Source organism: Histidinibacterium lentulum, assembly GCF_003789055.1.
Taxonomy (GTDB): Bacteria; Pseudomonadota; Alphaproteobacteria; order Rhodobacterales; family Rhodobacteraceae; genus Oceanicola; species Oceanicola lentulus.
The window spans coordinates 447,985-638,439 of the sequence record NZ_ML119081.1 but is presented as its reverse complement, the minus strand read 5'-3'; the positions used below and the strand labels follow the sequence as shown (position 1 = coordinate 638,439).

The 190,455-nt window shown below is 69.2% G+C and carries 183 protein-coding genes, 2 tRNA genes, 1 other RNA gene and 1 other annotated feature (1 of these 187 only partly in view); of the genes, 91 read left to right on the top strand and 95 right to left on the bottom strand.

Translation table 11 applies throughout. The features are described from left to right. Positions 1 to 196: 196 nt before the first annotated feature. On the bottom strand, positions 197 to 1,003 hold the full coding sequence (locus tag EAT49_RS03030; RefSeq protein ID WP_123640781.1) for an SDR family NAD(P)-dependent oxidoreductase: 807 nt from the start codon (positions 1,001 to 1,003) through the stop codon (positions 197 to 199). A gap of 12 nt (positions 1,004 to 1,015) precedes the next feature. Then, on the bottom strand, positions 1,016 to 2,776 hold the full coding sequence (locus EAT49_RS03025) for an extracellular solute-binding protein (protein ID WP_221181426.1): 1,761 nt from the start codon (positions 2,774 to 2,776) through the stop codon (positions 1,016 to 1,018). 257 nt (positions 2,777 to 3,033) lie between these two features. On the opposite strand from EAT49_RS03025, the gene EAT49_RS03020 reads away from it, so the two are divergent. The 6 genes from EAT49_RS03020 (at position 3,034) to EAT49_RS02995 (ending at position 9,215) form a co-directional block, all read left to right on the top strand. Continuing rightward, positions 3,034 to 3,993 (top strand): sugar ABC transporter substrate-binding protein, encoded by a 960-nt coding sequence (locus EAT49_RS03020; protein ID WP_123640780.1) that lies wholly within the window; start codon positions 3,034 to 3,036, stop codon positions 3,991 to 3,993. A gap of 80 nt (positions 3,994 to 4,073) precedes the next feature. Then, complete coding sequence (locus EAT49_RS03015) at positions 4,074 to 4,871, top strand: SDR family oxidoreductase (RefSeq protein WP_123640779.1); 798 nt, start codon at positions 4,074 to 4,076, stop codon at positions 4,869 to 4,871. A 168-nt stretch (positions 4,872 to 5,039) separates the two neighbouring features. Then, complete coding sequence (locus tag EAT49_RS03010; protein ID WP_246003747.1) at positions 5,040 to 5,939, top strand: ABC transporter permease; 900 nt, start codon at positions 5,040 to 5,042, stop codon at positions 5,937 to 5,939. A gap of 10 nt (positions 5,940 to 5,949) precedes the next feature. Beyond that, complete coding sequence (locus EAT49_RS03005; protein ID WP_123640777.1) at positions 5,950 to 6,951, top strand: ABC transporter permease; 1,002 nt, start codon at positions 5,950 to 5,952, stop codon at positions 6,949 to 6,951. Next, entirely contained in the window at positions 6,948 to 8,471 is a 1,524-nt protein-coding gene (locus EAT49_RS03000; protein ID WP_123640776.1) for a sugar ABC transporter ATP-binding protein, read from the top strand. The genes EAT49_RS03005 and EAT49_RS03000 overlap by 4 nt, the downstream gene beginning before the upstream one ends. Before the next feature lie 15 nt (positions 8,472 to 8,486). Continuing rightward, positions 8,487 to 9,215 (top strand): ThuA domain-containing protein, encoded by a 729-nt coding sequence (locus EAT49_RS02995; protein ID WP_123640775.1) that lies wholly within the window; start codon positions 8,487 to 8,489, stop codon positions 9,213 to 9,215. 39 nt (positions 9,216 to 9,254) lie between these two features. Here EAT49_RS02995 and EAT49_RS02990 read toward each other — a convergent pair whose 3' ends face one another. Genes EAT49_RS02990 through EAT49_RS02980 form a run of 3 tightly spaced genes read right to left on the bottom strand, consistent with a single transcriptional unit; the run spans position 9,255 to position 11,761 of the window. After that, positions 9,255 to 10,034: a hypothetical protein gene (locus tag EAT49_RS02990; RefSeq protein ID WP_123640774.1), complete on the bottom strand. Its 780-nt coding sequence runs from the start codon at positions 10,032 to 10,034 to the stop codon at positions 9,255 to 9,257. Beyond that, positions 10,018 to 10,560, bottom strand: coding sequence for a sigma-70 family RNA polymerase sigma factor (locus tag EAT49_RS02985; RefSeq protein ID WP_123640773.1), 543 nt, complete (start codon positions 10,558 to 10,560; stop codon positions 10,018 to 10,020). Before EAT49_RS02985 ends, EAT49_RS02990 begins: the two co-directional genes overlap by 17 nt. 31 nt (positions 10,561 to 10,591) lie before the next feature. After that, the gene (locus tag EAT49_RS02980; RefSeq protein ID WP_123640772.1) at positions 10,592 to 11,761 is read right to left on the bottom strand and encodes a 2OG-Fe(II) oxygenase; all 1,170 of its coding nucleotides are present in this window, start codon (positions 11,759 to 11,761) and stop codon (positions 10,592 to 10,594) included. 225 nt (positions 11,762 to 11,986) lie between these two features. On the opposite strand from EAT49_RS02980, the gene EAT49_RS02975 reads away from it, so the two are divergent. Both EAT49_RS02975 and EAT49_RS02970 read left to right on the top strand, forming a co-directional pair. Beyond that, the gene (locus tag EAT49_RS02975; RefSeq protein ID WP_123640771.1) at positions 11,987 to 13,099 is read left to right on the top strand and encodes a metallophosphoesterase family protein; all 1,113 of its coding nucleotides are present in this window, start codon (positions 11,987 to 11,989) and stop codon (positions 13,097 to 13,099) included. Then, positions 13,096 to 15,732 (top strand): AAA family ATPase, encoded by a 2,637-nt coding sequence (locus tag EAT49_RS02970; protein ID WP_123640770.1) that lies wholly within the window; start codon positions 13,096 to 13,098, stop codon positions 15,730 to 15,732. Before EAT49_RS02975 ends, EAT49_RS02970 begins: the two co-directional genes overlap by 4 nt. Before the next feature lie 10 nt (positions 15,733 to 15,742). Here the strand turns inward: EAT49_RS02970 and EAT49_RS02965 are convergent, their stop codons facing one another. Next, on the bottom strand, positions 15,743 to 16,375 hold the full coding sequence (locus EAT49_RS02965; protein WP_123640769.1) for a TetR/AcrR family transcriptional regulator: 633 nt from the start codon (positions 16,373 to 16,375) through the stop codon (positions 15,743 to 15,745). Positions 16,376 to 16,560: 185 nt separating this feature from the next. Here EAT49_RS02965 and EAT49_RS02960 point away from each other — a divergent pair, with 185 nt between their 5' ends. Both EAT49_RS02960 and EAT49_RS02955 read left to right on the top strand, forming a co-directional pair. After that, on the top strand, positions 16,561 to 17,706 hold the full coding sequence (locus EAT49_RS02960) for an efflux RND transporter periplasmic adaptor subunit (RefSeq protein WP_123640768.1): 1,146 nt from the start codon (positions 16,561 to 16,563) through the stop codon (positions 17,704 to 17,706). A 5-nt stretch (positions 17,707 to 17,711) separates the two neighbouring features. Continuing rightward, the gene (locus tag EAT49_RS02955; protein WP_123640767.1) at positions 17,712 to 20,840 is read left to right on the top strand and encodes an efflux RND transporter permease subunit; all 3,129 of its coding nucleotides are present in this window, start codon (positions 17,712 to 17,714) and stop codon (positions 20,838 to 20,840) included. A 77-nt stretch (positions 20,841 to 20,917) separates the two neighbouring features. Here EAT49_RS02955 and EAT49_RS02950 read toward each other — a convergent pair whose 3' ends face one another. After that, positions 20,918 to 21,952, bottom strand: coding sequence for a substrate-binding domain-containing protein (locus tag EAT49_RS02950; protein ID WP_123640766.1), 1,035 nt, complete (start codon positions 21,950 to 21,952; stop codon positions 20,918 to 20,920). A 176-nt stretch (positions 21,953 to 22,128) separates the two neighbouring features. Here EAT49_RS02950 and EAT49_RS02945 point away from each other — a divergent pair, with 176 nt between their 5' ends. From EAT49_RS02945 to EAT49_RS02910, 8 genes are all read left to right on the top strand, one after another. Next, positions 22,129 to 23,352 (top strand): ABC transporter substrate-binding protein, encoded by a 1,224-nt coding sequence (locus EAT49_RS02945; protein ID WP_123640828.1) that lies wholly within the window; start codon positions 22,129 to 22,131, stop codon positions 23,350 to 23,352. Between the two features lie 174 nt (positions 23,353 to 23,526). Further along, positions 23,527 to 24,378: a carbohydrate ABC transporter permease gene (locus EAT49_RS02940; protein WP_425459509.1), complete on the top strand. Its 852-nt coding sequence runs from the start codon at positions 23,527 to 23,529 to the stop codon at positions 24,376 to 24,378. Between the two features lie 40 nt (positions 24,379 to 24,418). Next, on the top strand, positions 24,419 to 25,315 hold the full coding sequence (locus tag EAT49_RS02935; RefSeq protein WP_246003746.1) for a carbohydrate ABC transporter permease: 897 nt from the start codon (positions 24,419 to 24,421) through the stop codon (positions 25,313 to 25,315). 4 nt (positions 25,316 to 25,319) lie between these two features. After that, the gene (locus tag EAT49_RS02930) at positions 25,320 to 26,396 is read left to right on the top strand and encodes an ABC transporter ATP-binding protein (protein ID WP_123640763.1); all 1,077 of its coding nucleotides are present in this window, start codon (positions 25,320 to 25,322) and stop codon (positions 26,394 to 26,396) included. Continuing rightward, positions 26,393 to 28,801, top strand: a complete 2,409-nt coding sequence (locus EAT49_RS02925) for a beta-mannosidase (RefSeq protein WP_246003734.1) — start codon at positions 26,393 to 26,395, stop codon at positions 28,799 to 28,801. Before EAT49_RS02930 ends, EAT49_RS02925 begins: the two co-directional genes overlap by 4 nt. Positions 28,802 to 28,834: 33 nt before the next feature. Next, entirely contained in the window at positions 28,835 to 29,590 is a 756-nt protein-coding gene (locus EAT49_RS02920; protein ID WP_123640762.1) for a sugar phosphate isomerase/epimerase family protein, read from the top strand. Between the two features lie 14 nt (positions 29,591 to 29,604). Further along, positions 29,605 to 30,753, top strand: a complete 1,149-nt coding sequence (locus tag EAT49_RS02915) for a Gfo/Idh/MocA family protein (protein WP_123640761.1) — start codon at positions 29,605 to 29,607, stop codon at positions 30,751 to 30,753. Positions 30,754 to 30,820: 67 nt separating this feature from the next. Then, complete coding sequence (locus EAT49_RS02910) at positions 30,821 to 32,425, top strand: glycoside hydrolase family 43 protein (RefSeq protein ID WP_123640760.1); 1,605 nt, start codon at positions 30,821 to 30,823, stop codon at positions 32,423 to 32,425. A gap of 10 nt (positions 32,426 to 32,435) precedes the next feature. Here the strand turns inward: EAT49_RS02910 and EAT49_RS02905 are convergent, their stop codons facing one another. Both EAT49_RS02905 and EAT49_RS02900 read right to left on the bottom strand, forming a co-directional pair. Next, entirely contained in the window at positions 32,436 to 33,197 is a 762-nt protein-coding gene (locus EAT49_RS02905; protein ID WP_123640759.1) for an SDR family NAD(P)-dependent oxidoreductase, read from the bottom strand. Positions 33,198 to 33,228: 31 nt separating this feature from the next. Then, on the bottom strand, positions 33,229 to 34,071 hold the full coding sequence (locus EAT49_RS02900) for an SDR family NAD(P)-dependent oxidoreductase (protein WP_123640758.1): 843 nt from the start codon (positions 34,069 to 34,071) through the stop codon (positions 33,229 to 33,231). 123 nt (positions 34,072 to 34,194) lie between these two features. On the opposite strand from EAT49_RS02900, the gene EAT49_RS02895 reads away from it, so the two are divergent. The 4 genes from EAT49_RS02895 to arsB are packed head-to-tail and all read left to right on the top strand — an operon-like array spanning position 34,195 to position 38,304. After that, a complete protein-coding gene (locus EAT49_RS02895) occupies positions 34,195 to 35,040 on the top strand; it encodes an arsenate reductase/protein-tyrosine-phosphatase family protein (protein ID WP_123640757.1) in 846 nt (281 codons plus the stop codon). Further along, positions 35,037 to 36,035: an ArsJ-associated glyceraldehyde-3-phosphate dehydrogenase gene (locus tag EAT49_RS02890; protein WP_123640756.1), complete on the top strand. Its 999-nt coding sequence runs from the start codon at positions 35,037 to 35,039 to the stop codon at positions 36,033 to 36,035. Before EAT49_RS02895 ends, EAT49_RS02890 begins: the two co-directional genes overlap by 4 nt. Further along, positions 36,032 to 37,300, top strand: coding sequence for an organoarsenical effux MFS transporter ArsJ (gene arsJ / locus EAT49_RS02885; RefSeq protein ID WP_123640755.1), 1,269 nt, complete (start codon positions 36,032 to 36,034; stop codon positions 37,298 to 37,300). Before EAT49_RS02890 ends, arsJ begins: the two co-directional genes overlap by 4 nt. Then, positions 37,297 to 38,304 carry an ACR3 family arsenite efflux transporter gene (arsB, locus tag EAT49_RS02880; RefSeq protein WP_123640754.1) on the top strand — a complete coding sequence of 336 codons (1,008 nt, stop codon included), beginning with the start codon at positions 37,297 to 37,299 and terminating at the stop codon, positions 38,302 to 38,304. The genes arsJ and arsB overlap by 4 nt, the downstream gene beginning before the upstream one ends. A 3-nt stretch (positions 38,305 to 38,307) precedes the next feature. Here arsB and EAT49_RS02875 read toward each other — a convergent pair whose 3' ends face one another. The 20 genes from EAT49_RS02875 to EAT49_RS02780 all read right to left on the bottom strand — a co-directional run bounded on the left by EAT49_RS02875 (position 38,308) and on the right by EAT49_RS02780 (position 59,889). Then, the gene (locus tag EAT49_RS02875; RefSeq protein ID WP_185020618.1) at positions 38,308 to 39,162 is read right to left on the bottom strand and encodes a universal stress protein; all 855 of its coding nucleotides are present in this window, start codon (positions 39,160 to 39,162) and stop codon (positions 38,308 to 38,310) included. Between the two features lie 10 nt (positions 39,163 to 39,172). Continuing rightward, entirely contained in the window at positions 39,173 to 40,663 is a 1,491-nt protein-coding gene (locus EAT49_RS02870) for a SulP family inorganic anion transporter (protein ID WP_123640752.1), read from the bottom strand. Between the two features lie 62 nt (positions 40,664 to 40,725). Then, positions 40,726 to 40,782: a sequence feature (sul1 is cis-regulatory element that is thought to sense ions involved in sulfur or methionine metabolism; They are found in Alphaproteobacteria), on the bottom strand. Positions 40,783 to 40,953: 171 nt separating this feature from the next. Next, a complete protein-coding gene (locus EAT49_RS02865; protein ID WP_185020617.1) occupies positions 40,954 to 41,991 on the bottom strand; it encodes a branched-chain amino acid ABC transporter permease in 1,038 nt (345 codons plus the stop codon). Beyond that, positions 41,991 to 42,869: a branched-chain amino acid ABC transporter permease gene (locus EAT49_RS02860; RefSeq protein WP_123640750.1), complete on the bottom strand. Its 879-nt coding sequence runs from the start codon at positions 42,867 to 42,869 to the stop codon at positions 41,991 to 41,993. The genes EAT49_RS02865 and EAT49_RS02860 overlap by 1 nt, the downstream gene beginning before the upstream one ends. Before the next feature lies 1 nt (position 42,870). After that, the gene (locus tag EAT49_RS02855; RefSeq protein WP_123640749.1) at positions 42,871 to 43,596 is read right to left on the bottom strand and encodes an ABC transporter ATP-binding protein; all 726 of its coding nucleotides are present in this window, start codon (positions 43,594 to 43,596) and stop codon (positions 42,871 to 42,873) included. Further along, positions 43,593 to 44,336 carry an ABC transporter ATP-binding protein gene (locus EAT49_RS02850; protein WP_123640748.1) on the bottom strand — a complete coding sequence of 248 codons (744 nt, stop codon included), beginning with the start codon at positions 44,334 to 44,336 and terminating at the stop codon, positions 43,593 to 43,595. Before EAT49_RS02850 ends, EAT49_RS02855 begins: the two co-directional genes overlap by 4 nt. 57 nt (positions 44,337 to 44,393) lie before the next feature. Next, a complete protein-coding gene (locus tag EAT49_RS02845; protein WP_123640747.1) occupies positions 44,394 to 45,662 on the bottom strand; it encodes an amino acid ABC transporter substrate-binding protein in 1,269 nt (422 codons plus the stop codon). 486 nt (positions 45,663 to 46,148) lie between these two features. Continuing rightward, entirely contained in the window at positions 46,149 to 46,793 is a 645-nt protein-coding gene (locus tag EAT49_RS02840; RefSeq protein ID WP_123640746.1) for a sugar transferase, read from the bottom strand. 27 nt (positions 46,794 to 46,820) lie between these two features. Further along, positions 46,821 to 48,884 (bottom strand): GumC domain-containing protein, encoded by a 2,064-nt coding sequence (locus tag EAT49_RS02835; protein ID WP_123640745.1) that lies wholly within the window; start codon positions 48,882 to 48,884, stop codon positions 46,821 to 46,823. Between the two features lie 4 nt (positions 48,885 to 48,888). Beyond that, a complete protein-coding gene (locus EAT49_RS02830) occupies positions 48,889 to 49,731 on the bottom strand; it encodes a glycosyltransferase family 2 protein (protein ID WP_123640744.1) in 843 nt (280 codons plus the stop codon). Then, positions 49,728 to 50,270 carry a glycosyltransferase gene (locus tag EAT49_RS02825; RefSeq protein WP_123640743.1) on the bottom strand — a complete coding sequence of 181 codons (543 nt, stop codon included), beginning with the start codon at positions 50,268 to 50,270 and terminating at the stop codon, positions 49,728 to 49,730. Before EAT49_RS02825 ends, EAT49_RS02830 begins: the two co-directional genes overlap by 4 nt. 25 nt (positions 50,271 to 50,295) lie before the next feature. Then, positions 50,296 to 50,763: a UDP-N-acetylglucosamine--LPS N-acetylglucosamine transferase gene (locus tag EAT49_RS02820; protein ID WP_123640742.1), complete on the bottom strand. Its 468-nt coding sequence runs from the start codon at positions 50,761 to 50,763 to the stop codon at positions 50,296 to 50,298. Between the two features lie 109 nt (positions 50,764 to 50,872). Next, complete coding sequence (locus EAT49_RS02815; protein WP_123640741.1) at positions 50,873 to 52,108, bottom strand: glycosyltransferase; 1,236 nt, start codon at positions 52,106 to 52,108, stop codon at positions 50,873 to 50,875. Continuing rightward, a complete protein-coding gene (locus tag EAT49_RS02810; protein WP_123640740.1) occupies positions 52,105 to 53,040 on the bottom strand; it encodes a glycosyltransferase family 2 protein in 936 nt (311 codons plus the stop codon). Before EAT49_RS02810 ends, EAT49_RS02815 begins: the two co-directional genes overlap by 4 nt. Before the next feature lie 20 nt (positions 53,041 to 53,060). Then, a complete protein-coding gene (locus tag EAT49_RS02805) occupies positions 53,061 to 54,329 on the bottom strand; it encodes a hypothetical protein (protein ID WP_148078726.1) in 1,269 nt (422 codons plus the stop codon). Between the two features lie 51 nt (positions 54,330 to 54,380). Continuing rightward, a complete protein-coding gene (locus EAT49_RS02800; RefSeq protein ID WP_185020616.1) occupies positions 54,381 to 55,361 on the bottom strand; it encodes an acyltransferase family protein in 981 nt (326 codons plus the stop codon). Further along, positions 55,358 to 56,617 carry a Coenzyme F420 hydrogenase/dehydrogenase, beta subunit C-terminal domain gene (locus tag EAT49_RS02795; RefSeq protein ID WP_123640737.1) on the bottom strand — a complete coding sequence of 420 codons (1,260 nt, stop codon included), beginning with the start codon at positions 56,615 to 56,617 and terminating at the stop codon, positions 55,358 to 55,360. Before EAT49_RS02795 ends, EAT49_RS02800 begins: the two co-directional genes overlap by 4 nt. Continuing rightward, positions 56,614 to 57,852 (bottom strand): lipopolysaccharide biosynthesis protein, encoded by a 1,239-nt coding sequence (locus tag EAT49_RS02790; RefSeq protein ID WP_185020615.1) that lies wholly within the window; start codon positions 57,850 to 57,852, stop codon positions 56,614 to 56,616. Before EAT49_RS02790 ends, EAT49_RS02795 begins: the two co-directional genes overlap by 4 nt. Before the next feature lie 5 nt (positions 57,853 to 57,857). Next, positions 57,858 to 59,105: a polysaccharide pyruvyl transferase family protein gene (locus EAT49_RS02785; RefSeq protein ID WP_123640735.1), complete on the bottom strand. Its 1,248-nt coding sequence runs from the start codon at positions 59,103 to 59,105 to the stop codon at positions 57,858 to 57,860. A gap of 181 nt (positions 59,106 to 59,286) precedes the next feature. Beyond that, positions 59,287 to 59,889 carry a response regulator transcription factor gene (locus EAT49_RS02780; protein WP_123640734.1) on the bottom strand — a complete coding sequence of 201 codons (603 nt, stop codon included), beginning with the start codon at positions 59,887 to 59,889 and terminating at the stop codon, positions 59,287 to 59,289. A gap of 295 nt (positions 59,890 to 60,184) precedes the next feature. Here EAT49_RS02780 and EAT49_RS02775 point away from each other — a divergent pair, with 295 nt between their 5' ends. Both EAT49_RS02775 and EAT49_RS02770 read left to right on the top strand, forming a co-directional pair. Next, entirely contained in the window at positions 60,185 to 60,706 is a 522-nt protein-coding gene (locus tag EAT49_RS02775; RefSeq protein WP_246003733.1) for a putative pterin-binding protein, read from the top strand. Positions 60,707 to 60,786: 80 nt separating this feature from the next. Next, complete coding sequence (locus EAT49_RS02770; RefSeq protein WP_123640733.1) at positions 60,787 to 63,330, top strand: PAS domain-containing hybrid sensor histidine kinase/response regulator; 2,544 nt, start codon at positions 60,787 to 60,789, stop codon at positions 63,328 to 63,330. A 39-nt stretch (positions 63,331 to 63,369) separates the two neighbouring features. On the opposite strand, the gene EAT49_RS02765 is transcribed toward EAT49_RS02770, so the two are convergent. Continuing rightward, positions 63,370 to 63,445: transfer RNA gene (locus EAT49_RS02765), tRNA-Ile, on the bottom strand. A gap of 111 nt (positions 63,446 to 63,556) precedes the next feature. Between EAT49_RS02765 and purM the strand changes: the two genes are divergently transcribed. Genes purM through rnd form a run of 3 tightly spaced genes read left to right on the top strand, consistent with a single transcriptional unit; the run spans position 63,557 to position 66,424 of the window. Beyond that, positions 63,557 to 64,600 carry a phosphoribosylformylglycinamidine cyclo-ligase gene (gene purM / locus EAT49_RS02760; protein ID WP_123640732.1) on the top strand — a complete coding sequence of 348 codons (1,044 nt, stop codon included), beginning with the start codon at positions 63,557 to 63,559 and terminating at the stop codon, positions 64,598 to 64,600. Further along, the gene (purN, locus tag EAT49_RS02755) at positions 64,597 to 65,226 is read left to right on the top strand and encodes a phosphoribosylglycinamide formyltransferase (protein WP_123640731.1); all 630 of its coding nucleotides are present in this window, start codon (positions 64,597 to 64,599) and stop codon (positions 65,224 to 65,226) included. The genes purM and purN overlap by 4 nt, the downstream gene beginning before the upstream one ends. A gap of 40 nt (positions 65,227 to 65,266) precedes the next feature. Further along, the gene (gene rnd, locus EAT49_RS02750; protein ID WP_123640730.1) at positions 65,267 to 66,424 is read left to right on the top strand and encodes a ribonuclease D; all 1,158 of its coding nucleotides are present in this window, start codon (positions 65,267 to 65,269) and stop codon (positions 66,422 to 66,424) included. A gap of 81 nt (positions 66,425 to 66,505) precedes the next feature. Here rnd and EAT49_RS02745 read toward each other — a convergent pair whose 3' ends face one another. Continuing rightward, positions 66,506 to 66,985, bottom strand: a complete 480-nt coding sequence (locus EAT49_RS02745; protein ID WP_123640729.1) for a hypothetical protein — start codon at positions 66,983 to 66,985, stop codon at positions 66,506 to 66,508. Between the two features lie 117 nt (positions 66,986 to 67,102). On the opposite strand from EAT49_RS02745, the gene EAT49_RS02740 reads away from it, so the two are divergent. After that, positions 67,103 to 67,528, top strand: a complete 426-nt coding sequence (locus tag EAT49_RS02740; RefSeq protein WP_123640728.1) for a SufE family protein — start codon at positions 67,103 to 67,105, stop codon at positions 67,526 to 67,528. A gap of 77 nt (positions 67,529 to 67,605) precedes the next feature. Here the strand turns inward: EAT49_RS02740 and EAT49_RS02735 are convergent, their stop codons facing one another. The 4 genes from EAT49_RS02735 to EAT49_RS02725 all read right to left on the bottom strand — a co-directional run bounded on the left by EAT49_RS02735 (position 67,606) and on the right by EAT49_RS02725 (position 69,671). Continuing rightward, positions 67,606 to 68,256, bottom strand: a complete 651-nt coding sequence (locus EAT49_RS02735) for a DUF1638 domain-containing protein (protein ID WP_123640727.1) — start codon at positions 68,254 to 68,256, stop codon at positions 67,606 to 67,608. Next, positions 68,240 to 68,407: a hypothetical protein gene (locus EAT49_RS21040; protein WP_185020614.1), complete on the bottom strand. Its 168-nt coding sequence runs from the start codon at positions 68,405 to 68,407 to the stop codon at positions 68,240 to 68,242. Before EAT49_RS21040 ends, EAT49_RS02735 begins: the two co-directional genes overlap by 17 nt. 54 nt (positions 68,408 to 68,461) lie before the next feature. Beyond that, the gene (locus tag EAT49_RS02730; RefSeq protein WP_123640726.1) at positions 68,462 to 68,890 is read right to left on the bottom strand and encodes a PA2169 family four-helix-bundle protein; all 429 of its coding nucleotides are present in this window, start codon (positions 68,888 to 68,890) and stop codon (positions 68,462 to 68,464) included. A gap of 73 nt (positions 68,891 to 68,963) precedes the next feature. Further along, positions 68,964 to 69,671, bottom strand: a complete 708-nt coding sequence (locus EAT49_RS02725; RefSeq protein ID WP_123640725.1) for a corrinoid protein — start codon at positions 69,669 to 69,671, stop codon at positions 68,964 to 68,966. A gap of 187 nt (positions 69,672 to 69,858) precedes the next feature. On the opposite strand from EAT49_RS02725, the gene EAT49_RS02720 reads away from it, so the two are divergent. Further along, positions 69,859 to 70,941 (top strand): PA0069 family radical SAM protein, encoded by a 1,083-nt coding sequence (locus EAT49_RS02720; protein ID WP_123640724.1) that lies wholly within the window; start codon positions 69,859 to 69,861, stop codon positions 70,939 to 70,941. A gap of 164 nt (positions 70,942 to 71,105) precedes the next feature. After that, positions 71,106 to 71,714 (top strand): SAM-dependent methyltransferase, encoded by a 609-nt coding sequence (locus EAT49_RS02715; protein ID WP_123640825.1) that lies wholly within the window; start codon positions 71,106 to 71,108, stop codon positions 71,712 to 71,714. A 43-nt stretch (positions 71,715 to 71,757) separates the two neighbouring features. Here EAT49_RS02715 and bmt read toward each other — a convergent pair whose 3' ends face one another. Both bmt and EAT49_RS02705 read right to left on the bottom strand, forming a co-directional pair. Beyond that, a complete protein-coding gene (gene bmt, locus EAT49_RS02710) occupies positions 71,758 to 72,789 on the bottom strand; it encodes a betaine--homocysteine S-methyltransferase (protein ID WP_123640723.1) in 1,032 nt (343 codons plus the stop codon). Positions 72,790 to 72,883: 94 nt separating this feature from the next. Next, positions 72,884 to 73,201: a DUF1476 domain-containing protein gene (locus EAT49_RS02705; protein WP_123640722.1), complete on the bottom strand. Its 318-nt coding sequence runs from the start codon at positions 73,199 to 73,201 to the stop codon at positions 72,884 to 72,886. 191 nt (positions 73,202 to 73,392) lie between these two features. Here EAT49_RS02705 and purC point away from each other — a divergent pair, with 191 nt between their 5' ends. The 8 genes from purC to EAT49_RS02665 all read left to right on the top strand — a co-directional run bounded on the left by purC (position 73,393) and on the right by EAT49_RS02665 (position 82,837). Further along, the gene (gene purC / locus EAT49_RS02700) at positions 73,393 to 74,154 is read left to right on the top strand and encodes a phosphoribosylaminoimidazolesuccinocarboxamide synthase (protein ID WP_123640721.1); all 762 of its coding nucleotides are present in this window, start codon (positions 73,393 to 73,395) and stop codon (positions 74,152 to 74,154) included. Between the two features lie 43 nt (positions 74,155 to 74,197). Next, entirely contained in the window at positions 74,198 to 74,428 is a 231-nt protein-coding gene (gene purS / locus EAT49_RS02695) for a phosphoribosylformylglycinamidine synthase subunit PurS (RefSeq protein WP_123640720.1), read from the top strand. Beyond that, positions 74,428 to 75,468, top strand: coding sequence for a zinc-binding dehydrogenase (locus tag EAT49_RS02690; RefSeq protein WP_123640719.1), 1,041 nt, complete (start codon positions 74,428 to 74,430; stop codon positions 75,466 to 75,468). The genes purS and EAT49_RS02690 overlap by 1 nt, the downstream gene beginning before the upstream one ends. A gap of 1 nt (position 75,469) precedes the next feature. After that, the gene (locus EAT49_RS02685; RefSeq protein ID WP_123640718.1) at positions 75,470 to 75,967 is read left to right on the top strand and encodes a hypothetical protein; all 498 of its coding nucleotides are present in this window, start codon (positions 75,470 to 75,472) and stop codon (positions 75,965 to 75,967) included. Further along, positions 75,964 to 76,632, top strand: a complete 669-nt coding sequence (purQ, locus tag EAT49_RS02680) for a phosphoribosylformylglycinamidine synthase subunit PurQ (RefSeq protein ID WP_123640717.1) — start codon at positions 75,964 to 75,966, stop codon at positions 76,630 to 76,632. The genes EAT49_RS02685 and purQ overlap by 4 nt, the downstream gene beginning before the upstream one ends. 45 nt (positions 76,633 to 76,677) lie before the next feature. Next, positions 76,678 to 78,438: a sensor histidine kinase gene (locus EAT49_RS02675; protein WP_123640716.1), complete on the top strand. Its 1,761-nt coding sequence runs from the start codon at positions 76,678 to 76,680 to the stop codon at positions 78,436 to 78,438. 16 nt (positions 78,439 to 78,454) lie between these two features. Further along, entirely contained in the window at positions 78,455 to 79,786 is a 1,332-nt protein-coding gene (locus EAT49_RS02670) for a sigma-54-dependent transcriptional regulator (protein ID WP_123640715.1), read from the top strand. A gap of 456 nt (positions 79,787 to 80,242) precedes the next feature. Continuing rightward, positions 80,243 to 82,837, top strand: a complete 2,595-nt coding sequence (locus EAT49_RS02665; protein WP_221181418.1) for an Rne/Rng family ribonuclease — start codon at positions 80,243 to 80,245, stop codon at positions 82,835 to 82,837. 10 nt (positions 82,838 to 82,847) lie between these two features. Here the strand turns inward: EAT49_RS02665 and EAT49_RS02660 are convergent, their stop codons facing one another. Continuing rightward, positions 82,848 to 83,090, bottom strand: a complete 243-nt coding sequence (locus EAT49_RS02660) for a sulfurtransferase TusA family protein (RefSeq protein ID WP_123640714.1) — start codon at positions 83,088 to 83,090, stop codon at positions 82,848 to 82,850. Positions 83,091 to 83,207: 117 nt separating this feature from the next. On the opposite strand from EAT49_RS02660, the gene EAT49_RS02655 reads away from it, so the two are divergent. Next, positions 83,208 to 83,960, top strand: coding sequence for a cytochrome c biogenesis CcdA family protein (locus EAT49_RS02655; RefSeq protein WP_123640713.1), 753 nt, complete (start codon positions 83,208 to 83,210; stop codon positions 83,958 to 83,960). A 7-nt stretch (positions 83,961 to 83,967) separates the two neighbouring features. Here the strand turns inward: EAT49_RS02655 and EAT49_RS02650 are convergent, their stop codons facing one another. Continuing rightward, the gene (locus tag EAT49_RS02650) at positions 83,968 to 84,609 is read right to left on the bottom strand and encodes a hypothetical protein (RefSeq protein WP_123640712.1); all 642 of its coding nucleotides are present in this window, start codon (positions 84,607 to 84,609) and stop codon (positions 83,968 to 83,970) included. 126 nt (positions 84,610 to 84,735) lie between these two features. On the opposite strand from EAT49_RS02650, the gene EAT49_RS02645 reads away from it, so the two are divergent. From EAT49_RS02645 to EAT49_RS02635, 3 genes are all read left to right on the top strand, one after another. Further along, complete coding sequence (locus EAT49_RS02645) at positions 84,736 to 85,971, top strand: hypothetical protein (RefSeq protein WP_123640711.1); 1,236 nt, start codon at positions 84,736 to 84,738, stop codon at positions 85,969 to 85,971. Then, a complete protein-coding gene (locus EAT49_RS02640) occupies positions 85,968 to 87,323 on the top strand; it encodes a cytochrome P450 (protein WP_123640710.1) in 1,356 nt (451 codons plus the stop codon). Before EAT49_RS02645 ends, EAT49_RS02640 begins: the two co-directional genes overlap by 4 nt. Before the next feature lie 296 nt (positions 87,324 to 87,619). Beyond that, complete coding sequence (locus EAT49_RS02635) at positions 87,620 to 87,898, top strand: hypothetical protein (RefSeq protein ID WP_148078725.1); 279 nt, start codon at positions 87,620 to 87,622, stop codon at positions 87,896 to 87,898. Here EAT49_RS02635 and EAT49_RS02630 read toward each other — a convergent pair. Together EAT49_RS02630 and EAT49_RS02625 are read right to left on the bottom strand one after the other, a co-directional pair. Beyond that, positions 87,886 to 88,125 carry a ribbon-helix-helix domain-containing protein gene (locus EAT49_RS02630; protein WP_123640708.1) on the bottom strand — a complete coding sequence of 80 codons (240 nt, stop codon included), beginning with the start codon at positions 88,123 to 88,125 and terminating at the stop codon, positions 87,886 to 87,888. The two genes, EAT49_RS02635 and EAT49_RS02630, sit on opposite strands and share 13 nt — an antisense overlap. Continuing rightward, on the bottom strand, positions 88,122 to 88,316 hold the full coding sequence (locus EAT49_RS02625) for a DUF4169 family protein (protein ID WP_123640707.1): 195 nt from the start codon (positions 88,314 to 88,316) through the stop codon (positions 88,122 to 88,124). The genes EAT49_RS02630 and EAT49_RS02625 overlap by 4 nt, the downstream gene beginning before the upstream one ends. A 144-nt stretch (positions 88,317 to 88,460) precedes the next feature. On the opposite strand from EAT49_RS02625, the gene EAT49_RS02620 reads away from it, so the two are divergent. Continuing rightward, on the top strand, positions 88,461 to 88,910 hold the full coding sequence (locus EAT49_RS02620; protein ID WP_123640706.1) for a hypothetical protein: 450 nt from the start codon (positions 88,461 to 88,463) through the stop codon (positions 88,908 to 88,910). A gap of 132 nt (positions 88,911 to 89,042) precedes the next feature. Here the strand turns inward: EAT49_RS02620 and fumC are convergent, their stop codons facing one another. From fumC to ssrA, 5 genes are all read right to left on the bottom strand, one after another. Further along, positions 89,043 to 90,434, bottom strand: a complete 1,392-nt coding sequence (gene fumC, locus EAT49_RS02615; RefSeq protein ID WP_123640705.1) for a class II fumarate hydratase — start codon at positions 90,432 to 90,434, stop codon at positions 89,043 to 89,045. Positions 90,435 to 90,540: 106 nt separating this feature from the next. After that, a complete protein-coding gene (locus EAT49_RS02610) occupies positions 90,541 to 91,032 on the bottom strand; it encodes an SspB family protein (protein ID WP_123640704.1) in 492 nt (163 codons plus the stop codon). Between the two features lie 62 nt (positions 91,033 to 91,094). Continuing rightward, a complete protein-coding gene (gene chrA, locus EAT49_RS02605; RefSeq protein ID WP_123640703.1) occupies positions 91,095 to 92,345 on the bottom strand; it encodes a chromate efflux transporter in 1,251 nt (416 codons plus the stop codon). 163 nt (positions 92,346 to 92,508) lie between these two features. Continuing rightward, positions 92,509 to 93,258, bottom strand: coding sequence for a phytochelatin synthase family protein (locus tag EAT49_RS02600; protein WP_123640702.1), 750 nt, complete (start codon positions 93,256 to 93,258; stop codon positions 92,509 to 92,511). A gap of 92 nt (positions 93,259 to 93,350) precedes the next feature. Then, positions 93,351 to 93,699, bottom strand: a transfer-messenger RNA (tmRNA) gene (ssrA, locus tag EAT49_RS02595). A gap of 105 nt (positions 93,700 to 93,804) precedes the next feature. Here ssrA and EAT49_RS02590 point away from each other — a divergent pair. Then, positions 93,805 to 94,467 (top strand): LCCL domain-containing protein, encoded by a 663-nt coding sequence (locus EAT49_RS02590; RefSeq protein ID WP_185020612.1) that lies wholly within the window; start codon positions 93,805 to 93,807, stop codon positions 94,465 to 94,467. A 3-nt stretch (positions 94,468 to 94,470) separates the two neighbouring features. On the opposite strand, the gene EAT49_RS02585 is transcribed toward EAT49_RS02590, so the two are convergent. Together EAT49_RS02585 and EAT49_RS02580 are read right to left on the bottom strand one after the other, a co-directional pair. Further along, positions 94,471 to 94,815 carry a DUF4345 family protein gene (locus EAT49_RS02585; RefSeq protein ID WP_123640700.1) on the bottom strand — a complete coding sequence of 115 codons (345 nt, stop codon included), beginning with the start codon at positions 94,813 to 94,815 and terminating at the stop codon, positions 94,471 to 94,473. A gap of 142 nt (positions 94,816 to 94,957) precedes the next feature. Then, a complete protein-coding gene (locus EAT49_RS02580) occupies positions 94,958 to 96,007 on the bottom strand; it encodes an extracellular solute-binding protein (RefSeq protein WP_123640699.1) in 1,050 nt (349 codons plus the stop codon). Positions 96,008 to 96,210: 203 nt separating this feature from the next. Here EAT49_RS02580 and EAT49_RS02575 point away from each other — a divergent pair, with 203 nt between their 5' ends. The 7 genes from EAT49_RS02575 to EAT49_RS02545 all read left to right on the top strand — a co-directional run bounded on the left by EAT49_RS02575 (position 96,211) and on the right by EAT49_RS02545 (position 103,501). Beyond that, positions 96,211 to 96,717: a DinB family protein gene (locus tag EAT49_RS02575; RefSeq protein WP_123640698.1), complete on the top strand. Its 507-nt coding sequence runs from the start codon at positions 96,211 to 96,213 to the stop codon at positions 96,715 to 96,717. A 26-nt stretch (positions 96,718 to 96,743) separates the two neighbouring features. After that, complete coding sequence (gene acuI, locus EAT49_RS02570) at positions 96,744 to 97,736, top strand: acryloyl-CoA reductase (RefSeq protein ID WP_123640697.1); 993 nt, start codon at positions 96,744 to 96,746, stop codon at positions 97,734 to 97,736. Positions 97,737 to 98,005: 269 nt separating this feature from the next. After that, positions 98,006 to 98,425 carry a universal stress protein gene (locus tag EAT49_RS02565; RefSeq protein WP_123640696.1) on the top strand — a complete coding sequence of 140 codons (420 nt, stop codon included), beginning with the start codon at positions 98,006 to 98,008 and terminating at the stop codon, positions 98,423 to 98,425. Between the two features lie 33 nt (positions 98,426 to 98,458). Continuing rightward, positions 98,459 to 100,144, top strand: coding sequence for a BCCT family transporter (locus tag EAT49_RS02560; protein WP_123640695.1), 1,686 nt, complete (start codon positions 98,459 to 98,461; stop codon positions 100,142 to 100,144). A gap of 96 nt (positions 100,145 to 100,240) precedes the next feature. Then, positions 100,241 to 101,662, top strand: coding sequence for a cryptochrome/photolyase family protein (locus EAT49_RS02555; RefSeq protein WP_123640694.1), 1,422 nt, complete (start codon positions 100,241 to 100,243; stop codon positions 101,660 to 101,662). Positions 101,663 to 101,925: 263 nt separating this feature from the next. Beyond that, complete coding sequence (dksA, locus tag EAT49_RS02550; protein WP_123640693.1) at positions 101,926 to 102,348, top strand: RNA polymerase-binding protein DksA; 423 nt, start codon at positions 101,926 to 101,928, stop codon at positions 102,346 to 102,348. 4 nt (positions 102,349 to 102,352) lie between these two features. Continuing rightward, positions 102,353 to 103,501, top strand: a complete 1,149-nt coding sequence (locus EAT49_RS02545; protein ID WP_123640692.1) for an FAD-dependent monooxygenase — start codon at positions 102,353 to 102,355, stop codon at positions 103,499 to 103,501. Between the two features lie 59 nt (positions 103,502 to 103,560). On the opposite strand, the gene xth is transcribed toward EAT49_RS02545, so the two are convergent. The 4 genes from xth to EAT49_RS02525 all read right to left on the bottom strand — a co-directional run bounded on the left by xth (position 103,561) and on the right by EAT49_RS02525 (position 105,983). Then, positions 103,561 to 104,343 (bottom strand): exodeoxyribonuclease III, encoded by a 783-nt coding sequence (xth, locus tag EAT49_RS02540; RefSeq protein ID WP_123640691.1) that lies wholly within the window; start codon positions 104,341 to 104,343, stop codon positions 103,561 to 103,563. Between the two features lie 95 nt (positions 104,344 to 104,438). Continuing rightward, the gene (locus tag EAT49_RS02535; RefSeq protein ID WP_484131968.1) at positions 104,439 to 104,762 is read right to left on the bottom strand and encodes a HesB/IscA family protein; all 324 of its coding nucleotides are present in this window, start codon (positions 104,760 to 104,762) and stop codon (positions 104,439 to 104,441) included. A gap of 80 nt (positions 104,763 to 104,842) precedes the next feature. Then, complete coding sequence (locus EAT49_RS02530) at positions 104,843 to 105,544, bottom strand: L,D-transpeptidase (RefSeq protein WP_123640689.1); 702 nt, start codon at positions 105,542 to 105,544, stop codon at positions 104,843 to 104,845. Positions 105,545 to 105,608: 64 nt separating this feature from the next. Next, entirely contained in the window at positions 105,609 to 105,983 is a 375-nt protein-coding gene (locus EAT49_RS02525) for a hypothetical protein (RefSeq protein ID WP_123640688.1), read from the bottom strand. A 156-nt stretch (positions 105,984 to 106,139) separates the two neighbouring features. Here EAT49_RS02525 and EAT49_RS02520 point away from each other — a divergent pair, with 156 nt between their 5' ends. Beyond that, positions 106,140 to 107,303 carry a deoxyguanosinetriphosphate triphosphohydrolase gene (locus tag EAT49_RS02520; protein WP_123640687.1) on the top strand — a complete coding sequence of 388 codons (1,164 nt, stop codon included), beginning with the start codon at positions 106,140 to 106,142 and terminating at the stop codon, positions 107,301 to 107,303. Here the strand turns inward: EAT49_RS02520 and EAT49_RS02515 are convergent. Then, on the bottom strand, positions 107,287 to 108,351 hold the full coding sequence (locus EAT49_RS02515; protein ID WP_123640686.1) for a hypothetical protein: 1,065 nt from the start codon (positions 108,349 to 108,351) through the stop codon (positions 107,287 to 107,289). The genes EAT49_RS02520 and EAT49_RS02515 overlap by 17 nt on opposite strands. A gap of 131 nt (positions 108,352 to 108,482) precedes the next feature. On the opposite strand from EAT49_RS02515, the gene argS reads away from it, so the two are divergent. The 11 genes from argS (at position 108,483) to EAT49_RS02460 (ending at position 119,469) form a co-directional block, all read left to right on the top strand. After that, positions 108,483 to 110,222, top strand: coding sequence for an arginine--tRNA ligase (gene argS, locus EAT49_RS02510; RefSeq protein ID WP_123640685.1), 1,740 nt, complete (start codon positions 108,483 to 108,485; stop codon positions 110,220 to 110,222). A gap of 117 nt (positions 110,223 to 110,339) precedes the next feature. Further along, complete coding sequence (locus EAT49_RS02505; protein ID WP_123640684.1) at positions 110,340 to 111,356, top strand: SPOR domain-containing protein; 1,017 nt, start codon at positions 110,340 to 110,342, stop codon at positions 111,354 to 111,356. A gap of 1 nt (position 111,357) precedes the next feature. Next, positions 111,358 to 112,347, top strand: coding sequence for a glycoside hydrolase family 3 N-terminal domain-containing protein (locus EAT49_RS02500; protein ID WP_123640683.1), 990 nt, complete (start codon positions 111,358 to 111,360; stop codon positions 112,345 to 112,347). A gap of 7 nt (positions 112,348 to 112,354) precedes the next feature. After that, positions 112,355 to 113,149: a segregation and condensation protein A gene (locus EAT49_RS02495; RefSeq protein ID WP_123640682.1), complete on the top strand. Its 795-nt coding sequence runs from the start codon at positions 112,355 to 112,357 to the stop codon at positions 113,147 to 113,149. Continuing rightward, a complete protein-coding gene (gene scpB, locus EAT49_RS02490) occupies positions 113,146 to 113,802 on the top strand; it encodes an SMC-Scp complex subunit ScpB (RefSeq protein WP_123640681.1) in 657 nt (218 codons plus the stop codon). The genes EAT49_RS02495 and scpB overlap by 4 nt, the downstream gene beginning before the upstream one ends. Before the next feature lie 67 nt (positions 113,803 to 113,869). Then, positions 113,870 to 114,076 carry a hypothetical protein gene (locus EAT49_RS02485; protein WP_123640680.1) on the top strand — a complete coding sequence of 69 codons (207 nt, stop codon included), beginning with the start codon at positions 113,870 to 113,872 and terminating at the stop codon, positions 114,074 to 114,076. 249 nt (positions 114,077 to 114,325) lie between these two features. Beyond that, complete coding sequence (cysS, locus tag EAT49_RS02480; protein WP_123640679.1) at positions 114,326 to 115,795, top strand: cysteine--tRNA ligase; 1,470 nt, start codon at positions 114,326 to 114,328, stop codon at positions 115,793 to 115,795. Positions 115,796 to 115,875: 80 nt separating this feature from the next. Beyond that, positions 115,876 to 117,498 carry a citramalate synthase gene (gene cimA, locus EAT49_RS02475; RefSeq protein ID WP_246003732.1) on the top strand — a complete coding sequence of 541 codons (1,623 nt, stop codon included), beginning with the start codon at positions 115,876 to 115,878 and terminating at the stop codon, positions 117,496 to 117,498. 128 nt (positions 117,499 to 117,626) lie between these two features. Then, positions 117,627 to 118,076 carry a hypothetical protein gene (locus tag EAT49_RS02470; protein ID WP_123640677.1) on the top strand — a complete coding sequence of 150 codons (450 nt, stop codon included), beginning with the start codon at positions 117,627 to 117,629 and terminating at the stop codon, positions 118,074 to 118,076. 72 nt (positions 118,077 to 118,148) lie between these two features. Further along, positions 118,149 to 118,616 carry a hypothetical protein gene (locus tag EAT49_RS02465; protein ID WP_123640676.1) on the top strand — a complete coding sequence of 156 codons (468 nt, stop codon included), beginning with the start codon at positions 118,149 to 118,151 and terminating at the stop codon, positions 118,614 to 118,616. Between the two features lie 82 nt (positions 118,617 to 118,698). Continuing rightward, positions 118,699 to 119,469, top strand: a complete 771-nt coding sequence (locus EAT49_RS02460; RefSeq protein WP_123640675.1) for a squalene/phytoene synthase family protein — start codon at positions 118,699 to 118,701, stop codon at positions 119,467 to 119,469. Between the two features lie 72 nt (positions 119,470 to 119,541). On the opposite strand, the gene EAT49_RS02455 is transcribed toward EAT49_RS02460, so the two are convergent. From EAT49_RS02455 to rimK, 10 genes are all read right to left on the bottom strand, one after another. Further along, positions 119,542 to 120,777: an MFS transporter gene (locus EAT49_RS02455; protein WP_123640674.1), complete on the bottom strand. Its 1,236-nt coding sequence runs from the start codon at positions 120,775 to 120,777 to the stop codon at positions 119,542 to 119,544. A 37-nt stretch (positions 120,778 to 120,814) separates the two neighbouring features. Then, positions 120,815 to 122,080 carry a cobyrinic acid a,c-diamide synthase CobB gene (locus EAT49_RS02450; RefSeq protein WP_123640673.1) on the bottom strand — a complete coding sequence of 422 codons (1,266 nt, stop codon included), beginning with the start codon at positions 122,078 to 122,080 and terminating at the stop codon, positions 120,815 to 120,817. After that, positions 122,080 to 122,922: a uroporphyrinogen-III C-methyltransferase gene (gene cobA, locus EAT49_RS02445; RefSeq protein WP_123640672.1), complete on the bottom strand. Its 843-nt coding sequence runs from the start codon at positions 122,920 to 122,922 to the stop codon at positions 122,080 to 122,082. The genes EAT49_RS02450 and cobA overlap by 1 nt, the downstream gene beginning before the upstream one ends. Positions 122,923 to 123,062: 140 nt before the next feature. Beyond that, positions 123,063 to 123,809, bottom strand: a complete 747-nt coding sequence (gene tpiA / locus EAT49_RS02440) for a triose-phosphate isomerase (RefSeq protein WP_123640671.1) — start codon at positions 123,807 to 123,809, stop codon at positions 123,063 to 123,065. Between the two features lie 78 nt (positions 123,810 to 123,887). After that, the gene (locus tag EAT49_RS02435; RefSeq protein WP_123640823.1) at positions 123,888 to 124,271 is read right to left on the bottom strand and encodes a HesB/IscA family protein; all 384 of its coding nucleotides are present in this window, start codon (positions 124,269 to 124,271) and stop codon (positions 123,888 to 123,890) included. 30 nt (positions 124,272 to 124,301) lie between these two features. Beyond that, positions 124,302 to 125,168: a LysR family transcriptional regulator gene (locus EAT49_RS02430; RefSeq protein ID WP_123640670.1), complete on the bottom strand. Its 867-nt coding sequence runs from the start codon at positions 125,166 to 125,168 to the stop codon at positions 124,302 to 124,304. Between the two features lie 218 nt (positions 125,169 to 125,386). Then, the gene (locus EAT49_RS02425) at positions 125,387 to 125,926 is read right to left on the bottom strand and encodes a sugar O-acetyltransferase (RefSeq protein WP_246003745.1); all 540 of its coding nucleotides are present in this window, start codon (positions 125,924 to 125,926) and stop codon (positions 125,387 to 125,389) included. Positions 125,927 to 126,131: 205 nt separating this feature from the next. Then, complete coding sequence (locus EAT49_RS02420) at positions 126,132 to 127,391, bottom strand: glycerophosphodiester phosphodiesterase family protein (RefSeq protein ID WP_123640668.1); 1,260 nt, start codon at positions 127,389 to 127,391, stop codon at positions 126,132 to 126,134. 285 nt (positions 127,392 to 127,676) lie between these two features. After that, entirely contained in the window at positions 127,677 to 128,039 is a 363-nt protein-coding gene (locus tag EAT49_RS02415) for an SUF system Fe-S cluster assembly protein (protein WP_123640667.1), read from the bottom strand. Positions 128,040 to 128,120: 81 nt separating this feature from the next. Then, complete coding sequence (rimK, locus tag EAT49_RS02410) at positions 128,121 to 129,539, bottom strand: 30S ribosomal protein S6--L-glutamate ligase (RefSeq protein WP_246003731.1); 1,419 nt, start codon at positions 129,537 to 129,539, stop codon at positions 128,121 to 128,123. 192 nt (positions 129,540 to 129,731) lie between these two features. Here rimK and tgt point away from each other — a divergent pair, with 192 nt between their 5' ends. After that, positions 129,732 to 130,862 carry a tRNA guanosine(34) transglycosylase Tgt gene (gene tgt / locus EAT49_RS02405; RefSeq protein WP_123640666.1) on the top strand — a complete coding sequence of 377 codons (1,131 nt, stop codon included), beginning with the start codon at positions 129,732 to 129,734 and terminating at the stop codon, positions 130,860 to 130,862. Positions 130,863 to 131,144: 282 nt separating this feature from the next. Then, positions 131,145 to 133,559 (top strand): endopeptidase La, encoded by a 2,415-nt coding sequence (lon, locus tag EAT49_RS02400; RefSeq protein ID WP_123640665.1) that lies wholly within the window; start codon positions 131,145 to 131,147, stop codon positions 133,557 to 133,559. Positions 133,560 to 133,649: 90 nt separating this feature from the next. Here the strand turns inward: lon and EAT49_RS02395 are convergent, their stop codons facing one another. Further along, positions 133,650 to 133,829 carry a hypothetical protein gene (locus EAT49_RS02395; RefSeq protein ID WP_123640664.1) on the bottom strand — a complete coding sequence of 60 codons (180 nt, stop codon included), beginning with the start codon at positions 133,827 to 133,829 and terminating at the stop codon, positions 133,650 to 133,652. Between the two features lie 137 nt (positions 133,830 to 133,966). Here EAT49_RS02395 and EAT49_RS02390 point away from each other — a divergent pair, with 137 nt between their 5' ends. Both EAT49_RS02390 and EAT49_RS02385 read left to right on the top strand, forming a co-directional pair. Then, positions 133,967 to 134,392: an HU family DNA-binding protein gene (locus EAT49_RS02390; RefSeq protein ID WP_123640663.1), complete on the top strand. Its 426-nt coding sequence runs from the start codon at positions 133,967 to 133,969 to the stop codon at positions 134,390 to 134,392. Positions 134,393 to 134,405: 13 nt separating this feature from the next. After that, positions 134,406 to 134,480 (top strand) — tRNA-Val (locus tag EAT49_RS02385). Positions 134,481 to 134,498: 18 nt separating this feature from the next. Here the strand turns inward: EAT49_RS02385 and EAT49_RS02380 are convergent. Next, positions 134,499 to 135,869, bottom strand: a complete 1,371-nt coding sequence (locus tag EAT49_RS02380; protein WP_123640662.1) for an SLC13 family permease — start codon at positions 135,867 to 135,869, stop codon at positions 134,499 to 134,501. Between the two features lie 21 nt (positions 135,870 to 135,890). Then, positions 135,891 to 136,340: a cupin domain-containing protein gene (locus tag EAT49_RS02375; protein ID WP_221181417.1), complete on the bottom strand. Its 450-nt coding sequence runs from the start codon at positions 136,338 to 136,340 to the stop codon at positions 135,891 to 135,893. A gap of 157 nt (positions 136,341 to 136,497) precedes the next feature. Between EAT49_RS02375 and EAT49_RS02370 the strand changes: the two genes are divergently transcribed. The 9 genes from EAT49_RS02370 (at position 136,498) to EAT49_RS02330 (ending at position 144,700) form a co-directional block, all read left to right on the top strand. Continuing rightward, positions 136,498 to 137,376, top strand: a complete 879-nt coding sequence (locus tag EAT49_RS02370) for an MBL fold metallo-hydrolase (RefSeq protein ID WP_123640661.1) — start codon at positions 136,498 to 136,500, stop codon at positions 137,374 to 137,376. A gap of 82 nt (positions 137,377 to 137,458) precedes the next feature. Then, entirely contained in the window at positions 137,459 to 138,112 is a 654-nt protein-coding gene (locus EAT49_RS02365) for a GntR family transcriptional regulator (RefSeq protein WP_123640660.1), read from the top strand. A gap of 99 nt (positions 138,113 to 138,211) precedes the next feature. Then, positions 138,212 to 139,003 (top strand): ABC transporter ATP-binding protein, encoded by a 792-nt coding sequence (locus EAT49_RS02360; protein WP_123640659.1) that lies wholly within the window; start codon positions 138,212 to 138,214, stop codon positions 139,001 to 139,003. After that, positions 139,003 to 139,869 (top strand): ABC transporter permease, encoded by an 867-nt coding sequence (locus tag EAT49_RS02355; protein WP_123640658.1) that lies wholly within the window; start codon positions 139,003 to 139,005, stop codon positions 139,867 to 139,869. Before EAT49_RS02360 ends, EAT49_RS02355 begins: the two co-directional genes overlap by 1 nt. Next, positions 139,862 to 140,722, top strand: coding sequence for an ABC transporter permease (locus tag EAT49_RS02350; protein ID WP_123640657.1), 861 nt, complete (start codon positions 139,862 to 139,864; stop codon positions 140,720 to 140,722). Before EAT49_RS02355 ends, EAT49_RS02350 begins: the two co-directional genes overlap by 8 nt. Before the next feature lie 20 nt (positions 140,723 to 140,742). Continuing rightward, entirely contained in the window at positions 140,743 to 141,783 is a 1,041-nt protein-coding gene (locus EAT49_RS02345; protein ID WP_123640656.1) for an ABC transporter substrate-binding protein, read from the top strand. A gap of 142 nt (positions 141,784 to 141,925) precedes the next feature. Next, positions 141,926 to 143,023: an amidohydrolase family protein gene (locus EAT49_RS02340; RefSeq protein ID WP_123640655.1), complete on the top strand. Its 1,098-nt coding sequence runs from the start codon at positions 141,926 to 141,928 to the stop codon at positions 143,021 to 143,023. Between the two features lie 76 nt (positions 143,024 to 143,099). Then, a complete protein-coding gene (locus tag EAT49_RS02335; protein ID WP_185020611.1) occupies positions 143,100 to 143,963 on the top strand; it encodes an NAD(P)-dependent oxidoreductase in 864 nt (287 codons plus the stop codon). Next, positions 143,963 to 144,700: a sulfite exporter TauE/SafE family protein gene (locus EAT49_RS02330; RefSeq protein WP_123640653.1), complete on the top strand. Its 738-nt coding sequence runs from the start codon at positions 143,963 to 143,965 to the stop codon at positions 144,698 to 144,700. The genes EAT49_RS02335 and EAT49_RS02330 overlap by 1 nt, the downstream gene beginning before the upstream one ends. A 168-nt stretch (positions 144,701 to 144,868) precedes the next feature. Here the strand turns inward: EAT49_RS02330 and EAT49_RS02325 are convergent, their stop codons facing one another. From EAT49_RS02325 to EAT49_RS02315, 3 genes are all read right to left on the bottom strand, one after another. Then, a complete protein-coding gene (locus tag EAT49_RS02325; RefSeq protein ID WP_123640652.1) occupies positions 144,869 to 145,867 on the bottom strand; it encodes a Gfo/Idh/MocA family protein in 999 nt (332 codons plus the stop codon). Beyond that, positions 145,864 to 146,754 carry an NAD(P)-dependent oxidoreductase gene (locus tag EAT49_RS02320; protein ID WP_123640651.1) on the bottom strand — a complete coding sequence of 297 codons (891 nt, stop codon included), beginning with the start codon at positions 146,752 to 146,754 and terminating at the stop codon, positions 145,864 to 145,866. Before EAT49_RS02320 ends, EAT49_RS02325 begins: the two co-directional genes overlap by 4 nt. Before the next feature lie 106 nt (positions 146,755 to 146,860). Then, a complete protein-coding gene (locus tag EAT49_RS02315; RefSeq protein ID WP_123640650.1) occupies positions 146,861 to 147,832 on the bottom strand; it encodes a LysR family transcriptional regulator in 972 nt (323 codons plus the stop codon). A 161-nt stretch (positions 147,833 to 147,993) separates the two neighbouring features. Between EAT49_RS02315 and EAT49_RS02310 the strand changes: the two genes are divergently transcribed. The 3 genes from EAT49_RS02310 (at position 147,994) to EAT49_RS02300 (ending at position 150,335) form a co-directional block, all read left to right on the top strand. Beyond that, positions 147,994 to 148,485 (top strand): flavin reductase family protein, encoded by a 492-nt coding sequence (locus tag EAT49_RS02310; protein WP_123640649.1) that lies wholly within the window; start codon positions 147,994 to 147,996, stop codon positions 148,483 to 148,485. Further along, a complete protein-coding gene (locus tag EAT49_RS02305) occupies positions 148,482 to 149,081 on the top strand; it encodes a carboxymuconolactone decarboxylase family protein (protein ID WP_123640648.1) in 600 nt (199 codons plus the stop codon). The genes EAT49_RS02310 and EAT49_RS02305 overlap by 4 nt, the downstream gene beginning before the upstream one ends. 63 nt (positions 149,082 to 149,144) lie before the next feature. Continuing rightward, on the top strand, positions 149,145 to 150,335 hold the full coding sequence (locus EAT49_RS02300) for an FAD binding domain-containing protein (RefSeq protein WP_123640647.1): 1,191 nt from the start codon (positions 149,145 to 149,147) through the stop codon (positions 150,333 to 150,335). Between the two features lie 354 nt (positions 150,336 to 150,689). On the opposite strand, the gene EAT49_RS02295 is transcribed toward EAT49_RS02300, so the two are convergent. The 5 genes from EAT49_RS02295 to EAT49_RS02275 form a co-directional block, all read right to left on the bottom strand. After that, a complete protein-coding gene (locus EAT49_RS02295; RefSeq protein WP_123640646.1) occupies positions 150,690 to 151,589 on the bottom strand; it encodes a polysaccharide deacetylase family protein in 900 nt (299 codons plus the stop codon). A 1-nt stretch (position 151,590) separates the two neighbouring features. Then, positions 151,591 to 152,388 carry a 3-oxoadipate enol-lactonase gene (gene pcaD, locus EAT49_RS02290; protein WP_123640645.1) on the bottom strand — a complete coding sequence of 266 codons (798 nt, stop codon included), beginning with the start codon at positions 152,386 to 152,388 and terminating at the stop codon, positions 151,591 to 151,593. After that, a complete protein-coding gene (locus EAT49_RS02285) occupies positions 152,385 to 153,491 on the bottom strand; it encodes an LLM class flavin-dependent oxidoreductase (RefSeq protein WP_123640644.1) in 1,107 nt (368 codons plus the stop codon). Before EAT49_RS02285 ends, pcaD begins: the two co-directional genes overlap by 4 nt. A 105-nt stretch (positions 153,492 to 153,596) precedes the next feature. Continuing rightward, positions 153,597 to 154,913, bottom strand: coding sequence for a TRAP transporter large permease (locus EAT49_RS02280; RefSeq protein ID WP_123640643.1), 1,317 nt, complete (start codon positions 154,911 to 154,913; stop codon positions 153,597 to 153,599). A 12-nt stretch (positions 154,914 to 154,925) separates the two neighbouring features. Beyond that, positions 154,926 to 155,447: a TRAP transporter small permease gene (locus tag EAT49_RS02275; RefSeq protein ID WP_123640642.1), complete on the bottom strand. Its 522-nt coding sequence runs from the start codon at positions 155,445 to 155,447 to the stop codon at positions 154,926 to 154,928. Between the two features lie 246 nt (positions 155,448 to 155,693). Here EAT49_RS02275 and EAT49_RS02270 point away from each other — a divergent pair, with 246 nt between their 5' ends. Both EAT49_RS02270 and EAT49_RS02265 read left to right on the top strand, forming a co-directional pair. Further along, positions 155,694 to 156,773, top strand: coding sequence for a C4-dicarboxylate TRAP transporter substrate-binding protein (locus EAT49_RS02270; protein WP_123640641.1), 1,080 nt, complete (start codon positions 155,694 to 155,696; stop codon positions 156,771 to 156,773). 91 nt (positions 156,774 to 156,864) lie between these two features. After that, positions 156,865 to 157,401: a cupin domain-containing protein gene (locus tag EAT49_RS02265; protein WP_123640640.1), complete on the top strand. Its 537-nt coding sequence runs from the start codon at positions 156,865 to 156,867 to the stop codon at positions 157,399 to 157,401. 42 nt (positions 157,402 to 157,443) lie between these two features. On the opposite strand, the gene EAT49_RS02260 is transcribed toward EAT49_RS02265, so the two are convergent. Genes EAT49_RS02260 through EAT49_RS02250 form a run of 3 tightly spaced genes read right to left on the bottom strand, consistent with a single transcriptional unit; the run spans position 157,444 to position 161,143 of the window. Further along, positions 157,444 to 159,822 (bottom strand): xanthine dehydrogenase family protein molybdopterin-binding subunit, encoded by a 2,379-nt coding sequence (locus EAT49_RS02260; protein WP_123640639.1) that lies wholly within the window; start codon positions 159,820 to 159,822, stop codon positions 157,444 to 157,446. Then, on the bottom strand, positions 159,819 to 160,304 hold the full coding sequence (locus EAT49_RS02255; protein WP_123640638.1) for a (2Fe-2S)-binding protein: 486 nt from the start codon (positions 160,302 to 160,304) through the stop codon (positions 159,819 to 159,821). Before EAT49_RS02255 ends, EAT49_RS02260 begins: the two co-directional genes overlap by 4 nt. Further along, entirely contained in the window at positions 160,304 to 161,143 is an 840-nt protein-coding gene (locus EAT49_RS02250; protein ID WP_123640637.1) for an FAD binding domain-containing protein, read from the bottom strand. Before EAT49_RS02250 ends, EAT49_RS02255 begins: the two co-directional genes overlap by 1 nt. 137 nt (positions 161,144 to 161,280) lie before the next feature. Between EAT49_RS02250 and EAT49_RS02245 the strand changes: the two genes are divergently transcribed. Next, entirely contained in the window at positions 161,281 to 161,763 is a 483-nt protein-coding gene (locus EAT49_RS02245; protein WP_123640636.1) for an OsmC family protein, read from the top strand. After that, positions 161,763 to 162,287, top strand: a complete 525-nt coding sequence (locus EAT49_RS02240) for a redoxin domain-containing protein (protein WP_221181416.1) — start codon at positions 161,763 to 161,765, stop codon at positions 162,285 to 162,287. The genes EAT49_RS02245 and EAT49_RS02240 overlap by 1 nt, the downstream gene beginning before the upstream one ends. Positions 162,288 to 162,384: 97 nt before the next feature. Here EAT49_RS02240 and EAT49_RS02235 read toward each other — a convergent pair whose 3' ends face one another. The 3 genes from EAT49_RS02235 to typA all read right to left on the bottom strand — a co-directional run bounded on the left by EAT49_RS02235 (position 162,385) and on the right by typA (position 167,353). Beyond that, positions 162,385 to 162,675 carry a DUF1330 domain-containing protein gene (locus tag EAT49_RS02235; RefSeq protein WP_123640634.1) on the bottom strand — a complete coding sequence of 97 codons (291 nt, stop codon included), beginning with the start codon at positions 162,673 to 162,675 and terminating at the stop codon, positions 162,385 to 162,387. Continuing rightward, entirely contained in the window at positions 162,675 to 165,329 is a 2,655-nt protein-coding gene (alaS, locus tag EAT49_RS02230) for an alanine--tRNA ligase (protein ID WP_123640633.1), read from the bottom strand. Before alaS ends, EAT49_RS02235 begins: the two co-directional genes overlap by 1 nt. A gap of 203 nt (positions 165,330 to 165,532) precedes the next feature. Further along, a complete protein-coding gene (gene typA / locus EAT49_RS02225; RefSeq protein ID WP_123640632.1) occupies positions 165,533 to 167,353 on the bottom strand; it encodes a translational GTPase TypA in 1,821 nt (606 codons plus the stop codon). A gap of 475 nt (positions 167,354 to 167,828) precedes the next feature. On the opposite strand from typA, the gene EAT49_RS02220 reads away from it, so the two are divergent. Together EAT49_RS02220 and EAT49_RS02215 are read left to right on the top strand one after the other, a co-directional pair. After that, a complete protein-coding gene (locus EAT49_RS02220) occupies positions 167,829 to 169,178 on the top strand; it encodes a flavin monoamine oxidase family protein (RefSeq protein ID WP_123640631.1) in 1,350 nt (449 codons plus the stop codon). 213 nt (positions 169,179 to 169,391) lie between these two features. Continuing rightward, positions 169,392 to 169,700, top strand: coding sequence for a tryptophan synthase subunit beta (locus EAT49_RS02215; protein ID WP_123640630.1), 309 nt, complete (start codon positions 169,392 to 169,394; stop codon positions 169,698 to 169,700). 45 nt (positions 169,701 to 169,745) lie between these two features. Here the strand turns inward: EAT49_RS02215 and EAT49_RS02210 are convergent, their stop codons facing one another. The 6 genes from EAT49_RS02210 to EAT49_RS21035 all read right to left on the bottom strand — a co-directional run bounded on the left by EAT49_RS02210 (position 169,746) and on the right by EAT49_RS21035 (position 174,948). Further along, a complete protein-coding gene (locus tag EAT49_RS02210; protein WP_123640629.1) occupies positions 169,746 to 170,075 on the bottom strand; it encodes a DMT family transporter in 330 nt (109 codons plus the stop codon). Between the two features lie 40 nt (positions 170,076 to 170,115). Continuing rightward, entirely contained in the window at positions 170,116 to 170,721 is a 606-nt protein-coding gene (locus tag EAT49_RS02205) for a YitT family protein (RefSeq protein WP_123640628.1), read from the bottom strand. 132 nt (positions 170,722 to 170,853) lie between these two features. Next, positions 170,854 to 172,068 (bottom strand): NADP-dependent isocitrate dehydrogenase, encoded by a 1,215-nt coding sequence (locus tag EAT49_RS02200; RefSeq protein ID WP_123640627.1) that lies wholly within the window; start codon positions 172,066 to 172,068, stop codon positions 170,854 to 170,856. Between the two features lie 191 nt (positions 172,069 to 172,259). After that, complete coding sequence (locus EAT49_RS02195) at positions 172,260 to 173,189, bottom strand: site-specific tyrosine recombinase XerD (protein ID WP_123640820.1); 930 nt, start codon at positions 173,187 to 173,189, stop codon at positions 172,260 to 172,262. A gap of 23 nt (positions 173,190 to 173,212) precedes the next feature. Further along, on the bottom strand, positions 173,213 to 174,793 hold the full coding sequence (locus EAT49_RS02190; RefSeq protein ID WP_246003730.1) for a hypothetical protein: 1,581 nt from the start codon (positions 174,791 to 174,793) through the stop codon (positions 173,213 to 173,215). Then, positions 174,790 to 174,948, bottom strand: a complete 159-nt coding sequence (locus tag EAT49_RS21035; RefSeq protein ID WP_185020621.1) for a hypothetical protein — start codon at positions 174,946 to 174,948, stop codon at positions 174,790 to 174,792. The genes EAT49_RS02190 and EAT49_RS21035 overlap by 4 nt, the downstream gene beginning before the upstream one ends. A 193-nt stretch (positions 174,949 to 175,141) precedes the next feature. On the opposite strand from EAT49_RS21035, the gene EAT49_RS02185 reads away from it, so the two are divergent. Next, complete coding sequence (locus EAT49_RS02185) at positions 175,142 to 175,753, top strand: shikimate kinase (RefSeq protein ID WP_123640626.1); 612 nt, start codon at positions 175,142 to 175,144, stop codon at positions 175,751 to 175,753. Then, entirely contained in the window at positions 175,743 to 176,867 is a 1,125-nt protein-coding gene (gene aroB, locus EAT49_RS02180) for a 3-dehydroquinate synthase (protein ID WP_123640625.1), read from the top strand. The genes EAT49_RS02185 and aroB overlap by 11 nt, the downstream gene beginning before the upstream one ends. A gap of 139 nt (positions 176,868 to 177,006) precedes the next feature. Here aroB and ssb read toward each other — a convergent pair whose 3' ends face one another. Beyond that, on the bottom strand, positions 177,007 to 177,513 hold the full coding sequence (ssb, locus tag EAT49_RS02175) for a single-stranded DNA-binding protein (RefSeq protein WP_123640624.1): 507 nt from the start codon (positions 177,511 to 177,513) through the stop codon (positions 177,007 to 177,009). Positions 177,514 to 177,678: 165 nt separating this feature from the next. Between ssb and EAT49_RS02170 the strand changes: the two genes are divergently transcribed. Next, positions 177,679 to 178,272, top strand: coding sequence for a lytic transglycosylase domain-containing protein (locus EAT49_RS02170; protein ID WP_246003729.1), 594 nt, complete (start codon positions 177,679 to 177,681; stop codon positions 178,270 to 178,272). Positions 178,273 to 178,275: 3 nt separating this feature from the next. On the opposite strand, the gene EAT49_RS02165 is transcribed toward EAT49_RS02170, so the two are convergent. The 8 genes from EAT49_RS02165 to miaA form a co-directional block, all read right to left on the bottom strand. Next, on the bottom strand, positions 178,276 to 179,124 hold the full coding sequence (locus tag EAT49_RS02165) for a DUF1206 domain-containing protein (protein WP_123640623.1): 849 nt from the start codon (positions 179,122 to 179,124) through the stop codon (positions 178,276 to 178,278). Positions 179,125 to 179,193: 69 nt separating this feature from the next. Beyond that, complete coding sequence (locus EAT49_RS02160; protein ID WP_123640622.1) at positions 179,194 to 179,706, bottom strand: hypothetical protein; 513 nt, start codon at positions 179,704 to 179,706, stop codon at positions 179,194 to 179,196. A 145-nt stretch (positions 179,707 to 179,851) separates the two neighbouring features. Beyond that, complete coding sequence (locus EAT49_RS02155; RefSeq protein WP_123640621.1) at positions 179,852 to 181,924, bottom strand: ABC transporter ATP-binding protein; 2,073 nt, start codon at positions 181,922 to 181,924, stop codon at positions 179,852 to 179,854. A gap of 141 nt (positions 181,925 to 182,065) precedes the next feature. After that, positions 182,066 to 183,520: an ABC transporter permease gene (locus EAT49_RS02150; RefSeq protein ID WP_123640620.1), complete on the bottom strand. Its 1,455-nt coding sequence runs from the start codon at positions 183,518 to 183,520 to the stop codon at positions 182,066 to 182,068. A gap of 12 nt (positions 183,521 to 183,532) precedes the next feature. Continuing rightward, positions 183,533 to 184,588 carry an ABC transporter permease gene (locus EAT49_RS02145; RefSeq protein ID WP_123640619.1) on the bottom strand — a complete coding sequence of 352 codons (1,056 nt, stop codon included), beginning with the start codon at positions 184,586 to 184,588 and terminating at the stop codon, positions 183,533 to 183,535. Between the two features lie 121 nt (positions 184,589 to 184,709). Then, the gene (locus EAT49_RS02140) at positions 184,710 to 186,383 is read right to left on the bottom strand and encodes an ABC transporter substrate-binding protein (RefSeq protein WP_123640618.1); all 1,674 of its coding nucleotides are present in this window, start codon (positions 186,381 to 186,383) and stop codon (positions 184,710 to 184,712) included. Between the two features lie 194 nt (positions 186,384 to 186,577). Continuing rightward, the gene (locus EAT49_RS02135; RefSeq protein WP_246003728.1) at positions 186,578 to 187,393 is read right to left on the bottom strand and encodes a helix-turn-helix domain-containing protein; all 816 of its coding nucleotides are present in this window, start codon (positions 187,391 to 187,393) and stop codon (positions 186,578 to 186,580) included. Positions 187,394 to 187,502: 109 nt separating this feature from the next. Then, positions 187,503 to 188,408, bottom strand: coding sequence for a tRNA (adenosine(37)-N6)-dimethylallyltransferase MiaA (gene miaA / locus EAT49_RS02130; protein WP_123640617.1), 906 nt, complete (start codon positions 188,406 to 188,408; stop codon positions 187,503 to 187,505). A gap of 80 nt (positions 188,409 to 188,488) precedes the next feature. Between miaA and pyrH the strand changes: the two genes are divergently transcribed. The 3 genes from pyrH to uppS form a co-directional block, all read left to right on the top strand. After that, complete coding sequence (gene pyrH, locus EAT49_RS02125) at positions 188,489 to 189,214, top strand: UMP kinase (RefSeq protein WP_123640616.1); 726 nt, start codon at positions 188,489 to 188,491, stop codon at positions 189,212 to 189,214. A 105-nt stretch (positions 189,215 to 189,319) separates the two neighbouring features. After that, positions 189,320 to 189,883, top strand: a complete 564-nt coding sequence (gene frr / locus EAT49_RS02120) for a ribosome recycling factor (protein ID WP_123640615.1) — start codon at positions 189,320 to 189,322, stop codon at positions 189,881 to 189,883. An 83-nt stretch (positions 189,884 to 189,966) separates the two neighbouring features. Then, positions 189,967 to 190,455: the 5' portion of a polyprenyl diphosphate synthase gene (uppS, locus tag EAT49_RS02115; protein ID WP_123640614.1), read on the top strand. It continues 234 nt past the right edge of the window; only the first 489 of its 723 coding nucleotides appear in the window; the start codon lies at positions 189,967 to 189,969; its stop codon lies beyond the right edge, outside the window.

Here is a 190,455-nt window from a genome sequence, read left to right as displayed (position 1 = left end):
GTCATGATCCACGCGCCGCTCGAAATCCACCGACGTATGACCCCACGCCGGCAAACGACCCTCCCAACGCCAGTGCGGATCAAGATCCATCGGCTGCAATACATTCGGCGTCAACGCCATGTTCATGACTTGTCTCCCATAAGGACGAGGTCGAGCGCTCCGCCGCCTGCAGGGCGGAGCGGACCTGAAGAAAGGATCACTGGATGCACCAGCCACCGTCGATGTGGATCATCTGCCCGGTCATGTAGTCGCTGTCGGACGAGACGAGGAAGGCCGCCGTGCCCTTGACGTCGTCGGGATAGGAGACGCGCTTGATCTGCAGCGCGTCGCGGACGATGTCCTCGTAGGCCTGGCCCTCGCGCTCCTTGAAGCCGATGTCGATGAGGTCCTTGTCGAGCTGTTCCCAGAGCGGGGTGACCACGACGCCGGGCGCGTAGCCGTTCACGGTGATGCCATGCTCGGCCAGCGCCACCGCGCCGCAATGGGTCAGGGCGAGGCAGCCGTATTTGGAGGTACAGTAGACGGTGACGTCCACCAGCGGCTTCCGGGACGCGATCGAGCCCACGTTGACGATCTTGTAGGGGTAGTCGCGCTTGCCCTGCTTGATCATCTGGCGCGCGGTCTCCTGCATGCCGAGCCACATCGCCTTGGTGTTCACGGTCATGATCATGTCCCAGTTGTCCTCGTCGATGTCCATGAAGAACCGGGGCTTGTTCAGGCCGGCGTTGAAGAGGCCCACGTTGATCTCGCCGAAGGCCTCGACGGTGGCGGCGACGGCGGCGGCGTTGTCCGCGCGCTTGGTGACATCCATCCTGACGGCGATGGCGCGACCGTTGCCCCTGGCGTTGATCGCCTCGGCGGTCTCCTGCGCGCCGGCCTCGTCGATGTCGCCGATGCAGACATTGGCGCCCTGCTCGGCGAAATGGATGGCGTTCGCCGCCCCCATGCCCTTGGCTGCGCCGGTGATCAGGATGTTCTTGCCCTTGAGGCGGCTCTGGTCCATGTCGGTCCTCCCTTAAGTGATCGTTTCGCGCAGGGTGTCCTCGGCGCGGGCCTGGGCCCGGGCCAGCGCGTCTCCCGGACGGGTGACGCCGCGCAGCATGTCGTGGAATTCCTCGCCGCAGATCTGGAAGATCCGGCTGATCTGCGGGATCGGCGGGCGCGGCCAGAACTGCAGCTCGTCGCGCCAGGACATCTGGTCGACGGCCTCGAAGATCGGGCTGAGCCGGCGCACCTCGGGGTCGGCGCCCACGGAATAGCGCGGGTTGGTGCGGCTGCCGTTCTGGACATAGAGCTTCTGGGCCTCGGGCGAGGTGAAGGCGATGAGCGCCTCCACCGCCTCGGGCACGCGCTCGGGCGGCAGGTTCGCGGGGATGCCGAGGACATAGCCGCCCACGGGCGCCACGGGATCGGCGCCGGGGCCGGCGGGATGGGGCAGGTAGCCCGTGTTGCCATGGGCGGAGGACGAGGGGTCGAGCTCGAAATAGGGGGCGAGGAGCGTGTAGCCGTAGGCCATGGCGACCTTGCCCTCGGCATAGGGGCGCACGCGTTCGTACCAGGACATCGACAGGATGTCGGGCGGCGCGAGCGCCAGCAGCTCGAGCAGGAATTCGGCGGCGGCGCGGCCGCGGTCGGTGTCGATGGTCACCTGGGTGTCGCGGTCGAGGCGGTCGGCGTCATAGCCTCCGGCGATGCGCGGCATGTCGATCAGAGGCTGGCCGAAATCGGCGCAGACCATCATGAAGGTGTGTCCCAGAGCGGTGCCGCGGGCGGCGTTCCAGGCGATGCCGTAGCGGCCCCGGCGGGGCGCGTGGAAGTGGCGGGCGGCAGCGAGCATGGCGTCGGTGGTGCCGGGGGCCGCGATGCCGGCCTCGGCGAACCAGTCCTTGCGGTAGAAGAGCAGCTCCGGCGTGGTCTGGGAGGGCACGCCGTAGGGCCGGCCCATCCAGTGCGCACCGCGCCAGCCGGCGGTGTGGAAATCCCCGGGATCGAGGCGCGCGACGTCCATCACCTCGTCGAGGGGACGCAGCACGCCGCGGGTGACGAACTCTCCGATCCAGGGCAGGTCGACGGCGATGAGGTCGTAGCGGCTCTGGGGGCGGGCGGCGTTGCGCAGGGCCTCCTCGCGCAGGCGGTCGATGGAGAAGGCGCGCTGGTGGATGCGGGTGCCGACGATCTGCTCGATCTGGCGCTTCAGCGCGTCCATGACCATGAAGGTCGGATCGCCGTGGACCAGCACGCGCAGGCCCCCGGGCAGGCGGAGCGGCTGGGGCAGCACGCTGGGCGGCGGGATCAGGCCCCGCGTGCCCATGTAGGAGCCGCCGAAGAAATAGTCGGAGCCTCCGGGGCCGGTGCCGCCGAAGGTCTGCTGGCCGAGTCGGCAGATCCGGTCCGAAAGCTGCGCCCAGAAGGTCAGCATGGATTCGCTCGGGTGCAGCGAGAAGGACCGGCCGGTCCGGGACCGCGGCCGCTGCTCGATCAGGCCCTGGCGCTGCATCTCGGCAAGCTTGCGGGTGGCTGTGGCGTAGGGGACGCCCGAGGCGGAGACCATGGTGGAAGCGGTCACCGTCTTGCCCTGCAGGTGGCAGCGCAGGAGATGCAGGCTCATGTTGAGAAAGGGGTTGGGGGCCGTCGGCTCGATCGAGGTGTCGAGCTCGTGCGTCAGCGTCTCGAGGAAGGCGGTGGCGACGTCGAGATCCGCCGCAAGCGGCGCAGCTTGCTGGGACTGCGGGCCCGCATTCGTCTCGGAATGGATTTTTGCATCCGTAACAGACACTTGTTCGCGTTTCTCTGTCGGGTTGCGCCGCTTGGATGGCGTCACGGCCTGATCTCCTTCTGTCAATCGTCCAAAACGATATCCGGGGACATCGCGCACTTGTCCGATATGGATATCAGGAATGTCCGAAATGGACAAAATGACGGAACAACGGTTTGTCCGATTTGAAACTGTAGGGCAGGAGCTGTCGCGAGCGATTCTCGCCGCCCGGAGGAGGGCAGACAGCCCGGACGGAACACCAAAGGGGAGGACCCAACATGAAAGCCAAGACCCTGGCCGCGCTGGCCGCGACGACCGCGCTCGCAGCCCTCGGCAGTGCCGCGGCCGCACAGCAGTACACCATCGGCATCACGCAGAACAACGTGGGCGTCGACAGCTATCAGACCACCTACGAGCAGGCCTTCATCGCCGCCGCCGAGGCGAACGACGACGTGCAGGTCGTGGTGCTCGACGCGGGCGGCGACGTGGCGCGGCAGATCGCGCAGATCGAGGACCTGATCCAGCAGCAGGTCGACGCCATGATCATCTGGCCGACCAACGGCGAGGCCGTGATCCCCGCGGTGCGCAAGGCCTTCCAGGAAGACATTCCCGTCGTCATCACGAACTCGAACATCGCCGAGCAGGGCTTTGATTTCATCCGCTCCTTCTCGGGTCCGGACAACATCACCCAGGGCCAGCGCGCCGCCGAGATCATGTGCGACCGCTTCACCGAAATGGGCATCGAGGACGAGGCGCAGATCGTGCAGATCAGCGGCCAGCCCGGCTATACGACCGCCATCGAGCGGGCACAGGGCTTCGAGGAGCGCCTGCCCGAGGTCTGCCCGAACGTGACGCTTGTCGAGACCCAGCCCGGCGACTGGAACCGCGAGAAGAGCCAGCAGGTGATGGAGGCCTTCCTGGTCAAGTACGACGATATCGACGGCGTCTATTCCGGCGACGACAACATGGGCGTCGGCGCGCTGAACGCGGCGCGGGCCGCGGACCGGGCGGGCGACATCGTCTTCGTGGGCGCGACCAACTTCGCCGTGGGCTACGAGGCGATGGAGGCGGGCGACTACTGGGGCTCGATCTACCAGTCGCCGGTCGACGATGCCGAGGCCGCGCTGCAGACCGCGCTCGACATCCTGAACGGCGAGGACGTGCCGTTCCTGAACTACTTCGACACGCCCAAGATCACCCAGGACAACATGGGCGAGTTCACGAAGCCCGTGTTCTGACGCACCTCCCGGGGCGCCGGGCGCGGGGAAGGTTTCCTGCGCCCGGTACCTTTCAGGGGCCTGAAGACCTGGGAGGGGTCATGGGAAGAGTTACGGGGCGCTCGTGCATCGTCACGGGTGCGGCGCGCGGCATCGGACGTGCCATTGGCGAGGCGCTGCTGGACGAGGGCGCGGACGTCTGTTTCGCGGACATCAACGGGGCACAGGTGGCGGAGGTCGCCGAGGCGAACCGGGCGCGGGCCGAGGCGGGGGGCGGCAAGGTCGCCCATGCCGCGGTCGACGTGACCGACCGGGCGCAGGTCCGGGCGATGATCGACCGGACGGTCGAGGCCTTCGGCAAGCTCGACGTGAAGTTCAACAACGCGGGCGTGAACAAGCCGATGAATTTTCTCGACGTGACCGAGTCGAACTGGAATTTCATCATGGGGGTGAACGGGCTCGGCTGCCTGATCGGGATGCAGGAGGCGGCGCGCCAGATGATCGCCCAGGGGTCGGGCGGCAAGATCGTCAACACCGCCTCGATCGCGAGCCGGCAGGGCTTCGACAACGTGGCACCTTATTGCGCCTCCAAATGGGCGGTCGTGTCATTGACGCAGTCTGCGGCCCGGGATCTGGCGAAGCATGATATCACCGTCACGGGGTTCGCCCCCGGCGTCGTGGCGACCGAGATGTGGGAGGAGGTCGACCGCGACCTCATGGAGATCGGCGCGGCGCAGAGGCCGGGTCAGGCGATGGAGGAATTCTCCGCGGAGATCCTGCGGGGACGGGTCGCGCGGCCGGCCGACATCACGGGGACGACGACGTTCCTCGCGTCGGCGGACAGCGACTACATGACCGGGCAGATCGTGATGATCGACGGCGGCATGACACTGGTCTGAGGGCTGGGAGGAGAATGCAGGATGACCGAGGCGAGCGAAAAGACCCCGTCGACCGGCAGCGCGGCCCGGGGCGGGACGACGGCCGCGACGCCGGCGGGCGGGCTGAGCAAGGCGGGCATCGCGGGGTTCCTTGCGCGACAGGGCATCCTCGTGGCCTTCGTCCTCTTCATGATCGGCTTCACGCTCGCCAACGAGCGGTTCATCAGCCCCGACAACGTGCTGGGCGTGATCCGGTCCTCGGCGATCCTCGGCGTGATGGCGCTCGGGGTCACCTTCGTGGTGATCTCGGGCAATCTCGACCTGTCGGTCGGGTCGATGATGTCGTTCTCCACCATCGTGGTGCTGGACCTGCACGACCAGATCGGTCCGGGCCTGGCCATTCCGGCGATGTTCGCGCTGACGCTCTGTCTCGGCGCGTTCAACGGCTTTCTCGTGGGTTATCTGAAGCTCAATTCGCTCATCGTCACGTTGGGGATGCTGTCGGCGATCCACGGCCTGACGCTGACCTGGTCGGGCGGCAAGAACATGGACATCGCCGACAAGGCGGGCACCTGGTTCTCCGTCTTCGGTCAGGAGCGGGTGCTGGGCATCCCGATGCCGATCCTGATCTTCCTGCTGCTGGCCTCGCTCCTCGGGATCATGCTGGCGAAGACACCGTTCGGACGAAAGGTCTATGCCGTGGGCGGCAACGGCACGGCGGCGACCTTCTCGGGCATCCGCAGGGCACGCACGGTGTTCACCTGCTACCTCATCTCGGCCTTCTGCGTGGCGACGGCGGGGCTGTTGCAGGCCTCCCGCTCGCTGGGCAGCCAGAACACGGTGGGACAGGGCATGGAGCTGGAGGTGCTGGCGGCGGTGATCCTGGGCGGTGCCTCGCTGCTGGGGGGGTCGGGCACGATCTTCAAGACCGTCATCGGTGTGCTGATCCTGGGGTTCATCCAGAACGGTCTGCTGCTGGTGGGGCTGCAGTTCTACGTCCAGTACGTCGTGACCTGGGTCATCATCATCCTGGCGGTCTGGCTCGACATCGCGGCCAAGCGCGGCCGGCTCCTGTCTCCGATAGCGTGAGGGCGAGACCATGAAACCCGGAAGCCTTTCCACCTTCCTGCGCACGGGCGCGATCTGGGCCTTCGTCCTGCTGGAACTCGCCTTCTTCGGCATCGTGGGCGACATGGTGTCCACGTCGAACACGCCGTTCCTCGCGCCCGACAACCTTCTTCTGACGCTGAAGCAGGCCGCCCCCATCGGCATCATCGCCATGGGCATGACGCTGATCATGATCAACGGGAACATCGACCTCAGCGTCGGCGCCACCTTCGCCCTGGCAGCCGTCGTGCTGCTCGACAGCATGAGCTGGCCCTTCATGGCGGCCATGGGAGACTGGGCGATCCCCCTTGCCTGGTTCTTCGCTCTGGCGGTCGGGGCGCTTCTGGGCGCGATCAACGGACTGATCGTGTGGAAGACCGGGGTCGATGCGTTCATCGTCACGCTGGGCTCGATGCTGGGCTACCGGGGCCTTGTCTTCATGTACAACGGCGAGCAGCCGACCAGCAATCTCAACTGGACGCTGGTCGATTTCGCCGAGGCGCAGTTCCTCGGGCTGCACACGCCGACGTGGTTCCTGCTCGCGGTCACGCTCTTCATGTGGTTCCTGAGCACCAAGACGGTGCACGGGCGCAATGCCTATGCCATCGGCAACAACCGCGAGGCGGCGGTGAACGCGGGCATCCGCGTGGGGCCGCACATGCTGATCAACTTCGTCATCATCGGCTTTCTCGCGGCGCTGTCGGCGGTGGTCTTCTATTCCGAGAGCGGATCGGTGAACCCCAACGACGGGCAGCTCTACGAGTTGTGGGTCATCACTGCGGTGGTGCTGGGCGGCACGAAGCTGGCGGGGGGATCGGGCAACGTGATCTCCACCCTTGGCGGTGTCATCGCGATCCAGGTGCTGCGCAAGGGCCTCGGCCACATGGGCGCCGCGACGGAGACGGTGAACCTCGTGATCGGTCTCATCCTGATCGCCGTGCTGTTCCTCGACCGGCAGCTGAACGTGAAGGGCAGGGAGGCCCTGAAGACATGACCGCGCCCGCGCTTCGTCTCGAGAACATCGTCAAGACCTTTCCCGGTGTCCGCGCCCTCGACGGCGTGTCCTTCGAGGTCATGCCCGGAGAGGTGCACGCCCTGATGGGCGAGAACGGCGCCGGGAAATCCACGCTGATGAAGGTGCTGGGCGGCATCTACCAGCCCGACGAGGGCCGCATCGTGGTGGAGGAAAAGCCCGTCACCATGCGCACGCCCATGGAGGCGAAGGCCCAGGGGATCGTCTTCATCCACCAGGAGCTGAGCCTCGCCACGGAGCTGACGGTGGCGGAGAACATCTACCTCGGGGAGCTGCCGCGCAGACGGTTCGGTCTCGTGGACTGGCAGACGCTCTATGCGCGGACGGACGCGATCCTGAAGAAGCTTAAGGTCGGCTTCGACGCGCGCACCATCGTGGGGTCGCTGTCGATCGCCAACCAGCAGATGGTTGAGATCGCCCGCGCGCTGACGGTGGATGCGAAGGCGGTGATCTTCGACGAACCCACGGCCTCGCTGACCGATGCGGAGAAGTCGGTGCTCTTCGACGTGATCGCCGACCTGCGCGGCAGTGGCGTGGGGATCATCTACATCTCCCACCGGATGGAAGAGATCTTCAAGATTACCGACCGGATCAGCGTGCTGAGGGACGGCTCCTATCGGGGGACGGTGAACACGGCGGAGACCGACGAGGATGCGATCACGCAGCTGATGATCGGCCGGTCGCTCGACCTGAGCCGGAACACGGTGCATCACGAGCTGGGCGACGTTGCGCTGGAGGTGCGCGGGCTGAGCTGCGGCAAGCTCTTCCAGGATGTCAGCTTCTCGGTCCGCAAGGGCGAGGTGCTGGGCTTCTACGGGCTGGTTGGCGCGGGGCGGACCGAGATCGCGGAGGCGCTTTTCGGCCTGCGCAATCCCTCGGGAGGGGAGATCCTGCTCAACGGCGAGGTGGTGCGGATATCGTCACCGCACGACGCCATCGCCAAGGGAATCAGCCTTGTCCCGGAGGACCGCAAGGGGCAGGGGCTGGTGCTGGGAATGAACTGCCGGGACAACATGACCCTGCCGCAGGTGGACGACCTGAAGGCGGGGCCCTTCGTGGCCGAGGGGGCGGAGGTCGCGATCTTCGACCAGTACCGGGACCGGCTGGACATCCGCACGCCGGGGTGGCGTCAGACGGTGGGCAATCTCTCGGGCGGGAACCAGCAGAAGATCGTCATCGGCAAGTGGCTGTCGATGCATCCCGAGGTGCTGATCGTGGACGAGCCGACGCGCGGGATCGACGTGGGCTCCAAGTCGGAGATCCACAAGCTGATCCGGGAGCTTGCCGCGCAGGGCTACGCGGTCATCGTCATCAGCTCCGAGATGCCCGAGGTGCTGCATGTCTCGGACAGGATCGTGGCGATGTATTCGGGGCGGATCATGCGGACCTTCACCTCCGAGGAGGTGACCGAGGACAACCTCATTCAGGCGATTTCCGGCATTCGCGCCGACAGGGATGCGCCGGTCGCCGAACCGGCCTGACAGGAGAGACCGACGATGAAGGCAGCGCTTTTCGTGGGCGGCTGGGAGGGCCATGCGCCCACGGCCTTTGCGGACTGGTACGAGGCGCTGTTGCGCGACAACGGCTTCGATGTCGTGGTGCACGACACGCTGGCGCCGCTGGCGGACCCTGCCGGCATGGCGGACGTGGACCTGATCACGCCGATCTGGTCATCGGCCCGCTCCGGCCACCGCGAGGAATTCGGAAACATGACCGCCGAGGAGGAGAAGGGGCTGCTGACGCTCATCGGCGACGGCTGCGGCCTTGCCGGGTGGCACGGGCACATGGGTGACGCCTTTCGCGACCGGCCGACCTATCATTTTCTCATTGGCGGGCAGTTCGTGGCGCATCCGCCGGGCTGGCCCGACAACCTCCAGCCCGAGGAGGATTACATCGACTACGACGTGACGATCTGCAGACCCGACCATCCGCTTGTGCGGGGGATCAGGTCGTTCCGCATCCGGTCGGAGCAGTATTACATGCTCACCGACCCGTCGAACGAGGTTCTGGCGACGACGACCTTTTCCGGCGATCACCTGTGGTGGATCGAGGGGACGGTGATCCCGGTGACGTGGACGAGGCGCTGGGACCGGGGACGGGTGTTCTACTGCTCCATCGGACACGAACTGCGCGACCTGAAGATGCCGCAGGTCACCGAAATGATCCGGCGCGGCGCGATATGGGCGGCCGAAGGCCGGCAGGCAGCGCGGGCGCAGGCGGCCTGAGGCAGCCGGCCGGACGGAGCCCGGACAGGGCCGGGCGATTCAGTTGCTGTGAGCGAAGAGCTGGCCCACACCCATGGCCAGTTGCTCAGGGTGGCCCGACTCGTCGATCAGCACGAAGGCGGAGCGGTCCCGTTCGAAGAGCGCGACGGTCCTCCCCTGATAGTCGAACGAGGTCGGCGGGTCGTCCCGATCGTTCGGGGGCCGCGCCACGGCCATCAGCAGGATCCGCCCGAACTCCGGGGCGTCGACGGTGAGCGCCAGGCCCGGCCGGTCGGGCGTCGCGACGATCTGCACGTCGCGGAGCGTCCAGTCGGCGGGCAGGGGCGGCAGGTCGATCCCGAGGGCGGCGCTGATCTCCTGAGAGTCCAGCACGGTGCTCTTTTCCTGTGACGTCATCGCATGCCGCAGCTCCAGCGCCGCCTTGGCATCGAGGGCCGCCTCGACCAGCGGGTGCGGCGCGGGAGGGCCCGCGCCCTGCCAGGCTGCATGGCCGCCCCAACCGGCGGCAAAGAGCACGGCAGCCGCCGCGATCGGGGCTGCGCGCCGCATCAGGCGCTGGCGGCGCAGCCGATCCTGCAGGCGTCGGGCCTCGTCCACCAGCCTTGCCGGGGAGGGAGTCTCGGCCAGAGAGAGCGCGCGGCGCAGGGCGGCAGTGTTGCGCGCATCCTCCAGGAGCCCGGCCGCCCGCTCCGGCCGTCTGAGGAGGTGATCGACCGCGGCCCATGTCCGGTCCGCATCGGGTCGGCTCTCGAGAGCCGCGAGGAGGTCGGCCTCGAGATCGCTCTCCAGATCGGGGCCACCGTTACGATTGTCGCTCATCGCGTCCTCCGACGATCCTGAGAGAGGGGACCGGCCCGGCCTCGCCTGTGCCGTCCTCGAAGGCCCGGAGCGCCGCGCGGGCGCGGGCCACACGGGACATCAGGGTCCCCTGGGGAATGCCGAGAATCGCCGCCGCCTCCGCCACGGCGAGCCCCTCCAGGGCCACGAGATGCAGGGCCTCGCGCTGGTCCGGGGCGAGAGCCAGAAACCCCGCGCGCAGCTGCGCCAGCCGTGCCGCACCCTCGCCCGACGGCTCGACGAAGGCCGGGCGTGTCTCGGCCCATGCGCGGTCGCGCGCCTCCGCCGCCTGGTGGCTTCGGCGGGTGTCGATGAAGAGATTGTGCAGGATGGTCATCAGCCAGACCTTGACGTCGCATCCGTCGCGGAAGGTCTCCCGCCGTTCCTGCGCCCGCACGAAGGTCGCCTGCACGAGGTCGTCCGCGCTTTCCGCGTCGCGCGTCAGGACGAGCGCGTAACGGCGCAGCGCGTCGAGCTGTCCCACGACATCGAGATCGTCCCTGGCCATCGCGGCGCGGCTCCCTTTCCCTACCGGCGCATCACGCTGGGTCGTTCGCCGGCGCAGGTGTTGCGGCACGATAGGCCGATCCCTTCTCTCCCACAAAGCGTGCATTCTCCTCGCGGATGCGGGCCGCGGCGTCGTCGTAGAGGAACGGCAGGAAGGCGTAGCGGCGACCGCGGCTGACCTTGCTGACCTTGTGCAGAAGGGAGCAGGAGAACACCACCGCGCCGCCCGGCGGGGCCTTGAAGCTTCGCGTCCCGTATTCCGGAAAGCTGACCTCGCCGCCGTCGAAATCGTCGTTGAGGTTGACCGACACGGCGAAGCGGCGGTGCGCGGTGCCCTTGGTCGTGTTGTCCCGGTGCGCCTGGAAATGCCCGCCGTCCTCCGCCGAATAGCAGCTGACGATATAGCGCTCCATCCGGGTGACGCGGAACTGGTGGACCTTGGCGATCTCCGGCACGACGCGGCGCAGGAAGCGGGTCTGCAGGGCGCCGATCAGCTCCTTGTCCTCGATGGTGCAATCCTTGCGCCGCTTGAAGCCAGGGTCCTGCACGCCCACGGTCCGACCGCCGATCTCGCGCATGAAGCCGCTCTCCTCGCCGCCGTTCGTCTCGTAGAGGTCGATCAGGTGGCGGCAGAGCTCCGGTTCGAAGACCCGCGGCAGAAACAGCACGGGCGCCATGATCTCGGTGCCGGCGTAGCGGTCCGGGGGCGGCTGGCTGTCGAGGACCGTCATGACTTCCTCGAGGTCGCTGCGGTCGTTGCGGAACGGGATCGCGGCGAGGACCCGCATGGTGGGGTCGATCACCACCCATTGCCGCATGAGCGCGACGGGGCCTGAGCCGGGGTCCGCGTCCCGCGCCGCGACGCCGTAGAGACGCGAGGCGGTCAGGTCGAAATCCCAGAAGTGGCGGAAGCCGGGCAGGCGGTTCGTGATGCGCCCCGCGGTCTCGTCTTCGGGATCGACGCTGACGCCGAAGAAGGAGGCGCGCGTGTCGTCGAAGATGTCGGGGCGGGCAAGGGCTGCGGCGAGGGCGGCCTCGGAATGGGGATCGGCCGCGGAGCCGTAGAAGCACAGGACGAGATAACGGCCCGCCGCCGTGTCGAAGGTGAACCGCGGGTTGCTGACACTGCGCTGCGTGAAGGTCGGCGCGGGGTCGCCGGGTGTCAGAAGCGTGGTCGTGTCCAGTTGCGGTGCCGGGGTCATGCTGCTCGTCCCTTCATTCCATCGCTCGCATACGAAGACGTCGGGGGGTCTCATCCCGGCGCCGCGGGAAAATTCGTGTCGATCCCCAGACAGAAGGCGATTGAACTCCGTTCGCGCCGCGTGGGACATTGCCGCGCGCAGGGGACCGGGGTTCGAGCGGATGAGAGCGGGGCGGCGGATCAGGGGCGGGTGCGACGGGTCGCGTGGTCTTCGGGGGCGCACGGCGTGATCCGGGTTCTTCATGCATCCGACGTGCACCTGGGAAAGCCGTTCGGCGGCTTTCCCGAGCCGGTGCGGCACCGGCTGCGGCAGGCGAGGCAGGACAGTCTCGGCCATCTGGCGACCGCGGCGCGGGCCGGGGGGGCGAGCCATGTACTGCTTGCGGGCGACACGTTCGACGCGGAGACACCCACCCGGGCCACGCTGCGACAGGCGGTGAACGCCATGGCCGGGCACGATGACCTGACCTGGGTGCTGATGCCCGGCAACCACGACCATCTCGGTGCGGCGGAGATCTGGGGCACGCTCGCGCGGGAGAGGCCCGGCAACGTGATGCTGGCCGTCGAGGCCGCGCCGATGGCGCTGACGGCCGGGGCGGTCCTGCTGCCCGCACCCTGCACGGCGCGCGCTCCCGGCCGGGACCTGACCGAGTGGATGGGCGAGGCGGCGACGGGCGAGGCGGTGCGGATCGGACTCGGCCATGGCTCGATCCGCGATTTCCGGTCGGTGGAGGAAATGGGCGGAGAGGGCGGCGCCGTGATCCCGCCCGAGCGCGCCCGGCTTTCGGGGCTCGACTACCTCGGGCTCGGCGACTGGCACGGGCGGATCGAGGTGGGGCCGCAGACCTGGTATTCCGGCACGCCCGAGCCGGACAGTTTCAAGCCCCATCGCCCGGCCGGGGCGCTCCTGGTCGCGATCCCCGGCCCCGGCGCCGAGGTGGAGGTGACGGAGGTCGAGACGGGTCAGATCGGCTGGACGCGGCTGACGCTGGACCTGCTCCAGGGCGACGACCCTGCAGAGCGGCTGACCGGGGCGCTGCCCGGGCTGGCGCTGCGGGACCGGACAATGATCGACATTCGCGCAAGCGGGCGGACAGGCCTTGCCGCCCGGGCGGCGCTCGAGCGGGCGATCGCGGAGGTGACGCCGGATTTCCTGTGGGCGGAGAGCGATCTCTCCGGGCTTGGCGTGCTGCGCGAAGGCGGGGATCTGGCGCTGATCGACGACCGGGGCGCCGTACGCGATGCCGCCGAGGCACTGGCGGCGGCTGCCGAGGCGGGGGATGCGGTGGCGGCGGCGGCGCTGGCGCGGCTCTATTCCTACGCGATGGAGACTCAATGAGGATCCGCGGTCTGACCCTCGAGAACGTGAGGAAGTTCGCGGGGCGCAGGGTATCCTTCGGGGGCGTGGGCGACGGGATCACGGTGATCTGCGAGGCCAACGAGTTCGGCAAGTCGACCTTCTTCGACGCGATCCAGGCCGTGGCCTTCGAGAAATACACGTCGAAGGGGAAACTGGTCGGCTCGCTACGTCCGCGCGCGGGCGGCGGGGTCCGGATCGTGCTCGAGATCGAGGTCGAGGGCGGTCGCTATGCCGTCGAGAAGCGCTTTCTGGCGAAGGCCGGGGCCTCGGTGACCGATCTCGCGCGGGGAGTGGTGATCGCCCGCGACGGAGAGGCGGAGGACTGGATCGCGCGCCAGGTGGGTGCGGCGGACCAGGGGCCGGCGGGGCTTCTCTGGGTGCGGCAGGGGGTCCTGGGGCTGGAACCGGCCGACGCCAAGCCCGCCGAGCGGGAGCGGCTGACGGAGGCGCGGCGCGATCTTCTCAGCTCGGTGGCGGGAGAGATCGAGAAGGTCACGGGAGGCCGCACGATGGATCGCATCCTGCGCCGCTGCGAGGACGATCTGGGCCTTCTCGCCACGGGAAGCCGGCTGTCGCCCAGGGGTGCGTGGAAAGAGTCCGTGGAGAGCGAAAAGGCACTGGCGGCGGAGCTCGAGGTGCTGGAGCGGCAGTGCGCCGAGCTGGCGGATGCGCTGCGGGAGCGCCGGGCCACAGAGGCCGAGCTCGGCCGAATCGACGATCCGGAAGAACGCCTCAGGCGCGAGAGCGACCTCAACGCGGCGCGGGAGGCGGCGCGCGCTGCGGAGAGCCATGCGCAGAAGATCGCCGCGGCCCGGGGGGAGAGAGATCTCGCCGCGATGCAGGCGGCGGAGGCCCTGCGGCGGCGCGACGGCCTCGCGGAGGCGTTGAAGCGGGTCGGAGAGACGGCAGAGGAGGTTGAACGGGCCGATGCGGACGCACGCGAGGCGCGGGCCCGGCTCGATACCGCGCGCGGCGCCGAGACGGAGGTGCGCGGGCTTCTCGCCGAGGCGGAAGCGGCGGCCAGGGCGTTGCGAGCGGAGCGCACGCTGGCGGAGCGGGCCGACCGGGTCGGGCGCGCGCGGGAGGAGGCGGAGCGGCTCGCCGCAGTGCTGGAGCAGGTGCGCGGGCATCGCGCCGAGGCGGCGGCGGCCAAGGCGCGTGTCGCCGGAAACCCCGTGACGGCGGAGGCGCTTTCCGCGCTGGAGGAGGCTGCCCGCGAGGTGGCGCGGCTTCGCGGAGCAACGGCCGCGGCAGCGGTCAAGGTGACACCGGTCTACAGCGGGACCGCGCGGGTGTCGCTGGAGGGCCAGGCTCTCGAGGCGGGCGTTCCCGTGGCGCTCGAGGACGGGTCGGAACTGGAGTTGCCGGGTATCGGGTGCCTCCGCTTCGACCTGCCGCAGGGGGCCGAGGCGGAGGATGCCGAGACACGGTTCGCCGAGGCGCTGGCGGCAGAGGACGAGGCGCTGGAGCGCTGCGGGGTCGGCACGCTCGCCGAGGCCCGCGCGCGCGCGCAGACGCGGCAGCAGGACATCGGCGCGGCGGAGCTTGCCGATGGCTTGGGGCGCTCGCTTGCGCCGGACGGGATCGAGCGGCTGGAGCAGGCGCTGGCCGCGGCGCGCGCGGTGACCGCCGAGGCGGCCGAGGGTCCCGTTCGACCGGTGGAGGAGATCTCGCGGGATCTCGAAAAGGCCGAGACGCGCGAGGCGGAGCTGCGGGGGCGGCTCGGAGCAGCCTCGGAGGCGGTCGGTGCGGCGCGGGAGAAGGTCGCATCCGCGGAGGCCGCGCTGGCGGGCGCGCGGGACCGGCGCGAGGCGGCGGAGGCCCTGGCGGGCGAGGAGGACACCCGGCAAGGCAGGCTCGCGGCCCTCGCGGCAGCGGCCGAACGGGCGGAGATCGCCGCCAGGGCCGCGGACAGGGCGCATGCGGAGCTGACCGCGGGCGCGCCCGATGCGGCGACCGCGGCGGCGAATCTCAAGCGCGCCGAGGCATCCCACGAGAACGCCCGCAGGCGGCGCGAGCATCTCCTCGAGCGGCGCGCGGATCTTTCGGCGCGGATCGACACGCGGGCGGAGGAGGGCGTGGAGGAACGCCGCAACGAAGTGGCGGACCGGCTGACGGCGGCCCGCGCCCGCGCCGCGCGGATGGAGGCCGAGGTGGCGGCGCTGGTGCGGCTGCGCGAGGCGCTGACGGCGGCGCGCGACGGGGCCCGGGAGGCCTATTTCGAGCCGGTGCAGGAGGAACTGCGGCCGCTCCTGCGCATCCTCCACGAGGATGCGGGCATCGACTGGGAGACCGACAGCATCATGCCGAACGCCCTGCGCCGGGGCGGCGAGACCGAGGAGTTCGAGACCCTTTCGGGCGGCACGCAGGAGCAGATCGCGATCCTGACGCGGCTCGCCTTCGCACGGCTCTTCGCGCGGCGCGGCCAGCATCTGCCGATCATCCTCGACGATGCGCTGGTCTATTCCGACGACGACCGGATCGTGAAGATGTTCACCGCACTGAACAGGGTGGCCATGGACCAGCAGATCATCGTCTTCTCCTGCCGGCAGATGGCCTTTGCGGGGCTGGGCGGGGACAGGCCGCGGATGCGGATGGAGGAGGCCGGCTGAGCGGTCTCCGCTAGAAGGTCTTCGGTCCGAGGATCGCGCGGCTGACCGCCATCAGGTAGGCGCCGTCGTCGATCCCGCCCTCGGGGGCGGCGTGTTTCATGTCGATGGTCAGGAAGGAATGACCGTGGACGAAGGACCAGAGCATGTAGGCCCGGCGCTCCACGTCCGGATCGTCGGGGGGCAGGCCGAGGCAGGCTGCGGCGGCGGAGAGGACCACACCGTAGCAGTCCTCGCCCTTCTCGCGCAGGTCGGGGGCGTTCTCGTGCCCCTCGGTCAGGCCGAAGACGAGACGGAAGACACCCGGCTCGGCCTTCGCGAAGTCCACATACGCGAGGCCGATGGCCGCCACGCCCTCGAGCGAGCCCGCGGGATGCGCCGCCGCACCGCGCTCCATCGCGGCGCGCAGCCGGTCCATTCCCTCGCTCACCACGGCGCGGAGAATTTCGGGACGGTCCCGGAAGTGCTTGTAGGGCGCAGCCGAGCTGACACCGGCGCGGCGCGCGGCCTCGGCCACGGAGAAGCCGTCCGGACCGTGCGTCTCCACGAGGTCGCGCACGGCCTCGATCAACTGCGCGCGGAGGTCGCCGTGGTGGTAGCCGGCCCTGGAGGTCGCGGGTCTTGCGCGGGCGGGATCGTCGGACATCTGCCTGGCTCGCCGATCTGGTAAGTGGTTCTCACTTGAGAATTCGGGCGACGTTAGGCGAGTCTTGACGCGATTGACAAGCGGCGCCTTGGCGAAGGGCGCACAGGGTCCGGAGAATCTGCCCTTGCCAAAGTGAGTGAAACTTACATATGTAAGAGCATCTCACTTCGGGCGGAGGCGCAGACATGGGCAATGCGGCGACATCGGGCGTTCGGCGGGCAGTTCGGCGAAGCCTGACGCTCGCGGTGACGATCCTGATCTTTGCAGGGGCCGGTGCCGCGGTCTTCGCAGGGCTCGAGGTGCTGTCGCACGAGCCCGGCGGTGCAGAGGCACCGCGCGCCCCGATCACCTCCGTGGGGGTGATGCGGGTCGAGCCCCTTCCGGGCTATATGGTCACCCGCCGGTTCACCGGGCAGGTGGAGGCCGCGGCGCGGATCGACCTCGGGTTCGAGTTGGGCGGGCGCGTCACGCAGGTTCTCGCGGACGAGGGCGACCGGGTCGCAAGAGGCGCGGTTCTCGCGCGGCTCGACACCAGCGCGCTGATGCCCGAGCGGGCGGCGCTGGAGGCGGAGTTGGCCGCCCTCGGCGCGGAGGCGGAACTCGCCCGGCTGACCCTGTCGCGGAACGACGCGCTGACCGAGCGCGGCTTTCGCTCGGTCGCCGCGCAGGACGATGCGCGGCTGGCCCTTGAGAGGGCGGAGGCGGGCATGGCGGCGGTGCGGGCACGGATCGCGGGCGTGGACGTGGAGCTGGAGAAATCCGTCCTGACCGCGCCCTTCGCCGCCCGCATCGGAGAGCGGCTTATCGATCCGGGCCGGGCGGTGTCCGCGGGGGAACCGGTGCTGGTGCTCTTCGAGGATGCCCCGCCGGAGGTGCGGGTGGGGCTGCCGCCGGCGCTGGCGGCGGGTCTGGAGCCGGGCGGGAGTGTCAAGGTCGAGCGGGCCGGCGTCGTTCAGCCCGCGGCGATCCGCCAGATCCGGCCGGATCTCGACCCGAGCACCCGCAGCCGGTCCGTCGTGATCACGCTGCCGGATCGGGTGGCGCCGGTTCTTGGCGACACGGTCGCGCTGGTGCTCGACCAGAGCGTGGCGGAGCCCGGGTTCTGGGCGCCGCTCTCCGCGCTGCGCGAGGGCGCGCGGGGAAGCTGGTCGGTCATGGCGCTCGAGTCGACGCCCGAAGGCGACCGCACCCTGCCCGCCGCCGTCGAGGTGATTCACAGCGACGGCGCGCGGGTCTTCCTGCGCGGAGAGCTGCCCCCCGGCGCACGCATCGTGGCCGAGGCACCGGACCGGGTCGCCCCGGGCCAGCTCGTCCTCGCGCTGGCGGAGTAGGCGGGATGGACACGCTCTTCTTCCGGAATCCCCGCCTCGTGCTGCTGGCGCTGCTGGTGGTCCTGTCGGCGGGGCTATCCTCGCTGATCTCGATCGGGCGCCAGGAAGACCCGACCATCACCAACATCTTCGCCACGATCACCACCGCCTTTCCGGGCGCGGACCCCGGCCGGGTCGAGGCACTGGTGACCGCGAAGATCGAGACGGAACTGCGGACCATTCCCGAGATCGCAACGGTGGAGTCGACCTCCGCCACGGGCATTTCGGTGATCGCCGTCGAGCTGATCGAGACGGTGCCGGCCGAGTCCATCGAGCAGATCTGGGCGCAGGTGCGCGATGCGGTCGAGGATGCGCGGCGGGAGTTTCCTGCGGGTGTCCTCGAGCCCGACTTCAACAGCGACGGGGCCGGAGGCTATGCGGCGATTCTCGCGCTGACCCTGTCCGAAGGCTCGAGCCTGACCCGCGCTGCCCGCGAGGCGGAGGCGCTGGCCGACCGTCTGCGGCGGGTACCGGGCACCAGTCTGGTCGATCTGCATGGTCTGCCGGAGGAGGAGGTGCTCGTCACGCTCGATCCCGACCGCGCCGCCGCGCTCGGTCTGACGGCGGACGAGGTCTCGGCGGCCGTCAGGGCGGCGGATGCCAAGGTCCAGGCGGGACGGCTGCGCGGAGAAACGACAGACCTCGTGCTGGGCGTGACCGGGGAGATCACCTCGCTGGACCGGCTGCGCGCCGTGGTGCTGCGCGAGGATGCGGCGGGCCGGGTCACGCTGCTCGGCGATGTCGCCCGGATCACGCGGGGCGCGCGCGACCCCCTGGCCGAGGCAGCGTTCTACGGCGGCAAGCGCGCGATCCTTGTTTCGGCAAAGCTGTCGGACGGGCTGCAGGTGGACCGCTGGATGGCGGATGTGCGCGCCGCGGTGGAGGTGCAGACGGCTGCGCTGCCCTGGGGGCTCTCGGTCGAGACGGTCTTCGATCAGAGCCGCTACACTTCCGAAAGGCTGGCCGAAGTCGGGCTGAACATGGCGCTCGGCGTGGCGCTCGTGGTGGCGGTGCTCTTCGTCACGCTGGGCTGGCGCTCGGCGCTGATCGTGGCGATGGTGCTCCCGGTCGTGTCGCTGGCCTCGCTGGCGACGCTGAATGCGCTCGCCGTGCCGATCCACCAGATGAGCGTGACGGGCCTGATCGTGGCGCTCGGCCTTCTTGTCGATGCGGCCATCGTGATGACCGACGAGGTGGGCAAGCGGCTGAGGGCGGGGCTCTCGCGGCTCGAGGCGGTGGCGGGGTCGGTGCGGCGGCTGACCGTGCCTCTGGCGGCGTCCACCGTCACGACGATCCTGTCGTTCATGCCGCTTCTGCTGCTGCCCGGACCGGCGGGAGATTTCGTGGGGTCCATCGCGATTTCCGTGATCGTCATGCTGGCGTGGTCCTTCGTCGTCGCCGTGACCCTGACTCCGGCCATCGCGGGCCACTGGCTTGCGCCGGGGGATGGCACCCCGCCGCGGGACGGGATCGCGATGCGGTGCTTCCGGTGGCTGATGGCCCTGTCGATGGCCAATCCGCTGCGCAGCGTGGCCCTCGCGCTGATGATGCCGGTGCTGGGATTCCTCTCCCTGCCCGGCCTCACGCCCCAGTTCTTTCCGGGCGTCGACCGCGACCAGTTTCACATCGAGATGGAGCTGCCGGAGGGCACCGCGATCGAGGGAACGCTGCGGGTGCTCCGCGATGTCGACGCGCGGTTGCGGGCGGAAGCGGACATAAGGGATGTGGCCTGGGTGGCGGGACGCTCCGCGCCGGCCTTCTATTACAACATGGTGGGCGAACGGGATCAGGCCCCGGCCTTTGCTCAGGCCCTGATCCGCACCACCTCGCCGGCGGCGACGGAACGGCTGCTCTCGGAATTGCAGGACGACCTGCCGCCCGCCTTTCCGCAGGCGCGTCTGGTGATCCGGGGGCTGACGCAGGGCCCGCCGGTGGATGCGCCGGTGGAGCTGCGGCTCGTGGGGCAGGATATCGACGCGCTCCGGCGGGCAGGGGACGAGATTCGGGCCCTGCTGGCGCAGGTGCCGCAGATCACCGCGGTGCGCACCGGCATCGCCGGCGGGAGCCCGAGGCTGACGCTCGAGGTGGACGAGGCGCGGGCGCGGCTGCTGGGGCTCGATCTGGGCCGGATCGCGCGGCAGATGGAGGCGGGTCTCGAAGGCGTCACGGGGGGCTCGATGCTGGAGGGCACCGAGGAGCTGCCCGTTCGCGTGCGGCTCGGAGCGGGGTTGAGGGGCGATCCGGTGGCCATCGGGGACATGCCGATCCTGCCGCCCAGCGCGGCGCAGGTGGCGGCGACGGGGGCGTTTCCGGCGGTGCCCCTGTCGACCCTCGGCACATTGCGGCTGGAGCCCTCGGAAAGCAAGATCACGCGCCGGAATGGCGAGCGCGTCAACACCGTGCAGGCCTTCCTTCTGCCCGGCGTCCTGCCGGAGGCGGCGCTGGTCGAGGCCATGGCCCGGCTCGAGGCCGGCGGCCTCTCCCTGCCGGAAGGCGTACGGCTGGAGACGGGCGGCGACAGTGACGCCCGCGACAGCACCGTGACCGCGCTGGTGGCGCCGCTGGGCCTGATCGTCACGATGTCGATCGCCGTGGTGGCGATGTCCTTCAATTCGTTCCGCCTGACCCTGATCGCGTTCTCCGTCGCGGGATTGTCGGCGGGGCTGTCCATGCTGGCACTGGCCGCGTTCGACTATCCCTTCGGCATCACCGCGATCATCGGAGTGATCGGCTCCATCGGCGTGTCGATCAATGCCGCCCTCATCGTGCTGTCGGGCCTGCAGGAGGACCCGCGCGCCGCGAGCGGGGACCGTGCCGCGATGGTCGACGTGGTCGCTGGCTCGGCGCGGCACATCGCGTCGACGACGGTCACCACCTTCGGGGGCTTCCTGCCGCTGATCCTGGGCGGGGGCGGTTTCTGGCCGCCCTTCGCCATGGCAGTGGCGGGCGGCGTCGCGCTTTCCGTGACGCTGGCCTTCGCCTTCACGCCGCAGATGTTCGCGCTCACCCTGTCCCGGCGGCGGCCCGGGACGGAGGCGCGAGCCGCGTCGCCGACCGAACCGCTGCCCCTAGCGGTCCACATGGCGGCGGAATGAGCGGCACCGCCGGGTTGCCCTGACGCAGGCCGCGCCTGCCGTCTGTCCCCGGAGGCGATGGCCGGAAACCCGGCGGCTCAGTCTCCGGGCGCGTCAAGGACCTGGATCGGGGGCAACTCCGGATGGTCGATGGCCTGGATCACCGCCCGGGTCAGCACCGCGCCGGCCTGGGCCACATCCTCGTAGACAGACAGGATCTCGGAGCGGAACCGGCGCAGGAACGGCACGGCTTCCTTGGCGATCAGGTCGGCCTCGCGCCCCAGAGTCAGGCCTTCGGACTCGATTCCGGCCGTCGCGGCGATCGCGGCGGAGGTGGACGCGCTGATGATCCCGTCAGGTCGCGGTCCCGTGGAGAATCGCGCGCGAATCCGGGCTTCCACCTCGATGGAGGGGCTGTCGCTGGAGACGCCGTCCAGCACCTCGAGCGTGGCGCCCGCGTCCGCTGCCGCCGAGGCCGCGCCAGCGATCATGTTCATCGCATAGGTCTGGTTCTGCGGCGGCGCGATGAGAAGGAGGCGGCGGCGGCCTCGCGCGATCAGGCGCCGGGCACCGATCCGTCCGAACACGGCGTTGTCGAAATCGACGAACGGATGCCGGTCGCACCACCTGGTCCGGCCATGGGTCGCGAAGGGGAATCCCTGCTCCATCAGGTAGGCGACGCGCGGATCCTCGGGTTCGGTCTGGTTCAGGATGAGGCCGTCGGCCGACCGGGTCTCCACGAGATAGCGGACCGGGTCCATGGCGTTCTGGTCCGGAAAGTAGGGCGTGATGATGAGGTGATAGGCGGTGCCACGGGTGCCCGCGACGATCGCGGTGATCAGGCGCGCAGTGTAGTTCAGCATGTCGTAGTTCGTCGGCAGCACCAGAGCGATCACGTTGGTCTTGCCGGTGCGCAGGCGAAGGCCTGCACGATTCGGGCGGTAGCCGATCTTCTCGGCCAGTTCCTGCACCCGGCGCTTCGTTGCCTCGCCGATGTCCGGCGCGTCGTTGAGCGCGCGGGACACGGTGGGCACGGCGAGGCCGCTGAGTTCCGATATCGTCTTGAGTGTCGGGCGTCCGGGAGGCCGCCTGTCGGTCGGCGAGGGGGTCCGGGGCCCTTTGCGCGCGGTCATGACCGTCTCCTTACGCAAGCCCCCGGCGGCTCACAATCCGGACAGGGGCCGACACGCGGGATGGTCGGTCGATGCGCGGAGCCCAGCGCCGAAAAAAGGGCTTGTTTGGAATTTCTAAATCGATGTAGCGTCTCCTACAACGATTTAGATTCTGGGAGGAGCAAATCGTGAAGGTCATGGGAAAACTGCTCGCCGCAACGGCGATGTGCTCGGGAACGGCCGCGTTCGCGGTCGATCTGGAGGTCTCGCACTGGTGGACATCCGGCGGCGAGGCCGCGGCGGTGGCGAAGTTCGCCGAGGCGCTGAACGAGCGCACCGAGCATAACTGGGTCGACGGCGCGATCGCCGGCGGCGGCGACACCGCGCGTCCGATCATGGTCAGCCGGATCATCGGCGGCGACCCGATGCATGCGTTCCAGTTCAACCACGGCCGGCAGGCCGAGGAACTGATCGAGGCGGGCCTGCTGCTCGACCTGACCGACGTGGCCGAGGCCGAGGGCTGGTTCGACATCGTCAATCCGCCGTCGCTGCTGGAGGCCTGCACCGTCGACGGGCGGGTCTACTGCGCGCCGGTCAACATCCATTCCTGGCAGTGGATGTGGCTGAGCGATGACGCCTTCGAACAGGCGGGTATCGAGGTTCCCAGCGATTGGGACGGCCTCGTCGCAAGCGCGCCGGCGCTGCGCGAGGCGGGCATCGTTCCGCTCGCCGTGGGCGGTCAGTCCTGGCAGCAGTCGGGTGCGTTCGGCGTGATGGCGATCGCGCTCGCCGGCGAGGAAGCCTGGCTGGCCATCAACCGTGACAAGGACGTGGATGTCGCGGGCGGCGAGGCCTATGCCCGCGTGTTCGAGGCCTTCGGGAATGCGCGCGATCTGGCGGCCGGACTGAACGTCTCGGACTGGAACCAGGCCACCAACGCGGTGATCACCGGCCAGGCCGCGGCGCAGATCATGGGTGACTGGGCGCAGGGCGAATTCGCCGTCGCCGGACAGGTCGCTGGCGAGGATTATCACTGCCTTCCCGGCCTCGGCGTGACCGGGATCCTCGATACCGGCGGCGATGCCTTCTACTTCCCTGTGCAGGACGACCCCGAGGTCGAGGCCGCTCAGAAGGAGCTGGCCGCGCTGCTGCTGTCTCCGGAAGTGCAGGTGTCGTTCAACTCCGCGAAAGGCTCCCTGCCGATCCGGGGCGATGTCGATCTGGGCACCGTGAACGATTGCACTCAGAAGGGTCTCGAGCTTCTGGCCGCGGGGCAGACGCTCCCCTCGGGGAACGCCCTGCTGACGCCCGACACGAACCAGCAGGTCAACGACCTGATGACCGAGTTCTGGAGCGATCCGAGCATGACTGCCGCGGAAGCGCAGGAGCGTTACGTCGAGATCATCGCCAACGCGGACTGATCCGCGAGCATGCGCCTCGGCCGGATGACCGGCCGGGGCGTTTCTCCGCCTTCCGTGACACGACGGCCCGAGACCCTCCAAAGGGAGACCGCCATGGCACTGGTCCAGAACGGCGCGCGCGCGGAGAGCGCCGCGACGCGAGCGAAACCGCCTATCCGGCTCTTTCGCAACCTGATGCCCAAGATCGCCTCGATCCCGATGATCTTCACCGCGCTGGTGGTGTTCGTCGGCGGGACGATCTGGACCATCGTCTATTCCTTCACATCCTCGGGCCTGCTGCCCCGGCTCGACTGGGCAGGACTGCAGCAGTATGAGCGTCTCTGGGAGACACGGCGCTGGATCGTGTCGATCCAGAACCTCGCGATCTACGGGATCTGCTCGCTCGTCCTGACGCTGCTCCTCGGCTTTGTTCTGGCGGCGCTTCTGGACCGGAAGATCCGGTTCGAGGACGCGTTTCGCACGATCTTCCTCTATCCCTTCGCGCTGAGTTTCATCGTCACCGGCCTGATCTGGCAGTGGATCCTCAATCCCGAGTTCGGGATCCAGGGTATCGTCCGCGGTCTCGGCTGGGAGAGCTTCAACTTCGATCCGCTCTACAACGCCGATATCGTGATGTACGGCCTGCTGATCGCCGGGCTCTGGCAGGGCACGGGGCTGATCATGTGCATCATGCTGGCAGGGCTGCGCGGCATCGACGAGGACATCTGGAAGGCCACGCGGATCGACGGCATCCCGACGTGGAAGACCTATGTCTTCGTCATCATCCCGATGATGCGGCCCGTGTTCGTGACCTCCGTGGTGCTGATCGCGAGCGGGATCGTGAAGCTCTACGATCTCGTCGTCGCGATGACCGCGGGCGGGCCCGGCATCGCCTCTGAAGTGCCCGCGAAATACGTCATGAACAACATGTTCGGCGGCCAGAACATGGGGCAGGGCTTCGCCGCCTCGACGATGATGCTGCTGAGCGTGGTCATCATCCTGGTCCCTTGGGCCTATCTCGAATTCGGAGGCCGGAAACGTGGCTGATCCCGGTATCCTCGGCTCGACCCTCCCGGCCGCCGACGCGGTGCGCGAGCGCCTCTCCGGCCCCCACGGCCCGCGGCCGAAGCGCGCCCTGAGCGGCACCAACATCATGCTCTACGGCACGCTGCTGATCGTGGCGATGTATTACCTGCTGCCGCTCTATGTCATGCTCGTCACCTCGGTGAAGGGGATGCCGGAGATCCGTCTCGGCAACGTCTTCTCCCCGCCGATGGAGATCACCTTCCAGCCCTGGGTGAAGGCCTGGGCGGAGGCCTGTACCGGTATCAACTGCGACGGGCTGAGCCGCGGCTTCTGGAACTCGGTCCGCATCCTGATCCCCTCGGTGATCCTGTCCATCGCCATCGCCAGCGTGAACGGCTACGCGCTCTCGATGTGGAAGTTCAGGGGATCGGAGCTGTTCTTCACCATCCTGATCCTGGGCGCCTTCATTCCCTACCAGGTGATGCTCTATCCCATAGTCATCATGCTGCGCGAGGCGGGGCTCTATGGATCACTGACCGGGCTGGTGCTGGTGCACGTCGTCTTCGGCATGCCGATCAACACGCTTCTTTTCCGAAACTACTTCGCCGCGATCCCGTCCGAGCTCTTCAAGGCGGCGCGGGTCGACGGGGCGGGGTTCTGGGGGATCTACTTCCGGATCGTGATGCCGATGTCGCTGCCGATCTTCGTGGTGGCGCTGATCATCCAGGTCACGGGCATCTGGAACGATTTCCTGTTCGGCGTGACCTACATCTCGAGTCCCGAGCGCTATCCGATGACGGTTCAGCTCAACAACATCGTCAACTCCGTGCAGGGCGTGAAGGAATACAACGTCAACATGGCGGCGACCCTGCTGACCGGTCTCGTTCCCCTCGTCATCTACTTCGCCTCCGGCAGGCTCTTCGTCCGCGGGATCGCGGCCGGGGCGGTGAAAGGCTGATCCCATGCATTCCGTCGAAATCCGCAATCTCGATCTCAGCTTCGGCGGGCTCGGGGTACTGAAGAACCTGAACCTCGACATCCGCGAGGGGGAGTTTCTCGTCCTCCTGGGCTCCTCGGGCTGCGGCAAGTCCACGCTGCTCAACTGCATCGCGGGTCTTCTGGAGGTCACCAACGGGCAGATCTTCATCAACGGCAGGAACGTGACCTGGGCCGAGCCCTCGGAACGGGGCATCGGCATGGTGTTCCAGTCCTACGCGCTCTATCCGCAGATGACGGTGGAGGGGAACCTCAGCTTCGGGCTGCGCAATGCGCGGATGCCGAAGGCGGAGATCGAAAAGCGCGTGACCCGCGCCGCCGAGATCCTGCAGATCGAGCCCCTGCTGAAGCGCAAGCCCGCCGCGCTGTCGGGCGGCCAGCGGCAGCGCGTCGCCATCGGTCGGGCTCTGGTGCGGGACGTGGACGTGTTCCTCTTCGACGAGCCCCTCTCGAACCTCGACGCCAAGCTGCGCGCGGACCTGCGGGTGGAGCTCAAGCAGCTCCATTCGCGGCTCGGCAACACGATGATCTACGTCACCCACGACCAGATCGAGGCGATGACCCTGGCCGACCGCATCGCGATCATGCGCGGCGGCGTCATCGAGCAGCTGACAAGCCCGGACGAGATCTACAATCGCCCCGTGAACAAGTATGTCGCCGACTTCGTGGGCTCCCCGTCGATGAACTTCATGGAAGGTGTGATCGACGGCGGCATCTTCCGCGTGGGCGAGGCGCGGATTCCGCTCGACCGCTACCGGGCCTCCGGCCGCGGCGACATGAGCGGACCCGCGTGGATCGGCGTGCGCCCCGAGCATGTGGTGACCGGCGACGCCGCGGAGGGTGCGGCCTATGCCGCGGAGGTTCCGGTGGAACTGGTGGAGCCGATGGGCTCTGACACGCTGGTGTGGACCACCTTCGAGGGATCGCGCTTCAGGCTCAGGATGGACGGGCAATCCCAGGTCAGAAAGGGCGACCGGATGCGGATCGGCCTTGCTCTGGAGCAGTCCTCGCTCTTCGACAGCGCCTCAGAGGTGCGATTGTGATCCAGGGCTCTGCCGGTTCGATCGACCTTTCCGGGACATGGTCGCTGTCGGACGCCCGGGGCGACCACGCCCTCGAGATCGAGCTGCCATGCGATGTCATCACCGCGCTGGAGAGAGCGGGGCGGATTCCGGATCCCTACCACGGCAGGAACGAATACGGGCTGCGCTGGATCGCGGAACGGGACTGGACGCTGAGGCGGCGGGTGACGCTGACCGATCCCGAGGTGGCGCTGGTGCTTTCGGGGGTCGACTGCGTGGCCACGGTGCGCGTCAACGGCCGGGTCGTGCTCGAGACGGCGAATGCCTTTCGCGGGTATCGCGCCGATCTCGGCGGGGTGGCGCAGGCGGGCGAGAACGAGATCGAGATCGTTCTGCAGTCCAGCGTCGCGGCTGCCGAGGCGGCCCAGCAGGCGCAACCCTTTCCGGTGCCCTATCACAAGGCAAACTGCCCGATCCCCAACGGCAACATGCTGCGCAAGGTGCAGTGCGATTTCGGTTGGGACTGGAACATCGCGCTGGCGCCCGCGGGCATCTATGGCGACATCCGGATCGAGCCCGCGCGCGCGCCGCGCGTGACCGGGCTGACGGTCACGCAGGACCACGAGCCGGGCCATGTTACGGTGACGGTCGCCGGAGAGGCTACGGACGCGGAGGGGCGCCTGTGCCTCGTGTCGCTCGCCGCGCAGAGCGTCGAGGCCCCGGTGACGGACGGCCGGTTCGAGGCGCGCATCGGGATCGACGACCCGCAGCTCTGGTGGCCGGCGGGGCAGGGGGCGCAGGTGCTCCACGACCTGACGGTCACGCTGGGCGGCACGTCTGTGAAGCGGCGGATCGGCTTGCGCAGTCTGGATCTCGTGTCGGAACCCGACGAGATCGGGCGCAGCTTCGGCTTTCGCGTGAACGGACGGGATGTCTTCGCGCGCGGCGCGAACTGGATTCCCGCCGATGCGCTGCCCGGGCGGATCACCAAGGAGAAGACGCGACACCTCCTGCAGTCGGCCGTCGATGCCCACATGAACATGATCCGCGTCTGGGGCGGCGGGCGCTACGAGCCGGACTGGTTCTACGATCTCTGCGACGAGCTTGGACTGATGGTCTGGCAGGATTTCATGTTCGCCTGCCACCTCTATCCATCGACCCCGGAGTTCCTCGACGAGGTGGCGGGTGAGGTGCGCGAAACCGTCGCGCGGCTTCAGCATCACGCCTCGATTGCCCTCTGGTGCGGCGACAACGAACTCATCGGCGCGCTGACGTGGTTTCCCGAGAGCGTGCAGAACCGCGACCGCTATCTCGTGTCCTACGACCGGCTGAACCGCACCATAGAGGCGGCATTGCGAGAGACGGCACCCGGCGCGAACTGGTGGCCCTCCTCGCCCAGCCCGGGGCCGATGAGCTTTGGCGATGCCTGGCATGACGACAGCGCGGGAGACATGCATTTCTGGTCGGTCTGGCACGAGGGGCGGGATTTCGACCATTACCGGGACGTGGCGCCGCGCTTCTGTTCGGAATTCGGCTTTCAATCCTATCCGTCGATGTCCGTGATCCGGCAATTCGCCGATCCTGCCGATTTCAACATCGCCTCGCCGGTGCTCGAAAGCCACCAGAAGAACGCCGGCGGCAATGCCCGGATCGCGGAGACGATGTTCCGCTATTTCCGGTTTCCGAAGGATTTCGAGAGCTTCGTCTATCTCAGCCAGGTGCAGCAGGGCCTCGCCATCCGAACGGCGGTCGAGCATTGGCGGTCGCTGAAACCGCGCTGCAAGGGAACGCTCTACTGGCAGCTCAACGACACCTGGCCGGTCTGTTCATGGTCGAGCCTAGACTATGGCGGCGGCTGGAAGCTGATGCACCACATGGCGCGGCGGTTCCATGCGCCGGTGCATGTGGTGGCCGTGCCCGAGGGGGAGCAGATCGTCCTGAAGGCGGTGAACGACACGGGCGCGCCGGTGGCGGTGGAGGTGACGGCAGAGGCGCTGTTCCTCGATGGCCGGGCCGAAACTCTGGCGGAAGCCGGGGCGACCGTCGGCCCCGACGCGGCGCTCGAGGTGCTTCGGGTGCAGCGCGCCGCGCTCGGCGAGGCAAGGCTCCTCGGCTGGGCCTGGCGCCATGAGGGCGGGGCGGGCGCGGAGCATTCCGCGCCGAGGCCCTACAAGGCCTACGGTCTTCTTCCGCCCGGCATCGGGATGCGCGTGGCGCAAGTGCGGGATGCCTGGGAAATCACGCTCGATGCGGCGGCGCTCGCTCTGTTCGTGAGCCTTGAGGCGGACCGTCCCGGACGCTTCTCCGACAATGCGGTGACGCTGATCCCCGGCCGTCCCGTGACCATCACCTTCCGGCCCGAGACCAACGGGCCGGAGCCTGCTTTCACCCTGCGTGATCTTCACGGCGCCACCATGGCCGCCTGAAACAGACCGATCCAAGACAGACTGGACACGACGATGACGGACTTCTCCTATCAGCTCTACAGCTCCCGTAACTTCGGGCCGCTCGAGGACACGCTGCGCATGGTGGCCGAGTTCGGCTATGGCGCGGTGGAGGCCTTCGGCGGCATCTTTGCCGAATGCTCCGATCTTTCCGCGCTGCGCGCCACGCTGGATGACTGCGGACTGACGATGCCGACGGGGCATTTCGGCTTCGAGATGGTGCGCGACCAGCCCGACCGGGTGCGCGACATCGCCAGCGCCATGGGCATGTCTGCGGTCATCGTGCCCGCCGTCGGCCCGGACCTGCGGGTGCAGAGCGCCGAAGGCTGGCGCAGCTTCGGCCGGGCGCTGGCGGAGGCGGGCAAGCCGCTGCAGGACGCGGGGCTGACCTTCGGCTGGCACAATCACGACTTCGAGTTCGCCGCCGTCGAAGGCGAGGACAAGCCTCTCGACCTGATCCTCGCGGGCGATCCCTCGCTCGTCTGGGAGGTGGACGCCGCCTGGATCGTGAAGGGCAAGGAGGACCCGGCGCAGTGGATCGCCAGATACTCCGACCGGATCATCGCGGCTCATGTGAAGGACATCGCCCCGGAGGGAGAGGCCACGGACGAGGACGGCTGGGCCGACGTGGGGCACGGGACGATGGACTGGACCGCGCTCATGCAGCAGTTGCGCGGCACGCCCTGCCGCCATTTCGTCATGGAGCACGACAATCCGAGCGATGACCGCCGCTTCGCGCGCCGGTCCATCGAGGCCGCACGCGGTCTCTGAGAGGGGAAAGAGCAATGCAGGAACTTGGCGTCGGCATCATCGGATGCGGCAATATCTCGACGGCCTATCTGAAACTCGCGCCACTCTTCCGTGGCATCACGGTGCGGGCGGTGGCCGACATGCTGCCCGAGGCGGCGAAGGCGCGGGCCGAGGAATACGGCGTGCGCGCGGAAACCGTGGAGGGGCTTCTCGCGGCCGAGGACATCGACATCGTAGTGAACCTCACGATCCCCGATGCCCATTACAAGGTGACGCTGGCGATCCTCGAGGCCGGCAAGCACGCCTATTCGGAGAAACCGCTCGTGCTGTCGCTCGACGAGGGCAAGCATCTCCGCTCCGTTGCGGACAAGCGCGGGCTGAGGATCGGCTCCGCCCCGGACACCTTTCTGGGCGGTGCGCATCAGCAGGCCAGGGCGGTGATCGACGAGGGGCGGGTCGGGCGAATCGTCTCGGGGACCTGTCACGTCATGAGCCACGGCATGGAGCACTGGCATCCGAACCCGTTCTTCTTCTTTCAGCCCGGTGCGGGGCCGGTTCTCGACATCGGGCCCTACTATGTCACGAACCTGATCCAGCTCATCGGGCCGGTGAAGCGGGTCGTGGCGCTGGCGGGGGCCGCCACGCCCACGCGCACGGTCACCTCCGAGCCGCGCAGGGGGGAGGTGATCGAGGTTGCCACGCCCACCAACATCCACGCGCTGCTCGACTTCGAGAACGGGGCCGCGGTGACGCTTTCGGCCAGCTGGGACGTCTGGGCGCACCGGCATGGCAACATGGAGCTCTATGGCACCGAAGGCAGCCTGATCCTGCCCGATCCGAATTTCTTCGGCGGCACGATCGAGATCTCGGGGCAGGGGCCGGAGTTCGCGCCGCTGGAGCCGTGGTCGCATCCGCTGGGCGTTCCGAACCAGGACCACCGGCAGGGACCGATGGCCAACTACCGGACCGCGGGCCTTGCCGACATGGCGCAGGCCATCGGCGAGGGGCGGGAGCACCGCTGTTCGATGGACCTTGCCCTCCACGCGGTCGACGTCATGACCGGCATCCTGCGTTCGGGCGAGACCGGCGGTTTCGTCGAGATGACCACCACCTGCGCCCGTCCCGAGGCACTGGGCCCCGAAGCGGCCCGCGCGCTTCTCGCCGAGGCGCCGGTGGCCGCATGATGACCGCGGCCCCGCCCCTCGCACCGGCGGGGCCGCCCCTTGCCCTCAAGTCTCAGAGCGTACAGCCATGATCCGCAACCCGATCCTGCCCGGCTTCAATCCCGATCCGTCCTTCTGCCGCGTGGGCGAGGATTACTACATCGCCACCTCCACCTTCGAATGGTACCCGGGCGTGCAGATCCACCACAGCCGGGACCTCGTGACCTGGACGCTGGTCGCGCGGCCGCTGAACCGGGCGGGGCTGCTCGACATGCGGGGCAATCCCGACAGCTGCGGCGTGTGGGCGCCCAGCCTCAGCCATGCGGACGGGCGGTTCTGGCTGGTGTACACGGACGTCAAGCGGCTCGACGGCGCCTTCAAGGATGCGCACAACTACATCACCACCTGCGAGACGATCGACGGCCGCTGGAGCGATCCCTGGTACGTCAATTCCTCGGGCTTCGATCCCTCGCTCTTTCACGACACGGACGGCCGCAAGTGGTTCGTCAACATGCAGTGGAACCACCGGGGCAACGGTACGGGCGGCAACCCGGCCCATGCCAGTTTCGACGGGATCCTCCTGCAGGAATGGTCGCCGAACCGGGGCCTCTCGGGAGAGATCACCAACATCTGGCCCGGCACCGACCGCGGACTGACCGAGGCACCCCATCTCTTCCGGCGCGACGGCTGGTACTATCTCACGACCGCCGAGGGCGGCACGGGTTACGACCACGCCGTCAGCATGGCGCGCGCGCGGGATATCCGGGGGGCCTACGAGACGCACCCGAACCTGCACCTGATGACTGCGTCGAATGACCCGGATCATCCGATCCAGCGCACGGGACACGGCCAGTATGTGGAGACGCCGGACGGGCAGGTCTACCACACCTTCCTGATGGGGCGTCCGATCCCGGGGGCGGATGGCACCGGACGGTTCTGCCCCCTGGGTCGGGAGACCGGCATCGAGCGCTGCGTCTGGGGCGAGGACGGATGGCTCTATCTCGAGGGCGGCGGGCTCCTGCCGCGCGAGGAGGTACCGGGTCTTGCCGAGGCGCAGCCCGCGTCGCCCGCCGCGTCGGAGCATGTCTTCGACGGTGACAGCCTGCCGATGGAGTTCCAGTGGCTGAGGACCCCCGAGCACGAGCGCATCTTCCGCCTCGGCGACGGCGCGCTGACGCTGATCGGACGCGAGAGCATCGGAAGCTGGTTCGAACAGGCGCTGGTTGCCCGGCGGCAGGAGCATCACGTCTACGAGGCCGAAACCGAGGTCGCGTTTGGCCCCGAGACCTATCAGCAGGGGGCCGGGCTGACGACCTATTACAACCGCCACAAGTTCCACGCGCTGGTCGTCACGGACGAGCCGGGAGAGGGACGGGCGCTCCGGGTCCTTTCCTGCCCGGGGGACTGGCCCGATGCGGCGCTGACGCAGTTCCCGGATCTCGCGCGGCTCGCCCCGGGGCCGGTGCGGCTGCGGGTCGAGATCGATCGTGCGGTGCAGCGGTTCTCCTGGGCGCAGGGCGATGGCGACTGGCAGAGGATCGGCCCCGATCTCGACGCCTCGGTGATCTCCGACGAGGGCGGGCGTGGGGAGCACGGCTCCTTCACCGGCGCCTTTGTGGGAATGCTGGCCTACGACACCAGCGGACGCGCCAGAGAGGCCCGGTTCACCCGCTTCGCCTATCGACCCCGGTGACGGGCGCCGGTCAGTAGGTCGCCCGACCGCCCGAGAGGTCGAAGACCGCGCCGGTGGTGAAGGAGTTCTCCTCCGAACAGAGCCAGGCGATCATGGCGGCGGCCTCATCGACCTCGAGAAACCGCCCCCGCGGTATCTTCGAAAGCATGAAGTCGATATGGCTCTGGGCCATCTGGTCGAAGATCCGCGTGCGCGCGGCGGCGGGCGTCACGCAGTTGATCGCGATGTCGGCGCCCGCGTGCTCCTTTCCGAGCGTCTTCGTCAGGGCGATCACGGCGGCCTTGGAGGCGGAATAGGCGCCGGCATTGGGATTGCCCTCCTTGCCGGCCACCGAGGCGATGGTGACGACCCGGCCATAGCCGCGCGCCGCCATCCCGGGCAGCACCGCGCGGCAGCAGTGAAAGACGCCGTGGAGGTTGATGTCGACGATCCGGTGGAATTCGGCCACGGGATAGTCGGTGACGGGTGCATTGCTGCCCGCGATCCCCGCCGAGCACACCAGCATGTCGATCCGACCATGCCGCGCCGCGGTCTCCTGCGCGGCGGCCTCGACGGCCTCGTGATCGGTCACGTCGAGCGGGTGCGCTTCGGCCCGTCCTCCGAACGCCGCCGCGGCGTCTTTCGCGCGCGCGCCGTCGATGTCCCAGAGCACCACATGGGCGCCCGCCGCGTGCAGCCGCCGCGCCACCGCATGGCCGATCCCCTGCGCGCCGCCCGTGACCGCCGCCACCTGTCCCGTCATGTCGTAGGTTGCCGTCCGCCGTCCCGTCATCCCGACCGCCCTTTCCGATGCCCGTCCGATGTCAGCCTTTGGCGACGTGGTCCCTGAACCGGTCGGCCCAGTCGGGATGCCAGCGCGACAGCGGCGGGCGGTTCTCGATGATGTCGCCCATGGCCCAGGCCATGCGCTTCTCGTCGAGCTCGCGCGTGACGTCGTTGTCGGGGCAGAGAATGTAGAAGTCCCCGCGCTCCATGTGCTCGATGAAGAAATCCGCCGTCTGCTCCGGCGTCCAGGCGCCGGAGGGCTTTTTCGTCCGGTCGCCCCGGGTGAGATCGGTGTAGACGAAGCCGGGGATCAGCAGATGCGCCGTGATCGCGCAGCCCTCGGTGTTGCGCAGCTCATGGGCGAGGGCCTCGGAGAAGGCTTTCACGCCGGCCTTCGCGGTGTTGTAGGCCGGATCGCCGGGCGGCGTGGTAATGCCCTGTTTCGAGCCCGTGTTGACGATGGCGCCGGGCCTGCCGCGGGCGATCATGCGGGGGGCAAAGACGCGGCTGCCGTGGATCACGCCCCAGAGGTTCACTGCGAAGACCTGCTCCCAGGCCTCTAGCGGCCCGAAGAGCGCCGAGCCCGGCTGGATCCCCGCGTTGTTCATCAGGACATCCGTGCCGCCGAACCGCCCCGCCACCTCCGCTTCGAGGGCCTGGAGGGCGGCCAGATCCGAGACATCCGCCGCAGAGGTCATCACCTCCGGTGCTCCGGCCTGCCGGACGGCCTCCGCCGCCGCTTCGAGACGCGCCTCACGCCGGTCGACGAGAACCACGGTCATGCCCCGCTCTGCGAAGCGGCAGGCGGAGGCGAGACCGATGCCGGAGGCGCCTCCGGTCACGACGGCGGTGGCTCCGGCGACGAGGGCTGGATGGGACATGGACGTTCTCCTCTTTGCGCCGCGCCACCCTAGACCCTTGGGCGGAGCGGGCAAGGCGGCGATGGCGCGGCCCATGCCTCCGAGCGGATTGACGTCTGCATATAATTCCAATATTCACGAAATATGGAATCACTGATCGTCACGCGCCTTGCGACCCTTGGCCATCCGCAACGCCTCGCGCTGTTCCGCCTGCTTATGCGGCGCTATCCCGACCGGGTGCCGGCGGGCGAGATCGCCGAGGCGCTGGGGCTGAAGCCCTCGACGCTCTCGGCCTACCTTTCCGCCCTGATGCAGGCCGGTCTGGTGACGCAGGATCGGGTCGGTACCTCGCTGCGCTACGCCATCGCCATGTCGCAGGTGCAGGGCACCTTCGACTTCCTTCTCCGGGACTGCTGTCGCGGTCGGCCGGACATCTGTTCGCCATTCTCCCTCTCCTCCATCACAGGACCCGACCCCATGGCTGATCCCAGGTACAAGGTGCTCTTCATCTGCACCGGCAATTCGGCGCGCTCGATCTTCGCGGAGTCGATCCTTCGCAAGGAGGCGGGGGACCGCTTCGAGGCCTTCTCCGCCGGCACGCTGCCGCGGTCGGAGCTGAACCCCTTCGCCCTCGAGGTGCTGGGGCAGAAGGGCCACGACATCTCCGTCCTGCGCTCGAAGAACGTGGCGGAGTTCCAGGGCGCGGGCGCGCCGCATTTCGATTTCGTCTTCACCGTCTGCAACCAGGCCGCCAACGAGGAGTGCCCGGCCTGGACCGGCCAGCCGGTGAGCGCCCATTGGGGGATGCCCGACCCGGTGAAGGTCGAGGGAACCCATGCGGAGAAGAGCCTTGCCTTCCACCAGGCTTACGGCGCGCTCCACAACCGCATCCGGGCCTTCGCCGCGCTGCCCATCGCCTCCCTGGACCGCATCGCGCTTCAGCGGGCGGTGGACGAGATCGGAACGACCAGCGCCGGCGCGCCGGCATGACCGTCTATGCCCTGAACGGCCTCGGGCGGATCGGAAAGCTGGCCCTGAAACCCCTGCTGGAGCGGGGGGCGGAGATCGCCTGGATCAACGACGCCGTGGGCGATGCGGCGATGCACGCGCATCTGCTGGAATTCGACACGGTGCACGGGCGCTGGGATGCGGCGTTCTCGTCGGATGCGCAGAGCGTGACCATCGACGGGCGGCGTCTGCCCTTCGTCGGAAGCCGCGATCTGGCGGCACTTCCTCTGAAGGGGGTCGACGTGGTCATCGACTGCACAGGCGTCTTCAAGTCCGAGGCGGCTCTGGCGCCCTATTTCGACGCGGGCGTGAAGAAGGTGGTCGTCTCCGCCCCCGTCAAGGACAGGGGCGCGGCCAACATCGTCTACGGGGTGAACCACGGGACCTATGATGCGGCGCGGCACCTGATCGTGACCGCGGCCTCCTGCACCACCAACTGCCTGGCCCCGATTGTGAAGGTCGTGCATGAGAAGATCGGCATAAGGCACGGGTCGATCACGACGATCCATGACGTCACCAACACACAGACCATCGTGGACCGGCCCGCCAAGGACCTTCGGCGCGCGCGTTCGGCGCTCAATTCGCTGATCCCCACGACCACGGGCAGCGCCACGGCGATCACGCTGATCTATCCCGAGTTGAAGGGCCGGCTGAACGGCCATGCGGTGCGGGTGCCGCTCCTGAACGCCTCGATCACCGATTGCGTGTTCGAGCTGGAGCGGGAGACGACGGCCGAAGAGGTGAACACCCTCTTCAGGGCCGCCGCGGAGGGGGAGCTGAAGGGCATCCTCGGCTACGAGGAGCGGCCGCTCGTCTCTGCCGATTACGTCAACGACACCCGCTCGGGGATCGTCGATGCGACCTCGACCATGGTGGTGAACGGCACGCAGCTGAAGGTCTATGCGTGGTATGACAACGAGATGGGCTATGCGCACCGGTTGGTCGATGTCGCGCTGATGGTCGGGGCCGCGCCGTGAGTCAGCGGCCCGAGGGCCTCTCGGCCTATATCTCCGTCACGGCGGCCTACTGGGCCTTCATGCTGACGGATGGCGCGCTGCGGATGCTGGTCCTGCTGCATTTTCACACCCTCGGCTTCACTCCGGTGCAGCTCGCGTATCTCTTCGTGCTCTACGAGATCGCGGGGATGGTGACGAACCTCTGCGCCGGCTGGATCGCGGCGCGGTTCGGGCTGACGTCGACGCTCTATGCGGGGCTCTCGCTTCAGGTGGTGGCGCTTCTGGCGCTGGCGCAGCTCGATCCGGGATGGGCGATCGGAGCCTCGGTGGCCTTCGTCATGGTCGTGCAGGGCGCCTCGGGTGTGGCCAAGGACCTGTCGAAGATGTCCTCGAAATCGGCGGTGAAGATCCTGGCGCCTGCCGAAGGCGGAGGGCTCTTCCGCTGGGTCGCGCTGCTGACCGGGTCGAAGAACGCGGTCAAGGGGCTGGGCTTCCTGCTGGGCGCGGGGCTTCTGGCCACCGTGGGGTTCGTCTGGGCGGTGCTCGCGATGGCGGCGGTGCTGGCGGTGATCCTTGTGGCGGTGCTGATCGCCATGCCGCCGGGGCTGCCGAAGGGGAAGAAGGGCGCGAAATTCTCCGAGGTCTTCTCCAAGTCCGCCAATGTGAACTGGCTGTCGGCGGCGCGGGTGTTCCTGTTCGGCGCGCGGGACGTCTGGTTCGTCGTGGGCATCCCGATCTATTTCTACGCGGTCCTGTCGGACGGCACGGTGGAGGGCAACCGTGCGGCCTTTTTCATGATCGGCAGCTTCATGGCGGTCTGGATCATCCTCTACGGCGCGGTGCAGGCCTCCGCGCCGAAGCTCCTGCGCGCGGGAAGAACGCCGGAGGGAGAGCTTGTCGGCAAGGCGAGAGGCTGGGCCTGGGCGCTGGCGGCGATCCCCGCGACGCTGACGGCGGCGGCGTTCCTCGCGGCGCAGCCACAGCCCTGGCTGACGGCGCTGCTGGTGGCGGGGCTGCTGGCCTTCGGCGCGGTCTTCGCGGTGAACTCGGCCCTCCATTCCTACCTGATCCTGTCGTTCACCAGGGCCGAACGGGTGACGATGGACGTGGGCTTCTACTACATGGCCAACGCGGGCGGGCGGCTTCTGGGCACGGTGCTGTCGGGGCTGACCTATCAGGCGGGGGGCCTTGCGCTGATGCTCGGGACAGCGACGGTCATGGTCGCGCTCTCGGCGCTGGCGGCGGGGCGGCTTCGCGCGGATCACCCCGAGGTCACGCCCGCATGAGCGTCTTCGAGCGCTACCTGACGCTCTGGGTCGGGCTGGCCATGGCGGCCGGGATCGCCATCGGCACCGCTGCCCCCGCGCTGGTGCAGGCCGTGGCAGCGGCGGAGGTGGCGAGCGTCAACCTCGTCGTCGGGGTGCTGATCTGGGCGATGGTCTATCCGATGATGGTGGGCGTCGATCCGTCGAGCCTGAAGGACGTGGTCAAGCAACCCAAGGGGCTCGCGATCACGCTGACCGTCAACTGGCTGATCAAGCCCTTCACCATGGCGGCCCTCGGCGTGCTGTTCTTCGAGGTGGTCTTTGCGGGTCTCATCGCGCCCGAGGATGCGCAGCAGTACATCGCGGGGCTGATCCTGCTGGGGGCCGCCCCCTGCACGGCGATGGTCTTCGTCTGGTCGCAGCTCACCCGGGGCGACGAGAGCTATACGCTCCTGCAGGTGTCGGTGAACGACGTGGTGATGGTCTTCGCCTTCGCGCCCATCGTGGCGATCCTGCTCGGCGTGACGGACATCGTCGTGCCGTGGGAGACGCTGGTGCTGTCGGTCGTTCTTTTCGTGGCGCTGCCGCTGGCGGCGGGGCTCTTGACCCGGCGGATGCTGGGCAGCGCGGAGCGGATCGCCGCGTTCCGCGACAGGGTGAAGCCTTGGGGCGTGGTCGGGCTCATCGCCACGGTGGTAATCCTCTTCGGACTGCAGGGGCAGGTGATCCTCGACCGGCCCATGGTGATCGCGCTGATCGCGGTGCCGATCCTGATCCAGTCCTACGGAATCTTCGCGCTGGCCTATGGGGCGGCCTATCTGATGCGTGTCCCGCACCGGGTCGCCGCGCCCTGTGCGCTGATCGGGACGTCGAACTTCTTCGAGCTGGCGGTGGCCGTCGCCATCAGCCTCTTCGGGCTCAACTCCGGCGCGGCGCTCGCCACGGTGGTGGGTGTGCTGGTGGAGGTTCCGGTGATGCTGTCGCTCGTGGCCTTCGCGAACCGCACGCGGGCGCGCTTTGCCTGAGCCTCATCGCATCAGCACCACGGGCACCTTGCACGAGCGGACCATCTCGGTGGTGGTCGAGCCGATGACGAGGCTGCGGATGCGGCTGTGGCCATAGGCGCCCATGACCACCATGCCGAAGCCCTCGTCGTCCACCATCTTGCCGAGTTCGGTCTCGGGCTGGCCCGACACGATCCGGGTGCGGGCCTCGATCCCGGCGGCTTTCAGCAGCGCCTCGGCGTCCGCGAGGCCCTTCTTCGTCTGCTCTGTCTCCGCGCCCACCGTGACGACCGTGACCGCAAGTCCGGCAAAGAGCCGGCTCCTCGCGATATGGTCCACCGCCTTCATGGCCGAGCGTCCGCCGTCATAGGCGACGAGCACCGTCTCGACGGGCTTGAAGGCGCGGGAGGCGACGAAGACCGGGCGGTGCGCCGCGCGCACGATGCGTTCGAGGTTCGAGCCCAGGTGCGCCTTCGCGAAATCCGCCGCCTCGCCGCGCTTGCCGATGACGATGAGGCCGGCGTCGGCCTCGATCTCGCCGATGGCCTCCACGATGTCGCCGTGGCGCAGGCGGGTGGTGATGTCGGTGACACCGTCCCGGTCCACGATGGCGCGGGCATCCTCCAGGATGGCGCGTCCGCGGTGGCTCGCCAGCTTGGCGCGCTGGGCGTCGAGTTCGGCCAGTTCCTCCATCAGGCGTGTCCGCGCGCCGAGGCGGATGGAGCCCGAAAGATCCGTCGAGGCGGGCGCCTCGCGGCGGCCGAGGACGTGGATCAGCTCTACCGGCATGGCGGTGCGCTCGGAGATCCAGGCAGCGTGGTGGCAGACGCTCTCGGAATAGATCGAGCCGTCGATCAGCGCGATGATCTTGTCGGTCATGGCCATTGCTTCAGTGCTCCATCAGCGTGTCCATGGCGCCGGGCTTGTCATGGATGGCAAGCCGGTCGACCAGGGTTTCGGTGGCGTCGTTCATGCCCACGACCTCGACCTCCGCACCGTCGCGCCGGAACTTCAGGATCGCCATATCGAGCGCCTGCACGGAACTGATGTCCCAGATATGCGCGCGGCTGACGTCGATGACCACGCGCTCCGGCGCCTCGCGGAAGTCGAAGGCGTTCATGAAATCCTCCACCGATCCGTAGAAGAGCTGACCCTCGACATGGTAGGTGCGCACGCGCCCGTCGGGGCTGACCTCGGTCCGGACGGCGAAGAGCTGCGCGATCTTGCCGGCAAAGAAGATGCCCGACAGCAGCACGCCCACCAGCACCCCGATGGCGAGGTTGTGGGTGTAGACCACCGTGGCAACGGTCGCGAGCATCACCACCGACGAGGAGCGGGGGTGCAGGCGCAGGTTCCGGATCGAGGACCAGGAGAAGGTGCCGATGGAGACCATGATCATGATGGCCACGAGGGCAGGCATCGGGATGATGCTGACGAGATCGCCGAGCCCCACCACGAGGATCAGCAGGAACACCCCCGCGACGAAGCACGACAGCCGCCCCCGCCCGCCCGATTTCACGTTGATGATCGACTGGCCGATCATGGCGCAGCCCGCCATGCCGCCAATGAACCCGGTGGCGGTGTTGGCAAGGCCCTGGCCCACGCACTCCTGGTTCCGGTTCGATTTCGTGTCGGTGAGGTCGTCCACGATGTTCTGCGTCATCAGGCTTTCGAGGAGGCCCACCACGGCCACGGCGACCGCATAGGGGAAGATGATCTGAAGTGTTTCAAGGTTGAACGGGATGTCCGGCAGAAGGAACACCGGCAGCGTGTCGGGCAGGGCGCCCATGTCGCCCACGGTCCGGACGTCGAGGCCCAGGGCGAACGTCAGCGCCGTCAGGACGATGATCGTCACGAGGGGCGAGGGCACGGCCTTCGTGAGCATCGGGAAAAGGTAGATGATGGCGAGACCGGCCGCCACGAGCACATAGGTGATCCAGGTCACCTCGCGCGGGTCGAGTTCGGGAAGCTGCGCCATGAAGATCAGGATCGCGAGCGCGTTGACGAAGCCGGTCATCACCGATTTCGAGACGTAACGCATGACGAAACCGAGCCTCAGCAGCCCTGCGCCGATTTGCAGAAGACCGGCGAGGACGGTGGCGGCGAGCAGGTACTCCAGCCCGTGATCGCGCACCAGCGTGACCATCAGCACCGCGGTCGCGGCGGTGGCCGCCGAGATCATGCCGGGCCGCCCGCCCGCGATGGCGGTGATCACGGCGATGGAGAAGCTGGCGTAGAGCCCGACCTTGGGGTCGACGCCCGCGATAATGGAAAAAGCGATGGCCTCGGGGATGAGGGCGAGGGCTACGACGAGGCCGGCCAGAAGGTCGGCGCGGATATTGCCCAGCCATTGCGCGCGATAGGCGTCGAATGAAATCATGCGGTTCGTTCCGATACCGGAGGGCCGTCTTGTGCGGCCGGCGCGCGAGGCGCGCTTGTCTTGGTTGTCCGGCGGATCGGCGGCCGGAAGAGCCACCCGGGGTCAGGCCCGGGTCCAGGTTCGCTGCGATGCCGCATAGGCGCTCGCGGCGGGGAGCGCAACCGGGCACTGGCGCAGACGGACGGACCGTGTTCCCGGGGATGCGCTTTTCCCACGGGCGCGGGGACCTTGACATGTCTCGCATGGTCCGGGACCTCCCCGCGCGGGTCGCCCCGCACGGGAGGCGGCCGTCAGTCCCAGTTCAGCGCGCGGGGCAGCTTGCGGTAGCGCGCCAGCGTGCCGATCAGCCCCAGCGGGAAGAACATCAGCGTAAGCGCCATGATCAGGCCCGTGGCAAGGATGTTGATCGCCGAGGCGCCCAGCGTGGCCACGAAGAACTCGTTGAAGGCCACGATCAGCACCGCGCCCACCACCGGCCCCGCGATGGTGCCCTTGCCGCCGAGAATGCACATCAGCGCGGGCCAGACCGAGAAGTAGAGGATGTGCACGAAGATGTTGGGCCGCACATAGGTCAGGTATTCGCCCCAGACCGCGCCCGCCATGCCGAACATGAAGGCCGAGATCGCGAAGGCCAGCACCTTGTAGAACCGCGTGTCGATGCCCGCGCTTTCGGCCTTGATCTCATCCTTGGAGATGGCGCGCAGCCCCAGCCCGAACTTCGAATGCTTGACGCGGTAGGCCACCCAGACCCCGAAGGCCGCCATCACGAGGAAGGCGTAGTAATAGGGCAACTTCGCCCATTGCACGGGGAGGTCGTTGATGGGCAGGGACAGGCCCGCCGCGCCGCCCACGAACTGCCATTTCTCGAAGAGGATGCGGCAGATCATCACCAGCGCCAGCGACGAGATGATGAAGGACGGCCCCCGCACCCGCAGGGTGATCAGGCCGATCATGTAGCCCAGCAGGCCCGCGACGAGGCCCGCGACCGGCGCCATGATGATCGTGGAGACGCCGTAGCGGGCGAGGATCATGCCCGCGAAATAGCCGCCCACCGCGAAGAACACGCTGTGCCCGAGCGAGATGTAGCCGGTGAACCCGCCGAGGATGTTCCAGCCGGAGGCCATCGTGACGTACATCAGCGTGTAGAGCACGAGGTGGATGGGATAGTTGTAGTTGCCCACGAACTGCATCAGCGGGAACAGCGCCAGAATCACGAGAAGCAGGACGGGCAGCCAGGTCACGCGGGTTCGGTCCGCGGCCTGCGCCAGCGTTTCGTTGTAGGCCTTCCGGGCGGCAACGATCTGATCGACGGTGTCGTAGCTGGACATCAAGCGAGCTCCGGTTTTTCGCCAAAGAGACCCTGCGGCCTCACCAGCAGGACGACGAAGAGCGCGACGAAGAAGGTGAGTGTGGAGAGCGTCGCGCCGAAGAAGAAGCCGACGAAGGCGGCCACGACCGAGAGGATGTAGGCCGCAACGACGGTACCGAGGATCGAGCCCATGCCGCCGAGGACGACGAGGCTCATCAGGATCGCGATCCATTCCCAGTGCTTCGAGGGGAAGAACGAGAAGACGAAGGACACCAGCGCCCCCGCCGCGCCGGCGAGCGCAAGACCGATGGCGAAGCTGACGAGGCCCACGAAATTGACGTTGACGCCCAGAAGCTCCGCCGCCTCGCGGTTCTGGGTGGTGGCCCGGATCGCATAGCCGAAGCGGGAGTACTTGAGGTAAAGCGCCAGCGCCCCGATCAGCACGAGGCTGACGATCCCGGCATAGAGCTGCCCGAGCGGGATGAAGACATTGCCGATGAAGATGGCATCAACCGCGTAGTCCGGCGTGGTCACGCGCTGGGTGTTGGTGAAGGCGGTGGCCAGCGCCCCCTCGAAGACCATCGCGAAGGCGAAGGTCAGAAGCACGGTCATCTCCGAATACTTGGCCGATTTGGCCTCGCGCTCGAACACGAGCTTGTAGAGCAGGACACCCGTGGCCGCGAGAATGACCATGGCCACCGGCAGCATTACGATCGGGTCGATGCCGTAGAGGCGGAAGCCCCAGAACGCGACATAGGCGCCCATCATGATCAGCGAGGGATGCGCGAGGTTCACGATGCGCATGACGCCGAAGACGAGGCTCAGCCCCGCGCCCATGAGCGCGTAGACGCCGCCCAGGGCGAGGCCGAGGATCAGGATCTGAAGGATGTCCGCCATGTCATGCCGCCTTTTTCGCGCCCAGATAGGCCTCGCGGATGCGCGGATCGGCGAGCACTTCCTCGGCCGGCCCCTCGAACAGGGTGCGGCCAAGGTCGAGCACGACGCCCCAGTCGGCGCACCGGAGGCCCATGAGGGCGTTCTGTTCCACGATCAGGATGGTGATGCCGTCCGCGGCCATCACCCGGATGATGTCGAAGATTTCCTGCACGATCTTCGGCGCAAGGCCCAGCGACGGCTCGTCCAGCATCACGATCTCGGGCCGCAGGATCATCGTGCGGGCCATGGACAGCGTCTGCTGCTGGCCGCCCGACATGGTGCCCGCATGCTGGTCGCGGCGTTCCTTGAGAATCGGAAAGCGCTCCTCGATCTCGTCGATCCGCTTTTCCAGCAGGCGCTTGTCGGTCATCGAGAAGCCGCCCATCCGCAGGTTCTCGCGGACGGTCATCTTTGGAAAGAGCGCCCGCTCCTGGGGCACGAAACAGATGCCTTTGCGCAGGACCTGGTCGGGGCGCAGGCCCTTCAGGCTCTCGCCCTTGAAGGTCACCTCGCCCGAACGGATCTTCAGCATCCCGCAGATCGCCTTCAGCAGGGTCGACTTGCCGGCGCCGTTGGGGCCGATGATGCAATGCACCTTGCCGGGCTGCACGTCCACGGAGGCGCCGTTGAGGATGGCGGGGCCGTCGCCATAGCCCGCGACGACGTTCTTGACCGTCAGCAGGCTCATGCCGCGTCCTCCAGCGCGCCGCCGAGATAGGCCTCGAGCACGGCGGGGTTCTTCTGCACCTCCTCGGGTGTGCCGTCGGCGATGACGGTGCCCTGGGCCATGACGACGACGCGGTGCGACAGGCGCATGATCAGCTCCATGTTGTGCTCCACGATCAGCACGGTCATGCCCTTGTCGTTGAGCGCGCGGATATGGCCGACGATCTCTTCGAGCAGGGTGGGGTTCACCCCGCCCGCCGGCTCGTCGAGCAGGATGATCTTGGGATCGCTCATCAGGAGCGCGGCGAGGTCCATCAGCTTCTTCTGGCCGTAGCTGAGGTTCGACCCGTCCTCGTGGGCGATCCGGGTGATGCCGAGAAAATCGAGGATGGCCATGGCCTTGTCGATCTCCGACGGGCTCATGGCGGGCTTGAAGAGGTCGCGCCATCCGCTGATCTTCGACTGGCAGATCACGTTTTCCAGCACAGTCATGTCCGCAAGGTTGCGGCTGATCTGGAAGGTGCGGCTGAGGCCCTTGGCGGTGATCCTGTGCGGGCGCAGGTGGTCGATGCGCTCGCCGTCGAGCCAGACCTCGCCAGCGGTCGGCGTCATCGTGCGGCTGATGCAGTTGAACGCGGTCGTCTTGCCCGCGCCGTTGGGGCCGATCAGCGCGGTGATCCGGCCCTTCTCGGCGCTGAAGCTGCAATTGTCGACGGCGCGGATGCCGCCGAAATGCTTCGACAGTCCTTTGACTTCAAGCATGGAGGGTCTCCCCCGGTTGGGGAGCCCGGGCCGCCCTGGGCCCGGGCTCTGGCAGGCTCAGAAGCCGTCCTTGGGATGGTTGAGGGGCGAGGTCTCGAATTCGTCCGTCGGGAACACGAACTGCAGCTCGCCGCCGTTCCACTGGGCCATCAGGAAGGGCTTGTCGACGGGAAGCCCGCGCTCGTCCCAGGCGAAGCGGCCGAGGATGGTGCGCACCGGGTCCTCGTTCGTGCGCGCATAGAGCCATTCGCCCATGGCGGCGTTGTCTGTGGAGCCCGCGCCGATGATCGCCTGCTCGATGCCCTGGCAGACCGCGAAGGGGATCGCGGCGTCCTCGTCCGGGAAGTCGCCGTAGCGTTCCTGATAGAGTTCCACGAAATCGGCGTTGGAGAAGGGCTGCCCGCCCAGGACGCCCTCGTAGGGGGCCGCCGCGTGCCAGGAGGTGTGCACGAGGATCGCCTCGGAGGCGTCGTTGGTGCCCTCGAGGAATTCGGCCTGGGTGCCCTGGCTGTAATAGACCATCTTGGGCTCGGCGCGCACGGTCTGCAGCGCGCGGGTCACCTGCACGGCCTCCTCGGCGGAGGCGGTCAGCGCGATGATCAGCTCGGCGCCCGAGCGCTTCACCGAGTTGGCGAGGTTGAGCCAGTCGTTGAAGCCTTCCTCGGGCCATTTCTCGGTATAAACCACCTCGATCCCCGCCTCGGCGAGATAGCCGGGGGCCATGTCCTCGACCACCGACCCGTCGGCGGGGTCGATGACCTGAAGCCCCAGCAGGCCTGCCTCGACGGCGTTGGCGAAGAAGTCGTCGGCCACGACCACGGCGGCGGTGGTCGGACGGTCCTCCTCGGCGATCAGTTCCTGGATCATGTCGGTGACCGAGGAGCCGATGTATTCGGCCGCGTTGGGCTGGAAGTAGAAGAGGTTCTGGTGGCCTTGCGTATAGATGCGCAGCGCGCCGCCGGCGGGGGCGGGGTGCACATATCCGTTCCGCGCGAGGATGTTGGCGACCGGGAAGGTCAGCCGCGACGAGAAGGTGCCGAAGACGGCGTCGACCTGGTCGACGTTGATGAACCGCTCGTACTGGTTGATGGCGGTCGCGGGGTCGGAGCGGTTGTCCGACGTGATCAGCCGCACGGGCTCGCCGTTGATGCCGCCGCGCTCGTTGATCAGATCGACGCAGAGCTGGTAGCCCTGATCGTGTTTCGCGCCCGAGATCGAGAAGGCGCCCGTCAGGGGCAGCGAGGCGCCGATGACGATCTCCGCCATGGCGCCGGTTGCCATCATCGCGCCAACGGCGCTTCCGGCAAGAAGCTTATGAATGGTCATGTTTTCCTCCCTAGCGAACCGGCGCGGCTTTCCGCGTCCGGCAGATGTTCCGTCCCGGCTCCTCCTTCCGGGATCGGATCGGTTCGTTCGGGCCGCTGTTCTGCCGGACCAACGGGAGGGGGAGGCCGGACGCGTTCGCGGCCACCTCGGACCTCCGATCCGCCAAGATCGCTGCGGCCTGGCGCCGTGCGGCCCTCCCTCATCAGATGTGCAAACGGTTGCATAAGGCTAGTCGCCGCGAAGCGGTTCGGTCAAGAAGGATTTTCGGGCGTCTGCTGGGACGGGAAACACACCGGCATCCGGGACCTTTGCATATTTAAAACAACTGCTTGAATTCTGATGTTCAAGCGCCTCGCAGGCAGGGGCGAGGGGCCGCCAGCTGCCCGAAGCGGAGCGGCAGGCGGATGATCGGCAATCGTTTTCTGGCGGGAGGCCGGCGGGCGCCTGCGCCCGCGCCTGACGTGGGAGGGGACGATTCGCAAAGGTTCAGTAGGCGCCCTTGCCGCTGAGCACCGCCCCGACCGTCCGCAGCATCACCCAGATATCGGTCCGCACGGAGGCGCGGCGGACATAGGCGAGATCGAGGCCGATCATCTCGTCGAAGCTGACATCGGCACGTCCGGACACCTGCCAGAGACCGGTGATCCCCGGACGCACCCGGTGGCGCAGATGGGCGTGCTCGGGGTAGGCGCGGACCTCCTCGACCAGCGCGGGGCGCGGCCCGACCAGCGACATGTCGCCCTTCAGGACGTTGAAGATCTGGGGCAGCTCGTCGAGGGACCAGCGCCGCAGCACCCGTCCCACCGGTGTAATCCGGGGATCCTGGCGCAGCTTGAGACACAGGCCCTCGCGGTCGCTCTGGGCCAGCATCTCCGCCCGACGCGCCTCGGCGTCGCGATACATGGAGCGGAACTTGATCATCCGGAAGGTCTTCCCGTTCAGCCCGACGCGGGTCTGCACGAAGAAGACCGGGCCGCGAGAGGTCAGGGCGACCGCGAGACCGATCGCGAGCATCACCGGCCAGATCGCAAGAAGGATCAGAGAACTCAGGGCGATATCCATGTACCGTTTCGCGCTCAGTCGGCTCGGAGCCGGGCGCAGGAGGGCAGGGTCGAGTGAGGTCATGGTCATGACGGCGGTTCCTTGGGGAGAGAGGGATCAGGTTCTGACGGCCAGCCAGGGGTCGCCGGGCAGGGCGTTGCGCATCACCGCGACGCTGCCGTTGCGGGGAAGGCTGTCGAAACGGTCGATTTGTGACAGGACGGTGGATTTCCGGTCCTTGGGGCGGAGAGCGAGGACGCCGACATCCGCTGCGGAAAGCAGGAACTGGCAGGAGAGCCGCTCGTCGAGGCTGCCCGCCGAAAGGATGATGACATCCACGGACCGGGCGAGGTCCTCCACCGCACGACGCACCATCGGTGCCGACACCGCCCGGTCGTTCAGCGCATCGGCGGTTCCGGCGGAGACCTCCCAGAGGCCCCAGGCCTCGTCGGCAGGCGGCAGGTCGACCTTGCAGCCGGACAGCATGTCGCTCCAGCCGGGCTCGGCATTCCGGTCGGAGACCAGTCCCAGATCGGCCTCGATGAAGAGAACCCTCATCCGCGACCGCGCGTAGCTTTCGGCCAGCGACCGGGCGAGGCCCGTCGTGCCTCCGGTCTCGGCGCGGGCGACCGCGATAACGGGGGCCTTGTTCACCAGCCGAGGTCGGCGCAGCGGCTGGAGCTGCAGTTCGTTGCGCAGGCGATCCGCGGCAAGCGCGTCGGCGTCATCGGCGGCGGAGACCTGAATCACGCTGACGCGGTGTTCGACGGGCGTCAGCGTCTCGGCAAAGCGGACGCGCCGCTCCGTGAACCCGAGGACAAGGGCGATCAGGAGCGCAAGCATGCCTCCGCCGGCAAACCCCCCGGCCGCAAGCATCTTGCTGCTGTCCTCGGCGGGTTCGAGCGGCCGCGTGGGCGGCGACATCAGAACGGTGAACCCGGGCAGGGCGCGGCCGGATTCGAGGCGGATCACCTCGAGGGCCCGCCGGGTCTCGCCGAGCAGTTCCTCGGCCTGCTGGATCTCTCGCTCGATACGGTCGAGTTCGATGCGGCGGAAGTTGAGATCGCGCGCCTCGAGCCGGGCGGTTTCGAGCTGGGCCTCGACCCGCTCGTAGAGACCCCGGATCTCGGCGATGTTGGTGTCGGCCGCTCCGGATCCCGCATCGGTCAGCGCCCCGGTCTGTCCGAGCACGCGGATCTGCTCGCGCCGGTCGGACAGTGCCCGGTCGACTACGGCGACCTCTTCGAGAAGCGAGCGCTCCCTCTGAAGGAACCGGGGGTTGGAATGGCTCTCGAAATTGGACCGGAGCTGCACGAGCTCGCTCATCACGAGGGATCGCTGCGCGGCGAGTTCGCCCATGGTGCGATCGAGCAGCGTCGCGCGCATGATCTCCTGGTCCGCTGCATCGGCGGATGCGGAACCGTCCGCGGATTCGAGCGCGGCGAGCGTTGCGCCGATCTCCGAGAACCGGCCCGCGAGGGCGTCGATCTGGGCGACTTTCTCGATATGGGCTTTCGTGATCGCGCTCGCGCCGAATTCGCCGCCCACGTCGAGCTGGTCCGCGCGCAGTTCCTCCAGACGGGTGACCAGTTCCTCCTCCCGCTCGTGAAGCTCGGTCAGGCGGACGCTTGACCGTGCGTCATCGGCCTCGGTGTTCAGCGCCATGTAGGCGGCCACGACCGCCTCGAGCTTCTCGGCGGCGAACGAGGTATCGCGGCTCAGCGTCCTGAGAACGATCAGGCTGTCGTTGCGCCTGATCTCGATGGATCCCGTCAGGTCCGCCACCGAGAGGCCCGCCGCAAGGTCGGGCCGGGTCGCGGACAGCAGCTCCACCGCCCGCCCCATGACCTGGTGCGAGGCCACATAGCTGGTCTCGGCCTTCACGAAACTGTCGAAGGTCTTCAGGACGGAATCGTCGCCGGTCGCGTAGAGGATGTTCGATTCCTGGGGAAACACCCTCAGGATCGCCTGGGATTCGTAGAGCTGGACGCCCGACAGGTAGCCGCCGACGGCGAGAAGGCCGCCGAGGAGGGCGCCGCCACCCAATGCCGCGCGCCAGCGGCCCCGCATCGCCCTGACGGCGACGCCGACGGGGTTCGCCTCGGGGGCGTCGGCGACCGAGACGGGGGCGGCATGTTCCTGCCCCTCGTCGGGGACGATGGCGATGGCGGCGGCGTTCATCTGCCTAGCCCACCCTGCGCGTGGTCAGGTCCCGCTCCCAGCGCGGGGCAGTGGCGTTCCGCCGTACAAAAAGGGAGAGGCGCACCCAGATCGTCAGCATCAGGAAGAACAGGATCGGCGGCGCATCGGAGGGAGAGACGAGCGCGTGCCGCAGCATCCGGCGACCACTGCCGCGCTCCGGGCTGATCTTGCCCATCCGCGTCACTTCCTGCGCGCCCCGCAGGCTGCGGCGGCGGACGCCGAGCAGGCTCGCCAGCGTCTTCGGGGCGCGGGCCACGAAGCGGCAGTCGGGCACGAAGGCGATCTCCGCGGGGGTGAAGCTGCGGCGGATGAACTCGTCGTCGGCGGTGATCTCGGGCAGCGGAAAGACCCGCGCTGCCCCTTCTGCGGACAGGGCGAAAACCCCGCCGAACTTGCCCTGGGCGAAGTAGGGGTTGCTGCGCCAGCCCTCGTAGAAGAACCGGACGGCGGCGGAGACCTCGGATGTCTCGACGTCCATCTGTCCGCAGGCCGCGAGGACGGTCCCCCTGGAGAGAGGCGCGAGGAGGGCGAGCAGGGACTCCGCGGTGACGTCCAGATCGGCGTCGAGACATACGATGGGCGCGCCGGGAATGGCCGCGCGGTATCCGAGGTTCAGCGCATGGCATTTGCCGGCGCGGTCGGTTTCGATGACCTTCGCCTGCGGCAGCGCCGCCCGCGCGCGCGCGGCGGTGGCATCGGTGCATCCGTTTGCGATGACGATGACCCGGACCAGATCGAGCGGCAGTCCGCGTGAGAGGTACCAGAGCGTCCGGCCAAGGATGTCCGCCTCGTTATGGGCGGGGATGAGGATCGTCGCGACGGTCATGCCGCGGCCCTCGGGGTCGTGGCGTCGGCATGGCCGGACACCGGCCGGTCCTTCCAGACGAATTCTCGCACGAAATCGAGAAGCGGCCTGGTGGCGACCGCGGTGACGAGGTCGCGCCGGCGATCGGCCTCGAAGTCTCCCGCCAGCGCCGAGTCGAGTTGCGCGTGCAGCTCTTCCTCGCTGCGGGCGACGGTGACGTTCGAGAGCCGCGCCATTTCCCGAAGGGTGTCGAGCTGGTGGTCGTTGCGGTGCTCTCCGTAGCGGGCGAGCCGCGGCATCAGGATCAGCGGCTTGCCGAGCTCGGCGGCGGTGAGGATGGTCCCCATCCCGGCATGGCCCACGACAACGCGGGCCTCCGTCATCCGGGCCCGGAATTCGGCCTGACTGACATGCCCGACGGTGGCGATGTTCTGAAAGCGGAGCCTGCTGGTGCCGGTCTGGGCAAGCACCGGAATATCGGGCCGCCCGGCGGCCCAGCTGTCGAGGGAGAGGAGCAGGCGGTCGAAGGGCAGTTGCGTGCCCACGGTGGCGAAGATCATGGCGGTGTCCTCGGGGATCAGTGGGTCAGAGCACGGCGCCGCGGTAGTCCGCGCCGGTGTGCTCGGCGACGGCGGGCCATTGCGACAGGACGCGGTCGGCGACACCGAGCGCGAGGCGCGCGGAGACCGACAGCTCGCGGGCGTTGGCGATCGAATCGATGAACAGGGTTCGCGCGCCGATCAGCCGGCCAAGCCGGATCGCGATCACGCCGCCGGCGGCACCGGTGGAGACGATGACGTCGGGCCGCACCCGCAGCACGATGATAGCGAGCCGCGCGATGCAGAGCGCCAGTCGGACGGGGGTGGTCTTGTTGGCGTCGGGATAGACATGGACCTCGCCCGCGCCGATCTGCTCGCTCACCGTCGGATCGGTGGTGGCATAGTGCACCTCGGCCCCCTCGAAGGCCGACGTCAGGCGCTGCATCTGCACCCAGTGGCCGCCGCCGGAAGAGACGGCGAGGACCACGGGACGGGATCGGGAGGGGACGGGCATCGGGCGGTATCCTTGGCTGGCTGTTGTCCTGCCACCTGAATACCGCGCGATAACTCCATGATGTTATGGAGATAAAAGCCAGAGAGCCGGCGAGTCCGGACAGGTCCCGCTATACTTTCGGAGCATGTCCGGCGCATTCCGGGCGCGCGGTGATCTCCTCGTAGAGCCCGATCAGCCCGTCGGCCTTGGCGGACCACAGGCCCTCGCGCAGGACCTTGGCGCGCGCCCCCTCGCCCAACTCCGCCCGCAGCTCCGGCGGGTCGGCGAGTCGTCTGAGCGCGGCGGCGATGTCGGCGGCAAAGCGGTCCGGATCGGTGACGGGCAGGCGGAGGCCCGAGGCCTCGTCGACGATCCATCCCGGCCCGCCGCGGTCGGCGGTCACCACCGGAAGGCCGTGGCGCATCGCCTCGTAGAGCACGCCGCCCGCCGGTTCGCGGAAGGAGGGGAAGCAGAAGACGTCGTGGCTGGCATAGAGCGCCTCGACGCTCTCGCGCGGGATGCGGCCCAGGAACTCGACCCGCGCGGCGACGCCCAGACGCTCCGCCTCGGCGCGGCAGAGCTCCAGCTCCTCGCCGTCGCCCGCGCTGGTCAGCGTCACGCCCGGCAGATCGGGCAGGAGGGCCAGCGCCCGGACCACGTCGCGCAGGCCCTTGGTGCGGACGGCCCGCCCCACATGGAGCACGCGCAGGCGGCCGGGCAAGGAGGGCCGGGCTCGCGCAGGCGCGACATCGTCGACGCCCAGCTCGAGCACCGCCTCGAAGCGCCGGAGCGGCATCGCCCCCAGCACGTCGCGCACATAGGGCGCCACGCCCAGCACGCAGGCGGCGCGTCCGTAGCTGCGCCGGAGCCAGGGATCGTGCCGGAACCTCCAGCCGTCGAGGGCGCGCAGGCGGGTGAAGAGCGGCGCGCCCGCCCCCTCGGCGCGGAAAGCCTCGGGCGTGTCGAGAGCGCCGCCGAGCGGACCGATGACATAGGGGATCGCGAAATGCCGCAGCGGCGAGGGATAGCGCGCGGCCTGCGGCATCAGCTGGTGCGCCACGTCGAAGCTCTCGCCTTGGGCGAGCGCCGCCCGCAACCAGCGGCGGACATGGCGGGCATAGACAGGCCAGGCCGGTTTCAGCATGGCGTTCAGCCGATCGTGTCGCATCGCCCAGCTTGGCTCGGGCCAGGTCACGACCCGCGCCATGGGCAGTTGCCCGGCGACCGGGGTGCGGCCCGGCCGCTGGAACGTCAGCACCGTGAGATCGACACGGCAGGCCAGCGCCTCGGCCCATTTGAAGGCCATCAGCGCCTCGCCCACGTCCGTTCCGTCGATATTGGGCGCGATCAGCAGGACCTTCATCATCGGGCGGTCCCTCCGGCCACGCCGGGCCAGGCCTGCCGCAGATCGGCGACGACCGAGCGGAAATGCCGCGCGCGCGCCGCGGCGCTCTTGCGGCCCATGAGCCGCAGCGCGGACCAGAAGCCCGCCCGGGAGATGTTGTGCAGCGACAGGATCCCGTAGCAGGCAAGGCCCGCCGCCAGCCCGCCATGCTTGCGGTGCAGGCGCGTCGTCCCTTCGGTCATCAGCACGTCGCGGCGGTGATCGAGCCGGGCGGCCGAGCCGTTGCCGAAATGGGTGATCGCCGGGATCGGCACGTAGACGAGCGCCCATCCCGCGCGGGCGAAGCGGTGGCACCAGTCGGTCTCCTCGCCGTAGAAGAAGAACGCCTCGTCCAGCAGTCCGACCTCTTCCATCGCGGCGCGGCGGATGATCATGGCGGCGCCCGAGATGACATCAACCCTCCGCTCCGAGCTGCGGTCCCAGCCCGTCATGCGGTAGCCGTCGAGCCGCGCGATCCGCGTGAGGCCAAGGGTCTGCATCGAGAGGAATTTCAGCGAGGGAAAGGCGCTGCAGGAGGGCTGCACCGTGCCGCCGGTATTGAGCACCTTGGGCCCCATGACGCCGACACGCGGATGCGCGTCGAGCCAGGCAACGGCCTTCGGCAGCACGTCGCCATGCACCAGGGTGTCGGTGTTCAGCAGCATCACGTGGCGGCCCCTCGCCTCGCGCAGGGCCACGTTGTTGCCGGCGGCAAAGCCGAGGTTGCGCGCGCTCTCGAAGAGCCGCACGCCAGGGAACTCGGCCCGCAGCATCGGCACCGATCCGTCGGTCGAGGCATTGTCGACGACGAGGACCTCCGCCTCGAGCGGCCCGAGACCGGCCAGGACCGTGTGCAGGCAGTCCCGTAGCAGGCCTTCGGTATTCCAGTTCACGATGACGATGGACAGATCCATGGCGGTTTTCCTCGGGGAGATCAGAAGAGACGGGCGGGGCGCAGGGGGCGCCGGGGCGCCGGGCGGGGGGCGGAGGTCTGCGCGGCGCCGGGCGGGGCATCAAGGAGCCATGCTCCCGAGCCGATGAGAAAGAGGAACAGCACGAAAAGCGCGTTCCACAGGTGCACTGTTGCCGCGGCGACCGTGATCCCGAACAGCGTAAAGGCCCAGGCATGACGTGCGCGCCGCCATTCGGGCGGGAGCCCTTTGCGCTGGGCCACGGCCCAGATCAGCCCGAGCAGCAGGCCCAGCAGCATGAAGAACGCGGGCAGGCCATAGCGCACCGCCACCACCAGCCAGAAGTTGTCCATGCTGTCGGACATCCAGACCGGCCGCTCCCAGTCGCCGAGGCCGATGCCGAAGAGCGGGTGCCGCGCGACCTCGGCGGTCCCGTATTCGAAGATCAGGATGCGGTTGTAGGAGGACTGCTTGGAAAAGGTGAAATTGTTGACGAAGACGTGGAACGGCGTCTTCGACGAGAAGAGGTCGATCGCAAGATAGGTCAGCCCGAAGAGGGTGAAGAGCGCGGCCCAGCGTCCCTGCACCTTGCCGAGCACGCGCTCCCAGGCGGCGACGAAGCCCTGCATCATCAGCACCACGTAGGGGCCGCCCGAGGCGGACATGAAGGTGGCAAGGCCCACGCCCCCGACCTTGGCCATGCCCGTGTAATTGGTGAACCGCCGTTCGGCGACCACGAAATAGGCAAGGGAGAAGGCGGCGGCCGAGAAGACGCCGTAGAGGATCGGATGGTCGAAGGGGCCGAAGGTCCGCTCGAGGCCCATGCGCGGCTCGATGAAGGGGGCCATCGGTCCGCCCACCGCGCCCGAGATCCCGTCATGCAGGATGTGGATGCCGGTCAGCGCCTCGGGCACGGTGAACAGCAGCGTGGCGAGGACGAGCATCACATAGGCCCGCGCGACCGCGGCGAAGTCCTCGTACGTCCGGATGTAGACCCGGGCGAGCAGGTAGGCGCCCGCGAATTCGACGATGTAGATGCCGCCCGATTCGATCCCCTGCGCAAGGCCGCCCCACTTGATCAGCGCCAGAAGCGCCCAGAAACAATGGCCGAAGACGAGAAGGTCGAAGACATGCATCCGGCCCGCCCGCCCGGAGACGAGCTTCAGGAGCATCGGCAGGAACATCACGATCAGAACGACCCGGTAGACCGACAGGCGCAGCCCGCCCGCGCTGACCGACACCGCCGTGGGCAGCATGATCGCGACAAGGAACAGCGCGATCGGCAGCGGCACGCCGAACACCCTCCGGACGGAGGACCGGGAAGCGGCCTCGGCGGTCATGGGTCAGGCCGCGGCCCTGCGGCGGCGGGTGAGGGTCGGGCGCTCCACCAGATCCCAGCTCGCGGCGGCCAGCGGCAGCGTAGCGAGCAGGCTCACCGCTGCGAGGGCGGCGGGGCCGATCCCGGGCATGAGGTGCACCACGGTCTGCGCCACCGGCCAGCCGTAGATGTAGACGCCATAGGAATAATCGCCTGTCAGCCGCCGCTCGGGCGCGCGGAGCGCCGCGACGAGGGCGGCATGGCCCAGCACGGCGACGGAGACGGGCCAGAGGCCGAGGCCAACGAGCGGCAGGCCCGTCAGCGCGACGCCGGGGCGCAGCGCGAGGCGGTCCCGGAAGACATGGGCCGCCATGCCGAGGGCGAAGGCCGCAAAGAGCGGCGCAAAGGTCGCCGCGCGGCCCGGCAGGCTCTCCGCCGCGAGGGCGGCGAGGGCCGACAGGACGACCAGCGCCGCCACCGCGCGCGGACGGCGCGCGCCGCCGAGCCTGACGAACATGAGGCAGAGCGCATAGGCCGCGACCTCGTGAAAGAGGCTCCAGAGCGGGCCGTTGAGCACGAGGGGATAGGGATTGGCGGCGAAGGCGCCCGTCAGGCGGTGCTCGATCGACACGAGGGTGAGCGCGCGCAGGAACCAGGCGGCGCTCTCGGCGGGCCCGGCCGTTGCGCCACAGGCAAAGGCAAGGCCCAGCGTCGCGAGGAGCGCGACGCCAAGGCCCGGCACGATCCGCCGCGCCCGCGCCGCCCAGAAGCCGGCGGGGCTGCGCCGCTCGGCGCTCGCGGTAACGAGAAGGCCCGACAGGAAGAAGAACAGCCCCACCGCCCAGCCGCCGAGGGCGTGCCCGGTCAGGGCGGAGAGCGGCTCGGCCGTGCCCGGCCCGAGAGCGAGAGGCCAGGCGTGGCTGACGACGACCGAGGCCGCCAGCACCAGCCGCAGCGTGTCGAGATTTCCGGTCCGGCCCGAGGCCAGCGCCTGTCCCAGGGTCATTGCGCGCTCTCCGCGATCCGGACGCGGCGCCACAGGCGCTCGCGCAGCACCCGCTTCCAGGTGCCGAGCAGCGACTGGACCTGCGCGCGGCGCGGCAGGTCCAGCCACTGGCGCCGCAGCTTGCGCCCGCGGTCCCGGGGGGCGGGCAGGCCCACGGCCCGCATCGCAAGGCGGCGGCCCCATACGGCGCCATGGGTGGCGGCAAGATTGGGCTGGGCGCGGGCGATGATGTCGCGCGGTCGCGGCTCGGCCGTCAGCGCGCCGGCGGCAATGGCGGCCTCGACGAAGGCCTTGCCGCGCGGCGTGCGGGCGACGATGAGCGAGCGGCCCGCGTCGGTGTTCCCCGCGGGCGGCGCGTGCCAGGGATCGCCGACCGAGATGTCGGCAAAGGCGCCGGTGTGATCGGCGCAGACGCGGCAGCGCCAGCGGCGCTCGGACTGCAGGACCTTGCCCCAGCCCTCCGCGTAGGAGATGCCCTCGCTCTCGTTCCGGGTGCCCTCCGCGTCGATCCAGGCGGCCTGCATCAGGCCGGGCCAGCCGTCGCCGCGATAGCGCAGATCGACGAGGCGGCCGTCCTTCGGCACGCCCAGCCGGTCCAGCAGCCGGTCCGTGGCCACGAGGTTGGGCGCGCCCGCGCAGAAGATGGCGATGGTCAGGGGGATCTTCGCCTTCAGGAAGGGGTCGGACTGCGCCGCCTTGTGCACCGAGGCGACATCGCAGGGCTTGCCGACGAAGGCCACGCGCTCCGTGCCGCCTGCGATCCGGCCAAGGCTTTCGGCCGGGCTCGCCTGGGCGTAGCGGGAGCCCGCCCCGCGCAGCAGACCCGCGCGGTCGCGGCTGATCACCGCCGCGTTGAGCCGGGGATCGTCGGCGCGGGCCGCCACATGGGCGACGCCGTCCGCCGTCCCGGTCGCAAGGGCGTGAAGGGCAAGGGCGGTCACCGCGCCGCCCGAGGAGCCGCGGTGGCGTATCTCGTCGTCGCTGGCCCAGCCTTCCCAGGCCGCCAGCACCGGGCCCCAGTCCTCGTCGATGGCATCCGTCCGGGGCAGGCGGCCCCAGTCGCTCTGGGCGCCGGCGCAGAGGGACACCGCTTTCGCGGCCGCCTCGCGGGCCTCGGCGCTCTGCACCACCACCGGGCGGCGGCCGTTGACGGGATCGTCCACCATGCGGATCAGCCCGGGAAAGGCCCCGGCGCAGGCGCCGCATCCGGTGCAGAGATTGCGGGCCACCGTGCGGGTGATGGGATCGGCGCTCATGCGAGGGACTCCTTGGCAAGGGGCAGGGCGCGGCGGGGCGCGGTCAGCAGATGGGCGCGCAAAGTGGCCCCCGCCTCGCCCGCCGCCGCGGCGGCGGCGATGGCGGCGAGCGGCAGGCCGAGGGCGGCGCAGGCCGCGGCGGGGATCAGCGCCAGCGCGCGAACGAGATTGGCCCGCGCGGGATCGCCGGTCCGCCCGGTCGCCACGGCGCGCTGCGAATAGGGCGTGCGCAGGACGCGAAAGCCAGCGGCAAGGCCCACGGCAAGGGCCAGCGCGGTGTCCACCCGGAACTCCTGCCCGTAGATCCGCGCGATGGCGGACGGGCCGAGGAGGGTGAAGCCCGCCGTGAGACCCAGTGCGAGACCGGCATGGGCCGTCAGGATGCGCGGCCAGACCGCCTCGAGCCGGCCGCGCGAGAGCGCTTCCCGCAGCTGCGGCAGGACCAGAGAGCCCGCGGCCCGGCCCACGATCTGCGCGGGCAGGAGCGCCAGTTGCAACACGACACCGTAAAGGGCGAGCGTGGCCCAGTCATGGGCGCCCGCCACGATCAGGCGGTCGGCATAGAAGGTCAGGAACAGCAGCACCGCGTTCAGCGCGAGCGGCGCGCCGAAGCGCCACACCCGCATCAGGGCGGGCCGCGACAGCCGCAGGCGGTAGCGCCGGACGGCGACGCCATGGGACAGCAGGGCGAAGGCCGCGCCATGGGCGGTCAGCACCAGCGCCATCGCCCGGTGATCGCCGGTCAGCGCAATGGCGGGAAGGATGCTGGCCGCCATGGCGAGGGTGGCACCGCCCTCGACCACCGCCATGGCGCGGTAGCGATAGCCCCGCTCCGCCCGGCGGAAGTCGAGATGGGCAAGGCCGCGCAGCAGAGGCACGGCGGCGAGAAGGGCATAGGAGCCGGCCGCAGGCCCGTCCCCGAACGTCAGCGCCAGCACGGGCGCGGCGCACAGGAGCGCCAGCGCGCACGCGAGGCCGCGCAGCACCATGGCCCCCTGCAGGTCGGCCTGAAGGCGCGCGCTGTTGCCATCGGGGGCCTGCAGCATGAGCCGGTCGGCGCCCAGATCGCTGACCATCTCCACAAGCCGGACCGTCAGCGCGAGCATCATCGCCCGGCCAAGCTCGTCCGGGCCGATGGCCCAGGCAAAGGCCACCGACCGGCCGAGGGCCGCGGCCTCGGCGAGGGCCGGCACGGCCCAGGCAAGGGCGCGGCCCCGGAACAGGGGAGACGGCATCGGTCTCAGAGCCCCGCCTGCCGGGCGATGACGTCCATCTCGCTTGCGGCGCGGGCGCGCAGACCCGCGATCCGCCGCGCGAGATCGACGCGGCGCGCATGACGTCCCGCGTAGGAGGCGGCGGCCCGCGCCGCCACGGCGCGCGCGTCGAGGTTTCGCAGGTCGGCCACCTTGTCCTCGATGCCGCATTCGGCGAAGACACCCCGCGCCTTGTCGGTATAGCCAAGCCCCAGCGTCGGCACGCCCGAGGAGAAGGCGCCGATTGTGGCATGCATCCGCGCCCCCGCGAACCAGTCCAGCCGCGAGAGCACCCATTTCAGCTCGGTCGCCGAGAGGCGCTCCTCGAGCACCCGCACCCGACCTGCCCCCGGCGCGCCAAGGCGCGCCTTCAGCGCCCGTGCGGCATCGAGATCGCTCTCGGCATCGCCGCCCGGCCGGTGCACATGGGGCACGAGAAGAAGCCGCAGGGCCTTGTCGGCGGTCAGAAGCGCGCGCGCCGTGGCCTCGATCTGGTCGGTGTGATCGGCGGCCAGCCCGAAGGCCCTCCGCGCGCCCGGCGCGTCGTTGCAGAGCAGGCCAGACACATTCAGCCCGGCTATGGGCTCGGCCTCGCGCGCGGACAACCAGTCCATCGTCTCGCGGTCGAGGCCCTCCGGCGCCTTGCCGGGCAGCGCGACGGCCACGTCGACGCCCAGCCTGTGCCGCTCGGGGTCGAAGGCCTCGCCAAGCGCCCATTGCAGGAAGGTGAAGCTGTCCTGGTCCCGCACCCAGACCGCGGCGGCGCGGCCCAGCACCTCCACCGCCTCGGCGGCATGGGTCGGGTTCCGGAATGGCCCCAGCTTCTGCGGCAGCAGGATCAGCGGCACGCCGGCGTCGAGCGCGAGGCGCTTCGTGAGGATCATCGCGCGGAACCGCTTCGGCCCGTAGACATCGGTGAAGCTGTCCCCGCCCGAGATGTCGAGAACGGCGCGCGAGCCCGAGACAACCCGCGCCGGAACGGAGCGGGCGACGCCCATCCGCAGCAGGACATGTGAGGTGCGCAGGTTGTCGCCCCGCCAGAGGCGCTTGTGATGGGTCAGGCCCATCAGGTTCACGCGCGCGCCGCCCAGGGTGGCGGGCCGCAGGCCGCGGCCGTGATCCGCAACGGTCAGTTCCCGCGCGCCCCGGCTCCAGAGCCCGGCCACGACAGAGTGACAAAGGGCGCTGACGCCCTGGTTGCCGGTATCCGGCGCTGCGTTCAGAAGGGTGATCATCCGGGACCTCGTCAATTCGAGGCGTGGGATAACCTGCTGTTCTCGCCGGGTCTTCCGCGCATGGGGAGTACCGGCGCGCCGGTGGGAGAGGGGGACCTATACCGATGGGTAGGCCAGGCTGGCCGGACATGGAAAAGCCGGCGGGGGAGCCGCCGGCTTCGGGTCGGTCCGTCAGGCTCGGTCAGACGAGGTCGCGGTCCCGGGCGATCATCGCGGCATGGGTGCGGTTCTTGGCGTTGAGCTTGCGGCAGAGCGTCTTGACGTGAAGCTTCACCGTCGCCTCGTGCAGATCGTGCGCGATCGCGATTTCCTTGTTCGCCTCGCCCCGGCAGATGCCCTTGAGCACGTCAAGCTCCCGGCTGGTCAGGATCGCCGCCGCGGCCTGGTTCTTCTGCTGCACGAAATGAAAGGGGGCGTAGATCTCGCCGGCGGCCATGAACTGCGCGGCGCTGATCATCGATCTCGAAGCCAGGGTCTTCGGCACGAACCCGGCGGCACCGGCCATGATCGCCTCCTCGGCAAGCGCCCGTGTCGCCGTCCCGGACAGGATCGCCACAGGCTTGCCGTCGTTCGCCGCGCGCATCCGGCGCAGCCCGTCGAGGCCGCTCATGCCGGGCATGTTGTAGTCGAGAAGCACGAGGTCGAACGCGCCCTCCGCTTCCACGATCTTCAGCGCGTCGGGAAGTGTCCCGGCCGTCGCCACCGCCGCGCGGGCCTCGCTTGCAAGGAATGCCGCGATCGTCTCGCGCACAAGATCATGATCGTCGGCGACTAGGATGCGCATCTCGTTCCTCGTTACGGGCCAAACCATGCAGGATCATGCTGCAGTATGACCGAAAATTGCGTCATTATTCGAACCCGATTGCGGCATGAGCGGCGACGTCGGCACTGCATCGGCACGACCGGGACGTCCGGAGATACCGAGCAGATTGCCATATCGTCAACGTATCCGATCCGTCGCCAGGAAAGGCAATGGACGAGCACACCTATACGGAAGTATGGCGGGTCATCCGATTGCGCCGATGACGCACAGATCGTTTTGTGCCAAGACGCTTCCGCACAGGGACGGGAGCCTCGAAATGGACCACGCTGCACCGGCGCGCATGGACGTCAGATTCTGCTTCGCCGGTCTTCTCATGACCTTCGGAACGACAGTCTTCGCGCTCGAGCCCGTCGAGGAAGACGTTCTTCTCACCGTCACCGGACAGATCTCGGTGACGAACGCCGATGGCGCCGCGGAGTTCGATCTTCCGCAGCTTCTCGAGATCGCGCCTTCCCGCATCGAGACCACCACCATCTGGACCGACGGGTTGCAGACCTTCGAGGGCGTCGAACTGGCCGATCTCATGGCTCTCGTCGGGGCGGATGGCAGCGCGCTCCGGGCCGTGGCCCTGAACGATTATGCCGTCGATATCCCGATCGAGGACGCCGTCGAAGGCGCGGCCCTCGTCGCTTATCTGCGCAACGGTGCGCCCATGAGCCTGCGGGACAAGGGGCCGCTGTGGATCGTCTATCCCTATGACAGCTCGCCCGAGTTCCAGACAGAGCAGATCTACTCCCGGAGCATCTGGCAGCTCGCGCGGATCGAGGTCCTGCCCTGATCGAGGCCCTGAGCCGGTCCGCAAGGACAGGGGCGCCGTCCGGCGCCTCGAACCGGCGACGGCTCCTTCTTGCGACCGTCGTGGCGTCCGTGTTCGCGGTCACCTTCGGGCTGCTGTTCCAGATGGCCCAGAACATCCGCGGAGAGATCGACGCCCTCGGCATCGCCAATTCGGACAGCACCCAATGGTCTCTCGCCCAGGTGGACGTGGAACTCTTGGCACTTGCCGTGGCGATCAAGGACGGCATCGCCGACAAGGGTGCCGCCATCGGAGAGGTCCGCACGCGGTTCGATGTGCTGTACAGCCGGATCAGGACGATCACGACCAGCCCGATCTATGCCGGACTCAGACAGGATCGCGAGGCGGCGGCGGCGCTGTCCCGGCTGGTGGACTATCTCGACGAAAGCGTCCCGCTGATCGACGGCGACGATGCGGCGCTGGCCGCCGCGCTTCCCGCCTTCGCCGACCGCACCGAGGCGATCCGGCCAGATGTCCGGCAGGTGACGTTGCGCGGTGTCTCGGTGCTGGCGCGCGAGGCGGATCTGCAGCGCGCGGCCGTCGCCACCACGCTGACGACGGTGTCGCTGCTGACGGCCGCGCTCTTCTTCGTGCTGATCATCATGCTCGCGATGCTCGTGTACTACGTCAGGCGCGAGCGCCGGCGCGCCATCGAGGAGGGCCTCGTCAAGGCGCGGCTCGCCTCCATCGTCGGCACCTCCCTCGACGCGGTCGTCGTGGTCGACGCGACCGGCAGGATCCTCGAGTTCAACGCCGCCGCAGAGACCATCTTCGGCTACTCGAGGGCAGAGGCGGTGGGCGCGAAGATGGAGGACCTGATCGTCCCCGACCATCACAGGACCGCGCATCTCGCGGGCATGGAGCGGTACCATCGCACCGGGGAGCGCCGCGTGGTCGGCAAGGGCCGCATCCAGATCGAGGCGCGTCGCAAGAGCGGCGAGATCTTTCCCGTCGAACTGTCGATCTCCACCGCGGCCTCGGAGGGCGGTGAGATCTTCGTCTCCTTCGCCCGCGACATCTCGAACCGCGTGACGTCGGAGCGCGAACTCATCAAGGCCCGCGACGAGGCGGTCGCGGGGGAACGGGCCAAGGCCGACCTGATCGCCGTCATGAGCCACGAGATGCGGACACCCCTGAACGGCATGCTCGGCACGCTCGACCTGATGGACGTGGAGGGGCGCAGCGCCAAGGACCTCGAATACCTCGACATCATCCGCGCCTCGGGAAAGCAGCTTCTGCACCATGTCGACAACGTGCTGGAGATCTCGCGGGTCGAGGCCGGCAAGATCGTCCTCGCGCAGGGGACGATGTCCCTGCGGGCCCTGGTGCGGGAACTCGTGGACGGTCAGCGGGCCGCGGCCGAGCATCGCGGCAACACGCTTGCGCACAGGGTGAAGGCCCATGGTCACGACTATGTCGTAGGCGATCCGAACCGCATCCGCCAGGTCCTGCTCAACCTGATCGGCAACGCGATCAAGTTTACCCGCAACGGCACGATCTGCGTCGAGGTGGAGCGGCTCGGCGACAGCGACATCGTCGAGTTCCGGGTGATCGACGACGGTATCGGCATCGATGCCGCGGACAAGGACCGCGTGTTCGAAGAGTTCGTCACCCTCGACGCGTCCTATTCGCGCGCCGTTGGCGGCACGGGCCTGGGGCTCGCCATCGTGCGGCGGCTCGTGGGGGCGATGGGCGGCGACGTGGGCCTCGAAAGCAAGAAGGGGGCGGGCAGTCTCTTCTGGTTCCGCCTTCCGCTGCCCTCCGTCTCCAAGGCTCCACCCGCCGCCGCGCCCGGGACCTCCGACGCGGCCCGCCCGGCGGCGGCCAAGCTTCTCGACCCGCTCAAGGTCCTGATCGTGGAGGACAACCGCATCAATCGCGTCGTCCTGCGCGACCTTCTCGAACAGGATGGACACCAGGTGGACGAGGCCCATGACGGAGAACAGGGCCTCAGCATGGCCGGCCGGAAGTCCTACGATCTCGTGCTCATGGACATCTCGATGCCCGTCATGGACGGCGTCGCGGCGACCCGGGCGATCCGCCGGAGAGAGACGCCGGGCACGCGGCTGCCGATCGTCGCCCTGACCGCCCATGCCGGCAGCGCCGACAAGGAGCGCTTTCGCGCCGCGGGCGTGGACGACATCCTGGTGAAGCCGATTTCGCGGCAGTCCCTGCGGCTCATTCTCGAGCGCTTCTCGAGGCGCGACCCGGCGCCTGCGCCTGACGACGGTGCCGCGGACCAGGCCGGTCTGCTGGACCGCGCCCATCTCGAGGGCCTTGCCGAGGCGCTGGGCCAGGCGAAGATCGGGTCCCTGCTGGGCGAATTCCTGGCCGAGATGGATGCGGCCATCGAGGGGATCGCCACCGGCCTCGAAACCGGCCGGATCGACGGGGATCTCGCGGCGAAGGTCCACAGCGCGGCGGGCTCCTCGGCCCTGTTCGGCGCCGCCGGCCTGCGCCGGGAACTCGCCGAACTCGAGGACCGGATCCGCGGCGGGGCTCCGTGCGACGAAAGCCTGGGTCAGGTCCTGCGGGACACCTGGTCCCGCACCGCCCGCGACCTGCGCCGCCATCCCGCGTCTACGGGCGAGGTCGGGGCCGCCTGACGGGACCGGAGCGACAGGGCCCCCTGCGACGCGGAGAGATGGTAGGCCCGGAGGGATTCGAACCCCCAACCTAAGCGTTATGAGCGCTCTGCTCTAACCGTTGAGCTACAGGCCCGCCGCGGATCTGCCTAGCAGAGCACCGCGAGCGGTCAAGCCGCGAGCGCGCGCCGCGTTGCCGGTCCGCCGGGGATGGGGTATCGCGCCTCAGCCGAGCGAGGAGTGCAGGATGACGGACAAGACCGGGCTGAGCTACGCCGAGGCGGGAGTGGACATTGCCGCCGGAAACGCGCTCGTGGAGCGGATCAAGCCCGCGGCGCGCGCCACGGAACGCCCCGGCGTCATGGCTGGTCTCGGTGGGTTCGGCGCGCTCTTCGATCTGCGCGCGGCGGGCTATGCCGACCCGGTCCTCGTGGCCGCCACCGACGGCGTCGGAACGAAGCTGCGCATCGCCATCGACACCGGCGAACTGGAAGGCGTGGGCATCGACCTCGTGGCCATGTGCGTCAACGATCTCGTCTGCCAGGGCGCGGAGCCGCTCTTCTTCCTCGACTACTTCGCCACCGGCAAGCTCGATACGGAGAGCGCGGCGGCGGTGGTGGAGAGCATCGCCGAAGGCTGCGTCCGGGCGGGCTGCGCCCTGATCGGCGGCGAGACGGCGGAAATGCCGGGCATGTATCCCACCGGCGATTTCGACCTCGCGGGCTTCGCCGTCGGCGCGATGGAGCGGGGGGCCGCGCTGCCCGCAGGCGTGGCAGAGGGTGACGTGCTTCTGGGGCTCGCCTCCGACGGCGTGCATTCCAACGGGTTCTCCCTCGTGCGCCGGATCGTGGAGCGCGAGGGGCTGGCCTGGGATGCCATGGCGCCCTTCGGCGAAGGGCCACTCGGCGCGGCGCTGCTGACGCCGACCCGGCTCTACGTGAAACCGGCGCTTGCCGCGATCCGGGCCGGAGGCGTGCATGCGCTGGCCCACATCACCGGGGGCGGGCTGACGGAAAACCTGCCGCGGGTGCTGCCCGACGGCGTCGGCGCCGAGATCGACCTCGGCGCCTGGCGGCTCCCACCGGTCTTCGCCTGGCTGCGCGAGGCCGGCGCGCTGGATCAGGCCGAGCTTCTGCGCACCTTGAACGGAGGGATCGGCATGGTGGCCGTGGTCGCGCCCGACCGGGCCGAGGCGCTGGGCGCGCTCATCGAGGCCGAAGGCGAGCGCGTCCTGCCCATGGGGCGCGTCGTGGCGGGGCAGGGGGTGGCCTACCGCGGCACGCTCGCGTGAGCCGGCGCGTCGCCATCCTGATCTCGGGCGGCGGCTCGAACATGGCCGCGCTGATCGCGTCCATGACGGGCGATCATCCTGCCCGGCCCTGCCTCGTTCTGTCGAACGTGCCGGACGCGGGCGGCCTTCGGCGGGCGGCTGAGGCCGGGGTACCGGTGGCGACGGTGGATCACCGTGCCCACCGCGGGGACCGGCCCGCCTTCGAGGCAGCTCTCCACCGCGAACTCGTGGCGGCGGGGGCGGAGATCGTCTGCCTTGCGGGGTTCATGCGGGTCCTGACGCCGGGTTTCGTCGGCCTCTGGGAAGGGCGGATGCTGAACATTCATCCCTCGCTCCTGCCGAAGTACCCCGGCCTCGACACCCATGCCCGCGCGCTTGCGGCGGGGGATGCCGAGCATGGCTGTACGGTCCACGAGGTGACGGCCGATTTGGACGCGGGGCCGGTGCTGGGCCAGGCGCGGCTGGCGATCCGCGGGGAGGACACGCCCGACACGCTCGCCGCACGGGTCCTGCCTCTCGAGCACAGGCTCTATCCGGCGGTGCTGCGGCGCTTCGCGGCGGGCGACCGGAGGCCCGTCCTGATCGAGGCGGGCGCCTCCCTTTCCAATCCGCCGCCCCTCGCCTAAGAGGAGCAATCCGTCAGCCGGGGCCAGACCGAAGGACAAGATGCGCACCATCACCACGACCGCCGACCTCGCCGAGTTCTGCCGCCGCGCCTCGGGTGCGCCCTATGTCACGGTCGATACGGAATTCCTTCGGGAACGCACCTACTATCCTCAGCTCTGCCTCGTGCAGCTGGCCTTTCCCGGCGACGGCAAGACGGACGCCGTGCTGGTCGACCCCATCGCCGGCGATCTCGACTTCGCGCCGCTCTACGATCTCTTCCGCGATCATGGCGTGGTGAAGGTCTTTCATGCCGCGCGGCAGGATCTGGAGATCTTCTGCGTCGAGGGCGACGTGATCCCCGAGCCGCTGTTCGACACGCAGGTGGCGGCGATGGTCTGCGGCTTCGGCGAGCAGGTGGGCTACGAGACGCTGGTGCGGAAGATCGCGCGGGCGAACCTCGACAAGTCCTCGCGGTTCACGGACTGGTCTCGCCGCCCGCTGACCGAGGCGCAGCAGAGGTATGCGCTGGCGGACGTCACGCATCTGCGGGTGATCTACGAGGAGCTGAAGGCGCAGCTTGACCGGTCGGGGCGGATCAAGTGGGTGGCCGAGGAGATGGCGGTCCTGAAGGACCCAGCGACCTACCGGGTCGATCCGGAAGAGGCCTGGCAGCGGGTCCGGACGCGGACGAATTCGGCGCGGTTCCTGGGCATCGTGCGCGAGCTCGCGAAGTTCCGGGAAACCTACGCGCAGACCCGCAACATTCCGCGGACCCGGGTCTACAAGGACGATGCTCTGGTGGAGCTGGCCTCGACGAAGCCCGCGACGCTCAACGATCTCGGACGCTCGCGGCTTCTGCTGCGGGAGGCGCGGAAGGGGGAGATCGCCGAGGGGATCCTCGCCGCGGTGGCGGCGGGGCAGGCGGCGGATGCGGCGAGCCTGCCGGAGGTCGATGGCGAGCGGGACAAGATGGTCGTCAATCCGGCGCTGGCGGACCTGCTGCGGGTGCTGCTGAAGGCGAAGGCGGAGGCGGAGGGGGTCGCGCAGAAGCTGATCGCGACCGCCTCGGAACTCGACGAGATCGCCGCCGGGCGGCGCGATCTGCCGGCCCTGAAAGGCTGGCGGCGGGAGGTCTTCGGAGAGGACGCGCTGAAGCTCGTCGCGGGGCAGATCGCGCTGGCGGCCAGGGGCTCGGACGTGGTGCTGGTGCCGCTCTGACCGGCGTTACACGATGTAACCGGCTGGAAGTACCTGATTTAAAACGGAATTCCGGAAGAAGTGAAATCCGGCCGTCGCGGCTCAGCGGCGCGCGGCGCTGAGCGCGTTCTCGTTGGCGACCACGCGCACCGAGCTGACGAAGGGCAGATCCGCCTCGTCGATCATCACGGCGGAGGTCAGGCGGCGCTGGCCGATGGCGCCGCTTTCGGGGATCTCGGCCCGGAAGGCATAGACCAGAGTGCCGCCCTCGAACCCGATCCGGGTCAGCTGGGCGTTGAAGGCGCCCGCGGCAGGGGCGATGCCCTCGGCGGTGACGATGGCGCCCGAGGAGGCGGGCTCCACCCGCAGCTCCGTGACCCGGCTGACGAGCGGCCTGCGGTCCACGGTGCCGCCGCGGCGGAGCGGATCGACGAGGGGCGGAAGCTGGCTGCGGTCCACCGCCACGGGCGTGGCCGGTCCGAACAGGGCGGAGGGCCCCGAGACGCTGCCGAGGCTGCCGAGGCGGTCGCAGGCCGAAACGGCGAGCCCGGCGATCAGGATGGCGAGAGCGGCACGGCGCATGTCTTTTCCCTGTCCGTCTTTTCCGCCTCCTAGCCGATCCGGCCGGGCTGGGAAAGCCTGCACTGGACGACCGGGCCCCTCGGGCATAGATCGCGGCAGAACGGCGACGGAGACGACATGGCCCAGGAGGCGTTCGAAGACATCGCGGAGACCTTCGAGTTTCTCGACGACTGGGAGGACCGCTACCGGCATGTGATCGAGCTGGGGCGGGCCATGGACCCGCTCGAGGAGGCGTTGCGTGTGCCCGCGACGAAGGTCGAGGGCTGCGCGAGCCAGGTCTGGCTCGTGCCGATGATCGAGGGGGAGGGGGCCGGCGCCACCTTCCGGTTCCGCGGCGACAGCGACGCCATGATCGTGCGCGGCCTGATCGCCATTCTCCATGCGCTCTACGACGGGCTTCCGGTGGCCGAGGTGGGTCGGGTCGATGCGCGGGAGGAGTTCGGCCGGCTGGGGCTCACGGACCACCTGTCGGCGCAAAGGTCCAACGGGCTCCGGGCGATGATCGAGCGGATCCGGGGCCTCGCGGCGCAGGCGGCGCGGTAGGGCGCAGGTCGCCCGGACGCGGTCGTCCGGGCACGCCCGGCGTGCGGGACGCGGGGCGTGCCGGGCCGAGGCCCGGCCTACGGCGTGATGCGGGTGAGGGCGGGGGCGAGGTCGCCGTAGCCGGTGAAACGGCGCTCGAAGGCGAGGCCGAGGGCGCGGGCCGCGGCGCGGGCCTTCTCGGTGAGGGCGGCATCCTCGGTCTGGGCGAGGTAGACCAGCGTCTCGTAATGGCCGAAATACATCTCCCGCAGCTCGGGATGGCGGTCGAGGCCGAGGGGCCGGGTGACGAAGGCGTCGAACTGGCGCGCGAGGAAATCCGTGACGTAGAAAGCCGTGATCTCGTCACGGGCCGCGAACCGGTCCAGCCCGTCGAAGAAGGCGTAGCAATGGGGCCCCGCGATCATCCCGGCGCCGTGCTCGGCGCAGACCCGGGCGAGCGCCCCCCCGGTGCCGCAATCGGCATAGGCCACGAAGACCGACCAATAGCGGCCCCGGGCGGCGGCGAGCGCCGCCTCGACGGCCGGCGCGATGCGCTCGGGGTGATTGTGCAGGATCGCGGGCAGGCACTGGAGGTCAAGGTGCGACCAGCCGTTCGCCCGGATCAGCGCGGTGATCTCGTGGGCCAGCGCCCCGCAGGCCAAGACCAGCACGCGGCCCGCCCCGCCGGGCGACAGCCCCTCGGCGGTCAGGGCGGCATCGTCGAGGTCGTCCTCAGCGGCCCGCGTCACGGCGGGCGACCCAGAGCCGCAGGAGCAGCGCCGCGACCAGCGCCACCGGCAGCACCGAGGCGGCACCGGGCAGCAGTGCAAGGCCGGCGACTGTCAGCGCGGCGAGGGCGATCACCGCGAGAAGCATGAGGGCGAGAGATCGGACGGGCATGGGGCCTCCTGTTCTGGTCCACAGATGGGCCCCCGGCGCGGCGCTGAAAAGGGGTCAGGTGGCGCGGCGCAGCTCGCGCATCCGCCCGTGGCTCTGCTGGAGATGCTCCATCATGTCCTGCAGCATCTGCTGGTCGCGGGCGCTGTCGGGTTGGTGGATCACCCGGCGGAAGAGCTCGAGCGTGCGCTCCTCGTGCTCTTCCAGCGCGTCGATCAGGGTCTTTTCCGTATCGCCGATCATGGCGCCCACGCGATTGGCGAGTTCGTAGGTCTTCTCGGTCGCGTCGACTTCCTTCACCTCGCCGCCCACTTCCTCGACCATCGCGGCGAGTTGCACCGCGAAGCCGTCGCGCAGGTCGGCATTCTCGACGAAGATCGCCTCGAGATCGGGTTTCTTCAGCTGTCGCGCGGCCTTGCGGTAGAAATTCGCGCCGGTCTTCAGCGTGGCGATGATGTCGTTGAGATGGTTCAGTCTCTGGGACATGGGTCGGGCTCCGGTGTCGGCTGTTTGCGCGACAACGGGACGCGGACGCTTCGAGTTCCCTCGGGTCGCCCTGTCAGGCGCGGGCGGCGATCCGGTTGTGCTTGCGCGCGACGAAGGCCTTGGCCGTCTCCACCGCCACGGCGGCGTCGCGGCAATAGGCGTCGGCGCCAATGGCGCGTCCGAATTCCTCGTTCAGCGGCGCGCCGCCCACGAGCACGATGTAGTCCTCGCGAATCCCCTTTTCCTTCATCGTGTCGATGACGACCTTCATGTAGGGCATGGTGGTGGTCAGGAGCGCCGACATGCCCAGGATGTCGGGCTGCTCTGCCTCGAGCGCGTCGAGGTACTTGTCGACCGCGTTGTTGATGCCGAGGTCCACCACCTCGAAGCCCGCGCCCTCCATCATCATCGACACCAGGTTCTTGCCGATGTCGTGGATGTCGCCCTTGACCGTGCCGATCACCATCTTGCCCATGCGCGGCGCGCCGGTCTCCACGAGAAGCGGCTTCAGGATCGCCATGCCGCCCTTCATCGCGTTGGCGGCCAGAAGCACCTCGGGGACGAAGAGGATCCCGTCGCGGAAGTCGTTGCCGACGATGGTCATGCCGCCGACGAGCGCCTTCGTCAGGATGTCGTAGGGCTGCCAGCCGCGCTCGAGCAGGATGTTCACGCCCTCCTCGATCTCCTCGCGGAGGCCGTCGTAGAGGTCGTCGAACATCTGCGCGACGAGATCGTCGTCGCTCAGCTCGCTCAGGATGATGTCGTCGTCTTGGTCGGACATGGGCGCCTCTCGGGCCGGGCTGCGCCCGGGGGGTGACAGTGTGGCGCACGCTGCCCCGAACCGCCCGGGGCGGCTGGGCGAATTCCGACATCAGATGACGACTGACCGACGCGGGCGCAAATGAATCCGGTCCATGCCCGGGGGAAGGGGGGTTCCTTTGTTCTCCATTTGTTCTATTCTGCGGCCCGTGTCCGAGATCCCGCCGATTCCTCCGGAACGCCGCCGCGGCCGGGCCGCCGCGACGAACCGCACCAACCGGTTCGAGCGGTTCGTGACAGAGGCGGTGGACGATGGCTGGGAGAGGGAGGAGGCGCTGCCGCCGCTCCGGACCGAGGTGACGGAGGAACGGCCGAGGAGCGCCGTGACGCGCAACAGCTCGCCCGACGTGGGCTTTGACCGGTCGGTCAACCCCTATCGGGGCTGCGAGCATGGCTGCATCTACTGTTTTGCGCGGCCGTCGCACGCCTATCTCGGCCTCTCGCCCGGGCTCGATTTCGAGACGAAGCTGATCGCGCGGCCGGATATCCCCGAGGTTCTGGCGCGGGATCTGTCGCGCAAGGGCTACCGGCCGGCGGTGCTGGCGATCGGGACCAACACCGACCCCTACCAGCCGGTGGAGCGGGACCGGGGCATCATGCGCCGGGTGCTCGAGGTGCTGCGGGAGTTCCGGCACCCGGTCTCGGTCGTCACCAAGGGCGCGCTGATCGAGAGGGACGTGGACATCCTGTCGGAGATGGCAGGGATGGGGCTGGCGCGGGTCGGCATTTCGGTCACCACGCTCGATCCCGCGACGGCCCGCGCGATGGAGCCGCGCGTGCCCGGCCCCGCGCGGCGGCTGCGGGCGATCCGGGTGCTGTCGGAGGCGGGCGTGCCGGTGCGGGTGATGGCCTCTCCGGTGGTGCCGGCGCTGACCGATCACGAGCTCGAGGCGATCCTCGCCGCGGGGGCCGGGGCCGGGGCGGTCGCGGCCTCGGCGATCGTGCTGCGCCTGCCGAGGGAGGTGGCGGGCCTGTTCCGCGACTGGGTGGAGGAGGCCTATCCGGACCGCGCCGCGCGGATCATGAGCCGGGTGCGGGAGCTGCACGGCGGGCGCGATTACGACCCCGCCTTCGGGCAGCGGAAGACCGGTCAGGGCGAATGGGCGCGGCTTCTGCGGATGCGGTTCGAGGTGGCGCTGCGCCGGACCGGGCTCAGCGAGGAGATGACGCCGCTCAGGACGGACCTGTTCCGGGTGCCGCCCCGGGCGGGGGACCAGCTGTCGCTGTTCTGAAAGGGCGAGGGCGACGGGTCGGTCAGGGCAGGACCTATGCCCGGCCCAAGGGGGGAGACCCGGCCATGACGCAGGCGCCGGGGGCGAGGAGCGCAGCCGTCTTTCCCCATCCCCCGGACGGCTTTCCTCTCGCCCTCGCCGCGCCGGGCTGGCAGGGTGCCGCCATGGCATCGGATTTCTGGAACGAACGCTACGCGGCCTCGGAGGGCTATCTCTTCGGCACCGAGCCCGCGGCCTTCCTGGCGGCCCAGGCCGCGCATCTGCCGCCCGGTTCCGAAGTGCTCTGCGTCGCGGACGGCGAGGGGCGGAACTCGGTCTGGCTCGCCGCACGGGGCCACCGTGTGACGGCCTTCGATGCCGCCGCCGCCGGGGTGGAGCGGGCGCGGGCGCTGGCCGCGGAGCGCGGTGCCGAAGTGGCGCACGAGGTGGCGACGATCGAGGGCTGGGACTGGACCCGGCCCTTCGATGCCGTCGTGGCGATCTTCATCCAGTTCCTCGACCCCGCGGCGCGGGAGGCCGCCTTCGTCCGGCTCGGCGGGGCGGTGCGGCCCGGGGGGCTTCTGCTGCTCCACGGCTATGCGCCGCGGCAGGTGGGCTATGGCACCGGCGGCCCGCCCGCCGCCGAGAACATGTATACCGAGGAGCTGCTCGCCGCGGCCTTCGCGGGATGGGAGATCCTTCGGCTGGCCGATTACGACGCCGAGATCCACGAGGGGCGGGGGCATTCCGGCCGCTCCGCCCTCGTCGATCTCGTGGCGCGCAAGCCGGGCTGACCAGAGCCGCAGGGTGCGCGTCCATGCGCGCCCCGACGCCCTGTCAGACCCGCCGCCTGCCGCGCCGCTCGCGGGCGGGGGCGCCGGAGGTGTCGCCGGTCCCGTCGTCGGCGGAGGAAAACGCCCCCAGGGATCCCGCGATCTCCTCGAGTGTGGGGGCGGGGCCCGGGGCGCGGGTCTCGAGGGCGGCGCGCATGGCGCGCAGGTGGTCGGGCGTCGTGCCGCAGCAACCGCCGATGATCCGCGCGCCCGCATTGCGGGCCATCACCGCATAGTCGGCCATCAGCTCGGGCGTGCCGTCGTAATGGATGTGGCCGTCGTGGTACTTCGGAATCCCCGCGTTCCCCTTGGCGATGACGGGCAGTTCCGGGCCCGCGGCGGCAAAGCCCAGAACAGTGCGCAACAGATCCGAGGAGCCTGTCCCGCAATTGGCACCGAAGGCGCGCGGCGGGTTCGGCAGCTTGCCCACCATGCGGACCATGGCGCTCGAGGTCATGCCCATCATCGTGCGTCCCGCGGTGTCGAAGCTCATCGTGCCGCACCAGGGCATGTCCGCGAGGGCGAAGGCCTCTGCGGCGGCGCGGAATTCCTCGGGGGCCGAGATCGTCTCGAGCCAGAGCACGTCGACGCCCCCGGCCTTCAGCGCCTCGGCCTGTTCGTGGAACATCTCGACGGCGGCCTCGTGGGTCAGCGTGCCCATGGGGGCCATGATGTCGCCCGTGGGCCCGACGGAGCCCGCGACGACGACCGGGCGGCCCGCGCCGTCGGCGACCTCGCGGCCGATCTCCGCGGCGGCGCGGTTGAGTTCGTCCACCCGGCCCTGCGCGTCATGAAGCTTCAGCCGCGAGGCGTTGCCGCCGAAGCTGTTGGTCAGGAACAGGTCCGATCCCGCCTCCACCGCGCCCCGGTAGAGCGCGGCGATCCGGTCCGGATGCTCCACGTTCCACAACTCGGGCGCATCGCCCGACTGCAGCCCCATGTTGAAGAGCGTGGTCCCGGTGGCCCCGTCCGCGAGGATCCAGTCGCGGGCGGCAAGCATCCGGTCGAGCGGGGTCTGGGCTGAAGCCTCAAGCATGGCGCGTCTCTCCAGGGGTCATTGCCCCCCGTGCCATGCCGCCCGGGCGGGCGCAAAGGCAAATCGCGCGGGCGGCGGCCCGGACGGCGTCCGGTCAGCCGGCTTCCTGCATCAGCTGGGCCTTGGCCTCCGTCAGGCATTCGGCCATCTTCGCGCGGATCTCCGCGTCGGTCGCCCGGTCGCCCAGATCGCCCGTGAGCTTGCGCACGACGTCCTCGTGGCCGGCCTCCTCGAAATCGGCCTTGACCACCTCCATGGCATAGGCCTGCGCCTCGTCGCCGGACTTGCCCAGAAGACCCGCGGCCCAGAGGCCCACGAGCTTGTTGCGGCGGGCCTCGGCCTTGAACTGCATTTCCGCGTCATGGGCGAATTTCGCCTCGAAGGCGTGTTCGCGGTCGTCAAAGGTGCTCATGGTCGGTCCCCCGGCACAACATTCATCCCTTGGCCCGGGATATGGCCCAGTGCGCGCGCCCATGCAACCGCGCCCGTGCCGCAGGCGGGCGCGGGGCGCGGCGCTTGGCAAAGCGGGGGTCTTGGCATATGGGGAAGCCTCGCGTCCCTGCCGCAACCCGGCGGGGCGTCCCCTGATTGCCGAGGTTCCGGATGGCGCGCCGAAAGAAGATCTACGAAGGCAAGGCGAAGATACTCTACGAAGGCCCCGAACCGGGCACGCTTGTCCAGTATTTCAAGGATGACGCCACCGCGAACAATGCCGAGAAACACGCGGTGGTCGAGGGCAAGGGGGTTCTGAACAACCGCCTGAGCGAGTTCTTCATGACCGGCCTCGGCCAGGTCGGCATCCCGACCCATTTCCTGCGCCGCCTGAACATGCGCGAGCAGCTGGTGCGGCAGGTGGAGATCATCCCGCTCGAGGTGATCGTGCGCAATTTCGCCGCGGGCTCCATGGCGCGCCGGCTCGGGATGGAGGAGGGCACGCCGCTGCCGCGCCCGATCATCGAGTTCAGCTTCAAGGACGACAAGCTGGGCGATCCGCTGGTTCCCGAGGAATACATCATCGCCTTCGGCTGGGCGACCCAGGCCGATCTCGACGACATCGTGGCGCTGGCGCTGAGGGTGAACGACTATCTCTCGGGCGTCATGTACGGCGTCGGCATCAAGCTCGTCGACTTCAAGATCGAGGTGGGCCGTGTCTGGGACGGCGATTACCAGCGCCTCGTCGTGGCCGACGAGATCAGCCCGGACAGCTGCCGGCTCTGGGACATGAGCTCGGGCGAGCGGCTGGACAAGGACGTGTTCCGCAAGGACCTCGGCAATCTCACGGATGCCTATACCGAGGTGGCGCGGCGTCTGGGCGTGATGCCGTCCAACGCGACGCACATGCCGAAACCGACGCTGATCAATTGACGGCGCGGGCGGGCAAGGTCCTGCCGGCGCGAGGGGAGGGGCCATGAAGGCGCGGGTGACGGTCATGCTGAAATCCGGGGTTCTCGACCCCCAGGGCGAGGCGGTGCGCCATGCCCTGGGCGCGCTGGGATTCTCCGGCGTGGAGGGGGTGCGGCAGGGCAAGGTCATCGAGCTCGACCTCGCCGAGGGCACCACCGAGGCCGAGGTGGACGAGATGTGCCGCAAGCTCCTCGCCAACACGGTGATGGAAAGCTACCGGATCGAGTTCCCCTGATGCGCGCGGCCGTGCTGGAGGCCGTCCGCCAGCCGCTCGTCTGCCGCGAGATCGCCTCTCCCGACTGTCCGCCCGATGGCGTGGTCCTGCGGGTGCTGGCCTCGGGTGTCTGTCGCAGCGACTGGCATGTCTGGACCGGCGCGGACCCGGTGCCGCTGCCCTTCGTGCCGGGGCATGAATTCTGCGGCGAGATCGTGGAGACCGGCCGGGAGGTCGCGGGCTGGACCCCGGGCGAGAGGGTCGTGGCGCCGTTCATCCTGGCCTGCGGCGCCTGTCCCGATTGCGCCTCGGGCCACCAGACCGTCTGCGCGCGGCAGGTGCTGCCGGGCTTCACCGCGCCGGGGAGTTTCGCGGAATACCTGGCCGTGCCCCATGCGGCGGCGAACCTGGCGCGGCTGCCCGGGGGGCTCGATCCGGCGCTGGCCGCGGTGCTCGGCTGCCGCGCGACGACGGCCTGGGCGGCGCTGACCGGGCCGGGGCGGCTTCAGGGCGGCGAGTGGCTGGCGATCTTCGGGGGCGGCGGCGTGGGCACGGCGGCGCTGATCCTCGGGCTGGCGCTGGGGGCGCGGGTCGTGGTGGTGGACGTGGTGCCCGGGAAGCTTGCGCAGGCACGGGCGCTCGGCGCGGAGGCGGTGGTGAACGCCCGCGACGGAGACGCGGCCGAGGCGGTGCGCGAGGCCACGGGCGGCGGCGCCCATGTGGCGCTGGAGGCGCTGGGACGGCCCGAGACGGTGGAGGCTGCGCTGCGCAGCCTGCGCCACCGGGGCCGCATGGTGCAGGTGGGCATGCCCGCCGGAGAGGCCGCGCGCATGGCGCTGCCCTGGGACGTGCTCTACGGGCGGCAATTGTCGGTGCATGGCACGCGCGGCATGGCGGCGCATCGCTATCCGTCGCTGCTGGGCCTGATCGAGGCAGGGCGGCTGGACCTCTCACCGATGATCGGACGGCGGATCGCCCTGTCGGAGGTGTCGGGCGAGCTCGCGGCCATGGACGGGCCGACGCCGCCGGGCGTTGCGGTGGTCACCGATTTCGGCGGCTGAGATGGGCGCCATCCACTTCCGGCTGGCCGCGGCCGCCTTGATGCGGGGCATGGGCTGGCGGGCGCGCTGGCGGATCGTGGTCTTCGTCTTCCCGGTGCTCTGCCTTGCCGCGGCCGCGCTGCTGGCGCTGGAGGCGCTGGTCTACCAGGTGAGGTCGGAGCGGGTGACGGGCACGGTGGTCGAGCGATACGCTTGGCCGGGAGAAACGATTTTCGACCGTGGACGGATCAATTACGAGCCGGTCTTCACCTACAGCATGAACGGTGGGGCCTACCGCGCCAGTGTCGGCAGCGGGCATTCCTCCTTCGATCTCGATATCGGCGAGACGGCGGCGATCCGCGCCATCCCGGGCCATCGCGGAAACGTGCGGATCGACAGTTTTGCGGGAATGTGGTTCGTGCCCGCCGTGGTGGCCGCGATCGGGGCGGCCGCGCTCGGGCTCGCGGCGCTGGTCTGGTCCGGGCTGACGCGGATTTTCTGGAGAGGAACGGGCGGATGAAGGCAGGCGTGATCGTCTTTCCGGGGTCGAACTGCGACCGGGACATGGCCGTGGCCCTGCGCGCTGCGGGCGCCGAGGTCGAGATGGTCTGGCACAAGGAGACAGCCCTTCCCGCGGGCCTTGATCTCGTGGCGGTGCCCGGGGGCTTTTCCTTCGGGGACTACCTGCGGTGCGGCGCCATCGCCGCCCATTCGCCCGTCGCCACGGCGCTGCGGGCCCATGCCGAGCGCGGCGGCTATGTCCTCGGCGTCTGCAACGGCTTCCAGGTGCTGACCGAAACCGGCCTCCTTCCCGGCGCGCTGATGCGCAACTCGGGGCTGAAGTTCGTCTGCCGGACCGTGGCGCTCGACGTGGTCACGGGCGACAGCGCCTTCACCGAAGCCTATGGCGCCGGCACGCGGATCGCTCTGCCCGTGGCCCATCACGACGGCAATTTCCAGGCGGACGAGGCCACGCTCGACCGGCTCGAGGGCGAGGATCGGGTGGCCTTCCGCTATGCCGAGGCGGTCAACGGAAGCGCCCGCGATATCGCCGGGATTCTCTCGGAGAACCGGCGCGTTCTGGGGATGATGCCCCATCCCGAGCGGGCGGTGGACGAGGGCCATGGCGGCACCGAGGGACAGGCGCTTTTCCGCTCGATACTGGGTGTTCTTCAGGCCGCCTGAGGTGCTGCGCTTGTGACCGGGCGGCCACGCCCGTAAAATGGATCAATGGCGAGCAAGACCGATGACATCCCGCGCGTTGGCGCGCGCTGGCCCTTGCGCACGGCATTCGCCGCACTCGTGGTCGTGGCCATCGTCACGGTCTACATCACCAACCAGTTCCTGACCGAGCGGTTCACCGAGACCACGAAGAACCGCGCGGAGATCCGCTCCACGCTCTATGTGGGCAACCTGATGAGCGAGCTGCAGCGCGCCTCCATCGTGCCGCAGCTCCTGGCGCGGGATCCGCAGCTGATCGGCGCGCTCAATTCCGCCGATTACAGCCAGTCCACCCAGCGGCTGATCTCCTTCGTCGACGAGATCGGCGCGGCCTCCCTGCTGCTGCTGGACCGCGAGGGGCGGGTTGTCGCCGCGACCGACCGCAACCGGCTGGGCGAGGGGCACCGGCAGTCGGCCTTCTTCGTTGAGGCCCTGCGCGGCTCCTCCACCGTCTTTACCACATCCCCGCGGGACGAGGGGGGCTACGCCTTCGCCTATTCGCGCAAGGTGGAGGACAAGGGCACGGGCCTCGGGGTGATCGTGGTCATGGTCGATCTGGCAAAGCTGGAGCGGCAATGGGCCGGGGTCGCCGACGCGGTGCTGATCACCGACAGCGAGGGCCGGATCGTTCTGTCGACGGAACCGCGCTGGCGGGGTCTGTCCGAGAGCGAGGCGCTGGCGCGGCAATCTGCGCCCTCGGCCATCGAACGGGCGATCCGCGTGACGCAGGACTGGTCCGCGCTGCCGATCGACGCCTACCTGCGCGGCGAGGCGGTGATGCGGGTGGAGACCCGGGTGCCGTTCCGCGGCTGGCGGATGGTCACCTTCACCACCTACGCCAGCGTGCGCGAGCGGGTGAACGGCGTGCTGGCGCTGGAGATCATGGGCTTCGCCATCCTGCTGGCGGGCGTGTTCTGGGCGATGAACCGCAAGGCCCGCAGCCGGGTGCTGTTCTTCCAGCGCGAATCGGCGGAGCTCAGGCGGCTGAACCTGCGGCTCCAGCGCGAGATCGCGGAGCGCAGGCGCGCGGAGGCGAACCTGCAGGTTGCCGAGCAGACGCTGGCCCAGTCGTCGAAGCTGGCTGCGCTGGGGGAGATGTCGGCGGCGGTGAGCCACGAACTCAACCAGCCGCTCGCGGCGATGAAGACCTATCTGGCGGGCGCGCGGCTTCTCCTGAGCCGAAAGCGGCCGGAGGAGGCGCTGTCCTCCTTCCAGCGGATCGACGACCTGATCGACCGCATGGGAGCGATCACCCGCCAGCTCAAGAGCTACGCGCGCAAAGGGGGCAGCCAGTTCGAACCGGTGGACGCGCGCGCCGCGGTCGAATCGGCACTGTCGATGATGGAGCCGCAGCTGTCGGTGCGCGAGGTGGTGATCACGAAAACCCTGCCGTCCACGCCCGCGCTGGTCTGGGGCGACCGTGTGCGGCTGGAACAGGTGATCATCAACCTGCTGCGCAACGCCCTCGATGCCACGAAACAGGCCGAGGAGCCGAAGGTGGACGTGCTTCTGGCCGTGGGCGAGACGATCCGGCTGACGGTCCGCGACAACGGTCCGGGCATCGAGGATCTCGATGCGCTGTTCGAGCCGTTCTACACGACGAAGGAGCCCGGCGACGGCGTCGGGCTCGGGCTGGCGATCTCCTCGGGGATCGTGGGCGATTTCGGTGGCCGGCTGACGGCGCGCAACGCCGCCGCCGGAGGTGCGGTGTTCGAGGTCGACCTGCCGGTGTGGCAGGACGAGGCCGACGACCTCGACGCCGCGGAATGACGAGGAGAAGGACGCTATGGCCCAGGCCATGAAGATCGCCGTCGTCGACGACGAAAAGGACATGCGCCAGTCGATCAGCCAGTGGCTGGCCCTGTCGGGCTATGACACCGAGACCTTTGCCAGCGCCGAGGAGGCGCTGAAGGGGCTGGGGCCGGATTACCCGGGCATCGTCGTGTCGGACATCAAGATGCCGGGCATGGGCGGGATGCAGTTCCTGAAGAAGCTCAAGGGGATCGACAGCGCTCTTCCGGTCATCATGATCACCGGCCATGGCGACGTGCCGATGGCGGTGGAGGCCATGCGCATGGGGGCCTGGGATTTTCTGGAGAAGCCCTTCAACCCGGACCGGATGACGGAGCTTGCCAAGAAGGCGACCCAGGCGCGGCGGCTCGTGCTCGACAACCGCGCCCTGCGGCGGGAGCTGTCGGACGGCCAGGCGATCATGTCGAAGCTGATCGGCGCGAGCCCGGTCATGGAGCGTCTGCGCGAGGATATCCTCGATCTCGGACAGGCCGACGGCCATGTGCTGATCGAGGGCGAGACGGGCACCGGCAAGACGCTGGTGGCCCATGCGCTCCATGCGGTGGGGGCGCGGGCGTCGAAGAGCTTCATCCTGCTGAGCTGCGGCGCCTTCGACGAGGAGGCGCTGACCCGGCGCCTGTTCGGACCGGCCCAGCCCGAGGAGCCGATCCCGGCGGTCGAGGAGGCGCGGGGCGGGACGCTGGTGCTCGAGGACATCGAGGCGCTGACGCCCGCGCTGCAGGCGAAGCTTCTGACCGCGCTCAACGCGCAGGGCACGCCCGCCGAGACCCGGATCATCGCGATTTCCAACATGCAGGACGAGGGCCGCACGCTGGAGGATGCGCTGCGCGCGGATCTCTTCTACCGGCTCGCCGCGTTGCGCGTCACGGTGCCGCCCCTGCGCCAGCGCGGAGAGGATATCCTGACGCTGTTCACGCGCCTGTCCGAGCAGTTCTCCGACGAATACGGCTGCACCGCGCCCGAGCTGACGGCGCAGGAGGCGGCGCAGCTTCTGCAGGCGCCCTGGCCCGGGAACGTGCGCCAGCTCGTGAACGTGGCCGAGCGCGCGGTGCTGCAGAACCGGCGCGGGACCGGGACCATCGCCTCGCTGCTCATGGCCGACAATGCCGAGACCGCCCCCGCCATGACCTCCGAGGGCAAGCCGCTCAAGGAGTTCGTGGAGGCGTTCGAGCGGATGCTGATCGACAACACGATGCGGCGGCACAAGGGCTCGATCGTGTCGGTGATGGAGGAATTGCAGCTTCCGCGCCGGACGCTGAACGAGAAGATGGCGAAGTACGGCCTGCAACGCTCTGATTACCTGTGACAGCGCCTCTCCCCGGTGGCAGGCCGCGGGCGGGCCGGGCTTGAGCCCGGCCCGCGCCCCACCGCCGCCAATTCGGCATTGTAATCGACGCGGCCTTTCCCTTATCTAGACGAACGGCCGCCGCCGCGACGCTGCGGTTCCCGGCCGGACGAATTCGCTGTTGCAGGCGCGGATGGCCCAGGCTTTTCGGGCCGCTCCTCCGACAGACCGATTGGCCTCTCGTGGGCCCGACGCACCGCCGGGAGCTAGTCGCCCGGCCCGAATTGGCCCGCGCGCGCAGGCGCCGGACCGGAGAAGAAACGCGATGAGGCGCGCGCGGCAAGACAGAGGCATGGCCGGGGTCCCGAGGGACGTCATGGCACGGCCTCCCGCATCGTCTCACGCCTTGATCAGACACGTCCGGACCTGTCCGGCGCCCCGAGGGGCGCCGCCGGGCCGCGCGTGCAGACGGATAACATGGCAAAGAAAATGCTCATCGATGCCACCCACGCGGAAGAGACCCGCGTCGTGGTGGTGGACGGAAACAAGGTCGAGGAATTCGACTTCGAAGCCCAAGCAAAGCGTCAGCTAGCCGGCAACATCTACCTCGCAAAGGTCACGCGGGTCGAACCCTCGCTGCAGGCGGCCTTCGTCGACTACGGCGGAAACCGGCACGGCTTCCTGGCCTTCTCGGAGATCCACCCGGACTACTACCAGATCCCGGTGGCGGACCGGGAGGCGCTCCTGGCCGAGGAACGCGAGTTCGCGGAGCGCGAGCGCGCCGAGGAGGAGGAGGGCGAGAAGCCCAAGCCCAAGCGCCGCACGCGGTCGCGCTCCCGCTCCGCAAAAACCGAGGACGGCGATGCGGTCGCCACCGCCGAGGCCAGCGGCATGGAGACGATCGACCTCGGCGAGGAGGAGGGCGATGGCTTCGAGGCCGGAGCGCCGGGAGAGGCGCTGAGCCCGCGCGAGACGGTGGAGGACACCCCCGTCGAGACGCCCGCCGCCGGCGAGGAGGATGAGGCCGAGGACGACGCGGAGGCCGCCGACGCCGCCCAGTCGGAGATCGAGTCGGTCACCGGCGACGACACCGAGGAGATGCGTCCGGTCCGCAAGACCCGCCCGCGCAAGTACAAGATCCAGGAAGTCATCAAGGTCCGGCAGATCCTGCTGGTGCAGGTCGTCAAGGAGGAGCGGGGCAACAAGGGCGCCGCGCTGACCACCTACCTGTCGCTCGCCGGCCGCTACTGCGTGCTGATGCCCAACACCGCGCGGGGCGGCGGCATCTCCCGCAAGATCACCAATGCCGCGGACCGCAAGAAGCTAAAGGAAATCGCCTCCTCGATGAACGTGCCCCAGGGCGCGGGGCTGATCATCCGCACCGCCGGAAGCCAGCGCACGAAGACCGAGATCAAGCGCGATTACGAGTACCTCCAGCGGCTCTGGGAGCAGGTCCGCGAGCTGACGCTGAAAAGCATTGCGCCCGCGCCGATCTACGAGGAAGGCAACCTCATCAAGCGGTCGATCCGCGATCTCTATTCCAAGGAGATCGACGAGGTCATCGTCGAGGGCGAGGCCGGCTACCGGTCGGCCAAGGACTTCATGAAGATGATCATGCCGTCCCACGCCAAGAACGTGAAGCAGTACATCGACCCCATGCCGCTCTTCGCGCGCTACCAGGTCGAGAGCTATCTCGCCTCCATGTTCAACCCGACGGTGCAGCTGCCCTCGGGCGGCTATATCGTGATCGGCGTGACCGAGGCGCTGGTGGCCATCGACGTGAACTCCGGCCGGGCCACCAAGGAAGGCTCGATCGAGCAGACGGCGACGAAGACCAACCTCGAGGCCGCCGACGAGGTGGCGCGCCAGCTGCGCCTGCGCGATCTCGCCGGGCTCATCGTCATCGACTTCATCGACATGGACGAGCGCAAGAACAACGCCGCCGTGGAAAAGCGCCTGAAGGACAAGCTGAAGACCGACCGCGCCCGCATCCAGGTGGGCCGGATCTCGGGCTTCGGCCTCCTCGAGATGTCGCGCCAGCGCCTGCGGCCCGGCATGATCGAGGCCACGACCCAGCCGTGCCCCCATTGCCACGGCACCGGCCTTCTGCGGTCCGATGACAACGTGGCGCTGGGGATCCTGCGCCAGATCGAGGAGGAGGGCGTCCGCGGCCGCTCGCGCGAGGTGCTGGTGAAGGCGCCCGGCGGGATCGTGAACTACCTCATCAACCAGAAGCGGGAGCATATCTTCGGGATCGAGGCGCGCTATGGCCTGTCGGTGCGGATCGAGGTCGACCCGCTGCTGATCTCGCCCGACTTCACCTTGGAGAAGTTCAAGACCGCGACCCGCAGCGTCGCCGAGATCGTGCGGACGGTTGTGTCCTCCGACAGTTCGATACTGGCCGAGCCCGAGCCCGACGAGGATCCCGTGGACGAGGATCAGGTCGAGGCGGAGGAGGCTGTCGCCGAGGCGGGCGAGGCCCGGACCGGCGACGGCGACGAAGGCGGCGACGAGAAGCCCAAGAAGCGCCGCCGCCGGCGTCGGCGGCGGAAGGGCGGCTCCGGCTCGGATCAGAACGGCGAGGGACAGGAGTCCTCGGGCGAGGGCGAGGGCGAGGGCGGCGACGAGGCCGACGAGACGCCGGACCCCGTGGCGGCCGAGCCGGCCCCGGCCGCGGAACCGGGCGACGAGGAGGTCAAGCCCAAGCGGACCCGCACCCGGTCCCGCAGCCGGCGCAAGCCCGCCGCGGAAGAGACCGCCGCGGCGGCCGAGGCCGATGTCGCGCCCGCCCCCGTGGCTGAAGCCGCGGCGGAGACGCCTGCGGACGAGCCCGCGGCGCCTGTCGCCGAGGCCTCGGCCGACGAGCCTGCGGCTGAGCCCGGGGCCGAGGTTGCGGCAGAGGAGCCCGCACCGGCCGAGGAGCCTGCCGCCGAGGCTCCGGCCGAGGAGCCCGCCCGGGACTCCGCGGCCGAAGCGCCCGCCGAAGCCGAGGAGCGGACACCCGAAAGCGTCGGCGCCGAGGAGCATGACGGCAAGCCCAAGCGCCGCGGCTGGTGGTCGCTGGGCCGCTGAGGCCCGGCGCCTAGCCCTTGCGGATCTCGTAGACCTGCCAGCGGCCGGTCGCGTCCTCGCCGTCCCCCGTGGACAACAGGACGTGGCCGGCCTCTGCGCAGAAATGCGGCACGTCGATCACCGCGACCGGATCGTCGGCCAGCATCCGCACCACTTCGCCCGGCGCGCGCACGGCAAGCCGCTTTCGCAGGCGCAGGACGGGCAGGGGGCAGATCAGCCCGCGCGCGTCGATCTCTTCGGCGATGTTGTCCATGCCGCCGCGCCTAGTGCCTCCGCGGGCGGCGGTCCAGTGCGGCATGTTGCAGGGGGCTGTCCCGAACGTGACAGAAGGGCGCGTGACGCCGCCCGCGGCGGCCTCTAGAGGTAGTGCATGGACTCGATGCTGCTTCTCGATGCGACGCTCGTTCCTGCGCTGGCCATCGCGGCCTTCGCGGGGCTGCTGTCGTTTCTCAGTCCCTGCGTGCTGCCGATCGTGCCGCCCTATCTCGCCTACATGGGCGGGGTGACGGTGACCGATCTCGACGGCGAGGCGCGGGCGCGCAGCCGGGCGACCCTCTCGGCGCTGTTCTTCGTGCTGGGCCTGTCGACGGTGTTCCTGCTGCTGGGGATGGCGGCCTCGTCCTTCGGGCGGCTGTTCCTGCAGGCGCAGGACTGGTTCGTCATGGGCGCGGGCCTCGTGATCATGGTCTTCGGGCTGCATTTCCTCGGCGTCTTCCGCATCGGCTTCATGGACCGGGAGATGCGGATGGAGGCGGGGGACCGGGGCGGGTCGGCCTTCGGCGCCTATGTGCTCGGCCTCGCCTTCGCCTTCGGCTGGACGCCCTGCCTCGGGCCGATCCTCGGAGCGATCCTCGGCCTTGCCGCCTCCGAGGCGGACGTGGGCCGGGGGTCCGTGCTGCTCGCGGCCTATGCCCTCGGGCTCGGCATCCCGTTCATCCTCGTCGCGGCATTCTTTCCGCGGCTGAAGGGCGTGATGGCCTGGATGAAGCGGCACATGGACCGGATCGAGAAGGTCTCGGGCGTGCTTCTCTGGACGGTCGGCTTCATGATGGTGACGGGCCAGTTCTCCGATTTCGCCTTCTGGCTGCTGGAGACCTTCCCCGCCCTCGGGATGCTCGGCTGAGGCCGTCTCAGGCGCGGACGCCCGCGGCCTCCTGCACCTTCTCCGAGGGGCCTTCCAGCTGCACGCGGGTCAGCGCCGCGACAAGCCGCACATACCGCTCCCGGCCGCAACAGAGATCCGAGAGATCCCCCGCTTCGGTGGGCAGGCCCAGCTCCGCGGCGGCCTTCTCCGCCGGCCCCCCCAGTTCCGGGAAAAGCTCGTCCCAGACCGCCTGAGCCTCCCGCGCGAAGATCCGCGCGCCCACGGGACCGAGGCCCTTGGCGCATTGCAGCCGCTTCAGGGTGCTGCCATTCGACCGAGCCTTGCGCAGGTCGCCGGAAAACCGGTCACGGAAGATGGCGGCGGTCTCCCGGAGGTAGTCGGCGGTCGATTCGTCGTAACGCGCGTAGCCGTTCCGGTTGAGCACCCGCACCACCTCCCGGCGGTCCGCATCGAGCAGCGCGTCGATCTTGTGCAACCCCGCCTCCCGCAGCGCCGCCGCGCCCTTGACGGCATTGCCGGAGGAAATCCGCGCCGAGAGCAGGATCGACCCGATCAGCCAGTGAAACAGCTCTTGCGGCGTCTCGCGGAAGATGTCCGCGCCGATCTGCTCGGAATAGAGCCGACCCTGGGTTTCGATCAGCGCATCGACGAGATCCTTGCGGGACATGGCAGCCTCCGGTTTTCGCGTCAAACGGGCAAGCGCACAGGATGTTCCGGGCTTCGGCGGACAATGTGCTTATTCTGGCCAGATTCTTTCGCTAGCGTGGTCACGGTTCAGCGAGGAACGAGCGGAATGGCGGACCGCGAGGTCAGACGACGGCAGGTCTTCTACATCCCGGGCTACGACCCGATCCATCCGCGTCGGTATCGGGAACTCTACCGCAAGGAGGGCGCCGCGCAGGCGCAGATCAGCGGCTACGACATCGCTCTCGCGCCGAAGCGCGGCGGCGGGCCCTACGGCTGGCACGTCTCCGGCCGGATGGACGGCGCCGAGGTGGAGACCGACGTCGAGGTCCTGGTCTGGTCCGACATCGTGCGCGGCTCCATGCCGGGCTCGATCCCGGCGACCTATCTGCAGCTCCTGCGCTGTTCCTGGACCTACATCGCCTCGGGCGCGCTGCGGCGGCTGATGTGGCTGCGCAAGGGCCCGGTGATCGCCGCGCTCTACCCGGTGGGAATGCTCCTGCTGCAACTGGGGATCGCGCTGGGGCTCGGCGCCGTCGCGGGGCGGCTGGGGCAATGGCTGCTCGGACTGGTGATCGAGAACGCGGCGGCGGGCATCGCTTTGCGGCTTCTTCTTCTGGCGGCGGTCGCGGTCGCGGTCCTGCGCTGGTTCAAGGCCCGCGACAACCGACTCTTCGCCTATTACCTCATGCACGACTACGCCTATTCCGCCCAGTGGAATGGCGCCAACCCGCCCGAGCTCGAGGCGCGCATGGCGGCCTTCGGCGCGCGCATCGCCGAGGCGCTGACCGGAGACGTGGACGAGGTGCTTGTCGTGGGCCATTCCTCGGGCGCGCATCTGGGCGTGTCGATCCTGGCCGATCTGATCCGACAGGGCCGCGTGCCCGCGAACGGCCCGGTCCTGTCCTTCCTGTCGCTGGGGCAGGTGATGCCCATGGTGTCCTTCCTGCCCGAGGCGCACCGGCTGCGCGCCGATCTCGCCTATCTCTCGACGCGGGAAGAGCTGACCTGGGTCGACGTGACCGCCCCCGGCGACGGCTGCGCCTTCGCGCTCTGCGATCCCGTGGCGGTCTCCGGCGTGGCCCCCCGGGGGCAGCGCTGGCCGCTGGTCTTTTCCGCGGCCTTCACCCGGACCCTCAGCCCCGAGCGCTGGAAGGAACTGCGCTGGCGTTTCTTCCGGCTCCATTTCCAGTATCTCTGCGCCTTCGACCGGCCCGGGGATTACGACTATTTCCGCATCACCGCGGGGCCGCTGACCCTGCGCGCGCGCTACGCGGGCCGCAGCCATTCGAAAAGCCGCATCACCCGGCCCGCCTCGAAATACACGAGCCAGCAGGCCGCATGATCCCGCCGAAACCGCGCTCGCGCCCCGATCGCGTCTCGCTCTGGCGCTACATGCGGCTGTTTCGGAAGGACATCCTCTCGGCCCAGCCCGAACGGCTCTACCGGGCCTGGATGGCCGAGTTCCGCACGCCATTCTTCCGCTCCTACCTCGCCAATGACCCGGCGCTGGTGAAGCTGGTCCTGAGCGAACGGCCCGACGATTTCCCGAAATCCGACCGCATCGGCGCGGGGCTCAGGCCGCTGCTCGGCGACTCGGTCTTCCTCACGAACGGTGCGCGATGGAAACGCCAGCGGCGGATCATCGACCCGGCCTTCGAGGGCGGGCGCCTGCGCGACACCTGGCCCGCCATGTGGGCGGCGGGGCAGGCGGCCGTGGCGCGGCTGGAGCGACTGGCCACCGGCGATCCGGTGGAGATCGAGGCCGAGACCAGCCATGCCGCCGCCGATGTCATCTTCCGCACGCTCTTCTCGCTGCCGATCGAGAACGAGGTGGCGCGCGCCGTCTTCGAGGAATTCCGCGCCTACCAGCGCAGCCAGCCGATCCTGAACCTCGCCGCCTTCCTGCCCGGCCCGCGCTGGATGCCGCGCTTCTTCCGCCGCGAGACGCGGGCCTCGGCCCGGCGCATCCGGGGCCTGATCGAAGGGCTGACCGCCGCGCGGCTGGCCGCGATCGAGGCGGGCACGGCCCCCGACGACCTTGCGACCAAGATCATGACGACCGCCGATCCCGAGACCGGGGAGCGGTTCGACGTGGGCGAGATGGTGGACCAGGTCGCGATCTTCTTTCTGGCGGGTCACGAGACCAGCGCCTCGGCGCTGGCCTGGGCTCTCTACCTGCTGGCGCTCTACCCGGACTGGCAGGAGAAGGTGGCTGAAGAAGCCGGGACGCTCACGGAGAGCTTTTCCTCGCTCTCGAAACTGCGGGTGACCCGGGACGTGTTCCGCGAGACCCTGCGGCTCTATCCGCCGGTGCCGATGATGGTGCGCGAGACGACACGGCCCGAGACCTTTCGCGGACGGCGCGTGCCCGCGGGGGCGCAGGTGGTGCTGTCGCCTTGGCATCTGCACCGGCAGACGCGGCTCTGGGAGCGGCCCGACGCGTTCGACCCCGGCCGCTGGACGACCGAGTCCGGCAGGGCCTGCGCACGCGACGCCTACATGCCGTTCTCCGCCGGTCCGCGGGTCTGCACCGGGGCGGGCTTCGCCATGGTCGAGGGCGTGCTTCTTCTCGGCCTCCTCTGCCGCGCCTTCCGGATCGAGACCGTGGAGGGTCGGGTGCCCGAACCCGTGGCGCATCTGACGGTGCGGGCGCGAAACGGAATCTGGCTTCGGTGTGTCCCGCGCGGGGGCTGATTCGGCCGCCGGCGCGACGCTCCGCGAAACACTCCTGTCGCACGCTGCGGGATTGGTTCCGCCGCGTGTACGGGGCAGGGCGCCGAAGTCGGGATTGGGGCAGCATTATGGCTGCTTTCGGACAGGGCAACCTTGTGTCGAAAACCCGACTAAGAACCTGAAGATATTTAAAGAATTGCCCTTCTGTGCGCGCGTTCCCCGGAGAATGGGGCGCTTTCTGGGCATTCCAAACCTATGCCGTTTCCCGGATAACCATCGCGCTGGATGGGGGTGATGACATGCAAAGGTATGGGACGATGCGCGCTCTTGAGGAGATGACGGACTCGCCTCGGCCGACCCCGGGGCTGAGAAAGACGATCGACACGATTCTGCGGGTCATGCGCCAGTCGCCGGACTCCGATGGTGCGCCGCCGGCAACCACGGCGGATGCCGCCGAGCTGATGAGGATGTTCCGCGACGATCTGCAGGCCGGGCGCGAGGACGCCGAGCCCGCCGGACGGCAAGAGCGGATGTCGCCCGAGCAGGAAGAGGCCGCGGACCTTCTGCGGATTCGCCGGGCCCTCTACGAGGCCTGACGCAGCCTTTCCTCGAGATCGCGCAGAACCGCGACCCGGATCGCCGAGGCGAGGCCGGTGCCCGGGTCCCGCGCGGCGTCGATCTCCGCGGCCAGCCGGTTGAGCGCGAGGCCCCGGGTCTCGGCCATGGTCCGGAACGCCTGCCAGAAATCCTCCTCGAGCGAAACGCTGGTGCGGTGGCCGCTCAGGGTCAGCGAGCGTTTCACGGGCCGCCCGCCGCCGCTCATGCGCCGTCTCCGCCTTCGTCCTCGAACCTGTGGGCGTCGAGGCCGCGGCGAAGCCGGTCCGCCTCCGCCGCCTCGCGCAGACGTTCGGCCTTGGTGCGGCCATGCCGGGCGGCGTTCTCGTCGGCGCGGGCCTTCCTCTCGGCCCGGTCCCGGGCCTTGCGCGCCTGTCTCAGGTTGACGATCTCGCTCATTCCCGGCGGTTTCCCTTCGTCGTTCCGTCTGTCTAGCCGCGGGCGCCGGTCGATGCCACGGGGTTCGGTCCTCGGGCCGGTTGACCGGCTGCCAAGACGGGACCAAAGATGCCGTGTCGTTCCCTTGCGTCACAGGACCCTGTCATGCGTCTTCTCGTTCTCTGTCTCGGCCTCGCCCTCTCCGCCGAGGCGGCCCGCGCCGAATGGACCTACGATCCCGCGCCCCTCCCGGCGGGCGAGGCCCTTGGACCCGGGCCGGGCGGCCTTTCCCTCGCCGTCTCCTGCGGCAACGGCGGCCTGCCGGCGGTCGAGGTCCGGGGCTGGGAGCCGCCCAAGGGCATGGAGCCCCTGTTTGTCCTGAGCGTGGACGACGGCGCCGAGGAGCTGATCCCCGGCGCATGTCTCCCCGGGTCGGCCCGCTGCCTCGTCAGCTTCGAGACGCTGGACCAGGCGCAGGGATTCGTGCGCGCCCTGCGCCGGGGCAGCCGCGCGGATATCGGCCTCTACCGCAACGGGATGCTGGGCACGGTGGGCCTCACCGGCTCCGACGCCAGCATCGGCCGGGTCGGCGCGGGCGGCTGCGAGCTTGACTGACCTCCCGCGCCGTCCTGCGGATCAGAGCGCCGCGCCTCTCATTCTTTGGGCCTGAAATATCCCGGAGGGGTCCGGGGAGGCAGAGCCTCCCCGGCGGATCGGCTCGCGCAGCGAGCCGAAATCGATAGTCCCTCACGTCGGCCCGATCATCTTCTCGGGCCGCACCACCTCGTCGAACCTTTCGCCCGTGACAAAGCCCAGCGCCACCGCCTCCTCGCGGAGCGTCGTGCCGTTCTTGTGGGCGGTCTTGGCCACGGTGGTGGCGTTGTCATAGCCGATTTCGGGCGCCAGTGCCGTCACCAGCATCAGGCTCTCGCGCATGATCTTCGCGATCCGCTCCTCGTCGGCGCGGATGCCCACCACGCAATTGTCGGTGAAGGCCACCGCGGCATCGCCCAGAAGCTGCATGGACTGCAGGACGTTGTAGGCCATCATCGGCTTGTAGACGTTGAGCTCGAAGTGCCCCTGGGAGCCGGCGAAGCCCACGGCGGCGTCGTTGCCCATGACATGGGCGCAGACCTGGGTGATCGCCTCGCACTGGGTCGGGTTCACCTTGCCCGGCATGATCGAGCTTCCCGGCTCGTTCTCGGGCAGCATCAGTTCCCCGAGGCCGCAGCGGGGGCCGGAGCCCAGGAGGCGGATGTCGTTGGCGATCTTGAAGAGGCTCGCCGCCACGGTCCGAAGCGCGCCCGACATCTCCACGAGCGCGTCATGGGCGGCGAGCGCCTCGAACTTGTTGGGCGCGGTGACGAAGGGCAGACCGGTGATGCGCGCCATGTTCGCGGCGACCTGCTCGCCCCAGCCCGGCGTGGTGTTGAGCCCGGTGCCCACGGCGGTGCCGCCCTGGGCGAGTTCGTGGATCCGGGGCAGGGCGGCCTTGACCCGGGCGATGCCCATGGCGACCTGATGCGCATAGCCCGAGAATTCCTGCGCGAGGGTAAGGGGGGTCGCGTCCATCGTGTGGGTGCGGCCGATCTTGATGATGCCCTCGAACTCCCGGACCTTCTCGACGAGCGCCGCGTGCAGCTTCTCCAGCCCCGGCAGGGTCACGTCCCGGGCGGTCATGGCCACGGCGATATGCATGGCCGTGGGGAAGGTGTCGTTCGAGGACTGGCCCATGTTGCAGTGATCGTTGGGATGGACCGGGTCCTTGGAGCCGATGGTGCCGCCCAGGATCTCGATCGCGCGGTTGGCGATGACCTCGTTGGCGTTCATGTTCGACTGGGTGCCGGAGCCGGTCTGCCAGACCACCAGCGGGAAATGATCGTCGAGCTTGCCCGCCACCACCTCGGCCGCCGCCTCGACGATGGCGTCGGCGCGGCGCGGGTCGAGCTTGCCGTTCTCGCGGTTCGCCTCGGCGCAGGCCTGCTTGATCACGCCGAGGGCGCGGACGATGGCCACGGGCTGCTTCTCCCAGCCGATGGGAAAGTTCAGGATCGACCGCTGGGTCTGGGCGCCCCAGTAGCGGTCAGCGGGAACCTCGAGCGGGCCGAAGCTGTCGGTCTCGGTGCGGGTGGCGGTCATGGCGCTCCTCCGTGTATGCGGCTGCATACCGGATAACGGGGCGCACGGGTTCCGGCAATCGCGCAAACGCCGCGCCCCGCGTCGCAGCGCGCGCGGGGCTCCGGCCCTACTTGCGGAAGCGGTCGAGGCTGACGACCTCGGCCTCGCGGGGCTTGCCTGGCTCGGCCTCCTCCTCGGCCATCTCGGCCATCGGCGCTTCGGCAATCTCCTCGTCGTCCTCGTCCTCGTGCTCGGCGTCGTCCTCTTCCTGAGTCTCGAAACGGAGGCCGAATTCAACCGACGGGTCCACGAAGGTGCGGATCGCGTCATAGGGGATGAAGAGCGGCTCGGGGCTGTCGCCGAAGTTGAGCGTGACGGCAAACCCGTCCTCGCCCACGTCGAGATTGTCGAACCAGTGCTGGATCACGATGGTCATCTCGTCCGGGTAGCGGTCCGAGAGCCAGTCGGCGATCTCGACGTCGGGATGCATCGTGTCGAAGGTGATGAAGAAGTGATGCGCCCCCGGCAGACCGTTCTTTGCGATCCCGTCAAGCACCTCGCGGATCAGCCCGCGCATGGCCCGGTGCATGAGATTTCCGTAGTCGATGGAGCGGGACACGGGGTGCGGTTCCTTTCGGCTTGTCCTCTCACCATACGGGATTCGAAGGCGGAGGAAAGGGGTCAGGCGAGGCCGAGCGCCCCCGCCGCGAGACCGGCCGCGCTTGTCGCGGCCAGGGCGGCGGGCAGGGGCCAGCGCCGTCCGATCAGCAGCAGGGCGGCGAGAGCGACGAGGGCTAGGGCGATGGGCTGACCGCTCGGCAGAACCGGCGCGGTCAGGCGGACGGGCCCCGTCTTCAGGACCGTTGTCTCGGCGAAAAGGACGTGGATCGCGAACCACAGCGACAGGTTGGCGATGACGCCGACCACCGCCGCCGTCACCGCCGCCAGCGCGGCGGAGAGACGCGGCTGGCCCTCGAGCCAGTCGATCAGCGGCGCGCCGGCGAAGATCCAGATGAAGCAGGGCACGAAGGTGACCCAGAGCGTCATCAGCGCCGCCGCCGCGGCAAGGGCCGGGCCGCCCTGAAGCGCGCCGGTGAGCTGGCCCACGAACTGCGTCACGAGGATCAGGGGCCCCGGCGTGGTCTCCGCCAGCCCCAGCGCGTCGATCATCTGCGCGGTGGTCAGCCAGCCTTGGTCCTGCACGACGGTCTGCGTCATGTAGGCCAGCACCGCATAGGCCCCGCCGAAGGTCACCACCGCGAGTTTCGAGAAGAAGAGGCCCATTTGCAGCAGGAGATCCGCCCCCGCGGCCCAGGCAAGCAGGATCGGCGCCGCCCAGAGCGCCCCGCCGATCAGCAGGACGCGCAGGAGCGCGGCGCGGTCCACCCTGGGCGGGGCCGTGTCGGCGGCGGCGGCAGGGCGCAGCGCGCCCCAGAGCGCGGCGAGGCCGATCACCAAAGGGAACGGCAGGGCGAAGACGTAGAGCGCGAGGAAGGCGAAAACCGCGAGGGCAATCGCGGCTGTGTCCGTCAGCGCCTTTCGCGACAGGCGCAGGATCGCCTGCACGACGATGACGACGACGGCGGCCTTCACGCCCAGGAAGGCCGCCTGCACCAGCGGCAGGGTGCCCCAGGCGGCGTAGAGCATCACGAGGACCGCGATCACCAGCGCGCCGGGCAGCACGAAGAGCGTGCCCGCGATCAGCCCGCCCGGAATGCCGCGCAGGCGCCAGCCCGCATAGGTGGCGAGCTGCATCGCCTCGGGACCGGGCAGCAGCATGCAGAAGCCGAGCGCGCGCAGGAACTGGTCCTCGGTGAGCCAGGACCGGGCTTCCACCAGCTCGCGGTGCATGAGCGCGATCTGCGCCGCGGGCCCGCCGAAGCTGAGACAGCCGATGCGGCCGAAGACGCGGAAGAGATCGCCGTGAGTCATGGAGACCCCTTTGCCTGCGCCGGCGTTAGGGGCAAGGCCGCCGGGGCGCCGTCACGAAAGCTTCACGCGCCGGGCCCCGTACGGGCTGCTGGCAGACCTCGCGCGGGCGGCCTGCGGCGAAGACGACGGCAGGCCGCGCGGGGGTGAGGGCGACAGCGCCGCGTCAGGTCGCCGGCGCTATGGCGACGAAACCGCCCGTCTCGCCCTCAAGCACGCCGTGCTCGGCGCCGGTGGGCTTCAGCATGGCCTCGAGGAGGATCGGCACAGGAGTCCAGTAGGGGATGTACCACTGCTGGTCCACTTCGAGGATCAGCACCCGGTCCTCGCCTGGATCGTAGGCGCCGATCAGGGCCACATGGGGGCCGTCCCAGTCGCCGGTGACGACGCCCTGGTTGTAATAGACGAGAAGCGCATCCTCCGCGCTTGCCTCGTTCGCGGCGAGGCGGGCGCGCAGGTCCGCGAGCGTCGCGTCGTCCTCTGCGGCAGGCTGCCAGCCCGTCGCGGCGAATCCGGTCATGCCCGTGGCGGCGAGGGACGCGGCGGTGAACTCCTCGAGCTGGGCGAAGGTCACGCCGTCACCGCCCTCCGCGGAGATCGCGGTCCAGGTCTCCGAGCCCACGAGATCGAGGAGCTCGGGTTGGCTCAGGACGGTCTCGGACGCCATGCCGGGCAGGCCCCGGAGCCCGTTCAGCGCCGCGGTGACCGACGCGATGCCGCAGGCGGAGGTGGTGAACTGCGGCTTCACGAAAGACGAGAAGGCCCAGTAGTCCGGCGCCGCCGCGGCGCGGAGATACTCCGTCGCCTCGGTGATGGACACCGCATTGGGGCCGAGTTTCGGATAATCCTCGGCATCCTCCGCCGAGGCGGGCAGGGCGAGGACGGCCATGAGGGACACGAGGGGGACGACGCGCATGGGATGCTCCTGAAGCGGGGTGACGTCGAAGCAGGACGCTAGGGCCCGCCTCGGGTCCGCGGAAAATGCAAAATGAGCGATGGGGAGCGGAAAGTGCAGGCTTCTGTTGCCAGGTGCCTGCGAACCCCGCCTTACGCTGCTAGGCGCAAGGGCTTAGATTTCGGTCTTGTCACTGCTTAAGCAGCGACGGCAACCGGAGCACGATTGTCGTTGGCAATTATGCTTTACGGACCGATAACGGTGGTACCTCACCGGGACAAAGCCGCGTCTTTACACGTTCGTCGATCCTGTTTCGGCCCCATGTCCCGCCAACGCCGGGTGTCTGGTGGAGCCGCCGGGTACCGCCCCCGGGTCCGATCCGCTTATTTCACGCGCGTTTATGTCCATAGTCTCTTGCGAGACAGGTCCAATGTAGGAGGCTGCCGCGCCGGACTCAAGGGGCCACCTGCGGTCTCGGAACGCACAGGCTTGCCGCAACGTCCGCCCGCGGGCAGGATGCCGTCGCGGGCCATCCTGCGGCCCGCTGCGAGCGGAGGGATGGACAGCATGGACGCGCAGTTCTGGGGACGGGCCGCCGGTATTCCGGCACTTGCAGCGCTGGCCCTGACGGGGGCGGCGGCTCTCGCGCAGGAAAGCTGCCCGGGACGCTATCCCGCGAATACCGAAAGCCATACCTGCGTCTGCGGAACGGGGGACGTGAGCGGCACCGTCTGGGGCAGCGGGCCCTACACCGCCGACAGCGCCCTCTGCGCTGCGGCGGCCCACGCAGGGGCTTTCGACCCCGACACCGGCGGAGAGATCACCGCCCGTCTCGCACCCGGCGAAGCGTCCTATTCGGGGTCCGAGCAGAACGGCGTGACCACCCGGAACTGGGGCGCCTATTCCAGCAGCATCATCTTCGACGTGGCGGTGACCATCCCGGCGGGCCTCGAGATGTGCGGGGCCTACCCGGTCAGCGTCCCGGAATATGCCTGCGGCTGCGCGGCGGGGGAGGCCTTCGGCGCGGTCTGGGGCAGCGGACCCTACACCGCCGACAGCGACGTCTGCGCCGCGGCGCGCCATGCGGGCGTGATCGGCACGGGCGGCGGGCCGGTCATGGCAATGGCCTTCCCGGGGCTGCTGCAATATCTTGGATCGACCCGGAACGGCGTGGAATCGATGGATTGGGGGACCGACGCGCTGAGCTTCGTCTTCGACGCGAACCGATGATGCTCAGAGGTTGATCAAGAGGGCCAGCGCCGCGACGACGGTCTCGGCCCCGAAGAACGCCCATTTCTTCGTCGTCCGTCCGTCGAGCGCCAGCGAGGTGAGCCGACCGATGGCGGCCCCGCCCCAAGCGAAGCCGATCATCGCATAGGCCAGCGGATCGCCGAGGATCAGCGCGCCCGCGCCCAGCCCGACGAAAAGCGCGCCCGAGGCCGCGCGCACCTCGCCCGGACCCATCGGCGTAGGGCCCGGCTGCAGATCCACGACCTTCATCGTGTAACCGGGAGCGAGCCAGCCGATGAGGCCGAAGCCGATGGAGACGAGGGCGAGGAATGGATTGAAGACGTCCATCGGGCAAAACCTTGAGCATTGGGGAACGACGCTCCAACGCCCTGCGTCGTGCGCCGTTCCCGGCCGAGGCTTGGGAAGAAAAAAGGGCGGCCCGCATCGGGGCCGCCCCATCGCCGCGCGTCGGCGGCCGTATTGTGCCGGATCAGAAGCCGGCCTTGATCAGCTCGAACGCCTCGGACTGCTTGTCGCGCAGCTCCTGGCTCATGGGGAGCTGGGCGAGGACCGGCCCGTCGATGCTCTCGAGGCCCGCGGCCTCGAGCTGCTCGGCGCTGATCTCGCCGGTCAGGGCCGCCTGGTTCGACGTGCCGAAGCCCGCCTCGAGCAGCGGCATCGCGCTTTCCGGGGCGAGGAGCGCGTTGAGGTAGTCGTAGGCCTTGTCCTCGGAGCCGGGCGCATCGACCATGTTCACATAGCCGCAGAGCCAGAGCGAGGAGCCTTCCTCGGGCTCGCGCTCGAAGGCGATCGGGCGGCCTTCCTCGACCATGGTGGGATAGGTCTCGTTCCAGGCCCAGGACACGAGGACCTCGCCGGTGGACAGAAGCTGCGACAGTTCCGCGGGATCGGTCCAGTAGGTGCGCAGGTTCGGGTGGATCTGCCGGAGCCAGTCGCTCGCCGCCTCGAACTCGGCGTCGGTCACGTCCTGCCAGTTGGTCACGCCGGTGGCGAGATAGGCCAGGGCGTAGGCGTCGTCGACGTTGTCCGGGATGGTCAGCCGGCCCGCGAACTCCGGGTTGTTGAACACCTCGAGGGTTGAGACGGCCTCTTCGGACACCTCCTCGGGGTTGTAGGCGATGGCGGTGGAGCCGAAGTCGGTCGGGATGAAATAGGCCTCCTGCTCGCCCGAGGCCACGGCCTCGCCGGTCAGGTCGCGGTTGAGGTCCGCGAAGGCGTCGATGCGGCTGGTGTCCCAAGGCTCGATGATGCCCGAGGCGATCCATTTCGACACGGAGCCCGCACAGATATGGGTGACATCGGCCTGGAAGCCCGAAACGAGCTTCTGGAAGGCCTCTTCCTCGTCGCCGAAGAAGGAGAAGGTCGGCGAGGCGCCGTGCATCCCGATATAGGCCTGGTGGTAGGCGGGATCCTCGAAGCCCGGATAGTCGAACACGAGAAGGTCGGCGTCCTGGGCCGAGACAGAGGCGGCGGTCAGCGCGAGGGCGGCGGCGGAGCCGAGCAGCGTACGGGTAATCATGGTGTCGTCTCTCCTCGAAGAACCATGGCAGATCGCACGGGACGCTAACATGCGCGGACAGGGCTGCAAGGGTGATCTGCTTGCGCTGCGCCGCAGCGCTTGTCACAGTCGGGTCATGCACAGGGGTTGACCATCCGGTCCGCCGAACGCCGAGGTCGCAGGCGGCGGCGGATCGTGGAGAACGGACGGGAGAGGCGGTCGCGATGATCACGCCGGAGTATTGCCGCACCATGGCGCGCTACAACGCCTGGCAGAACGAGGGGCTGAAGCGCGCCCTGATGTCCCTGCCGCGCGAGGAGCTGGAGCGGGACCGGGGGGCGTTCTTCGGCTCGATCTGGAAGACGGCGAACCATCTGCTCTGGGCCGACCTGATCTGGATGAGCCGCTTCGACGGCGGCGAGGCGCCCGCGGGCGGCATCGGCGGCAGCGTGGCGCTTGCCCGGAATGCGGCCGACTGGGAGGCGCTGCGGTTCCGGACGGACGGGCGCATCCGGGTCTGGGCCGACGGCCTGAAGTCCCTCGACCTCGTGGGCGATCTGACCTGGATGTCGGGCGCCGCGGGGCGCGAGGTCTCGCGTCCGGTCGCGCTTTGCGTGGCGCACATGTTCAACCACCAGGCCCATCATCGCGGCCAGCTCCACGCGATGCTCACGGCGGCGGGCGTAAAGATGCCGGACACCGACCTGTTCCTGATGCCCGCCGGCCGCTGACGCCGGCCCGCCAAGGAGGATTATCCATGTTCAAGGCCCTTGTCGTCGAGAAGGACGAAGACGGCACCACCCGCGCGGCCGTGCAGGAGCTGTCCGAGGACAGGCTGCCGGAGGCGGAGGTGACGGTGGACGTCGAATACTCGACGCTGAACTACAAGGACGGGCTCTGCATCGGGCCGGGCGGGGGGCTGGTGCGCAGCTATCCCCATGTGCCGGGGATCGATTTCGCGGGCACGGTCGCGGCCTCGGACGACCCGCGGTATGCGCCGGGCGACAAGGTGGTGCTGACGGGCTGGCGCGTGGGCGAGGCCCATTGGGGCGGCTATTCCCAGAAGGCGCGGGTCAGGGCGGACTGGCTCGTGCCGCTGCCCGAGGGGCTGACCACGCGGGACGCGATGGCGGTGGGGACCGCCGGGCTGACCGCGATGCTGGCGATCATGGCGCTGGAGGATCACGGGCTCGAGCCCGGACGGGGGGAGGTGCTGGTGACGGGGGCCTCGGGCGGCGTGGGGTCCGTGGCGACGGCGATCCTGTCGCATCTGGGCTACGAGGTCGCAGCGGTCACCGGCAGGCCCGAGAACGAGGCCTATCTGAAGGCGCTGGGCGCAAGCCGCCTTGTCCCGCGCGAGGACCTCGCGGAGACCGTCAAGCGTCCGCTCGAATCCGAGACCTGGGCGGGCTGCATAGATGCCGTGGGCGGCGCGATGCTGGCCCGGGTGCTGGGGCAGATGAAGCATGGCGCCTCCGTCGCCGCGGTGGGCCTCGCGGGGGGCGCGCACCTTCCGGCCACGGTGATCCCGTTCCTGCTCCGCGGTGTGAACCTCTTGGGGATCGACAGCGTGACGCAGCCCTATGCCAAGAGGGTCGAGGCCTGGCGCCGCATCTCATCGGACCTGCCCATGGACCGGCTCGAGGGCATGATCCGGCCAGCGGTGCTGGAGGAGCTGCCCGAGCTGGGCGCGGACATCCTCAAGGGCCGGGTGAAGGGCCGCGTCGTGGTGGACGTCGCCGCGGGCTGATCCTGCCGCAAGGGCAAAAAACGACCTTCGCCTGTCGGTTTCGGTCAAAAAACTGCCGCGCGGGCCTGTCGTCGGCGGAGTTTCGCTGCTAGCGTCCTTGTCTCAACGGGGCGTCACAGGCGGACCGGTCCGGTTCGCGCGGCGCCACGCCGTCCTGCAGGGCGGCGCAACGGGTGTGGCCGGACCCTGGCCGCCCCACCAAGAAACGAGAGGGACGGCGCGGGCGCCGGCAGGCTCGCTCGTGTCTCTCCAGCACTGCGGGAGAGCACATGTTCTCGAAAATCATGGTGCCGGTCGACCTCGGCCATGCGGACAAGCTTGGCAAGGCTCTCGGCGTCGCGTCGCAGATGGCGCGGAATTCCGGCGCCGAGGTCGTCTATGTGGGCGTGACCGGATCGGCACCGACCCGGGTGGCGCACACGCCCGAGGACTATGCCGCGAAGCTCGACGCGTTCGCGGCGGAACAGGCGGAAACGGGGGGGCATGCCGCCGCGGGTCACGCGATGGTCAGCCACGACCCCGCGACCGATCTCGACGCGTCCCTCGCGAAGGCCGCCGAGGAGACCGGCGCGGATCTCGTGGTCATGGCCACGCATGTTCCGGGCGCCTTCGATGCCTTCGGCCCGAACCATGGCGGCGCGCTCGCGAGGCATTCCAAGATCTCCGTCTTCCTAGTCCGCGGCGCCTGAGCGCCGGACTGCAACCGAATCCGAGGGGGGCCCATGGCCGACACCAGCACAGACCAAGGCATACCGGCGCCGGAGGGCGCCCATGACCTGATCGAGACCGATTACGAGATCGGTCAGGACAACATCGAGACCCAGATCGGGCCGCTCGGGCTCGACATCCACAACCCGGTCTTCTTCATTTCCGGGCTCAGCATCATCGCCTTCGTGGCCTACGCGCTGGTCGCGCCCGGTCAGGCGGCGGAGTTCTTCGGCTGGCTGCGGCCGATGCTGACCTCGAACTTCGACTGGTTCTTCATGAGCGCGGCGAACATCTTCGTCATCTTCTGCCTGTTGCTGATCGTGACGCCGCTGGGCAACGTGCGCCTCGGCGGGGTCGATGCGCGGCCGGACTACTCCTACCTCGGCTGGTTCGCGATGCTGTTCGCGGCCGGCATGGGCATCGGGCTGATGTTCTTCGGCGTGCTGGAGCCGGCCTATTACTTCGCCACGCCCTGGGGGGACGAACCCCTGGGCACGGTGCGACCCTTCACCGAGGACGGCGCGCTGATCGCCGGCAATGTCGAGGAGGCCCGGCGCATGGCGCTGGCCGCGACCTCCTATCACTGGGCGCTGCACCCCTGGGCGATCTATGCCGTGGTGGCGCTGGCGCTCGCGCTCTTCAGCTACAACAAGGGCCTGCCGCTGACGATCCGCTCGGCCTTCTACCCGATCCTCGGTGAACGCGTCTGGGGCTGGTGGGGCCATGTCATCGACATTCTCGCGGTCTTCGCCACGCTCTTCGGTCTCGCCACCTCGCTGGGCTTCGGCGCGCAGCAGGCCAATGCGGGCATGGAGTACATCTATGGCGTGCCCAACACGATCACGGTGCAGGTCATCCTGATCGTCGCCATCACCATCGTGGCGCTGATCTCGGTGCTGCGCGGTCTCGACGGCGGGGTGAAGCGGCTGTCGGAGATCAACATGGGCCTCGCGCTCCTGCTGCTGATCTTCGTGCTCTTCGCGGCGGGCGCGGCCACGATCCTCACCGAGTTCGTGGCCGGCATCGGCGCCTATTTCCGCGAGGTGGTGCCGCTCTCGATGCCCTTCGGCCGCGAGGACGACGGCTACCGGCAGGGCTGGACGGCCTTCTACTGGGCCTGGTGGATCAGCTGGTCGCCCTTCGTGGGCATGTTCATCGCCCGGGTGAGCCGTGGCCGGTCCGTGCGCGAGTTCATCACCTGTGTCCTGATCATCCCGAGCCTCGTCTGCGTCCTGTGGATGGCGGTGTTCGGTGGCGCGGCGATCAACGACATGGTCGCGAACCCGGGCACCTCGGCGGTGATCGCCAACGTGATCGAGACCTACAGCCCGGAGCTGTCGCTGTTCGCGATGCTGGAAAGCCTGCCGCTGGCGGCGATCACCTCGACGCTGGGGATCATCCTCGTGATCGTGTTCTTCGTCACCTCGTCGGACTCGGGGTCGCTGGTGATCGACACGATCACCGCGGGCGGCAAGATCGACGCGCCGGTGCCGCAGCGGATCTTCTGGTGCACGTTCGAGGGTCTGGTGGCCATCGCGCTGCTGATCGGCGGGGGACTGGGGGCCCTGCAGGCCATGGTAATCTCCACCGGCCTGCCGTTCACCGTGGTCCTGCTGCTCATCTGCTATGCGATCGTCCGGGGGCTGATGAGCGAGCGCGCGCTCCTCAAGTCGACGCCGCCCGCCTCTCCGGCGGAATAGGCGCGAGGCGCCCGGACCGCGCGACGGCGACAGGTGGCGTCCCGAAGACCGGGGCGCCGCCTTTTCGTCGCGCGGCGGCGGCTTAGGTTCGCCGCCATGACCGATGCGTCCCTGATCCTGTGGTTCCGCCGCGACCTGCGGCTTTCCGATCACCCGATGCTGACCGCCGCCGCCGCGACGGGCCGCCCTCTGATCCCTGTGTTCCTTCACGACGAAGTGGTCGAGAGCCACGGCGCCGCTCCTCGCTGGCGGCTCGGGCTCGCCGTGGAGAGCTTCGCGGCGCGGCTCGAGGACAGGACCGGGCTGCGCCTGGTCCTGCGCCGGGGCCGCGCGCTCGAGGTGCTGCGCGGGCTGGTGCGGGAGACGGAGGCCGCGGGGGTCTGGTGGACCCGGCTCTACGACCCCGACGCGATCCGTCGCGACAAGGAAGTGAAGTCGGAGCTGAAGGCGGACGGTGTCGAGGCGCGGTCCTTCCCCGGGCACCTGCTCTTCGAGCCATGGACCGTGGAGACCGGCACCGGCGGGTACTACCGGGTCTATACCCCCATGTGGAAGGCCGTGCGGGGCCGCGATCCCGGTCCGCCCGAGGCGGCGCCGGGGCGGCTGCGGCCGCCGGATCGCTGGCCGGATCCGGACCGGCTCGACGACTGGGCCATGGGCGCCGACATGAACCGCGGTGCCCGCGTGGTGGCGGGCCATGTGCGGGTCGGTGAGGAGGCGGCGCAAGGCGCGCTCGGCGCCTTCGTCGCCCACAGGATCGCCGACTACGGCGCCGCCCGCGACCTGCCGGCGGTCGAGGGGACCTCGGGTCTCAGCGAGAACCTCACCTACGGCGAGATCGGGCCGCGGACCTGCTGGGCCGCCGGCCGGAGGGCCATGGAGGAGGGCAAGGCCGATGCGGAGACCTTTCTCAAGGAGCTCGTGTGGCGCGAGTTCGCCTATCATCTCGTCTATCACACTCCCCGTCTCGTCTCGGGCAACTGGCGGGAGGAATGGGACGCCTTTCCCTGGTCCGAGGACGAGGACAGCGCCGAGGTGACGGCCTGGAAACAGGGGCGGACAGGCATGGAATTCGTCGATGCCGCGATGCGCGAGATGTATGTCACGGGCCGGATGCACAACCGCGGGCGGATGATCGTGGCCTCCTACCTGACCAAGCACCTGATGGCGCACTGGCGGATCGGCCAGCGCTGGTTCGAGACGCATCTGACCGACTGGGACCCCGCGTCGAACGCGCTGGGCTGGCAATGGTCGGCGGGGTCGGGGCCGGACGCGACGCCCTATTTCCGGGTCTTCAACCCCGAGACCCAGGTCGAGAGGTTCGACCGCGACGGCACCTATCGCCGGCGCTGGATCGCCGAGGGACAGGCGCGGCCGCCCGCGACGGCCCTGGCCTATTTCGACGCGATCCCCCGCAGCTGGGGCCTCTCGACCGACATGGCCTATCCCTCGCCCGTCGTCGGGGCGACGGAGGGGCGCGAGCGGGCGCTTGCGGCATACGGCGCCCGCGGGTCCTGAGCACCGGCGTCCGGGACGGCTCCGGCCGCAGGGCGAACGGCGCGCCCGGCAGGGCTGCGGCCCGATGCTCCGGAGCTGTCCGTTTCGCCTTCGAAAACGCCATGCGGGACCGGGTCTTGAGCCCCATGCTTCAAGTAGCCCCCGGGGCAGGTTTTGGGGGGTGACAGGTGCGGGCAAGCGGAGTAAACGGGCGCCAGTTGAGGGGACGCCGGATGACCGCACACCTGCACATGGCTGCTTCCGGCGATGCGAGGGATAACAAGATGAAGGCCGAGGTTTTCCTCCCGGACGATTACAAGCCCGCCGAAGACGAACCATTCATGAACGATCGCCAGATGGAGTATTTCCGGCGGAAGCTCCTGACCTGGAAAGCCGAACTCCTCGAAGACAGCCGCGACACGATCGAGGGGATGAAGGACAGCACCCGCAACATTCCCGATATCGCCGACCGCGCCTCGGAAGAGACCGACCGGGCGCTGGAGCTGCGCACCCGCGACCGGCAGCGCAAGCTCGTCTCCAAGATCGACGCGGCGCTGCGCCGGCTCGACGACGGCGAATACGGCTATTGCGAGATGACGGGCGAACCGATCAGCCTCAAGCGGCTGGACGCGCGCCCCATCGCCACCATGACCCTCGAGGCGCAGGAACGCCACGAGCGGCGCGAGAAGGTCCATCGCGACGACTGAGCCGATGAGCGCCGCGCCCGCCTCCCGCCCCGTGGCCGTCATCGGCGGCGGGATCGGCGGGCTGGCGACGGCCCTGGCCTTGCGCGCCCACGGGCTTGACGCGGCCGTCTACGAACAGGCGGAGGCCTTCGCCGAGGTCGGCGCGGGCATCCAGATCACACCCAACGGCGCGCGCGTCCTCAATGCCCTGGGCCTCGAGGACGCGGCTGCGGCGAAAGGCCTTCCTCTGGAGGCGGTCGAGCCCATGGACGGTCTCTCCGGTCGTCGCGTGGCCCGGTTCGACCTCGGTGGCCAGCCGGGACCGCCCTACCGCGTGTTTCACCGTGCCGATCTCATCGACATCCTGGCAGGGGCCGCCCGCGCGCGGGGCGTCGGCCTCCATCTCGGCGCACGGATCGCCGCCGTCGCGCCCACCGGCGCGTTCGAGGCCGGGCCGTGGCGGGTACCGCCGGGGCTCACGGTCGGCGCGGACGGGGTGCGCTCGCGCGTCCGGCCGGTGCTCGACGGTCCGGGCGATCCGGTCTTCACGGGCCAGGTGGCCTGGCGTGCGGTGGTCGAGGGCGAGGCGCCACCGGTCGCGCGGATCTGGATGGCGCCGGGCCGCCATGTGGTGACCTATCCGCTGCCGGGCGGGCGGGTGAACATCGTGGCCGTGCAGGAGCGGCGGGAGTGGACCGCCGAGGGATGGCACCGGGAGGCCGATCCGGGCGATCTGCGCCATGTCTTCCGTGGCATGACGGGCCGGGTCACGGGTCTTCTTGCCAAGGTCGACCGCTGCCTTGTCTGGGGCCTCTTCCGGCATCCCGTCGCCGGGGTCTGGCACCGGTCCTCGGGCGACGGTGCGCTCGCGCTGGCGGGGGACGCCGCCCATCCGACGCTGCCCTTCCTGGCCCAGGGGGCCAATCTCGCGCTCGAGGATGCCTGGGTGCTGGCGCGCCATGCCGCCTCGGGGACGCTCGACGCCTACGGGTCCGAGCGGCGCCGGCGGGTCAGCCGCGCGATCGAGGCCGCCAATGCGAATGCGCGCAACTACCACCTGCGCGAGCCCGCGCGCAGCGCCGCGCTCATGGCTCTCGGCGCGATCGGGCGGGTGGCGCCCGGTGCCTTCATGGGGCGTCTGCGCTGGCTCTACGGGCACGACGTCACCGCCTGACCGCGGAGGTCCCGGTCTCATCTGGCCTGACATACTGGAACGTGACGAGCCCCGGTCGCTCAGGCCGCGAGGTCGATCACCACGGGAACATGATCGGACGGCTTCTCGCGGCCGCGCACCTCGCTCTCGATGCGGATGTCCTCGATCAGGTCGGCGGCCTGGGGCGTCAGAAGGACATGGTCGATGCGGATGCCGTTGTTCCGCTCCCAGGCGCCGGCCTGGTAATCCCAGAAGGTGTAATGACCCGGCGCAGCGGTCTTCGCGCGGAAGGCCTCGGTGAAACCGAGGTTCAGCAGGCGCCGGAAGGCGGCGCGGCTCTCGGGACGGAAGAGCGCGTCCTCGCGCCAGGCCTCGGGGCGGGCGGCGTCGCGCGCGTCGGGGATGACGTTGTAGTCGCCGGCCATGACGGCGGGCATCTCGGAGGCGAGAAGCGCGCGGGCGCGGGCTTCGAGCCGTTCCATCCAGGCCAGCTTGTAGTCGAACTTCGGCCCCGGGACGGGGTTGCCGTTGGGCAGGTAGAGGCCGCAGAGGCGCAGGGAGGTCCGCTCGCCCGTGACGGTAGCCTCGATCCAGCGCGCCTGGATGTCCTCCTCGTCCCCCGGCAGGCCGCGGGTGACGTCCTCGAGCGGCAGCTTCGACAGGATCGCCACGCCGTTGAATCCCTTCTGACCGTGGGTCTCCACGTTGTAGCCCCGGTCCTCGAAGGGCTCCCGGGGGAAGGTCTCGTCGACCGACTTGATCTCCTGGCAGAGCACCACGTCGGGGGCGGCGGCGTCGAGCCAGTCGAGCACGGCCGCCAGCCGCGCCTTGACGCCGTTGATGTTGAATGTCGCGATCTTCATGGGAGCGATCCTGCCTTCAGCGCCGGCGGACCGCCAGAGGGAAGCCGCCTATTCGCGACCATTCGCCTCCGATTGCGCGCGAAGAGTCGGGGCGCTCAGATCGAGAACGATGTGCCGCAGCCGCAGGAAGAGGCGGCGTTCGGGTTCTGGATCGTGAACCGCGCGCCGATCAGTTCCTCGGAGAAGTCGATCACCGCATCCGCGAGGAAGGGAAGGGAGGTCTGGTCGATCACCACCTTCTCGCCCTCCGCCTCGAGCACGAGGTCGTCCTCCGCCGGAGCGTCGAGGTCGATGTTATACTGAAAGCCCGAGCATCCCCCGCCCTCGACGGCCACGCGCAGGGCCTTGCCCTGCGACGCGGCGCCGATCTCGGCAAGCCGCTCGAAGGCACGGGGGGTAACCCTTGGGGGGACGGTCAGCATCTGCTCTCTCCGCGGAACATCTGGGTCGAAGGTAGGCCCCCCGCCACGCCCTCGCAAGGGGCGGCGGGGGGAACGGCTCACCAGATGCCCTGCATCGCGGCGCCATGTCCGGGCGGCAGAACGATCACCGTCGCGCCGTCGCGCACGCGGTCGTGCAGGTCGATGGCATCCTGATCCAGAAGCCGCACGCAGCCCGAGGAGACGGCGCGTCCCAGATGCTCCGGCTCGCAGGCCCCGTGGACGCGGTAGAGCGTGTCCACTCCGTCCTGGAAGAGATAGAGCGCCCTCGCGCCAAGGGGATTGCCCGGACCCGGGTCCATGCCGCCGTTGGCCACGGAATAGGGCTCGAGCGCGGGGTTGCGGGCGATCATGCTGTCGGGCGCCTTCCAGCGCGGCCAGTGGCGGCGGAACTGCAGCCGCGCCGTGCCGTGCCAGAGGCGCGCCGCCGAGCCGGTGCCGGCACCGTATCGCATGGCGGTCCCTCCTGGCTCCACCAGATGCAGGACCCCCGCGTCGGGATCGACGATCAGCGTCCCGGGCACCTCGTCGGGATAGGGGTTCTCCACCCGCTGCCGCCAGAGCCGCGGCGGCACGACCCCCTCGGGCACGGCGGGGACCGGAAAGGGCTCTGTGGTGATGGCGCCGTAGAATTCCGGCAGGGGCGGGGTCTCGGGCGCCACGAAGGCGAGGGCGTTCATCGGGGGCTGGGACTCTCGCGGCGCGCAGGCGGCGAGGGTCGCGGCGGGAGCCGCGAGGCAGAAGAGGCGTCGGGTGATCATTGTCCGTCCTTTCGGTCCGATCCGTCAGGTGACGCGGGAGGGTCCCGCGCCGCGTCTTGCAGGATCAGGCCGCGCGGGGCGGTCGCTGAGGACGGTCGGGGACGATGCCCTCGGGCAGGTGCGGGTCGGCAAGGACCGTGCGGATCTCGCGACAGGATCTGCGCTGGCCCTCGAGCGGCGCTTCGGGCGGAAGGGCGCCAGACCCGCATGTGGGGCCGGTGAGCGAGGGTCCGAAGCAGAGCCGCGCGGGCAGGGCCTGACGCACGGGTTCGTCCGGGGCGACAGCGACGGTAACGTCGGGCCCGGCCCCCACGCCGGACAGGGCCGCGGCGATGGGAGGGGGCAGGCCCTCGGCCCCGGCACCCGCGCGCACCGCCGCGCCCCAGGGCAGGAGCGACAGGCAGAGGAACACGATGCAGAGGCGGCGCGCGAGACCCATGGTCTCCACATGCCAGACGCGGCTCCGGTGTCGAGGGCGGCCCCCCGCTCACATCGCCGTGGTGGCCTTTGGGCCGCGGCCCCTCGCCAAGGCCGGCATGTGCTGCTAGTCCGGCGCGGCGGCGGGCAGGCCGCGGGACCACAATACGGGGGCGGAATGGCAGCGCCCTATGCCTGCGATGCGGGAGTGAGCCGCGGACGGCTCCATCCCGAGGATGAAAGCGCCTTCCGGACCCCGTTCCAGCGGGACCGGGATCGCATCATCCATGCCTCGGCCTTCCGGCGGCTGAAGCACAAGACGCAGGTCTTCATCGAGCACGAGGGCGACTATTTCCGCACCCGGCTGACCCATTCCATCGAGGTGGCGCAGGTGGCGCGGACGCTGGCGCGGACGCTCGGTCTCGACCAGGACCTGACCGAGGCGGTGGCCCTGGCCCACGATCTCGGTCATCCGCCCTTCGGCCATACCGGCGAAGAGGCCCTCGCGCGGCTGATGGCGCCCCATGGCGGGTTCGACCACAACGCCCAGGCGATCCGCATCGTCACCCATCTCGAGCGCCACTATGCCGAGTTCGACGGGTTGAACCTGACCTGGGAGACTCTCGAGGGCATCGCCAAGCATAACGGTCCCGTCCCGACCCCCGTCCCCTGGGCGCTTGCCCTGTACGACGCGCATCACGATCTGGAACTCGGCACCCACTCGAGCCTCGAGGCGCAGGTGGCGGCGCTGTCGGACGATATCGCCTACAACAGCCACGATCTGCACGACGGGCTGAGGGCGGAGCTGTTTTCGACCGACGAGCTCGCGGAGCTTCCGGTTCTGACAGGGTGTTTCGCCGAGGTGGACGCGATCTGGCCCGGTCTCAACTACTACCGACGCCGCCACGAGGCGCTGCGGCGTTTCTTCGGCATCCTCGTGGAGGACGTGCTGGCCGAAAGCCGCGCCCGCATCGCCGAGACCGCGCCGCGGAGCCCGGAAGAGGTGCGCGCCGCAGGCCGGATGCTGGTGCGGTTCTCGCCGGCGCTCTGGTCCGATCTGAAGGTGATCCGCGGGTTTCTCTTCGAGCGCATGTACCGTGCGCCCGAGGTCGTCGAGATGCGCGCGCAGGTCACGCAGGTGATCGACGAGCTCTTTCCCGCCTTCCTCTCGGACCCGTCGCAGCTTCCGAAGCAGTGGCGCAAGGACGTGGAGGCGGCCGAGGGCTGCGAGACCACGCTGGCGCGGATCGTCTCGGACTACATCGCCGGAATGACCGACCGCTTCGCCATCGCCACGCACCGGCGGCTCACCGGGCGCGACGTGGTCACGGCCCGGGTGTGACGTCAGCGGCGGGCGTCGCCTGCCTGTCGCGGCGGCCCCGGGCCAGCATAAGCACTCCTGCCAGCCACCAGGCGATCAGCGCGGCACCCCAGCCCCGGGCTTCGGCCTCAAGGGCGGCATGATCCCGCGCAAGGTCCGGAGCGCCGGGTGGCAGTCCGGCCTGACCGAGGGCCAGCATGGGCGCGAAGGCCCCGACGGCGAGAGCGGCCACCCCGGCGGCATGGCTCCAGAGGATCCAGCCGGGGAGGGCGGGCGACCAGAGGCGGTTGAATGCGGCGAGGCTGACGAGCAGTGCCGAGGTGGCGGCGGCGAGGTGCCACAGCGCGGCGGGGGAGCTGACCGCCGGGCTCTCGCCGAGAGCGACCGAAGCCCAGCCGAAGAGACCGAGCCCGAAGGCCGCGAAGCACCAGAGATAGGGTGTCGCGGGGCGGTCCTCCTCCATGAGCTGCATCGAGGTGACGGCGAGCAGGGTCAGGAGAGGCGGGACCGCCGCCGGGGCGCCCGCCTCCGGCCGCCAGAGGATCAGGGCCGCCGCGATCAGCGTGAGCACCGCCATCATCGGACCGGTCCAGCCGAAGCCGGGCAGCGCGGCCGCGAGCATGACCGCGCCGAGACCGGCGAAGGCCGTGGCGAGGGTGACGAGGCGGGCGGGGGTGATCGCCTCGGCAAGCCCGAGGGGCAGCAGGTCCGCGCGGGGCAGGTCCGACAGGGAGAGCCGCAGAGGTCCGGACGGTCCGAACGCCGCGCCGACCGGCAGCAGGACCGCGGCGACGGCGGCGAGCAGGGCCACGGTCCCGGCCATCGGTACGCCCGCTCGGCGGGCGACGCGCGCGCTCAGGCATCCTGCCAGCGCCGCAAGGCAGAGGGACGCCGTTCCATGGACTGAACCGAGGACGAGACGGAGGTCCGATGCGGCGCCGCCGGTCCGGCCATCGGGACCGACGAGCATCCGCGAAAGACCGGGAGTCGCCAGATCCCAGCGCATCACGAGCACGCTGCAAAACCCGAGGGCCGCGACGGACAGGAGAGCGGTGGTCGTCGCGCGCATCGCCTTTCCTCCGCCGAACCTTCCCCTCCGTCCTAGCCGGGCCGCGTCGCGCGAGGCAAGCACGAGCGGCCTGCGTTGCACTCCATCTCCGGCGCCGGTAGGAGGCGGCGAACGTCAGGAGATGCGCCGCGATGAACCTCTTCACCGATATCCGCGAGCTGGTGCTGGACTGCCTCGGAGCCATGGTCGCGGCGGGCGGTCTGCCGGGAGGCCTCGATACCGCCGCTGTCACGGTGGAGCCGCCGCGCGACGCGGGGCATGGCGACATGGCGACGAATGCCGCCATGGTCCTCGCCAAGCCCGCCGGGCTGAAGCCGCGCGACATCGCCGAGGGGCTGGCGGCGCGGCTGGGCGAGGACGCGCGCATCGCCTCGGCCGAGGTGGCAGGGCCCGGATTCCTGAACCTGAGGCTGGAGCCGTCGGCCTGGGGCGGCCTCGTGCACGAGGCGCTGGCGAATCCCGCCTATGGCCGGTCGGACATGGGCGCGGGCCAGCGGGTCAACGTCGAATTCGTCTCCGCCAACCCCACCGGGCCTCTCCATGTCGCCCATGCCCGCCATGTGGCGGTGGGCGATGCGCTGGCCTCTCTGCTCGACTACGCGGGCTACGAGGTGACGCGCGAATACTACATCAACGACGGCGGCGCCCAGGTCGATACCCTCGCGCGGTCGGTCTACCTGCGCTACCTCGAGGCCCATGGCGAGGCGGTGGAGTTCGCCGAGGGCACCTATCCGGGCGACTACCTGATCGACGTGGGCGAGGAGCTGAAGGCGCTCCACGGCGATGCCTTCGTGGGCCAGCCCGAGGAGGTGTGGCTCGACGAGGTGCGCGCCTTCGCCACCCAGGCGATGCTCGAGGGGATCAAGACCGATCTCGCGGCGGTCGGGGTGACCATGGACCGCTACTTCTCCGAGAAGAGCCTGTACGGCACGGGCCGGATCGAGGCGGCAATCGAGCGGCTCCGGGACAAGGGGCTGATCTACCGCGGCGTGCTGGAGCCGCCCAAGGGCCGCGTGCCGGACGACTGGGAGCCGCGGGAGCAGACGCTCTTCCGGTCCACCGCCCATGGCGACGACGTGGACCGCCCGATCATGAAATCGGACGGCGCATGGACCTACTTCGCCCCCGACATTGCCTATCATTTCGACAAGATCGAGCGCGGCTACGACCAGCTGATCGATGTGCTGGGGGCGGACCACGGCGGCTATGTCAAGCGGATGAAGGCGGCAGTGGCGGCGCTCTCGGACGGCGCTGTGCCGCTCGATGTCAAGCTGATCCAGCTGGTGAAGCTGTGGAAGAACGGCGAGCCCTTCAAGATGTCGAAGCGCGCGGGCACCTTCGTGACCATGGCCGACATGGTGGAGCTGGTCGGGCCCGACGTGATGCGGTTCCACATGCTTACCCGCAAGAACGACGCGCCGCTCGATTTCGATTTCGACAAGGTCACCGAGCAGTCGAAGGACAACCCGGTCTTCTACGTGCAGTACGCCCATGCCCGGGTGAAGTCGGTGCTGCGCAAGGCCGCCGCCATGGGCTGCGACACCGATGCGGAGACGCTGGCGGGGCAGGGTCCCGTGCCGCTCGCGGAAGAGGAGCTGGCGCTGGCGCGGAAGATCGGCGAATGGCCGCGGCTGGTGGAGATCGCCGCACGCCTCCATGAGCCCCATCGCGTTGCCTTCTACCTCTACGAGCTGGCCTCCGAGCTGCACGGGCTCTGGAACCGGGGCAACGACGAGCCGGCCCTGCGCTTCCTCCAGGAGGGTGATTCTGCGGCAACACAGGCGAAAATTGCGCTGCCGGCGGCCACGGCGATTGTTATTTCCCACGGGCTTGGTATCCTTGGAGTGACCCCGGTGGACGAGATGCGGTAGTCAGCGTCACCACGCTCCCCTCTGTGAGCAGACGACCAAGCCGCGCAGAATGCCTCTGGGGTCGAGCAGGACCCGAAGATCACCGGCGGATCCAGCCGCCGGGGCAAAGAGGCAGACATGGCAGACTATACCTATGAGGCCGAGGCCTCCGGCTCGGGCGTTTCCGCCGGATCACTCGTGAACATGGTCGGAGCGGCCCTGTCGCTGACCCTTATCGCCGGCATCGGCGTCTGGGGCTACAATCTCGTGTTGCGCGATGTGTCGGGCGTGCCCGTGGTGCGGGCGATGGAGGGACCGATGCGGATCGCCCCCGACGAGCCTGGAGGCGAGCTTGCCGCGCATCGCGGTCTCGCGGTCAACGCCGTCGCGGCCGAAGGCGGGGCCGCCCCGCCAGAGGATCGGCTGATGCTTGCGCCCGTGGCGGTAGACCTCGCGGCCGAGGACCTGGCCGTGGCGCCCGCGACCGACGACGCAGCCGACGCGGACGAGGCGGTGTCTGCCGTCTCCGGCATGATCGCCGCGGCTACCGCGGCCGACGCGCCGGTCGAGGACCTCGCGGCCCTCGAAGACCCCGCGGCGGCCGATCCGGATGCGCCGCTGAGTCAGGAGGATATCCTTGCCCTTGCGGACCAGATCGCCGCAGGTCTGACCCCCATGTCGCGGCGCAATGCCGAGGACGTGCCTGACGTCATCCTGTCCATCGACGGCACGCCCGTCCGCGAGAACCTGTCCCTGGGCGGCGCGGAGGTGATCCCCGCCTCGGTGCCCGGCGTCGCGCGCTCGCTGCGGCCGCAATCGCGGCCGATGCGGCTCTCGTCGATCGAGCCCATCGCCGCGGAGACCGCCGCCGTCCCCCCGACGCTCGACCCGCAGTCCATCGCTCCGGGCACGGCGCTGGTGCAGCTCGGCGCCTACGACAGCGAAGCGGTGGCGGCGGCGGAATGGGCGGCTCTGGCGGGCCGTTTCGGTGCGCTGATGGCCGGCCGGCCGCGGATCGTCCAGGAGGCGGAGACCGGCGGACGGACCTTCTGGCGACTGAGGGCGGGAGGCTTCGACGATCTCGCCGACGCGCGGCGCTTCTGTGCCGCCCTCGTGGCCGAGGATGCGGTCTGCATCCCGGTGTCGGTGCGCTGAGATGCCCCGGCGGGCGGTCGCCTTCGGCTGCGAAGGTCTCCGCCTGACGTCGGCGGAGCGGCAGTTCTTTGCCCGTGCGGACCCGTTCGCCTTCATCCTCTTCGCCCGCAACATCGAGGCGCCGGGCCAGCTGCGTGCCCTGACCGCCGAGCTGCGCGACACCGTGGGATGGGAAGCTCCGGTCATGATCGACCAGGAGGGCGGGCGCGTGCAGCGGATGCGCGCCCCGCACTGGCGCGAATACCTGCCTGCGCTGGACCAGATGGCGCGGGCGAAGGACCCGATGCGCGCCATGTGGATCAGGAACCGCCTGATCGCCGCCGAGCTTCACGACGCGGGGATCGACGTCAACTGCGCGCCCGTCGCCGACCTTCTCGAGGAACACACGCATCCCGTGCTGCGCAACCGCGTCTACGGCGGCGAGATCGCTACCGTGGTCGAGGCTGCGCGCACCTGTGCCGAGGCGCTGCTGGCGGGCGGCGTCCTGCCGGCGCTGAAGCATATCCCGGGCTATGGCCGGGCCTCGGTGGACAGCCACCTGGACCTGCCGCGCGTCTCTGTTTCCGCCGAGAACTTGGCCGCCCGGGACTTCGCGCCGTTCCGTGCGCTGCGCGACCTGCCCATCGGCATGACCGCCCATATCGTCTTTGCGGACATCGACCCCGTCCATCCCGCGACGACCTCGGAGCGGATGATCCGGCTGATCCGCGAGGAAATCGGGTTCAGCGGCCTTCTTTTCACCGACGACGTGGGCATGAACGCGCTGTCGGGTCCCGTCGCCGATCGCGCGGCGGCAAGCCTCGAGGCGGGCTGCGACATCGTCCTGCATTGCAGCGGCGACCTCGCGGAGATGCAGGCCGTGGCCTCCGCCTGCCGGCTGATGGACGGGGCCGGGAACGCCCGCGCGGATGCCGCCCTGTCGAAGCGCAAGGCGCCCGTTCCCGTTGACATCCCGGCGCTGGAGGCGGAATTTCGGACGCTGCTGACCTGAGGCGCCGATGAGCGACGTTCCTCCCCTTCGCCCTGCGGGCCCCGATCCCGACGCCGTCGCCGCGCGGCTGGCCGCCGAGGCGCTGATCGTGGATGTGGGCGGCTACGAGGGGCCGCTCGACGTGCTTCTGACGCTCAGCCGCGCGCAGAAGGTGGACCTGAGGCAGATCTCGGTTCTGGCGCTGGCACAGCAATACCTCGCCTTCGTGGAGGAGGCCCGGACGCTGCGGATCGAACTCGCGGCGGATTACCTCGTGATGGCGGCCTGGCTCGCCTTCCTGAAATCGCGCCTGCTGCTGCCGCCCGACCCCGAGGAGGAGGGGCCCTCGGCGGAGGACCTCGCGGCGCATCTGGCGTTCCAGCTCGAGCGGCTGGAGGCGATGCGGACCGCCGCCGCGCGGCTCATGGCGCGCGACCAGCTGGGGCGCGACCGCTTCGGCCGCGGCATCACCGAGGATGTCACGCGGGTGCGGCGGGTGCGCTGGACGGCCACTCTCGTGGACCTGATGCAGGCCTATGCCCGTATCCGCACCAAGGACGAGTTCCGCCCCTATGCCTACGACCGCACCAACCTTCTGACCCTCGACGAGGCGCTGGAGCGGATGCGGCCGCTGATCGGCCTCGCCGGGGACTGGGTCGATCTCTGGAGCTACCTGCCGCAGGGCTGGACCGCCGATCCCGTGCGGCGCCGCACCGCCACCGCCGCCACCTTCGCCGCCTCGCTGGAGCTGGTGAAGGAGGGCCGGGCGGAGCTGCGTCAGTCGGACACCTTTGCGCCCATAGAGCTGCGACGGCGGACATGAGCGGGGCGACCGAAGGTGAGGGCCCCGCCGCGGACCCGTCCCTGTTCGAGGCGCCGCCGCTTGCGGAGCAGGAGCGGATGGTGGAGGCGATCCTGTTCGCCACGGCGGGCCCGGTCACGATCCGCGAACTGGTGGGGCGGCTGCCCCATGGCTGCGAGCCGAAGACCGCGCTCGAGAACCTGCGCCGGCGCTACGAGGGGCGCGGTGTCAATGTCGTGCGCGTGGGCGAGGCCTGGGCGATCCGCACCGCGCCCGATCTCGGCTTCCTGATGCGCCAGGAGGTGGAGGAGACGCGCAAGCTCAGCCGCGCCGCCATCGAGACGCTGGCGATCATCGCCTATCACCAGCCGGTCACCCGCGCCGAGATCGAGGAGATCCGCGGCGTGGGCGTCAGCCGGGGCACCATCGACCAGCTTCTGGAGATGGACTGGATCCGCTTCGGCCGCCGCCGCATGACGCCGGGCCGGCCCGTGACCTTCATCGTGACCGAGGCCTTCCTCGACCATTTCGGCCTCGAGACCGCGCGCGATCTGCCCGGCCTGTCGGAGCTGCGCGCCGCGGGACTGCTGGACAGCCGCCCGGTGCCCGGAACGGGCGACGAGGACGACGAGACGGACGGGACGGAGGGCCAGAGCGATCTCTTCGAGGAATAGCCCTTTTTGTGCCACAGGAAACGATTAGATACCCCGCCAGGCAGTCGGGGCGGAAAGGGCAGACATCATGGACCGGATCATATCGATGGTGGTGCGCATGTTCCTCGGCCGGGGCATGCGCGCGGCGATGAGCGAAGGGAACCGCCGTCAGTCCCGCCGGGATGGCGGCGAGGAGGCGTCCGGACCGGACCCGCGCCAGGCGCGCCAGACCAGGCAAAGCTCCAAGAACGCACGTCAGGCGATGCGCGTCATGCGGCGGATGGGCCGGTTCTGACCGCCTCGCGCCCCTGAGCGGTCCACGGCCTCTCTCGGTGCGGCGGGACGACAGCCCGCGCCGGTTCGTGGCGCGCGGCCGCTCGGAAGGCTGGACAGGCGGCGCGGCTGTTGCTACCGGAGCGGCATGAAGAGCCCCCGCACCCTCATTCGCTGCATCATTCCCTGCTGACCTCCGTCCGCGGGCCGCTCTTTTTCGCACTCACGAAAATCGCCGGAGCCCGCGGGCCAAGCCACCGCCCGAGGCCCCATGTCCGACGCCGCCCCCCCGATCCGCCTGCGCAACACCGCCAGCCGCAGGGTCGAGCCCTTCGTGCCGCTCGATCCCCGGAACGTGCGGATGTATGTCTGCGGCCCCACGGTCTACGACCGGGCCCATCTGGGCAACGCGCGGCCTGCGGTGGTCTTCGACGTGCTGTTCCGGCTGCTGCGCCATGTCTACGGGGCGGAGCATGTGACCTATGTGCGCAACGTCACCGACGTGGACGACAAGATCAACGCCCGCGCCCGCGAGACGGGCCGCGCCATCGGCGAGATCACCGCCGAGACGCTGGACTGGTATCACCGCGACATCGGCTTCGCGCCGGAGGTTCCGGGCGCGCTCGGCTGCCTGCGGCCCACCCATGAGCCGCGCGCGACCGACTGGATCGGTGCGATGGTGGAGATGATCGCGCGGCTGATCGCGGGCGGGCATGCCTACGAGGCCGAGGGGCATGTGCTCTTTGCGGTGGAAAGCTACCGGGACTACGGCGCGCTGTCGGGGCGGTCGGTCGAGGACATGATCGCGGGCGCTCGGGTCGAGGTCGCGCCCTACAAGCGCAACCCGATGGATTTCGTCCTGTGGAAGCCGTCTGACGCCGACACTCCCGGCTGGGACAGCCCCTGGGGCCGGGGCCGCCCGGGCTGGCATATCGAATGCTCGGCCATGTCCTACGAGCTTCTGGGCGAGAGCTTCGACATCCACGGCGGCGGCGGCGACCTGATGTTCCCGCACCACGAGAACGAGCGCGCGCAGTCATCCTGCGCCCATCCCGGGGGGTCCTTTGCCCGCTACTGGGTGCATAACGAGATGCTCCAGGTCGAGGGGCGGAAGATGTCGAAATCGCTCGGCAATTTCTTCACCGTGCGGGATCTGCTGGACCGCGGCGTGCCGGGAGAGGTGATCCGGCTGGTGATGCTGGGCACCCACTACGGCAAGCCGATGGACTGGACGGATCGGAAGCGCGAGGAGGCGGAGGCCACCTTGCGGCGCTGGCGCGCCCTGACGGCGGGGGTTTCGGCCGCTGACGCGGCCGATCCGGGGCTCGCTTCGCTCGCCTCCGAGGCGGTGCTCGCTGCGCTCGCCAATGATCTCAACACGCCGGGCGCGATCGCGGAATTGCACCGGCTGGCGGGTGAGGGAAAGGCCGCGGAGTTGAAGGGGTCGGCGGCGGTGCTGGGGCTTCTGGGGGAAGAGCTCGGCGGTTGGGATTGGAGGGCCGTCAAGCAAGACTTCGGTGCCGTCCAGTTCGTTGGCGATGGCGACGAACATCACGGCGCATTGGCCCGAGATATCGCGGCTCGTTGGGAGACTTTGCGGCAAGCGAAGGATTACGCGCGTGCGGATGAGTTACGCGGGTTGGCGGCGGACGCAGGGCTGGAGCTTCGGTCCGTAAAGGGTGCGGTACAGGCCGTGAAGACCGGTGATCTCGATATAGCACAACTGGAGGCGTTGCGATGACCGGCACCGTCGAGGGGGGCGCTGCCCCCCGGCCTGCGGCCTCCCCCCGGGATACTTCAGGCCAGAAAAGGGAGGGGGCGGTGCGCGAGCGGCTGTATCTCTACGACACCACGCTGCGGGACGGGCAGCAGACGCAGGGCGTCGACTTTTCCGTCGAGGAGAAGCTGCGGATCGCGGCGATGCTCGATGCGCTGGGGGTCGATTACATCGAGGGGGGCTGGCCCGGGGCGAACCCGACGGACAGCGGATTCTTCGGGCGCGTGGGCGAGACGCGGGCCCGGATGACGGCCTTCGGCATGACCAAGCGCGCCGGGCGCTCGGCGGCCAATGACGAGGTGCTGGCGCAGGTCGTGGGCGCGGGAACGGGCGCGGTCTGCCTTGTCGGCAAGACCCACGATTTCCATGTCGAGACGGCGCTCGGGATCACGCTCGAGGAGAACCTCGAGAACATCTCGGCGAGCCTTGCGCATCTCGCGGGGCTGGGGCGGGAGGCGCTCTTCGATGCCGAGCACTTCTTCGACGGCTGGAAGGCGAACCGGCCCTATGCGCTGGCCTGCCTTGCTGCCGCGGTGGACGCGGGCGCGCGCTGGGTGGTGCTCTGCGACACCAACGGCGGCACGCTGCCGGCCGAGATCGGCGAGATCGTGTCGGATGTGATCGCGGCGGGCATCCCCGGAGACCGCCTGGGCATCCACACCCACAACGACACCGAGACCGCCGTGGCGGGCACGCTGGCGGCGGTGGAGGCGGGGGTGCGGCAGGTGCAGGGCACGCTCAACGGGCTGGGCGAGCGCTGCGGCAACGCCAACCTGACCTCGCTCATCCCGACGCTGCTGCTCAAGGAGCCCTGGGCGAGCCGCTACGAGACCGGGGTGAGCCGCGAGGCGCTGGCGGGCCTGCGCCGGGTGAGCCGGACGCTCGACGATATCCTGAACCGGCTGCCGATGAAGCAGGCGCCCTACGTGGGCGCCTCGGCCTTCGCGCACAAGGCGGGGCTTCATGCGAGCGCGATCCTGAAGGATCCGACCACCTACGAGCATGTGGACCCGGCGGCGGTGGGCAACGCGCGGGTCGTGCCGATGTCGAGCCAGGCGGGGCAGTCGAACCTGCGGCACCGGCTGGAGGCGGTGGGGCTCGAGGCGGCGAAGGGCGATCCGGCGCTGGGACGGCTGCTCGAGCTGATCAAGGCCCGCGAGGCGCAGGGCTATGCCTATGACAGCGCGCAGGCCTCCTTCGAGCTTCTGGCGCGCGAGGAGCTGGGCCTGATGCCGCGGTTCTTCGACGTGGAGCGCTACCGGGTGATCTCGGAGCGGCGGCGGAACGCGAAGGGGGAGCTCGTCATCGTGTCGGAGGCGGTGGTGACGGTGACGCTGCCGGGGCCGCGGCAGACGACGAGCTTCTACCAGAACGAGAACCCGACCGATCAGCAGGACGCGGGGCCCGTCAATGCGCTCGCCGTGGCGCTGGCGATGGATCTGGGACCCTACCAGGACTTCATCGCGGGCTGGCGGCTGGTGGACTTCAAGGTCCGGATCACCGGCGGGGGCACCGAGGCGGTCACGCGGGTCATCCTCGACAGCGAGGACGGCGAGGGGCGGCGGTGGTCGACGGTCGGGGTCTCGGCCAACATCGTGGACGCCTCCTTCAACGCGCTGGTGGATGCGATTCGCTGGAAACTGGTGCGGGACGGGGCGAGGGCCTGACCGGTCCCACGTTGGGACCGGACGCAAGGCGTTGAAAAGGAAATCGGAAATCGTTGACGCCGATTTCCGGTCCGGGCCGGAGACCGGCTAGGCTATCCTCTGTGCGACCCGACGGGGGAGGATCTGCAATGCGTGGCGTGTCCATGGCCCTGTGCCTCGTGACGGCTCTGGCCCTCGGGGGCTGCGAGACCGGCGAGGGGGGCGGGGTCCCGGAGGGCCAGCCCTACGTCCGCAGCATCGCGACGCTTCCGTCCGGCGCCTCCACGGTGGTGACGATCACCGCGGATGACAGGGTCACGCGAAGCGAACTGGGCGAGGGTGCGCGCGTCCCGCGCATCACCCGCCTGCCGCCGCGGGCGGGCCGTCATGCGGAGGCGCGGGCGCTGGTCGAGGCGGCCTTTCCCGGCATCCGCGAGAGCCAGTCGGCAGACCTCCTGCCGCTCTGCATGGGCGATGGCGGTACCCGTGGGGTCGAGGTCTCGCCTCCCGTGAACGGGCTCGACGGGGTCTATTACGACTGCTGGGAAGATGACGTTCTGGACCTGATGGTGGCGGTCGGACGGCTGATGCGGGAGTGACGCGCGGATCGCGCTCACCGAATCGCGCGCCGCCGCCTTATCCTCGGTCCGTCCGCCACTGGGGGAGCCGCGATGACGCCTGCCGCCCGCCGCCTGTGCCTCTGCCTCGTGCCGGTCGTGTCCGTCGCGCTCGGCGCCTGTGCGCCCGCCGTGCCGGAGGACCGGCCCTTCGTGCGCGTCTCGAGCGGGAGCACCTTCTCGGGCCTGACGACGGTGACCATCACCGCCGACGACCGCGTGCTGCGTGAGGATCACGAGGTGACGCCCGACGCCGGGGGCACGCGGACGCGCCGCCTTGCGGCCGAGCCGGGACGCCATGCCGCCGCCCGCGCGCTGGCAGAGGCGGCATGGCCGGACCTCCTCGCCGCGACCGCTGCGCTGCCCGAGGACCGTTTCGCATCCTGCCCCACCGACCTCGGGACGCAGAGCGTGACCGTCGAGCCGCCGATCGCGGGCGTCGCCACCGTCGAGGGCGCCTGCGGACCCGAGGGCGTCCGCGACCTCATGGCCGGGATCCTGCGGCTCGCGCCCTTCCCCTGAGCGGGCCTGCGCCGCGCGGGGGTGGCGGCGGCGGCGGATCGGGGTATCTGCGGGGCATGAGCCCAGCCCGCGTTTCGCCCCGATGAGCCTTGCCGCCTGTGCCGAGATCGTCCGCAGGGGCGATCCTGTCCGCTTTCGCGCGGCGATGTCCTGTCCGCCGCCGGCGCGGGAGGTGCTGTTTCCGCTCTATGCCTTCAACGTCGAGGTCTCCCGCGCGCCCTATGCGAGCGAGGAGCCGATGATCGCCGAGATGCGCCTGCACTGGTGGCGCGAGGCGCTGGAGGAGATCGGCGCGGGCGGGCGGGTGCGGTCCCACGAGGTGACGGACCCGCTGGCGGCGCTGGTCCGGGAGAGGGGGCTGCCCGTCGAGGTGCTCGACCGGGCGGCGGCGGCGCGACGCTGGGACATCTGGCGTGAGCCCTTCGAGGACGGGGCGGCCTTTTCGGCGCATCTCGAGCGGGTGGCGGGGGATCTGGCCTGGGTCTCGGCGCTGGGTCTCGGGGCCGCGGCGGCGGAGGAGGAGGAGGCGGTCCGCGCCGGGGCCTGGGGCGCGGGGCTTGCGCGGTGGTTTCTCGCGGTGCCCGAGATGGAGGCCCGCGGGCGGATGCCCCTGCCGGACGGGCGGGAAGAGACAGTGCGGGCGCTGGCGCGGGAGGGGCTGGCGCGGCTTGACGCCGGGCGGGCCGCGCGCACGGAGGGGGCGGTTCTCGCGCTCCGCCACGGGTGGGACGCGGGCGCGGTGCTGAAGGCCGCGGCGCGCGAGCCCGGGCGGGTGAAGGACGGGCGCCTCGGGCCGGGGGAGGCGCGGAGTGCGCTGAGGCTCGCCTGGGTGGCGGTGCGGGGGCGGTGGTAGCCTTGTCCCGGGTGCGGTGGGCGGTGGGGTGGAACCCCACCCTACGCGGACAGGCGCGGGTGGTCTGGACTGTCAGGCGGTGCGGGGCTTCAGCGCGAGCCAGATGAGGGCGCCGCCCGCAAGCGCCAGAAGCGGGATCATCGCGAGGTTGACCGCCGTCCAGCCTTCCTGTGCGCTGCCACCCGTGCAGTTCATCAGCCCGCCCGAGGCCAGCGAGGCCAGCGTCACGCAGCCGAAGACCAGCATGTCGTTCATGCCCTGCGCCGCGCCGCGCTCCTCCTCGGTATGGGCTGAGGTCAGCAGCGTCGTGGCGCCGATGAAGCCGAAGTTCCAGCCGATGCCGAGCAGCACCAGCGCGCCGAAGAAATTGCCGAGCGTCACGCCCGAGAGCGCCACGACACCCGCGGCGGCGAGGATCAGCAGGCCGAGGGCGATGATCCGCTCGGTGCCGAAGCGGGCGATCAGGTGCCCGGTGACGAAGGACGGCGCGAACATCGCCAGCACATGGGCCGAGACGATGTCGTTGGCGCGGTCCGTGGTGAAGCCGCAGCCGACCACGGCAAGCGGCGTCGAGGTCATCACGAGGTTCATCAGCGCATAGGAGACCATGCCGCAGATCACCGCGGTCAGCACCCGCGGATCGCGCAGGAGTTCCATCCGGGTCCGCCCGGCGCGCGGCGCGCCCTTGGGGCGCTGCGCGGGGCGAGGCAGGTCCAGCCCGAAGAAGAGGAGCGCGCCCAGAAGGTTGATGGCGATAACCGCGAGATAGGTGCCGAGGAAGGGGACGACGAAGGCGGTCTGCACCAGCTTGTTGAGCTGCGGTCCGATGATGGCCGACAGGAGCCCGCCCGCGAGCACATAGGACACCGCCTTGGGCCGGAAGCCGGCCGATACGCCGTCGGTGGCCGCGAAGCGGTAGAAATTCTGCGCGGCCATGTAGATGCCGGTCAGGTAGCTGCCCGCGAGGAAGATCGGGAAGGACCCGATGTAGAGCGCCCACGCCGCGAGCGCCGCGCCCGCCGCCCCGCCCGCCGCGCCCACGAGGAACCCCGCGCGGCGCCCGAAGCGCTGCATGTAGGACGACAGCCACGGCGCCGTGGTCATCGAGCCGAAGACGATGAGGCTGATGGGCAGGGTCGCAAGGCAGGGATTCGGCGCCAGCATCCCGCCCGCGAGGCCCCCCACCACGAAGATCATCGGCATCTGGCTGCCCAGCAGGGCCTGGGCCGCGACGAGGATGCCGACGTTTCGGCGGGTCCGGCGGTCGGTGCCGTCCCGGAGGTCGGCGGTGTCGGGCAGGGCGGTCATGGGAGACGGATTACGCCCGGCGCGGGGCGGCGTCCAGTCATGTCATGTCTATGATATGTGCGAAGGAGCCGCTGACCCGGCCCTCGCAGAGGCCCATGTCGGGCAGCGGGGTGCCCTCGGCATCCTCGGCGCGCCAGAGGGGTGGTCCCTCGGCGCCGAGCGTGGTGGCGTAGTGGAACTCGTGGCCGGTGCAGGGGGTCTTGAAAGGGCCGGCGAGGGGCGTCAGGCGGCGGTAGCCGAGGTGGAGCCTGCGCTCGGCGAAGCTGGTGGCGAGACCGAGGAGGCCCGCCATCCTGTGGCGGGTGCCTTCGGCATCGGTCAGGCTTTCTCCGAGGGTCATGTAGCCGCCACATTCTCCATAAATTTCAGTTATTTGCGAGGCGTCTTTCAGGCTGTGCATGAAGGTCTTCGCGGCGGCAAGGCGGGCGGCGTGAAGCTCGGGATAGCCGCCGGGGAGATAGACGAGATCGACGTCGCCGGGGACGGGTTCGTCGGCGAGGGGAGAGAAGAACCGGACGCGCGTGCCGGCCTCGTGCCAGTCGCGCAGGAGGTGGGGATAGAGAAAGGAGAAGGCCGCGTCGCGGGCGACGGCGATGTGGCGGGGCCGGGGCCGCGGAGGCAGGGCGGCGGACTCGAAGGGGGCGGCGAGGGCGATCAGGGCGGAGAGGTCGATATGGTCGGCGATGCTGGCCGCGGCATCTTCGAGGAAGGCCTCGAGGGCGGGATGCTCGGCGGCCTGGACGAGGCCGAGGTGGCGCTCGGGCAGGGCGAGGGCCGGATTGCGGGGCAGAGCGCCGAGGACGGGCAGGCCGAGGGGAGAGAGCGCGGCGCGGAGCATGGCCTCATGCCGGGGAGAGCCCACGCGGTTCAGGAGGACGCCGGCGAGGCGGACGGACGGGTCATGGTCGCGGAAGCCCCGGACGAGAGCGGCGACGGAATGGCTCTGCCGGGCCGCGTCCACCACGAGGATGACCGGCAGGCCGAGGAGGCGCGCGAGATCGGCGGTCGCGCCGCGGCCTTCGGGCGGCGCGCCGTCGAAGAGGCCCATGGCGCCCTCGATCAGCAGCAGTCCCTCGCCCGAGGCCAGCGCACGCAGGCGGTCGGGGGTCATGGCCCAGGCGTCGAGGTTCACCGACGGCACCCCGCAGGCGGCGCCGTGGAAGGCAGGGTCGATGTAGTCGGGGCCGGATTTCGCGCCGCGCACGGGGATGCCCCGACGCGAGAGCGCGCGCAGCAGGCCGAGGGTCACGGTGGTCTTGCCCGATCCGCTCGAGGGCGCGGCGAGCACGAGGCCGCGGGGCATCAGGCGCTTTCGGCGGGGCGGCCGAGATCGAGCGGGTCGAGGTTGCGCGGGCCTGCGCCCGTCGCCAGGGCCTGCCAGTCGAGGGCCTGGCGCATGAGGGCCGCCCGGCCAACGCAGATGATCGCGGGGGGCTCGAGGGCGGCGGTCGCGATATCGGCCTCGACGGTGCCGAGGGTGGTCTCGAGCACCTGCTGGCCGTCCAGAGTGGCGGTGGTGACGACGGCGACGGGTTCCGACGCGGGGCGGCCCGCGGCGCGGAGGGCGGCGGCGATGGGGCGGATGTGCTTCATGCCCATGTAGATCACGATGACCGGGCTTGCGCGGGAGATCGCCTCCCAGTCGAGCGAGAGCGGCGCCTCGCCGGACTGGTCATGGCCGGTCACGAAGGTCACCGACTGGTTGATGTCGCGGTGGGTGACGGGAATGCCTGCATAGGCCAGGCCGCCGATTCCGGCGGTGATGCCCGGGATGATGCGGATGGGCACACCGTGCTGCACGAGTGTCTGCGCCTCCTCGCCGCCCCTGCCGAAGACGAAGGGATCGCCGCCCTTGAGGCGCAGCACGCGCCTGCCCGCGCGGGCGTGCTCGACGAGCGACAGGGAGATGTCACGCTGCTGCGCCGAGGGCTTGCCGCCGCGCTTGCCGGCGTAGACGTGCTTCGCCTGGGGCGCCCAGGCGAGCAGGGCCTCGGACACGAGGGCGTCGTAGACCACGATATCGGCCTGGCGCAGGGCATTAAGCGCATGGAGCGTCAGAAGCCCCGGATCGCCCGGTCCCGCGCCGCAGAGCCAGACCCAGCCGGGCAGGAGTTCGGGCCAGTCGTGATCGGGCAGGGGCGTCATGGCACCGGGATACGACAGGCGGCGGGCGGAGGGAAGCGGCGAAGGGCGGGGTGGCCCCGGGGCGTGCGGGGGAAGGCCGGGTTCGGTCTGCGGAGGGTGTTCGACCGTTTCCGGGAGGGGGGGTGGGTTGGAAACCCACCCTACGAGGCTTCGAGGGCCCGGATGATGGGAGAGAACTGCTCGGCGGTGAGGCTGGCGCCGCCGACGAGGGCGCCGTCCACATCCGGCACGGCGAAGATCTCGGCCGCGTTCGATGCCTTGACCGACCCGCCGTAGAGCAGGCGGATCTCGGCGGCGGAGCTGGGGTGACTGCGGCGCAGCTCGGCGCGCAGGAAGGCGTGAACCTCGGCGATCTCGTCGGTGGTGGCGACCTTGCCGGTGCCGATGGCCCAGACCGGCTCATAGGCGATGACCGTGTCGGTGCCGGTGGCGGAGGCGGGGACCGAGGCCGCGAGCTGCGCGCCCACCACCTCGAGCGTGCGTCCGGCCTCGCGCTCCTCCAGCGTCTCTCCGAGGCAGACGATGGCGACGAGCCCCGCCGCATGGGCCGCCTCGGCCTTGGTGAGGACCTCCTCGGAGGTTTCGCGGTGATCGGCCCGGCGCTCGGAATGACCGACGATGACATGGCTCGCCCCGGCCTCGCGCAGCATGGGGGCCGAGATGTCGCCGGTATGCGCGCCGGATACCGCGGCGTGGCAATCCTGCGCGCCCACGGCCATCGGATGCTCGCCGCGCATGGAGGCCATGGACCAGATCAGCGTCGCGGGCGGGCAGAGCAGGATATCGACCGAGGGGTCGGGATGGGCCTTCACCAGGCCGTCGACCTCGGACATGGCCGACATCGACCCGTTCATCTTCCAGTTTCCGGCGGCGAGCTTTCGGCGCATGGGAACACTCCCTTTCTGTTCGGTCCACCCGATAGCAAGGAAGCCGGGACGCCGGAAGCCCGGGAGCCCGGCGGGAGGTCAGGCCCGCCCGGCGCGCTCCGCCTCGAGTTCGGCGACATCCTTGAACTTGATCGACTCGCCGCAGCCGCAGGCGTCGGTCACGTTCGGATTGCGGAACTTGAAGCCCGACTCCAGCAGCGAGATCTCGTAGTCGATCTCGGTGCCGAAGAGGAACATCTGCGCCATGGGCGCGATCATCACCCGCGCGCCGTCCTGATCGACCACCTCGTCATGAGGGTCGATCTCGTCGGCATAGTCCATCGTGTATTCCATGCCTGCGCAGCCGCCCTTCTTGATGCCGACGCGCAGGCCCTGGTGGCCCTTGCTGTCCATCAGCTTGCGGATCTGCGCCACGGCGGCGGGGGTCAGGGTGACGGCCTGCTTGCCGGGGATCGAGAACATTGCGGGCACCTCCGGTCCTTTGCTTCGAACCTAGGCGTTCGGAGGCGGTCTCTCAAGGGGACCTCGGGTCGCGGAGCCGTCGGCGAAATGGGCGGCGAGGGCATCGAGGGCGGCGCGGATCGGCGGATCATGGCGGGCCTCGTGATGGGCGACGAGCCATTGTTCGCGGTCCAGCTCCGCGATCGGCTCCGACAGGCGCAGGAGGCCGGGAGTCGTCTCGCCCACGGCGAGCGGCAGGACCACGCGGCCGATCCCCGCCCGCGCCATCTGCACCGACAGGGCGGGCGCGTTCGACCGGGTCACGATCCGCGCGCCGTGGGTCTCCTCGATCCAGCGGGCCGAGGGGGTGAGGGCGGCGTCGAGAGAGGCGCCGATCCAGCCGGTGATGTCCGCCTCGGCGGCATAGACGGCGAAGCGGGTCAGCCCGACACGCCGGCCGGCGAGCCAGGGATGATCGGGCCGGGCGTTCCTCAGGCCGATGTCGATCTCGCGGCGCGCGATGTCGAGGCTGCGCTCGGCCTGCACGATCTCGGGCAGCCAGATCGCGCCGGGCCGCCAGATGCGGGGCAGGGCCTCGGCGAGGGCGAGCGCGGTCCAGGTGCCCGCAGAGATGCGGACCGGAACCGGGCCGCGGGCGGCGGCCTGCCAGCGCGCGACGCCGGCGGCGGCCTCCTCCATGGGCCGGGCGCGGATCAGGAGCTCGCGGCCTTCCGCGGTCAGCGCATAGCCCGCCGCGCCGTGGAGGAAGAGCCGGCGGCCCAGCGTCGTCTCGAGCCCGCGCAGGCGCCGGGAGAGCGTGGCGGCGCTGACGCCCGTCGCGGCGGCGGCGCGCGACAGGGAGCCATGGCGGGCGATGGCGGCGAAATAGGCGAGGTCGGTCCAGTCGGCGTTTTGCATGAGGGTAAGGCGGCTTTCGCGATCGGGGGCTCGGCCCTGCGGGGTCCCGGAGGTAGGTCGGCTTCATAGCCTTCTGGAGATGAACGCCATGCTGCCTGTCATTCCCCCCCTCGATATCCCCTCCCAGCCTGCCACGGAATACCGCGCGGAACAGGCAGCCTTTGCAGGAATGCAAAGCGTCTTGCGCAGGCGGCGCCGGAGGGCGGTGGTGCGGGGGCTTATCCGCGCAATGGCCGGGCGGGATTTCCGGCGACGATGGCGCCCGGCGCCACGTCGCGCGTAACCACGGCGCCGCCGCCTATCACCGCGTCCTCGCCGATGGTGACGCCGGGCAGGATCAGGACGGAGGCGCCGATCCAGACGTTCTCGCCGATGTGAATGGGCCGGCCGTTCTCCAGCCCCTGCCGGCGGATCTCGGGATCGCGCGGATGGTCGGCGGAGATGAGCTGCGTGTAGGGGCCGATCTGGGTGCCGCGGCCCACGTGGATCGGGCAGACGTCGAGGCAGACCACGCCGAAGTTGAGAAAGCAGTCCGGGCCGAAGTGGATGTTGATGCCGTAGTCCACATGGAAGGGCGGGCGGATCACCACGCTGTCGCCGCCCGATCCCAGCAGCTCGGCCAGGAGAGCCCGGCGCGCGGCCTCGTCGCCGTAACGTGTGGCGTTGTAGGCCGCGGCGAGGCTTTGGCCGCGCTTGCGGGCGGCCACCAGTTCGGGATCGCCGGGGCGGTAGAGGTCTCCGGCGATCATCTTTTCCATCTCGGTCACGGGCGGGCTCCGGTTCGGTGTCATCGCGAGGGAAGGCCGGACGCCGGGCTGAAGCCCGGCCTACGGGTAGCGGGACCGCACGTGCGGGGTGTAGGCCGGGCTTCAGCCCGGCTTGCCCGCCGGATGATGGCAGAGCCGGGGCCAGGAGAAAAGGGCGCCCCGAGGGACGCCCTTTCCGGCAATCGGACATGGGGGTTCAGAGGCCCTTGCAGTTGGCGTAGAAGGTGGTGGTCGCCGGCCAGTCGGAGAACACGCCGACCACGCCCACATCCTGGGCGAGCACGTCGAGCAGCTCGAAATAGACGCCGTCGTTGTCGGTCGCCTCGGCGATGGACTGGAAATACCAGCCGCCGCCGGTCGCCAGCGGGCCCGAGCGCTCCAGCGTCCAGGTGATCAGCGTGAGGCCGGCGGCGTTTGCTTCCTCTGCGTAGACGGAGGGCACGATCTCGCCCGCGTCGTTCAGGGTGACCAGCATCCAGGTCGGGGGGGCGAGGTAGTTGACGCCCATCTCCGCCAGTTCCTGCATGGTGGGCATGAAGGTCGAGGCGTCCATTGGGTCGATCAGGCCCTCGTCGTCGTCGGAGGCCTCGTAGCGGTCGTCGAGATACACCGCCTGGGCGCCGAACTCGGGCTCGTTCTCGATCCAGTAGAGCACGTCGGAGAGGTTGAAGGACTGGAGCCAGACCCGGGAGGGGTCGATGCCGGCGGCCTTGTACTCGTCCACGAGCTTCTGGGCGTAGTCCTCCTGGGTGAAGCCGTTGAAGGGCATCTCCACCGAGGGCGCCTTCAGCTCGGGCGTGAAGCCCGCGCCGAAGCTGTCGAAGAGCGCGATGGACTGGGCGTGGGTCATCAGCGTGGTGTCGCCGGCATAGAGATCGGTGCGCCAGGCGGCGGTGCCGTCGAGATACTCCTCGACCGTGGTCGCGGCGCCGTTGGCGGCGTCCATCTTCGGCTCGAGCGTCATGAATTCGGCGAGCGTCAGCTCGGACGTGCGGCACTCGGCGGTGGCGGGCGTCTCGCCGTCCGCGGGCGTGAAGGGGGTCACGCAGGTGTCGGCGAGATCGGTGGCAAGGATGTTCGTCGTGGTGTGCAGGTCGTTCTGCGCGTGGCGGCAGACGAGCTCCAGATCCTCGGTGAAGGTCACGTCGCATTCGAGGATGCCCGCGCCCATCTGGGCGGCGGCGAGGTTCGATTCGACGGTGTGCTCGGGAAAGAGCAGCGGCGCGCCGCGGTGGCCGATGGAGAAGGCGGATTGCGTCGGGGTCTGGCCGAGGCAGGCGGTCAACTCGTCCTTCAGCGGGCCGTCGTCCATCTGGTTGATCAGGAAGGCCGGACGCGGGCCGTAGGTCAGCGCGCCGACCTCGGGGAGGGACATGCCGTGGGTCTCGGCCTGAAGGGCGGCGGGGGCGGCGATGAGCAGCGCGGCGGCGGCGGTGGTGAAACGGACGGCGGACATCGGGGTCTCCCTCTTGGTGTCGTGACCGGCAGAGAGATGGCGAGGGGCCGTGACAGCCGGCTGACGGGTCGATGACGGGGAGGTGACGGAGCGGTGAACTTGTGGCGACGGCCGCGGAGGTGCCGAACCGGCACCATCCGCCGCGACGGCGTCGGGCGGGCATGTTCCCGGCAATGCGGACGGAAAGTCAACGGCGTGGGCCGGGCATGTGCCCGGAATGGCGGCACTATATGAACGGGGACAGCCGGGCTCAGGCCCGGCCCACGACCCCGGAAATCCGGCGTGCTACATGAACCCCAGTTCGAGACGCGCCTCGTCGGACATCATGTCCATGCCCCAGGGCGGGTCCCAGGTCAGCTCGACGTCCACCTGCTTCACGCCCGGAAGCGGCTCGATCGCCGACGCCACCCAACCGGGCATCTCTCCGGCCACCGGACAGCCGGGGGCGGTCAGCGTCATCATCACCTGCACCGCGTTCTCGTCGTCGATCTCGATCGTGTAGACGAGGCCCAGATCGTAGATGTTCACCGGGATCTCGGGATCGTAGACGCTGCGGCAGGCCTCCACCACGCTGTCGTAGAGCGGATGATCGGTGGACGAGGGCTTGATGAGCGGCGTGCCCTCGAGGGGCGGCGACTGGTCGGTCATGGGAGGCATCTGTCCGGCTTGTTCCGAGCATTAAGGTAGGATTTCCCGCGCCCGGCGTAAAGGGAGGGCCGGCAGAAGGGCTCAGCCCTCGCCCGTGGCGCGTCGGCGGCGCTTCAGGGGGGCGGGTTTCACCCGGTGCTCGATCTCTTCGTAGAGAGCGGCGGCGAGGTTCTTTTTCGAGGCCTTTTCGATACCCTCGAAGCCGGGACTCGAGTTCACCTCGAGGATCTTCGGCCCGTCCTTCGAGCGCAGCAGATCGACGCCCGACAGGTTCAGCCCGAAAGCCCTGGCGGCCTTCACGGCCGCCGCGCGTTCGGCGCGGGTGATCTTCACCGCCTCGGCGGTGCCGCCCCGGTGGAGATTGGAGCGGAAATCGTCGCCTGCAGAGGTCCGGCGCATGGCGGCCACGACCTTTCCGGCGATCACGAAGCAGCGGATGTCCTCCCCGGCGGCCTCCTTGACGAAATCCTGGACGAGGAAGTTCGCGCGCAGGCCCCGGAAGGCGTCGATCACCGATTGCGCGGCCTTCTTTGTCTCGGCCAGCACCACGCCCTTTCCTTGCGTCGATTCGAGCAGCTTCACGATCAGCGGTGCGGTGCCCACGAGGCCGATCAGGTTGTCGGTGTCCTTGGGCGAGGAGGCGAAGGCGGTGGTGGGCATCCCGATCCGGTGCCGCGCGAGCACCTGGTGGGCGTGGAGCTTGTCGCGGCTCGCGGTGATGCCCGCCGAGCCGTTCACGCAGAAGGTGCCGAGCGTCTCGAACTGGCGCAGGACGGCGGTGCCGTAGGCGGTGATCGAGGCGCCGATGCGGGGGATCACGGCGTCGTAACGCGGCAGTCGCTGGCCGTCGTAATGGATCTCGGGGGCGAGGCTGTTGATCGCCATGTAGCAGCGCGTGGTGTCGATCACTTCCACCGAATGGCCGCGGTTCTCGCCCTCGTGGACGAGGCGCTGGGTGGAATAGCTGTTGGGCTCGCGGCTCAAGACGGCGATCCGCAGCGCGCGGGCGGGCTGGCTTTCGCGGATGCGGGCGGCGGAATAGACGTCGTAGCTGCGCTCGGGCCTGAGGAAGCGTTCGGTCGGCGCCACCACCACGTCCTCGCGCAGAGCCTGGCGTCCGAGGAGCATCCGGCTGCGCATGTCGCCGCGGTGGGTCAGGGTGATCTCGATGGGCCAGCTCTGGTCCCCGCCCACGTCGAGCAGGGATTCGATGACGAAGCGCATCTCCGTCTCGCCGTTCGAGGAGGTCACCTCGCGGCGGTCCACGATGGTGGCGGAGCAGGGGATCGAGAGCGCGTCGTTGCCGGGCAGGGGATGGACGGCGAAACGGACCTTGGGCGCGCGGGCCGGGCCGAATGTCTCGATGTCGAAGGCATGGAGCGCAGAGGTCCGCGCGCCGGTGTCGACCTTGGCCTTCAGCGTCGGCAGGCCGAGGTCGGGCAGGCCGAGCCATTCCTCCCAGCCGAGGCGGATCAGACCGGGCTGCATGTCGTCGGGCATGTCGCTCTCCAGGGTTCCGGGGGCCTCATGTGGCCTTTGGGCGGTTCGCTTGCCAGGGCGGTTCGGGTGCCCCCTTACCCCGCGAGGCCCCCCGGGGCCAGCGCGGGCGCGGCGGACCACAGGGCATTTCCCGCGTTCCGGGACGGCGTGCCGCGATTGCGCGCGGGCGGGCGAGGGGCTAACCGCGCTGTCATGACGACGCGCTTCTCCTTTGCCCTTCACGCCACCGACGGCGCGGCCCGCACCGGCGTGATCTCCACCCCGAGGGGCGAGATCCGCACACCCGCCTTCATGCCCGTGGGCACCGCCGCCACCGTCAAGGCGATGCTGCCCGAAAGCGTGCGCGCCACGGGCGCCGACATCCTGCTAGGCAATACCTATCACCTGATGCTGCGCCCCACCGCCGAGAGGATCGCGCGGCTGGGGGGGCTGCACCGGTTCATGAACTGGGACCGGCCGATCCTGACGGATTCGGGGGGATTCCAGGTGATGAGCCTCGCGGAGCTACGGAAGCTGACCGAGGAGGGGGTGACCTTCCGGTCCCATATCGACGGCGCGCGCCACGAGCTCTCGCCGGAGCGGTCGATGGAGATCCAGCGGCTTCTGGGCTCGGACATCGTGATGGCCTTCGACGAATGTCCGGCCCTGCCGGCGGAGCGGGGGCGGATCGAGGAGTCCATGCGCCTGTCGATGCGCTGGGCGCAGCGCTCGCGCGATGCCTTCGGGGACCGGCCGGGCCATGCGCTCTTCGGCATCCAGCAGGGCGGGCTGGAGCAGGACCTCCGGGCCGAGAGCGCGGAGGCGCTGCGCGGCATCGGGTTCGACGGCTATGCCATCGGCGGCCTTGCGGTGGGCGAGGGGCAGGCGGCGATGTTCGGCTGTCTCGATTACGCGCCGGGGCAGCTTCCTCAGGACAAGCCGCGGTATCTGATGGGCGTGGGCAAGCCCGACGACATCGTCGGCGCGGTGAAGCGGGGCGTGGACATGATGGACTGCGTCCTGCCCTCGCGCTCGGGGCGGACCGGACAGGCCTGGACGCGGCGCGGGCAGGTGAACCTCAAGAACGCGCGCCATGCGGACGATCCGCGGCCGCTCGACGAGGCGTGCTCCTGCCCGGCCTGTCGGGGCTATTCGAGGGCCTACCTGCATCACGTCTTCCGCGCCGGGGAGATGATTTCGGGAATGCTGCTGACCTGGCACAACCTGCATTACTACCAGGACCTGATGGCCGGCATGCGGGAGGCCATCGCGGGGGGAAGGTTCGAGGCATGGGAGGCCGGGTTTCACGCCGCGCGGGCAGAGGGGGATATTCCCGCGGTGTGACCATGCGGGGACGGCCCGGTACGGGCGGGGGCGAGGCCCGGCGGGGGATCGTCGGGCTCGGCCGGGTTTGAGCTCGGCCTGCGGCATGGGCCACGGGTCGTGCGGCTGGCCGTGGGACGTCTTCCCGCTTGCGGAGCGCGGGGCGCGCCGTCATGGTTGGCCTGAAAGGGCGGCGGTTGATTTTCCGCCCCGCGCGCCCCACGTCTTGCCCCTGACAGGGAACGGCCCATGGTCGCCGCGACGGGACCCGGCCGTTCTGCCGAGAATAACAAGGACACGAGCATGCAAGAGCCTCTGAGCCCCTCCTATCCCGTCCTGCCGCTGCGCGACATTGTGGTGTTTCCCCACATGATCGTGCCGCTCTTCGTGGGGAGGGAGAAATCCGTCCGCGCGCTCGAGGAGGTGATGCAGGACGACAAGCAGATCCTGCTGTCGAGCCAGATCGACCCCGGCGTGGACGAACCCTCCGCCGACGAGATCTATCGCACGGGCGTGCTGGCCAACGTGCTGCAACTTCTGAAGCTGCCCGACGGCACGGTGAAGGTGCTGGTCGAGGGGCGCGCGCGGGTGCGGATCACCGGGTTCGTGGAGAACGCCTCGTTCTTCGAGGCCTCCGCCGAGTATCTGGCGGAGGACGACGGCGACCCGGCCACGCTGACGGCTCTGACCCGGTCGGTGGCGCAGGAATTCGAGCGCTACGCGAAGATCAAGAAGAACATCCCCGAGGAGGCGCTGGCGGCGGTCGGCGAGGCGACCGAGCCGGCCAAGCTGGCCGATCTCGTGGCGGGGCATCTCGGCATCGAGGTGGCACAGAAGCAGGACATCCTCGAGACCCTGACCGTCGCCGAGCGGCTGGAGAAGGTCTTTGGCCTGATGCAGGGCGAGATGTCGGTCATGCAGGTCGAGAAGAAGATCAAGACCCGCGTGAAGAGCCAGATGGAGCGCACGCAGCGCGAATACTACCTCAACGAGCAGATGAAGGCGATCCAGCGCGAGCTGGGCGACGGCGACGAGGGCCAGAACGAGATCGCCGAGCTCGAGGAGAAGATCGCGGCGACGAAGCTGTCCAAGGAAGCCCGCGAGAAGGCCGACGCCGAGATCAAGAAGCTCAAGAACATGAGCCCGATGTCCGCCGAGGCCACGGTGGTGCGCAACTACCTCGACTGGATGCTGTCGATCCCGTGGGGCACCAAGAGCCGCGTGAAGAAGGATCTCGGCCGTGCCGAGGCGATCCTCGACGCGGACCATTTCGGTCTCGAGAAGGTCAAGGAGCGGATCGTCGAGTATCTCGCCGTCCAGCAGCGGTCGAAGGCCTCGAAAGGGCCGATCATGTGCCTCGTGGGTCCGCCCGGCGTGGGCAAGACGTCGCTCGGCAAGTCGGTGGCGAAGGCCACGGGACGCGAGTTCATCCGCATCAGCCTCGGCGGCGTGCGGGACGAGAGCGAGATCCGCGGCCACCGCCGGACCTACATCGGCTCCATGCCCGGCAAGATCATCCAGGCGCTGAAGAAGGCGAAGACCACCAATCCGCTCATCCTGCTCGACGAGATCGACAAGATGGGGCAGGACTTCCGCGGGGATCCCGCCTCGGCCATGCTGGAGGTTCTCGACCCCGAGCAGAACTCGACCTTCGTCGATCACTACCTGGAGGTCGAATACGACCTCTCGAACGTTATGTTCCTGACCACGGCGAACTCCTACAACATGCCGGGGCCGCTGCTCGACCGCATGGAGATCATCCCGCTCGCGGGCTACACCGAGGACGAGAAGCGCGAGATCGCGCGCCAGCACCTTCTGCCCAAGGTGATGAAGAACCACGGTCTGAAGGCCAAGGAATTTAGCATCTCCGACGGGGCGCTGACCGCGATCATCCGCACCTATACCCGCGAGGCGGGCGTACGGAACCTCGAGCGCGAGATCGCCAAGAGCGCGCGGAAGGCCGTCACCAAGCTGGTGAAGAAGGAAGCGCAGGTCATCGAGGTGACCGAGGACAATCTCGGCGATTTCCTGGGCGTCCCGCGGCACCGCTACGGTCTTGCGGAGAAGGAGGACCAGATCGGCGTCGTGACCGGGCTCGCCTACACGTCGGTGGGCGGCGAGCTGCTGAACATCGAGGCGGTGCGCCTGCCGGGCAAGGGCCGGATGAAGACCACCGGCAAGCTCGGCGACGTCATGAAGGAATCGATCGACGCGGCCTCGAGCTACGTTCGCTCGATCGCGCCGCAGATCGGGGTGAAGCCGCCGAAGTTCGACACGCTCGACATACACGTCCACGTCCCCGACGGCGCCACGCCCAAGGACGGACCGTCGGCGGGTCTGGCCATGGTCACGGCCATCGTCTCGGTGCTGACGCAGATTCCGGTGAGGAAGGACATCGCCATGACCGGGGAGGTCACGCTTCGCGGCAATGCCTCGGCTATCGGCGGGCTCAAGGAGAAGCTTCTCGCGGCGCTCAGGGGCGGCATCACAACGGTGCTCATTCCCGAGGAGAACGAGAAGGACCTGCCCGAGATCCCCGACAACGTGAAGGAGGGGCTGACGATCATCCCCGTCTGCCACGTCTCGGATGTGCTGAAGCACGCGCTGGTGCGGCAGCCCGAGCCCATCGAGTGGGACGAGGCCGCCGAAGAGGCCGCCGCCGCCGAGGCGGCCCTCAAGGCGCGGGACGAGACGCTGGGGTCGACCCGCGCCCACTGAGCCGAGCGGCCCTTGTCGGGCCAGGCTGAAAAACGACAGAGGCGGCTCCGGGCGGAGCCGCCTCTTTCCGTTGCCGGGGCCGGCAGCCGTTCAGTTGCCGAGGATGCCGATCGCGATGAAGAACAGGGCGATGATATGGATCGCGGGATCGGGATTGACAGTCTGTGCGGTCTGCGGGGGTGGCGGAGGCGTGACATCCGCAAGCCCCGCGGCAAGGCTCGGTCCGGTCAGACTCAGCGCAAGAAGCGCTGCCAGGGCGGTTTTCTTCATTCCAGGTGCTCCGTAACGTTGGCAGACAGTCAGGCAGACCGCTCGAGGTTAGTTACCCACATGCATGCGGTCAATCGACCTTGGGTCATTGCTCGGCTAGAGTGGCGCCGGAGCCGATACGAAGAAGGGGCGGACCCATGGCGAGACGGGGCAGCAACGGGGCGACGACCGACATGAACGGCGAGGGACCGGAGGGAATGGGTCTCGACTGGCTGACCGAGGACGGGCTGGAGCCGCCTGCGGCCTCGGCCTCGGCATCGACGACGGCGAAGGCGGTCACCGTGGCGGGACCCGAGCTGAAGAAGAAGGAGCTGATCGACCGCATCGTGGCGCGCTCGGGCCTGAAGCGGCGGGAGGTGAAACCGGCGGTGGAGGCGATGCTGCAGGAACTCGCCGCCGCGGTGCAGGCGGGCGAGGAGCTGAACCTTCCGCCTTTCGGCAAGCTGAAGATCACGCGCTCGAAGGACCTTGCCAACGCGCGGGTGTTCCACTGCCGCCTGCGGCAGGCGGAGGGCGGCACTGCGGCCGCGGAGCCTCTTGCAGAGGCGGACGAGGAGGGCTAAAGCCTGCGCCCACGGGTGATTAGCTCAGTGGTAGAGCGCTTCGTTCACATCGAAGATGTCGGGGGTTCAAATCCCTCATCACCCACCATCCCCCTTTCCTCTCGGGTCACACCAGCCCCAGAAGCCGCCACCACAGCCATGTCAGCGGCATGCCCAGCGTCAGCACGGCAAGGGCAAGCACGGCGCAGACAAGGGTCAGCGGCTTCAGCGGGATGCGGCCGAGGGCGATGGCGAGGATGAAGGGCGGCGCCTGGTAGGGCAGGATCGTCGTGGCGATGCCGATCAGATGCGTCGTTGACACGATGTTGATCGGCCAGCCCGTGGCAGTGGCCATTTCCCCGGCAAGGGGCGCCAGGAGCACGGGGGCGGCGGGGGCGGTCGTCAGGTGCGAGACGAGGATCGACAGGCCGGTGATGGCGTAAAGATCGCGCAGCCCGCCCGCCTCGCCCAGGTGCAGGAGCGGCACCGTCGCCCCGGCGAGCGCGTCCGCAAGGCCCGTATGGCCCGCCACCGCGCTGACGGCGAAGACGGCGGCGAGGAAGAACGCGACCGACAGGTCGATCTTCGTGCGCATGGCGGTGGCGTCGAAGATGCCGAAGGCGGGCCAGAGCACGAGGGTCGCGCAGCCGAGCGCGATCCAGGCGGGCGCGATGCCGTGCCAGGTGTCCGTCGCCCAGAGCGCCACCGCCCCGAAGAGCAGCAGCAGAAGCCGCGCCTGGGCCCCGCTCAGCGGCTCGGGCGGCCGGGCCTCGGGGCGTGAGGTGGGCGGCGTGCCGCCGCGCGCGAAGAGGATCATCAGCGGCACCAGCACGGCGAAGCGCACGAGGTTCACGGGCATCTGTTCGAGAAAGAAGGCGCCGTAGGTGGTGGTCACGCCGTAGAGCGCCTCGATTGCGCCCACCTCTATGATCGCGGGCAGGTTCGCGGGCAGAAACGGGTAGGTGGGCAGGAGCGTCGCCGTGGCGGCGGTGATCGCGAGGCCGATCTGCTCGCGCGAGCCGGAGCGGTAGCCCATCGCCTCGGCCAGAGAGACCGCGATGGGTGTCATCACCACGGCGCGCGGGATCGCCGATGGCACGATGAGCGCGAGGCCCAGGCCCCCCAAGGCCAGAAGCCAGACGGCGCGGGAGTAGGAGGCGCCGGTGCGCCGGTGGATTCGGTCCGCGACCTGGCGGCCGAGGCCGGTTTCGGTCACCGCGGTGCCGATCACGAGCCCGCCGAAGAGAAGCCAGAAGCCCCCCGTGGCGAAGCCCGAGAAGATCACCTCGGGCGGTGCCGCGGCGAGGGCGATGAAACCGAGGAAGGTCGCCGCCGCGGTCACCGCCTCGGGCAGGACGCGGGTGGCAAAGAGGAGGATCGAGGCCGCGGACACCGCCGCGACCCGGATCATCATGTCATCGGGGCCAGTCGCGAGGACCGTCAGGGCGGCGCCCGCCACGACGAGCGCGGCGAGTCCCTGGGCAAGGCTGGGACGCATGCGGGCGCTGTCGGCCCCGGATCAGAGGCGCACGGAGGCGGGCACCTCGAGCGCCGGGTTCTCGCCGTCGAGGAACTCCACCGTGGTGAAGGCGAGGGGCGTATCGCCGATGTTCTCCAGCGAATGAGCCATCGATTCGCCCGCGCCATAGTGGAAATGGCGGGTCTCGCCCTTGAAATACTCGGTATCGGCGATGCGGCCGTCGGCGAAGTAGCTGCGGGCCTTGCCGGCGGTCAGCGCGGTCCAGAAATAGGGCATGACGTGGCGGTGGAAGTGGAACCGCCCGCCCACGGGGATCTCGAGGTGCCAGACGCGGACGCGGTCGGTCTCGGACAGCAGCGTCGTGCCCACGCAGCCGTTGTCCACATGAGCCAGAAGCTCGTCATGGAGGCCGGGCGGCCAATGCGCGAAGGCGGCGGGGTCCTGCGCCATCTCGACGTGATCCGTCCTGGGGGCTGCGCCGTCTGCCATGATCTGTCCTCCGTAGCGTCCTTGGTCCGTGATCTTCTGCGATCGGCATGCAACCGCCGCTCGCGACGCGGCGATTGACCTCGGCCCTCCCGCGCTTCTATTTATCATTCGATAAATCAAGCGCCGTGTCCAGCGGCTCGACGCAGGGAGAGACGAGATGACCGACAGGACTGAAATCCGGGCGGAGCTGCGCCGGTTCCATCTGGGCGAGGCGCAGGTGACGACGGTGCTCGACGGAGTCGTGATGCGGGACGCGGTGCGCCCGCCGTTCTGCCTAGACAAGTCCGACGACGAGCTTCAGGCCATCGCGGCCGCGAACCGCCTGCCCTGGGACCGGATGGCCCATGGTTTCGTGCCGACTCTGGTGGAGACCGCCGGTGAGACGGTGCTGATCGACGCGGGGTTCGGCGCGGCGGGCCATGCGGACGGCACGGGGCAGCTGGTGGAGCGGCTGGGCCGGGCAGGGGTCGCCGCGGCGGATGTGACGCTGGTGGCGCTGACCCATGTGCATCCCGACCACATCCTCGGTCTGCGCGGTCCGGACGGGGATGCGTTTCCCAATGCCCGCTACGCCATCGGCCGGATGGAGTTCGACGAATGGAAGAGCGGCGCCAGGGTGCCGCCGCAGCGCGAGAAGAACCGCGAGATGTTCCTCGACATCGTCGTGCCCCTCGCGGAGCGCATGACGTTTCTCGAGGATGGCGACACGGTCGTGCCGGGTCTGACCGCCGAGGCGGCCTTCGGCCATTCGCCCGGTCACATGATGTACCGGCTGGAGAGCGGCGGGCGGCAGGTCCTGATCTGGGGCGACATCGCCAATCACTACGTGTTCTCGCTGCGTCATCCCGAAAGCCCCGTCGCCTTCGATGACGACCGCGAGCAGGCGATCGCGACCCGGAAGCGGGTCCTCGACATGGCGGCGGCGGACGACCTGATGGTGATCGGCCATCACATGCCGTTCCCGGCGCTCGGCTTCGTGGAGAGGGACGGCCCCTCGTACCGATGGGTGCCAGAGACCTACCAGACCTCGGTCTGACTGGCGCCGCGCCGCGGCGAAGCGAATCACTTGACGGCGAAGGACCAGTTGTCGCACCGTTGGTGAAATATCAGGGGGATCCATGAATTCCGGTCTCATACGTCATCGGGTGTTCGAAGAGCTGCGGCAGGATATCCTGACCTGCGGGCTCAAGCCCGGTGAGGAGCTGCGGGAGGTGGAGCTGGCGAAGCGCTACGGCGTGTCGAAATCGCCGATCCGCGACGCGCTGCAGAAGCTGGAGTTCGAGGGCCTGATCGAGATCGAGCCGCGGCGCGGGCACCGCGTCGCGCCCATCGCGGTGGGGGATGCCGAGGATATCCTGGAGATGCGTGCGGTCCTGGAGGCCGCCTGCCTGCGCAAGATCGCGGCCGAGGCGACCAATTCGCAGCTGGCCGCGCTGGACGACTTCCGTGAGGCGGATACCGGCAACATGACGGCCTTCGCCCGATACAACCGTGAGTTTCACAGCACGATCGCGCGGATGTCGGGCAACCGGCGTCTGGCCGAGAGCGTCGAGAAGCTTATGGAGAACTACGACCGGCTCTGCCTCGTGTCGCTGGGGCCGGTGCTGGACGGGGAGGACCGGGCCTCTCTCGCGCTCAAGGATCACCTGGCGATCATCGACGCGTTGCAGGCCCGGAACGCGGCCGCGGCCGTGCGCTGCTCGACCCGGCATGTCCGCCGCTCGCGGATGCAGATCATGCGGAAACTCGACAGCCGGCCGATCGTGGGGTGACGGCGATGCGTGAGGTGTACCAAGGGATACCGATAGCGCTATCAGTGAAATATCAGAAGGCCCCGGCAAGACAGGCCGCCGGGGACCCAGGGAGGCAAGATGAACATGCAAGCCGCTGAGGCCCGCGTCGGAAGCGACGAGATCGTCGTATCGGGCCGCAATGTCGGAAAAACCTTCGCCGGCGGCAGCGTCGTGGCGCTGGAAGGGGCGAACTTCGAGATACCGAAGGGCAGCTTCATCTCGCTCGTCGGCCCGTCGGGCTGCGGCAAGTCCACGCTGCTGCGCCTGATCTCCGGGCTGATCGAGCCCTCGAGCGGGGATGTCACGGTCCACGGCACCAAGGTGACCGGACCACGGCAGGACATCGGGATGATGTTCCAGAAGGCCACGCTGCTCGACTGGCGCACGGCGATCGAGAACGTGCTTCTGCCGACCGAGATGACGCGCAAGGTCACCAAGGCCGACCAGAAACACGCCTCGGACCTGCTGAAGCTGGTGGGGCTGAAGGATTTCCGCTTTGCCTTCCCGAGCCAGCTTTCGGGCGGCATGCAGCAGCGCGTGGCGCTGGCGCGGCTGCTGCAGACCGGCGCCGACCTGCTTCTTCTCGACGAGCCCTTCGGGGCCTTGGACGAGTTCACCCGCGAACGGCTGAACGTGGAGCTGATGCGGATCGTGGGCGAGGTGGGGGCCACGACCATCTTCGTCACCCACAACATTGCCGAGGCGATCTATCTCGCCGACCACGTCTATGTGATGACGCCGCGGCCCGGCCGGATCGCCTCGGTCGTCGATGTGCCCTTCGAACGGCCGCGCCCGCTCTCGCTGCAGACCTCGCTGGAATTCAACCAGCTCGTGGCGCAGGTGCGCGAGATTCTCGGCGAGGATCACTGATGGCCGTGAGCGACAGCACCCTTTCCGAAGGCGCGGGCGGCGGCCTCTCGCTGCGCCAGCGCCGTATCCTGACCCATGCGGGGATCTTCCTGACGCTGATCGCGCTCTGGGAGATCGGCAGCCGGGCAGGCTGGCTCGATCCGCTGTTCTATCCGCGGCCCTCGAACATCCTGCGCTCTTTCTGGCTGATCTATGTCCAGAACGGCAACGTCTGGTACCATCTCTACGCCACGATGATCCTGGTCTTCGCCGGCTTCGCCGCGGGGTCGATCCTGGGCGTGGGTCTCGGCGCGCTGGTGGGGTTCAACCCGCTGGTGCGGCGGTTCATCAAGCCCTACGTCATCGTGCTCGAGGCCACGCCGCGGATTGCCGTGGCGCCTCTCCTGATCGCGGCGCTGGGGTTCGGTGCGCCCTCGAAGGTCGCGATCATCATGCTCGTGTGCTTTTTCGCCCCCTTCATCAACACCTTGTCGGGCGTCGTGAACGTGGACGAAGACCGGCTGGAGCTGTTCCGCAGCCTCGGCGCGTCGAAATGGCAGACACTGCGAAAGCTGGTGCTGCCCGACGCCGTGCCCGTCATCATGGCCGGGGAACGGCTGGCCCTGACCGCGGCGCTGTCGGGCGCGCTGGTGGCGGAGTTCATCCAGCGCAACGAGGGGATCGGCTCGCTGATCCTCGTCTACACCCGCAACCTCAACATGGCCTCGGCCTTCGCCTGCATCTTCACCCTGACGATCCTCGGCTTCCTCATCTTCCGCGGCATGGAGTGGGTCGACCACCATGTCGCCTTCTGGAAGCACGAGCCCGGGCTGGAGCGGGTCGGACGGCGCCGCCGCCGCAAGATGAAGGAAGCTCTCGATGAGTGACGTCAGCCAACGCCCCTCGCGCCTGACCGGCGGAGCCTTCGGGCTGCTGCCGCACCTGCTGCTCTTTGTCGCGATCCTGGCCTTGTGGGAACTCGCGGTGATGACCGGGGTGATCACCTCGATCATGATCCCGCAGCCGTCCGCCGTCGCCGCGGCGATCTGGAAGCTCTACGTCACCGAGCGGACGATCTACGAGCATTTCTTCATCACCCTGACCGAAGCGGTGGTGGGCTTTCTGATCGGTGCCGCGGTCGCGGTGTCGCTGGCCGTCGCCTCGGCGCTGAACGAGCCCTTCAAGCGCTACGTCTCGCCCTACGCCATCGTGCTGAACGTGACGCCGGGCATCGCGCTGACGCCCGTGATCATCGCCTGGTTCGGCTACGGCATGGGATCGAAGATGGCGCTGGCGGCGATCATCTCGTTCTTCCCGATCTATGTGAACACGCTGACCGGCCTCGTGCAGCGCCATGGCGACAGGGAGGATCTGTTCCGGTCGGTCGGCGCGACCGACCGCCAGGTGTTCCTGAAGCTGCGGGTGCCCTCGGCGCTGCCGCTGATGTTCGCGGGCTTCAAGATCGGCCTGACAACGGCGCTGATCGGCGCGGTGGTGGCGGAGTTCGCCCAGGCCACCGCCGGTGTCGGCGTGCTGATGAGCCGGTTCTCGTTCCAGCTCAACATGGCGTCGTCCATCGCGGCGCTGCTCAGCATGACCCTGATCGGGCTCATCCTGTTCTACTCCATGGAATTTCTCGACGACCGCGTGGTGTTCTGGCGTCGTGAATCGCGCAGGGCCGCCGCGTCCCGCGCTAAGGCCCGGCGCTGGACGGCGCTGATGGGCAAGGAAGAAGACTGATCCCTGGGAGGTTTGGGAAAATGACCAAGTTCAACACACTGCTTGTTTCGACGGCCATCGCCGTCACGTCGGTCCCGGCAATAGGTCTTGCTCAGGACATGACCACGGTCAACATGATCAACCCGCTGCCGCGGTCCACCAACTTCTACCCGCTGGTGGTGGGCGAGGCGCTCGGCTATTTCGAGGAGGAGGGGGTCATCGTGAACCTGCTGCCCTCCGATACCTCGATCCCCTACGTCGCCTTCGTGCAGAACGGCCAGGCCGATCTCGCGATGCTCGACCCCGTGGAGACGGTGAACGCGCTCAACGCGGGCGCGCCGATCAACACCGTCTACGAGGTGATGCAGAACGCCCCCGAGGGCATCGGCGTGCCCGCGGGCAGCGACGTCGACTCCATCGAGGATCTCGTGGGGACCACCGTGGGTCTCGTGTCCGACCGCGACCGCTCCTTCCTGCAGGCCGCGCTGAACACCGTCGGCGCCTCGATCGACGATGTGGAGACGGTGGTTCTGGGCGAAAGCGGCCCGACGCTCGCGGCCGCCATGCGCGACGGCAACGTCTCGGCGATCTCGGGCGCGGCCCCGGACTGGATCTCGCTGATCGTCAACGGGATCGAGGTCGACCTGATCACGCCTCCCGAGCTGCTGACGAGCCCGGCGAACACCTTTGCCGCCAACGCCGACACGCTGGAAGAGAAGCGCGACGCGATGGAGGGCTTCCTGCGCGCCTGGTCCAAGGGCATGTACGTCGCCGCCGTCAACCCCGAGGCGGTCGCCGAGATGCTGCGCCAGGCCGTGCCGGAAGAGTGGGAGAACGAGGACGCGGGCCAGCTCTACCTCGACATGTCGATCGGCATGAACCTCTCGACGACCGAGCGCCTGGGCGATGTTCAGCCCGACGTCTGGAACAGCATCCAGCCCCAGTTTCTGGAGTCCGGTGCGATCGAGGAGATCGTGCCGGCCGAGGACTTCCTGAACGACATCTACATCGAGGCCGCCAACGATTTCGACCGCGCCGAGGTCGAGGCCGAGGCCGCCGCCTGGATGGAAGAGAACCAGTAACACCCCCGACGACCCCGGGCGCGACGCTCCCCGTGCCGCGCCCGGCACCTGCCCCCGCCCCGAGTGGCGGGGGTTCTTCCGACAGGACCCCATTTCCGCCGGCCCCCGGCCGGCCCCGTTTGCAGCAGACCAAGGACAGACCATGACCCACAGCACCATCGACACGGCCGAAATGGGCGATGCGGTGAACCGCTACGGCCCCACCGCAGCCCGCCCGCGCCCGGACGGTCAGAAGCGGCTGAACAGCAAGACCGTGGACATGCATGCCCATGTGGCGATCCCGGAAGCGGCCCAATACATGGCGCCCCATGTGGACGCCTCGCGCATCGCGATGGTGAAGCACTCGAACGAAGAGACGACCGCCATCAACGCCCAGCAGGACAAGGACCGCGGGCCCGTGGCGATCAGGGATCTCGACGACCGGCTGGCCGTGCTCGACGCCCAGGGCATCGACATGCAGCTCGTCGCGCCGCCGCCGCCGCAGTGCTACTACCAGTCCCCGATCGAGCACGCGGTGGTCGGAACGCGGATGCTCAACGACGGCATGGCCGAATGGGCGGCCCGCCGGCCCGACCGCTTCATGGCCCTCGGGTCCGTGCCGTTCCAGGACCCGGACGAGTCGGTGACGGAACTGACGCGCTGCATGGGCGAGCTGGGCATGAAGGGCGTGATGCTGCTGACGAACTGCGACGGCGAGGAGCTGGGCGCGGACCGCTTCCGCCCGTTCTGGGCCAAGGCCGAGGAGCTGGGCGCGCTGGTGATGATCCATCCCAACGGCTTCACCGAGGGCGACCGGCTGCACGAGTACTATTTCTCCAACGTCATCGGGAACCCCTTCGAGACGACGCTGGCACTGCATTACCTGATCTTCAACGGCATCCTCGAGACCTATCCCGATCTCAAGATCCTCGCCGTGCACGGCGGCGGCTACCTGCCCGCCTATTCCGGCCGGATCGACCATGCCTGGGGCGCGCGAAAGGACAGCAACGCCGGTCTGCCGAAGCCGCCAACGGACTATCTGAAGAAGGTCTATTTCGACAGCGTGGTCTTCACCCCGCACCAGCTGAAGTACCTCGTCGAGGTCTTCGGCGCGGACAAGATCATGATGGGCAGCGACTATCCCTTCGACATGGCCGACTACGACCCGGTGGAGCACATCGTCTCGACCGATCTGACGGACGAGGAGCGGGCAAAGGTCGCCGGCGGCACCGCGCTGCGGCTGCTGGGTCTCGCGGACTGAGACCGGACCGATGACGGGACCCCGGCGCGACCCGCGCCGGGACCACAGCCAGAACAGAATGCGAGGAGGAGTGGCGATGAAGGTGGGAATCGTGGGCCTCGGCATCATGGGCAGCGCCTATGCGCGCAATCTCGTGAAGGCCGGTGTGAGCGTGGAGGGGGCCGACCCCTCGGAGGCCGCGCGCGAGAAGGCGGCGGGGCTCGGCGCGGTGGCGCATGAGAAGGTCGGGCCGTGGCTCGCCGACTGCGACTTCGTCATCCTGTCGCTGATCTCGCCGGGCGTGCTGATCGAGGTGGCGGGGGAGCTGGCGCAGGTACTGAAACCCGGGCAGATCGTGCTCGACACGGGCACCTTCGCGCTGGCGGACAAGCTCGCCGCCAAGGAGGCACTTGAACCCGCGGGCGCGGTGCTGCTCGACTGCACGGTCTCGGGCACCGGTGCCCAGGCCTGGGAGGCGGATCTCGTGTTCATGGCCTCCGGTCCCGCAGACGCGGTGCGGGGCGCGACGCCCATGCTGGAGCGGATCTCGAAATCGGTGATCCATGCCGGCGAATTCGGGGCGGGCATCGCGATGAAATTCGTGGCGAACCATGCGGTTGCCCTGCACAACGCGGCGGCGGCCGAGACGCTGCACTATGCCGAGGCGCTGGGGCTCGACCTGCAGCTCGTCTACCGGATGCTGTCAGGGGGCGCGGGCCAGTCGAAGATGTCGGACCTGCGGCTGCCGCTGATGATCGAGCAGCGCTACGAGCCGCCGACGGCGAGCCTCAAGATGTTCGAGAAGGATCTGCGGGTGATCGGCGAGGATCTCGCGGCCCACGGCCTCGACCTGCCGATCTTCGACGCGGTGCGGGCGCTCTACAAGGAGGCCGACCGGACCCTGCCCGAAAGCTACGACACGGCGGCGGTCTACGAAGTGTACCGGGCCTCCGGGAGCTGATGCCGGCCGATCCGCTCACCCTGGGCGGGATCGCTCTGGCGATCCTGTTCGCGGGGTCGATCAAGGGCGCGATCGGCATCGGCTTTCCCGCGGTGGCGATGTCGATGCTGCCGCTGATGATCCCGCCGGCGCTGGCGATCACGATACTGGCCCTGCCGATCGTGGTCACCAACGTGCAGCAGGTCTTCACGACGCCGGGCTGGCCTGCCGTGATCCGCAGGTTCTTGCCGGCGGGCCTGACCATCGTGGTCGTGACCTTCTTCGTGAGCCGGTCGCTCGAACTCGCCTCGGCCTCGGTGATGGAAGTGGTTGTGGGCGTGTCGCTGATCCTGTTCTCGGGAGCGGCTCTCTTCAACATCCGCATTCCGGTCAACGACGGGGTGGCCTGGCAGGTGGCGGCTGGCGCGGTGTCGGGGATCATCGGCGGGCTGTCGGCGGTGAAGAGCCCGGCGATCATCTACACGGCCGCCCTCGAGTTGCCGCGGGACACGTTCGTCGCCGCAGTGGGCTTTCTCTTCCTCTGCGGTGGGGTGGGGCTCCTGACGGGCCTCGCGACGACGGCGCTGCTCGACACGCAGACCTTCCTTGCGTCTGTGGGGGCGACGGCGGTGGCCCTTGCGGGGTTCGCGCTCGGGTCCGAGGTGCGCAAGCGGCTGCCGCTCGCTGCGTTCCGGTCGGTGCTCTTGTGGATGATGATGCTCCTCGGCGTGCGGGCGATTGCGGTGAACCTGATCTGAAGGTCGTCGGGGGGCTGGCACCCTTTCCGACGCAGGCTCCGGCGCCCATGGTCACGGAGGGTTGCGCCGCGCGGTCGCCCGACCTGCGGACGCTCCCGGCGGCGCCGCGCGGAATCACGACCGCGGGACGGGCCGGGGTGAGCCCGGCCCGGCCCGTCGCGGCGGGGCTCAGCCCGGCCGCACCACGCTTTCCGTCTCGGCCGACCGGACGATGGCGTCCAGCACCTCGATGTTGTGCACCTTCTCGAAGTCCGAGAACACATAGTCCGCCTCGCCCCGGATCGCGGCGGCCCAGCTCTCGAGGTTCGCCGTCACCGCGTCGGACCACTCGATCCGGTCCACGCTGCGGTCCTCGAGGCTGCGGTAGCGTTCCATCGTCACCTCGCCCCCGGGCGTGTCGGGATGCGTGGCGTTGCGGATCTCCACCCACATGTCCGAGCCGAAGACATGGGTGCGCAGGAAATGCGGCGTATGCAGGATCGCCTGAAGAGTCGCGGTCATACCCGCCTCGAATTTCAGCTGCACCGTCACCACGTCGCCCGTCTCCCAGCCGAGGCTGCGGGAGGTGACGCTGGCCGCCACCGTGTCCACCCGGCCGAAGAACCAGATCAGCAGGTCCGTGAGGTGAATGCCCATCTGGGTCATACCCGCCGCCGGCGCATGGGCCTTCGACGTGCGCCAGCTGTCGGCGCCGAGGTGGATCAGCTTGTCGTGGCTGAAGGCCAGTTCCGAATGCATGATCGTGCCGAGCGCGCCCTCGTCGAGCAGGCCCTTGAGGCGCTGCACGGCGGGCTCGAACCGGCGTTCGTGGCCGATGCCCAGAACAAGCCCCGCCTCGCGGCAGAGGCGCACGCTTTCGCGGGCGCCCTCGGGCGTCAGCGACAGGGGCTTTTCGCAGAAGACGTCGCAGCCGGCCTCCACGGCGAGGCGGACGTGGAGGTCGTGCTGGTCGTTGGGCGAGGTCAGGATCACCGCGTCCACGTTCTCCATGGCCAGCGCCTCCTCGTAGGAGGAGATGGGCATGAGGCCCGCGGCGCGGATCGTGTCATGGGCGGCCTCGGCGGGCTCCACGACGCAGACGAGGCGGAAGCCCGGGTGATCCTTGAGGCGCCGGGCGATGTGCTGGCCCCACCAGCCATATCCGACGAGAGCGACGCGCAGCATCATTTGGTCTCCTTCCTGTTCGGGTCCACGAGGCCGCAGAGCCCCACCATGGAGGCGTCGAGCGGGCCGAAGCCCTCTCTGGCGGCGGCAGCTGCCTTGGCGCGGGTGGCGGCGATCACCGTCCCGGGCCGGCCGGTGGCGGCGCAGGCCTCTTCCATCAGGCCCATGTCCTTCAGCGCCACCTCGAGGGCGAAGTTGACGCCCCCCGGTTCTCCGGTGCGCAGCATCTCGAGGATCGGAGGCACGCGCATCTTCGCCGCCCCGATGGCGCCGGAGCTGTCGGCGAGGATGTCGAGCGCCAGCTCGGGGTCGATCCCGCTGCCGATGGCAAGGCCGAGCGCCTCTCCCAGCGCGGCCCAGTAGACCATGAGCGGCAGGTTGATCGAGAGCTTCATCGCCGCGCCCGCGCCCACGGGGCCCACATGCTCGATCCGCCGCACGAGCTGCTGCATCACCGGCATGACGCGCTCGAGATCGTCGGCCTCGCCGCCCGCGAGGCCCAGGAGCTTGCCCGCCCGCGCCGGGGCGATGGTCCCGCCCACGGGGCATTCCACGAGCCGCCCGCCCGCCTCGCGCACGGCGGCCTCAAGGCGCCGGATCGTGTCGGGCGCGGTGGTCGTCATCTCCACGATGGTTGTGCCGCCCAGCGGCGCGGAGCAGAGGCCGCCTGTCCCGAAGTAGACCGCCTCCAGCGCGGCGTCGTTGGCCATGATCGAGAGCACCACGTCGCGCCCGGCAGCGACCGCGGCGGGGCTTTCGGCCACCTCGGCCGCCAGCCCCCCGGCCTTGTCCGCGCTGCGGTTCCAGACCAGCAGTTCGGCGCCCGTCTCCTCCAGCCGTTCGGCCATGGCCCGGCCCATGCGCCCGAGGCCGATCAGTCCGACTTTCATTCCTGTCCCTCCCCTGACAGCGGCGGAGCCTGCGCCGCATCCCCCGCGCCTCGGCGAAGACTACCCGTCAGCACGCTGTATCCCATGGCAAAATCGCGCTCCGGCATCATTCCTTCGAATGCACGGGTTCGGCTTCCGCGATGCCGCGCAGGTCGTCCCAGTCGGCGAGCACGTCATGGGTGTGCCGCGTCAGGCATTCGGCAAGGAGCTGCGCCGCACGGGCCGGCGGCGCGTCGGATTTCTCCACAATCACGTAATCGAGGCTCATCGGCGGATCGGCGATGACGTTGAGCTGCCGCGCGCGCCCGTCGCGGTCGGGATGGCAGATCGCCGAGGGCAGGATCGCCATCCAGTCGCTGGCCGCCACCAGCTCCAGCGTGGCGAGCATGCCGTCCATCTCCATCGTCTCGGCCAGATGCACGCCATGGGCCTGCAACAGGCTGTCGATCCCGCGCCGCCGCACGTTGAGCCGCGAGGGCACGATCAGCCGCGCGCCCGACAGCGCCGCGATGGACACGGGCGAAAGATGCGCCGCGCCGGGCAGGGCGCCGGGGCGGGAGACCAGCATCTCCCGGTCGCGGGCGACGAAGCGCGCGGTCAGCCCCGCGGGCAGATCGCCCGCCGGGACCATGGCGAATTCGATCTCGCCGTCGAGAACCCGGCGCATCAGGCTGTAGCTGTATTCCTCGAGCAGCGAGAGCTCGACACCCGGATGATCGGCGTGAAAGGCGTCGAGCGCGGCCTTCAGCACCGAGCGGGTCAGGGAGGGGATCATCCCGAACTTCACCATCCCCGCCACCTCGGCGCGCAACTCCTTCACCCGCGCCTCGGTGGCGTGGAGCGCCTTCAGGATCGACTGGCCCTCGCGATAGACGATCTGGCCGGCGGGGGTCAGGGTGAACTGCTTGCGGTCCCGGTTCAGCAGCTCGGTGCCGAGGCGCAGCTCCAGCGTCTTGACCTGGGTCGACATGCCCGATTGCGTCGCGTTCTCGCGCAGGGCGGCGCGGGAGAAGGACTGTTCCTCGTAGACCGCGATGAAGGCCTGGAGGCCGCGCAGGGAAATGGTGGGCAGGGGCATGGCCTATCCGAAAATGATATGGTGCGGATGATCCTTTATCATTTTGCGCGATGTGTCGAGCGCCCTATCTTCGGATCATGCGAACGGTTGCAGCACGGGACCTTCCGGTGTTGCAAGGCCGACCGAGGCCGACATGGATTGAGGCCGACAAGGAGAGACAGATGCTCGACGCCGGACTGATCGACCCCCGCGCCCTGCGCAATGCCTTCGGGCGCTTCGCCACCGGGGTGACCGTGGTGACCATGCGCGACGACGAGGGCCGTCCCACGGGGGTGACCGTGAACAGCTTCTCGTCCCTGAGCCTCGAGCCGCCGCTCCTGCTGTTCTCTCTCGGGAATGCCCAGGTCAGCCGGCGCTGGCTGAAGGACGGGCGGCACTTCGCCGTCAACGTGCTCGCCGCCGACCAGGAACAGGTGGCCTGGCAGTTCGCCAAGCCCCGCGACGACAAGTTCGAGGGCGTCCCCTCCTTTCCCGGAGAGCGCTGCGACGTGCCCTGCATCGACGGCGCGATCGCGCGGTTCGAATGCCGGCACCATGCCTCCTATCCGGGTGGCGACCACGAGATCATTGTCGGCGAGGTCCTGCACCTCGAGACTGCCGGGGGGGACCCCATGCTGTTCTACTCCGGCAAGATGGCAAGGCTTGCCGAATGACGCCAGCCGGAGGACGACCGGGGCGGGCGCCGCCCTATGATCCCGACGCCTTCACCGACGAACAGAGACGGGTCCATCATCTGATCGCCTCCGGACCCCGGGGCGATGTGGTGGGGCCTCTGCGGGTCTGGCTGACGAGCCCGGGTCTTGCCGAGACGGCGCAGGCGCTGGGACAGTATGCGCGCTACGACAGCGCGCTGCCGCCGCATCTGTCGGAGCTCGCGATCCTCGTGACCGCGCGCATCTGGTCCTCGGGCTTCGAGTGGGCGACCCATGCGCCCATCGCCCTCGCATCGGGTGTGCCCGAGGACGTGGTCGAGGCCATCGCCCATGGGCGCGCCGCGATCCTGGGTGACGACGAGGGGCAGGCCGTCTTCGACTGCTCTGTCGAGCTGCACCGGGATCGGGCGATTTCGGATGCGGCCTATGGCCGGGGCCTTGCCGCGCTCGGCGACAGGGGCATGGTCGACCTGGTGGGGATCTGCGGCTATTACACGCTGATATCCATGACGATCAACGCCTTCAACGTGCCCGACGGAGACGGCCCGTCGCTGCCGGTGCTCGACATGACACCCCAGGAGATGTTCCGCACCTGAGGGCTTGCCCGTCCCGTTCCCTGGCCTTAGTTATAGGTCGATAAATAAGCGGGAGGGTGCGGAGTGGCAGCGCGGGCGATCATCGGGGGCGGGTCCATCGGCGGGCTTTTCGCGGCGGCGGCTTTGCGCCGGGCGGGCTGGGAGGTCGATGTGTTCGAGCGCGCCTCGGCCGAACTGTCGGGCCGGGGCGCGGGTATCGTCACGCATCCCGCGCTCGTCGAGGCGCTGGAAAGCGTCGGGGCGGGGACACACGATCTGGGCGTCGCGGTGGAAGAGCGCGTGGCCTTCGACCGCCAGGGCGGCCGGGTCCGGGCGATGGAATTCCCCCAGATCGTGACCTCCTGGGACCGGGTGCACCGGCTCCTGCGGCCGCTGGTGCCCGAGGGGCGCTATCATCTGGGCCGGGTCATCGCGGGCTACGAGGAGACGGGCGGGAGCGTGATCGTCCGGTTCGAGGACGGCAGCCGCGAGGAGGCCGATCTCGTCGTGGGCGCGGACGGCTTCCGGTCGGCGGTGCGCGGGCAGTTCCAGCCCGCCGTGGCGCCGACCTATGCGGGTTATGTCGTCTGGCGCGCTCTGGCGGCCGAGGCGGAGCTGTCCGAGGAGGTGCGGGCCTCGGTCTTTCCCGCCTTCGGCTTCTTCGCACCCGCGGGCACGCAGATCATCGGCTATCCGATCGCCGGACCCGAGAACGATCTGAGACCGGGGAACCGGCGCTACAACTTCGTCTGGTACTCCCCTGCGGATGCAGGAAAACTCGACGCGATGCTGACCGACGCGACAGGGCACAGGCACCGCGTGACGATCCCTCCGCCGCTGATCCGGAACGAAGTCCTGGCGCAGATGCGCGAGGAGGCCGAGGCCTGGCTGCCCCTGCCGTTCGTCGAGATCCTCGAGGTCAGCGAGCGACCCTTCTTCACGCCGATCTACGATCATTGCGTGGAGGTCATGGGCGCGGGCCGGGTGGCGCTTGCCGGGGATGCGGCCTGCGTGGCGCGGCCCCACATGGGGATGGGCGTGACCAAGGCCGCCTGCGACGCGCTCGCACTCGCGCGGCACCTCGGGGACGGCGGCGACGTGGCGGCGGGCCTCGCCGGCTATTCCGCGGAACGCGTTCCCGCCTCGCGCCTCGCCCATGAGCGGGCGCGGGAGCTTGGCAGTTACATCTTCGGCAGCCCGAGAGAGACGAACCCCGACGGCCGCGCCAACCCGCGGCTCGAGGAGATCATGCGCACGACGGCTGTGGCGATCTGACACCGGGGCGGGGGTCGTGGTGCGCGGGACCACGCTCCCGACGCGGCGCCGGGCGGGGCGCCCTGCCCGGAAGCGGCCACGAAGCGGCGCGGGCAGCGCACGACCGTCCCCGCGACCTGGCGCTTGTTGACCGTCCCGCGCCGCCGGATGATCTGCGGGTCGTCGCCATGTCGTGGGCCCTGAATTCGTGGCGGGGCCGTCCAGGGTCCCGCGATTCCCGGAGCGTTGCCGAGCCGGGGCGATGGGGGCGCGCGACCGAACACCCTGGGCCAGTTGCGCAACGCTTTCGCGTTCCGCTATATATTTCAATGGCCTAGAGGAGCGTCCACATGTGGACGCCCCAGGCGATGCCGGTCAGGCCACCCGCTCTGCCGAGAGCCGGACCATCTCGGAGGTGTACCAGTCGCCGATTTCGGAGGCGGTCATCATCGCCGTACCCTGGTGGCCCATGACATGGTCGAGCAGCTTCTCGAAATATCCGATCCGGTGCGGCACGCCCGTGATGTAGGGATGCACGGAAATCGCCATCACCCGCGGCACGCCGGTCTCCTCGGCCTCCATCATCAGCCGCTCGAACTGATCCCGGCCGCGGCGGAAGAATTCCTCGGAGACATGCTGCTGAAGCGCATGGATCGTGATGTCGTTGACCTCGACCGTGTAGGGCACCGTCGTGATGTCCCCGTGCGGGGTGGAGATCGTCTGCGGCAGGTCGTCGATCACCCAGTCGGCCACATATTCGATGCCGTTGAGCCGCAAGAGGTCCAGCGTCTCCTCCGTCTCGGTCAGGCCCGGGCTCTCCCAGGAGCGGGGCGAGACACCGGCGAAGGCACGGATCGCCTCGCAGGCGTCGCGGATCGCGGCGGGCTGGTCCTCGAGCCGGTGCATCGGCCCCTGAACGAAGCCGTGACCCATCATCTCCCAGCCCGATTTCAGGCCGGCTTCGGCCACGCGGGGATAGCTGCGGCAGACATTGCCGTTGACCGCCATCGTCGTCGGAATCTCGCGATCCGTCAGCGCCTTCCAGTGACGCCAGAAGCCGGCGCGCATCCCGTATTCGTGCCAGGACCAGTTCGGCACGTCAGGCAGCAGCGGCTGGCCCATGGGCGGGGACAGGACGGTGCGCGGCATGGCGCGCTCGATCTGCCATTCCTCGACGTTGACGATGACCCAGACCGCCACCTTCTTTCCGCCGGGCAGGCGCAGGGCAGGGCGGTCGACGATGGCCTGGTAGGGAATTCGGTCGGTCAGACGCATGTCAGAGCTCCAGAAAGTCGCGGAGGGCGGCGTCGAAGGCGGCGCGGCCGTCAAGGTTCACGATATGGGCGGCATCCGCCACGCAGACATAGCGCGCGTCGGGCGTGGCAGCGGCCATGGACTCCATGGCGGAGGCGGGCGCGCCCATGTCCTCGGCACCAGCGACGTAGAGCGTCGGGATCGTGAGGTTGCCGAGGTGCCGCAGGTAGTCGAGGCCCTGCAAGGCCGCGGCGCATCCGGCATAGCCGTCCACTGTGGTCTCGAGGAACTGGGCCCTGAGCGCCTCGGCGGCCTCGGGCTCGGCCTCCTGGAAGCCGGGGGTGAGCCAGCGCTCCAGCGTGCCGGGCCAGATCGCGGCCATGCCGCCCTCGCGGATCTTGGCGACGCGGTCGTCCCAGCTTTGCACGAAGGGCGGGGGCGCGTCGGCGCGGGCGGCGGCGACGACGAGCCTCGTCAGCCGCTCGGGCGCCCGCAGGCCGAGGCCGAGACCGGTCATGCCGCCCAGCGACAGGCCCACATAGGCGGCGCGGCCCACGCCGAAGGCGTCCATCACCGCGAGCACGTCATCGACGAGATCGTCAAAGCTGTAGGGGCCGGGGGGCGTGTCCGAGGCGCCGTGGCCGCGCGTATCGTAGCGGATGACGCGGGCGGTCCGGCCGAGCCAGTCGGCCTGGTCGTCCCACATCGCCCGGGTGGCCCCGAGGGAGTTCGACATCACGACCACGGGCGCGCCCGGGGCCTGTCCGCTTTCGACCGCGGCGAGGCTCCAGCCGCCGCGGTCCACGCGTCTGTCCGTCATTGGGCCGCGACCTTTTCGCGGTCGATGGCGGCGTTCACGATGGGCAGGGCCTTTTCGGCGAGCAGGATCATGGACTTGCGGCCCAGTTCCTTGTCGGCCCAGTCCTTGCCCGCATAGAGCAGGGTGCCGAAATCGCCGACCTCCTCGCGCAGGGCGAGGATCTCGTCCGCGACCTTGTCGGGCGTCCCCCAGATCACGCATTCGTCGAGCACGCCCTCGAGCGTGACCTCGTCGTCGTGCATGTTCTGGTCCGCCTTGAAGAGGTTCGCGCGGCCATGCTTCTTCATCTTGGTCAGCAACTGGCTGTAGTAGAAGCGGTAGGGGCTCTGCGGCCCGAGGGCGTATTCGCGCGCCGTCTCCATGTCGTCGGCGACGAAGACCGAGCGCGCCACGCGCCAGTTCGCCGGGTCCGCGGGGCGGCTCGCCCGCTCGCAGCCCTCGACGTATTTCGGCCAGTGGGTCTTGACCCACTGCTTTAGCAGAAAGTTCGCGGATATCGGATCCCAGCCCCGTGCGGCCGCCTCGGTCACGCCCTTGGAGAAGGGGGCCACGGCGGTCACCACGATGGGCGGATGGGGCTGCTGGAGGGGTTTTGCCATGATGCCCTGACCGATGTCGAGCATCTGGGTGCGCTCGGTCGAGATCGACCAATACTTGCCCTCGATGTTGTAGGGGGCCTCGCTTTCCCAGATCTTCAGGACGGTGTTGATCCCCTCGAGGAACATCTCCTGACGGTTGGCGTCGAGGCTGCCGAAGGCCTCTGCGTCCGAGGCCAGGCCGCCCGGAGAGATGCCGAAGATGAGGCGCCCGTCGAGCATGTGGTCGAGCATTGCCACCTGGCCGGCCACGGCGGCGGGGTGGGTGTTGGGCAGGTTCACCGTGCCCGTGCCGAGGCGGATCTGCTTCGTCGCATGGGCGATCCAGGCGATGAAGCTGATGCAGTGGGTGATGTTCTCCGCCTTGTCGGTCGTGTGCTCGCCGACATAGGCCTCGGCGAAGCCCAGCTCGTCGGCAAGCAGGAACGCCTCGCGGTCCTCGTGCAGGCATTGCCGCCAGTCCTTGTCCAGCGGATGGATCGGCATGGTGAAAAAGCCAAGTTTCATCGTCGCGCCTCCCAGCATCTTTCGGGGGAAGATAGGCCCCGGGACCGTTCGGGAAAAATCATGATATCGGGTGGCGGGCATCGCAAAATCCGATGCCTGCCGGGTCTACATGAGCAGCGCGGGCAGTTGCGTGGCGAGCCACGGCACGGCCAGCACGATGAAGGCCGCCACGAGGATCAACGCGAAATAGGGCGCCGATCCGAGGAAGATCTTGCCCAGGGTCGCTGTGGGGTCGGGGACCGATCCCTTGACCGTGTAGACGAGGATGCCGAAGGGCGGCGTCAGCAGCCCGGCCTCGATCACGAGGATGCCGAAGATCGCGAAGGCCAGCGGATCGACTCCCAGTCCGACGGCGATGGGCGCGAATATCGGCACCGTCAGCAGGATGATCGACACGCTGTCCACAAGCATTCCCAGCACCAGCCAGACGAGCACCATCAGAAGGATGATCGTCGCGGGCGACAGCTCCGCACCCAGAAACAGGCCCTGGATGTAGTTGACGCCGCCGCCGAGTGCGAGCAGGCGCGAATACATGGACGCGGTTATCAGCAGGAACATGATCGGCGCCGTGGTGCGCGCCGCCTGGTAGAGAGTGAACTGGAAATCGCGCCAGCCCATGCCCTTCACGACGCCGAGGATCAGCGCCGTCACCGCGCCGAAGCCGGCAGCCTCGGTCGGGGTGAAGAAGCCGGACCAGATGCCGCCGATCACCACGAGGATCAGCGCGAGGATGCCGAGGCCGCCGATCAGCTCGGAGCGGACCTCCTCGCGCGTCGGTTCGACGAGGGGGGCGCTGTACGCGGGGGCGAGGGCGGGTCTGAAGACCGCAGCTGCGATCACGTAGAGCGTGAAGAGTGCCGCCAGCAGCAGGCCCGGCAGGATGCCGGCCATGAAGAGGGCGCCCACGCTCATTTCGGTCAGGATCGCCCAGACGATCAGCAGGATTGACGGCGGGATGAGCATGCCGAGGCAGGAGGAGCCGGCGACAGCGCCGAGGGCGAAGGTCTGGTTGTAGCCGAGCGCCTTCATCTGCGGATAGGCGATGCGGCTGAAGGCGGCGGCGGCGGCGATGGACACGCCGGTGACCGCCGCGAAGACGGTGTTGCCCGCGATCGTGGCGATGGCGAGCCGGCCGGGCAGGCGGCGCAGGCCCCGGTCGCAGATGCGGTAGAGATCGGCCGCCGCGCCGGATCGCCAGATCACGTCGCCCATCAGCACGAAGAGCGGGATCACCGCGAAAATGTCCTTTCTCACGGCATCATAGGCCGTGCTCGACAGGATCGAGATGGCCGCCTCGAAGGGAAAGCCCATCAGGAGCATGCCGAGGAAGGAGCAGACCGCGAGGGCCACGCCGATGTGCACCCCGAGGAGGATCAGCACGATCAGCAGGCCGAGCATGTAGAGAACGATATCGCCGCCCATGATCCGTGTCCCTCAGTGTTCCGCGGACTCGATGGCGCCCGGCGCCTCGAGCTCGTTTTGCAGGCGGCCCGTCCAGTCGAGCACGATCATCCAGGCATAGGCCACGGCGACGAAGGCGGACATGACCAGGATGGCGCCGCGAACGGGCCAGGTCGGCACCCGGAGCGAGCCCTCGCCCTCGTACTCGCCGATGCGGTAGGCATCCTGGAACGACGGCCAGCTGCCCCAGACCAGCCCCACGAAGACCGCGCAGCCCAGAAGCATCGCGAAGGTCCGCAGGAGCTTGCGCGCGAAGGGCGGCAGCGCGTCGGCGAGGATCGGCGTGCGCAGCATGGAGCCCGAGTAGATCGCGAGCGGCAATTGCAGGAAGGCGATGGTGACGATGGAGTTCTGCAGGAGTTCCTTGGTTCCCGGGATCGGGCTGTTGAGCAGAGTCCGACCGAAGACGTCGCCCACCACGAGAAACGCGAGCAGCAGCGTCCAGATCGCGGATACGATATGAAGGGCGCGTGCGGCGCCCACCTGTGGATTCATCCTGCCCTCCCTGTCCCTTTCGGCCCTGTCCGCCAAGGGTCCGTCGAGGCTAACGTTCCGACCCGGCCGGTCAAGGCTTAATTAGCGGTCGATAAATAATTGATGCAAACCTTTGCGGAGATGCTTGACCGATGAGGGAGCCTGTGCTGACCCTTGTCAGGTTAACGAGCGATAAACAGGCGGGGGCTCAGGCCCCGGGAGACGCCGGAGGAGTACCGCTCGCGGCAACTGGGAGGACGACTTGCCATGACCACGACCATCCGCCTCGGGGCGGGCACCGCTCTTGCGACCACGCTCGCCTTCGCCGCCGCCGGTGCGGCCACGGCCGACACCTTTACGCTGCGCATCGGTTCGGGCCATCCGAACGGCCCGTCCGTCTATGTGACCGATGTCGCCAATTTCTTCGTGCCCGAGGTCAAGCGCCGCGTCGCCGAGGAAACCGAGCACGAGATCGAGTTCGTCGAGGGCTATGGCGGCGCGATCGCCGGCGTGGCGGAGACGCTGGAATCCGTGCAGAACGGCATTCTCGATATCGGGGCCTATTGCATCTGTTTCGAACCCGCAAAGCTGTTCTTGCACAATTTCCCCTATTACGCGCCCTTCGGACCGCAGGATTCCGCGCAGCAGATGGAAGCCGTGCGGGCCGTCTACGACCAGATCCCGTGGCTCACCGAGCAGTTCACCCAGGAATACGGCCAGGTGCTGCTGGGCCTGCACGGCTGGGACGACTACCACCTCGGCACGACGAACCCCTGGGAGTCCGTCGCCGACCTTCAGGGCGTCAAGATCGGCGGCGCGGGTCCGAACCTGCCGTGGCTGGAATACGCCGGCGCGATCCCCGTGCAGTCGACATTGCCCGAGGGATACCTCTCGCTGCAGACCGGCGTCTACGACGGCTGGCTGATGTTCCCCTCGGCCTATCTCGGCTTCAAGTACTACGAGCCTTCGCCCTACTACACGCTGATCGGGTTCGGCGCGATGGGCGTGAACGCGCTGACGATGAACCAGCGGAGCCTCGAGCGCCTTCCCGAGGATGTGCAGCAGATCATCCTCGAAGTGGGCGCGGCCTACGAGGCGCAGGCGGGCGAGAGCCTGAACGCCGCCCAGCAGCGCGGCCTCGACGGGCTGGCCGAAGCGGGGGCCGTGATCACCGAGATCACCCCCGAGGTTCGGGCCGAGTGGGCGGCCTCGCTGGCCGAGTTCCCGGCAGCGATGGCGGCCGATGCCAACGGCCGCGGGATGCCCGGCACGGAAGTGATGAACGCCTATCTGCAGGCTGCGACCGACGCGGGCTTCGACTGGCCGCTCGACTACACCATCGAGTGACGCACCGCGGGCGCCCCCTGCGGGGCGCCCACCATTCCGGCCCGACCGGGGCCAGGCGCGCCGGCGGGCCCCCTCCAGAGGAGAGCCGACCATGAGCACCCCGGACCCGACCGTTGAAGAGATGCAGGCACGCGTCGCGCGTTTTGCCTCCATGACGCCTTCGACCCAGGCCTTCGTCGATACCCGCATCCCCGACTATGCCCGCGACATATACAACGTGATCGGCCGTGGCGTGACCGAGGACCCGGGGCTTGCGCCGGCAATCGCGGACAGCCGGAACTTCTCGATCACCTACGTCGGCGCGGAGCCCGGGAAGGGCGCGGCGCTCCATGCTCACGAGACGGTGGAGGTGTTCATTCCCCTGACCGGCCGCTGGGCCGCCTATTGGGGGGAGGCGGGAGACAAGGAGATCGAGATTGATACCTTCGACGTCATCTCCTTTCCGCCGGGCATCTTTCGCGGCTTTCGCAACATCGGGACCGAGAAGGCGCTGCTGATGGCGATTATCGGCTCGAAGCCTGAAACGGGGGATGGGGGCCGGGTCGACTGGGCGCCCGAGGTGCTGCGGCAGTCGCACGAAACCGGTCTGCGGGTGAACGCGGCGGGCGATCTCGAGACGTCGGACTGAGACCGATCGCGCCGCGGCCTGCCGCGGCGCCCCCCTCCCGGTTCAGAGCCGGCCCATGGCCCGCAGCACCCGCTCGGGCGTCATGGGCTGCTGCCAGATCGAGGCGCCAAGCGGCGCCAGCGCGTCGTTGACCGCATTGAGAAGTGCCGCGGGTGCACCGCCCGTGCCGGCCTCGCCCGCGCCCTTGGCGCCCAGCACGGAGGTGCTTGTCGGCGTCTCCACATGGGCGACCTCGATGTCGGGCATCTCGGCGGCCATGGGGACGAGATAGTCCGCCATGGTGGCGGTCAGGAGCTGACCCTCTTCGTCATAGAGGCATTCCTCGTAAAGTGCCCCACCGATGCCCTGCACCACGCCGCCGCGGACCTGTTCGTCGACCAGCATGGGGTTGATGACCGTGCCGCAATCCTCGACCACCCAGAAGCCGAGAACCTTCACGAAGCCGGTCTCGGCATCGACCTCCACATGGGTGGCCATGGCGCCGTTGGTGAAGACGAAGGGAAAATCCGTCACGCGGTAGTGCCGCGTGGCGATCAGCTCGGGTTTCAGGTCGGGGGGCAGTTCGTTGCCGCGATAGTAGACCGTGCGCGCAAGATCGGAGAGCGCGATCCGCTCCGCCCCGGTTGTGGCATCGACCACGGTTCCGTTGCGGATATCCAGGACGCCGGCCTCGGCCTGGAGGAGCGCCGCGGCGACCTCGAGCACCTGGTGCTTGAGCGCGTCGGCGGCGAGCAGCATCGCCTCGCCGCCGATGCCCGCGCCGCGGGAGGCCCAGGTGCCGCCGCCGTAGGGCACGGTGGCGGTGTCGCCCGTGGTGACCTTGACCCGCTCGATGGGCACGCCGAAGCGGTCGGCGGCGATCTGGGCGAGGATGGCGTTGGTACCCTGGCCCTGCTCGGTGACCGAGGAGGAGACATGCAGCGCGCCGCCCGCGTCGAGCCGGCAGGTGGCGCCGTCCTGGCTGGCGATGGGCGCGCCGCCGATCCCGTAGAAGGCGGGCGAGGGGTTGGTGACTTCGACCATGGAGCAAAGGCCGATGCCGCGCAGGACGCCGCGCGCGCGGGCCTCCTCCTGGTCCCGGCGCAGGGCGTCGTAGTCCATGAGCTCCACCAGCTTTTCGAGCGTCTTCTGGTGCGAGAGGTCGGCCAGCTTCATGCCGGAGGCCGAGGCGCGCGGATAGCCGTCGTCTGGCATCAGGTTGAGCCGGCGCAGCTCCACCGGATCGCGTCCCGTGGCGCGGGCGACGTCCTCGAGCAGGCCGTCGCAGACCGCCATGGCAATGGGGTGGCCCACGGCCCGGTACTGGCACATGAGCGTCTTGTTCTGGAACACCACCCGGCCGCGGGCGCGGTAGTTCTCCATCATGTAGGGCGCGCCGGTGAGGTTCAGCACCTGGTTGCACTCGATGGCCGAGGTGCGGGGATACATCGAATAGGGGCCGATCCCGGTGATGTCGTCCATGTCGATGCCGACGATCCGGCCTTCGGCATCCACGCCCATCCGCGCCTTCACGACATGGTCGCGGGCGTGGATGTCCGTCAGGAAGCTCTCCTGCCGGTCGGCCACGAATTTCACGGGCCGTTCCAGCATCTTCGACAGGGCGGCGCAGGCGATCTCGTCGCCGTAGGTATGGACCTTGATGCCGAAGGAACCGCCCACGTCGCCGGAGACGACGCGCACGTTCTCCTCGGCCATCCCCAGATGCCGGGACAGGATCACCTGCAGCATGTGCGGCGCCTGGCCCGAATAGTGCATGGTCAGCACCCCCTCGCCGGGGTCGTAGTCGCAGACCGTGCCTCGCGCCTCGAGCGTGACGCCGGTATGGCGGCCGAAGCGGAAGGTGCGTTCCACCACCGTCACGCCCGGCGCGGCGAACGCGGTGTCGATATCGCCCACGTCGACCTTGCGTTCCCAAGCGAGGTTCGAATCGTAACCCTCGTGAATCCTTGGGGAATCCGGTTCAAGAGCCGCCTCGGCGTCGAGCACGGGGGGCAGTTCCTCGTAGTCCACGTCGACAAGGTCCGCGGCGTCCTCGGCCTCGGCACGGCTGCGGGCCAGGACCACGGCGACAGGCTCCCCTTGCCAACGCGCGACGTCCACCGCGACGCTGTGCTGCGGCGGCGAGCGCAGGCCCGCGAGGTGGCTCAGCACGCCGACCCAGGGCGTACAGTGCTCGGCGATCTCCGCCCCGGTGTAGACCGCCGCAACGCCGGGCATGGCGCGGGCGGCCTCGGTGTCGATGGCCTTGATGCGCGCATGGGCGTGGGGGCTGCGCACGAAGACGGCGTGAAGCATCCGGGGCAGCCTGATGTCGTCAAGGTACTTGCCCCGGCCTGCGAGCAGGCGGGCGGCATCGGCGCGGGGCACCGCGCGGCCGATGTAGGAATTGGGGCGGTCGAGTTCGCTCAGGGGGCCGGTCATGCGGCGTCCTCCGCCTTGCTGCCTGCCACGTCCGCGATGGCGTCGACGATGGATTGATAGCCGGTGCATCGGCAGTAGTTGCCGCTGATATGGGCGCGGATCGCGTCGCGTTCGGCGCTGCCGCCGCCCTCGACCCAGGTCACCGCCGAGGCGAGCATCCCGGGCGTGCAGAAGCCGCACTGCAGGGCGTTGCGCTCGGTGAAGGCACGGGCGAGGGCGGCGGACCTGCCGGAGGCGGCGAGGCCCTCCACGGTCACCACCTCGGCGCCGTCGGCCTGCACGGCGAGGGTCAGGCAGGCGCGTGTCGTCCGGCCGTCCATCAGCAGCGTGCAGGCACCGCACACGCCGTGCTCGCACCCCACATGGCTGCCGGTCAGTTCGAGTTCGTTTCGCAGGAAATCGACGAGGTTCATGCGCACGGGCACGCGGGCGGTGACGCTCTCGCCGTTGACGGTCAGGGTGATTTCGCGGGTCTTGTCCATCACATCGCCTCCAGAGCGCGCTTGAGGACCACGCCGGAGAGGTGCCGGCGCATGTCGGCGCTCGCCTTGGTGTCGGCAAGCAGATCAAGGCCCTCGAGCGCCGCGGTGACGGCGGCTTGGGCCTCGCAGGCGGTCAGGCCTTCGAGCGCGGCCTCGAGATCGGGCAGGCGGACGGGCGTCGCGGCGATGCCGAAGAACGCCGCTCGGAGGCTGCGGATCGGGTTCGGGGAAAGGGCGGACAGGGCGACCCCCGCCATGGCATAATCGCCGTGCCGCTGGGCGAGTTCGTGAAACCCGTAGACCCGGTCCGCTTCGGCCACGGGGACATGGATCGCGACGATCAGTTCCTCCTCGCCGCAGGCGGTCTCGTAGAAGCCGGTGAAGAAGTCGTCGGCCGCGACCCGGCGGCTGCCTTCGGCTCCGGCCACCTCGATCTCTGCGGCGAGCACGCGCATCACGGCGGGAAGTTCGGCCGCGGGATCGCAGAGCGCGATGCTGCCGCCAATGGTGCCCCGGTTGCGGATCGCGTCATGGGCAATATGGGGCAGCGCCATGGCGACCAGGGGCAGGGTGCCGCCGAGGTCCGGCCAGTCCTCGAGGTCGCGGTAGCGGGTCATCGCGCCGATGCGGACGGTGTCGCGCGTCCGTTCGAGACCGCGCAGTTCGGCGACATCGGAAAGATCGATCAGGATCTCGGGCGCGGCGAGGCGGAAGTTCATCATCGGCATGAGACTTTGCCCGCCCGCAAGCGGCTGGGCCTCGGTGCCGTGCTCGGCCAAGAGCGCCAGCGCGGCCCCCAGGTCCGCAGGGCGCGCATAGGCAAAATCCGGTGCTTTCACCCGTGTCTCCTCACTCTGTTGCGAGGTCGCTTGCGTGGCATGCGGCTCTCGCTTACTCCTCCGTCGAAACAAGTTATCGGTCTATAAATAAAGTTCAAGCCTCGAGCTGCCTGCCCGAGGGGAACAGGGAGGGGGAAATGGCGATCAGGCCCAAGACACAGGTGACCATGAAGAAGAGCGCGCACGGGCAAAGCCATACCCGCACGATGTCGCGCAGCCGCGATGTCTACTCGATCGTCGACGAGCCCGCGGAGCGCGGCGGCACGAACCTCGGCCTGACGCCCACGGAGACGCTGATGTCGGCTCTGATGGCCTGCACTAACGTCATCACCAACAAGATCGCCCATGCCAGAGGCGTCGCCATGGGGGAGATGAGGATCGCGCTGGAGACCGATTTCGACCGTCGCGGCGTCGGCCTGATCGAGGAGGTCGACGTGCCGTTCACCGAGGTGCGGATGTCGGTGGAGGTCGAGACCGGGGCCACCGAGGCGCAGCTCGCGGAGATCCGCGCCGATCTTCAGAAGTTCTGCCCGCTGGCGAAGGTCATTCGCGCCGCGGGAACCCCGATCACCGAAACCTGGACCGCGCTTCCGATGCCGGCCGCAAAGGAGCATGCATGATGTCGACGAAACCGATGCCCGATACCCGGGCCCCCGCCCTGTCCCTGCCGCTCGTGGGCGGCGGCACCTGGACGCTCGCGGAGCGGAACCCGGAAAACTTCACGATGGTCGTGGTCTACCGCGGTTATCACTGCCCGGTCTGCAAGAGCTACCTGACCAAGCTCAACGGCCTGATGGATGCCGCCGCCGAGGCCGGGGTCGAGACGGTCGTCGTCTCGATGGACAGCGCCGAGAGGGCCGAGGCCGCAAAGGCGGAGTGGGACCTCGACCGGCTGACCATTGCCTACGGGCTGACGGTGGAAGACGCGAAGGCATGGGGGCTTTACGTTTCCACCTCGATCAAGGAGGCCGAGGCGCAGACCTTTGCCGAGCCGGGCCTGTTCTGGATCAGGCCGGACGGGCGGCTCTATCTCATCGACATATCGAACATGCCCTGGTCCCGGCCGGACGTGGAATTCCTGCTGTCGAAGGCGCGGTTCGCCGTCGACAACGGCTATCCGGCGCGGGGTACGGCGGCGGTGTGACGGGGGCGGCGGGCCGGGCAGAAGCCCGGCCTACGGGTGGCTTGGAGCGGGTCCCCAAGGGCGTGGGCCCGGCTTCAGCCCGGCTCCGGCCAGACCTCTACTCCAGTTCCTCGACGATGCTCAACTCGCGCTCCGCGGCGCCCCTGGCGAAGCTCAGCGCCTCCTGGTAGGCGGCCGAGAAGTAACAGTCGTGGGCTGCCTGCATGGACGGGAAGCGCGCCACCACGTTTCGCGGCCGGTCCGGCCCCTCCAGCGTTTCATAGGCACCGCCCCGGGCGATGAAGACGCCCCCATGGGCCGCGATGGCCTCGGTGGCGCGGCGGGCGTATTCGCCGTAGGCCTCGGCGTCCGAGACCTTCACATGGGCGATCCAGAGGGCCGTCGGCATCACGAGCCCTCCAGCACCTTCGCCGCGGCGGCGAAGCCCGCCTCGGCCTTCGAGGCGTCGCGGGCGCCGCCCTGGGCGAGATCGGGACGGCCGCCGCCGCCCTTGCCACCCATCTCGGCCACCGCCGCGTGCAGCAGGTCCACCGCCGAGACGCGCGCCGTCAGATCCTCGGTCACCCCCGCGGCTACGGCGACCTTGTCGCCGGTATCGGCCACCAGCAGCACGGCGCCGGAGCCGAGCCCCGCCTTCATCTCGTCGATGAGCGGGGGCAGGTCCTTGCCTGTCACGCCGGTCATGACCTGGGCCACGAATTTCAGCCCGTTGACCTCGCGCGCATGGGGCCCGTCAGCGGCGCCTCCGCCCATGGCGACCTGACGGCGCAGGTGCTGCAGCTCGTTCTGCAGGGCGCGGCGCTCCTCCATCAGGGATTTCACGCGCGCGACGGTATCCTCGCCCGACTTCAGCAGGGTCTCCACCTCGGCCAGGGTGCGGTCGCGGCGGCGCAGCTCGGCCATCGCGGCGGCGCCGGTCAGCGCCTCGATCCGCCGGACGCCGGCGGAGGAGGCCGCCTCGGTGGTCAGCACGAAGAGCCCGATGTCGCCGGTGCGCTGCACATGGGTGCCGCCGCAGAGCTCGATGGAATAGGTCTGCCGGTCATGCCCCTTGCCGCTCGCCGCGCGGCCCATGGAGACGACGCGGACCTCGTCGCCGTATTTCTCGCCGAAGAGCGCCTGCGCCCCGATGGCGCGCGCCTCGTCCGGGGTCATGATCCGCGTCACGACGGGCGTGTTCTGCCGGATCATCGCATTTACTTCGGCCTCTATCTCCTTGATCTCGCTCGGCGAGACGGCCTTGCCATGGCTGAAGTCAAAGCGCAGGCGGTCCGGCGCGTTGAGCGAGCCGCGCTGCGCGACGTGATCGCCCAGATGCGACCGCAGCGCCTCGTGCAGAAGGTGCGTCGCGGAATGGTTGGCGCGGATGCAGCTGCGGCGGTCATGGTCCACCTCGAGCCGCGCGCCGGTTCCCGGAGCGATCTCGCCTTCGGTGACCTCGGCGGAATGGACGTGAAGACCCGCTATCCTGCGGCAGTCCGTGATGCGGGCGCGGCCGGACTCGGTCTCGAGCGTGCCGGTGTCGCCGACCTGGCCGCCGGACTCCGCGTAGAACGGCGTCTGGTTCAGGACGATCTGCACCGTCTCCCCCTTGGCGGCACGGCCCATGCGGCCGCCCGGCCCGGCGAGGGCGGTGATCTGGCCCTCCGCACGTTCGGTGTCGTAGCCGAGGAACTCCGTCGGGCCCGTCTCGTCGGCGATGTCGTACCACAACGCCTCGTCGGCCTGGGCGCCCGTCCCGGACCAAGCCGCGCGGGCCTTGGCCTTCTGCTCGGCCATCGCGGCGTCGAAGCCCGCCGTGTCCACGGCGATGCCGCGGGCGCGCAGGGCGTCCTGCGTGAGATCGAGCGGGAAGCCGAAGGTGTCGTAGAGCTTGAAGGCGGTCTCGCCCTTCAGCTCCGCGCCTTCGGTCATCTCGGCGGTTTCCTCGTCGAGGAGGCGCAGGCCGCGCTCAAGGGTCTGCCGGAACTGCTCCTCCTCGGCTCGCAGAGTCTCCTCGATCATCGTCTGGCGCTCGCGCAGTTCGGGGTATGCGCTGCCCATCTGCGCCACCAGCGCCGGCACCAGCCGGTGCATGAGCGGGTCCGCCGTGCCCAGCAGATGCGCGTGGCGCATCGCCCGCCGCATGATCCGGCGCAGGACGTAGCCGCGGCCTTCGTTCGACGGCAGCACGCCCTCGGCAATGAGGAAGGAGGTGGAGCGCAGGTGGTCCGCGATCACCCGGTGATGGGTGATGTGCTGCGCGCCCGTGCCTGTGGAGGAGGCATGGGCCGAAGCGTCGATGATGGCGCGGAAGAGGTCGGTCTCGAAGACGTTGTTGGTGCCCTGCAGCAGCGAGGAGATGCGCTCGAGCCCCATGCCGGTGTCGATGGACTGCGCGTCGAGTTCGCGGCGGCTGCCGTCCTCGAACTGCTCGTACTGCATGAAGACGAGGTTCCAGATCTCGATGAACCGGTCGCCGTCCTCCTCGGGGGATCCGGGCGGGCCGCCCCAGATGTGCTCGCCGTGGTCGAAGAAGATCTCCGTGCATGGGCCGCAGGGGCCGGTCGGGCCCATCTGCCAGAAATTGTCCGAGGTCGGGATGCGGATGATCCGCTCGTCTGGCAGTCCGGCCGCCTTCTTCCAGATCTCCGCCGCCTCGTCGTCGGTGTGATAGACGGTGACCAGCAGGCGCTCGGCGGGGATGTCGAGCTCTTTCGTCACCAGCTCCCAGGCGAAAGGGATCGCTTCGGACTTGAAATAGTCGCCGAAGGAGAAATTGCCGAGCATCTCGAAGAAGGTCAGGTGCCGCGCGGTATAGCCCACATTGTCGAGGTCGTTGTGCTTGCCGCCGGCCCGGACGCATTTCTGGCTTGTTGTGGCGCGCTGATAGTCGCGGGTCTCGACGCCGGTGAAGAGGTTCTTGAACTGAACCATGCCCGAATTGGTGAACATCAGCGTCGGATCGTTGCGCGGCACGAGGGGCGAGCTGTCCACGACCTCGTGACCCTGCCGGGCGAAGTAGTCGAGAAAGGTCGAGCGGATGTCGGCGAGGCTGGTCATGGACGGGTCCCCTGGAAGTGCCGCAGAGGTCTAGCGCCCCTCGGCAGGGCTGTCCACAGTCCCCGAAGGCGCGCGCGCCCCTGCATTTTCTGGCCGGAAGTATCCCGCGGGAGGCCGCCCCGCGGGGCGGCCAGGGGGGGAGCGCCCCGAGTATTCGCTGGATGCTCGCAGCCGATCCTTCGCAAGAGGGATCGGCGCCCGGCTCAGCTCGCGGCGCGGGCCTGGCGCTTGCGCTCGTGGGGGTCGAGGAAGCGCTTTCTCAGGCGGATCGCGTTCGGGGTGACCTCGACCAGCTCGTCGTCGTCGATATAGGCGATCGCCTGTTCCAGCGTCATCTCCACGGGTGGAGTCAGGCGCACCGCCTCGTCCGATCCGCTGGCACGGACGTTGGTCAGCTTCTTGCCCTTGAGCGGATTCACCTCGAGGTCGTTGTCGCGCGAGTGCTCGCCGATGATCATCCCCTCGTAGACCTTGGCCTGGGGGTGGATGAACATCTTTCCGCGCTCCTCGAGATTCCACAGCGCATAGGCCACGGCTTCGCCGTTCTCCATGGAGATCAGCACGCCCTGACGGCGGCCCTGGATCGGGCCCTTGTGCGGCGTCCAGCCGTGGAAGATGCGGTTGAGTACGCCCGAGCCTCGTGTGTCGGTCAGGAATTCGCCGTGATAGCCGATCAGCCCGCGCGAGGGGACATGGGCCACGATGCGGGTCTTGCCCGCCCCGCCCGGCTTCATCTCCACGAGATCGCCCTTGCGGACGCCGGTCAGCTTCTCGATCACCGCGCCGGAATACTCGTCGTCGACGTCGATGGTGACTTCCTCGACCGGCTCCATGCGTTGCCCGTCCTCCTCGCGGAAGATCACGCGGGGACGGGAGATCGACAGCTCGAAGCCTTCGCGGCGCATGTTCTCGATCAGCACGCCCATCTGCAGTTCGCCCCGGCCCGACACCTCGAAGGCCTCGCCGCCGGGCGTGTCGGCAACCTGGATCGCGACGTTGCTCTCGGATTCGCGCATCAGCCGCTCGCGGATCACGCGGGACTGCACCTTCTTGCCGTCGCGGCCCGCGAGGGGGCTGTCGTTGATGCCGAAGGTGACGGTGATCGTCGGCGGATCAATCGGCTGGGCGGGGAGCGGCAGGTCGACCGAGGGATCGCAGAGGGTGTCGGCCACGGTGGCCTTCGACATCCCGGCTATGGTCACGATGTCGCCCGCGACGGCCTCGTCGATGGCCTGCTGCGACAGGCCGCGGAAGGCGAGGATCTTCGAGACGCGGAAGCTCTCGATCTGCTCGCCCTTGCGCGACAGGGCACGGAGGGTGGCACCGGCCTTCAGCCGGCCCGACTCGACGCGGCCCGTCAGGATGCGGCCGATGAAAGGATCGGCGCCGAGCGTGGTGGCGAGCATCCGGAAGGGCTTGTCCGCGGCCTCCGCCTGTTTCGGCGGCGGGACATGCGCGAGCACGAGCTCGAACAGGGCGGAGAGGTCCTGTCTCGGCCCGTCGAGCTCGGTATCGGCCCAGCCTGAGCGGCCCGAGGCGTAGAGGTGGGGAAAGTCGAGCTGATCGTCGTCGGCGCCGAGCGCGGCGAAGAGATCGAACACCTCGTCGAGGGCGCGGTCGGGTTCGGCGTCGGGCTTGTCGACCTTGTTCAGCACGACGATGGGCCGCAGGCCGAGGGCGAGGGCCTTTGAGGTGACGAACTTCGTCTGGGGCATCGGGCCCTCGGCGGCGTCGACGAGGAGGACCACGCCGTCGACCATCGACAGGATCCGCTCCACCTCGCCGCCGAAATCGGCGTGACCGGGGGTATCGACGATGTTCACGCGCGTGCCCTTCCATTCCACCGAGGTGGCCTTGGCGAGGATGGTGATGCCGCGCTCGCGTTCGAGGTCGTTGCTGTCCATGGCACGTTCGGAGACCTGCTGGTTCTCGCGGTAGGTACCCGATTGCTTCAGAAGTTCGTCGACGAGCGTCGTCTTGCCGTGGTCGACATGCGCGATGATCGCGATGTTGCGAAGGTCCATGTCTCTGTCCTGGGAGGAGGGGTTGCAGGCCCCTTACTATGCTGCCGCTGCGAAAGAAAGAGGAGATATGCGGCGGTCCCGGGCCGGGGCACATGGTCAAGTGACCGAAATCAATATGATATTCGCGAGAGCTGCGAAATTGGCTGGTCTGCGGGCACGCGCGGTCCGCTCCGCGGTGGCTTGCAGGAACGGGATTGTCCGGTCCCGAGGCTCGGCTTACGACAGCCGTCACGGGGCCAGGACGGGGATCCGGGATGGGGCATCGGCCGGAACGCATCGGTCCGGCGGTCCGGCGCGCAAGGGAAGTATGGTGCGCGCATGCGCAAGGACGGGGGACGAACCTGCGCCCGGCGGACCGGGAAGGCAGGGCCGAGCCGAGCGTGCCGGATCGCGACCCGCCTCCGCGCCGCGTTAAAGGCGACGGGATCGGGGCGATGCGGCCGGGGACTGCGGCACATCCTGTGGCGGACCGGGCATGATGGGCCGCGGGCGGCGGCGGTTCCTGATGGCCGGCGCGGGCGCGCTGGGAGTCCTCGGGCTTGGCGGCGCGGGCGCGAACGTCCGGTCGCCGCGGCGCATTCTCGTTCTCGGGGCCGGGCTGGCGGGGCTCGCGGCGGCGCGGGCACTCCATGACGCGGGCGACAGGGTGACCGTGCTCGAGGCGCGCGACCGGATCGGGGGGCGCGTCCGGACTTCGCGCCTCTGGCCGGACCTGCCCGTGGACCTCGGGGCGAGCTGGATCCACGGTCAGCGCGGCAACCCTCTCACGGCGCTCGCGCGGGAGGCCCGCGCGCAGGTGGTGGCGACGCGCTACGACGCGGCCGTCCTGCTCGGACCGGAGGGGGCGGAGATCGACCCAGATCTGCGGCCCGCCGAACGCCTCCTCGCGCGCGCACTGGCCGCGACCGAGCGGCTCGACGCGGACGTGTCCGTGCAGGAAGCGATCGAGGCTTCCGCCGACTGGCAGGGCGCGGATGCAGGTCTGCGGCGGCTGGTGGCCCATCTGGTCAACAGCACGCTGGAACAGGACTATGGCAGCCCGGCGCGATTCCTTTCGGCCTGGTACGGGCAGGAGGGGCGCGACTTCGGCGGCGCGGACGTCCTGTTTCCGGGCGGGTTCGACCGGATCGCGACCCATCTCGCGGGAGGGCTCGACATCCGCCTTTCGACCGAGGTGCGGTCCGTCGCCCCGGGCGAGGTGCGGCTGTCGGACGGCGGCACAGTGGGGGCGGATCACGTCATCTGCACCCTCCCGCTCGGCGTCCTGCAGGGCGGCGGAGTGCGATTCGGCGCGCCCCTCGCCCACGGCAGGCAGGCGGCGCTGGACGGGCTGCGGATGGGGCTTTTGAACAAGTGCTGGCTGCGGTTCGATCGCGTGCGCTGGCCCGATGACGTCGACTGGATCGGCTGGCTCGGGCCGCGACCGGGCTACTGGGCGGAATGGGTGTCGCTGGCGCGGGCCTTGCGCGCGCCCGTGCTGCTGGGCTTCAACGCCGCCGATCCTGCGCTCGATCTCGAGCGGCTCGATGACCGAGACACGGCGGCTGCTGCGCACGAGGCCTTGCGGGCGATGTTCGGAACGGGATTTCCGGCACCTGTCGCCGCGCAGGTCACCCGGTGGGGCCGGGATCCGCTGTCCCTGGGCAGCTACAGCTACACCGCCGTCGGCACGAGCCCTGCCACGCGCCGGGCTCTGGCCGGAGCGGAGTGGGACGGGCAGCTCTGGTTCGCGGGAGAGGCGGCGTCGGCGGAGTATTTCGGCACGGCCCATGGCGCGGTGCTGTCAGGGCGGGAGGCGGCGCGAGGTGTTCTCGGCCATCGGTAGGGTACGGCGCGGTGCGGCTTCGGGAGACGAGACGGCGCGCCGGAGCGGGCGGCGGACGGAGGGTGACGCGGCGACCGGTCGCCGGCAGGACGCGGTCGCGCTGTTTCATCGGAGCGTCCGGCACCATAGATGACGGCATGACCGGGGGTCCGGTCATGTCTGCCGGTGGCCGCAGCAAGCGGTCCCCGGTCCGTGTTTCAAGGCGAGGCAGAGATGGCCGACGAAAAAGCCCGGCTGGATCGTCAGCTCGAAGCCATCGCAAGGAGCGTGCCCCCCTCGCGCCGGATGATCCATTCGCTCCTGCACGGACGCCTGCGGCGGATGCGGCTGCCCGTCGCCTTCGCGCTGATCCTCGGCGGAATGCTGTCGATCCTGCCGGTCCTCGGACTATGGATGCTGCCGCTGGGCCTGCTTCTGCTGGCCGTGGATGTGCCTTGCCTCCGGCCCGTCGTCTCCCGCGTGCTGATCCGCATCCGGCGGTGGATGGCCGTTCGTCGGCATCGCCGCACCCTGGAGCGATGAGGCCGGGCGGCCTCTCGGACGCGGCGGGTGGCAGGGTCCGGCCGCTCAGTGCGGCGCGGTCTTCGAGAAGAGGTGGATGACGAGGATGCCGCCGAGGATCATCGCGATGCCGAGGAGCGCGGGCCAGTCGAGGCGCTGGCCGAAGACCAGATAGCCGATCGCCGCGATGAACACGATCCCGAGACCGGACCAGAGTGCGTAGACCACGCCCACGGGCATGTACCGCAAGGTGAGCGCCAGCAGATAGAACGAGGCGGCATAGGCCAGCACCACCACGACGGACGGACCGAGCCGCGTGAACTGCTCGCTGGCCTTGAGGGCGGTGGTGCCCACGGTCTCGAAGAGGATGGCGATGGCGAGGATGAGATAGGGCATGGAAGGGCAGTAGGGGCGCGCGGCGTCGGGCTCAAGCCCGTCATGTGGCAACGTAGCGGTCCCGGCGGTGGTTCACCGCGATGACGAGGTTGAGCACCACCGCGCCGAAGAGCGACCAGAGCACGATCGACGCCGGAAAGAGCAGGAAGCCCACGCCGAAGATCAGCGCATCGGCGATAAGCTGCACATAGCCTGCGCGGAAGCCCGTCGTGTCCTGCACGAGGAGCGCCACGACGCCGATGCCTCCGAGCGACCCCTTGTGGCGGAACATGGCCAGAAGTCCGATGCCCGTGACCGCGCCGAAGAGGAGCGCGGCAAGCGGTGTCGCGATCGTGCCGATGGTCCAGCCGAGCGGCAGGAGTTCGGTGACGAGCGAGAGCAGCGTGACGGAGGCGAGGGATTTCAGGGTGAATTCCGGCCCGAGGCGGCGCCAGGCGAGGATGTAGAACGGCAGGTTCACCACGAAGAACACCGCGCCGAAGGACCAGCCGGTCAGGTAGCTCAGGATCACTGCGATGCCGGCGGTCTGGCCCGTGATCAGCCCGGCATGGGTCAGCACATGGAGCCCGACGCCGCAGAGAAACACGCCGAGGCCGAGACCCTGGACGTCCTCGAGGGCGGAGTGCTTCTGGGGCTCTGGCTGCATTCAGGAAGGATAGGACAGCAATGCTGACCTGTCAATGCGGGCGGTGGTGGAGCCTGCCTCCAGAAAGGACAACGGCCCGTCCCGGATAGTCCGGGACGGGCCGGGGCAGGCGAAGGAACCTGCGGGAACGGGTCAGCCGGCAAGGGCCTTGTTGAGGTTCTCGTCCACCTTCTCGAGGAAGCCCATGGTGGTGAGCCACTTCTGGTCGGGGCCGACGAGAAGCGCGAGGTCCTTGGTCATGTGGCCGCTCTCGACGGTGTCCACGATGACCCTTTCCAGAGTCTCGGCGAAGTTCAGGAGTTCCGCGTTGTCGTCGAGCTTGGCACGGTGCTTGAGGCCTCCGGTCCAGGCGTAGATCGAGGCGATGGAGTTCGTGGAGGTCTGCTCGCCCTTCTGATGCTGGCGGTAGTGGCGCGTGACCGTGCCGTGGGCGGCCTCGGCCTCGACGATCTTGCCGTCCGGCGTCATCAGCTGGGAGGTCATCAGGCCGAGCGAACCGAAGCCCTGGGCCACGGTGTCGGACTGCACGTCGCCGTCGTAGTTCTTGCAGGCCCAGACATAGCCGCCGGACCATTTCATCGCCGCGGCGACCATGTCGTCGATCAGGCGGTGCTCGTACCAGATCTTCTTCTTCTTGAACTCCTCCTCGAACTCCTCCTCGTAGACCTTCTGGAAGATGTCCTTGAAGCGGCCGTCATAGGCCTTGAGGATCGTGTTCTTGGTGGACAGGTAGCACGGCCAGCCGAGGTTCAGCGCGTAGTTCATCGAGGCCCGGGCGAAGTCGTAGATCGACTCGTCGAGGTTGTACATCGCCATGGTCACGCCGGAGGAGGGCGCGTCGAACACCTCCTTCTCGATGACCCGGCCGTCGGCACCCTCGAACTTTATCGTGAGCTTGCCCTTGCCGGGGAAGAGGAAGTCCGTCGCGCGGTACTGGTCGCCATAGGCATGGCGGCCGACGACGATGGGCTGGGTCCAGCCGGGCACGAGGCGCGGCACATTGCGGCAGATGATCGGCTGACGGAAGATGACGCCGCCCAGGATGTTGCGGATCGTGCCGTTGGGCGAGCGGTACATGCGCTTGAGCCCAAACTCCTCCACCCGCGCCTCGTCAGGGGTGATCGTGGCGCATTTGACGGCGACGCCGACCTCTTTCGTCTTCTCGGCGGCGTCGACGGTGATCTGGTCGTCGGTGCGGTCGCGCTCCTCGATGCCGAGGTCGTAGTAGAGCAGGTCGATGTCGAGATAGGGCAGGATCAGCTTGTCCTTGATGAACTGCCAGATGATCCGGGTCATCTCGTCGCCGTCCATTTCGACGATGGGGTTGGCTACCTTGATCTTGCTCATGGGGTCCCTCGTTTGGCGCTTGGGTAGGGTTCGCGGCGGCAATAGCGCAAAGGGCGGCGTCGGGAAAGGCCGGTATACGGTCGTATACGAATTTGCCGCAGGGTTTTCGGAAAGGGTCGGATCGGCGAAGGGGGCCGGGCAGAAGCCCGGCCCACGGGAGGGGATCGGTTGCGGTCGGCCTAGGCCGGGCCTCAGCCCAGCCCCCGCCCGGAATCGCGCGCGAGCGGGTGGTGTTCGAACACCAGATCGCGGAGGCGCTCCTCGAGAACATGGGTGTAGATCTCGGTCGTGCCGACATCTGCATGGCCAAGGAGCGTCTGGATCGAGCGCAGGTCGGCGCCGCCCTGCAGCAGATGCGTGGCGAAGGCGTGGCGCAGGGTGTGGGGCGTCACCGTGGCGGGAGAGACGCCCGCCCTGACCGCGATCTCCTTGATCAGACCGAAGAAGCGCTGTCGCGTCAGGTGCCCGGCGGAGGAGGGCGAGGGAAAGAGGAAACGAGACGACGCGGCGCCCCTCTCGCGGCGGGAGAGGTCATCGACGTCGTCGCGGCGGGCGAGCCAGTCCGAGAGGGCCGCGCGGGCGGCCGGAGAGAGGGGGACCATGCGCTCCTTGTCGCCCTTGCCGCGCACGAGCAGCATCCGCGGGTCGCCGCGCGCGGCCGCCACCGGCAGCGAGACAAGCTCGGTCACCCGCATGCCCGTGGCATAGAGCAGCTCCATCAGGCAGGTGTCGCGCAGGGGTTCGGAGGTCTCGCGGGCGGCCGCAAGAAGCTGGTCCACATCCGCCACCGAAAGCGTCTTCGGCAAGCGGCGGTCGCGGCCGGGGCCTGATATCTCGATGGCGGGATTGCTGGAGCGCCAGCCTTCCTCGAAGGCGAACCGGTAGAGCTGGCGGATCGCCGACAGGCGCCGGGCACGGGTCGCGCGTGACAGGCCGTGGGCCTCGCAGTGGATCAGGTAGCGCTCGATCGCGTCGCGGTCGGCAGTCGCGAAATGGCTGTCCTGGCGGGCGAGCCAGCCCGCGACGTCGCGCAGGTCGCGCCCATAGGCGAGGAGCGTGTTGCGGGCGGCGTCGAGTTCGGCAGCCTGGGCCTCGAGGAAGGCCTGGATCCAGTGCTCCATGGGGCGGGCGGCGGCTGCCTCCGTCACGGGGCGCGCTCGAGCAGCAGGAGTTGCAGCGCCGCGCGCCGGGCGGTGTCCTCGAGCCCGACCGCGCGGAAGAAGGCCAGGGCCTCGGTCAGGGCGCCGGGATCGCCGGACTGTCCGGAATCGAAGAGGGCGATGGCGCGCAGGATCGCCTCGCCCAGCCGGTCCTCGCCGACCATGTCCATGAGCCGATCCGGCGCGGGCATGCCCTCGAAGGCGGTCTGGATCGCGGCGGCGGGCTGGCTGCGGGGAGGTTCGGGCAGGGGGGCTCCGGTGGCGACGGCGATCCAGAGCCGCTCCTGCTCTGTCGCGGGGGTGCGGTCGCGGGCGATCTCCTCGTAGGCGTCGCTGAGCAGGCCGATGCGGAACGCCAGCGTCGCGGCCTCTCCCTCGAGCGGGATATCGGCGAGGCGCGGGGCGAGAAGCCGCGCGAAGGACACCTCGATCCGGGCGGCCTGCATCGCGGTCCAGGCCCCGGGCAGGGCCCCGGCGACCGCTTCGGCGTCATTCGCGGCGAGGGCCGTGTCGAGATCCTGGATCGCGGCGGCCCGGTCCCAGACCGAGCCCGAGGCGGCGGGGCGGCGCAGGGTGTAGAGACCGAAGAGGACGGCCTCGTCCACCGCGCCCATCCGCACCAGCCGTTCGGCGGCCTCGAGCCGCGCCTTCCAGCCATTGATCTCCCGCAGGTCGGCATGGGCGAAGGCGCGCGGCAGATCGAGGGTGGAGAGTGCCTCGCCGATGCCCTCGCGCATGCGGAAGTCGAGCGGCGTGGGTCGCTCGGGGATCGGCAGGGGCGGCAGGCCCTCGAAGAGCTGCGGATCGAGGAACCGCGTCAGGAGCGCGTCCTCGCGTGCGGTCACGTCGCCGAGCGCGCGCGCGGTGTTCAGCGTCAGTGCGGCCGCGGGCCAGTCGCCGACATGGGCGAGGCAGAAGATGCGTGCCGAGAGGGTGGGCGCGAGCTCGGGACGGGAGGCCATCAGGCGGCAGGCCTGACCCTCGCGCCCGGTCAGAAGCGCCACGTCGAAGTAGCGGCGGAAGAGGGCGGGATTGTCGGGATCGGTCGCGGCCAGAAGTTCCCACGCCGGATCGAGCGCGCCGAGGTCCAGAAGCTTGTCGATCCGCGCGAGAAAGAGCGCGCCGTCGGGGCCCGCCGAGGCGGGGGGATCGGCTTCGGCCAGGAGCAGCACGCGCAGAAGGTCGCGCATGGCGGGCAGGGTGTCGATCCGCTCGGCGGCGATCAGGGCGGCGAGCGTGTCCACCGCGGAGCCCGACCAGAGGCTGCGCGGCAGACCGGTGACGGACGGGGCCAGAAGGCCGAGCGGATCGGGAGAGGCGGACCCGAGGGGCAGCACCGTGACCTGCGGCACCGCGGCGGTTTCGGCGATGGGCGCCTCGCCCTCGGGCCGGGGACGGGGACGCGCCGGCGCTGCCGTCAGCGGGTCGGGAGCGCTCACGCTTTCCGACAGCCAGTCGATCGCCGAGAGCGGACGACCCGTCTGGTCGCCCTCCTGGGCCGCGGCGGACTGGGGCAGCGTCAGGGCCAGCGCGAGGAAGGCGGCCGTGGGGCTGGTCCGGTTCACTCCGCGGGCTCCAGCGTCAGGGGGATGATCACCTCGCCGCTGGGCGGCGCGAAATCGTCGGGAAAGAACACGGGTCCGATGTAGGCATAGGCCACAAGGGCAATGCCGCCCAGCAAAGCGAGCCAGAACAGCAGCTTGATCAATCGCCACAGCATCCTCTGCCTCCTCGTCGCCTGCCCGGTCCCGGGCCGTCCCGGCGGGCGGTCGCCGACCGTCGCCTTGCCCTGTCGGGGTCTCTATAGACATCCTTTGGGCGGAGTTCACGCCCTCCGCGTGTTTCCCGACCCATTGACGGTAGAAAATCGCCGGCACAGGGTCGACCGACGGTCTTGAGGGGTTTTGTGCGTCATGGAGGAGAGGTCGCCGGGACCGGACGGTACGGGACGCGGGTCCGCGGGGACGAGGCCCGGCGGGCGGCTCCTGCGGACGGTGACGCTCGTGGGGATGATGGGCTCGGGCAAGACCGCCGTGGGCCGCGCGCTGGCCGCGCGGCTGGGCGTGCGCTTCGTCGATTCCGACGAGGAGATCGAGCGGGCGGCGGCGGCGAGCATCTCGGAGATATTCGCGCGGGACGGCGAGGGGTTCTTCCGGGACCGCGAGGCGGAGGTGATCGCGCGGCTGCTGGGCGGCCCGGCGGTCGTGCTCTCCACGGGGGGCGGCGCCTTTCTGGCGGAGCGGAACCGGAGGGCGATCTCGGCCTCCGGCGTCGCCGTCTGGCTCGACGCCGACCTGCCGCTGTTGTGGGACCGGGTGCGGCACAAGACGACGCGTCCGCTGCTGCGCACCGCCGATCCCAGGGCGACGCTCCGGGCGCTCCACGCGGAGCGGACGCCTGTCTATGCGCTGGCCGATCTCGCCGTGAAGGCCGATCCGGCCTATGCGATCGAGGACATGACGGATGCCGTGATTCGCGCGCTTGCGGCGCGGCCCGACGTATTGGAGACGCGCAATGCGGGATGAAGCGGGGCCGCTCGAGACGGTGCGGGTGAACCTTCCGGGTCGGGCCTACGACGTGCGGATCGGCGCGGGGCTTCTGGAGCGGGCGGGAGCGGAGATCGCGCCGCTTCTCGGGCGCCCCCGGGTCACCGTGCTGACCGAGGAGCGGGTCGCGGCGCTGCACCTGCCGGCGCTGGAGGCGGGCCTGGCGGCGGAGGGCATCGAGGCGGTTTCGCTGGCGCTGCCGCCCGGAGAGGCCACCAAGGGCTGGACCCAGCTCAGCCGGGCCGTCGACTGGCTCCTGGAGCAGAAGGTGGAGCGGGGCGACGTGGTCCTGGCCTTCGGCGGCGGGGTGATCGGCGATCTGGCGGGATTTGCCGCCGCCGTCCTGCGGCGCGGCGTCCGGTTCGTCCAGGTGCCGACGACATTGCTGGCTCAGGTCGATTCATCGGTGGGCGGCAAGACGGGGATCAACGCCGCCGCGGGCAAGAACCTGATCGGGGCGTTTCACCAGCCGTCGCTTGTGCTGGCGGACACGGCCCTGCTGGCGAGCCTGTCTCGGCGGGATTTCCTCGCCGGATACGGCGAGGTGGTGAAATACGGGCTGCTCGGGGATGCGGAGTTCTTCGCCCGGCTCGAGGCGGCGGGGCCGCGGCTGCACGAGGACGGCGCGGCGCTGATCGCCGCCGTGACGCGGTCGGTGGAGATGAAGGCCGAGATCGTGGTGCGCGACGAGACCGAGCAGGGGGACCGCGCTCTGCTCAATCTCGGGCATACCTTCTGCCATGCGCTCGAGGCCGCGACGGGCTATTCGGACCGGCTGCTCCATGGCGAGGGCGTGGCGATCGGCTGTGCACTGGCCTTCGATCTGTCGGCGCGGCTGGGGCTCTGCTCGCAGGAAGAGCCGGTCAGGGTCAGGGCGCATCTGGCGGCGATGGGGATGAAGGCGGATCTGTCGGACATCCCCGGGGACCTGCCGGGGCCGGAGGTCCTGCTGGGGCTGATGGGGCAGGACAAGAAGGTGGTCGCGGGGCGGCTCAGGTTCGTGCTGGCGCGGGGGATCGGCGAGGCCTTCGTGACGGCGGACGTGCCCGCGGAGGCGGTGCTCGCGGTGCTCGGGGAGAGCGCGCTCGCGTGACGGGGCGGTTTTCGGCGCGTGGGGTGGCGGATCGTAAACCCGCCCTACGGGGATTGGGCGGGGGTGTGAGAGCGTCCTGTCAGGGGTGATCCGACGGAGGTGGCGGGCTTGACACCCGCCAGTCCGGGTGGCGCGGGTGTCAGAAAGGGATTTCGTCGTCGATGTCGGCGCCGGACGGGCCGCCGTAACCGCCCGAGGAGGGGCCTCCGCCACCGCCGCCGCGCTCGTCGCCGTAGCCGCCGCCATAGCCGCCACGGTCGTCACCGTAGCCGCCGCCCCCTCCGCCGCCGCCATCACGGCCGTCGAGGAAGGTCATCTCCCCGGCGTAGGGGCGCAGGACGACCTCGGTCGAGTAGCGGTCCTGACCGGACTGATCCTGCCATTTCCGGGTTTCGAGCTTGCCCTCGATATACACCTTGGAGCCCTTCTTCAGATACTGCTCGGCAAGGCGCACGAGGTTCTCGTTGAAGATGGCCACGGTGTGCCACTCCGTCCGCTCCCGGCGTTCGCCGGTGTTGCGGTCCTTCCAGGTCTCGGAAGTGGCGATCCTGAGGTTGCAGACCTTGCCGCCGTTCTGAAAGGTCCGCACCTCCGGGTCGCGGCCCAGATTGCCGATGAGGATCACCTTGTTCACGCTGCCGGCCATTGCCCGCCTCCCGCTTCCGTTCCGAGTCGTTTCGCGACACTAGGCATGACGCGACAAGGTTAACAGAGCCTGAGCGCCACGCCGCCGCGGAAAACGGACGCGGAGGATTGGCGCAGGCGCCCGCGCCCTCTATGGTCGCAGGGTCATCGGCCTCGGGGACACGGGATGAGACTTGCTTTGGGATTGTCGGCGGCGTTCGCTCTGGTAGCGGGCGAGAGCATGGCGCAAAGCCTGTCGACCTCAAACCGGGCCGCGATCCTGCGCTCCCAGCTCGACGTTCTCGATACGCGGGCGGCACAGCAATATGCGGGCTCCGTCCGGCTGCAGCCGCCACGGGTCGTGGTTCCGGGCTCGCCGCAGGACCTCGGGTCGGTGCGGTATCAGGGGCGCTACTCCGGACCCTTCCTCGATCTTGCCCGGTCCGCGGCGATGAAGCACGGCATCCCGCCCGACCTGTTCCTGCGTCTGGTACAGCAGGAAAGCGGATGGAACCCGAGGGCGATCAGCCATGCGGGCGCGCAGGGCCTGGCGCAGCTCATGCCGGGGACGGCGCGCTATCTCGGCGTGCGCAATGTCTGGGACCCGGCCGAGAACCTCGACGGGGGCGCGCGCTATTTGCGCGAGCAGTTCGAGACCTTCCGGGACTGGCGCCTGGCGCTGGCGGCCTACAACGCCGGCCCCGGAGCGGTGGAGCAGTACGGCGGGATCCCCCCGTTCCGCGAGACGCAGAATTACGTCCGGGTCATTCTCGGAGACTGACCACTAGGTCGCCGTCCGCGCCTTCTGCCTGAGCTTGCGACCGAGGGTCTCCACATCGTCGCCGGCGACCTTGGGTACGATCCGGTAGGCTGCGTTGACGAAGCAGAAGAACGCGAACCCGAGAAGCCCGAGGCAGAGCAGCACAACGAGAACCTGCCCGAAAGGCTGGCCGTAGAGCCAGCCGAAGGTCTGGCCGAGTCCGCCTGCCTCGCTGGCATCGGCCTGCAACGCGGCGGTCACGAGAAAGCCGCCGACGATGGTCACCACCACGCCCTGGGCCGCGACGCCGGCCTTGAGCACCGGGTTCAGCCGCAGTGTCGCGGGGTTGGCGCGGAGGTGCTTGTGGTATTCCTCCTTCCAGGCCTTGCGGAGATAGTAGAGTCCGGCGCCGATCGTCGCGACCCCCGCAAGCCCGACCAGCCAGCGGCCGAAGGGCTGGGCCATCACCGCGGCGGTGCCCTCCGCGACGGAGGAGCCGCCGCCCGAGCCGCCGGTGCCGAAGGCGATGAGCAAGGCGCCGATGCCGAGCGCGCCGTGGATCACGCCGGTCGTGACCATTCCGAGACGCGCCACGGTCCCCTCTCCGTCGCTGCCGTAGGCCTCGAGGTCCCAGGCGGCATCGACGAGGCGCCAGACCATGTAGGCCAGAAGCCCCAGCGCGATGAGGACGAGGAGCGTGGTCCCGCCCCAGCCGGACTCGATCTCCTGCAGCGCGGACCCGGTGCCCTGGGCCGAACCGCCGCGCCAGATGGCCCAGAGCGAGAGCCCGGCGACGGCAAGATAGACGAGTCCGCGCCCGGCATAGCCGCTGCGCATGACGGGGACGGACCACGACAGATCGGTCTGGGACATGGGGACCTCCTTTGCGGAGGCAATGACTTCCGGGCCCGTCTGTTCCGGCGCGCAGCCCGACTCCGGCGTTCAGCCCCCCGACACGCCGCGGCGGCGGACGCATTCGCCCACACGGGTCATGGCGGCGAGGGAACCGGCCAGATCGCGGCGCAGGAGGCGGCCCCCGATGTCCACGGTCAGGGCATCCCCGAGGCGAAGCTGCTCGTACATCGTCGGCGGCACCCGGGCGATAAGCCAGTTGCCGACGCGCACCGGCTGGAGCTCCCAGGGGCGGTTGTCGATGACCGCGAGGATCGTGCCGTCCCGGGCCACCCGGTTCTCCTCGTCGACGACGGCGATCTGCCAGGCCACGCCGTCCGAACCGATCCGGACGCGGTTCCTGTCCTCGCCCCGGGTCGCCGTGCAGAAGGAGAAGCCGCCGGCATCGCGCGCCGCGGCGATGCGCCAGCCGCGCACCGGGTCGGAATAGGGCGCGATGCGGCTCGCCTCGCCATGGTGGATCGGGACGAAGCCCTGGGCCAGGGCGGGGCCGGCGAGAAGGCTCGCCGCGAGGAGGATTGCCGGCGCGATCTTCGGTCTCATCTGACGTCTGGTCCTTCCGTTCCGCGGGAGGGCTCCGGCGGCACGGCGGAGGTGCGGCGCGGACCCGAGGCCCCTTGCCTGATCCTGCGACGGCGGGGAGGCGAGCGCAACCTGGCGCGGCAGATGCATGACGCGTCCGGTGGCGCTATTCCGCGGCGACGGTGAACACCGGCGCCATGGAGGCGCGCTCCGCGTCCGAGAGCCAGCACTTGATCTGGTGGCCTTCGGCGACGGTGACCTGGGGCGGGACCTCGGTCTCGCATCGGTTGTCCGGAACCTTCGACTTCCACCGGCACCGGGTCTGGAAGGGGCAGCCCGGAGGCGGGTTCATCGCCGAGGGCACGTCGCCCTCGAGCACGATGTGCTGTTTCGTCACACGCGTGTCGGCGACGGGCACGGCCGACAGCAGCGCCTCGGTATAGGGATGATAGGGCGGGGCGAAGACTTGTTCCGTCGTGCCCAGCTCCACCACATGGCCGAGATACATCACCATCACCCGGTCCGAGAGATACCGGACGATGGAGAGATCGTGGGAGATGAAAAGCAGCGTCGTCTTCTTGTCGCGCTGGATGTCCATCAGCAGGTCGGTGACGGCGGCCTGCACCGAAACGTCGAGCGCCGAGACAGGCTCGTCCGCCACCACGATCCGCGCGTCGCCGGCGAAGGCGCGGGCGATGCCGACGCGTTGCTTCTGCCCGCCCGAAAGCTGCCGCGGCATCCGGTCGGCGAATTCTCGGGGCAGTTTCACGAGATCGAGGAGTTCGAGCATCCGCTGGCGCCGCGTCGCCTGGGTGTCGCCGATGCCGAAGATCTCCAGCGCGCGGATGATCTGGTTGCCCACGGTCATCGAGGGGTTGAGCGTGTCGAACGGGTTCTGGAACACCATCTGGATATCCGAGACGGTGGACGTGTCGCGCTTCTCGATGGCCACGTCGCCGATGCTGCGGTTGTCGAGGAGGATCTGGCCGGAGGTCGCGGTCTCGAGGCCCATGAGGACCTTGGCGAAGGTGGACTTGCCGCAGCCGCTCTCGCCCACGATGGCCAGGGTCTCGCTTTCCCGGGCCTCGAAGCTCAGGGTCTCGTTGGCCCTGACCACGCGTTTCTCCTTGCCGCCGAAGAGGGCGGAGGCGGCGACCTCGTAATACTTCCGCAGCGCATCCATCCGGAGAACGACCCGGCCCGGTTCGGTCCTGTCTCCGCGGCTCGCGGCGGGCGGAGGCGCGCTCCAGTCGATCTCGTGGGTGCGCAGACAGCGGGTCTCGTGGCGGTCGTCTCCCGGCACGCCCAGCATCGGGATCGCCTGCGCATTGCAGCGCCCCTCCTCGAAATAATCGCAGCGGGGCCCGAAGTTGCAGCCCGGGGGGCGTTCGTGGGGCAGGGGGAAGTTGCCCGGGATCGCCTTCAGCGGCCGCGTCGTCTTGTCCGCGCCGGGCAGCGGGATCGAACGGAAGAGCGCCTGGGTGTAGGGATGGCGCATCCTGTCGAACACGTCGCGGATGGAGCCCGTCTCCACCGCCTCGCCGGAATACATCACGCAGATCCGGTCGCAGGTCTCCAGCACCAGCCCGAGGTTGTGGGAGATGAAGAGCATGGAGGTGCCGTACTTGCGGCCGAGCTCCTTCACCAGATCGACCACCGCCGCCTCCACCGTCACGTCGAGCGCGGTCGTGGGCTCGTCGAGGATCAGAAGCGACGGGTTCGCCATCAGCGCCATGGCGATGACGATGCGCTGCTGCTGGCCGCCGGAGAGCTGATGCGGATAGGCGCGCAGGATGCGCTCGGGATCGGGCAGCTTCACGTCGCTGACGACCTCGAGGGCGCGCCGCCGGGCGTCCTTCTCCGGGAGGCCCTCGTGGATCATCGGCACCTCCATGAGCTGACGACCGATCTTCATGGCGGGATTGAGCGAGGCCATGGGCTCCTGGTAGATCATCGCGATCTCGCGGCCCCGGATGCGGCGCAGCTCCTCGGGAGACATGTCGTTCAGGTCGCGGCCCTTGAAGCGGACGCTGCCGCCGGTGATGCGGCCGTTGACCCCGAGGTCCTGCATCACGCCGAGCGCCACGGTGGACTTGCCGCAGCCGCTCTCGCCCACGAGGCCCATCGCCTCGCCGGGGCGGACGGTGCAGGAGAAATCCATCACCGCCGGGATCTCCCGCAGGCGCGTGAAGAAGGAGATCGAGAGGTTCTCGATTTCGAGGATGGGCGTGTCGGTCATCGCGGTCTCTTTCTTCTGGGTTCGCCGCCTTCGGCGGCGATCCGCCGGGGGCTCCGCCCCCGGACCCCCGGGATACTTGAGGCCGGAAAAGGGGGGGAGGGTCTCATTCGGCGAGGTCGTTCGTTCGGGCGTCTCGCGGGCTCAGTCCTTCAGGCTTTCCTCGCGCAGGCCGTCGGCGAGGAGATTGAGGCCCAGCACCATGGTCAGGAGCGCGAAGGCGGGCGGCAGGGCGGGGTGGGGGTAGACGGAGATCAGGCGGCGGCCGTCGTTGATCGTCGTGCCCCAGTCCGGACTTTCTGGGGGCAGGCCGAGGCCGAAGAAGCCAAGCGTGCCCAGAAGGATCGTCGTGTAGCCGATGCGCAGGCAGAAATCGACGATGAGGGGCCCGCGGGCGTTGGGCAGGATCTCCCAGAGCATGATGTACCACGCCCCCTCGCCGCGGGTCTGGGCGGCGGCCACGTAGTCGCGTGTCTTGATGTCGAGGGCCAGGCCCCGGACGATGCGGAACACCGTGGGCGAGTTGACGAAGACCACCGAGACGAACACGACGAGGATACCGCCCGGCACGTCGAAGAGGTCGAGCCAACCGAGGCCGGGGATGTCGATGCGGCTGCCGGCGGCGTTCACGAGGCTGAAGTAGAGGACGAAGAGAAGTCCGAGGACCACGGCGAGGAGCGGAGTCCGCAGGCCGGGCCGGGTGTAGTAGCGCGAGTTCAGAAGGACCGCGAAGAACACGAGGGGGAAGACGAAGAGGACCGCCGCCATGTAGGACGGAATGCCGGTCTGCACGATCTCCGGGGTCACGAGGAGATAGAAGAGCAGGATCACCGGGAAGGCGAGGATGAGGTTCGCGAGGAAGGACAGCACCGTGTCGAGCCGGCCTCCGTAATAACCCGCGGGCAGGTCGAGGGTGATGCCCACCATGAAGGCGAAGACGGTGGCGACGGGGGCCACCTGCATGACCACGACCGAGCCCTCGACCATTCGGGTGAAGACGTCGCGGGCGAGGTTGTCGCCGCCGAGGAGGTAATGGGGAAAGATGCCTTCGGGGCCGCCCGTGACGGGCGTCCCGGGGGGCTCGTTCTTCATGGCGACGATCTGCTGGAGCGGATCGTGGGTGGCGATCATGTCGAAGAGGCCCACGAAGACGGCGGTGAAGACCCAGAACATGACGAGGCCGAAGCCGATCATGCCGATGGTCGAGTCAAAGAGCTTGCCGTAGAGCCCCGTGCTGCGCTTCGTCGCGATGGAGAGGGCGAAGGTGGCGAGAAGGGCGATCCAGACCGGCAGGAAGCGCGCGGAGACGGCGCCGACGATGCCGGCCTCGCCATAGGGCATGACGATGCCGCCCACGAGATAGGCGAGAAGGACGAGGATCAGCGCGCCGAAGCTCCACTTCATCGCCTGGTCCGCAAGGCCGACGAGGCCCGGCGAGCGCGCGAGGGTACCGTCGGCTTCGGCCTGCAGGGTGGGGGCGGGCGCGGCGAACGACAGGACGAACTGCGCCACCGCAGACAGCACGAAGGCCACGGCGGCGATGGCGAGAAGCGGGTTCAGGACGACCCCGAGCGCGCCGGTCCAGGTGAGCGGGTCCATGGGCGGGCCTCCTTACGAAATCCGGATGCGCGGGTTGAGGTAGACGTAGCCGATGTCGGACAGAAGCTGGGTCACGAGCACGACGAAGACCGACACAACCGACACGCCGAGCAGCAGCTCGATGTCGTTGTTGCCGGCGGCCTGGACGAGCGTCCAGCCGAAGCCCTTGTAGTTGAAGATGGTCTCCACGATCACCACGCCGTTCAGCAGCCACGGAAACTGCAGCATGATCACCGTGAACGGGGCGATCAGCGCGTTTCGCAGCGCGTGCTTCAGCACGATGTTGCGGAAGCTGACGCCCTTCAGACGCGCCGTGCGGATGTATTGCGCGGTCATCACCTCGGTCATCGAGGCGCGGGTCATGCGGGCGATATAGCCCATGCCGTAGAGGGCGATGGTCATCACAGGCAGGGTGAAGTTGACGAAGGTCGCCTGTTCCATCGCGGAGGTGGCCGAGCCGTTGAACCATCTGAGCCCCACCGCCGAGGAGGCGAAAACGGCGATGAAGACGACGCCGGAGACATATTCCGGTGTCGCGGTCGTCAGGATCGACACGGTGGAGAGGGAGCGGTCGGTGCGGCTGCCCTCACGCATGCCCGCGAGCACGCCGATCACGAGCGCGCCGGGCACCATCACCAGCATCACCCAGAACATCAGCTTGCCGGTCAGCGCGAGGCGGGTCGCGATGATCTCTCCCACGTCGTCGCGGAAGACGGTGGAGTAGCCCCAGTTGCCCTGAAGGACGCCGCAGAGGTTGGTTTCGCCCTCGGGGAGGTCGCCGGTCTCCAGCTCCCCGAAGCATTTCGAGCGGACCGTGCCGTCCCGGCCCTCGATGACCCATCCCGGGGTCACGCCGAGCCACTGGCCGTACTTGACGATGGTGGGCTGCAGGTAACCGCGATCGCGCAGGAAGCTCTCCACCTGGGCGTCGGTCATGCGGAAGTTGCCCTGGGTCTTCGCCAGCTTCTCCAGATTCGGGGAAAGGTTCGTGAGGAAGAACACGATGAATGTCAGGCACAGTGCCGTCAGCAGCATCACGCCCAGACGTCTGAGGATGAACAGACCCATCCCGGCCCCCCCTGTCCTGGTCCGGTTCCGCTGCCGGTTCCGGACTATATGCCCCGGCAGGTCCGGAGCGCGCAAAGAAAAGGGCCGAGCCCGCCATGGCGGGCGCGGCCCCGACCATGGATCACCCGGCGAAGCCGAACCTGTAGAGCCGTGGCATGTAGGCGATATGCATGTCCGCGCCCACCACTTCGGGCCTGTGGTGGCGGTAGAGCGACCGCCAGTAGGGCTGGATCGTCACGCCCTCCTCCACGAGGATCGCCTGCAGCCGGGCCATCACCTCGCGCCGCGCGTCGGCGTCGGCGATGGCATTGGCCTCCGCCAGGAGCGAGTCGAAATCGTCGCTGGCGAAGCCGAACTCGTTCCACGGTTCGCCCGACCGATAGGCGAGGCCGAGGATCTGGGTGCCGAGGGGGCGGTGGTTCCAGTTTGTGGAACTGAAGGGAAAGGTCGTCCAGTTGTTCCAGAAGGTGCTGCCCGGAATGACGGAGCGGGTGACACTGAAGCCCGCGTCGCGCAGTTGAGCCGCCACGGCGTCGGTGGTGTTGCGGCGCCAGTCGTCGTCGATCGAGACGAGCTCGAACTCGAAATCGGCCATGCCGGCCTCCTCGAGCAGCGCGAGGGCGGCGGCGGGATCGTGGGGCAGACGCGGCACCTCGGCATATTCGGGATGGATCGGGGCGACGTGATGGTTGTCTGCGGGAACGCCCCGCGCGGCATAGCCGAGATCGAGGCAGACGGTGTTGTCCACGGCCTTCACGAGAGCCTGGCGCACGCGCTTGTCGGCATAGGGACGCATCCCGTCCACCTCGGCCAGCTGGTTGGGTCGGATCACGATGGTGGCGCCGGAGACCACCTCCCTGCGGGTCCAGCCGAGCGCGTCGAAGAGGTCGATGAAGTCGCCCACGGACTCGTAGACGAGGTCCACCTCCCCGGCCTCGGCGGCGGCGAGCCAGGACACCGGGTCCTGACCGTAGTCGATGAACTCGATCCGGTCGAGCCAGGCGCCCTTGCCCGCGGCGTAGCCCCACCAGTCGTGATCCTCGTTGCGCACGAGGACCGACCGCACGCCGATCGCGTGTTCGACGTTGAGATAGGGGCCGGTGCCCTTCTGGGTCGAGAGGATATCGGCGGGATCGTAGTCCTGGGGCACGATGCAGGCGGGATAGTCGCCCATCCCCGCGATGAGCGTGATGTCGGGGGCGGGCAGGTTGAGGCGCACGGTCAGGTCGTCCACCACCTCGATGGCGCCGTCCATCGCCTCTCCGGTGGCGTCGTCGATGATGACGGCGAAGCGCCCGGCCATGGAGTTGCCCTCGGCGTCGCGCTGGCACCAGTTGCGGATGTTGAAGGCCACGTCCTCTGCTGTGAAGGGCGTCCCGTCGTTCCACGACACGCCGGGGCGGACGTTGAGCGTGTAGTGCATGGCGTCATCGCTGACCTCCCAGCTTTCGAGCAGCATGGGGGTGAAGGAGCCGTCGTTGTTGTACTCGACGAGATATTCGAGCCAGCCCGAGGCGACCCAGGCCATCTCGCTCCAGTCGAATGTGCGCGGGTCCTTGAGCTGGCGCACTTCCATCTGCATCCGAAGCGTGCCGCCGCGCCGGGGCGCGGCCGCGGACTGGGCGAGCGCGGGGGCGGACAGGCCGATCAGGGCGGAGGCCCCGGCGGCGGTGAGGCCGAGGGCGGTCGTGCGGGCCATGAATTCGCGGCGGTCGAGCTTTCCGGCGAGGGCGTCGCGCGCATGGATCCTGGCGGCCGGGTGGACGGGGCCCCCGGTCAAGGTCTGTCGGATCATCTCTGTCTCCCTGTCCCGCGATCGGGGCCGCTGCGCGACCGGGCCTGTACAGGATGTCGCCCGATTGCGACGTTTCCTGCGATGTCTGCGCCATATTCGGCATTTTTTGGCCGGTCGCGTCAACAGATGCGGGCGTCACGAACGGGTCAGGAAGCTGGGGAAGCCCGTCCGGACAAGGCGATGTGCGCCGCGGCCTACCCGGCGGCGCGACGGAAGTCCGAAGGGGTCATGCCCGCGGCGGCCTGGAAGGACCGGGTGAAATAGGCTGCCGAAGTGAAGCCGAGGCCGGAGGCTATGTCCTTGATCGGCTTGCGGGTTTCGCGCAGGAGCTGTCTCGCTTCGAGATGGACGCGCTGATTGAGGATGGTCAGCGCGGACTTGCCGCAGCTTTGCTTGCAGACGCGCGTGAGATGGGTCGGGGTCACCCCGAGATCGCGGGCATAATCCGCAACACTTCGCCCGGTCCGGAAGTCGCGCTCCACCAGATCGGTGAAGGCCGCGGCAAGGCGGGCCCTGCTGGTCTCCCGGCGGGACTCGGGCTCTGCGGTGCTGCACTGCCGCTCGAAATAGACCGACAGGAGACCGGCCTGGTAATGGGCGGCGCGGGTGGCGGCGGGACGGTCGGACCGCAGTTCGGCCTCGAGCCCGTCCATGATCGTGACCAGCTCCCGTTGCGCCGCGACGTCGCGCAGGCGCAGGTGCACCGGGTCCTCCGGCCAGTCGTCGGCCATGGCGCGGGGAATGGTCACGAGCTGGCCATAGGCAGTGGGGCCGAGTTCGATGCCGTACATGGTGCCTGCGGGCACGAAGATCAGGTTGTTCGGACCATAGCCGGAGGTCAGCCCGGCGACCGTGATTCGGCCCTGGCCCTTGTGGATGAAGATCAGCCGCGGGGTGGAATGGGCGCGCATCGCCTCGGTGCGCCAGCGTGACACCATGGCGGAGTTGCCGATGCTGCGGAGGTCGAGATGGCTCTCCTCGCGGATCGGCTGAGTGTTCATCGCGTTCATGGCGGCGAAATCCCGGACGTCAGGCCCCGGGCGAGCATCGCCCCGGAGCTGTGGCAGGTTCAAGGCCCAAGCGGGGCGACGCAGGGATTCGCTGTGGACAATCCTGTGGTCAATCGGGGGACGGAAGGGGGATGACAGACCAGCTTTTCATGCGATTCCGAAACCATGTCCGCTGCCGCTTCGCGTACTGACGTGTTGCGAGGACGACGCGCTGCCGGACCGCGTCGATATCGAGCAGACCATCCGCATGAGCGATGAGCTCTGCCGCGCCGATCGCCTTCGCGCTCTGGTGGGCAGGGTCCCAGCGCGGGCGCATCGCGCGGGCCTCCTCCAGCACGCCGGCCGCCAGCATCGCGTCGAACCGCGCGGCGATGCGGGCGTCGAGCCAGGGCACCTCGGTGCGCAGGACAAGGGGGACCGCAGCGGACAGGGGCAGGTCGGGCGGCGGCGTCTCCGCCTGCCAGTCCGCGATCTGGCGACCGGTGGCGCGGGCCACTTCCCAGGCGCGCTGGACCCGGGCGCGATTCTGAAGGTCCAGATTGGCGCGGGTCGGGGTGTCGAGCCCGGCGATGAGCGTGTCGAGGCTCAGAGTGTTGGCCTCAACGCGCACCTCGGCGGGGGTCGGGGGGATCTCGGCAAGCCCCTCCGTCAGGGCGGAGAAGAAGAGACCGGTGCCGCCGACGATGATCGGGCGCAGGGGACCCGACAAAACTGGGCGCAGATCGCGCAGCCAGTCGCCCGTGGAATAGCGGGCGTCATGGGGGACGTGGCCGTAGAGCGCGTGGGAGGCGCGGGCGAGATCCCGCGCATCCGGGCGGGCGGTCAGGATGCGCCAGCCGTCGAAGACCTGCAGCGCATCCGCGTTGACGATCACGCCGCCCCGCTCCTCGGAAATCCGCAGGGCGAGGGCCGACTTGCCGCTCGCCGTCGGCCCCGCGATCAGCACGGGCCGGTCATCCGGGATGTCCGGCAGCGCGATCCCGCTGAATCGCGGAAATAATCCGGGGTCGGGCATCGGCCGCGGGCCCTCGCGCCATTGACAGGGGCCCCGTATCCGACAATTTGCGCCCGACGCAAAGAGGAGGCGCAGCCGACATGGACGACAGCGACAAACCGGCCTTCAAGCGCGTGCTTCTGAAAATCTCCGGCGAGGCGCTGATGGGCGACCAGGGCTACGGCCTCCATCCGCCGACGGTGGAACGCATCGCCAGCGAGGTGAAGTCGGTCCACGACCTCGGCGTCGAGATCTGCATGGTGATCGGCGGCGGCAACATCTTCCGCGGGCTCGCGGGCGCGGCGCAGGGCATGGAGCGGACGACGGCGGATTACATGGGCATGCTGGCCACGGTGATGAACGCGCTCGCCGTGCAGTCGGCGCTGGAGGAGCAGGGCGTCTTCACCCGGGTGATCTCTGCGATCCGGATGGACGAGGTGGCGGAGCCCTATATCCGCAGGCGCGCGGTGCGGCACCTGGAGAAGAAGCGGGTCTGCATCTTCGCCGCCGGCACGGGCAATCCCTATTTCACCACCGACACCGCCGCGACGCTCCGCGCCAACGAGATGGCCTGCGAGGCGATCTTCAAGGGAACCAAGGTGGACGGGGTCTATGACAAGGACCCCAACAAGTTCCCCGATGCGAAGCGCTACGACGAGGTGACCTACGACGAGTGCCTGCAGAAGCACCTGGGCGTGATGGATGCCTCTGCCATCGCGCTGGCGCGGGACAACGACCTTCCGATCATCGTCTTCTCGCTCGACGAGCCCGGCGGTTTTCGGGGAATCCTTGCAGGCAAGGGCACTTACACCCGCGTTCACGGCTGACCGCGGCCTTCCTGCCGCGCCCGCGCGCGGCGCTCGAGCCGGGCCTATACACCCGGGACTCCGGCGGGTATAGGACGAGGCGGACGAAAGTGCAGGCAAGACACGATGTCAGAAGAGTTCGAGCTCGATACCGATGACCTGACGCGGCGCATGGACGGCGCGATGAGCAATCTCCGGACGGAGTTCGCCTCGTTGCGCACGGGCCGTGCCTCCGCCTCCATGCTGGAGCCGGTGCAGGTCGAGGCCTACGGCCAGATGACCCCGATCAACCAGGTGGGCACGGTGAACGTGCCGGAGCCGCGGATGGTGACGATCAACGTCTGGGACAAGTCGATGGTCGGCAAGGTCGAGAAGGCGATCCGCGAAAGCGGTCTGGGGATCAACCCGCAGCTCAACGGCACGATCATCATGCTGCCGATCCCGGAGCTGAACGAAGAGCGCCGCCGCGACCTGACCAAGGTCGCGGGTCAGTATGCCGAACATGCCCGCGTCGCGATCCGCAACGTGCGCCGGGACGGCATGGACCAGATCAAGAAGATGAAGGCGAACGGCATGTCCGAGGACGACCAGAAGCTCTGGGAGACCGAGGTTCAGGAGCTGACGGACAAGTACATCAAGGCTGTGGACGCGGCGCTGGAGACGAAACAGGCCGAGATCATGCAGGTCTGATCCTGCAGGCCCGCGTTGCGCGGCCCGGTACGGACGGATGACGGAGCGGCCCGCCACGGCGGGTCAAATTGGAGGCCCGGCGAATGGCCAAGGATCTGACCGGCGGCGGACCGCGTCACGTTGCGATCATCATGGACGGCAACGGCCGCTGGGCGCAGAAGCGCGGGCGGCCGCGGCTCTTCGGTCACCACGCCGGCGCCCGCCGGGTGCGGGAGATCGTCGAGGCCTGCCCGGATCTGGGCGTCGAATACCTGACGATCTTCGCCTTCTCGACCGAGAACTGGAAGCGCACACAGACCGAGGTCGCGGGCCTGATGGGCCTTTTCCGCCGCTACATTCAGCGCGAGGCGCGCGACCTGTTCCGCGAAGGCGTGCGGGTGCGGTTCATCGGCGACCGGATCAAGCTTGACGACAAGCTGGTGGCGCTGATGGATGAACTGGAGCTGATGACGGCGGGGAACACGCGGGTCAACCTGACCATCGCCCTGAACTACGGCGGGCGCGACGAGGTGACCCGGGCCGCCCAGAGGCTCGCCTTCGAGATCGAGCAGGGGCGGCTCGGCTACAAGGAT

Excerpts from the sequence above, each read along its gene's own strand:
- EAT49_RS02500 (WP_123640683.1), top strand. The coding sequence starts at position 111,358 with ATGCCCCGGCGGGCGGTCGCCTTCGGCTGCGAAGGTCTCCGCCTGACG.
- EAT49_RS03000 (WP_123640776.1), top strand. The coding sequence starts at position 6,948 with ATGACCGCGCCCGCGCTTCGTCTCGAGAACATCGTCAAGACCTTTCCC.
- EAT49_RS02995 (WP_123640775.1), top strand. The coding sequence starts at position 8,487 with ATGAAGGCAGCGCTTTTCGTGGGCGGCTGGGAGGGCCATGCGCCCACG.
- EAT49_RS02370 (WP_123640661.1), top strand. The coding sequence starts at position 136,498 with ATGACCGACAGGACTGAAATCCGGGCGGAGCTGCGCCGGTTCCATCTG.
- EAT49_RS02810 (WP_123640740.1), bottom strand. The coding sequence starts at position 53,040 with ATGGATCTGTCCATCGTCATCGTGAACTGGAATACCGAAGGCCTGCTA.
- tpiA (WP_123640671.1), bottom strand. The coding sequence starts at position 123,809 with ATGCGCCGAAAGCTCGCCGCCGGAAACTGGAAGATGAACGGGTCGATG.
- EAT49_RS02590 (WP_185020612.1), top strand. The coding sequence starts at position 93,805 with ATGGACGCGCAGTTCTGGGGACGGGCCGCCGGTATTCCGGCACTTGCA.
- purQ (WP_123640717.1), top strand. The coding sequence starts at position 75,964 with ATGAAGGCAGGCGTGATCGTCTTTCCGGGGTCGAACTGCGACCGGGAC.
- EAT49_RS02280 (WP_123640643.1), bottom strand. The coding sequence starts at position 154,913 with ATGGGCGGCGATATCGTTCTCTACATGCTCGGCCTGCTGATCGTGCTG.
- EAT49_RS02900 (WP_123640758.1), bottom strand. The coding sequence starts at position 34,071 with ATGTCCCATCCAGCCCTCGTCGCCGGAGCCACCGCCGTCGTGACCGGA.
- EAT49_RS02325 (WP_123640652.1), bottom strand. The coding sequence starts at position 145,867 with ATGATGCTGCGCGTCGCTCTCGTCGGATATGGCTGGTGGGGCCAGCAC.
- EAT49_RS02960 (WP_123640768.1), top strand. The coding sequence starts at position 16,561 with ATGGGCAATGCGGCGACATCGGGCGTTCGGCGGGCAGTTCGGCGAAGC.
- EAT49_RS02840 (WP_123640746.1), bottom strand. The coding sequence starts at position 46,793 with ATGACCATGACCTCACTCGACCCTGCCCTCCTGCGCCCGGCTCCGAGC.
- xth (WP_123640691.1), bottom strand. The coding sequence starts at position 104,343 with ATGAAGATCGCGACATTCAACATCAACGGCGTCAAGGCGCGGCTGGCG.
- EAT49_RS02295 (WP_123640646.1), bottom strand. The coding sequence starts at position 151,589 with ATGCGTCTGACCGACCGAATTCCCTACCAGGCCATCGTCGACCGCCCT.
- EAT49_RS02920 (WP_123640762.1), top strand. The coding sequence starts at position 28,835 with ATGACGGACTTCTCCTATCAGCTCTACAGCTCCCGTAACTTCGGGCCG.
- EAT49_RS02745 (WP_123640729.1), bottom strand. The coding sequence starts at position 66,985 with ATGCGCCGTGCCGCTCTCGCCATCCTGATCGCCGGGCTCGCCGTTTCG.
- EAT49_RS02870 (WP_123640752.1), bottom strand. The coding sequence starts at position 40,663 with ATGATTTCATTCGACGCCTATCGCGCGCAATGGCTGGGCAATATCCGC.
- EAT49_RS02675 (WP_123640716.1), top strand. The coding sequence starts at position 76,678 with ATGGCGAGCAAGACCGATGACATCCCGCGCGTTGGCGCGCGCTGGCCC.
- purC (WP_123640721.1), top strand. The coding sequence starts at position 73,393 with ATGGCGCGCCGAAAGAAGATCTACGAAGGCAAGGCGAAGATACTCTAC.
- EAT49_RS02795 (WP_123640737.1), bottom strand. The coding sequence starts at position 56,617 with ATGAGCGCCGATCCCATCACCCGCACGGTGGCCCGCAATCTCTGCACC.
- EAT49_RS02335 (WP_185020611.1), top strand. The coding sequence starts at position 143,100 with ATGAAGGTGGGAATCGTGGGCCTCGGCATCATGGGCAGCGCCTATGCG.
- EAT49_RS02660 (WP_123640714.1), bottom strand. The coding sequence starts at position 83,090 with ATGGACAACATCGCCGAAGAGATCGACGCGCGCGGGCTGATCTGCCCC.
- EAT49_RS21035 (WP_185020621.1), bottom strand. The coding sequence starts at position 174,948 with ATGCTGTGGCGATTGATCAAGCTGCTGTTCTGGCTCGCTTTGCTGGGC.
- bmt (WP_123640723.1), bottom strand. The coding sequence starts at position 72,789 with ATGCTTGAGGCTTCAGCCCAGACCCCGCTCGACCGGATGCTTGCCGCC.
- EAT49_RS02855 (WP_123640749.1), bottom strand. The coding sequence starts at position 43,596 with ATGAGCCTGCTGACGGTCAAGAACGTCGTCGCGGGCTATGGCGACGGC.
- EAT49_RS02800 (WP_185020616.1), bottom strand. The coding sequence starts at position 55,361 with ATGACCCTGGGACAGGCGCTGGCCTCGGGCCGGACCGGAAATCTCGAC.
- alaS (WP_123640633.1), bottom strand. The coding sequence starts at position 165,329 with ATGACCAGCCTCGCCGACATCCGCTCGACCTTTCTCGACTACTTCGCC.
- EAT49_RS02815 (WP_123640741.1), bottom strand. The coding sequence starts at position 52,108 with ATGATGAAGGTCCTGCTGATCGCGCCCAATATCGACGGAACGGACGTG.
- EAT49_RS02930 (WP_123640763.1), top strand. The coding sequence starts at position 25,320 with ATGCATTCCGTCGAAATCCGCAATCTCGATCTCAGCTTCGGCGGGCTC.
- EAT49_RS02730 (WP_123640726.1), bottom strand. The coding sequence starts at position 68,890 with ATGTCCCAGAGACTGAACCATCTCAACGACATCATCGCCACGCTGAAG.
- EAT49_RS02990 (WP_123640774.1), bottom strand. The coding sequence starts at position 10,034 with ATGAGCGACAATCGTAACGGTGGCCCCGATCTGGAGAGCGATCTCGAG.
- EAT49_RS02240 (WP_221181416.1), top strand. The coding sequence starts at position 161,763 with ATGTCGACGAAACCGATGCCCGATACCCGGGCCCCCGCCCTGTCCCTG.
- EAT49_RS02395 (WP_123640664.1), bottom strand. The coding sequence starts at position 133,829 with ATGAAGAAAACCGCCCTGGCAGCGCTTCTTGCGCTGAGTCTGACCGGA.
- EAT49_RS02890 (WP_123640756.1), top strand. The coding sequence starts at position 35,037 with ATGACCGTCTATGCCCTGAACGGCCTCGGGCGGATCGGAAAGCTGGCC.
- EAT49_RS02470 (WP_123640677.1), top strand. The coding sequence starts at position 117,627 with ATGCGTGGCGTGTCCATGGCCCTGTGCCTCGTGACGGCTCTGGCCCTC.
- EAT49_RS02285 (WP_123640644.1), bottom strand. The coding sequence starts at position 153,491 with ATGAAACTTGGCTTTTTCACCATGCCGATCCATCCGCTGGACAAGGAC.
- acuI (WP_123640697.1), top strand. The coding sequence starts at position 96,744 with ATGTTCAAGGCCCTTGTCGTCGAGAAGGACGAAGACGGCACCACCCGC.
- EAT49_RS02345 (WP_123640656.1), top strand. The coding sequence starts at position 140,743 with ATGACCAAGTTCAACACACTGCTTGTTTCGACGGCCATCGCCGTCACG.
- EAT49_RS03005 (WP_123640777.1), top strand. The coding sequence starts at position 5,950 with ATGAAACCCGGAAGCCTTTCCACCTTCCTGCGCACGGGCGCGATCTGG.
- EAT49_RS02340 (WP_123640655.1), top strand. The coding sequence starts at position 141,926 with ATGACCCACAGCACCATCGACACGGCCGAAATGGGCGATGCGGTGAAC.
- ssb (WP_123640624.1), bottom strand. The coding sequence starts at position 177,513 with ATGGCCGGCAGCGTGAACAAGGTGATCCTCATCGGCAATCTGGGCCGC.
- EAT49_RS02415 (WP_123640667.1), bottom strand. The coding sequence starts at position 128,039 with ATGACCGACCAGTCGCCGCCCCTCGAGGGCACGCCGCTCATCAAGCCC.
- EAT49_RS02665 (WP_221181418.1), top strand. The coding sequence starts at position 80,243 with ATGGCAAAGAAAATGCTCATCGATGCCACCCACGCGGAAGAGACCCGC.
- rnd (WP_123640730.1), top strand. The coding sequence starts at position 65,267 with ATGCGCACCATCACCACGACCGCCGACCTCGCCGAGTTCTGCCGCCGC.
- EAT49_RS02625 (WP_123640707.1), bottom strand. The coding sequence starts at position 88,316 with ATGAGCGAGATCGTCAACCTGAGACAGGCGCGCAAGGCCCGGGACCGG.
- EAT49_RS02155 (WP_123640621.1), bottom strand. The coding sequence starts at position 181,924 with ATGACCGACACGCCCATCCTCGAAATCGAGAACCTCTCGATCTCCTTC.
- EAT49_RS02905 (WP_123640759.1), bottom strand. The coding sequence starts at position 33,197 with ATGACGGGACGGCGGACGGCAACCTACGACATGACGGGACAGGTGGCG.
- EAT49_RS02865 (WP_185020617.1), bottom strand. The coding sequence starts at position 41,991 with ATGTCCAGCTACGACACCGTCGATCAGATCGTTGCCGCCCGGAAGGCC.
- EAT49_RS02670 (WP_123640715.1), top strand. The coding sequence starts at position 78,455 with ATGGCCCAGGCCATGAAGATCGCCGTCGTCGACGACGAAAAGGACATG.
- EAT49_RS02160 (WP_123640622.1), bottom strand. The coding sequence starts at position 179,706 with ATGAGACCGAAGATCGCGCCGGCAATCCTCCTCGCGGCGAGCCTTCTC.
- purM (WP_123640732.1), top strand. The coding sequence starts at position 63,557 with ATGACGGACAAGACCGGGCTGAGCTACGCCGAGGCGGGAGTGGACATT.
- dksA (WP_123640693.1), top strand. The coding sequence starts at position 101,926 with ATGAAGGCCGAGGTTTTCCTCCCGGACGATTACAAGCCCGCCGAAGAC.
- EAT49_RS02630 (WP_123640708.1), bottom strand. The coding sequence starts at position 88,125 with ATGAGCGGCGGCGGGCGGCCCGTGAAACGCTCGCTGACCCTGAGCGGC.
- EAT49_RS02850 (WP_123640748.1), bottom strand. The coding sequence starts at position 44,336 with ATGCTTGAAGTCAAAGGACTGTCGAAGCATTTCGGCGGCATCCGCGCC.
- EAT49_RS02195 (WP_123640820.1), bottom strand. The coding sequence starts at position 173,189 with ATGGAGCACTGGATCCAGGCCTTCCTCGAGGCCCAGGCTGCCGAACTC.
- EAT49_RS03015 (WP_123640779.1), top strand. The coding sequence starts at position 4,074 with ATGGGAAGAGTTACGGGGCGCTCGTGCATCGTCACGGGTGCGGCGCGC.
- EAT49_RS02375 (WP_221181417.1), bottom strand. The coding sequence starts at position 136,340 with ATGGCAGACGGCGCAGCCCCCAGGACGGATCACGTCGAGATGGCGCAG.
- EAT49_RS02785 (WP_123640735.1), bottom strand. The coding sequence starts at position 59,105 with ATGATCACCCTTCTGAACGCAGCGCCGGATACCGGCAACCAGGGCGTC.
- aroB (WP_123640625.1), top strand. The coding sequence starts at position 175,743 with ATGCGGGATGAAGCGGGGCCGCTCGAGACGGTGCGGGTGAACCTTCCG.
- EAT49_RS02465 (WP_123640676.1), top strand. The coding sequence starts at position 118,149 with ATGACGCCTGCCGCCCGCCGCCTGTGCCTCTGCCTCGTGCCGGTCGTG.
- EAT49_RS02555 (WP_123640694.1), top strand. The coding sequence starts at position 100,241 with ATGACCGATGCGTCCCTGATCCTGTGGTTCCGCCGCGACCTGCGGCTT.
- EAT49_RS02145 (WP_123640619.1), bottom strand. The coding sequence starts at position 184,588 with ATGGGTCTGTTCATCCTCAGACGTCTGGGCGTGATGCTGCTGACGGCA.
- EAT49_RS02380 (WP_123640662.1), bottom strand. The coding sequence starts at position 135,869 with ATGCGTCCCAGCCTTGCCCAGGGACTCGCCGCGCTCGTCGTGGCGGGC.
- cysS (WP_123640679.1), top strand. The coding sequence starts at position 114,326 with ATGTCCGACGCCGCCCCCCCGATCCGCCTGCGCAACACCGCCAGCCGC.
- EAT49_RS02220 (WP_123640631.1), top strand. The coding sequence starts at position 167,829 with ATGATGGGCCGCGGGCGGCGGCGGTTCCTGATGGCCGGCGCGGGCGCG.
- EAT49_RS02620 (WP_123640706.1), top strand. The coding sequence starts at position 88,461 with ATGCGTCTTCTCGTTCTCTGTCTCGGCCTCGCCCTCTCCGCCGAGGCG.
- EAT49_RS02460 (WP_123640675.1), top strand. The coding sequence starts at position 118,699 with ATGAGCCTTGCCGCCTGTGCCGAGATCGTCCGCAGGGGCGATCCTGTC.
- EAT49_RS02215 (WP_123640630.1), top strand. The coding sequence starts at position 169,392 with ATGGCCGACGAAAAAGCCCGGCTGGATCGTCAGCTCGAAGCCATCGCA.
- typA (WP_123640632.1), bottom strand. The coding sequence starts at position 167,353 with ATGGACCTTCGCAACATCGCGATCATCGCGCATGTCGACCACGGCAAG.
- EAT49_RS02965 (WP_123640769.1), bottom strand. The coding sequence starts at position 16,375 with ATGTCCGACGATCCCGCCCGCGCAAGACCCGCGACCTCCAGGGCCGGC.
- EAT49_RS02895 (WP_123640757.1), top strand. The coding sequence starts at position 34,195 with ATGGAATCACTGATCGTCACGCGCCTTGCGACCCTTGGCCATCCGCAA.
- EAT49_RS02690 (WP_123640719.1), top strand. The coding sequence starts at position 74,428 with ATGCGCGCGGCCGTGCTGGAGGCCGTCCGCCAGCCGCTCGTCTGCCGC.
- EAT49_RS02645 (WP_123640711.1), top strand. The coding sequence starts at position 84,736 with ATGGCGGACCGCGAGGTCAGACGACGGCAGGTCTTCTACATCCCGGGC.
- EAT49_RS02270 (WP_123640641.1), top strand. The coding sequence starts at position 155,694 with ATGACCACGACCATCCGCCTCGGGGCGGGCACCGCTCTTGCGACCACG.
- EAT49_RS02455 (WP_123640674.1), bottom strand. The coding sequence starts at position 120,777 with ATGACCGCCCTGCCCGACACCGCCGACCTCCGGGACGGCACCGACCGC.
- EAT49_RS02715 (WP_123640825.1), top strand. The coding sequence starts at position 71,106 with ATGGCATCGGATTTCTGGAACGAACGCTACGCGGCCTCGGAGGGCTAT.
- EAT49_RS02650 (WP_123640712.1), bottom strand. The coding sequence starts at position 84,609 with ATGTCCCGCAAGGATCTCGTCGATGCGCTGATCGAAACCCAGGGTCGG.
- EAT49_RS02835 (WP_123640745.1), bottom strand. The coding sequence starts at position 48,884 with ATGAACGCCGCCGCCATCGCCATCGTCCCCGACGAGGGGCAGGAACAT.
- EAT49_RS02945 (WP_123640828.1), top strand. The coding sequence starts at position 22,129 with ATGGGAAAACTGCTCGCCGCAACGGCGATGTGCTCGGGAACGGCCGCG.
- EAT49_RS02210 (WP_123640629.1), bottom strand. The coding sequence starts at position 170,075 with ATGCCCTATCTCATCCTCGCCATCGCCATCCTCTTCGAGACCGTGGGC.
- EAT49_RS03010 (WP_246003747.1), top strand. The coding sequence starts at position 5,040 with ATGATCGGCTTCACGCTCGCCAACGAGCGGTTCATCAGCCCCGACAAC.
- EAT49_RS02775 (WP_246003733.1), top strand. The coding sequence starts at position 60,185 with ATGGACCACGCTGCACCGGCGCGCATGGACGTCAGATTCTGCTTCGCC.
- EAT49_RS02165 (WP_123640623.1), bottom strand. The coding sequence starts at position 179,124 with ATGTCCCAGACCGATCTGTCGTGGTCCGTCCCCGTCATGCGCAGCGGC.
- EAT49_RS02565 (WP_123640696.1), top strand. The coding sequence starts at position 98,006 with ATGTTCTCGAAAATCATGGTGCCGGTCGACCTCGGCCATGCGGACAAG.
- EAT49_RS02635 (WP_148078725.1), top strand. The coding sequence starts at position 87,620 with ATGCGCGCTCTTGAGGAGATGACGGACTCGCCTCGGCCGACCCCGGGG.
- EAT49_RS02135 (WP_246003728.1), bottom strand. The coding sequence starts at position 187,393 with ATGAACGCGATGAACACTCAGCCGATCCGCGAGGAGAGCCATCTCGAC.
- EAT49_RS02530 (WP_123640689.1), bottom strand. The coding sequence starts at position 105,544 with ATGATCACCCGACGCCTCTTCTGCCTCGCGGCTCCCGCCGCGACCCTC.
- EAT49_RS03020 (WP_123640780.1), top strand. The coding sequence starts at position 3,034 with ATGAAAGCCAAGACCCTGGCCGCGCTGGCCGCGACGACCGCGCTCGCA.
- EAT49_RS02265 (WP_123640640.1), top strand. The coding sequence starts at position 156,865 with ATGAGCACCCCGGACCCGACCGTTGAAGAGATGCAGGCACGCGTCGCG.
- EAT49_RS02430 (WP_123640670.1), bottom strand. The coding sequence starts at position 125,168 with ATGCAAAACGCCGACTGGACCGACCTCGCCTATTTCGCCGCCATCGCC.
- EAT49_RS02560 (WP_123640695.1), top strand. The coding sequence starts at position 98,459 with ATGGCCGACACCAGCACAGACCAAGGCATACCGGCGCCGGAGGGCGCC.
- EAT49_RS02910 (WP_123640760.1), top strand. The coding sequence starts at position 30,821 with ATGATCCGCAACCCGATCCTGCCCGGCTTCAATCCCGATCCGTCCTTC.
- EAT49_RS02505 (WP_123640684.1), top strand. The coding sequence starts at position 110,340 with ATGGCAGACTATACCTATGAGGCCGAGGCCTCCGGCTCGGGCGTTTCC.
- EAT49_RS02275 (WP_123640642.1), bottom strand. The coding sequence starts at position 155,447 with ATGAATCCACAGGTGGGCGCCGCACGCGCCCTTCATATCGTATCCGCG.
- EAT49_RS21040 (WP_185020614.1), bottom strand. The coding sequence starts at position 68,407 with ATGCCCGTCCGATCTCTCGCCCTCATGCTTCTCGCGGTGATCGCCCTC.
- EAT49_RS02525 (WP_123640688.1), bottom strand. The coding sequence starts at position 105,983 with ATGGGTCTCGCGCGCCGCCTCTGCATCGTGTTCCTCTGCCTGTCGCTC.
- tgt (WP_123640666.1), top strand. The coding sequence starts at position 129,732 with ATGACGACGCGCTTCTCCTTTGCCCTTCACGCCACCGACGGCGCGGCC.
- EAT49_RS02685 (WP_123640718.1), top strand. The coding sequence starts at position 75,470 with ATGGGCGCCATCCACTTCCGGCTGGCCGCGGCCGCCTTGATGCGGGGC.
- EAT49_RS02515 (WP_123640686.1), bottom strand. The coding sequence starts at position 108,351 with ATGCGCGCGACGACCACCGCTCTCCTGTCCGTCGCGGCCCTCGGGTTT.
- lon (WP_123640665.1), top strand. The coding sequence starts at position 131,145 with ATGCAAGAGCCTCTGAGCCCCTCCTATCCCGTCCTGCCGCTGCGCGAC.
- pyrH (WP_123640616.1), top strand. The coding sequence starts at position 188,489 with ATGGACGACAGCGACAAACCGGCCTTCAAGCGCGTGCTTCTGAAAATC.
- EAT49_RS02955 (WP_123640767.1), top strand. The coding sequence starts at position 17,712 with ATGGACACGCTCTTCTTCCGGAATCCCCGCCTCGTGCTGCTGGCGCTG.
- EAT49_RS02330 (WP_123640653.1), top strand. The coding sequence starts at position 143,963 with ATGCCGGCCGATCCGCTCACCCTGGGCGGGATCGCTCTGGCGATCCTG.
- EAT49_RS02985 (WP_123640773.1), bottom strand. The coding sequence starts at position 10,560 with ATGGCCAGGGACGATCTCGATGTCGTGGGACAGCTCGACGCGCTGCGC.
- EAT49_RS02390 (WP_123640663.1), top strand. The coding sequence starts at position 133,967 with ATGGCGAGACGGGGCAGCAACGGGGCGACGACCGACATGAACGGCGAG.
- chrA (WP_123640703.1), bottom strand. The coding sequence starts at position 92,345 with ATGACTCACGGCGATCTCTTCCGCGTCTTCGGCCGCATCGGCTGTCTC.
- purS (WP_123640720.1), top strand. The coding sequence starts at position 74,198 with ATGAAGGCGCGGGTGACGGTCATGCTGAAATCCGGGGTTCTCGACCCC.
- EAT49_RS02200 (WP_123640627.1), bottom strand. The coding sequence starts at position 172,068 with ATGAGCAAGATCAAGGTAGCCAACCCCATCGTCGAAATGGACGGCGAC.
- scpB (WP_123640681.1), top strand. The coding sequence starts at position 113,146 with ATGAGCGGGGCGACCGAAGGTGAGGGCCCCGCCGCGGACCCGTCCCTG.
- EAT49_RS02450 (WP_123640673.1), bottom strand. The coding sequence starts at position 122,080 with ATGCCCCGCGGCCTCGTGCTCGCCGCGCCCTCGAGCGGATCGGGCAAG.
- EAT49_RS02205 (WP_123640628.1), bottom strand. The coding sequence starts at position 170,721 with ATGCAGCCAGAGCCCCAGAAGCACTCCGCCCTCGAGGACGTCCAGGGT.
- arsB (WP_123640754.1), top strand. The coding sequence starts at position 37,297 with ATGAGCGTCTTCGAGCGCTACCTGACGCTCTGGGTCGGGCTGGCCATG.
- EAT49_RS02980 (WP_123640772.1), bottom strand. The coding sequence starts at position 11,761 with ATGACCCCGGCACCGCAACTGGACACGACCACGCTTCTGACACCCGGC.
- EAT49_RS02245 (WP_123640636.1), top strand. The coding sequence starts at position 161,281 with ATGGCGATCAGGCCCAAGACACAGGTGACCATGAAGAAGAGCGCGCAC.
- EAT49_RS02485 (WP_123640680.1), top strand. The coding sequence starts at position 113,870 with ATGGACCGGATCATATCGATGGTGGTGCGCATGTTCCTCGGCCGGGGC.
- EAT49_RS02820 (WP_123640742.1), bottom strand. The coding sequence starts at position 50,763 with ATGCCCGTCCCCTCCCGATCCCGTCCCGTGGTCCTCGCCGTCTCTTCC.
- EAT49_RS02425 (WP_246003745.1), bottom strand. The coding sequence starts at position 125,926 with ATGGAAAAGATGATCGCCGGAGACCTCTACCGCCCCGGCGATCCCGAA.
- EAT49_RS02790 (WP_185020615.1), bottom strand. The coding sequence starts at position 57,852 with ATGCCGTCTCCCCTGTTCCGGGGCCGCGCCCTTGCCTGGGCCGTGCCG.
- EAT49_RS02365 (WP_123640660.1), top strand. The coding sequence starts at position 137,459 with ATGAATTCCGGTCTCATACGTCATCGGGTGTTCGAAGAGCTGCGGCAG.
- EAT49_RS02355 (WP_123640658.1), top strand. The coding sequence starts at position 139,003 with ATGGCCGTGAGCGACAGCACCCTTTCCGAAGGCGCGGGCGGCGGCCTC.
- EAT49_RS02305 (WP_123640648.1), top strand. The coding sequence starts at position 148,482 with ATGACGCCAGCCGGAGGACGACCGGGGCGGGCGCCGCCCTATGATCCC.
- EAT49_RS02825 (WP_123640743.1), bottom strand. The coding sequence starts at position 50,270 with ATGATCTTCGCCACCGTGGGCACGCAACTGCCCTTCGACCGCCTGCTC.
- EAT49_RS02940 (WP_425459509.1), top strand. The coding sequence starts at position 23,527 with ATGCCCAAGATCGCCTCGATCCCGATGATCTTCACCGCGCTGGTGGTG.
- frr (WP_123640615.1), top strand. The coding sequence starts at position 189,320 with ATGTCAGAAGAGTTCGAGCTCGATACCGATGACCTGACGCGGCGCATG.
- EAT49_RS02170 (WP_246003729.1), top strand. The coding sequence starts at position 177,679 with ATGAGACTTGCTTTGGGATTGTCGGCGGCGTTCGCTCTGGTAGCGGGC.
- EAT49_RS02575 (WP_123640698.1), top strand. The coding sequence starts at position 96,211 with ATGATCACGCCGGAGTATTGCCGCACCATGGCGCGCTACAACGCCTGG.
- EAT49_RS02580 (WP_123640699.1), bottom strand. The coding sequence starts at position 96,007 with ATGATTACCCGTACGCTGCTCGGCTCCGCCGCCGCCCTCGCGCTGACC.
- EAT49_RS02310 (WP_123640649.1), top strand. The coding sequence starts at position 147,994 with ATGCTCGACGCCGGACTGATCGACCCCCGCGCCCTGCGCAATGCCTTC.
- EAT49_RS02520 (WP_123640687.1), top strand. The coding sequence starts at position 106,140 with ATGGCAGCGCCCTATGCCTGCGATGCGGGAGTGAGCCGCGGACGGCTC.
- cobA (WP_123640672.1), bottom strand. The coding sequence starts at position 122,922 with ATGACGCCCCTGCCCGATCACGACTGGCCCGAACTCCTGCCCGGCTGG.
- rimK (WP_246003731.1), bottom strand. The coding sequence starts at position 129,539 with ATGCCCGACGACATGCAGCCCGGTCTGATCCGCCTCGGCTGGGAGGAA.
- EAT49_RS02875 (WP_185020618.1), bottom strand. The coding sequence starts at position 39,162 with ATGACCGACAAGATCATCGCGCTGATCGACGGCTCGATCTATTCCGAG.
- EAT49_RS02970 (WP_123640770.1), top strand. The coding sequence starts at position 13,096 with ATGAGGATCCGCGGTCTGACCCTCGAGAACGTGAGGAAGTTCGCGGGG.
- EAT49_RS02545 (WP_123640692.1), top strand. The coding sequence starts at position 102,353 with ATGAGCGCCGCGCCCGCCTCCCGCCCCGTGGCCGTCATCGGCGGCGGG.
- EAT49_RS02495 (WP_123640682.1), top strand. The coding sequence starts at position 112,355 with ATGAGCGACGTTCCTCCCCTTCGCCCTGCGGGCCCCGATCCCGACGCC.
- EAT49_RS02235 (WP_123640634.1), bottom strand. The coding sequence starts at position 162,675 with ATGCCGACGGCCCTCTGGATCGCCCATGTGAAGGTCTCGGACGCCGAG.
- EAT49_RS02350 (WP_123640657.1), top strand. The coding sequence starts at position 139,862 with ATGAGTGACGTCAGCCAACGCCCCTCGCGCCTGACCGGCGGAGCCTTC.
- EAT49_RS03030 (WP_123640781.1), bottom strand. The coding sequence starts at position 1,003 with ATGGACCAGAGCCGCCTCAAGGGCAAGAACATCCTGATCACCGGCGCA.
- EAT49_RS02830 (WP_123640744.1), bottom strand. The coding sequence starts at position 49,731 with ATGACCGTCGCGACGATCCTCATCCCCGCCCATAACGAGGCGGACATC.
- EAT49_RS02600 (WP_123640702.1), bottom strand. The coding sequence starts at position 93,258 with ATGCGCGTCGTCCCCCTCGTGTCCCTCATGGCCGTCCTCGCCCTGCCC.
- EAT49_RS02150 (WP_123640620.1), bottom strand. The coding sequence starts at position 183,520 with ATGGACCCGCTCACCTGGACCGGCGCGCTCGGGGTCGTCCTGAACCCG.
- EAT49_RS02845 (WP_123640747.1), bottom strand. The coding sequence starts at position 45,662 with ATGACCATTCATAAGCTTCTTGCCGGAAGCGCCGTTGGCGCGATGATG.
- EAT49_RS02360 (WP_123640659.1), top strand. The coding sequence starts at position 138,212 with ATGAACATGCAAGCCGCTGAGGCCCGCGTCGGAAGCGACGAGATCGTC.
- EAT49_RS02420 (WP_123640668.1), bottom strand. The coding sequence starts at position 127,391 with ATGTCCGCCGTCCGTTTCACCACCGCCGCCGCCGCGCTGCTCATCGCC.
- EAT49_RS02860 (WP_123640750.1), bottom strand. The coding sequence starts at position 42,869 with ATGGCGGACATCCTTCAGATCCTGATCCTCGGCCTCGCCCTGGGCGGC.
- EAT49_RS02780 (WP_123640734.1), bottom strand. The coding sequence starts at position 59,889 with ATGCGCATCCTAGTCGCCGACGATCATGATCTTGTGCGCGAGACGATC.
- argS (WP_123640685.1), top strand. The coding sequence starts at position 108,483 with ATGAACCTCTTCACCGATATCCGCGAGCTGGTGCTGGACTGCCTCGGA.
- EAT49_RS02255 (WP_123640638.1), bottom strand. The coding sequence starts at position 160,304 with ATGGACAAGACCCGCGAAATCACCCTGACCGTCAACGGCGAGAGCGTC.
- EAT49_RS02260 (WP_123640639.1), bottom strand. The coding sequence starts at position 159,822 with ATGACCGGCCCCCTGAGCGAACTCGACCGCCCCAATTCCTACATCGGC.
- pcaD (WP_123640645.1), bottom strand. The coding sequence starts at position 152,388 with ATGACGGACAGACGCGTGGACCGCGGCGGCTGGAGCCTCGCCGCGGTC.
- EAT49_RS02705 (WP_123640722.1), bottom strand. The coding sequence starts at position 73,201 with ATGAGCACCTTTGACGACCGCGAACACGCCTTCGAGGCGAAATTCGCC.
- fumC (WP_123640705.1), bottom strand. The coding sequence starts at position 90,434 with ATGACCGCCACCCGCACCGAGACCGACAGCTTCGGCCCGCTCGAGGTT.
- EAT49_RS02640 (WP_123640710.1), top strand. The coding sequence starts at position 85,968 with ATGATCCCGCCGAAACCGCGCTCGCGCCCCGATCGCGTCTCGCTCTGG.
- EAT49_RS02655 (WP_123640713.1), top strand. The coding sequence starts at position 83,208 with ATGGACTCGATGCTGCTTCTCGATGCGACGCTCGTTCCTGCGCTGGCC.
- EAT49_RS02950 (WP_123640766.1), bottom strand. The coding sequence starts at position 21,952 with ATGACCGCGCGCAAAGGGCCCCGGACCCCCTCGCCGACCGACAGGCGG.
- EAT49_RS02585 (WP_123640700.1), bottom strand. The coding sequence starts at position 94,815 with ATGGACGTCTTCAATCCATTCCTCGCCCTCGTCTCCATCGGCTTCGGC.
- miaA (WP_123640617.1), bottom strand. The coding sequence starts at position 188,408 with ATGCCCGACCCCGGATTATTTCCGCGATTCAGCGGGATCGCGCTGCCG.
- EAT49_RS02320 (WP_123640651.1), bottom strand. The coding sequence starts at position 146,754 with ATGAAAGTCGGACTGATCGGCCTCGGGCGCATGGGCCGGGCCATGGCC.
- EAT49_RS02185 (WP_123640626.1), top strand. The coding sequence starts at position 175,142 with ATGGAGGAGAGGTCGCCGGGACCGGACGGTACGGGACGCGGGTCCGCG.
- EAT49_RS02915 (WP_123640761.1), top strand. The coding sequence starts at position 29,605 with ATGCAGGAACTTGGCGTCGGCATCATCGGATGCGGCAATATCTCGACG.
- EAT49_RS02140 (WP_123640618.1), bottom strand. The coding sequence starts at position 186,383 with ATGATCCGACAGACCTTGACCGGGGGCCCCGTCCACCCGGCCGCCAGG.
- EAT49_RS02315 (WP_123640650.1), bottom strand. The coding sequence starts at position 147,832 with ATGCCCCTGCCCACCATTTCCCTGCGCGGCCTCCAGGCCTTCATCGCG.
- EAT49_RS02725 (WP_123640725.1), bottom strand. The coding sequence starts at position 69,671 with ATGTCCGACCAAGACGACGACATCATCCTGAGCGAGCTGAGCGACGAC.
- EAT49_RS02740 (WP_123640728.1), top strand. The coding sequence starts at position 67,103 with ATGGCCCAGGAGGCGTTCGAAGACATCGCGGAGACCTTCGAGTTTCTC.
- EAT49_RS02435 (WP_123640823.1), bottom strand. The coding sequence starts at position 124,271 with ATGTTCTCGATCCCCGGCAAGCAGGCCGTCACCCTGACCCCCGCCGCC.